At 57.1% G+C, this 226,743-nt stretch carries 209 protein-coding genes, 2 tRNA genes and 6 pseudogenes (1 of these 217 running past the window's edge); 104 read left to right on the forward strand and 113 right to left on the reverse strand.

Translation table 11 applies throughout. The features are described 5' to 3' along the window. Positions 1-79: 79 nt before the first annotated feature. Positions 80-1,014 (reverse strand): annotated as a pseudogene (locus GFS31_RS00990) (IS1634 family transposase). A 168-nt stretch (positions 1,015-1,182) separates the two neighbouring features. Here GFS31_RS00990 and GFS31_RS00995 point away from each other — a divergent pair. Together GFS31_RS00995 and GFS31_RS01000 are read left to right on the forward strand one after the other, a co-directional pair. Continuing rightward, positions 1,183-1,527: a hypothetical protein gene (locus GFS31_RS00995; protein WP_198806466.1), complete on the forward strand. Its 345-nt coding sequence runs from the start codon at positions 1,183-1,185 to the stop codon at positions 1,525-1,527. After that, the gene (locus tag GFS31_RS01000) at positions 1,524-1,943 is read left to right on the forward strand and encodes an HNH endonuclease (RefSeq protein ID WP_198806467.1); all 420 of its coding nucleotides are present in this window, start codon (positions 1,524-1,526) and stop codon (positions 1,941-1,943) included. Before GFS31_RS00995 ends, GFS31_RS01000 begins: the two co-directional genes overlap by 4 nt. On the opposite strand, the gene GFS31_RS01005 is transcribed toward GFS31_RS01000, so the two are convergent. The 4 genes from GFS31_RS01005 to GFS31_RS01020 all read right to left on the reverse strand — a co-directional run bounded on the left by GFS31_RS01005 (position 1,918) and on the right by GFS31_RS01020 (position 6,696). Next, positions 1,918-2,181: a DUF2442 domain-containing protein gene (locus GFS31_RS01005; RefSeq protein ID WP_263974875.1), complete on the reverse strand. Its 264-nt coding sequence runs from the start codon at positions 2,179-2,181 to the stop codon at positions 1,918-1,920. The genes GFS31_RS01000 and GFS31_RS01005 overlap by 26 nt on opposite strands. A 26-nt stretch (positions 2,182-2,207) precedes the next feature. Next, complete coding sequence (locus GFS31_RS01010; RefSeq protein WP_198806469.1) at positions 2,208-2,480, reverse strand: hypothetical protein; 273 nt, start codon at positions 2,478-2,480, stop codon at positions 2,208-2,210. A 239-nt stretch (positions 2,481-2,719) separates the two neighbouring features. Then, positions 2,720-4,048 carry a hypothetical protein gene (locus GFS31_RS01015; protein ID WP_198806470.1) on the reverse strand — a complete coding sequence of 443 codons (1,329 nt, stop codon included), beginning with the start codon at positions 4,046-4,048 and terminating at the stop codon, positions 2,720-2,722. A 50-nt stretch (positions 4,049-4,098) separates the two neighbouring features. Beyond that, positions 4,099-6,696, reverse strand: a complete 2,598-nt coding sequence (locus GFS31_RS01020) for a dynamin family protein (protein WP_198806471.1) — start codon at positions 6,694-6,696, stop codon at positions 4,099-4,101. 263 nt (positions 6,697-6,959) lie between these two features. Between GFS31_RS01020 and GFS31_RS01025 the strand changes: the two genes are divergently transcribed. Further along, positions 6,960-7,571 (forward strand): Uma2 family endonuclease, encoded by a 612-nt coding sequence (locus GFS31_RS01025; RefSeq protein ID WP_198806472.1) that lies wholly within the window; start codon positions 6,960-6,962, stop codon positions 7,569-7,571. Between the two features lie 44 nt (positions 7,572-7,615). Here GFS31_RS01025 and GFS31_RS01030 read toward each other — a convergent pair whose 3' ends face one another. The 6 genes from GFS31_RS01030 to GFS31_RS01055 all read right to left on the reverse strand — a co-directional run bounded on the left by GFS31_RS01030 (position 7,616) and on the right by GFS31_RS01055 (position 13,712). Then, a complete protein-coding gene (locus GFS31_RS01030) occupies positions 7,616-9,028 on the reverse strand; it encodes a ferredoxin:protochlorophyllide reductase (ATP-dependent) subunit N (RefSeq protein ID WP_198806473.1) in 1,413 nt (470 codons plus the stop codon). A 34-nt stretch (positions 9,029-9,062) separates the two neighbouring features. Continuing rightward, positions 9,063-9,524 (reverse strand): DUF5331 domain-containing protein, encoded by a 462-nt coding sequence (locus GFS31_RS01035; RefSeq protein WP_198806474.1) that lies wholly within the window; start codon positions 9,522-9,524, stop codon positions 9,063-9,065. 105 nt (positions 9,525-9,629) lie between these two features. After that, entirely contained in the window at positions 9,630-9,977 is a 348-nt protein-coding gene (locus tag GFS31_RS01040) for a DUF5331 domain-containing protein (protein WP_198806475.1), read from the reverse strand. A gap of 97 nt (positions 9,978-10,074) precedes the next feature. After that, positions 10,075-10,956: a ferredoxin:protochlorophyllide reductase (ATP-dependent) iron-sulfur ATP-binding protein gene (bchL, locus tag GFS31_RS01045; RefSeq protein WP_198806476.1), complete on the reverse strand. Its 882-nt coding sequence runs from the start codon at positions 10,954-10,956 to the stop codon at positions 10,075-10,077. A gap of 832 nt (positions 10,957-11,788) precedes the next feature. Then, the gene (locus GFS31_RS01050) at positions 11,789-12,442 is read right to left on the reverse strand and encodes an HAD-IA family hydrolase (protein ID WP_198806477.1); all 654 of its coding nucleotides are present in this window, start codon (positions 12,440-12,442) and stop codon (positions 11,789-11,791) included. A gap of 73 nt (positions 12,443-12,515) precedes the next feature. Then, positions 12,516-13,712 carry an NAD(P)/FAD-dependent oxidoreductase gene (locus GFS31_RS01055; protein ID WP_198806478.1) on the reverse strand — a complete coding sequence of 399 codons (1,197 nt, stop codon included), beginning with the start codon at positions 13,710-13,712 and terminating at the stop codon, positions 12,516-12,518. 217 nt (positions 13,713-13,929) lie between these two features. Between GFS31_RS01055 and GFS31_RS01060 the strand changes: the two genes are divergently transcribed. Next, complete coding sequence (locus GFS31_RS01060; RefSeq protein ID WP_198806479.1) at positions 13,930-15,255, forward strand: PhoH family protein; 1,326 nt, start codon at positions 13,930-13,932, stop codon at positions 15,253-15,255. A 216-nt stretch (positions 15,256-15,471) separates the two neighbouring features. Continuing rightward, on the forward strand, positions 15,472-15,957 hold the full coding sequence (locus tag GFS31_RS01065) for an allophycocyanin subunit alpha-B (protein WP_198806480.1): 486 nt from the start codon (positions 15,472-15,474) through the stop codon (positions 15,955-15,957). A gap of 131 nt (positions 15,958-16,088) precedes the next feature. Here the strand turns inward: GFS31_RS01065 and GFS31_RS01070 are convergent, their stop codons facing one another. Beyond that, complete coding sequence (locus GFS31_RS01070; protein ID WP_198806481.1) at positions 16,089-16,616, reverse strand: 2TM domain-containing protein; 528 nt, start codon at positions 16,614-16,616, stop codon at positions 16,089-16,091. Between the two features lie 223 nt (positions 16,617-16,839). Next, positions 16,840-17,202: a hypothetical protein gene (locus GFS31_RS01075; RefSeq protein WP_198806482.1), complete on the reverse strand. Its 363-nt coding sequence runs from the start codon at positions 17,200-17,202 to the stop codon at positions 16,840-16,842. Between the two features lie 402 nt (positions 17,203-17,604). Between GFS31_RS01075 and psb28 the strand changes: the two genes are divergently transcribed. The 3 genes from psb28 (at position 17,605) to pdxH (ending at position 19,922) form a co-directional block, all read left to right on the forward strand. Next, entirely contained in the window at positions 17,605-17,982 is a 378-nt protein-coding gene (psb28, locus tag GFS31_RS01080; RefSeq protein ID WP_198806483.1) for a photosystem II reaction center protein Psb28, read from the forward strand. A 332-nt stretch (positions 17,983-18,314) separates the two neighbouring features. Further along, positions 18,315-19,235 carry a TIGR01777 family oxidoreductase gene (locus tag GFS31_RS01085; protein ID WP_198806484.1) on the forward strand — a complete coding sequence of 307 codons (921 nt, stop codon included), beginning with the start codon at positions 18,315-18,317 and terminating at the stop codon, positions 19,233-19,235. Positions 19,236-19,277: 42 nt separating this feature from the next. After that, a complete protein-coding gene (pdxH, locus tag GFS31_RS01090) occupies positions 19,278-19,922 on the forward strand; it encodes a pyridoxamine 5'-phosphate oxidase (RefSeq protein WP_198806485.1) in 645 nt (214 codons plus the stop codon). Here the strand turns inward: pdxH and GFS31_RS01095 are convergent. From GFS31_RS01095 to GFS31_RS01105, 3 genes are all read right to left on the reverse strand, one after another. Continuing rightward, complete coding sequence (locus GFS31_RS01095; protein WP_198806486.1) at positions 19,919-20,530, reverse strand: hypothetical protein; 612 nt, start codon at positions 20,528-20,530, stop codon at positions 19,919-19,921. The two genes, pdxH and GFS31_RS01095, sit on opposite strands and share 4 nt — an antisense overlap. A 120-nt stretch (positions 20,531-20,650) precedes the next feature. Next, positions 20,651-21,898 carry a glucosyl-3-phosphoglycerate synthase gene (locus GFS31_RS01100; RefSeq protein WP_198806487.1) on the reverse strand — a complete coding sequence of 416 codons (1,248 nt, stop codon included), beginning with the start codon at positions 21,896-21,898 and terminating at the stop codon, positions 20,651-20,653. A gap of 95 nt (positions 21,899-21,993) precedes the next feature. Next, positions 21,994-23,049, reverse strand: coding sequence for an RNA polymerase sigma factor, RpoD/SigA family (locus GFS31_RS01105; protein WP_317135055.1), 1,056 nt, complete (start codon positions 23,047-23,049; stop codon positions 21,994-21,996). 528 nt (positions 23,050-23,577) lie between these two features. On the opposite strand from GFS31_RS01105, the gene priA reads away from it, so the two are divergent. Then, complete coding sequence (priA, locus tag GFS31_RS01110) at positions 23,578-26,178, forward strand: primosomal protein N' (protein ID WP_198806488.1); 2,601 nt, start codon at positions 23,578-23,580, stop codon at positions 26,176-26,178. A 132-nt stretch (positions 26,179-26,310) separates the two neighbouring features. On the opposite strand, the gene GFS31_RS01115 is transcribed toward priA, so the two are convergent. Then, positions 26,311-28,092: a purple acid phosphatase family protein gene (locus GFS31_RS01115; RefSeq protein WP_198806489.1), complete on the reverse strand. Its 1,782-nt coding sequence runs from the start codon at positions 28,090-28,092 to the stop codon at positions 26,311-26,313. Between the two features lie 536 nt (positions 28,093-28,628). On the opposite strand from GFS31_RS01115, the gene GFS31_RS01120 reads away from it, so the two are divergent. After that, entirely contained in the window at positions 28,629-29,474 is an 846-nt protein-coding gene (locus tag GFS31_RS01120) for a hypothetical protein (protein WP_198806490.1), read from the forward strand. A gap of 22 nt (positions 29,475-29,496) precedes the next feature. Here GFS31_RS01120 and GFS31_RS01125 read toward each other — a convergent pair whose 3' ends face one another. Continuing rightward, on the reverse strand, positions 29,497-29,700 hold the full coding sequence (locus tag GFS31_RS01125; protein WP_198806491.1) for a hypothetical protein: 204 nt from the start codon (positions 29,698-29,700) through the stop codon (positions 29,497-29,499). 371 nt (positions 29,701-30,071) lie between these two features. On the opposite strand from GFS31_RS01125, the gene GFS31_RS01130 reads away from it, so the two are divergent. After that, complete coding sequence (locus GFS31_RS01130; protein ID WP_198806492.1) at positions 30,072-30,602, forward strand: hypothetical protein; 531 nt, start codon at positions 30,072-30,074, stop codon at positions 30,600-30,602. Positions 30,603-30,839: 237 nt separating this feature from the next. On the opposite strand, the gene GFS31_RS01135 is transcribed toward GFS31_RS01130, so the two are convergent. The 10 genes and pseudogenes from GFS31_RS01135 to thiO form a co-directional block, all read right to left on the reverse strand. Next, positions 30,840-31,352, reverse strand: coding sequence for a L,D-transpeptidase (locus tag GFS31_RS01135; protein ID WP_225907524.1), 513 nt, complete (start codon positions 31,350-31,352; stop codon positions 30,840-30,842). Positions 31,353-31,624: 272 nt separating this feature from the next. After that, the gene (locus GFS31_RS01140) at positions 31,625-32,035 is read right to left on the reverse strand and encodes a hypothetical protein (protein ID WP_198806493.1); all 411 of its coding nucleotides are present in this window, start codon (positions 32,033-32,035) and stop codon (positions 31,625-31,627) included. Between the two features lie 102 nt (positions 32,036-32,137). Further along, positions 32,138-32,488 (reverse strand): DUF86 domain-containing protein, encoded by a 351-nt coding sequence (locus tag GFS31_RS01145; RefSeq protein ID WP_198806494.1) that lies wholly within the window; start codon positions 32,486-32,488, stop codon positions 32,138-32,140. Continuing rightward, complete coding sequence (locus tag GFS31_RS01150; protein WP_198806495.1) at positions 32,472-32,789, reverse strand: nucleotidyltransferase family protein; 318 nt, start codon at positions 32,787-32,789, stop codon at positions 32,472-32,474. Before GFS31_RS01150 ends, GFS31_RS01145 begins: the two co-directional genes overlap by 17 nt. Positions 32,790-33,009: 220 nt before the next feature. Then, positions 33,010-33,666, reverse strand: coding sequence for a hypothetical protein (locus GFS31_RS01155; protein ID WP_198806496.1), 657 nt, complete (start codon positions 33,664-33,666; stop codon positions 33,010-33,012). A 20-nt stretch (positions 33,667-33,686) separates the two neighbouring features. Continuing rightward, positions 33,687-34,640 carry a hypothetical protein gene (locus tag GFS31_RS01160; RefSeq protein ID WP_198806497.1) on the reverse strand — a complete coding sequence of 318 codons (954 nt, stop codon included), beginning with the start codon at positions 34,638-34,640 and terminating at the stop codon, positions 33,687-33,689. 35 nt (positions 34,641-34,675) lie between these two features. Further along, complete coding sequence (locus GFS31_RS01165) at positions 34,676-35,950, reverse strand: TRAFAC clade GTPase domain-containing protein (RefSeq protein WP_198806498.1); 1,275 nt, start codon at positions 35,948-35,950, stop codon at positions 34,676-34,678. 134 nt (positions 35,951-36,084) lie between these two features. After that, positions 36,085-38,259 (reverse strand): hypothetical protein, encoded by a 2,175-nt coding sequence (locus GFS31_RS01170; protein WP_198806499.1) that lies wholly within the window; start codon positions 38,257-38,259, stop codon positions 36,085-36,087. 269 nt (positions 38,260-38,528) lie between these two features. Next, the gene (locus GFS31_RS21620) at positions 38,529-39,371 is read right to left on the reverse strand and encodes a thiazole synthase (RefSeq protein WP_225907717.1); all 843 of its coding nucleotides are present in this window, start codon (positions 39,369-39,371) and stop codon (positions 38,529-38,531) included. A gap of 159 nt (positions 39,372-39,530) precedes the next feature. Then, positions 39,531-40,586, reverse strand: a pseudogene (gene thiO, locus GFS31_RS21625) (glycine oxidase ThiO); the annotation flags it as partial. Between the two features lie 204 nt (positions 40,587-40,790). On the opposite strand from thiO, the gene gshB reads away from it, so the two are divergent. Then, positions 40,791-41,750: a glutathione synthase gene (gshB, locus tag GFS31_RS01180; protein WP_198806501.1), complete on the forward strand. Its 960-nt coding sequence runs from the start codon at positions 40,791-40,793 to the stop codon at positions 41,748-41,750. Between the two features lie 133 nt (positions 41,751-41,883). On the opposite strand, the gene GFS31_RS01185 is transcribed toward gshB, so the two are convergent. Beyond that, positions 41,884-42,702, reverse strand: a complete 819-nt coding sequence (locus tag GFS31_RS01185) for a mechanosensitive ion channel family protein (protein WP_225907525.1) — start codon at positions 42,700-42,702, stop codon at positions 41,884-41,886. A gap of 292 nt (positions 42,703-42,994) precedes the next feature. Between GFS31_RS01185 and GFS31_RS01190 the strand changes: the two genes are divergently transcribed. The 7 genes from GFS31_RS01190 (at position 42,995) to GFS31_RS01220 (ending at position 50,438) form a co-directional block, all read left to right on the forward strand. Continuing rightward, positions 42,995-43,360, forward strand: a complete 366-nt coding sequence (locus tag GFS31_RS01190) for a hypothetical protein (protein ID WP_198806503.1) — start codon at positions 42,995-42,997, stop codon at positions 43,358-43,360. Between the two features lie 324 nt (positions 43,361-43,684). Then, a complete protein-coding gene (locus GFS31_RS01195) occupies positions 43,685-45,115 on the forward strand; it encodes an LCP family protein (protein ID WP_263974876.1) in 1,431 nt (476 codons plus the stop codon). A 122-nt stretch (positions 45,116-45,237) separates the two neighbouring features. Next, entirely contained in the window at positions 45,238-45,447 is a 210-nt protein-coding gene (locus GFS31_RS01200) for a hypothetical protein (RefSeq protein WP_198806504.1), read from the forward strand. Between the two features lie 297 nt (positions 45,448-45,744). Further along, positions 45,745-46,782 carry an amino acid ABC transporter substrate-binding protein gene (locus GFS31_RS01205; protein WP_198806505.1) on the forward strand — a complete coding sequence of 346 codons (1,038 nt, stop codon included), beginning with the start codon at positions 45,745-45,747 and terminating at the stop codon, positions 46,780-46,782. A 220-nt stretch (positions 46,783-47,002) separates the two neighbouring features. Beyond that, entirely contained in the window at positions 47,003-48,187 is a 1,185-nt protein-coding gene (locus GFS31_RS01210; protein WP_198806506.1) for an amino acid ABC transporter permease, read from the forward strand. Positions 48,188-48,200: 13 nt separating this feature from the next. Further along, on the forward strand, positions 48,201-49,421 hold the full coding sequence (locus GFS31_RS01215) for an amino acid ABC transporter permease (protein ID WP_198806507.1): 1,221 nt from the start codon (positions 48,201-48,203) through the stop codon (positions 49,419-49,421). Positions 49,422-49,658: 237 nt separating this feature from the next. Next, positions 49,659-50,438, forward strand: a complete 780-nt coding sequence (locus GFS31_RS01220; protein WP_315865626.1) for an amino acid ABC transporter ATP-binding protein — start codon at positions 49,659-49,661, stop codon at positions 50,436-50,438. 161 nt (positions 50,439-50,599) lie between these two features. On the opposite strand, the gene GFS31_RS01225 is transcribed toward GFS31_RS01220, so the two are convergent. After that, on the reverse strand, positions 50,600-51,790 hold the full coding sequence (locus tag GFS31_RS01225; RefSeq protein WP_198806508.1) for an ATP-dependent 6-phosphofructokinase: 1,191 nt from the start codon (positions 51,788-51,790) through the stop codon (positions 50,600-50,602). Between the two features lie 451 nt (positions 51,791-52,241). After that, positions 52,242-54,656: a 5'-nucleotidase C-terminal domain-containing protein gene (locus GFS31_RS01230; protein ID WP_198806509.1), complete on the reverse strand. Its 2,415-nt coding sequence runs from the start codon at positions 54,654-54,656 to the stop codon at positions 52,242-52,244. A 286-nt stretch (positions 54,657-54,942) separates the two neighbouring features. Between GFS31_RS01230 and galE the strand changes: the two genes are divergently transcribed. Both galE and GFS31_RS01240 read left to right on the forward strand, forming a co-directional pair. Then, positions 54,943-55,962 (forward strand): UDP-glucose 4-epimerase GalE, encoded by a 1,020-nt coding sequence (galE, locus tag GFS31_RS01235; protein WP_198806510.1) that lies wholly within the window; start codon positions 54,943-54,945, stop codon positions 55,960-55,962. Between the two features lie 10 nt (positions 55,963-55,972). Continuing rightward, the gene (locus tag GFS31_RS01240) at positions 55,973-56,422 is read left to right on the forward strand and encodes a hydrogenase maturation protease (protein ID WP_198806511.1); all 450 of its coding nucleotides are present in this window, start codon (positions 55,973-55,975) and stop codon (positions 56,420-56,422) included. A 21-nt stretch (positions 56,423-56,443) separates the two neighbouring features. Here GFS31_RS01240 and GFS31_RS01245 read toward each other — a convergent pair whose 3' ends face one another. After that, positions 56,444-56,737: a hypothetical protein gene (locus GFS31_RS01245; RefSeq protein ID WP_198806512.1), complete on the reverse strand. Its 294-nt coding sequence runs from the start codon at positions 56,735-56,737 to the stop codon at positions 56,444-56,446. Between the two features lie 24 nt (positions 56,738-56,761). After that, positions 56,762-58,321, reverse strand: a complete 1,560-nt coding sequence (locus GFS31_RS01250) for an AAA family ATPase (protein ID WP_198806513.1) — start codon at positions 58,319-58,321, stop codon at positions 56,762-56,764. Between the two features lie 59 nt (positions 58,322-58,380). Here GFS31_RS01250 and GFS31_RS01255 point away from each other — a divergent pair, with 59 nt between their 5' ends. From GFS31_RS01255 to GFS31_RS01290, 8 genes are all read left to right on the forward strand, one after another. Next, complete coding sequence (locus tag GFS31_RS01255) at positions 58,381-58,530, forward strand: hypothetical protein (protein ID WP_198806514.1); 150 nt, start codon at positions 58,381-58,383, stop codon at positions 58,528-58,530. A gap of 17 nt (positions 58,531-58,547) precedes the next feature. Then, positions 58,548-59,582 (forward strand): M42 family metallopeptidase, encoded by a 1,035-nt coding sequence (locus GFS31_RS01260; protein ID WP_198806515.1) that lies wholly within the window; start codon positions 58,548-58,550, stop codon positions 59,580-59,582. 263 nt (positions 59,583-59,845) lie between these two features. Next, positions 59,846-60,310, forward strand: a complete 465-nt coding sequence (locus tag GFS31_RS01265) for a CBS domain-containing protein (protein WP_198806516.1) — start codon at positions 59,846-59,848, stop codon at positions 60,308-60,310. Between the two features lie 92 nt (positions 60,311-60,402). Further along, entirely contained in the window at positions 60,403-61,341 is a 939-nt protein-coding gene (menA, locus tag GFS31_RS01270) for a 2-carboxy-1,4-naphthoquinone phytyltransferase (RefSeq protein WP_198806517.1), read from the forward strand. 93 nt (positions 61,342-61,434) lie between these two features. Further along, positions 61,435-62,679, forward strand: coding sequence for an o-succinylbenzoate synthase (menC, locus tag GFS31_RS01275; protein WP_198806518.1), 1,245 nt, complete (start codon positions 61,435-61,437; stop codon positions 62,677-62,679). After that, positions 62,676-64,163 (forward strand): AMP-binding protein, encoded by a 1,488-nt coding sequence (locus GFS31_RS01280; protein ID WP_198806519.1) that lies wholly within the window; start codon positions 62,676-62,678, stop codon positions 64,161-64,163. The genes menC and GFS31_RS01280 overlap by 4 nt, the downstream gene beginning before the upstream one ends. 247 nt (positions 64,164-64,410) lie before the next feature. Next, complete coding sequence (locus GFS31_RS01285; RefSeq protein ID WP_198806520.1) at positions 64,411-65,895, forward strand: TldD/PmbA family protein; 1,485 nt, start codon at positions 64,411-64,413, stop codon at positions 65,893-65,895. A 235-nt stretch (positions 65,896-66,130) separates the two neighbouring features. Beyond that, the gene (locus tag GFS31_RS01290; RefSeq protein ID WP_198806521.1) at positions 66,131-67,474 is read left to right on the forward strand and encodes a TldD/PmbA family protein; all 1,344 of its coding nucleotides are present in this window, start codon (positions 66,131-66,133) and stop codon (positions 67,472-67,474) included. 96 nt (positions 67,475-67,570) lie between these two features. Here GFS31_RS01290 and GFS31_RS01295 read toward each other — a convergent pair whose 3' ends face one another. Both GFS31_RS01295 and GFS31_RS01300 read right to left on the reverse strand, forming a co-directional pair. Next, a complete protein-coding gene (locus tag GFS31_RS01295; RefSeq protein ID WP_198806522.1) occupies positions 67,571-67,798 on the reverse strand; it encodes a hypothetical protein in 228 nt (75 codons plus the stop codon). A gap of 282 nt (positions 67,799-68,080) precedes the next feature. Next, a complete protein-coding gene (locus GFS31_RS01300) occupies positions 68,081-69,976 on the reverse strand; it encodes an ABC transporter ATP-binding protein (RefSeq protein ID WP_198806523.1) in 1,896 nt (631 codons plus the stop codon). A 448-nt stretch (positions 69,977-70,424) separates the two neighbouring features. On the opposite strand from GFS31_RS01300, the gene GFS31_RS01305 reads away from it, so the two are divergent. Beyond that, positions 70,425-70,658, forward strand: coding sequence for an antitoxin (locus tag GFS31_RS01305; RefSeq protein WP_198806524.1), 234 nt, complete (start codon positions 70,425-70,427; stop codon positions 70,656-70,658). Next, positions 70,655-71,059 (forward strand): annotated as a pseudogene (vapC, locus tag GFS31_RS21630) (type II toxin-antitoxin system tRNA(fMet)-specific endonuclease VapC). Before GFS31_RS01305 ends, vapC begins: the two are co-directional and overlap by 4 nt. Before the next feature lie 236 nt (positions 71,060-71,295). Here vapC and GFS31_RS01320 read toward each other — a convergent pair. From GFS31_RS01320 to fabI, 5 genes are all read right to left on the reverse strand, one after another. Next, positions 71,296-71,589, reverse strand: a complete 294-nt coding sequence (locus tag GFS31_RS01320) for a hypothetical protein (protein ID WP_198806527.1) — start codon at positions 71,587-71,589, stop codon at positions 71,296-71,298. A gap of 149 nt (positions 71,590-71,738) precedes the next feature. Further along, a complete protein-coding gene (locus GFS31_RS01325; protein ID WP_198806528.1) occupies positions 71,739-72,383 on the reverse strand; it encodes a hypothetical protein in 645 nt (214 codons plus the stop codon). Positions 72,384-72,508: 125 nt separating this feature from the next. Continuing rightward, complete coding sequence (locus tag GFS31_RS01330; RefSeq protein WP_198806529.1) at positions 72,509-72,724, reverse strand: hypothetical protein; 216 nt, start codon at positions 72,722-72,724, stop codon at positions 72,509-72,511. Positions 72,725-73,091: 367 nt separating this feature from the next. Continuing rightward, on the reverse strand, positions 73,092-74,096 hold the full coding sequence (locus tag GFS31_RS01335) for a phosphoribulokinase (RefSeq protein ID WP_198806530.1): 1,005 nt from the start codon (positions 74,094-74,096) through the stop codon (positions 73,092-73,094). Positions 74,097-74,494: 398 nt separating this feature from the next. Next, positions 74,495-75,271: an enoyl-ACP reductase FabI gene (gene fabI, locus GFS31_RS01340; protein WP_198806531.1), complete on the reverse strand. Its 777-nt coding sequence runs from the start codon at positions 75,269-75,271 to the stop codon at positions 74,495-74,497. Positions 75,272-75,589: 318 nt separating this feature from the next. On the opposite strand from fabI, the gene hisA reads away from it, so the two are divergent. The 9 genes from hisA to GFS31_RS01385 all read left to right on the forward strand — a co-directional run bounded on the left by hisA (position 75,590) and on the right by GFS31_RS01385 (position 83,912). Next, positions 75,590-76,363 carry a 1-(5-phosphoribosyl)-5-[(5-phosphoribosylamino)methylideneamino]imidazole-4-carboxamide isomerase gene (hisA, locus tag GFS31_RS01345; RefSeq protein WP_198806532.1) on the forward strand — a complete coding sequence of 258 codons (774 nt, stop codon included), beginning with the start codon at positions 75,590-75,592 and terminating at the stop codon, positions 76,361-76,363. Positions 76,364-76,600: 237 nt separating this feature from the next. Further along, entirely contained in the window at positions 76,601-77,416 is an 816-nt protein-coding gene (locus tag GFS31_RS01350) for a DUF1963 domain-containing protein (RefSeq protein ID WP_198806533.1), read from the forward strand. A gap of 7 nt (positions 77,417-77,423) precedes the next feature. Further along, positions 77,424-77,882 carry a hypothetical protein gene (locus GFS31_RS01355; RefSeq protein ID WP_198806534.1) on the forward strand — a complete coding sequence of 153 codons (459 nt, stop codon included), beginning with the start codon at positions 77,424-77,426 and terminating at the stop codon, positions 77,880-77,882. A 318-nt stretch (positions 77,883-78,200) separates the two neighbouring features. After that, positions 78,201-78,701, forward strand: coding sequence for a DUF2231 domain-containing protein (locus GFS31_RS01360; RefSeq protein ID WP_198806535.1), 501 nt, complete (start codon positions 78,201-78,203; stop codon positions 78,699-78,701). Beyond that, on the forward strand, positions 78,701-79,324 hold the full coding sequence (locus tag GFS31_RS01365; protein ID WP_198806536.1) for a DUF2231 domain-containing protein: 624 nt from the start codon (positions 78,701-78,703) through the stop codon (positions 79,322-79,324). Before GFS31_RS01360 ends, GFS31_RS01365 begins: the two co-directional genes overlap by 1 nt. 226 nt (positions 79,325-79,550) lie before the next feature. Then, positions 79,551-80,468, forward strand: a complete 918-nt coding sequence (locus GFS31_RS01370) for a cytochrome c oxidase subunit II (protein WP_198806537.1) — start codon at positions 79,551-79,553, stop codon at positions 80,466-80,468. A 97-nt stretch (positions 80,469-80,565) separates the two neighbouring features. After that, the gene (gene ctaD, locus GFS31_RS01375) at positions 80,566-82,257 is read left to right on the forward strand and encodes a cytochrome c oxidase subunit I (RefSeq protein ID WP_198806538.1); all 1,692 of its coding nucleotides are present in this window, start codon (positions 80,566-80,568) and stop codon (positions 82,255-82,257) included. Next, positions 82,258-82,866: a heme-copper oxidase subunit III gene (locus GFS31_RS01380; RefSeq protein ID WP_198806539.1), complete on the forward strand. Its 609-nt coding sequence runs from the start codon at positions 82,258-82,260 to the stop codon at positions 82,864-82,866. It begins immediately after the preceding gene. Positions 82,867-82,988: 122 nt separating this feature from the next. After that, positions 82,989-83,912, forward strand: coding sequence for a LysR family transcriptional regulator (locus tag GFS31_RS01385; RefSeq protein ID WP_198806540.1), 924 nt, complete (start codon positions 82,989-82,991; stop codon positions 83,910-83,912). A gap of 107 nt (positions 83,913-84,019) precedes the next feature. Here the strand turns inward: GFS31_RS01385 and GFS31_RS01390 are convergent. Together GFS31_RS01390 and GFS31_RS01395 are read right to left on the reverse strand one after the other, a co-directional pair. After that, positions 84,020-84,091: transfer RNA gene (locus tag GFS31_RS01390), tRNA-Lys, on the reverse strand. Positions 84,092-84,238: 147 nt separating this feature from the next. Continuing rightward, a complete protein-coding gene (locus GFS31_RS01395) occupies positions 84,239-84,988 on the reverse strand; it encodes a hypothetical protein (protein WP_198806541.1) in 750 nt (249 codons plus the stop codon). Between the two features lie 178 nt (positions 84,989-85,166). Here GFS31_RS01395 and GFS31_RS01400 point away from each other — a divergent pair, with 178 nt between their 5' ends. Then, a complete protein-coding gene (locus tag GFS31_RS01400) occupies positions 85,167-86,513 on the forward strand; it encodes an MFS transporter (RefSeq protein ID WP_198807967.1) in 1,347 nt (448 codons plus the stop codon). 68 nt (positions 86,514-86,581) lie between these two features. Here the strand turns inward: GFS31_RS01400 and GFS31_RS01405 are convergent, their stop codons facing one another. After that, entirely contained in the window at positions 86,582-89,083 is a 2,502-nt protein-coding gene (locus tag GFS31_RS01405) for a GH116 family glycosyl hydrolase (RefSeq protein WP_198806542.1), read from the reverse strand. A gap of 187 nt (positions 89,084-89,270) precedes the next feature. Between GFS31_RS01405 and GFS31_RS01410 the strand changes: the two genes are divergently transcribed. Further along, entirely contained in the window at positions 89,271-90,566 is a 1,296-nt protein-coding gene (locus GFS31_RS01410; RefSeq protein WP_317135056.1) for an aspartate aminotransferase family protein, read from the forward strand. A gap of 8 nt (positions 90,567-90,574) precedes the next feature. Here GFS31_RS01410 and GFS31_RS01415 read toward each other — a convergent pair whose 3' ends face one another. Then, positions 90,575-91,375, reverse strand: coding sequence for a Uma2 family endonuclease (locus GFS31_RS01415; protein ID WP_198806543.1), 801 nt, complete (start codon positions 91,373-91,375; stop codon positions 90,575-90,577). A gap of 187 nt (positions 91,376-91,562) precedes the next feature. Between GFS31_RS01415 and GFS31_RS01420 the strand changes: the two genes are divergently transcribed. Then, on the forward strand, positions 91,563-92,771 hold the full coding sequence (locus GFS31_RS01420) for a 4-hydroxy-3-methylbut-2-enyl diphosphate reductase (RefSeq protein ID WP_198806544.1): 1,209 nt from the start codon (positions 91,563-91,565) through the stop codon (positions 92,769-92,771). Between the two features lie 42 nt (positions 92,772-92,813). Here GFS31_RS01420 and GFS31_RS01425 read toward each other — a convergent pair whose 3' ends face one another. Next, positions 92,814-94,106, reverse strand: coding sequence for a tetratricopeptide repeat protein (locus GFS31_RS01425; protein WP_198806545.1), 1,293 nt, complete (start codon positions 94,104-94,106; stop codon positions 92,814-92,816). A 683-nt stretch (positions 94,107-94,789) separates the two neighbouring features. Between GFS31_RS01425 and GFS31_RS01430 the strand changes: the two genes are divergently transcribed. Together GFS31_RS01430 and GFS31_RS01435 are read left to right on the forward strand one after the other, a co-directional pair. After that, positions 94,790-95,596: an alpha/beta fold hydrolase gene (locus tag GFS31_RS01430; protein WP_198806546.1), complete on the forward strand. Its 807-nt coding sequence runs from the start codon at positions 94,790-94,792 to the stop codon at positions 95,594-95,596. A 67-nt stretch (positions 95,597-95,663) separates the two neighbouring features. Beyond that, positions 95,664-97,280 carry a diguanylate cyclase domain-containing protein gene (locus GFS31_RS01435; RefSeq protein ID WP_225907719.1) on the forward strand — a complete coding sequence of 539 codons (1,617 nt, stop codon included), beginning with the start codon at positions 95,664-95,666 and terminating at the stop codon, positions 97,278-97,280. Here the strand turns inward: GFS31_RS01435 and GFS31_RS01440 are convergent. Beyond that, positions 97,277-97,639 (reverse strand): response regulator transcription factor, encoded by a 363-nt coding sequence (locus tag GFS31_RS01440; protein WP_198806548.1) that lies wholly within the window; start codon positions 97,637-97,639, stop codon positions 97,277-97,279. The genes GFS31_RS01435 and GFS31_RS01440 overlap by 4 nt on opposite strands. A 311-nt stretch (positions 97,640-97,950) precedes the next feature. Here GFS31_RS01440 and GFS31_RS01445 point away from each other — a divergent pair, with 311 nt between their 5' ends. The 3 genes from GFS31_RS01445 (at position 97,951) to GFS31_RS01455 (ending at position 102,197) form a co-directional block, all read left to right on the forward strand. After that, on the forward strand, positions 97,951-98,943 hold the full coding sequence (locus tag GFS31_RS01445; protein WP_317135057.1) for an RluA family pseudouridine synthase: 993 nt from the start codon (positions 97,951-97,953) through the stop codon (positions 98,941-98,943). Between the two features lie 203 nt (positions 98,944-99,146). Further along, the gene (ilvA, locus tag GFS31_RS01450) at positions 99,147-100,658 is read left to right on the forward strand and encodes a threonine ammonia-lyase, biosynthetic (RefSeq protein ID WP_198806549.1); all 1,512 of its coding nucleotides are present in this window, start codon (positions 99,147-99,149) and stop codon (positions 100,656-100,658) included. A gap of 165 nt (positions 100,659-100,823) precedes the next feature. Then, positions 100,824-102,197, forward strand: a complete 1,374-nt coding sequence (locus GFS31_RS01455) for a hypothetical protein (RefSeq protein WP_198806550.1) — start codon at positions 100,824-100,826, stop codon at positions 102,195-102,197. 37 nt (positions 102,198-102,234) lie between these two features. Here the strand turns inward: GFS31_RS01455 and GFS31_RS01460 are convergent, their stop codons facing one another. Beyond that, entirely contained in the window at positions 102,235-102,864 is a 630-nt protein-coding gene (locus tag GFS31_RS01460) for a TMEM165/GDT1 family protein (RefSeq protein ID WP_198806551.1), read from the reverse strand. A gap of 698 nt (positions 102,865-103,562) precedes the next feature. Between GFS31_RS01460 and GFS31_RS01465 the strand changes: the two genes are divergently transcribed. Continuing rightward, complete coding sequence (locus tag GFS31_RS01465) at positions 103,563-103,730, forward strand: hypothetical protein (protein WP_198806552.1); 168 nt, start codon at positions 103,563-103,565, stop codon at positions 103,728-103,730. 12 nt (positions 103,731-103,742) lie between these two features. Then, positions 103,743-105,875, forward strand: coding sequence for a putative bifunctional diguanylate cyclase/phosphodiesterase (locus GFS31_RS01470; RefSeq protein ID WP_198806553.1), 2,133 nt, complete (start codon positions 103,743-103,745; stop codon positions 105,873-105,875). On the opposite strand, the gene GFS31_RS01475 is transcribed toward GFS31_RS01470, so the two are convergent. Further along, entirely contained in the window at positions 105,872-106,561 is a 690-nt protein-coding gene (locus GFS31_RS01475; RefSeq protein ID WP_198806554.1) for an SDR family oxidoreductase, read from the reverse strand. The two genes, GFS31_RS01470 and GFS31_RS01475, sit on opposite strands and share 4 nt — an antisense overlap. Positions 106,562-106,923: 362 nt before the next feature. On the opposite strand from GFS31_RS01475, the gene GFS31_RS01480 reads away from it, so the two are divergent. The 7 genes from GFS31_RS01480 to GFS31_RS01510 all read left to right on the forward strand — a co-directional run bounded on the left by GFS31_RS01480 (position 106,924) and on the right by GFS31_RS01510 (position 114,177). Further along, positions 106,924-108,096, forward strand: coding sequence for a transaldolase (locus GFS31_RS01480; protein WP_198806555.1), 1,173 nt, complete (start codon positions 106,924-106,926; stop codon positions 108,094-108,096). Between the two features lie 94 nt (positions 108,097-108,190). After that, a complete protein-coding gene (locus tag GFS31_RS01485; protein WP_198806556.1) occupies positions 108,191-108,337 on the forward strand; it encodes a hypothetical protein in 147 nt (48 codons plus the stop codon). Positions 108,338-108,400: 63 nt separating this feature from the next. Beyond that, on the forward strand, positions 108,401-108,835 hold the full coding sequence (locus GFS31_RS01490; protein ID WP_198806557.1) for a response regulator: 435 nt from the start codon (positions 108,401-108,403) through the stop codon (positions 108,833-108,835). Positions 108,836-109,260: 425 nt separating this feature from the next. Beyond that, positions 109,261-111,570, forward strand: a complete 2,310-nt coding sequence (locus GFS31_RS01495; protein WP_198806558.1) for a sensor histidine kinase — start codon at positions 109,261-109,263, stop codon at positions 111,568-111,570. After that, positions 111,524-111,970: a response regulator gene (locus GFS31_RS01500; protein ID WP_198806559.1), complete on the forward strand. Its 447-nt coding sequence runs from the start codon at positions 111,524-111,526 to the stop codon at positions 111,968-111,970. Before GFS31_RS01495 ends, GFS31_RS01500 begins: the two co-directional genes overlap by 47 nt. Beyond that, complete coding sequence (locus GFS31_RS01505) at positions 111,931-113,958, forward strand: response regulator (RefSeq protein WP_225907526.1); 2,028 nt, start codon at positions 111,931-111,933, stop codon at positions 113,956-113,958. The genes GFS31_RS01500 and GFS31_RS01505 overlap by 40 nt, the downstream gene beginning before the upstream one ends. A gap of 147 nt (positions 113,959-114,105) precedes the next feature. Next, positions 114,106-114,177, forward strand: a tRNA-Gln gene (locus tag GFS31_RS01510). A 3-nt stretch (positions 114,178-114,180) separates the two neighbouring features. On the opposite strand, the gene GFS31_RS01515 is transcribed toward GFS31_RS01510, so the two are convergent. After that, the gene (locus GFS31_RS01515) at positions 114,181-114,426 is read right to left on the reverse strand and encodes a gas vesicle protein GvpG (protein ID WP_198806560.1); all 246 of its coding nucleotides are present in this window, start codon (positions 114,424-114,426) and stop codon (positions 114,181-114,183) included. Positions 114,427-114,755: 329 nt separating this feature from the next. Between GFS31_RS01515 and GFS31_RS01520 the strand changes: the two genes are divergently transcribed. The 3 genes from GFS31_RS01520 (at position 114,756) to GFS31_RS01530 (ending at position 117,622) form a co-directional block, all read left to right on the forward strand. Beyond that, entirely contained in the window at positions 114,756-116,129 is a 1,374-nt protein-coding gene (locus GFS31_RS01520) for a metallophosphoesterase family protein (RefSeq protein WP_225907527.1), read from the forward strand. Between the two features lie 130 nt (positions 116,130-116,259). Then, positions 116,260-116,826 (forward strand): Uma2 family endonuclease, encoded by a 567-nt coding sequence (locus GFS31_RS01525; protein WP_198806561.1) that lies wholly within the window; start codon positions 116,260-116,262, stop codon positions 116,824-116,826. 16 nt (positions 116,827-116,842) lie between these two features. After that, the gene (locus GFS31_RS01530) at positions 116,843-117,622 is read left to right on the forward strand and encodes a carbonic anhydrase (protein WP_225907528.1); all 780 of its coding nucleotides are present in this window, start codon (positions 116,843-116,845) and stop codon (positions 117,620-117,622) included. A 40-nt stretch (positions 117,623-117,662) separates the two neighbouring features. Here GFS31_RS01530 and GFS31_RS01535 read toward each other — a convergent pair whose 3' ends face one another. After that, positions 117,663-118,451 carry a fumarylacetoacetate hydrolase family protein gene (locus GFS31_RS01535; protein WP_198806562.1) on the reverse strand — a complete coding sequence of 263 codons (789 nt, stop codon included), beginning with the start codon at positions 118,449-118,451 and terminating at the stop codon, positions 117,663-117,665. Between the two features lie 152 nt (positions 118,452-118,603). On the opposite strand from GFS31_RS01535, the gene rpsF reads away from it, so the two are divergent. Together rpsF and GFS31_RS01545 are read left to right on the forward strand one after the other, a co-directional pair. After that, positions 118,604-118,939 (forward strand): 30S ribosomal protein S6, encoded by a 336-nt coding sequence (gene rpsF / locus GFS31_RS01540; protein ID WP_198806563.1) that lies wholly within the window; start codon positions 118,604-118,606, stop codon positions 118,937-118,939. 330 nt (positions 118,940-119,269) lie between these two features. Continuing rightward, on the forward strand, positions 119,270-119,830 hold the full coding sequence (locus GFS31_RS01545) for an Npun_F5560 family protein (protein WP_317135058.1): 561 nt from the start codon (positions 119,270-119,272) through the stop codon (positions 119,828-119,830). A 74-nt stretch (positions 119,831-119,904) separates the two neighbouring features. On the opposite strand, the gene GFS31_RS01550 is transcribed toward GFS31_RS01545, so the two are convergent. The 11 genes and pseudogenes from GFS31_RS01550 to GFS31_RS01600 form a co-directional block, all read right to left on the reverse strand. Further along, the gene (locus GFS31_RS01550) at positions 119,905-121,116 is read right to left on the reverse strand and encodes an NAD(P)/FAD-dependent oxidoreductase (RefSeq protein WP_225907529.1); all 1,212 of its coding nucleotides are present in this window, start codon (positions 121,114-121,116) and stop codon (positions 119,905-119,907) included. Positions 121,117-121,124: 8 nt separating this feature from the next. Then, positions 121,125-121,778 carry an HAS-barrel domain-containing protein gene (locus GFS31_RS01555; protein WP_198806564.1) on the reverse strand — a complete coding sequence of 218 codons (654 nt, stop codon included), beginning with the start codon at positions 121,776-121,778 and terminating at the stop codon, positions 121,125-121,127. Between the two features lie 6 nt (positions 121,779-121,784). Beyond that, a pseudogene (locus GFS31_RS01560) lies at positions 121,785-121,979 on the reverse strand (NAD(P)H dehydrogenase subunit NdhS); the annotation flags it as partial. A gap of 112 nt (positions 121,980-122,091) precedes the next feature. Then, a complete protein-coding gene (gene hemC, locus GFS31_RS01565) occupies positions 122,092-123,069 on the reverse strand; it encodes a hydroxymethylbilane synthase (protein WP_198806565.1) in 978 nt (325 codons plus the stop codon). Between the two features lie 274 nt (positions 123,070-123,343). Then, positions 123,344-125,293 (reverse strand): CHASE2 domain-containing protein, encoded by a 1,950-nt coding sequence (locus tag GFS31_RS01570; RefSeq protein ID WP_198806566.1) that lies wholly within the window; start codon positions 125,291-125,293, stop codon positions 123,344-123,346. 62 nt (positions 125,294-125,355) lie between these two features. Next, positions 125,356-125,928: a Uma2 family endonuclease gene (locus GFS31_RS01575; RefSeq protein ID WP_198806567.1), complete on the reverse strand. Its 573-nt coding sequence runs from the start codon at positions 125,926-125,928 to the stop codon at positions 125,356-125,358. A 72-nt stretch (positions 125,929-126,000) separates the two neighbouring features. Next, a complete protein-coding gene (locus GFS31_RS01580; RefSeq protein ID WP_198806568.1) occupies positions 126,001-126,969 on the reverse strand; it encodes a DUF362 domain-containing protein in 969 nt (322 codons plus the stop codon). Between the two features lie 65 nt (positions 126,970-127,034). After that, on the reverse strand, positions 127,035-128,570 hold the full coding sequence (locus GFS31_RS01585) for an alternate F1F0 ATPase, F1 subunit alpha (protein WP_198806569.1): 1,536 nt from the start codon (positions 128,568-128,570) through the stop codon (positions 127,035-127,037). Between the two features lie 43 nt (positions 128,571-128,613). Next, a complete protein-coding gene (locus tag GFS31_RS01590) occupies positions 128,614-129,447 on the reverse strand; it encodes a F0F1 ATP synthase subunit B (RefSeq protein WP_198806570.1) in 834 nt (277 codons plus the stop codon). Between the two features lie 2 nt (positions 129,448-129,449). After that, the gene (locus GFS31_RS01595; protein ID WP_198806571.1) at positions 129,450-129,719 is read right to left on the reverse strand and encodes a F0F1 ATP synthase subunit C; all 270 of its coding nucleotides are present in this window, start codon (positions 129,717-129,719) and stop codon (positions 129,450-129,452) included. Further along, the gene (locus GFS31_RS01600) at positions 129,712-130,419 is read right to left on the reverse strand and encodes a F0F1 ATP synthase subunit A (protein WP_198806572.1); all 708 of its coding nucleotides are present in this window, start codon (positions 130,417-130,419) and stop codon (positions 129,712-129,714) included. Before GFS31_RS01600 ends, GFS31_RS01595 begins: the two co-directional genes overlap by 8 nt. 278 nt (positions 130,420-130,697) lie before the next feature. Between GFS31_RS01600 and GFS31_RS01605 the strand changes: the two genes are divergently transcribed. Together GFS31_RS01605 and GFS31_RS01610 are read left to right on the forward strand one after the other, a co-directional pair. Next, on the forward strand, positions 130,698-130,961 hold the full coding sequence (locus tag GFS31_RS01605) for a hypothetical protein (RefSeq protein WP_263974877.1): 264 nt from the start codon (positions 130,698-130,700) through the stop codon (positions 130,959-130,961). After that, a complete protein-coding gene (locus GFS31_RS01610; protein WP_263974878.1) occupies positions 130,958-131,434 on the forward strand; it encodes a type II toxin-antitoxin system VapC family toxin in 477 nt (158 codons plus the stop codon). Before GFS31_RS01605 ends, GFS31_RS01610 begins: the two co-directional genes overlap by 4 nt. Positions 131,435-131,536: 102 nt before the next feature. On the opposite strand, the gene GFS31_RS01615 is transcribed toward GFS31_RS01610, so the two are convergent. The 7 genes from GFS31_RS01615 to GFS31_RS01645 form a co-directional block, all read right to left on the reverse strand. Next, positions 131,537-131,848, reverse strand: a complete 312-nt coding sequence (locus GFS31_RS01615; RefSeq protein ID WP_198806573.1) for an ATP synthase subunit I — start codon at positions 131,846-131,848, stop codon at positions 131,537-131,539. A 37-nt stretch (positions 131,849-131,885) separates the two neighbouring features. Next, positions 131,886-132,509, reverse strand: coding sequence for a type I restriction endonuclease subunit R (locus GFS31_RS01620; RefSeq protein ID WP_198806574.1), 624 nt, complete (start codon positions 132,507-132,509; stop codon positions 131,886-131,888). A 36-nt stretch (positions 132,510-132,545) separates the two neighbouring features. Next, positions 132,546-132,869, reverse strand: a complete 324-nt coding sequence (locus GFS31_RS01625; protein WP_198806575.1) for an AtpZ/AtpI family protein — start codon at positions 132,867-132,869, stop codon at positions 132,546-132,548. Then, complete coding sequence (locus tag GFS31_RS01630; RefSeq protein WP_198806576.1) at positions 132,866-133,255, reverse strand: F0F1 ATP synthase subunit epsilon; 390 nt, start codon at positions 133,253-133,255, stop codon at positions 132,866-132,868. The genes GFS31_RS01625 and GFS31_RS01630 overlap by 4 nt, the downstream gene beginning before the upstream one ends. Positions 133,256-133,436: 181 nt before the next feature. Continuing rightward, positions 133,437-134,825 carry a F0F1 ATP synthase subunit beta gene (atpD, locus tag GFS31_RS01635; protein ID WP_198806577.1) on the reverse strand — a complete coding sequence of 463 codons (1,389 nt, stop codon included), beginning with the start codon at positions 134,823-134,825 and terminating at the stop codon, positions 133,437-133,439. A 146-nt stretch (positions 134,826-134,971) separates the two neighbouring features. Beyond that, positions 134,972-135,691 (reverse strand): response regulator transcription factor, encoded by a 720-nt coding sequence (locus tag GFS31_RS01640; protein ID WP_198806578.1) that lies wholly within the window; start codon positions 135,689-135,691, stop codon positions 134,972-134,974. 401 nt (positions 135,692-136,092) lie between these two features. After that, the gene (locus GFS31_RS01645) at positions 136,093-137,448 is read right to left on the reverse strand and encodes an 8-oxoguanine deaminase (RefSeq protein ID WP_198806579.1); all 1,356 of its coding nucleotides are present in this window, start codon (positions 137,446-137,448) and stop codon (positions 136,093-136,095) included. A gap of 221 nt (positions 137,449-137,669) precedes the next feature. Here GFS31_RS01645 and GFS31_RS01650 point away from each other — a divergent pair, with 221 nt between their 5' ends. The 4 genes from GFS31_RS01650 (at position 137,670) to GFS31_RS01665 (ending at position 139,502) form a co-directional block, all read left to right on the forward strand. Further along, the gene (locus tag GFS31_RS01650; protein ID WP_225907530.1) at positions 137,670-138,251 is read left to right on the forward strand and encodes a TrmH family RNA methyltransferase; all 582 of its coding nucleotides are present in this window, start codon (positions 137,670-137,672) and stop codon (positions 138,249-138,251) included. Positions 138,252-138,312: 61 nt separating this feature from the next. Next, entirely contained in the window at positions 138,313-138,594 is a 282-nt protein-coding gene (locus tag GFS31_RS01655; RefSeq protein ID WP_198806580.1) for a 2TM domain-containing protein, read from the forward strand. Positions 138,595-138,596: 2 nt separating this feature from the next. Further along, positions 138,597-138,902: a DUF3181 family protein gene (locus tag GFS31_RS01660; RefSeq protein ID WP_198806581.1), complete on the forward strand. Its 306-nt coding sequence runs from the start codon at positions 138,597-138,599 to the stop codon at positions 138,900-138,902. Between the two features lie 99 nt (positions 138,903-139,001). Next, entirely contained in the window at positions 139,002-139,502 is a 501-nt protein-coding gene (locus GFS31_RS01665) for a DUF2165 family protein (RefSeq protein ID WP_198806582.1), read from the forward strand. An 80-nt stretch (positions 139,503-139,582) separates the two neighbouring features. Here GFS31_RS01665 and GFS31_RS01670 read toward each other — a convergent pair whose 3' ends face one another. The 5 genes from GFS31_RS01670 to GFS31_RS01690 form a co-directional block, all read right to left on the reverse strand. Then, complete coding sequence (locus tag GFS31_RS01670) at positions 139,583-139,825, reverse strand: hypothetical protein (protein WP_198806583.1); 243 nt, start codon at positions 139,823-139,825, stop codon at positions 139,583-139,585. 71 nt (positions 139,826-139,896) lie between these two features. After that, a complete protein-coding gene (locus GFS31_RS01675; protein ID WP_198806584.1) occupies positions 139,897-141,171 on the reverse strand; it encodes an MFS transporter in 1,275 nt (424 codons plus the stop codon). 48 nt (positions 141,172-141,219) lie between these two features. After that, entirely contained in the window at positions 141,220-141,969 is a 750-nt protein-coding gene (locus GFS31_RS01680) for an antibiotic biosynthesis monooxygenase (RefSeq protein ID WP_198806585.1), read from the reverse strand. 180 nt (positions 141,970-142,149) lie between these two features. Then, positions 142,150-142,917 carry a hypothetical protein gene (locus tag GFS31_RS01685; RefSeq protein ID WP_225907531.1) on the reverse strand — a complete coding sequence of 256 codons (768 nt, stop codon included), beginning with the start codon at positions 142,915-142,917 and terminating at the stop codon, positions 142,150-142,152. Beyond that, the gene (locus GFS31_RS01690; protein WP_198806586.1) at positions 142,917-143,132 is read right to left on the reverse strand and encodes a hypothetical protein; all 216 of its coding nucleotides are present in this window, start codon (positions 143,130-143,132) and stop codon (positions 142,917-142,919) included. The genes GFS31_RS01685 and GFS31_RS01690 overlap by 1 nt, the downstream gene beginning before the upstream one ends. Positions 143,133-143,281: 149 nt before the next feature. On the opposite strand from GFS31_RS01690, the gene GFS31_RS01695 reads away from it, so the two are divergent. Continuing rightward, positions 143,282-143,677 (forward strand): c-type cytochrome, encoded by a 396-nt coding sequence (locus tag GFS31_RS01695; RefSeq protein ID WP_263974879.1) that lies wholly within the window; start codon positions 143,282-143,284, stop codon positions 143,675-143,677. Positions 143,678-144,031: 354 nt separating this feature from the next. Next, positions 144,032-145,093 carry a photosystem II q(b) protein gene (gene psbA / locus GFS31_RS01700; RefSeq protein ID WP_198806588.1) on the forward strand — a complete coding sequence of 354 codons (1,062 nt, stop codon included), beginning with the start codon at positions 144,032-144,034 and terminating at the stop codon, positions 145,091-145,093. Between the two features lie 511 nt (positions 145,094-145,604). Here psbA (GFS31_RS01700) and GFS31_RS01705 read toward each other — a convergent pair. From GFS31_RS01705 to rpmH, 6 genes are all read right to left on the reverse strand, one after another. Beyond that, entirely contained in the window at positions 145,605-146,147 is a 543-nt protein-coding gene (locus GFS31_RS01705; protein ID WP_198806589.1) for a YceD family protein, read from the reverse strand. Between the two features lie 9 nt (positions 146,148-146,156). After that, positions 146,157-146,663, reverse strand: coding sequence for a protein jag (locus GFS31_RS01710; RefSeq protein WP_198806590.1), 507 nt, complete (start codon positions 146,661-146,663; stop codon positions 146,157-146,159). 5 nt (positions 146,664-146,668) lie between these two features. Further along, on the reverse strand, positions 146,669-147,820 hold the full coding sequence (gene yidC, locus GFS31_RS01715; protein WP_198806591.1) for a membrane protein insertase YidC: 1,152 nt from the start codon (positions 147,818-147,820) through the stop codon (positions 146,669-146,671). A gap of 126 nt (positions 147,821-147,946) precedes the next feature. After that, entirely contained in the window at positions 147,947-148,342 is a 396-nt protein-coding gene (locus GFS31_RS01720) for a PH domain-containing protein (RefSeq protein WP_198806592.1), read from the reverse strand. Continuing rightward, entirely contained in the window at positions 148,329-148,739 is a 411-nt protein-coding gene (gene rnpA, locus GFS31_RS01725) for a ribonuclease P protein component (RefSeq protein WP_198806593.1), read from the reverse strand. Before rnpA ends, GFS31_RS01720 begins: the two co-directional genes overlap by 14 nt. Positions 148,740-148,837: 98 nt before the next feature. After that, positions 148,838-148,975, reverse strand: coding sequence for a 50S ribosomal protein L34 (gene rpmH / locus GFS31_RS01730; protein WP_072015962.1), 138 nt, complete (start codon positions 148,973-148,975; stop codon positions 148,838-148,840). A 206-nt stretch (positions 148,976-149,181) separates the two neighbouring features. Here rpmH and rseP point away from each other — a divergent pair, with 206 nt between their 5' ends. Together rseP and nth are read left to right on the forward strand one after the other, a co-directional pair. Then, positions 149,182-150,273: an RIP metalloprotease RseP gene (rseP, locus tag GFS31_RS01735; RefSeq protein ID WP_198806594.1), complete on the forward strand. Its 1,092-nt coding sequence runs from the start codon at positions 149,182-149,184 to the stop codon at positions 150,271-150,273. 35 nt (positions 150,274-150,308) lie between these two features. Continuing rightward, positions 150,309-150,971 carry an endonuclease III gene (gene nth / locus GFS31_RS01740; protein WP_198806595.1) on the forward strand — a complete coding sequence of 221 codons (663 nt, stop codon included), beginning with the start codon at positions 150,309-150,311 and terminating at the stop codon, positions 150,969-150,971. A gap of 349 nt (positions 150,972-151,320) precedes the next feature. Here the strand turns inward: nth and tsf are convergent. The 4 genes and pseudogenes from tsf to GFS31_RS01760 all read right to left on the reverse strand — a co-directional run. Further along, positions 151,321-151,971 (reverse strand): annotated as a pseudogene (gene tsf / locus GFS31_RS01745) (translation elongation factor Ts); the annotation flags it as partial. Positions 151,972-152,137: 166 nt separating this feature from the next. Next, positions 152,138-152,914 (reverse strand): 30S ribosomal protein S2, encoded by a 777-nt coding sequence (gene rpsB, locus GFS31_RS01750; RefSeq protein ID WP_198806597.1) that lies wholly within the window; start codon positions 152,912-152,914, stop codon positions 152,138-152,140. A gap of 226 nt (positions 152,915-153,140) precedes the next feature. Further along, entirely contained in the window at positions 153,141-155,756 is a 2,616-nt protein-coding gene (clpB, locus tag GFS31_RS01755; RefSeq protein ID WP_198806598.1) for an ATP-dependent chaperone ClpB, read from the reverse strand. Between the two features lie 121 nt (positions 155,757-155,877). Then, positions 155,878-157,119 (reverse strand): lipid-A-disaccharide synthase-related protein, encoded by a 1,242-nt coding sequence (locus tag GFS31_RS01760; RefSeq protein WP_198806599.1) that lies wholly within the window; start codon positions 157,117-157,119, stop codon positions 155,878-155,880. A 192-nt stretch (positions 157,120-157,311) separates the two neighbouring features. Between GFS31_RS01760 and GFS31_RS01765 the strand changes: the two genes are divergently transcribed. The 3 genes from GFS31_RS01765 to GFS31_RS01775 all read left to right on the forward strand — a co-directional run bounded on the left by GFS31_RS01765 (position 157,312) and on the right by GFS31_RS01775 (position 161,163). Beyond that, on the forward strand, positions 157,312-158,646 hold the full coding sequence (locus GFS31_RS01765) for a hypothetical protein (protein ID WP_198806600.1): 1,335 nt from the start codon (positions 157,312-157,314) through the stop codon (positions 158,644-158,646). Positions 158,647-158,779: 133 nt separating this feature from the next. Then, positions 158,780-160,555, forward strand: coding sequence for an N-acetylmuramoyl-L-alanine amidase (locus GFS31_RS01770; RefSeq protein ID WP_198806601.1), 1,776 nt, complete (start codon positions 158,780-158,782; stop codon positions 160,553-160,555). Between the two features lie 32 nt (positions 160,556-160,587). Continuing rightward, positions 160,588-161,163 carry a Uma2 family endonuclease gene (locus GFS31_RS01775; RefSeq protein ID WP_198806602.1) on the forward strand — a complete coding sequence of 192 codons (576 nt, stop codon included), beginning with the start codon at positions 160,588-160,590 and terminating at the stop codon, positions 161,161-161,163. A gap of 81 nt (positions 161,164-161,244) precedes the next feature. Here GFS31_RS01775 and GFS31_RS01780 read toward each other — a convergent pair whose 3' ends face one another. Further along, entirely contained in the window at positions 161,245-163,557 is a 2,313-nt protein-coding gene (locus tag GFS31_RS01780; protein WP_198806603.1) for an EAL domain-containing protein, read from the reverse strand. A gap of 203 nt (positions 163,558-163,760) precedes the next feature. Next, a complete protein-coding gene (gene ribE / locus GFS31_RS01785) occupies positions 163,761-164,453 on the reverse strand; it encodes a riboflavin synthase (protein WP_317135059.1) in 693 nt (230 codons plus the stop codon). Positions 164,454-164,758: 305 nt separating this feature from the next. Between ribE and GFS31_RS01790 the strand changes: the two genes are divergently transcribed. Together GFS31_RS01790 and GFS31_RS01795 are read left to right on the forward strand one after the other, a co-directional pair. Further along, entirely contained in the window at positions 164,759-165,277 is a 519-nt protein-coding gene (locus GFS31_RS01790) for a bifunctional nuclease family protein (protein ID WP_198807981.1), read from the forward strand. 46 nt (positions 165,278-165,323) lie between these two features. Beyond that, on the forward strand, positions 165,324-166,457 hold the full coding sequence (locus GFS31_RS01795) for an aldo/keto reductase (RefSeq protein WP_317135060.1): 1,134 nt from the start codon (positions 165,324-165,326) through the stop codon (positions 166,455-166,457). Positions 166,458-166,491: 34 nt separating this feature from the next. Here the strand turns inward: GFS31_RS01795 and guaD are convergent, their stop codons facing one another. The 8 genes from guaD to gltX all read right to left on the reverse strand — a co-directional run bounded on the left by guaD (position 166,492) and on the right by gltX (position 174,784). After that, entirely contained in the window at positions 166,492-167,847 is a 1,356-nt protein-coding gene (gene guaD, locus GFS31_RS01800) for a guanine deaminase (RefSeq protein ID WP_198806604.1), read from the reverse strand. 116 nt (positions 167,848-167,963) lie between these two features. After that, a complete protein-coding gene (locus GFS31_RS01805; RefSeq protein ID WP_198806605.1) occupies positions 167,964-168,623 on the reverse strand; it encodes a Uma2 family endonuclease in 660 nt (219 codons plus the stop codon). 128 nt (positions 168,624-168,751) lie between these two features. Next, positions 168,752-170,539: a GTPase HflX gene (gene hflX, locus GFS31_RS01810; protein ID WP_317135061.1), complete on the reverse strand. Its 1,788-nt coding sequence runs from the start codon at positions 170,537-170,539 to the stop codon at positions 168,752-168,754. Between the two features lie 128 nt (positions 170,540-170,667). Next, a complete protein-coding gene (locus GFS31_RS01815) occupies positions 170,668-170,949 on the reverse strand; it encodes a hypothetical protein (protein WP_198806606.1) in 282 nt (93 codons plus the stop codon). A gap of 116 nt (positions 170,950-171,065) precedes the next feature. After that, positions 171,066-171,962, reverse strand: a complete 897-nt coding sequence (locus GFS31_RS01820) for an urease accessory protein UreD (RefSeq protein WP_198806607.1) — start codon at positions 171,960-171,962, stop codon at positions 171,066-171,068. 57 nt (positions 171,963-172,019) lie between these two features. Further along, on the reverse strand, positions 172,020-172,583 hold the full coding sequence (locus GFS31_RS01825) for a Uma2 family endonuclease (protein WP_198806608.1): 564 nt from the start codon (positions 172,581-172,583) through the stop codon (positions 172,020-172,022). A 69-nt stretch (positions 172,584-172,652) separates the two neighbouring features. After that, the gene (locus tag GFS31_RS01830; RefSeq protein WP_225907532.1) at positions 172,653-173,267 is read right to left on the reverse strand and encodes a DUF3318 domain-containing protein; all 615 of its coding nucleotides are present in this window, start codon (positions 173,265-173,267) and stop codon (positions 172,653-172,655) included. Between the two features lie 74 nt (positions 173,268-173,341). Continuing rightward, positions 173,342-174,784 carry a glutamate--tRNA ligase gene (gene gltX / locus GFS31_RS01835; protein WP_198806609.1) on the reverse strand — a complete coding sequence of 481 codons (1,443 nt, stop codon included), beginning with the start codon at positions 174,782-174,784 and terminating at the stop codon, positions 173,342-173,344. Positions 174,785-175,248: 464 nt separating this feature from the next. On the opposite strand from gltX, the gene GFS31_RS01840 reads away from it, so the two are divergent. Together GFS31_RS01840 and GFS31_RS01845 are read left to right on the forward strand one after the other, a co-directional pair. Further along, entirely contained in the window at positions 175,249-175,452 is a 204-nt protein-coding gene (locus GFS31_RS01840; protein WP_198806610.1) for a hypothetical protein, read from the forward strand. Positions 175,453-175,780: 328 nt separating this feature from the next. Then, positions 175,781-176,236 carry a Fur family transcriptional regulator gene (locus GFS31_RS01845; protein WP_198806611.1) on the forward strand — a complete coding sequence of 152 codons (456 nt, stop codon included), beginning with the start codon at positions 175,781-175,783 and terminating at the stop codon, positions 176,234-176,236. A gap of 173 nt (positions 176,237-176,409) precedes the next feature. Here GFS31_RS01845 and GFS31_RS01850 read toward each other — a convergent pair whose 3' ends face one another. Further along, positions 176,410-176,586: a hypothetical protein gene (locus tag GFS31_RS01850; protein WP_198806612.1), complete on the reverse strand. Its 177-nt coding sequence runs from the start codon at positions 176,584-176,586 to the stop codon at positions 176,410-176,412. A 667-nt stretch (positions 176,587-177,253) separates the two neighbouring features. Here GFS31_RS01850 and psbA (GFS31_RS01855) point away from each other — a divergent pair. Continuing rightward, entirely contained in the window at positions 177,254-178,315 is a 1,062-nt protein-coding gene (gene psbA / locus GFS31_RS01855; protein WP_198806588.1) for a photosystem II q(b) protein, read from the forward strand. Positions 178,316-178,450: 135 nt separating this feature from the next. Here the strand turns inward: psbA (GFS31_RS01855) and GFS31_RS01860 are convergent, their stop codons facing one another. Then, complete coding sequence (locus GFS31_RS01860; protein WP_198806613.1) at positions 178,451-180,193, reverse strand: SWIM zinc finger domain-containing protein; 1,743 nt, start codon at positions 180,191-180,193, stop codon at positions 178,451-178,453. Positions 180,194-181,230: 1,037 nt separating this feature from the next. On the opposite strand from GFS31_RS01860, the gene mgtE reads away from it, so the two are divergent. From mgtE to GFS31_RS01880, 4 genes and pseudogenes are all read left to right on the forward strand, one after another. Further along, positions 181,231-182,610, forward strand: coding sequence for a magnesium transporter (gene mgtE, locus GFS31_RS01865; protein WP_198806614.1), 1,380 nt, complete (start codon positions 181,231-181,233; stop codon positions 182,608-182,610). Positions 182,611-182,815: 205 nt separating this feature from the next. Further along, positions 182,816-183,517 (forward strand): MgtC/SapB family protein, encoded by a 702-nt coding sequence (locus GFS31_RS01870; RefSeq protein ID WP_198806615.1) that lies wholly within the window; start codon positions 182,816-182,818, stop codon positions 183,515-183,517. Positions 183,518-183,621: 104 nt separating this feature from the next. Next, positions 183,622-184,413, forward strand: a pseudogene (locus GFS31_RS01875) (IS5 family transposase). Between the two features lie 118 nt (positions 184,414-184,531). Continuing rightward, entirely contained in the window at positions 184,532-185,875 is a 1,344-nt protein-coding gene (locus GFS31_RS01880) for a transposase (RefSeq protein ID WP_198806616.1), read from the forward strand. Positions 185,876-186,010: 135 nt separating this feature from the next. Here the strand turns inward: GFS31_RS01880 and GFS31_RS01885 are convergent, their stop codons facing one another. From GFS31_RS01885 to GFS31_RS01895, 3 genes are read right to left on the reverse strand one after another with little or no spacing between them, the layout of a single operon-like run. Next, a complete protein-coding gene (locus GFS31_RS01885; protein ID WP_198806617.1) occupies positions 186,011-186,241 on the reverse strand; it encodes a hypothetical protein in 231 nt (76 codons plus the stop codon). Between the two features lie 5 nt (positions 186,242-186,246). Further along, a complete protein-coding gene (locus tag GFS31_RS01890; protein ID WP_198806618.1) occupies positions 186,247-186,621 on the reverse strand; it encodes a GIY-YIG nuclease family protein in 375 nt (124 codons plus the stop codon). 28 nt (positions 186,622-186,649) lie between these two features. After that, positions 186,650-188,605, reverse strand: coding sequence for an FAD-dependent oxidoreductase (locus GFS31_RS01895; RefSeq protein WP_198806619.1), 1,956 nt, complete (start codon positions 188,603-188,605; stop codon positions 186,650-186,652). Positions 188,606-188,848: 243 nt separating this feature from the next. Here GFS31_RS01895 and GFS31_RS01900 point away from each other — a divergent pair, with 243 nt between their 5' ends. Further along, entirely contained in the window at positions 188,849-189,622 is a 774-nt protein-coding gene (locus GFS31_RS01900; protein ID WP_198806620.1) for an ABC transporter permease, read from the forward strand. A gap of 178 nt (positions 189,623-189,800) precedes the next feature. Then, a complete protein-coding gene (locus GFS31_RS01905; protein ID WP_263974880.1) occupies positions 189,801-190,877 on the forward strand; it encodes a succinylglutamate desuccinylase/aspartoacylase family protein in 1,077 nt (358 codons plus the stop codon). Between the two features lie 131 nt (positions 190,878-191,008). Here GFS31_RS01905 and GFS31_RS01910 read toward each other — a convergent pair whose 3' ends face one another. From GFS31_RS01910 to GFS31_RS01920, 3 genes are all read right to left on the reverse strand, one after another. Further along, positions 191,009-192,331, reverse strand: a complete 1,323-nt coding sequence (locus GFS31_RS01910) for a DNA double-strand break repair nuclease NurA (protein ID WP_198806621.1) — start codon at positions 192,329-192,331, stop codon at positions 191,009-191,011. Positions 192,332-192,436: 105 nt separating this feature from the next. Beyond that, the gene (locus tag GFS31_RS01915; RefSeq protein WP_198806622.1) at positions 192,437-193,261 is read right to left on the reverse strand and encodes a Uma2 family endonuclease; all 825 of its coding nucleotides are present in this window, start codon (positions 193,259-193,261) and stop codon (positions 192,437-192,439) included. Between the two features lie 124 nt (positions 193,262-193,385). After that, complete coding sequence (locus tag GFS31_RS01920; protein ID WP_198806623.1) at positions 193,386-193,793, reverse strand: response regulator; 408 nt, start codon at positions 193,791-193,793, stop codon at positions 193,386-193,388. 254 nt (positions 193,794-194,047) lie between these two features. Here GFS31_RS01920 and gyrA point away from each other — a divergent pair, with 254 nt between their 5' ends. Beyond that, a complete protein-coding gene (gene gyrA / locus GFS31_RS01925; RefSeq protein WP_198806624.1) occupies positions 194,048-196,582 on the forward strand; it encodes a DNA gyrase subunit A in 2,535 nt (844 codons plus the stop codon). 163 nt (positions 196,583-196,745) lie between these two features. Further along, positions 196,746-197,948, forward strand: coding sequence for an alanine racemase (gene alr, locus GFS31_RS01930; RefSeq protein WP_198806625.1), 1,203 nt, complete (start codon positions 196,746-196,748; stop codon positions 197,946-197,948). A 7-nt stretch (positions 197,949-197,955) separates the two neighbouring features. Here the strand turns inward: alr and GFS31_RS01935 are convergent, their stop codons facing one another. Next, complete coding sequence (locus GFS31_RS01935) at positions 197,956-198,492, reverse strand: peroxiredoxin family protein (protein ID WP_198806626.1); 537 nt, start codon at positions 198,490-198,492, stop codon at positions 197,956-197,958. Positions 198,493-198,569: 77 nt separating this feature from the next. Continuing rightward, on the reverse strand, positions 198,570-199,181 hold the full coding sequence (locus GFS31_RS01940) for a peroxiredoxin (protein WP_198806627.1): 612 nt from the start codon (positions 199,179-199,181) through the stop codon (positions 198,570-198,572). A gap of 246 nt (positions 199,182-199,427) precedes the next feature. Between GFS31_RS01940 and GFS31_RS01945 the strand changes: the two genes are divergently transcribed. Both GFS31_RS01945 and urtA read left to right on the forward strand, forming a co-directional pair. Beyond that, positions 199,428-200,171 carry a PHP domain-containing protein gene (locus GFS31_RS01945; RefSeq protein WP_198806628.1) on the forward strand — a complete coding sequence of 248 codons (744 nt, stop codon included), beginning with the start codon at positions 199,428-199,430 and terminating at the stop codon, positions 200,169-200,171. Between the two features lie 498 nt (positions 200,172-200,669). Further along, entirely contained in the window at positions 200,670-201,911 is a 1,242-nt protein-coding gene (gene urtA / locus GFS31_RS01950) for an urea ABC transporter substrate-binding protein (RefSeq protein WP_410503863.1), read from the forward strand. 130 nt (positions 201,912-202,041) lie between these two features. Here urtA and GFS31_RS01955 read toward each other — a convergent pair whose 3' ends face one another. The 3 genes from GFS31_RS01955 to GFS31_RS01965 all read right to left on the reverse strand — a co-directional run bounded on the left by GFS31_RS01955 (position 202,042) and on the right by GFS31_RS01965 (position 207,151). Beyond that, a complete protein-coding gene (locus GFS31_RS01955) occupies positions 202,042-202,602 on the reverse strand; it encodes a hypothetical protein (protein WP_263974881.1) in 561 nt (186 codons plus the stop codon). A 198-nt stretch (positions 202,603-202,800) separates the two neighbouring features. Beyond that, on the reverse strand, positions 202,801-205,719 hold the full coding sequence (polA, locus tag GFS31_RS01960; RefSeq protein WP_317135062.1) for a DNA polymerase I: 2,919 nt from the start codon (positions 205,717-205,719) through the stop codon (positions 202,801-202,803). Positions 205,720-205,843: 124 nt separating this feature from the next. Further along, positions 205,844-207,151: a M16 family metallopeptidase gene (locus GFS31_RS01965; RefSeq protein WP_198806631.1), complete on the reverse strand. Its 1,308-nt coding sequence runs from the start codon at positions 207,149-207,151 to the stop codon at positions 205,844-205,846. A gap of 260 nt (positions 207,152-207,411) precedes the next feature. Between GFS31_RS01965 and GFS31_RS01970 the strand changes: the two genes are divergently transcribed. After that, positions 207,412-208,143 carry a lysozyme gene (locus tag GFS31_RS01970; protein WP_198806632.1) on the forward strand — a complete coding sequence of 244 codons (732 nt, stop codon included), beginning with the start codon at positions 207,412-207,414 and terminating at the stop codon, positions 208,141-208,143. Positions 208,144-208,200: 57 nt separating this feature from the next. Here the strand turns inward: GFS31_RS01970 and GFS31_RS01975 are convergent, their stop codons facing one another. After that, on the reverse strand, positions 208,201-209,385 hold the full coding sequence (locus GFS31_RS01975) for a class I SAM-dependent methyltransferase (RefSeq protein ID WP_198806633.1): 1,185 nt from the start codon (positions 209,383-209,385) through the stop codon (positions 208,201-208,203). 267 nt (positions 209,386-209,652) lie between these two features. Between GFS31_RS01975 and GFS31_RS01980 the strand changes: the two genes are divergently transcribed. Continuing rightward, on the forward strand, positions 209,653-210,051 hold the full coding sequence (locus GFS31_RS01980; protein WP_198806634.1) for a DUF2721 domain-containing protein: 399 nt from the start codon (positions 209,653-209,655) through the stop codon (positions 210,049-210,051). Positions 210,052-210,191: 140 nt separating this feature from the next. On the opposite strand, the gene GFS31_RS01985 is transcribed toward GFS31_RS01980, so the two are convergent. Next, positions 210,192-211,397 (reverse strand): site-specific integrase, encoded by a 1,206-nt coding sequence (locus GFS31_RS01985; protein WP_225907533.1) that lies wholly within the window; start codon positions 211,395-211,397, stop codon positions 210,192-210,194. A 290-nt stretch (positions 211,398-211,687) separates the two neighbouring features. On the opposite strand from GFS31_RS01985, the gene hemH reads away from it, so the two are divergent. Further along, positions 211,688-212,851, forward strand: coding sequence for a ferrochelatase (gene hemH / locus GFS31_RS01990; protein WP_198806635.1), 1,164 nt, complete (start codon positions 211,688-211,690; stop codon positions 212,849-212,851). Between the two features lie 146 nt (positions 212,852-212,997). On the opposite strand, the gene GFS31_RS01995 is transcribed toward hemH, so the two are convergent. The 4 genes from GFS31_RS01995 to GFS31_RS02010 form a co-directional block, all read right to left on the reverse strand. Continuing rightward, complete coding sequence (locus tag GFS31_RS01995; protein WP_198806636.1) at positions 212,998-213,456, reverse strand: hypothetical protein; 459 nt, start codon at positions 213,454-213,456, stop codon at positions 212,998-213,000. Positions 213,457-213,675: 219 nt separating this feature from the next. Beyond that, positions 213,676-214,731 carry an agmatinase family protein gene (locus GFS31_RS02000; protein WP_198806637.1) on the reverse strand — a complete coding sequence of 352 codons (1,056 nt, stop codon included), beginning with the start codon at positions 214,729-214,731 and terminating at the stop codon, positions 213,676-213,678. Between the two features lie 39 nt (positions 214,732-214,770). Further along, positions 214,771-215,481 carry a DUF938 domain-containing protein gene (locus GFS31_RS02005; RefSeq protein ID WP_198806638.1) on the reverse strand — a complete coding sequence of 237 codons (711 nt, stop codon included), beginning with the start codon at positions 215,479-215,481 and terminating at the stop codon, positions 214,771-214,773. A gap of 5 nt (positions 215,482-215,486) precedes the next feature. After that, on the reverse strand, positions 215,487-215,756 hold the full coding sequence (locus GFS31_RS02010) for a YciI family protein (RefSeq protein ID WP_198806639.1): 270 nt from the start codon (positions 215,754-215,756) through the stop codon (positions 215,487-215,489). 181 nt (positions 215,757-215,937) lie between these two features. On the opposite strand from GFS31_RS02010, the gene GFS31_RS02015 reads away from it, so the two are divergent. Both GFS31_RS02015 and hpxO read left to right on the forward strand, forming a co-directional pair. Then, a complete protein-coding gene (locus GFS31_RS02015; protein WP_198806640.1) occupies positions 215,938-217,278 on the forward strand; it encodes a proton extrusion protein PcxA in 1,341 nt (446 codons plus the stop codon). Positions 217,279-217,428: 150 nt separating this feature from the next. After that, positions 217,429-218,592, forward strand: a complete 1,164-nt coding sequence (gene hpxO, locus GFS31_RS02020) for an FAD-dependent urate hydroxylase HpxO (RefSeq protein WP_198806641.1) — start codon at positions 217,429-217,431, stop codon at positions 218,590-218,592. A gap of 109 nt (positions 218,593-218,701) precedes the next feature. Here hpxO and GFS31_RS02025 read toward each other — a convergent pair whose 3' ends face one another. Then, a complete protein-coding gene (locus GFS31_RS02025) occupies positions 218,702-219,205 on the reverse strand; it encodes a GNAT family N-acetyltransferase (RefSeq protein ID WP_198806642.1) in 504 nt (167 codons plus the stop codon). 113 nt (positions 219,206-219,318) lie between these two features. Here GFS31_RS02025 and GFS31_RS02030 point away from each other — a divergent pair, with 113 nt between their 5' ends. The 9 genes from GFS31_RS02030 to GFS31_RS02070 all read left to right on the forward strand — a co-directional run. Beyond that, a complete protein-coding gene (locus GFS31_RS02030) occupies positions 219,319-219,903 on the forward strand; it encodes a DUF4129 domain-containing protein (RefSeq protein ID WP_198806643.1) in 585 nt (194 codons plus the stop codon). Next, positions 219,900-221,351, forward strand: coding sequence for a DUF4350 domain-containing protein (locus GFS31_RS02035; protein ID WP_198806644.1), 1,452 nt, complete (start codon positions 219,900-219,902; stop codon positions 221,349-221,351). Before GFS31_RS02030 ends, GFS31_RS02035 begins: the two co-directional genes overlap by 4 nt. Further along, positions 221,348-222,298: an AAA family ATPase gene (locus GFS31_RS02040; RefSeq protein WP_198806645.1), complete on the forward strand. Its 951-nt coding sequence runs from the start codon at positions 221,348-221,350 to the stop codon at positions 222,296-222,298. Before GFS31_RS02035 ends, GFS31_RS02040 begins: the two co-directional genes overlap by 4 nt. After that, positions 222,298-223,620 carry a DUF58 domain-containing protein gene (locus GFS31_RS02045; protein ID WP_198806646.1) on the forward strand — a complete coding sequence of 441 codons (1,323 nt, stop codon included), beginning with the start codon at positions 222,298-222,300 and terminating at the stop codon, positions 223,618-223,620. The genes GFS31_RS02040 and GFS31_RS02045 overlap by 1 nt, the downstream gene beginning before the upstream one ends. Before the next feature lie 207 nt (positions 223,621-223,827). After that, on the forward strand, positions 223,828-224,043 hold the full coding sequence (locus GFS31_RS02050) for a hypothetical protein (RefSeq protein ID WP_198806647.1): 216 nt from the start codon (positions 223,828-223,830) through the stop codon (positions 224,041-224,043). Between the two features lie 19 nt (positions 224,044-224,062). After that, entirely contained in the window at positions 224,063-224,569 is a 507-nt protein-coding gene (locus tag GFS31_RS02055; protein ID WP_198806648.1) for a hypothetical protein, read from the forward strand. Positions 224,570-224,855: 286 nt separating this feature from the next. Then, positions 224,856-225,803, forward strand: coding sequence for a DUF6602 domain-containing protein (locus tag GFS31_RS02060; protein ID WP_198806649.1), 948 nt, complete (start codon positions 224,856-224,858; stop codon positions 225,801-225,803). A 301-nt stretch (positions 225,804-226,104) separates the two neighbouring features. Beyond that, positions 226,105-226,590 carry a PIN domain-containing protein gene (locus GFS31_RS02065; RefSeq protein WP_198806650.1) on the forward strand — a complete coding sequence of 162 codons (486 nt, stop codon included), beginning with the start codon at positions 226,105-226,107 and terminating at the stop codon, positions 226,588-226,590. Further along, positions 226,577-226,743, forward strand: the 5' portion of a protein-coding gene (locus GFS31_RS02070) for a hypothetical protein (protein WP_198806651.1). Its footprint extends 40 nt past the window's final position; only the first 167 of its 207 coding nucleotides appear in the window; its start codon is at positions 226,577-226,579; its stop codon lies beyond the right edge, outside the window. Before GFS31_RS02065 ends, GFS31_RS02070 begins: the two co-directional genes overlap by 14 nt.

Consider the following 226,743-nt stretch of genomic DNA (forward strand, 5'->3'; position numbering starts at 1 on the left):
ACATGAGAACATTATTCCCAAACTGCTCATAAATCCCTGTTTCCAGGGTAAGAACCGACATTCCGCAGGTTGACAGGAGTTAATTTAGGAGGTAGTACTGGCAGGCCGAAAAGCCCATGAGGCGAATGATCTTGCGGCGTTCATCCGAGAGGTTGCTGACCTGCTGAGCGTTTCCCGTGGAGACCAGATGAATGGCCTGAAACTTCTGCAAAATCCAGCGAAAGGTGGGCGTGCGAGTGGGGCGTTGCTTTTGGTCGAGCACGGTGTCATCGGCTTGGGCGAGTTGGGCTCTGAGTTGACGCTGCCCCAAACTATAGACCAGCAGGGTCAAGGCCATGATGAGGGCGAGGGCTTCCACCCGTTGGGGCTTTTTGACAAAGACACTGCTGGTGAAGAAGAGGGGGGCTTTGAGGAAGCGAAAGCCACGCTCGACCTGCTGCTGGGCCTTGTACTCGCGCAGGAGGCGCTCGGCGGGGTAGGCGTCTTCATCCAGGACATTGGTGGCTAGAATGAAGCGACGATGGCGCTGTTGGTACTGGGCCTCGTACTCAGCGGTGCGTTCCAGCGTCGCCTGCCATTGGTAGCCCAACTCAGTCCCGCTCTCAGAGGCATACTCCCCGTCGAGAGCAAAGGAGGTCGAGTCTAGATGGCACTGAGACACCCTCACCCCAAAACGCCTCACCGCCTGCATCGCCGCTTTGAGAAAAAACAGCGTCGTCCCGTACTCAAACAACTGATCTAGCAACCGACCCAACCGGTCATCGTTCAGGTGCCCTGCCGTAATCCCCTCCCCCAGCAGGTGCTCCACCGGCTTGCCCTCAAAAAACTGACTAAATAGGTACAGCGGCGCGCTGACAAATCCCAACCCGTTCAGAATCATCGCTTTCACCACTTGCCCGGGGCTGATGTGGTTTAGCGGATGGGGGCCAGAACTTCATTGGTGAGCTCGACCAGGCCGATCTCATCCACTAACGCCGCCACTAAGCCCAAGTGATCCAGGTTTTCTATCTCCAAGGCACAATCCCCATTCTTGCCCTGAGCTTACCTTAGTTACCCCAAATATTCTTTTTGTCAACCTGCGGAATGTCGGTTTTCAAAGGATCTACTTGGATTTAAGGACATGGCCTTGACTAAAATTAGTGCAGTATGGATGCTAATTCTAGCAAGTTGACGGAGTCAGCCATGGTTCAAGATGTGCGCTACGTAACGGATGAACTAGGGGAGCGGGTGGCGGTCTTGTTGGATTTAGCCACCTACCAGCGGCTCATGGCTACTCATAATGACCCTGAGTTGCTGACGGGGCTAAACCACGAGGAACTGGTTGTATTGGCAGAAAGCGCCCTATCGATAGACGCTCAAAGCCAGCTCCATAACTTATTGAGCCAAAATGCCGAGGGAGAACTCGTCGCAGAAGACTTAGCTACCCTCAATCAACTCTTGGCGCGGGTGGATGATCTCAACCTACTCAAAGCCAGAGCTCGCTACACCCTACAACAGTTAAACTCGGCAGGGTCGATAGCCTCGTGAGTGTCTATATCCCCAGCGTTCTACAGCGTCAGCTTCGGGAACGCTTTGCTAACTGCTGTGCCTATTGTCATACCGCAGAGTCTTTGACTGTCACAACCTTTGAACTCGAGCACATCGTGCCACGTTCCGCAGGGGGCGTTACCGCCTTTGAGAATCTTTGCCTATCGTGCCCTAGCTGTAATCGTCATAAGGCCAGTCGTCAAACAGCCGTCGATCCAGAAACGCAGGCAGCTACGCCCCTGTTTCATCCGCAACAACAGCGCTGGAGTGACCATTTTGTCTGGAATGCTGATGCCACCGAGGTGGTTGGATTAACCCCTACCGGGCGTGCCACCATAGCTGCCCTCCAGATGAATCGCCCGCAAATGACTCGGGTGAGAAAATTATGGGTCAAGCTGGGGGAACATCCCCCTTAAAACAAGATGAAACCGCTGCTTCTGGGGCAGGGGCACCGCGCAGCATTCCTTCGGTGCTCAGATCTTCGTCGAGGGCTTCCCAGTGGATGCCGTAGCCGCCGCCGCAGACTTCCCATTGGGCAAGCTGTTCTGGTGTCGCATTCAGCAGGCGTGGATACCATACCAACGGCACCGTGATCGAACGCCCATCCATTAGATCGACACTGATGGTGTCTTCCGTAAAGTGGACATCTTTCACTCGCGCATCCTGCAGGATCATGGAGACTAAGCATCCAATAGGTGATCTACTTTGTTGTCGATGCTGGTGAGCTTGCGTAGAACCGTGGGGCGATCTTCATCGAGAGACGCTAAAAGCTGGACTATGCCTGCTTGCAAGGTGGTCAGGCGCTGAATCGCTTCCTCTAGCCGCTGCATACCTGCCTGAAACTCGCCACGGGCTTCTTCCCGCTCTAGCCGTGCTTCGGCCATTGTATCCAGCATGGCTTGGGCGGTGCGGGCATTGCTTTCAACGAGTTGGCGCAGTTCTGGATCTGTCATTGGTGTTGGGCTGGCTTTAGTGGCGGTTGATATTGCGCATTGTATAGCAGTCCTAAATGATTTATGAGTGATGACAGGCGTGGAGCCCTTGATGAGTCTGGCTCTTGTTCTTACGAATGACCTAGGACTGCTATAGCAAAGGAAATGGAGTCTAGTTGGATGCCTAGATTTCGTGTGAGCAATTACAATTGTCTTGCAGCCAATGACAATGGGGCCAGGACAAATTAGCGTTAATTTCTTTAATTAGAATTCGCCATTTCGACATCTTCCTCTTCAGACTCAAGAGATTCATCGCGTATGATGAAATAGTAATCTAAGTTAGAGATTGTCAGCGGAGTAGCTTTCTGCAAATTCTCTATGGTGAGCGCTGACAAATTTTCCAAAGCGGCTCTTTCAACAATGTAGTCTTGAGCCTTTGATCTTTGATCGGAATCTATGAGTATCAGAAGACTGTCTCGTATCGCGCTGAAGTGGGATTGCTCCTGAGCTTTTTCGTAGTAAACATACTCAGGGGGCTTTGTTAACTCAATTTTCGACTCATCTCTAACTGTCTCCAAGACTGTTTCATCTACGGCGGGCAAGGCTGCAAGCTGTTGCAGTTCTTTGACATCCAATGTCTGATACCAGTCTACATGTGATTGCCAAGCAGAAATAGTTGCTAAATCATGATCATGAATCCGTAGAATTTCTGGGAAAATAAAATCTAGTTCATCAGCCTCCTGTATATCTGAGATGATGTTAGTGGCATCTTGTCGAATTATCTGCTCTAGTTCAACAAGACGACTGCCAACCGCAGGAAAATCACTTTGTATCTGAAATGTCATGGCAATGGCCTGCTCAATAGCCCACACACATTCTCTACGACGTAGATAGGCTGCTGGCGAAATCCCCTCTAGCAACTGATCATTGCTGTAGTCAGCTAGGGCATCGAAGAGCATATTTCTAGAAGCTGTTATTTCATCATTACGACGACCAATATCTTTGATGGTTAAGGCTGTCTGAAGCCGACTTAATGCCTTCTTAAATTTTCCATAGGCTTGCACGAGGATCGTGCGATGATGGCTAAATTCAACATCTTTTGCTACTCGATCAACGTGTTTCAGGATTTCTTCTCCCTGATCGGCTAAAGCTTCATGGAGATTCAGAAATCCATTGTTAATCTCTAATCTCATCTGTTTGATATCCTTTCGGAGTTTTAAAGTTTGCCAAAGGTTTACTGCTGCAAGAACTCCAGTGGCAGCAACTCCAACTCCAAGAACTGCTGTTGTAGCTTGTAACGTTGCTACTGATGCTGACAGGGCTTTAACCGCATTCAAGGTAATCTGTCCTTGATAAAGTTGTCCAGCACTCATCGCCATGGGAACTACAGCCGTAAGAGGGTTTAAACCCATGGCTGCTATTCCAGCACTATTACTAGCTACTCCTATAGCATGAGCTGCAATTTGACCCGCCTGAGGGCCAGTAGCATAGCGCACCATACTCAGTGGTACACCTGACTTGGACATTACCACAGCATATTTGCCAGCCTCTATGCCAGCTTGAATGATGGGAGAAAACTGATATAACATTTCGGAGATGGCTCACAACTGAACTGATAAAGACGCTGATTATTTCCAACTCAACTGCTGGAGGATGGCAAGCTATTAAGACTAGATTCAATACTAGAAAGACTTGATAGCTTGTCAGAAGCAAAAGCTTTTTTTGCTCTTTTAGAGTCAATGGTCTCCTGATGAATAGCGCTTTGCCTACTCAAGATTCCATCGAGAAGAGAAATCGAATGCTGAATAGCCTTGATAGCATTTTCGTATTGAGAATCAATAGCTTTTACTACGCCTTCGCCAATATTATCTCCGATTTCTTCTAAGGAATTTGAAAATTTCTCAAAGCCTTTATTGTATACCTCTTGCTTCATTTGCAAGATGATTTTTTCTGAGTCAGAGCCAAAAAACCACCCTACAACTGCTGATGTTGCCATTCCAGCTAATAGAATTGGCAGAAATCCTACACCAAGGAAAGCTAATCCTCCGGCTACTCCCCCACCAAGTAATCCGCCACTACCTAGAGTTTTAAAAACGCCGAATATACCATCGCCGTTAATTGAACTTGGATTTAAGTTTGACTCAAATTGTATATTAACTCCGAAATGCGACAACGATAATCTGAACTGTTGACTTAAGCTCGAACTAGATACTAAGTCGATTGACTTAAGATTTTCGTAGATTGAGTTGAGATTCTCAAAAATCTCCTTATCAAACTCTTTAAGTTTAGGTATCAAGAGTTTATCTTTTACTGTTTTGTCTAGCCAATTATCCAAATCTTCTGACAAGTCATTGAGAAATTGATTTGCAAAATCTCTAAGGATTTTCTCCTTGCCTTCTGCTTCAGAAATCCATTCAGCGCTCTTTTCCGCAATTCGATCTTCTACACCATCAAGCCATTCCTTCCACGCCTCATTGACATCATCTAGAACCTCATTAACTAAATCATCTCGTAAGAGTCGGAGCTTGATCTCACGACCACTAGCAGCACCAATTTGCTCAATAATTTGACTGCGCTCAGATTCAGATAAGCTAATTTCACCTTCCAAAATTTGGATACTTTGCCTTAATCCAAGCTGTGCTTCCTCAATGATTCGAGTAAGAGAATTTTTCAGTTTTTCTATGACTAAAGAGCCGCGCTCTTCTGTCAAGAAGACTTGAATTGATTGAGTGAACTGCTGAAAACCTTTCAGATATTCATTGTCATTCCCTTCTAATATCGCGTCTAAAGCCGCTTGTGCAGAAATAAAATGCACCCTATCTTTGCCTGTAATGATAGGCTTTGAACCCAGCAGAAAGTTATTAGCTCTCTGTTTGACCTGCTCTCTATCCTCTTCACGGCGCAACAGATCTATAAAATTAACTGCAACGAATAGACTTTCACTTGGGCCTTGAGAATCTCCATCATTTAGCTGTTTTCGTAGAAACTCAAGTAGCTCCATTTCAGTCTGCGTAAAAGAGCGTGAAGCATTAGCCATGAAAATCACTGCGTCAGTATTTTTTAAGAGCTGATGAGTGATAGCTGTTCGTTCAGGGTGCTCATTCAATCCAGGAGAGTCAATAATTTCAACTTGATGCCGACACAACTCCAGATCTGGATGTTCAAATACTATTTCCTGGATGTCTGATTTGGATAACTCCTCAGCAATATTTAGCAAAGCCGCTTCTTGAGAGATTGAGGCCAGTTCCTTATATTTTTCCAGTGGAACCTCTTCTTCTTCTCCATTTTTGTATCGGCAGATTACACGATATTTTTCACCATGCCTTAAAACTGTCACAGTACCACTGCATGGAATAGCCCTAACAGGCTGAATTTCCGATCCTAATAAAGCATTGAGCAGCGTTGATTTACCCTGACTAAATTCACCTATGACTGCTAGTCGAAAATACTGAGACTGAGCTTTATCCAATACTTGAGCAGCTTCATTCTTCAGGGCTTCAGATATCAATTCTCGATCAGCACCTTGCTTAATTAAATCAAATAGTTCAGATGCGATTTGGGCTAATCGGCCTTTAACTTTGCTGAATTTCTCAAGCTCATCATATGAAATCTTCAAGTCTGAACTTGTATTTCTTTCTATCTCCTTTTCGCCAAGCTTAGTCCTCAGAATCTCTGCTGCATTCATAAACGCAGGATCAAGCGCCTGAAAGTGATGTGGATCTAGCAGTGTATAAATTTCAGAGACTGCTTCCCCGTCTTCAGGCTTATCATTTATTGTGCCATAAAAGAATAAACGGTATTTAGCATCTACTCCAAGAATTCTTGCAACAATTTCAATATATTTATCTTCTTTTTCAGCTAGATCTTCGTCAGCAGATGCAACTTCACAGCATAGTCCTAGAATGAGGATTTTCTCGGAATCAGTCAGCTGACCAGCAAATTTCTTAAAAACTTCTTTCTTGGAGTATAACTTGTGCTTCTGAATACCTTGAAAAATAGGCTTGACAAGTTTTCCTATATAGCTTTGAGGAGGCAGAAATTGACCCAGTGCAGACTTGATTACCTGCTTCTCAGCTTCCGTAACCTGATTATCTGCATACATCACTCCTATTAGTGGAATTGCCAACGCCATAATAAATACTAGACGGTGACTTACCTGCTCTTCTTGAACATTTTGCTCAGTAACTTGAGAAATCAACCCTGCGAATTCTTTTTTTGCGACTGACTCTTTAACCATTTATAACTTACCTTTCAACAGTGAGAGACATGTATGCTAGAGGTACAAGATACTAGACAATGAGCATAGGTCATTTGAACATTCTCTACTAAGATTCCCCAAAGACTACGCAAGATCAACATCGGCACATCAAGATCGCAACTTAGTTACATTTCTTTAGATTATTGAATGACTGTGATACATTTAGACTATCGCAACTCATGAGGTTGCTACATCATGGAAGCTATCCCCTAGCGAGTGATTTTCTGGCTTGGTCTCACCCTATGGTTCAACTTCAGCCCCAACTCCTGACCGTCCGTGACTTCATTGATCACTATGGCGACAACCCCCAGTACGAACTCATCGATGGAGAGCTAACCGACTTGGAACCCACAGGCATCCATGAGCAGGTTGCAGGCTTTGTGGGGCGAAAGCTCAATGTTGCTATCGATCAACAAAACGCGCCCTACGTGATTCCCTACCGCTGCCTGATCAAACTGCTGGGCACCGAAACCGCCTTTCGGCCCGATGTGGTGGTGCTAGACCAGACCCAGTTGGCTCAAGAACCGCTGTGGCAGCAGGAACCCGTCATTTGTCGGGGAACATCCGTCAAACTCGTGGTGGAAGTGGTGAGCACCAACTGGCAAAACGACTATGCCCGCAAAACCGAAGACTACGCCCTGCTAGGTGTGCCTGAATACTGGATTGTGGACTACCTAGGGCTAGGGGGGCGCGACTACATTGGCACCCCCAAACAGCCCACGGTAACGCTGTGTGTATTGGAGGGTGATCGCTATCAAAAACAGGTGCTTCATGGGGATGATTGGCTGCAATCTCCAACCTTTCCTGGCCTCAATTTGACGGTTAGCCAGATCTGCGCGGCTGGAGTTATTTAAGGAACCCAGGGTTCTGGAGTAAGAACCCTGGGTTTTGGGGCCGCTTACACCTTCGCTTCTTCCTTCACCAACTTCTCCCAGCCGAGGTCTTTGAGGCTGTCGTTGCGGCGGAGGGGGCGTGTCACCAGTTCTAGGATGTCGCGGGTGTTGCTGAAGCCGTGGATTTGGGCGAAGGTGAACTCCACCGACCACTTGGTGCTGATGCCGCGAGCTTCTAGGGGGTTGGCGTGGGCCATTCCAGTGATCACCAGGTCGGGGTGTAGTTCTTGGATGCGTTGAATTTGGTTGTAGTTATCGGGTTTTTCGGTGATTTTGGGTAGGGGGGTGCCCATTTCGTTGCAGGTTTTTTCTAGCAGGGCGAGTTCGGCGGCTTGGTAGCGTTTGTCCATGTAGGGGATGCCGATTTCTTGCACCGTCATGCCGCAGCGGGTGAGGAAGCGGGCCAGGGAAATTTCCAGCAGGTTATCGCCCATGAAGTAGACGGATTTGCCGCGAATGATCTCCAGGTAGTCTTCTACGGATTCCCAAATTTTGGCTTCGCGCTCTTCCATACCCTGGGGTTCGATGTTGAAGACAGAGCAGATTTTTTCGACCCAGGCGCGGGTGCCGTCGGGGCCGATGGGGAAGGGGGCACCGATGAGCTTACACTTGCGGCGGCGCATCAGGGTGGTAGCGGTGCGCGACAGGAAGGGGTTGATGCCTGCCACGTAGTAGCCTTCGTCGATGACGGGGAGGTCGGTGTAGCGTTTGGCGGGCAGCCAGCCGGAGACTTTGATGCCCTGCCGCTTCAGTTCCAGGGTCATTTGGGTGACGATGGGATCGGGCACAGAGCCGAACAGGACGAGGGGCGGGTGGTCGTGGTAGGGGGTTTCTTCGATGGCCACCTCTTCTTTTTTGCGGCCAAAGCTGAGCAGTTTTTGGATGCCGCTGCGTTCTTCTTTTTCGGCGGGGGTAACTTCCTCACTGGTGGGGCAGCGCTGGGCCATGGCGGCGAGGACGGTGTCTTCTCCTTGGGTGAAGGCGTAGTCTAATCCGTTGGCGCGGGCGACGACGATGGGAATGCCGATTTCCGCTTCCAGGCGAGGGGCCAGCCCTTCGAGATCCATTTTGATGATCTCGGTGGTGCAGGTGCCAATCCAGACAATCACCGAGGGGTTGCGGTCGCGCTTAATCCCCTCACACAGCCGCTTGAGTTCCTCGTAGTCGTTGAGTTGGGCGGAGATGTCGGCTTCTTCCAATTCGGCCATGGCGTAGCGGGGTTCGGCGAAGATCATCACCCCCATCGCATTTTGGAGAAAGTAGCCACAGGTCTTGGTGCCGATCACCAAAAAGAAGCTGTCTTCAATTTTTTGGTACAGCCACGCCACGCAGCTAATCGGGCAAAAGGTGTGGTAGTTTCCGGTGTCGCAGTCAAATTCCAGAGCAGAGGTGTTGGGTTGAGATTGGGCAAGGGTCATGGCTAGGGATCGAGTAGGGGACTGGGGGACGGGCCTACCTGGGTCTGTCGTTTTCCCGCCCACCGGATCCGGTGCAAACCTCGTCATCGTGGGTGGGGGGCGGTGGAGGGGCCACATCGAGGGTTAGCGGTACGGGGGGGATGGCCTCCGGTTCGGAAACCTCCTCCGCTGGCACCAGGGAAACCTCGGGGCGGGCGCTGCGGGGCAGAATGGGTTGTGCCTTCGCCAACGCCTCTAGCTCCTTCACCGGGTTGGTGTTTAGGCCCAGGGCGGCAATAATTCGGTCGGGGCTGCTGCTTAGGCTGACGACCAGGGGCAGCAGATTGTTAAGGTCGGGTTCGAGGGTGGACAATACCCCCAAAATGAAGCCCGATGACGGTCGCCGTTGGCCGTCGAGAGTCACCCAAATGCCCAATTTATCGATCCACTCGCGGTTGTCGCGGTAGTAGGACAGCCACTTGATTTTTAGCGATCGCCGCAGTTGTTTACTGTTCACAAATCCTCGGGGCGGAGTTCGCCGATCTCAGGGTCGAGATGGATTAAACCAGAAAACCGCGCTCGGAGTCAGTGATATACAGGTCGGGTACGCAAGGGACGTTCGCTAGAGATCAGAGCCATCGGACAAAAGGGGATGATCTTCGTTGGCATCGATGGTGGTCGTTTCTTCGCCATTGTCCAAAATCATCTCTGGGTCGAAATTGAGACCCAACACCTGCACCAGCGCATCTTCATCAGGGTTGAGCTGGTAGAAGGGCACCATCAGGTTCGAGAGCTTGGGTTCCAAGGCATTGACCACCCCCAAAATGAGGAAAGAGGACGGTCGGCGACCCCCATCGGGCGTGCGGACAGAGGTTTGCTGCATTTGCAGGGTCAACCAGCCGCGATTGGCTTGCACATAGTCCAACCACTTTTGGCGGATGACCTGGGTAAAGTTCTCAAAAAAGGCCATAATCCTGACTCTTTTGCTAATTTGAATGGCTGCGTACCGATGATAATGCAGCCCTCCAAAATCAGAACTTCATCCGGTGAGATCTTTGCAGCGGGGATTAAACCATCATCAGATCCATTTCCTCCGCCTCTTGTTTGGGGGCATCGGCGGGTGGGTTGAGATAAAAGTCCGACAGCAGGCTGAATAGGTCGCGGTCGGGGGTTTCCGTGGGCACCACGCCTTCGGGACGGGAGAGAATTTGGTCGGCGATGTTGAGGTAATACTGGCAGACGGGTTCCAGAGAAGGATCGCTCTCCGCCATTTCAAACACCGTTTTGCCCTTCACGCGGGAAATGCGGATGTCCTCAATCAGCGGCAGAATTTCCAGTACGGGCATGGGCACATGCTCGACGTACTTGTCGATCAAATCGCGCTTAGAGGTGCGGTTGCCGATCAGCCCCGCCAGCCGCAGGGGGTGGGTTCGCGCTTTCTCCCGTACCGAAGCGGCGATGCGATTGGCGGCAAACAGGGCGTCAAAACCGTTGTCGGTGACGATCATGCAGTAGTCGGAATAGTTTAACGGGGCCGCAAACCCGCCGCAGACCACGTCGCCCAACACATCAAACAAAATCACGTCGAACTCGTCGAAGGCGTTCAGTTCCTTCAGCAGCTTCACGGTTTCGCCCACCACATAGCCGCCGCAGCCCGCCCCCGCTGGAGGGCCACCCGCTTCCACGCAATGCACGCCGCCATAGCCCTTGTAGATCACGTCCTCGGCCCATACGTCTTCGTAGTGGAAGGACTTTTCTTGCAGGGTGTCGATGATGGTGGGAATCAGAAACCCGGTGAGGGTAAAGGTGCTGTCGTGCTTGGGGTCGCAGCCAATTTGCAACACCTTACGACCCCGTTTGGCCAGGGCCACCGAAATATTGCAACTGGTGGTGGACTTGCCAATGCCCCCTTTTCCATAAACAGAGAGCTTGAGTGTCTGGTTGTCCATAGGGATGACGCGATGTAGGTAGGGCAAACGAGAAGTGGGAAGCCCTCACCCCCGGCCCCTCTCCCAGGAAGGAGAGGGGAGCAAGAGGTTTTCTTCAAAGTCCCTCTCCCAACATGGGAGAGGGATTTAGGGTGAGGGCCACAAAACCTTGGGGTAACAGTTCACCCAGGGGCACCTTGCGGTGAGGGAATAGGCGACCCGCCCTTGGCAAGGCATCCCCAGAGGAGCTGTTTTCAAACTTGGTCTACGTCGATGGGGTCTGACGCAGCCCAGGGTGTTTCGGCTGTTTGGATTATGCGCACAGCCCACGGGTGATGAGAAGGGGCGTGGGGAATGGCAGAGGGCTTAAATTGGCCTATAGCAGCCGATAAAGCTGTTGGAGTACCCCTGATATCTCAGAATCTTTTTTAAGGCATTTTTATGCGCTAAAACAAATTTTGTGTTTTATATAAAATTAAATTAATGCAATAACAAAATTATAATCCTTAAATCTTCTAGCGCAGAATATTCACCGCTAGTCCCTAACCGCAGTGCCAGTTTGCCCACTCCAGCCCCTAAGAAAAGTACGCAAAGACGGGAGATTGCCTGAACAGTCAACCAGGCAACGCAAAGGCCAAGACTGGGTTAGGTGCGGCCATAGCGCCGTCTGCACCGTCTACCCTGCCGCGAAATTGGCTCAGCCAGAGCGTGTCTTGAGCAAGCAGGCCAGCTTGAACCTAGGGAATGTTCGCTCGTCCTTGCGCTGGTAGCCCTAGACGTAACCCAGGGCCGCCCATCAAAAAGGTTGGGGGTTTCTATAGATTTGCAACGATTTTGCGGCTGCTACGAACTGTTAAGGGCGCTTCAGCCACACACCCCAAACGCCAGCGGCCTTGGCTCCGTGGAAGTCGTCCGCTTCGCTATCGCCAAGGTGCCATGCTTGGGCCGGATCGCAGCGGTGCTTTTGTAGGGCAGCTTGAAAAATCAGTGGATCAGGTTTGGCGGCTCCGGTCTCAGAGGAGATGGTGACGGACTGGAAAAAGTCGGCTAGGTGCAGGGCTTCCAGAACCTTATAGAGGCGGGAATCAAAATTGGAGATAATGCCCAACTCGATGCCGCGCCGCTGCCAGCGTTGCAAGGCTACGGGCACATCGGCATAGACTTTCCAGGGGGCGGCAGTGGCAAAGTGGGCGTAGAGGTCGGCAAAGAAGCTATCGAAATCCACAAATTGGTCGATTACCCCGGCGCTGCTGAAGGTTTGTTGGGCCAGCACCCGCCACCAGTGGTATTCCCGCTGGGGAATGGTGGCGGGATCGCAGCCGGGGAAAGCCATGGTGGGGGCGGCATTGAAGGTGCGGAAGAAGGACTGGTTAAGGGCTTTGGGATCGACCGTAACGCCATGGCGCTGGGCAATGTCGGCATAGATGTCGCCCACCGTGCCCGCCACCCCAAACAGGGTGCCAACGGCATCAAGAAAGATAACTTGGGGCAGGGGCGTGTAGGTCATGGCTGGAGTGGCCGATCAGAACATCGGCAAACTTGGGAAATCAGTTTAGGAAATCGGTTTAGGAAATCGAGGATTAGGCAATTGAGGACAGCACATCCCGTAGGGGTTGGGTCATCCAGTTTAGCCCGACGCGGATTTGGTGGGAGAGGGTGGGCATCCGGTACAGATAGGCTAAACGGCGTGCCACATGGGCCAGTTCGCCCTCCAGTTCAATGCCCAGTCCGGTGAGGGTAGCACGGTGGGTGCCGAGGGTGATCATTTCGCCAAGGTGGCGGTAGCGGAAGGGCAGTGGGGGCCGATCCGTCATGGTGGCCCAGATGTTCCAACCCACAAAATCGGCCTGCTGGAGTGCCACTTGGGCGGTGGTGGGCATTTGCTGGCCGTCGGCATCGCGGCAGTCGGCCAAATCACCTAGGGCATAGATGCCGGGGTGATCCACCGCTTCTAGGGTGGGCTGCACAACGATTTGTCGCCGTTCGTTGTGCTTGAGGGACAGGTTTGCAACTATATCGTTGACGCGGGTGCCCACCGTCCACAGCACCACATCCACGGGCAGAATGTCGGTTTGGTCACGGAAGGTGAGGCTAATGGTGTCGGCGGTGACGTTCTCCACGGCGGTTTCTAAATCTACCCAAACCCCTAGGTCGGCCAGCACCTTTTGGGCTACCTGGCGGTTGTGCTCTGGGGAGGTACGCAGCAGGGTATCCGTGCGTTCTACCAGGCGCACTCGGCCCCGGTTGCCCAGGTGTTCGGCCACTTTGCAGGCCACTTCAACGCCGCTATAGCCACCGCCCACCACCGCCACGCGAATCTTTTCGGCCTCGGAGGCTTGCAAAATCCGCAGCCGTTCCTTGAGTTGATAGGCGTCTTGCAGGGTGCGAAAGGCTAGGGCGTGGTCGGCCACACCGGGGGCCATATCCATCGGCGTGGTGCCCCCCAGGGCCAGCACCAGGTAATCATAGGTCAGGGGTGAGCCTTGGCTGAGGCTGACCTGTTTTTGGTCGAGATCAACGCCTGTGACCTCCGCCTGCCGAAAGCGAATTTGGGTGCCTGCCAGCAGTTCCTCGTAGGGGGGGGCCACTTCCCAAGTTTCTAGCTCCCCCGTCACCAGTTCGTAGAGCAGCGGCAAAAAGAGGAAGCGATCCCGATGATCCACCAGGGTGATGATTGGCGGCTGATCCTCCCAGGGCAGTTGGCCTAGCCGCAGCGCCGTATACAGGCCACCAAAGCCACCGCCCAGGATGCAAATGTGTCGGGGAGCGTCTGTCATGGGAAAAACTCGGATACCTCCTCTCTCTTCTAACGCAAAATCGGCGTTGCACGCGATCTCGTGTCTGCTGATGGGGCCTGAACCTGTCAAGATTCAAGAACCTAGGGATCAGCAGGGATAGGCCGATCCGTTACAGTGGCTAAGCGGCGGCTTTTAATCTAAAACAACCATAGATTAACCCTGCATCCTTCCTACACCTCGCTGTGGCTTTTCCCCTATGAAAAAAGTCTTTGTCCTCGACACCAACGTATTGCTGCACGATCCGATGGCAATGTTTAGGTTTGAGGATAACGATGTCATCTTACCGATCACCATCATTGAAGAACTGGATCGCTTCAAGAAAGGTACCGAAGACACGGCCCGCAATGCCCGCCATGTGTCGCGCACCCTGGATGATCTGCGGCGTCAAGGATCCCTCGTTGAGGGCATTCCCCTAGAGCGGGGGGGAATTCTCAAGGTGGCCCTGTGTCATCGGGAAACCCTGATGCAACTGCCGCCCGAACTGGAGGGCGACAAGGGCGACAATGCCATCCTGGCCGTGGCCATGGAGTATCGCCATCACCGCGATCTGCCCGTGGTGTTGGTGAGCAAAGACACCAACCTGCGCATCAAGGCCGACGCCCTGGGCGTGGTTGCAGAGGACTACGAAACCGACAAGGTAGACATCGACGACCTCTATACGGGCACCGTTGAGGTCATGGTATCTGGCGAGACCATGGGCCAACTATTTAGCGAAGGGCATGTGCGCCTCGATCAAGCCCTCTGCCCCAACCAAGCCGTCACCCTGGTAGACGAGTTCAATCCCGGCCACACTGCCCTCGGCTTCGTGCAGGGCGACAGCGGCAGAGTTATCCCCCTGGGCAAGTTGCCCCACGCCGGAGTCTCGCGGGTGCAGCCTCGCAACCGAGAACAGCGCTTTGCCTTTGAACTACTGCTGCAAGATTCCATTTCCCTGGTGACGCTGGTAGGCCGCGCTGGCACGGGCAAAACCCTGCTCGCCATTGCCGCCGGGGTGCAAAAAGTGGCCGATGAACGGCTTTATTCACGGCTGCTGATTGCCCGCCCCATCATTCCCATGGGCCGCGACATCGGCTACCTACCGGGGGATATGACCGAAAAGCTCAACCCCTGGATGCAGCCCCTCTACGACAACTTTGACCTGATTTTTGGTACCCAAGACAGCCGAGGCAAACCCGAACACTGGCGGCGCGGCCACGAGGAAATGATCAGCCAGGGCCTCCTACAAATCGAGCCGCTCACCTTCATCCGGGGCCGATCTATCCCCAAGCAATTCCTGATTGTGGATGAAGCCCAAAACCTGACGCCCCACGAGGTCAAAACCATCCTCACCCGCGCCGGGGAAGGCACCAAGGTCGTGCTCACGGGCGACCCCGACCAAATCGACAACCCCTACGTCGATGCCGCCAGCAACGGCCTCACCTACGTGGTAGAGCGCTTCAAAAACGAGCCCATCGCTGGACACATCACCCTCACCAAGGGCGAACGGTCTGACCTCGCAGAACGATCCGCCATGCTGCTCTAATGTATCGAAACGTTACGGGATCAAGCCTGTTTCTCATGCATTTCAATCGACGCTGAGGCACCCTTATTCTTTGTCTGGCAAGGCTTCTAGGGCTTAGCAGTCGATTTCTCTGCTGTCAGAAATCTAGGCTAAATCATGGCCCGATAACTTTCCCTGACGCCCTCAAGTCGTTACACTATCAGAGATAAAAGAGTCATCCCCAGTCATTAATTAACTATGTCTGTCGTTAGCCAAGTCATTTTGAACGCTGATGATGAGCTGCGCTACCCGACTAGCGGTGAGCTGAAGGCCATCGAAGACTTTTTGAAAACGGGTGAGCAGCGGATGCGCATCGCCAGCACCCTGTCCGAAAATGAGAAGAAAATCGTGGAGCAGGCCAGCCGCGAACTGTGGCGTCGTCGGCCCGACTTCATCGCCCCCGGCGGCAATGCCTTTGGCCAAAAGCAGCGTGCTCTCTGCCTACGCGACTATGGCTGGTATCTGCGGCTGATCACCTACGGCGTGATCGCAGGCGATAAGGCCCCCATCGAAAGCATTGGCCTGATTGGCGTGCGCGAAATGTATAACGCCCTGAACGTGCCCGTTCCCGGCATGGCCGAAGCGGTGCGCTGCCTGAAGGAAGCTTCCCTCAACCTGCTGTCTGACGAAGACGCTGCTGAAGCCGCCCCCTACTTCGACTACATCATTCAAGCGATGTCCTAGGGCCAGATGGGGTTCTGGGCAGGGCTGAGGCCCTCAACCTGGAAAGCCTCACCCTAAACTGAAGGTTAGCCATGCAGATTGAAGAGGTACAGCCAGCCTGTACCTCTTTTTTGTCGGGTTGTACTGTGCCGCTAAAAAGACCCCATCAGCCGCCGCACCGCCCCACCCACGGCCCGCCGCATCTGCTGCTTCCGCCGCCAGCGCTGAAATTCTTTCGTGTAGCTGTACTCGTTGGGGCGGTAGATTCGCCATGCATCCCAGGCCAGTTTCAGCCCCCAAGGAGCACCAGGCAAGAACAGCAGAAAGTTCGCCAGCCCAGCCCAGCCTCCCGATCCCCCCGCCAGAATCAGGAGAACGAAGAGGAATCCGATGAAAAAGCAAAACCGGGACAAGCTGTGCTGAAAACGCTGCTTGCGTTCCCGGTCAAACTGGCGCTGGTCGGCGAGTTCGTATTTCTTCACGTCCCATTCCCGTTCGGCCTCGGCCAGGGTTTCGGCAGAAATGCCTAGTTCTTCGGCAATTTCCAGCAACTGGGCGCGGGATAAGTCGCCGGATTCTGTCTGGCAGGCCATGGCGATACTCAAGATTTGCTGAGCATCCTCGGCAGGGTAGAGAAATGTGCTGTCTTGATTCGTTGGATGCTGATTTGGATGTGTCATACCCTTACCCCAGAACGGCCCGACCGCCACAACAACGCCTATCCCCTTATAGACAAAATTTCGCCCAATGGGGGGAGGGTTCGGGTACGGAAAATACCGTACGGTGGATCGCGCCGTCATCTAGCCTCAATTTGGCCGGGGGGATTTTGATTGCCCCTAGGGCCGCAGCGGCTAGGGGGCTGGCGTCAGCGGTGGCTAGCTGCCCAGGGTGAACGAAGAACGCCTATTTCTCAACGGTCAGATCCGTAAATAGGTGAGCCTCGGTGAGGCGGTTGCTGGTGAGGATAGCGCTAGTTACTAGGCCGTGGCGCAGACGGCTAGAGGCTAGGTTTTCGAGGTCGAAGTCGGGGGCGGGGATGGGGTCAGATTGGGGCTCAACCATCATTACCATGGGCGCAGCGTAATAGGCCGGACTGGCAAGATCAGCGGCTTCGGCGGCGTTTCCAGCGGAGTCTAGGCTGACGGCGAAGACAAAGGCCAATAGCCCCATGGCCAAGGCTAGACGCAGACCAATCACCTGGCTAGCAATTTGGCCCCACGCCTGAATCCGTTGCCCGATAGAAAGGGAAGATGTGTGATCCGCCAAACCAATTACCCTCGTTAGGTCTACCCTGACTCGGTGATGGAGTCAGCCCTCACCCTAGAAATGGGACAGAATATCCCGGTGTTTTTCTATGGCTAGGATTAACGTTATACACATAACTTTACAAAGTTACAACGTGTAATGTGGGCCTTAGAGCCTGCCTAGGGCTGGAATCCCTGATGAGTTAAGGCTTTTGCTGTTGGGCTGATTTTTCCCTAGCCAAACAGCTCTTTTCATAAAAGAATCTCTATGGTGAGGTTGAAACCTTAGATTTCCCCGCTGCTGAGGCAACCCAAGCCCCCAGAGCGGTAGACCGGAGGCGCTGTCGCTGCTGTTTCGGGAGAATTACGCCGATGGAGCCAAGGACGGTCGATATAATGGAGTTACGGCTATCTGGTGCGACCTATGACGGCACAGCTTCCCACCGTACAGTTTTACGAAGGCATTCTAGAATCCATCGATAACGTCAGCCTGCGGCGCAATAGCGATACGGGCGAACGTATGGTGCTGCTGATGTTTAAGCAGCTCAAGGCCATCGAAGCCTTCCAAAGCTTTCGCAGCCAGTTTTCCAAAGCCCTTAAACTCACCGATGAGGAGGGCGTCATCACCATTGAACCCTCCGGCATTCGGTTTATCTTTGGCGGCGACGATGGCGACGACCTAGAGCGGGTAGAATGCACCCTCACCATCGACCGGGAAGACCACTGGGAGCGGTTCATGCGCTTCATGCATCGCTACGCCGAGGCGAATGGCATGGCCTACGGCGAACGACCCTCAGTCTAATGGTCATTACTAAGGAAGCTAAAGATCCCCCCTAACCCCCCTTAAAAAGGGGGGAACCGGAGTCAAAGTCCCCCTTTCCAAGGGGGATTTAGGGGGATCTCCCAGGATTTTGCGCCTAGTGGCAAGGTCTGTGTACGTAGTAGCCCCGGAGGAGAAAGGGAGCCAAATTCAGAACCCCTCTCCATCAGGGAGAGGGGCAGAGATGAGGGCGAACACTCGATAGATCCTGTGCCTGCCGCTGGGATGGTTTATCCTAGAATCCGGTTTGGTGCTGCGTCTTGGCCGATCCGCAGGGACGCCGCCATCGAGACGCCGCAGTCAATAGGTATCTAATGAAAATTGCAATCACCGGAGCCACAGGGTTTGTCGGCAGTCGTTTGGTAGAGCGGCTGCAAGAGGAAGGCCACGACATTGTGGTGCTCACCCGCAGCGCCGATCTGGGGCGTAAAACCTTCCCCGCCGAGAGTTTTCCCAAGGTGGCCATCGTGGAATATACCCCGCTGGCATCGGGGGCGTGGCAGGGGGCGCTGTCGGGCTGCGATGGGGTGGTGAATCTGGCCGGAGCACCGATTTCTGAACGCTGGAGCGATGAACACAAGCAGGCCATCGTAGACAGCCGCGTGGCAGGCACCGAGAAACTGGTGGAAGCCCTGTCCCAGACCAACCCCAAGCCGACGGTGTGGGTGAATGCCTCCGCCATCGGCTACTACGGCACCAGCGAAACCGCCACCTTCGACGAAACCAGCCCCGCCGCCGAGGATTTTCTGGCCCAGGTGTGCCAAGGCTGGGAAGCAGCGGCCCAAAAGGTGAAGGACTACGGCCCCCGGCTGGTGATTTTGCGGTTGGGCATTGTGCTGGGCATGGGCGGCGCGGTTGCCAAAATGCTGACCCCCTTTCGGATGTTTGCGGGTGGCCCCATTGGCAGCGGACGGCAGTGGTTTTCCTGGATTCACCTGGAAGATGTGGTGAATTTGATCATCAAAGCCCTGACGGATTCCACGATGGAAGGCACCTACAACGCCACCGCCCCCAACCCGGTACGCATGGCGGACTTTTGCAAGGTGCTGGGCAAGGTGTTGAAGCGGCCCTCTTGGTTGCCCGTGCCGGACTTTGTGCTGGAAGCCATCCTCGGCGATGGGGCGCAGGTCGTCTTGGAAGGTCAGCAAGTGCTACCTACCCGCGCCGTCGCCACGGGGTTTCAATACCAATACACCGAGGTGAAAGACGCCCTGATCGACATTGTTAAGCCCTAGCCCCGACTCCCGACTCCCGATTCCCGACTCCCGATTTTCCCCATGGACATTAGCGATTTCCGCCGCGACTACACCCAGCGGGGGCTGGATCTGCCCGATCTCGCCCCCGACCCCTACGACCAGTTCACCCAGTGGTTTCAGCAAGCCTGTGAGGCGGATTTGCTGGAGCCCAATGCCTTGGTGTTGTCTACGGTGTCCCCCGAAGGCCATCCCTATCAGCGCACGGTGCTATTGAAATACTTTGACCGGGACGGCTTTGTGTTTTTCACCAACTACGGCAGTCGCAAGGCCCAGCACATCGAGCAACACCCCCAGGTGTCGCTGCTGTTTCCCTGGTATGCCCTGGAGCGGCAGTTGGCGATTACGGGCACGGCCCACAAAATTTCCGCCGCCGAATCCTTCAAATACTTCACCTCTCGGCCTAGGGGCAGTCAGTTGGGGGCGTGGGTGTCTCAGCAAAGCCAGATTATTTCCTCCCGGCAACTGCTGGAAATGCAGTTCGAGAAAATGAAACAGCGCTTTCTGAACCAAGACATCCCCCTGCCAGACTTTTGGGGAGGGTATCGGGTGAAGCCTTCCAGCTTCGAGTTTTGGCAAGGTCGGCCCAGCCGCCTACACGACCGTTTTCTCTATAGCCCTTCCTCTGAGATGGAATCGGGCTGGCAGGTGGTGCGGCTGTCGCCCTAGCGGGTGGGGACGAGGCGTTCCCGCAACATGGGCAAGTCTTCCTTTAAAAACACCGCCATGCGGCCTAGGTAGGGGGTGCCGCTTTCGCCGTAGGCCAGTTCATACCAGTAGGCAAAGCGTTCTCCAGATCGCACCGCTCCCACGAGGACGAGGTTGGGGTTCTCGGGGGCTTGGCTGGTGGGGTATTCAAACAGGATTTGCCCCTGGCGGTAGTCGTTGAAAATTTGGGGGCCGTAGATCAGCCGCAGGGATTCCTCTAGGCGGTCTACCGTGATGTCGTTGGCGTGGTCTACCAGGGTGAAGCGCTCGGTGCGGATGATGCGGCGGGCATTGTCGGGCATCCCACCCGCCACCGGAAACAGGCTGGACTGGAAGGAAAACCGTTGCCCAGGGCTGGGAGTGCGGTTAATGCTGAGACGCTCGTTGGGGGCGGGGCTGAGGGTGGGGTTGTTGCGAATCCAGGATTCGGCCACGCGAACGGATTGCCCCGGAATGGCCAGACTGGGCAGGGCCACACCCCCTACGGCGGCGAGGGCCATCCCCCAACCCAGGGCCGCCTGTGCCCCCCGCTTCGGAATTGCGCGTAACCCTAGGGATAATGCGGCCATCACGTCACCTCACAACGGCGGGCACCCCAGCGCGGATGCTCAGGAACCCGTGCCCTATGATAGCGACCCGTGGGGGTTTTGGCGTGGTGTTCTGTGCCGGATGGGGCTGGGAAGCCAGGGCTATCCGAGGGCTGGGGCGGGCGATTCTGGGCTGCTAGGGCAGGCGGCCTGGGCCTGGGCCATGTCGGAGATCACCGCATCGAGCAGTTGTTCCCGCAGGTCGGGGATGACGGCCAGAGCCCTTGTCCAGTCGGGGATTTGGGTTCCGGTGGGGTCATCGAGGTATTGCTGTCCGGCGGAGACAATCACCTGTTCAAAGGTTTCGAGGGTGACTTCTTCCTGGTGGCGGTCATAGTCCAGATGGTTGAAGCGGGCATCGACGAAATACTGGCGGGCCAGGTTTTGGGCCTCGCGCCGAAATTTAATTCGCAGGCTGCGGATGTGGTCGGGGCCAATCACCACCTGCTCGGTTTCCGTGAGGGTGCGGAGGATAGATTGCAGAATGTCGCGGCACATCTTTTGCAGCCCGGAGTGGGTAGATTGCCCTAGGGTTTGGTGCTTGTGCTCAAAAATGCCGAGATCCACCTGGGCGACGCGCTTCAGGGCCACGTTGCGATACACCTCCGCCAGTAGGCCCACCTCCAGCCCCCAGTTGCTGGGGATGCGAGTGTTCAAGGCCAAGTCGCTGGTGAGAGCAAATTCCCCCGACAACGGATAGCGGTAGGCGTTCAGGTAGCGCAGGTAGTCGCGATAGCCAAAGACCTCCATCAGCGAGGTAATCAACGGCGTCACAAACAGCCGTGTCACCCGACCATGGAGGCGCTGGTGGCCAATGCGGGCATAGTAGGCTTTGCAGAAGGCAATGCCAAATTCTTGCTCTAGCAGCGGATAGAGCAGTTTGAGGGGATAGGTGCGGTCGTAGGTGGTGATGTCGGCATCGTGGAGGGCGATAGCGGCGGCTTCTAACGAGGCCAACCCCAACCCTAGCCATACGGCCCGTCCCTTACCCCGAAAGGGCAGCAGATCAAGCCCCTCCTCCGCGAGGGTTTTGAGGATATGGGTTACGGCAGGGCCATTCTCCCACAGCACCATGGTGCGCTGGGGCAAGGGCTGGAAGAACTGAACGGCCTGCACGTACTGCTCAAAACTATCGGCATACAAACAAATGACGACGGTATTGATGAAGGCGCACTGGCTGAGATGATTGCGAATGGTAGCTAGGGCAGGCCGCTCCAGTTCCTCATAGAGGGAGGGAATGAGCACAGCGGTGGGGTGGTGCTGACTGAGTTCCACCAGGCGCGTTTCTAGGCGACCAACATCGCCACCCAAATCGTGAATGGTGGTAATTAACTCTTGCTTGTAGTCCATGCCAACTCCCCAACGATTGCCTCAATCATAGGGACTCTTGCCACCTAAGACAGTCAGGGACACTACCCTCCGGGTTGAGCAAGACACCGCAAAGATTACTTCAGCCAGCCCTTCAGCCGCGAGGCCACCTGGGGACGGCGCAACTTTCGCATGGCCTTGGTTTGAATTTGGCGCACCCGTTCCCGCGATAGGTTAAAAATGCCGCCCACCTCCTCTAGGGTGTGGGTTTCTCCGGTGGCGAGGCCATAGCGCAGGGCAATGATATCTTTTTCGCGCTCGGTCAGCACCTCAGACAGGATGCTGGTGATTTCCTGGCGCATCATATTTTCGCTGATTTTAGACTCCGGCGATTGGGTACGGCTGTCTTCCAGGAGTTCTAGCAACTCGGTATCTTCACCCTTCCCAACTCGGTGGTTCAACGATAGCGAACGGCGGCGCACCTGCTGCAAACTTCTGAGCTGATCTACCGTCACATCCAGGGCGTCAGCTAATTCTTGTTCGGTGGGATTGCGCTGAAGATCACGGCGCAGATCGCGGTGAGCTTTTTTTAGTTTATTGAGTTTTTCAACGATGTGGATAGGCAACCGAATGGTACGGGCATCGTTGGCAATGGTGCGGGTAATGCCCTGGCGAATCCACCAATAGGCATAGGTAGAGAATTTATAGCCCTTATCGGGGTCAAATTTTTCGGTGGCGCGATTCAATCCTAGGGCACCTTCCTGAATTAAATCGAGGAAGGGCACCCCTCGGTTTAGGTAGCGCTTGGCAATGGAAACCACGAGGCGCAAATTTGAGCGAATCATCCGTCGTTTTGCCGCTCGACCATCGTGGAGCTTCTGGCTAAACTCGGCTTCGGTTAGGTTTAGTTTGGCCAGCATTTCTTGGCGAGTGGGCTTGCGGCCTAGCTCTTTAGAGAGCTTCTCGCTGGCGCTGTCCACCTTGGCTAAAAACCGCACCTGACGAGCCAGCTCAATCTCTTCACTGGGCTCTAGGAGCGGGTAGCGGGCCATCTCCTTGAAAAAGGCCCCTACGGCGTCGTCACTGAGGGTTTTGCTATACCCCGACAACCCCAGTTCCGATAGCTCACTGGCTTGGGTAAACTTTGCTAAGACCTCTCGATCTTCCTCCCATGCTACATGTTCAAGGGCCACGTCACCCTCTATCAAGGAGGATTTTTCTGTGACCCGATTAAAATCGTTGGAGAAGTCGTCCGATGGACGCTCGGGCCAATCGATAGAACTGTCTGTACTGGAGTTAAATGTAGTGGTCATAGGAGTCAATAAAGCTGTATGGCTACAGGAGTAAAGCATGTATATCGAGCGGCCATTTTAACGAGCCACCCCTTCAACTAGCACTCGGCCTGTGGGGATCGATTTTGTGAGTCCACAATACGCATTTTTTTGAAAATTCCCAGGCAATGTAACATTTCTTTGTGGTCTTGCGTAGTGTAGCAAGCTTTGCTCATTTTGCAAGGGCATTTTCAGAAAAAATCTGAGAGAATTTGAGCCATGTAATTGCAGGACGAAGCCCCCTGAAAAGACCAAAAATAGCTGCTGAAAACAAACCTAAGCGTTTCCGCGAACGCTAGGCTTTAGGGCCTCAAGGCCCAGGCTTCGTTGACAGGATGCCTAGGTGCCACCAGCCCTTTAAACTGGCATTACACCCAAGACACAGTTCCCATGGTTTTGTCCCAGATTGAGCCTGTTTTCCATTCACCCAGTTGGGTCAATGTTTTGGTTGACTACGGGGGACAGCCGGACATCTATACCTATCGCCTTCCCACACACCTGACGGTGGAGGCAGGCGATATTTTAACGGTGCCCTTTGGGTCACAACAGGTGGGGGCCATTGCCCTATCCCTGCAAACCACACCACCGCCTCACCTCGACCCCAAGCAAATTCGGCTGGTGGAGGGGGTGGTGGAGAAACGTTTTTTTGCACCGCCCTACTGGACGCTACTGCAACGGGTGGCGGAACGCTACCAAACACCCTTAGTACAGGTGCTTAGAACGGCGTTACCACCGGGATTGCTGGCGCGTTCCCAGCGTCGGTTGCGGCTTTGCCCTGAACGCATCCCCTCCCAGGTTGACGGGTCATTATCGCCCGTCTTGATCACTCTATTGGAGATCCTGCGTCAGTCAGCCACGGGTGATTATACATGGCAATATCTAAAACGACACAAAATTTCCTATCGATCTATCCAACAATTGATTCAACTGGGCTGGGCCGAATCCTATCTCGCGCCGCCCCAGCCGCCCCAACCCCAGCAACGACAGGCGGTTACGCTGGTGGCCGATGGCAGTGGGGCTGATGATCTCACGGCCCGTCAGGCGGAAATTCTGACGATCTTAAAACGTTACAGCGGCGATCTGTGGCTGAGCGATGCCCTGCAACGGTGCCAAACCACCAGCGCCACCCTCAAACGCTTGGCCGAGAAGGGCTATGTGGAGATTGCCCCCCGCGAACGTCTGCGGACTGAAACTGGCCCCGCCCTCGCCGCCGACCAGCCCAAGTCCTTGACGGCGGATCAGGCTGCTGTCTTAGCGGCGATTACCCAATGCCAGGGATCGGCTCAGTTTTTGCTCCATGGCGTTACAGGGTCGGGCAAAACGGAGGTTTACCTTCAGGCCATTGCGCCTCGGTTGGCGGCGGGGCAGTCGGCCCTGGTTCTGGTGCCGGAAATTGGCCTGACGCCCCAACTAACGGATCGGTTTCGGCGGCGGTTTGGTGCTCAGGTCTGCGTGTACCACAGCGGCCTCAGCGATGGCGAACGCTACGACACTTGGCGACAATGCCTGCAACCAGGCAACCCGCTGGTGATTGTGGGCACCCGTTCCGCCGTTTTTCTGCCCCTGTGCTCCCTAGGGCTGATCGTCCTCGACGAAGAACACGACGGCAGCTACAAACAGGATGTCACCCCCTGCTACCACGCCCGCACCGTGGCCCAATGGCGGGCTGAACTGGAAAACTGCCCCCTCATCCTCGGTTCCGCTACCCCGTCCCTGGAGACTTGGGTGCAGTGTCATCCTGAGTTTCAAAATTCAAAATTCAAAGTTCAAAGTTCGGAATTTGGTCTTCTCCAATCCTCAATCTCCGGATCTCAATACCTAATCCATCAGGACGAGGAGACCTCGCCCCTACCCGATTCCCGACTCCCGACTCCCGACTCCCAAATCCCCCGGCCCCTCCCCGCTACCTACCTCTCCTTGCCCCAACGGATTCAGGCTCGGCCCATGCCCCAGGTTGAAGTCATCGACATGCGGGAGGAACTGCGCCTGGGCAACCGCAGCATCCTCAGTCGGCGGCTGCAAGAATCCCTCGCCGAGATGAAGGCGCAGGGCCAGCAGGGGCTGTTGTTCATCCATCGGCGCGGACACAGCAGCTTTGTCTCCTGCCGTAGTTGCGGGCTGGTGATGATGTGCCCCCATTGTGATGTGTCGTTGTCTTACCATCAGCCCCAGGGCCACAGCCCGATGACCCTGCGCTGCCACTACTGCGGCCATCAGCAGGGCCATCCGCGCCACTGCCCCGATTGTCGGTCGCCCTACCTGAAGCACTTTGGCAGCGGCACCCAGCGGGTGGTGAATGCCCTGGCGGAACAGTTCCCCGACCTTAGCTGCATCCGGTTTGACAGCGACACTACCCGCACCAAGGGCTCCCACCGCGCCCTGCTGACCCGCTTTGCCGAGGGGGAGGCCGATGTGCTGGTGGGCACCCAAATGCTGACCAAGGGCATTGACCTGCCCCAGGTAACGCTGGTGGGCATCATTGCCGCCGATGGGCTGCTGTATATGAATGACTATTGGGCCAGCGAACGGGCCATGCAGGTGTTGATTCAGGTGGCGGGGCGGGCGGGCCGAGGCGACCAACCGGGTCAGGTGTTGCTGCAAACCTACACGCCAGAACATCCCGTCATCGAAGCCGTGACCGACCACGCCTATGAGCCGTTTATCGCCACGGAATGGGAGCAGCGCCAGATGTTGCAGTATCCTCCGGCGGGGCAGTTGGTGCTGTTGCGAATCAGCAGTTTTGAGGCCCAAACGGTGCAGCGAATCGCCCAGAATTTGGCGCAGCAGTTGGATAGCCTGTTAAAAGACCTGCCCTACGTTCGCCTTGGCCCCGCCCCAGCGCCCATTTTGCGGGTGGCCCGTCGCTTTCGGTGGCAGATTTTGCTGAAGTTTCCCCTCGGTCAACCCCTGCCCGATTTGCAGCCGCTCCGGGACGCCTGCCCCACCTCGGTTAGCCTCACCATTGATGTGGATCCGCTCAATTTGTCGTGATACCCAGTCTGGCCCATCAGCCTAGGCCGCATCAGCCCAAAACCTTTGCCCACCGTTGATTCACCGTGTAGTTTCACTGTGTGGTTGGCAAAGCGGCCTTGCGGTGATTCCAGCTCCTTGATTCCACCTCCTTTACCCGGCGGGCAGTGCCTCTAGCGCAAACCGATCAAACTCCACAGCGGCGGCACCGGGCTGGCGGGTATCGAAGGCGTAGCTGCGGACGTCTCCGCTGGCGGTGTCGAGGATGCTGAAGGCTGTTAGGTGGTTGCTGTCGAGGTAGGGGAGGGGTTGTCCCTGATCATCCACCAAGGGCGGGGCCACGGTGGGAACGATGGGCGCTAGGCCGTTAGGGTCGCCCTGGGCCACGTAGTCGTTAGGGTTAAAGCGGCTGAAGGCTGCGAGGCCCGCATCCGTGGGAATGGGGCGGCGGCGATCTTGCCAGAAGGCTCCGTAGGAGTTGCCCACGTTGGAGGTTTCTAGGTAGTGGGTGCCCCTAGGCGACGTAAACCGATTCCACAGGTGAGAGTGGCCGTAGAGCACCAGGTTCACCCCCGCCGCCTCTAGCAGGGGCACTAGGTCGCGGGCGATGTAGTCTTGGTCGCGAGGGTATTCGTAGCGGACGGCGGTGAGGCGACCGTCGGGGTCATAGTCATACACCGGGACGGGGGTGGTGAAGGCGGGCACGATGTTGTCCCCTAGGGTGTGGGGCGGATGGTGCAGCATCACCACGGTATATTTGGCCCGTTGGAAGGCGTCGCTGGCTAGTTCTTGCGCCAGCCATTGGTATTGGGGGCTGGCGCGGTCGATGGCTTCAAAAATGTGCTGACCGTGGCCCCATTGTTCGGGCTGGTCGAGGTCGGCCTGTCGTTCTTGGTAGCGGCCCCGCACCGTGGGGTCGAGGCTGGCAGGTCGCCAAATTTGGGTCACGTAGAGGGTGATCAGCCGCACATCGCCGAGGGTCACGGCATAGTAATGGCCGTCAGAGTCAGTGTTCACCTCCTGGCCCTGGGGCTGGCCAAAGATGTCTTCGTAGGTGCGGGTATTGAAGGACTGATCGACGATCCAATTTTGGCGCACCTGCGGATCGGCCCCTGGGTTAACGCGCTCGGCCACCGTCGGATAGCGGGCCTCCGCCACGGTTTTGGGAATGGCCCGGTTGAACTGCTCCTTCAGCGGTACCGTATCGCTGAATGGCCCCATCACCTCATGGTTGCCGATGGCTGGAAACAGCGGGGCGTGCTGGATCAACTCGCCCCCGTGGTAGGTGGTGGTTTGGCCGTTGCGGTCTAGGTTGTAGTGCGCTCGTCCTTGCAAGGCCGGGAAAAAGGCGTTCCCCTGGCGGTTGTCAAACCATTCGGAGGCCCGATCCGGCACGTTCACCAAATCCCCCGCACAAAAGACGGCATCCACGTGGCCCAGGGTTTCTTGCACCTTTTGCAAGTTTGCTGCCACCATGGGCAGGTTTTGGTGATCAGAGGTCAGCAGAATTTTTATCCCCTGCCCCACTGCTGGGGAGGCCGCTAGGGTAAAGGCTTGGCTTTCAGACCGCTGCCCTGGGGCCAACTCGCTCACCACACGGTAGGGATAGCGTTGCCCCGGTGCTAAACCCGTTACCGTGGCCCGGTGCCGCCAAATGGGCCGCTGCACCACCCCCGTCAACCCCTGAAACTGAGGATGCCCAGGCTGAGAATCGGCGTCCTCCCGGCTGCGGCTCAGGAGGTTTGTCACGGCAGGTTCCCGATAGCGCAGTGGATCACCCGGCGACCGATGGTTCAGATCTGAGGCTAGGGTTGTCTCCGGCTGGCCCCACTCTACCCAGTGGCCTTGGCCTTCAAACTCGGTGAACCACACCACCTGCACCGAATCAACCGTAGGCCACAGCAAAAACGGATCGCTGAGTAGGGACGAAGTCATGGCGGTTGCCCCCTCCTGAAGGGCTACTTGGGATAAAACAGCCCCTCCGCCCGGTGCCGACAGCAGCCCTAACAACCCGGCGATGAACGCCGCGATGACAGGCCACCGCTTCGGCCAACCCCGACGAAACCCAAGCCCTCGCCAAAACCTGATGTGGAGCAGCCTAGGATGCGGGGAGCTAGGAACCATAGGGATTGGGACATACGGATTTAGCCCTAGGGTAGCGATAAATGAAGCGTGTGGTGACGTTGAAAAATCGCCAGTGTAGAAACTGTCTGTTCGCCACCAACGACAGCGAGGAATTGTGACAGCTTGAAGCAGCACCCTAATGATCGGATGCTAAATCTGAGTACAAAATCCTCTATATAAACAAAATCCCCTGTATAAGTTGAGACTTCCCTCACTGAGGCAGCTATGCCAACCAAAAGCTTCGCCTGGGTGAGATCAGTTTTTGAGTCGGGGGCAAATGACCGGGATTTAGGGTGATTTTTCCTGGTTTTCCTGCTAACTACATTGGCAAAGCATCGGCGGCCATAATGATGAAGCCGTTTTTCCTCAAGTCTTGGCGATGGTCTGGCGGTAGCCTGCTGGTGCTGGTATCGGCGGGTCTCCATGGTCTATTGCTGGCCATGCCCACCCCCAAGACATCTCCCCCCCCCGAATCCGTCACGACCCTTGCGCCCTTGAGGGATCGTGCGAGTCTAGAGGCCAGCATTTCCGACCCGGTGGCTGTAGTGCGATTGCCCCACCTCGCGACCTCTTCCCCACCGCCCGAAGCAGCGTCGCCCGCTATGTCGCGCCCCCATCCTACGGCTACTTCCCCAGCCTCCTCAGCCCAGGAACTTCCTCTACCGCCGCCCGCCCCCACTCCAGAACGCCCCGCCCTGGAATCGCCAACGCCAGGGCAGCCCGTCCCGGAGCAGCCCGTCCCGGAGCAGCCCATCCCGGAGCCTACTCCCTCAGAACCAGAGCCTAGGCCCCCTGGCCTGGTTTACAACCACAAAACCGTCGAATTAACCACCGATACCCGCGACTTTTTAACCTGGTACACTGCCCAAAACTGGGATGCCTTTGACCCAGACCCACCGCTGCCTGCCCCCAAGGAACTCTCCCCGCTACAGGTTGTCTACAGCGGGGAGATTTGCCTGCCCATTCCCCCGGCTCCAGGCCGTTTGGAGGTGATTGTGGGTAGCAACGGCCAGCTTTCCCGTGCCCCCCGCCTCCTTGCCACCACGGGCTACGATGATTTGGATGCCGACGCCCTTGCCCTCGCAGCCCAGCAAAACTTCAGCGAAGCCGCTAACCCCAGTCGGCCCAACCCCACGGTCTATTGGTTGCCGATAGAGGTGCAGTATCAAGGGCCAGCCTGTCTACCGGGCTAGGATTGCCAACTACGGTCAGGGCTTAGTCGGTGAGGCGAATGCGTCCAGCGCGCACCAGATCAAACACTTGGTTAATCTGATGGCGATCTTCAGCGGAGAGTTGGCTGCTGAGCAGGGCTGACGTCAGCCTGAGGTGATCGCGGCGCTTGAGCACCCCCTGGCGCATGGCTTCGGACACGCAGGGCTCAATATTGTGCGGTGAAGATCGAGACGTAGATGACACCATAACGGTTTGACTCTCAGAACAGAGGAGGATGGTTTGCGGTAGATCACCTGTAGCCCACGGGGTATGACATGGGTGCTAGGCTTTGTCGAGTTTCGTAGCGCAGGCTACGGGTGTTGATGCTCTTAAGATTCCCCATGGGCCTTCAGAACGAACAAAACGCCTGTGAAGATTCGGTGAAGCTTGTATTAAAGCGTAATCCCCCACCCGATCACGAGGGGGAGACCACGGAAGCTAGCCAACTCGCAGACTTAGAGGACTTGCTCACGGCCCCTAGTTAGGATTACGGTCAACACAACCGCTGTTTTATGGAGATAGACACCATGCCAAACCCTGGGAACCGCAATGGGAACCGAACCTTGACAGGGTTAGCCTTGGCAAGTGGATCTGTGCTGCTTGGCACAGTTCTGGCCGCCGTCGCAGCGCTGGCCACAGATCATCCAGCGCCGTCAGCCCAAATTCGCCTGCCCGACCAACGCCTCTGCACCTACGTGGGGCCGCAGCCCCGCCAAAGTGAGTTTGACACGCTTCTTTCCTACGACTGCGGCGATGGCTTGGGCATCCAGGGTGCGGTGACGGTGGATGGAACCCAGATGATCTTGGATCGGGAGCGGCGGGCCAGCTTTCGTCAAGATCCCGGCATTCGCCTGGAAACGGTTCGCTTTTTGATTGCTGAGATCAGACTAGCCGATGGTACTCTTTGTCGCCACGCAGGAGATGGGGCGACCTTGGCGTTTGATGGCAAGCGCTTAAACTATACCTGTGGCCGCTCCATAGGTCTGATTGGAGACCTTGCCGTAGGCGCAGGCGGCGTGTTTGAAGTTGAGAAAGCAAACCTCAGCGGCACCAGTCTGGTCTCTAGCGAGGTCGTGACCATCCACCGATTGGGAGCGGTCAGCCGTTAGGGTATCGACCCAGCAACCCGGTTGTTTACCCCCGATTAAAAACCGAGCCTGCTTGGGCTGAGCTTGATTGATCCCATGCGGACTGAACTTGTCGTTAGCGTAGCCTCCGCAACGAGGAGAGCCCCCATGGAGAGAGGGAGGCGTCTACTCAGCTTTAGTATGAGATGTAGAGCCTTGTACCCTCAAAGCTGACGTTGTTTCACCTCCAGCGATGGCAGGGATCTCAACCTCAGTACCTTACTCCTGCACCACGACCGGGGTACCGATGCTAGACCAGTTGAAAAACCACTCGGCATGGTCAACAGCCACATTGACGCAGCCATGGCTGACGGGGGTACCAAAGTTGTGGTGCCAGTAGGCTCCATGGATGGCATAGCCCCGGTAAAAATACATCGTCCACGGCACATTGGGCACGTCATAATCCGCACCCCGCATCCGGGCAGTGCGGTGCATCGACTGAATCGCAAAGACACCCCTCACCGTTGGCGTTGAGGGCTTCCCGGTCGAAACAATGACCGCATACACCGGGGTATTTCCTTCCCAGGCATACAAACGCTGGCTCGACAAATCAACCTGCAACCAGCGCTGATTGGATTGCTGCAACCGCTCAACCTGGGCGGCGATTTCGGCATCGGTGAGCGCCAGGGCAGGCCCCACAACGGGCGTACTCAATCCGGCACTACTCATCAGTAGAGCTAGCAACAACCCGTTCCAACAGCCTCGCAGCCAGCGCGGTTGAGAGCGACGCATGGAATTACCTCAACGGTCTATATGATCATCACTTCAGTACGCAGAGAAGTAATCACGCAGATAGCAATGATTCTTTAGGCCATTGGAGCCATCGAGGGGATTAATACAGGGTGGCCAAACCCCTGACTTTGGGCTACTCTCTACCGCCTTGGCCGCTAGTCTGGGTTGAAGGGGATACGTTGACTCAAGGATCGAAATGCTCAAAGATGTGCATTTCGATCTGGCTGTGTGAAGGCTAGGTTGCCAGATAGGTCAATGGTGATTTGCATGGTTTAGGCTCCTGTTTCAGGGGGTTGGCTTAGGGTGTCTAAGTAGGTGATGGTTGCTTTTCCCCAGATGCTTTCTTCTAGGAAGTGTTGGGCGATTTCGATGAGAGTGGCTTTGGTGGCTTGGAGATGACGTTCGGGATTGAGAAGTTGTTGGCGCAGAGTGGCCCATTTGGAGGAACTGCTGTGCTGGATTTCGGTAAATTCTGCGTTAATAATTGCGAGGGCTTCGGATTCGCTGGTGACAGTGGGGTGCTGGCTTTGAAGGTGGGTAATCAGAGCTTTTAGATCCACCATGGCTGCTTGCATAGATGGATCGGTAGCGTAGTTATACTGTGCTTCAATGTAGGTATCGACCTGCTCGAAGATTTGTACCTTTTCGGCTTTGGGGAAGTTGTATTTTGAGGCTTCTGCCATGGCTACTTTGGCGAGGTACAAGTTAAGAACTGAGGCTACTATAGGTTAGACATACCAGAGATTTTGCTATACCGTCACCGAATGGATAAAGGCTGTATCTATTTAGTTGGGTTGCTCACCTGGAAGCATTGGTGTCAATTCACTTAGTAAACCTGGAATGTCAACCTCTGCGGTCTTCCAGACCTCATCCAGATCAATATCATCATAGCGATGAATTAATTTATCCCGCATTCCAGCGATGAGCGACCAGGGAATATTGGGGTTCTGCATCCTTAGTTCTGAGGAAAGGCGTTTGACGGCCTCCCCAATAATCAATAACTGAAAAACGATGGCGGACTGAGTTCTGTCGTCCTCAAGAAAAGCTTCTTTATCCATGCCATACTTGTATCTCAAAATCTTTTGAGAAGCGTGAAAAATATCTAAAAGAGTGGCATGGTCACGATTGCTGAGCATAAATCTTCTGGGCGGTAGAAAGAATTTCCTGGCGACGAATCCAATTTTGGCTGCGTTCAATAGCTCGTTTGCTAATTAAGTCAACTTTTCTTCCTAAAATAGATTCAAGTTCTTGCTGAATTTCAATATGTTCTAATAAACCCCAGTCAGAGGTTGGTGAAAAGGTCACAAGAAGATCAATGTCGCTGTTGGGGTGGAAGTCATCGCGTAGGACAGAGCCAAAGGCAGAAAGTTCAGTGATCTGCCAGCGCTGACAAAGCTCGTGAATGGATTTTTGTGGGAGGGAAATTTTAAGTGCCATGGGGATTGACCTAACTGGATTTTTGGCAAATTTTCGTTTATGGTTCCGGCTTGGCGATATTGCTTGGGCGATTTCTGAGAGGATAGATTCTCTATATATTTAGTGGCTAGGTTATCGAGTAAGTCGATGGTGATTTGCATATCTCCAAGCTCCGCATCTAAATACGTAGTGTCTTAGACGATTCTAGGGAATGCTACATCATATTGTCAGTTCTATATTTCTAAATTTGGATATCATATCGTTCGACAAGGCTTTCTATATCTTTCTTGATATCCTCTATAATCTGTAGCAAATAAATAGAGTCTGATTCTTTTATTTTAGAAGGCTTTGAAGCGAGAAAAAGAGTTATCGAGAGAATCTGATTTCGTCTTGGCGGAGTTAGTTCTCTTAAAGCTTTATCAGTCGCGGAATCTAACATAGGAGGAGAAGAACTTACAAATGTGTCTTCCCACCACTCTTGAATTCCGGTTTTCACTTTTTCTGGATTTATTGTGAATCTAAGGCCAGAAAAAGTAATATCAATGCTGCGATCTTTTGATGGAATCTCTCGATCTATAGGAATAGCCTTTAGATCGACACATAAATTAACCAGAAATTTTAATCCTTCATCTGCCTTAGCAATGCTTCTTCGCTGCTCTTCAGGAGAAGTAACAGTATCTATATGATTCAGCAAAATACACAAATCTCTAATTTGTTGCACATTCTCATTTGATACATCCTGCATTTTTATTTTTAATCGTGCAAGTTTCTTGTCGGTTGAAAGTGAAAGTACATCCTTTTCAAGTTCCGACATTTCATTTCTGGCTGCTCTGGTATGACTGGCTAAATCATTAGTTTTAGAGCTTATCGCACAGGAAGGATTTGATTCTTGATTCAAATCATGCTTGAGTTGATTGTTTACTCGTTTTGCATCATGGTCGGCACTGACTGGGAGTCCGACTGACTTTGTAGGATATTGAAGACCTGCGTTCTGGCTGCCCAAAGTATCATCAGGAGTATTATTAATGAAATGATCAGGAGTAGGGCTACTACGCCGCGCTTGGGTGGATGACTCGAAGTCTTTTTTTTTGGCTCAGATCTCCCTGCCGAACCATCAATGGCTTCAGAGAAAGAATCTTCTTTTACTTTTTGCTCAATTACTTCTGGTTTTGCTGTTAGGCTAGCTACATTGCCTCTGTGGTTAAGCCATCTTTCACTTTCAGTTTGCTTGATTTCTGAAATAACGACAGCAGTTTCCATGCCATCAAATGAGCCTTTCCGCAATTGAGTTGCTATTTGAACAACCTCTTTATCGGTTTTGAACTTGTTACACTCTAGATAGTTTTGGTTAGGATGACTGCTGTCTTCTAACTCAAGGTTTTCTGTATGGTTTTCGGGATCTTCATAAATTTTATTGAGGTCATCAGCTTTAACCTTGTAATCATTCAGTCCATCAAACTCGATGGATGAGCTAATCGTTGTTCTAAACTTGCTTTCTAGATCCCAAAGACCTAATAAAGCACAATAGGCTAATTTTCTCAGCCTCTCCTCGGTTTCCTTGTTGTCATCTCCAACCCAAAGCACCACCTCAGAGATACGTCGGCCCAGTTTTTCCGAGCGATCTGGTGTTGCATCTATGCCTGTTACTTCTAGAAATACCTTGCCGTTATATTTAGCCAAAATTAAACAAGGATTCTTATCAGAAATAGCTGAGTTAACACTGATTTTAGAATCGCCATCTGGCACAACTTGTTCCATCAGGATCTCAGGATCTTCTTTAAGCTGTTCTGGCTTGCTAACATTTCGCCAGTGAATACCCACTGACCCTAGGGGAGAACTTCTAACATAAATCTCAATCTGATCTGGCATCATTTTAGTGTCCTGGGTAGAGATGGTATGGGGTTTAGTTAGTAGCTTCTAGGGCCTGGTAGCCATTTAGATCGACCTTGGAGGATTGCAAAGCCATGATCCTGTTTACAGCCAATAGCAAATTTCAAAATAGCATCATTAAATGCCTGAATTTGTTCTTCTGTGGCATTCACTTGGCCAACCACAGTTGACTTCTCCTCCTCAATCATGCTGAGGACACCTTCTTGTACACTCACTTCGTCTTGGGCTTCATCATGAGGCGTTTCAACATCATCAAAGAAGTTAGCTATGAATTTAATTGGTGCCCATCTCTGCTGACGATCTTTCAGTCGTTTCTCCGCTAGGTATAGCCTCTCTTTAGCCTTTTCCAGTTCTTTTGCTCTTTCTCCTGATTCATGTTCAAGGCGATCTAACTCTAGTTTCGCTTTTTCTAGTTCTAGTTTGCGCCCCTCGTTGAAAACATTTAAAAGGAAACGAAATACATAGCGCAAGGGCTGATCTGCATCCTTAGGTTTGTAGGGAGCATCCAGAGGAGTTTTATAATAAATGAACTTAGTAAAACCAACTTCATCTTTCTCGGCATGGGAAAATGCAATATGGCCAATGGTTTGAATTGGCGTTATGACGACAGCGATTTTCTCATATCGCTCATCTTCTTTGAAGAAGTCAATCAAGTCGCGATAGCCCAGTCTTACGTGATCGAGTAAATCCTGAGCGTCCTTATCATTTTTGACATAGGCTTCGCACTTGATTGGTGCAAAGATAACTAATCTAGGTCGAGATAGTTTTATGTAAGACTCTTTGAATAGTCTTGTAATATGTTCGGGATCATTTTTCTCATTATGCCAATTTCCTATTTCAGATGGATTGACTTTGCCAGTTTTTTTCTCCATTAACGCGGTCGCATCAACGGGGATAATCACAGCATCACATTGATTAAGTTGGCCTCTAACGTAATCTTTATATTTATTATCAACTGCACGATTAAAATACTCTCCCGCAGGATCGGTAAAGCGCACACGCATAAACTTCTTGCCAAGACTGCCAATCTCAAATACTAAGCCTTTATCTTCCCATGGATTAAGCTTTGGTGGAGTTGGGTCTACATATTTTTGAAGGCGGTAGTCAATGTTCTTAAGCACTTTTTTGCAGTCTTCAATTGTATCCAGAGTTTGTGTATCTGTAGTCCATGTATTGAGGCCAGCATTCCAGAAAGTTGTCTCAAACTCCTCATGCATAGCAGCTAGAAAACTGGTTTTTCCCACACCTCGAGGGCCAATTACGATGATGTTTAGTTCTTGTAGTTCATTCATAATGTGACTCTGGAAAAACGCTAATGTTGGCGAACGAGGGCGAGGCTAGAAAGAGCTTCAAAAGAGAAATTCGATGTGGCTAAGCAAGAAGTGGTCTGTTTATAGCTTGTATCTCACTAAAAGGAATCTGATCGTCAGAACTCCTGCCAGTTTAGAAAAACAATAGTGTCTTTGCGGTTTGCTCCTTCTAGCCGACTCACACAGGTTAACCAGTTCTGTTGTCGAGTATTTTCTTGTTCTAACCGCCCCATTTCCTCTGGCCAGATTTTGGTTTGCACTCGGCGCAAAAATTTCTTCCAGTCCTTCTGAGCATCCTTGTGATAGATAATGTTGTCAATAAACTTTTCGATGCGAGCATAAGCAGCAATGTTGGGTTGATAAACTAATTCCTCTAGTGCAGCTTTGATACGTGCAGCGGTGCGATTGTAGTCAACCTGAAGAGCTGTATAAATTAGCTCAGCCGTTGTACCAGGGCCAACCTTGAGAGTGACATCAGCATCCTCATCTCCCTCCAACTGAATATTACTCAGCCGAATAAGGTGTTGATAGATTTGGGGTTCAATCAGACCATTATAGGAAAGCTCAAAATCATCAACAATGGCTAAGCCAAGCTGCAAGCGTTGTAGATTGGGATGATCTCTTTCAATCATCACCCTAAGTTCTCGAATAAAGTCGCTTCCGCCTGTTGATCTGGTCAAGGCATCTAGACCACCCACTGTGGTCAGTACATCCGCAACATCTTCCTTCAGCGCTTCCGTAGTTGCTTGAAGTCCCTCATCTAATGCACTGAAGTGATCGGACAGCAGCGTCCTCAACTGGTCACGGTAGTCCCCGTAGGCTTTCATGGGATTGCTGGCCTTAATCTGCTCCTGAATCTCTGCCTCTGGATCCGCCACAGAAAGAATCCCAGCCTCTTCCTTACAAGTAGCGTAAACGTCATCAATACCGTCTTGCAAGCCATCGGCGGGCTGCTTCGCCTGTTTGGCAAACTCAAGGCGTAGCTTTTGAAATGCAATAGTTATTTCCTTCCACCAGCCATCGCGATCTGTGCCAAATAAATCCTCAAAGGTATCAGCAATGGCACGAACCGGATCGCCATCTATACACCAAAATACTTTTTGTGCTGCCTGAACAATTTCATTAATATTTGACTGAATTGCCGTCAGTCGATCTTGGCACTGTCGGGCATATTCTTCATCAATATTCAGGATATTATCGGCTAGATAGTTCAGTACCTCATCAAACACCTGGTTAGCATCCTCAGGATTGGCGCAATCAGCGATTTGGCAGCTTACTACCTTCATCTTCAGGGTTTCTTTTAGCGCTTTACAAGCTTTTAGGTTGTTAGTTCTGCGGCTGTGGTTAATCACCATAAATGCCCGCCCAGAGAGATTGTTCAAGGCTTGAGCAGCGGTATCGTATAGGTCAGTATCGATCTTGCGCCACTGATAACGCTGGGGATCGGGCCTGGTGAGAAATATCACTACATCTACAGTTTTGCCGAGGGTTTCCAGCATGACGGTCTCATCGCCAAGCTTGGAGTCCCCCAATCCCGGAATATCCACCAGGGCCACCTTGCCCACATCGGTGTTGCCAAAGGGGCAGAAAATTTTCACCTCTCGCACCGCCAAATGCTTGAAGGACTCTAGATCCCCGTGGGCGTTGCGCTCTTGGCGAACATAGGTGGGTACCTCATCAATAGGGATAGAGCGCTCCTGCGGCTCAGCCCCAAAAGAAAGCAGGTGTCGGTAATGGGATAGGTTTTGGTGGTAGTCGTGCTTGAGGTGTTTATAGACGGCCTCATCGGTAGCTCGGGTCGGCATTTGGTCGGGCAGGGCCGCGTGTTCAAACTCATCAATGCTGTGGGGCAACGGCTCTAAATTTAGCGCCCGGTAGTAAGGATGAATTACCTCTTCCAAGAACGTTTGCTCAGAATGGAAGGCCACCTTTACCTCCACCGATCCTTCCCGATTGGTCACAAGGCTACGTACCGCTGTACAGGCTGCTCCTTCATAGGCGGGGATTTCCCGATCTGTTAGGCAGCTTAGACTTTTCAGTAGGGTGCTTTTGCCCTGGCCCATCAGCCCAACCACGCCGATGTTGAGGGTATCCCGCGCAAAACGGCTCTTTAGCTTCGACAGAACCTGCAACTCCTCCCGAATGCGACTTTGCAGATTACCAAACTCAATGGCTTCTAGGCGCTCTGTCGCTGTAGGGTCGAGGCTTGCTTTCAGCAGAGCATTCCGTAGAGACTCAAGGCTGTATAGCGCTGAGGCTCTGGCCTGAAGTTCTCGCTCGACCATCTCCATCTTGGCTGGGAGGTAGCTAGAGCGGCGTTCAATGATACTGGCAACACGGTCGGCTCTGGAAGTCATAGGAATCGAAGCGGTAAGGTGGGACGCACAAGTGACAGATTAGGGATACAGTCCTTCGGTCTGCCACATTGGCCATGCCTAGGCATATCGTAATCTCTGCCTAGAGTGCCCAGCCGGATGAGAAAACTATCGTTATGCCCTATGACAAAAAGCCCGGATCCTTCAAAGAACCGGGCGGTGGAGAAAAACGGGCTTCTAATCAGCTAGGCGTTGATGCGGCCCACCATGGGAGAGCTAGGGCTGGCGGTGGTTTGGATGGGGATGCGTCCGGCGTGGTAGGCCAGTCGTCCGGCGTGGGTGGCAAGGCCCATAGCGCGACCCATAGCCACGGGGTTTTGGGCCTTGGCGATGGCGGTGTTAATCAGCAGGGCATCGGCTCCCATTTCCATGGCCAGGGCGGCTTCGCTGGGGGTGCCAATTCCGGCATCCACCACCACGGGCACCTGGGCATTTTCGATGATGATTTGAATATTGGCGGCGTTGCGAATGCCCTGGCCCGAGCCAATCGGGGAACCGAGGGGCATCACCGTGGCGCAGCCCGCGTCCTCTAGGCGCTTGGCCAGCAGGGGGTCGGCGTTGATGTAGGGCAGCACCGCAAAGCCTTCTTTCACCAACTGTTCCGCCGCCTCTAGGGTGCCGATGGGGTCGGGCAGCAGATATTTGGCGTCGGGGATGACCTCCAGCTTGACGAAGTTGTTGTCCTCCTGGCCCAGCAGTTTGGCCATTTCTCGGCCCAGCCGCGCCACCCGAATGGCTTCCTCGGCGGTTTGGCATCCGGCAGTGTTGGGCAGCATCCAAATTTTTGACCAGTCCAGAGCTTCGGCCAACCCTTCATGGCCGGGGGCGTTGGTCTGCACCCGCCGCACCGCCACGGTGACAATCTCGCAGCCGCTGGCGGCAATGCTCTGGCGCATGGTTTCAAAGTCGTCGTACTTGCCGGATCCGGTCATCAGACGGGAGGCGAAGGAACGTCCGGCGATGACCAGGGGCGTATCGGCGGGGATAGCGGCGTTGGCGGATTCGATGGGAGTTGCGGTTAGGGTCATGGTGAGTTGGGGAAGGGAGTCGGGAGTCGGGAGTTGGGAGTCGGGAGTCGGGTAGGGGCGGGGTTCCCCCGTCCCCAAAGGATTGGGATTCGGAGATGGGGGATCGTTAAAACGCTGGTAGGAGAAGGGGGGGAGGAGGTTGGGGGTGCGTCCGGCGAGGGATTCGCAGATCAGGTGGGCGGTGATGGGGGCGAGGAGGATGCCGTTGCGGTAGTGCCCAGTGGCGAGGGTGAGGTTGGCGGCGGGGCCAGGGCCGAGCAGGGGCATTTCGTCGGGGGTGGCGGGTCGGTAGCCCCACCAGGTTTGCTCTAGGGTGCCGTCGGCTAGCCAGGGCAGCAGGGCGATGGCGTTGGCCAAGAGTTGGTTGACTCCGGCGGCGGTGTTGCCGGGGGCAAAGCCGACCTCTTGACTGGTGGCCCCAAGGACGATGCGGCCATCCTGGCGGGGCACGATGTAGATGTTTTCGCCAAACAGCACCCGTTGCAGGGGTTGCACGGTGCCCAGGGATGGGGGAACTCGCAAGCTGGCCATCTCGCCCTTTTTGGGGAAGACGGGCACGGGCAGCAGGTCGTAGCTCCAGGCTCCGGCGGCGAGGACAATGTGATCGGCCTGGAAGTCGCCTGCCTGGGCGGTGCAGACACGCTCGATGCGGCCTTGGGATTGGCGTAGAGCCGTAGCCCCAACGCCTTCGTGAATGGTGACACCCAGATCTATCACCGCAGAACGCAGCGCCTTCACCAGGGCTTGATTATTCACCTGGCCATCTTCGGGATACCAAAAGGCTCCCTTCACCCCAGCGCCTAACCCCGGTTGGTAGTGGGCGAGGGCTTCGGCGGTGAGCCATTGCCCCTGTCCTGGGGGTGTTGTCTGGGATAAGTCCTGCCCCGACGGCTGACCCGCTAAGTCAGGCACCTGGAACCGAGGAGCCAAAATGCCGCTGGGCCAATAGCCAACGGATTGCCCGGTGAGAGCTTCAATTTTGCCCACCCAGTCGGGGTAGCGTTCCAAACTGGCCAAACATAGATCCAGCAGGGGGCCAGGGGGAATGCCCTCGGCATGGGGGGCCAACATTCCGGCGGCGGCGTGGCTGGCGGCGGCGGCAAAATCGCGGCTGAGGACGGCCACCGTCGCCCCCTGCTGACGCAGTTCTAGGGCAATGGCCAACCCCATCATGCCCCCGCCCACCACGAGGATGTCCTGTCCCGCCTGTGTCATGTCTGGTTGCCTGGTTCTGTTGATAACGGTTTACGGCCTAATCATTCATCCTAAAGCCTGGGGATGACCTCCGGCGGGTCGGTTGAGGAGACCTCGCTCCTACGGTTTGATAGCGCACGTCTGACCTTGGAACATTTGTCCCTGTGACATTTTAAGGCATAGGATCTGGAGAAGCAGAAACTTGATCCCGAAGGAACCGACCCTGTGAACATCGCTTTTATTATCGACCCCATCGAACGCCTCGACCCCGGCCACGACACCAGCATTGCCCTGATGGAAGCGGCCCAGGACAAGGGGCACCAGGTTTGGATCACCGAAGCGCCCTTCCTGAGTGTGGTGGGTGGCAAGGCCTACGGGCTGTTGCGACGGGTGGAACTGACCCCTGTGAGCCTGGTGGAGGGCCATTGGGTGGCAGAGGAGCAATGGTACGAAGTGGACGAGGTGGAGCTGCGCCCCCTGGAGGAGATGGACGTGGTGTTCATGCGGACGGATCCGCCTGTGACGGTGCCCTACCTCTACGCCACCTACATTTTGGACTACATCGACCCGGCCAAAACCCGCGTCATCAACTCGCCCAAGGGTATCCGCGCCGCTAACGAAAAGATGTATGCCCTGCAATTTGCCGAGGCCATCCCCGAAACCATCGTCAGCCAAAACAAGGCGGTGATTCGCGAAACCGTGGAGCGCTGGGGATCGGCGGTGCTGAAACCCCTGGGGGGCAAGGCGGGGGAAGGCATCCTATTTCTGCAAGCGGGGGATCGCAACCTCAACTCCATGGTGGAAATCAGCACCCGCCAAGGCCAAGAACCCGTGATGATTCAAACCTACCTACCTGCCGCTAAAGATGGCGACAAGCGGATCATTCTGCTGAATGGCGAACCCATCGGGGCGGTGAATCGCATCCCCACGGGCAGCGAATTTCGCGGCAACATGGCCGTCGGCGGTCGGGTCGCCCAGGTGGATATCACCGACCGCGAGCGGGACATCTGCCGCCAACTGGCCCCCACCCTGCAACGGGATGGCCTCTACTTCGTCGGCATCGACATCATCGGCGGCTACCTGACGGAGGTCAACGTCACCAGCCCCACCGGAATCCGCGAAATCGACCGCCTCAACGATGTACGTTTGGGTCATCAGGTGATGGACTGGCTGGCCCAGGCATAACGCCGTCAGCGGGAGGACAGAGGGCTCATCGTCCTCCCTGCTGTCCCTGATCCGCCATGGCATCGGCCATGACGGGTCTAGGCTTGGCCTAGGCGGTGCCAGCCCTATCGCGACAACGCTGCCCTGGGTGGGCCTAATTGCGCTGGAACATATGAACGTCCTGCTGGGGGAAGGGAATAGTGATACCTTCCCGATCCAATCGGGTTTTGATCAGTTCGGGTAAGGCGAATCGCACGTCCCGAAAATTGCGGGTTTCAGCCCAGGCCCAAACCTGTAGATCTACGCTGCTGTCAGCCAAGTTGGCGACGTTGACCTCTGGGGCCGGGTCTTGCAAAATGCGGGGATCTTTGGAAAGCTCATCCAGGATGACCAGGCGAGCTTTTTCGATGCTGTCACCGTAGCTGATGCCGACAATGGCTTCGGCTCGGCGGTTAGGCTTGTTGGTGAAATTGGTGATATTGTCGCCACTGAGTTTGGAGTTGGGCACAATCACCGTCGCGTTGTCGGGGGTGACAATGGTGGTGGTAAAGAGCTGGATTTCCTCAACGCTGCCAAAAACCCCTGCGCCCTCAATCACATCGCCCACGCTGAAGGGGCGAAAAATAATCATCAGCACCCCAGCGGCAAAGTTGGATAGGGATCCCTGGAGGGCCAGACCAATGGCCAAGCCTGCGGCCCCCAGTACCGCCACCAAGGACGCTGTTTGTACTCCGAGGCGATTCAGGGTTGCAATGACCACAAAGGCGAGGGCGGCATAGTAGACCAAACTGGCGGTGAAATTTACCAGGGTTGGATCAACGCCCTGACGGGTCATCACTTTTTTGGTGGTGCGCCCAATGATCTTAGCAACCCACTGACCAATGGCAAAAATAGCCAGGGCGGCCAGGATATTGAGGCCAAAGGTTGTGATGATTTCTTGGGCTGTGGTCAGCCACTGAGTCCAATTCTCCACGGGGCATAGTCTCCTTATATAACCAGCAATCCATGGCCAGCGATGCACCGAGCATCCCCAGCCATGATGGGATTCAGTCATTGGTCACGGGTGCAACCCACCGCCCAGGTCAACCGGGCTCAGAGTTCGATAGACTGACACCAAGGGTGGCAGCGGGCTATCTACCCTACGACCCACCGTGACACTCCGAATCGGGGCATCATTGGGTGATTTTAGACACTTTTATGACTAAAACTGGCCACACCGTATCACAAACCCTCCATGCTATGCCCTGTCCTGGGGCCTTATCCCCATGAAACCCACCGACGATCTAAGTGACGGGACTACCCTAGAACGCTTGAAGCTGATGATTTACCTGGTGCCTATTTTTGGGGTGGTGCCAGCAACCTACAGCCTGTGGCAGCGGCAGGGCAGCCGCCAGGAACAATCGGTCAGTCGCCTGGTGATTACCCTTGCCCTCACCTGGGTGATGGTGTATGCCCTGCTGAGTACGGGCAGCCACCTAGCCCCAGGGCTGTCGCTGCGGTTTTTGATTAGCAACACCCTCGTCACGACGGGCTATACCCTGACCAATCTGGCGCTGATGCTGCGGCTCTTGCAGGGCAAATCGGTGAAGCTGCCCGGTTTTAGTCGCCTGAGTCAGCGGTTGCCCCGCTAGGTTGAGGGGGCTGGGGCCAGGGGCAAGGCCAGCCCTGGAAGGGATTGCCCCCGTGAAAAATGCATCAATTTCGTGAATTGCCTGCGCCACTTTTGATCATTTGCCCCATAATGACCTCGATAAACCCTGCCGCTGGGGTGATACCGACCCAGTTCTTGGGGGTTTGGGTGCGTTGAGGCCACTGGGGGAGTCCGATCCCGCCGCCATCACCGCTCCTTTCACCGCCCAAATAGCCCTTGACGTAGCCTGTCTCGCTATGTTGGGGATGATCCGCCGCCTCGGTGGCGTCTTCGTTGCCCTACTTTCTACCGGATGAGGTAGCCTGTGTCTTCCCGCAAAACCCGCCCCTCTGCCATGCGTCCCCAGCCCCAGCATCCCCAGCCACCCACCTCCTGGTCGCGGGCTGGAGCCAAACGTAAACCCTCCCGCTGGCGCTTACCTAGGGTGATCGGCATCAGTGTCGCCTTGGCGGGGGTGGCAAGCGTGTCGGCCATGGCGGGGGCCTTGCTGGCGGTATCGCTGTCCTCCACACCCTTGCTCCATCAACAACTCACCGCCGATGACGCCAATGTCTTCAATAACGATGATCCCATCTCGTCTGGCGGTAATTTGCGGTTGCCTCGGCTCACGCGCCCTGTCAACATCTTGGTCTTAGGTATTAAGGTGCTAACCAGCGATGTGGATGAGGTGCCCCCAGAACTGCGAAATCTGGGCTACCACGCCCTGGTCAACTCCTTTGAGGGGCTGTCAGATTCGATGCTGCTGCTGCGCTTTAACCCGCAAACCGGGCAGTTGGTGGTGCTGTCGCTGCCGCGAGACACCCGTACCTATGTGCGGGGGCGGCTGACCAAATTAAACGAAGCCAATGCCCACGGTGGCCCTGCCCTGGCGGCGGAGTCCGTCAGCGATCTGCTGGGGGGCGTGGCCATTGACCGCTACGTCCGCATCAACGTGCAGGGGGTGGAGAAGCTGATCGATGCCCTGGGCGGCGTGACGGTGACGGTGCCCCAAGATATGCGCTACCAGGACGACAGCCAGCACCTCTATATCAACCTCAAGGCGGGCGAACAGCACCTCGATGGCAACAAAGCTCTCCAGTTCCTGCGCTTTCGCTACGATGCCCACGGCGACATTGGCCGCATCCAGCGTCAGCAAATGTTCATGCGCTCCCTGGCAGAGCAGACCATCAACCCCGCCACCATTGCCCGTCTGCCCAAGATTTTGTCGGTGGTGCAGTCTAACGTAGATACCAACCTCTCGGTTGAGGAACTGCTGGCCCTGCTGGGCTATGCCTCCCAAGTCAACCGATCCAACGTGCAAATGCTGATGCTGCCCGGAAACTTCAGTAACCCCAACGAATATTCCCTCAGCTACTGGTTGCCCAGCTATGGCGACATCGACACCATGGTGGATCAGTACTTTGGCTTTGGCACCCAAACCGTGGCCACCACCCGCGACCCCAGCCGCGTCCGCATTGCCATCCAAGACAGCACCAACAGTTCTGTAGCGGTGCAGGCCCTGACCAAAACCCTGCGAGACAGCGGCTACTCCAACATCAGCGTCGCCCGTTCCCTCCAAGAACCCCTGCCCATTAGCCGCATCGTGGCCCAGCGCGGCGATATGGCCACCGCCGAAATGGTGCAGCGCTTCCTCGGCATTGGTGAAGCTCGCGTAGAAAGTACAGGCGTCCTAAATTCAGATATCACCATCCAACTGGGCCAAGACTGGAGCCAAGGTCTCGGCGAAGCCCTCTAGCCCTGAAGAGAACCGCCTTGATTATGAAGACATGGGCAGAATCGTGAACAATCACATCATTCGCTAGCCAAGACTCGGGCCGTCACTTAGGATTAAATCTAAAGAAATGCTTAAGGGTTGCCATGAATCCCTATCTTCTGCGCCACTTGTGGTCTCTCGTAGACCGCGCCCAGAGCAGTTACCTCCTCGACTTGGACGATAACGGCCTCGTTCGCTGGCTGATGGATGAATTCATCGTGCAGCAGCCCATCAACCAAGCCGAAACCGATCAACTCCACCACTACATTCGGGCCAAAATCCCCCTCATTCGTGACTTAGCCCAAAGCCGTTAGCCCCACGGTTTCACAGGATGGAGAGCAGGCGCGACCATCGCCCCATTCGATTGCGCCCGCACCCCCACGCCACCGACCGCCTCAGCCATCGATAATCCTCAATTCACTCCCTAGAGAAACTTCTAGCTATGCCATCGCCCCGGGGGCTAGAAATCGATCTAGACGGGGGAAGTGCCTCGTGTATAGTGTTCTGCAATACAAAAGCAAAACCTAAACCATTGGAATGTTAAGCAGGCTTCTTGTTTCTATGGTTTACGTTAGACTTTGTAACGTTTCTTTGTGAGTGAGGTAGTGATAATGCGTAAGTGGGGCATTTTGGCGGCCACCCTAGGTTTGGCCCTAGCGGCCTGTGGTGGAGACACCACCACGGGAGGGTCTGCCGCTGGTAGCCGTCTCGATCTCGTCAAGGATCGTGGCCAACTGATCTGCGGTGTCGATGGCGGCATTCCGGGCTTTAGCTTTGTGGATGAAACCGGAGCGTTTTCCGGGCTGGATGTGGACGTGTGTAAGGCTGTGGCAGCGGCGGTGCTGGGCGACGCCGAAGCCGTGGAGTATCGCCGTCTAGACTCCACCGAGCGCTTCACGGCCCTCGCCGGGGGGGAGGTGGATATGCTCTCTCGCAACACGACCTGGACGATTAGCCGCGATACCAGCGTGGGCCTAGAGTTTGCCCCCACCACCTTTTACGATGGCCAGGGTATGCTGGTGCGCGCCAACAGCGGCATTGAAACCCTCGAAGACTTCCAGGGCAGAGCCGTCTGTGTGGAAACGGGCACCACCACTGAGCTCAACCTGACCGACCAAATGCGTCAGCTGGGTGTTGATTTTGAGCCCGTGGTGTTCCAGGATGCCGATGCCGCCTACGCCGCCTACGATGAAGGCCGCTGCGAAGGCATGACCTCCGACAAGTCTCAGTTGATTGCCCGTCGCAGCACCCTGCCCAACCCCGACGAGCACGTCCTGCTGGATGTGACCATGTCGAAGGAACCCCTTGGCCCTGTAACCGTCAACAACGACTCCGCTTGGTTTGACGTTGTGAAGTGGGTCACGTTTGGGTTGATGCAGGCCGAAGAGTTTGGCATCACCTCGGCGAATATCGGTGACTTTGAAGCCTCCGATAACCCCGACATCGCCCGCTTCCTCGGCCAAGAAGGCACCCTGGGCACCGATATGGGCCTGCCCAACGACTTTATGGTGCAGGTGATCACCCAGGTCGGCAACTATGGCGAAGTCTTTGATCGCAACCTAGGGGCCGATTCTCAATTCAACCTAGAGCGCGGCCAAAACGCCCTCTGGACGGACGGCGGTCTGCTGTACTCGCCTCCGTTCCGCTAGGGAATAGCAACGGCAGGGGGGCATCCGCTCCCTAGCTTCAGGTGGGCAAGCCTGAAGACTGCCGCATGACTGAATGGGGGGCTGGAATCTGCTAAAGATTCCGGCCTTTTTTATAAAACCTTGTAACAAATTAAACTTTTCGTGACATCAACCTTAGATTATTTTGCATACAGCTTGGCCACTCCCGCTGGTGGGAAGTCCTGCTCTATAGGTGCCATAGATGAATAGTGATAGTAGCGGTGAGTCTTTCGCTCAAAAACTCAAGACTTTGCTGCGAGATGAACGATTTTGGCAAGTGGCTTTCCAGGTCATTACCCTGGGGATTGTGCTGCTGCTAGCGGCTTTCTTTGTGGGCAACTTGAATCGCAATCTAGCCCAACAAGGTCGATCCTTCGGCTTTAGTTTTTTGTTTAACCCGGCAGGTTTCAGCATCGGCGAAAGCCTAATTCGATATCGTCCCAACGATCCCTACTGGCGGGCGCTCATGGTGGGTCTTAGCAATACCCTTAGCCTGGTGGCAGCGGGTATTGTCCTCACCACGGTGCTAGGAACGGCGGCGGGGGTAGCCAGCTTCTCCAAAAACTGGCTGCTGTACAAACTCAGCCGACTGTACGTGGGGCTGGTGCGGAACGTTCCCCTTCTGCTCCAGCTCTTTTTTTGGTACTTCGCCATCTATGGCACCCTGCCCCGCCCCGAAAGCCAAATCAGCGCTCTGGGCCTAGTCTTTTTGAACAACCGGGGGGTGTATATTCCCTGGGCTGGGAGTGCCGTATTAGCCCTGCTGGGCATTGGCGTCACCATCTTTGCGGCGGTGATGGCGGTTTTTCTCTGGCAGTGGCGCACCAAGCTGCGGATTGAAACGGGCACCGGGGGCAAAAACCAGTTGATGGGTTTGATCGGCCTGGGTGTGCTGTGGCTGGCGTTTGTCATCCTTGCCCTGCAATGGACGTTCCCCAGTCCTGTGGACGGGGGCGGTGTGACGGGGGGGCTGCGGCTCACGCGGGAATACGTCGCGGCTCTGTCGGCTTTGGTGTTTTATACCTCCGCCTTTGTGGCCGAAATCGTCCGGGCAGGCATTCAGTCCGTGTCGCGGGGGCAGTGGGAAGCTGCTCGATCCCTAGGGTTTCAGTCGGGCTTGGTGATGCAGTTGGTGGTGTTTCCCCAGGCGCTGCGGGTGATTATTCCACCCATGAACAGCGAATTTATGAACCTGACCAAAAATACCAGCTTGGCCTTTGCCATTGCCTTCCCCGAAATTTATTCCGTCGCCAACACTACCTACAACCAAACCGGGCGTCCGGTAGAGGTGTTTGTGGTGCTGATGGCCACCTACTTGGTGATGTGTTTGATCATCACCCTGGGCATGAACCAGCTCAATCGGGCCGTGCAATTTAAGGAACGCTAAGGAACGCTCAGCCATGACCCCTGTGACCCCCAATTCCCTTGCTTCGGCACCGCCAGCGGTGATTGCCCTCGGCCCAGTGGCCTGGGCCAAGAAAAACCTCTTTAGCGACTGGTTCAACAGCGTGCTCACGGTGGTGATTGTCACCATCTTTGGCCTGGGGCTGTTTCGCTTGACAAACTGGGCCTTCACCACCGCCCAGTGGGAGGTGATTCCCCGCAACTTTCACCTGTTTATGGTGGGCACCTTCCCGGCCCGCTTCTACGCTCGAATTTGGGCGCTGTTTGCCCTCATCTGCGGGTTGGCCGGGTTGTCCTGGGGGGTGTTGGGGCGCAATGTCTCCACCCTGTTTAGCCGCAATGTGTTGATTGGCCTGGGGGGAGTCTGCGCCTTTATCGTGCTGTTTCCTCCCACCCGACCCAGTGCCCTCATTCTGCTGCCCCTGGTGGCTCTGGTGGCGGGGATGGCGGCGGTGGGTCGTCAAGTCAGCCGCAAGGTTCCTGGCATGGGCCAGTGGATTTCCCTGAGCTGGTTTTTGTCCTACTTTGTGGGTCTTTGGCTGATTGGCGGCGGCTTGGGCCTTACCCCCGTCTCCACCAACGACTGGGGCGGCCTGCTGCTAACCCTCTTTACGGCGGTCAGCGGCATTGCTCTCTGCTTTCCGCTGGGCCTGTTGCTGGCCCTAGGGCGGCGCAGTCATTTGCCCCTGGTGCGCTGGCTGTCCACCGCCTATATCGAATTGGTGCGGGGGGTGCCCCTGGTGGCCTTCCTATTCATGGGGCAGGTGATGATCCCGCTGTTTCTGCCCGTGGGGGCACGGCCAGACCGGGTTTTGCGGGCGATCATTGCCCTGGCCCTGTTCAGTGCGGCCTACCTGGCCGAAAACGTGCGTGCAGGCTTGCAGGCAGTGCCTCGCGGCCAGCAGGAGGCGGCCATGTCCCTGGGGCTCAATACCCCCCTAACCCTGAGTTTGATCATCCTGCCCCAGGCGTTGAAAATTGCCATCCCAGCCATTGTGGGGCAGTTTATCAGCCTGTTCCAAGACACAACGCTGCTGGCCGTGGTGGGTTTGGCCGAACTATTGGGTACCGGGAGATCGGTATTGGCTAACCCCGCCTTTCTCGGTCGGTTTGCCGAGGTTTACCTGTTCTTGGGAGTCATCTACTGGTTCTTCTGCTATGCCATGTCCTTGGGGAGCCGCAAAATTGAGGAAAAGCTCAATACCGATCACCGTTAGCTGATCACCGTTAGCCGATCAAAAGTACACCCCTAGGGGCATGACATCGTGTAACAGTTAACAGTTTGCCGTCCCGAAACCTTTTACGGTTAAGGCAAAATAGGCAATACCTGGGCTAAGGTTGGGGCTGCTAAGCCCGTGGAATGTCTAGGCCACATCAAATTTTGAATCTACTCAACAGGTTTGATCAACGCCGTTCGTTGGCATAAAAAGGCAACATACTAGGGAAACAAGTCCATGACACAGTATCAGACGGAGCAGCCATCCACCCACAAGGCAGACATGGAGCCGGTGATCGTTGCCCGCGACGTGGAAAAGTGGTACGACAACGGCTTCCACGTCCTCAAGGGCGTTAGCATGACCGTCTACAAAGGCGAGGTACTGGTCGTTATGGGGCCGTCTGGGTCGGGAAAATCGACCTTTATTCGCACCTTTAATGCTCTCGAACCCTACCAAAAGGGCAGCATCGAAGTGGATGGCATCACCATTTCCCACGACCTCAAAAACATCGAGGCGATCCGGCGGGAAGTGGGCATGGTGTTTCAGCAGTTCAACCTGTTCCCCCACCTCACGGTGCTGCAAAATGTCACCCTGGCCCCTATCTGGGTCCGCCGCTGGCCCAAGGCCAAAGCCCAGGAAAAGGCCATGCAGCTTTTGGAGCGGGTGGGCATTTTGGAACAAGCCCACAAGTTTCCGGGCCAGCTCTCCGGTGGACAACAGCAGCGGGTAGCCATTGCCCGATCCCTAGCCATGGAGCCCAAGGTCATGCTGTTTGACGAACCCACCTCCGCCCTCGATCCAGAAATGGTGCGGGAGGTCTTAGACGTGATGCGAACCCTGGCGGATTCGGGTATGACCATGGTGTGCGTCACCCACGAGGTGGGCTTTGCCCGCGAGGTGGCCGACCGGGTGGTGTTGATGGACGGCGGCTACCTTGTTGAAGAAAACACGCCCCAGGAATTCTTCAGCAACCCCCGCGAAGACCGCACCCAAAAGTTTCTGTCTCAAATCCTTTAGTGGCTCCAGGGAATCCATCTTGGATCTGTGATGGCATCCTGATTTTGCCACCATCGCACCGCTTAGCCCAAGCACGTCATCCCTTGGGCTAAGCGGCTAGGATTTGGGGTAATCATCGCCGTCTAGGGCGGATACGGTCGGTCTTGGGGGATGCTAGGCCCTTAGGTCATGGTGCTGGTGAGGGAGGGCAGGGTGGCGGGGTCGCCGACATAGGTGCCGAGGGATCGGGCCACTTTGACCATGGTGCTGTCCGTTTCGACTGGGCCGGGGCAAACGTTGCGGTCGTGGCAGTCGCGGACGATGGCGATGGCTTCACCCAAGTCCTTGGAGCGCACCCGTCCGGCTTCCCACACCACTAGGCGACCATAGCGTCCATCGGCGATCAGATCTGTGGCTTTGCGGCCAAAGGCAGCCGCCAGCAAGCGATCCGAGGCGGTGGGGGTGCCGCTGCGTTGGATGTGGCCCAGCACCGTGGCGCGGGTTTCTACGGCGTCCATGTCGCAGTAGTCGGCGTCACCGCTGGCGCAGAGAATATGGCTGCGGCTGGCGATTTCCTTGGCCATGTATTCCGCAATCGCTTTCATGCGGTGGCCGTCTTCGCCCCGCACCCCTTCGGCCACCACCACCAGAGCAAACTTGCGGCCCCGGTGGCGCAGTTCCGCCAGTTTGTGGCACACCTGGTCGATGATGGTGTCGTTGAGGGCGGGCACCAGTTCAGGAATAAGAATCACATCGGCCCCGCCCGCGATGCCGCCGTGGAGGGCGAGATGTCCAGCGTCGCGGCCCATCACCTCCACCACCATCACCCGGTCGTGGCTGGCGGCGGTAAAGGTGAGGTCATAGAGGGCGCTGTTCACCGTTTGTACGGCGGTGTCAAAGCCGATGGATCGCTCGGTGAAGGGCACATCATTGTCAATGGTTTTGGGGATGCCGATCAGGTTCCAGCCACCCTTGAGGGAAATTTCGTAGATGATATCTAAGCTGCCGTCACCACCGATGGCAATCAGGGCGTCTAGGCCCAGCATTTCGTAGCCCTTGAGGATCTTAGCCAGCACCTCCGGGTTACGCGAGTCGCCCTTGTTGATGGAGCCGAGAATGGAGCCACTGAGGAATTGCAGGACGTCAATGCCCTGGAGCATCCCTGGAATATCGTAACCATGTTCTGGGATCACCAGGTCTTCGGGGTTATAGTCGCCCTCCGCTACCCGCATCATGCCATCGGTGCCGTAGGGAATGCCCAACACCTGCCATCCGCGACGACTAGCACACTTTACCACGGCCCGAATTACCGCGTTCAAGCCGGGGCAATCGCCGCCGCTGGTGAGGATGCCAATGCGCTTGGGGCTAGACATAGGGAGTCTCCTTGGGGAATCGGGGAAAATTGGGAACAGCTTTAGGTCTAAAAATCGGGAACGCCGAAGGAAGGAATCAGAACACGTTAGGCCACCAGAGGGGGATAAACCACCAGGGGATGTTGGGTAATCAACCGGAAACAGGTTCGTCTATCGAACTGAGGATGCCTACCATTTCTTCTAGAGAGAATATCAGCGACAACCCAAAAACCTAGAGAAGCTTCCAAATATTTTCTAGATATTTTCTCTAAGCGCCCCCCATGCCGCCAGGAATTACCTGAGTTTAAGAGGGTGGCCCCCATGCCACACCCCAAGCAACCGGAGGCACTTGGGGTGTGGTTTGGGGGTTCACCTTGGAGTTTCACCTTGGGGTTTTGACCTTCAGCGCTGGCACCGCCTGGGGACAGGTGGGAAAATCCACCCCTGAGCGGGCTAGATCGTCGAGATGCCCTTAAATCGTGACGGCTACATTAATCACGAAGTCGTTGAAGTCGTTATCGCCGCCGCCAAAAAGATCCTCAAACTCTAGGGCACCGTTGCGGTAGCGAATGTGCTCCACACCATCGGCATTGGCCGCCGTGAAGGAGAAGTATACCCGCGACGCATCGTAGGACTCGACGGTGCCCTGGGTAATCAGGAAGGGGGCATAGAAGCGGCCGCCCGCCACCTCAGACTGAAAGACAGAGGCCCGATTATTCGGGGTTGTGAGGTTAACCGCTTCGGCGCGGGAGTTGATCGCCGCCTGGGTGTAGCCCGCTTGGCCGGGGGCAAGATCCGCCACACCATCGCCGTCGATATCGATGCCACCATCGAGATCCGCAATGCGGTAGAAGCCCGCAAAGTTGGTGTAGGCAGCTTCCCGGTTCACCGTAAAGGACGCGGCCACGGTGCCCGTGATGTCTCGCAGGTCGAGCAGGGTGGCCCTTGCCCCGGAGCCTACCCCGATTCGATTCACGGAGTCAATCACGCCATCAGCCCGGAAGGCTAGGTTTTGGATGCGGCTATCTTGGTCGCGCCCGGTTTCGGCCACGGCGTAGGGGGAGGTGGCCCCAAAGTTCGCGGCCAGGTATTCCGCTAGGGCGTCCTGCTCCGAGAAATCGGCGGCGAAGGTGGCGGCTCCGGTGGGGACGGCGGTTTCGTCCACCAAGTCCACCCGATTGGCGGCTTCCCCGGTGGGGAAGGGATAGCCATCGCCACCATCGGCCAAAAAGCGGAGGGTGACCATGCGGAAGGTGCGGCTGGGATCGCCGACAATCTCGCCATCACGCACAATCACATCCAGATCAGTGCCATCGGGGGCTTCCAGCGCCAGGGATTGCACCCGATCCCCCACAGGCCGAGTGACATCAAAGCTAAAGGCAAACCCACCAATTTGGGGGAAGGCTCCAGGGGTGCCGCTGCCGTCGGGCTGAAGGCCGGAAATGCCGTGCTCCACAATGGCCAGCAGTTCAGCGGCGGTGACGGTGATCAGGGACAGCTCGTTGTTGAACCGCAGGGTGTTGGCAATGTCAAGCTGGGAAATGCCCCCAGCAGGCTTGAGGCCAGGAGTTTCTTCGTTGGGCAAAAACTCTGGGTCGCCCGTGCCGCCAGCAGGAACGAAAACGCGACCAATGCCGTCACGGATGCCGCCACCGTTTTTGAGGGAAATCACCACCGTAGGATCGGCCTCGCGGGCCACCGCCAGGTTGGCATCGGCGGTGAGGTTGCCCAGGTTGGTTTCCTCGATACGAACCGTTCGCCGTAGTCCATTCAGGTAGACGTTGCTGGCCCCAAATACGTTTCTCTCGGTGGCCTCAATTTCCGTTCGCAGCGCATCGATAATGGCGACGATGGCAGGATCAGCCAGTCCGGCACCGCGCACGGCAGTTACGCCCAGGTCGTCGGTGGCGTAGGCTCCGCTGATGGTAGGGTCGTAGGTTTCGGGCAGCAGTACGCCGTTAGCATCAAAGCCAATCACCAAGCGGCCCACATACTTATAGTTGCTGTCGGTGTTCACCACCGCCACGGGGTTGCCATCCCGGTCGGTTTGGATGATTGGGTAAATGCCTTCGATGTCGTCGATGTAGCCTGTGTGGGGCCGATCATTGGCATCAAACAGCCGCCTATGGGAACCGCCCGCCACGATGATGTCTACGTTTGATAGGCGCTGGGCCAGTTCTTGCTCAATGTCCAAATCCTGCATGTGGGCCAACAGCACCACCTTGTTAACGTCGGGGTTAGCCGCCAGCAGCGCATCCACATCCGCCTGAATTTCTGCCGCGAGGGCATCCAGTTGCGCTGGGGTGGGATTGCTGCCGAAGATCTGGGGTAGAACTGTCACATCTCCAGAGAAAGAAAGGAGTCGGAGGATGGGGGTAGTGGCCCCAACGACTCCGATCCGCTCGCCGTTGACTTCAATCACCGTGGAGGCGGCAATGCTGTTGGGCAGGGGCGCTTGGCCATCAGGCACCACCAAAGCGGCGAGGTTGCTGTCGGTGCTGAAATCTAGGTTGCCGCTGAGATACGGGAACGCGGTGCCCGCAAAGGTATCATCCCCTGCAATCAAATCTCGAAGATGGGCCGTACCCAGATCAAATTCGTGGTTGCCAAAGGCGATGGCCTGGAAGCCTAGGGCATTTTGAATCAAAATATCGCCCCGTCCGGCCCCACCGTAAACCGCATCGCTGGCGCGAAAGAAGGGGCCTGGAATGTAGGCATCGCCGGAGGACAACAGCAGGGTATTGGCAAAGCCCGCCGTGCCATCACCATCAATGTCCTGGGCTTTGAGGGCGTTCAGAACCGCCGAAAACCGAGGGACATCCTCTAGGGCAGGTATCCCCGCCTCCTGGTCGGCGGCGTGGAAGAGTTGCAGCGTGAAATCAACCATAGTTGCGAGCTTAGGGTTACGGCAGGTAGCCATTGCTACGTACGTATATTCAGCTATCCCTCAGTCCTAAAGGTCAATGGGAACCCTAATTCTTCCTTAAGTTTTGATCAATAAAACCTTAAGGTTCTTGAGGGGCGGTGCCCAGGCCATTCCCAGCACGGCAAATCCCCCTAGGTCATCCATGGCAACCCAGCTAGCAACGGCTCAGGCAGGCGTTATCCTGAGTGTCCAGGGTGATGGAGCGACCTAGGCGGGTACGCTAACGCTAGGACGAGCGCAGCAAACAATGACGAACGCAGTAAAAAAGACAATTTTGGTGACCGGGGGGGCGGGCTACATCGGCAGCCATGCGGTCTATGCCCTTCAGCAGGCGAGCTTCCCGGTCGTCATCCTCGATGACCTCGTTTATGGCCATCGCGACTTGGTCGATCAGGTCTTGCAGGTGCCGCTGATTGAGGGCAGCACCCTTGATCAGCGGCTGTTGAGGGATATTTTTGCCCGCTACGACATTGGCGCAGTGATGCACTTTGCGGCCTATACCTATGTGGGCGAATCCGTCACCGATCCCGGCAAATACTACGAAAGCAACGTGGTGGGCACCCTCACCCTGCTGGAGGCGATGGTGGAGGTGGGGGTGAAATCCCTGGTGTTTTCCTCCACCTGTGCCACCTATGGAATGCCAGAGACCCTGCCCATTACCGAAGATCATCCCCAGCAACCCATCAGCCCCTACGGCCAAACCAAGCGGATGGTGGAGCAAATCCTCACCGACTACGACAAAGCCCATAATCTGCGGTCGGTGCGGTTTCGCTATTTCAATGCCGCCGGAGCCCACCCCAGCGGCCTCCTTGGAGAAGACCACACCCCCGAAAGCCATCTGATTCCCTTGGTCTTGCAAACCGCCCTGGGTCTGCGAGAAAAAATCGCCCTCTACGGCACCGACTACCCCACCCCCGACGGCACCTGCATTCGCGACTACATTCATGTGTGCGACCTAGCCGATGCCCATGTTCTGGGCTTGGAATACCTGCTGAAAGGGGGCTCCAGCGCCGCCTTTAACCTCGGCAATGGGCAGGGGTTCTCGGTGCGGGAGGTGATTGATGCCGCCCAGCGCGTCACCGGACGCCAAATCCCCGTCATTGAAACCGAACGCCGCCCAGGGGATGCGTCGATTTTGGTGGGCAGTAGCCAAAAAGCCCGCGAGATTCTAGGCTGGAATCCTAAATATGGCGACATTGACACCATCCTGGCCCACGCTTGGCAGTGGCACCAGCAACGCCACGGTGCCGCCGTCTCCACTCTCTAAAGATCTGCCCATGAAAACCTTGGTGATTGGCTATGGCAACACCCTGCGCGGCGACGATGGCGTAGGGTATCGCGTGGCCGAAGCCATCGAAACCTGGGACTGGGCCAATGTTGAAGCTTACCCCTGTCACCAGCTCACCCCCGACCTAGCGGCCCTGTTGGCAGAGCAGGATCGGGTCTTTTTTGTGGATGCTAGCCAGCCCCAAAATCCTCCCAGTCCCCTCGTTCTCACCCGCCTTGACCTGAAAACAGCAGCATCACCAACCTTTACCGGACACCACAGTACCCCGATGGATCTGCTGATTTTGACCCAGCAACTCTATGGTCAATCCCCCCTGGCCTACACCCTGCTGCTGCCCACCTGGGCCATGGGCTACGGCGAAGACCTCTCGCCAATCGCGGAACGGGGGATGCGCCAAGGATTGCGCTGGCTGCAAGAATGGCTGCTGACCTCAGCGTGAGGCTTCCTTGTGAGGCTGACCCTAGCGACGACGGGGGCCGGGGTAGCGGCTTTCGGTGCGTCGAAAGAAGCCCCGAAAGGGTAGACGGCTGGGGGTTTCGCGCAGTTGGCGGCTAAATTGCCGAATGGGGGTGGGCAGTTCCACCTCTTTGGGTTCGCCACCGGGAGAGACCCACCAAGTTGCTACCACGCCCCCGGCGAGCCCCGCCACCAGTCCAAACAAAATGCTGGGAATGGGGCCATAGCCCAACATCAGGAACAGCAGCAGAAACAGCAGCCAGATTTTTAGGGTGGGTGGCCCCATTTCGTTGCCCATGGCGCAGATCCTCGCGTTGGCGGATTATGCCCCAACTATAGCGGCGATCTGAGCCGACACATCACCCATTGTATCCAGGGTTTGCACCCAGGGCTGTTCGGCCTCGGTGAAGGGTTCCATCACCTGCTGTTGGAGGACGGCCACGGTGGCATCGGCAATGTCGCCAGACCGCTGCCGCACCCGGTCTTCCAGAATCTCTGCGGGAGCCGTACAGTGCAGAATTTGGGCCGAGAGTCCTGCCTGCTGGGCCTGGTCTAGGGCGGGTTGCCGCAGGGATTGACGGTCGTACTTGGCGTCTAGAATCACCGTAAATCCGGCTTTGGCCAAGGTGAGGCCCAGGTTGAGCAGACGGGCGTAGGTCTTTTGGGTCATCTCCGGGCTGTAGAGGCTTTGGTCGCCCCGTTCTTGCAGCGGCACCCCGGCCAGGTGTTTGCGGACGGCATCGGAACGGAGGTGGATGGCCCCCGTTTGCCGCGCCACCTCGCGGGCAGTGGTGGATTTGCCCGCACCCGACAGCCCTGCCATCAGGTACAGTCGGCCCGTTTGGGGCTGCACCACCTCCCAGGCCAAGCGGTAGTAGGCGGCGGCGGTATCGCTGGCCTTAGCCTTGGTGGCCGCATCCACGGCGGGGTCATTCAGCAAAAAGGACGTCACCTTGGCCCGCACGTAGGCTTGGCGACTGATGTAGAGGGGGAGGAGTTGCAGCCCTTCCCAGTCTCCGGTTTGCTCCACGTAGTGATTCAAAAAGGCCGTGGCCAAGGGACGGCATCCCTTCGCCAGCAAATCCATCACCACAAAGCCCACGTCATACATCACATCGACGTAGCGGAAGGGTTCGTTGAACTCAATGCAATCGAACAGGTAGAGCTGGTTGTTCCAGTGGCAGAGGTTGTTGAGGTGGAGGTCGCCGTGGCAGGCCCGAATCCAGCGTTGATCGATGCGCTGCTGGAACAGATCGGCCTGGGTGGCAAAGATGTGGTCGGTGGCGGCTTGGGTTTGCTCTAGCTGGGCCTGGGTTTGCGGCCCGCCCACATAGCCCTGGGTTTGGGCATAGTTTTCATCGAAGGCTTGGCGAATTTGGGCCACGGTGCCAAAGCTGAGGATGTGGTCGTTGGTTTCTGCCCCTTGGTGGAAGGCGGCCACCTGATCCGCCAGGGTGAGAATCAAGTCCTCCGTTAGTTCGCCCCGTTCATAGCAGGCGCTGAGTAGGGTGTCTTGGGGGAACTGCACCATTTTGACGGCGTACTCCACCGCCGCATCGTCCGCCGAATTACCTGCCGAATCTGCCCCCAGATGGTAGGTCTCTCCAGATTGACCAATGGGCACCACCTCCAGGTACAGGTCTGCCGCCGTGCGCTGGTTCAGCCGCAGTTCTTCCTCACAAAAATGCCGCCGCCGCTCTAGGGTGGAATAGTCTAAAAAGCCGAAATTTACGGGCTTTTTCACCTTGTAGGCATAGTCCCCGGTCAGCAGCACGTAGGACACATGGGTTTGCATCAGCCGAATCGGCTCCACCACCGGATGGGGGTAGAAACTGGGCTGGCACATCTGCTGAATTAGGGCGGGCAGGGCGGTATCGGTCATGGGTCAGGGCCGCAGTGAAGGGAGGACAAAGGACAATGGGGTGAGAACCCACCCAGAAGATGAGTCTGGTTCGGCTTTCCATCCTAACGCCCAACGGCCATCGGGGCATGGCCCCGCCGCCACCCAGCGGTTGCGGCGTTCAGCGGTCGGCGGTATCAGTAAGATACAAGGGGGCCATGTCCGGTGGCCCCATCGCCGCCTTGTCCTAGCCTTGTCCTATCGGCCCATGTCCTACGAACCCCTCTTTTCCCAAATTGCCGACCTGGTGCTGTGCCATTCCCCCAGCGGGGCCGAGGCCGAAATTAACCAGCGCCTCATCACCCTGTTTTCTGCGCTGAACGTAGAACACTGGCAGGACGAAGCCGATAACCTGATCGCCCAAATTCCGGGCCGCGACCCTAACCGGGCCATCGCCATCACCGCCCACAAGGACGAAATTGGGATGCTGGTGAAGACCATCTACGCCGATGGTCGGCTGTCTGTCCGCAAACTGGGGGGCGCGTTCCCCTGGGTCTATGGCGAGGGCGTGGTGGATGTGCTGGGGGATCAGGCCGTCCTCAGCGGCATTCTCAGCTTTGGGTCGCGCCATGTGTCCCACGAATCGCCCCAGAAGGCGCAGCAGGAAACCCAGTCCGTCACTTGGGAAACGGCATGGATTGAAACCAAACGCACCCCGGCGGAACTGGCGGAGGCCGGGATTCGGGCCGGAAGTCGCGTGGTGGTGGGCAAGCACCGCAAGGCTCCCTTCCGCATGGGCGACTACATCGCCAGCTACACCCTGGATAACAAGGCGTCTTTGGCCATTTTGCTCGACCTCGCCGCACGGTTGAAGGAACCTCCCGTTACTGTGTATCTGGTGGCCTCGGCTAAGGAAGAAGTCGGTGCCCTCGGTGCCCTCTATTTCACCCAACGGCAACGGCTGGAAGCCCTGATTGCCCTCGAAATTTGCCCTCTCTCCTCGGAATACGCTATCCAGTCGGGCGACGTTCCGGTGCTGCTGTCCCAGGATGGCTACGGCATCTACGACGAAGGACTGAACCACGAACTACGCCTTGCCGCCACCCATGCCAGGGCACCCATCCAGCAGGCGGTGATCAGCGGCTTTGGCAGCGATGCCTCCATTGCCATGAAGTTTGGCCATGTGGCGCGGGCCGCTTGCCTGGGTTTCCCCACCCACAACACCCACGGCTACGAAATCGCCCACCTGGGGGCCATCGCCCACTGCACCGACATTTTAGAGCGCTACTGTAACGACCTGTGACAGCGCCAAAGCCAGGGGTAAACCTTCCATAAAATGAAATTAGGCACAGGTTCGGCGATCCCAGCCCTAGGCGATCCCAATGCCCCACCGCCCCTCCACGAGTCACCCTGATGGATGAGGGAGACTTCGATAGCCTTTCCGGCCCCCCTCTCCTCCATGGGAGAGGGGTTGGGGGTGAGGGAAAGTCTGGGAGAGGGGCTGGGGGTGAGGGTCTACGCGGCCAACCTGTGGCTCAATAATGTTTCGTGAGGTCAAGCAATTTTATGGCGAAAACCGTTGCTGATGTAATGACGGCCAATCCGGTTTCGATCAAGCCGGAGGCCAACCTAGAGGACGCCATCAAGCTCTTGGCCGAGCATCATATCGGTGGGCTACCTGTGGTTGACGATGGCGGCGCACTGGTGGGCATTTTGTCGGAATCTGACCTGATGTGGCAGGCCACGGGGATGGAAGTGCCCGCCTACGTGGTGCTGCTGGATAGCGTCATTTATCTGAAAAGCCCCAAGAAATATAACGAGGAACTCCACAAAGCGTTGGGCCAATCGGTCAAAGAGGTAATGACCGCCAAGGTGATCACCATCGGCCCCGATAAATCCATGCGGGAAGCCGCCCACCTGATGCACGACAAACGTATTCGCCGCCTGCCTGTGGTGAATGACCAAGGGGAACTGGTGGGCATCCTCACCCGTGGCGACATTGTGCGGGAAATGGCCAGTGCTGAGGACTAGGGGGATCACGCCCCAGCGGGATCGCAACCTCTTGGGATCATGGCCTGGGGGGTGGCTTAGCGATATGCTGAAACTGTAGTGATGGCAAGGCTATGACCACCCGTTCGGCGAAATCTTCTACCCACACCACCACCCCGCCCACCAACCGCAAACTCTGGCTGGCGGCGGCAAAACCGCCCATGTATAGCGTGGCCATTATGCCCATTTTGGTGGGTAGCCTGGTAGCCTATGCCGAAACGGGGCAGTTCATCGCGCCGATTTTTGGGCTGTTTTTTTGGTCGGCCATCTTCATCCTGGCCTGGGAAAACCTCAGCAACGATGTGTTCGACTCGGAAACGGGCATTGACGTGAACAAAGCCCATTCCGTCGTCAACCTCACCCGCAACAAGGGGCTGGTGTTTGCCCTGGCCAACGGCTTCCTGGCTCTGGGCATTCTGGGCATCCTCGCCATTGCCTTGATTCAGCAAGACCCCACGGTGCTGATCATCATCGCCCTCTGCTGCTTCCTGGGCTATTGCTACCAGGGGCCACCCTTTCGGCTGGGCTACCAGGGCTTGGGGGAATTTCTCTGCTTCTTTAGCTTCGGGCCGCTGGGGGTCGGTGCTGCCTACTACAGCCAAACCCAAAGCTGGTCTTGGGGGAGCCAAATGGCCGGAATCTTCGTTGGACTGACCACCACCCTGGTGCTGTTTTGCTCCCACTTCCACCAGGTCGAAGACGACATCGCCGCCGGAAAACGCTCCCCCATTGTGCGCATGGGCACCCAGCGGGGGGCGCAATTAGTCCCCGTGCTGGCGTTCTCGGCCCTAGCCGTCGTTGCGGTGGCGATTCTGATGGGCTGGTTCCCGGTGTGGACAGCTCTGGCCTTCCCCAGTGCCCTCTCCGCCTGGAAGCTGAGCCGCCACGTTCACCGCCACCACCACCAGCCCCAAAAGGTCAGCAACGCCAAGTTCTACGCCATCGGCTTCCACTTTTGGAGCGGCGTTTTACTCAGCCTAGGGTTTCTGCTCAGCACCCGCTTCATCCCCTAGGCCGGGTTGGCAGGGCGAGGAAACCACGCCCCTGCGATTGAACAGACTAAGAATCGGAATGATGGGATTGGGACTGCGGGTGAAAAGATAATCGTGCGCTTAGAAATCCGCCCCTACCAGCGCCCCTTTCGCAAACCGCTACAAACCGCCCACGGTCTTTGGTCTTTACGGGAAGGAGTTTTGCTGCGCCTGACAGATGACACGGGCCACATCGGCTATGGCGAAATCGCCCCCATCCCCTGGTTTGGCACCGAAACCCTGGCCCAAGCCCTCACCTTCTGCCAGTCCCTAGACTCCCCAAAATCAGACTTTTGGCGAAACCGCACCACCCTCACCGAAGCCGATATTCCCCAAAATCTCCCCGCCACCCAATTCGGCCTCGCCTCCGCCTGGGCCAACCTCCAATTTTCCCGAACGTCCCCCCCTCCCCCCCTCTCCCCCTCCCCCTGCCTCCCTCTCTGCACCCTTCTCCCCACCGGAAAAGCCGCCCTCACCGCATGGCCCCACCTTTGGGAACAGGGATTTCGCACCTTCAAATGGAAAATTGGCGTCGCGGATATGGCCCAAGAATGCCGCTGGCTCGAAGACCTCATCACCCAACTGCCGCCCCAAGCTTGCTTGAGGTTGGATGCCAACGGCGGGCTTACATTGCCTGAAGCGACTCAGCTTTTGGAGTTGTGTGATCAGGTAAACCAGGTTGGCCCTCACCCTAAATCCCTCTCCCCACTGGAGAGGGACTTTGAGGAAGATTCCGGCCCCCCTCTCCTTCCTGGGAGAGGGGCTGGGGGTGAGGGCTCCGTAGATCCCCCTCACCCTAAATCCCTCTCCCGTGGGGAGAGGGACTTTGAAAAGATCGACTTCCGGCCCCCCTCTCCCCTAGGGAGAGGGGCTGGGGGTGAGGGCCAGCCTGGAGGTGAGGGCCAAATCGAATGCCTAGAGCAACCCCTTCCCCCCGATCAGTTTCTCCAAATGCAGCACCTCGCCCAGCAATTCCATACCCCCCTGGCATTGGACGAATCCGTAGCCACCCTCGCCCAGCTTGAGGAACATCATCAGCGGGGCTGGACAGGGTTGTGGGTGGTCAAACCTGTCATTGCGGGCTGGCCGGATCGGCTGCGGCACTTTTGGCGGCAGCATTCCCCATCCATCATTTTTTCCTCGGTGTTTGAGACTCCCATTGGTCGGCAAGCGGCGTTAACCTTAGCCCAGGAGTACGCCCAGGAAGTCCCCCATCCTCTAGCCCTCGGATTTGGTACGCTGGGCTGGTTTGCGGACGATTGGGACAGCCTCGCTCCCGATCAACTGTGGGATCGTCTGTCGCAATCCTCGCCGCTATGACCTCAGCCCTCCCCAATTCCCTAGGGAATCACGCTTTGCCAAGCCTACCCAGCCTAGAAGACACCTTGCAGCGCCGCTGGGGTAATCCTTGGCTACTAGGGCCGGAAGTCTTACCCATTTGGCCCATCATTGACGAAATTTCTCAAAAATTAGCTGCTCAGCCGTCTAGTCTGTGTGCTAATCCGTCGGATTACCCAATGGCGGCAATTCTAGTAGCCGAGGTTGATCCAGTGCGGTGCTTAGCGGCAACCTTGGCCGGATTGCGGAGGGGATTCACGGTAGCCCTGGCCAATCCTCGGTGGGGCCAGCGGGAATGGCAGCAGGTGGATGAGGTGCTTCAGCCCGACCGGAGCCAGCCCCTTGTGCCCGATTGGGAACTGTACGTGGCCAAGCTTCCCCCCACCGAAATCCCAGAAATCAAAACCCCAGAGCTACTCATCACTACCGGGGGCAGCGGGGGCCAGATCAAATTCGCCCGCCACACCTGGGAGACTTTGATGGCCTCGGTGCAAGGGTTCCAGGCCCATTTCCAAATCGCCACCGTCAATGCCTACTGCGTGCTGCCTCTGTACCACGTCAGCGGATTGATGCAAGCCCTGCGTACCCTCGCCACCAACGGCCAACTCATCCTCCAGCCCTACGCCGAGTTAAAACAGGGCCAACCCTTCCCCCTACCAGCGGAAAACCCCGGCTTCCTGTCGCTCGTCCCGACTCAACTACAGGAATTGCTGAACCAAGGCGACACCTACCTGCCCTGGCTGCGGCAATTTCAGGCCATCCTCCTCGGCGGTGCGACTCCCTGGCCCGCCCTGCTCACCCAAGCGCGTACCCTATCCCTACCCCTAGCCCCCACCTACGGCATGACCGAAACCGCCAGCCAAGTCGCCACCCTTCGCCCCGATGAATTCCTGGCTGGGCAAACAGGCAGCGGTCGCCCCCTACCCCACGCCACGATATCCGTCCTGGATGATCACCACCAACCCCAGCCCCCCAACCAACCCGGACGCCTCGCCATTACCGCCCCCTCCCTCTTCAAAGGCTACCTCCGTGTTCCCGACTCCCGACTCCCGACTCCCGACTCCCGACTCCCGACTCCCGACTCCCCCTTCCTCACCGACGACATCGGCTACCTCAATGATCAAGGCTACCTGCACATCCTCGGCCGCCACAGCACCACACTGATCACAGGCGGCGAAAAAGTGCAGCCCGAAGAACTGGAAAGTCTGCTGCTCACGACGGATCTCGTCCAGGCAGTCTGCATCGTCGGTTTGCCCGATGCCCATTGGGGACAGGCGGTTTGCGCCCTAGTGGTGCCGCAACCGGGGGTTGCCCTGGCCCAACTGGCAGATTGGCTGGCTCCCCAAGTGGTGCCCTACAAACGGCCTAAGTATTGGATGGCCGTGAACGCCCTACCCCAAACGGCCCAAGGCAAGGTTGACCGTCGCGCCGCCCTCGCCATGGCCCGCCGCCTGATCACCGATTGATCGCTTGTCCTTGGATAGCGTCATCTTGTGGCTGGACAAATTAGGTCAGCCGAATTGGGGTAGACGGGTTGGGGTAGACGAATTGGGGACGGGCGAATTTGGGACAAGACGAATTGGGTCAGACGAATTGGGGACGGGCGGATCGTCCACTCCAGAAGGCCATCAAGATCCTGTCTGAGAGGGTTTGTTACACTAAGTAAATCGCTGGCGATCCGGCGTTTTTCTTAGCCTGTAAGGATAAATTGGCATGACGGTTGCACCCTCACTCACCCCGCTGCTAAAGACCCACGACCTGCTTTCTAGGGAATACGGGGCCACCCGAAACCGCTTCGACCTCTCCTGGGAGCCCACCCTGGCGGCGCTGCTGGGCCTGGGTCGGTCGGCGGGGGCCGATTTTGTGGAGTTTTTCCTAGAGCGCAGCAACTACATTAGCTGTCAGGCCGAGGACGACGCGATTACCAGCATTTCGCCTCGCATCATCACCGGGGCAGGAGTGCGGGTGTTTTTGGGCAAGGCCGATTGCTACGTCAGCACCAATGACCTCAGTTTTCAGGGATTGAAGTCCGCCCTGGACAAGGCGCTGGGCATCATGGGCCTGACCCTGCCGGGGCCAGCGGCGAACATTTCTGAAATTAACCTCGAACTCCTGCGGGACTATGCCAGCGCTCGGTCTAAGGATGAATGGCTGGCCAACTGTAGCTCCATGCAGGAAATGGGCGATGTGCTCTTGGCCGCCAACGACGCCCTGGCCAAGAACGCCAGCCATGTGCAATCCCGCCGCGCCGTCTACTTCCGCGACTGGCAGGAAGTCCTGGTCGCTGCCAGCGATGGCACCTTTGCCCGCGACATCCGTCTCACCCAGTCCGTCGGCTACAACCTGCTCTGTGCCGATGGCGAGCACCGTTCCTCCATTGGCCAGCGGGCCGGAGACACCAGCAACCCCGCCTTCCTGCGCGAGTGGGACTACGAAAGCACCGCCCAATCCGTGGGCGAATCCGCCGGGAAAATGCTCTACGCCGACTATGTGGAATCTGGCAGCTATCCGGTGATCATGGCCAACCAGTTCGGGGGCGTGATCTTCCACGAAGCCTGCGGCCACCTGCTGGAGACCACCCAAATCGAGCGGGGCACCACGCCGTTTATCGACAAAAAGGGCGAAAAAATTGCCCACGAAAACCTCACGGCCTGGGATGAAGGGCTGTCTCCCGACGCCTTCGGCACCATCGACATGGACGACGAAGGCATGCCCGCCCAGCGCACCCTGCTGATCGAAAACGGCATCCTGCGGAACTTCCTCTCCGACCGAGCGGGCTCCATGCGCACGGGCCACCCTCGCACGGGTAGCGGTCGCCGCCAGGGCTACACCTACGCCGCCGCCTCTCGGATGCGCAACACCTACATCGCTCCTGGGGATTATTCGCTGGATGAACTGTTCGCCTCGGTAGACAAAGGTATCTACTGCAAAAAAATGGGCGGCGGCAGCGTCGGAGCCACGGGCCAATTCAACTTCGGTGTGGATGAAGCCTACCTGATCGAAAACGGCAAAATCACCAAACCCCTCAAGGGTGCCACCCTCATCGGCGAAGCCACCGAGATCATGAACAAAATCTCCATGTGCTCCAACGACCTCGGCCTCGCGGCAGGCTTCTGCGGCTCCATCAGCGGCAGCGTCTACGTCACCGTCGGCCAACCCCACCTCAAAGTAGACGCCATCACCGTCGGAGGCCGCTAGGGTTCTGGGGATTGATGGTTGATGGATTGTAGGGTGCATTCGCGAAGCAATGCACCACCCAGAGTCTCCGCTAGAACAACCAATCCCATCCATTAAACGTGACGCGCTACCGAGATGTGTCGCCACCAACCCACAACACCCCACCCAACCGTAGGGGCGCGGTTTCCTCGCCCTACCCAACCTTGGGTCAGCCATTAGACCCTACTCCCTACTCCCCATTCCCTACTCCCTAACCATGCCAACCATTCAAAACATTGCCGCCTACGCCGAAGCCAGCGCCAAAAAGCTGGGCATTGCCAAGTACGACGTTTACGGGTCTTCCGTAGACGAAACCAGCGTCCAGGTAGACAAGGGCGACCCCAAGCAGGTCAAAGCCTCCAACCGTTCCAGCGTGATTGTGCGCGTGTGGAACGACCAGGGCAAAGTGGGCGTTACCTCCACCAGCGATGTAGACCCCACGGGCATGGATTTGGCCCTCGAAAGCGCCCGTGACGCCAGCGCCTTTGGCGTCGCCGACCACATTCCCGACTTCAGCCCCGAAGCCACCGCCCCCACCGCCGAGGTTGACCTGCCCCCCGTGGAACCCGCCCCCGTGGGAGAGCTGATCCAACAATTGGTCGCCCTCGAAAAGCAGCTCTTAGAGGCCCATCCCGCCATTGCCAGCGTGCCCTACAACGGCCTCGCCCAACGCAGCATCGACCGCTTTTACCTCAACAGTGCCGGAGCCCTACGTCAGGAAGCCCGCTCCTACGCTTCGGTCTACCTCTACAGCAAAACCGAGCAGGAGGGTCGCAAACCTCGTTCTGCCGGGGCGGTGCGGGTGAACCGAGGGTTGCCGCTGCTGGATTTGGACGGTTGCCTGAAGGAAGCCACCGACAAAACCATCAGCCACCTGAACTACGACAAAATCGCCTCCGGCAAGTACCGCGTCGTGTTTTCTGGGGAAGCCTTCCTCAGCCTGTTGGGGGCGTTTTCCAACATGTACAATGCCCAGAGCATCTTGGATCACCGCAGCCTGTCCACCCCCGATTCCCTCGGTAGCGTGGTGGCCTCCGACCTGCTCTCGGTCTACGACGACGCCCTCCACCCCGAAAACATCAGCGCCGAAACCTTTGATGGCGAAGGCACCCCCACCCGCCGCGTTCCCATCATCGAAAAGGGCGTGCTCACCCACTTTCTGCACAGCGCCGGAACGGCCAAACGCATGGGCGCTTCCCCCACAGGCCACGCCAGCATTGGCGCGAAGGTCTCCGTTGGCCCCAGCTACTATCACGTCCTACCGGGGACAGAATCCTCCAGCGAGTTCAGCCTAGACAACGCCAGCAACGTGATTTTGATCGATGACCTGCAAGCCCTCCATGCCGGGGTCAATTCCCTGCAAGGTTCCTTCTCCCTGCCCTTCGACGGCTGGCTGATTAACCAGGGCGAACGGGTCAGCGTCGAATCCGCCACCGTGGCCGGAGACTTCCGCGACCTGCTGAAGGCGATCATCCACGTGGAACCTCACTTGGAAATGACCCCCGGTGGTCTCTGCCCCCGCATTTGGGTGGATGCTCTGTCCATCACTGGGGAACAGTAGGGCGGGAGTTTTGCGGGCGAGGGGGCAGGGCGGCAGGGCGGCGAAGCTTAGCCTCCGCACGGCGCACCCCACTAGGATGAGCCTAGTCGTAGGAGCTTAGGAACCGTGGACCTCTTCCTCGCCCCGCTCCAGCATGGCTTCTTGAACGTGCTCCTGGGCATGGAGCTTGTTGGCCATGGCCAGACGAGCTTTTTCCTCCACGGTGGAGGATGCGCTTTCATGGAGTTCCTCAGCACTGCGTTCTAGCATGGCGTCGTGGCGCAGGTCTTCCTGCTGGCGCTGTTGGGCCAAGAGTTCGCGGGCTTGCTCGGTTTGCTTATCCATGGTGTGTTCTCCTAGGATGGTCTCCATCTACTACTCTACCCACTGGCGCAGGGCGAGAGATCCCAAGGACTACGGGCGACATGGGGCGATGGCCACCTGTGGGGCAAGGCGTCATCGGCTGAAAACGTAGCCGTTGTAACAGGATTGGCGGCTAGAGCCCACCAGAAGCGGCGACCTGCCTCAATACCTCTGAGTCAAGCTTCCCTGACAAAGCTCTAGGGGCTGGGGCATGGAAGGCTGGCGGATCTCACCCCGCTATCGTCATCCTTGCCATACCCGCAGCTAAACCCCCAGCATTTGCAGGCGATAGAGGCTGGAGTAGAGACCATCGTGGGCCAGGAGTTCGTCGTGGGTGCCCTGTTCCACGAGTTCGCCGTGTTTGAGAACGAGGATGCGGTCTACGTTGCGGATGGTGGAGAGGCGGTGGGCAATGATGATGGCGGTGCGGCCCTCTAGCAAGCGTTCTAGGGCTTCTTGGATCATGGCCTCGGTGCCCACATCTAGGTTGGCAGTGGCTTCGTCGAGGACGAGGATGCCCGGATCGCGGATGGCGGCGCGGGCAAAGGCCAAAAGCTGCTTTTGACCGCCCGAAAGGTTGGCCCCCCGTTCGCGCAGTTCGGTGTGGTAGCCCTGGGGTAGCTGCTCGATCAGGTGGTGGATGTTGGTCTTTTTCGCCGCTTCAATGACAGCTTCCAGGGGGTAGTCTTCCCCCAGGGTGATGTTGCTTTTTACGTCGCCAGCAAACAAAAAGCCGTCCTGCAAAATCACAGCCATGCGCCGCCGCAGTTCCGCCTGGGGGAGGTCGCGAATGTCTACGCCATCCAGCAAAATGGAGCCGCTGTTGATGTCGTACAAACGGCAGAGGAGGCGAATGATGGAGCTCTTGCCTGCCCCGGTTGGCCCCACCAGTGCCACTTTTTCCCCAGGGCGAATGGTAAAGGTGAGGTCTTTTAGCACGGGTTCCTCGGCCTTGTAGCCAAAGGTGACGTGGTTGAAGCGAATCTCCGAGGCGTGGGTGGGAGCGGAGGGAGGGGAGAGGGGGAGAGGGGGGGACGCGGAGAGGTTGGCGCTGGCGCTGGCGACATCAGCGGTAGGGGGTTCGGCAGCGCCAGCACTCAGATGGGCGGGGTCGCGGATTTCGACGGGGATGCTGAAGAGGTCGGTGAGGCGTTCGACAGCGGTGAGTCCGGCTTGGATGGCGGTGAACTTGTCGGCAAACTGGCGCAGGGGATCAAACAACCGCTGGGCAAACAAAATGAAGGAAGCTAACACCCCAAAGGTGAGGGCGTCTTGCATCACCAGCAGCCCGCCTAACCACAGCACGCCGCCAATGGCCACGAGGCTGACCCACTCCAGCGTAGAAGACACCGCCGAATCGTAGAAGATCGTCTTATCTACAGCGGTGATGTAGCGCTGGTTGGTAGCCCGAAATAGCTCGGCATTAAACCGCTCGCGGCGAAAGAGCTGCACCACGTTGATGCCCGCAATGTTTTCTTGCAGGGCGGCGTTCAGTTCCGACAAATGTTCTCGCGCCTTGTAGTTGGCCTTGCGAAACTGCTGCTGAAAGAAAATAATCAGCCAGGTGACGGGCACCAGCAGCCCTAACAACATCAGGGCCAGTTGCCACTGCATGGTAAACATCACCACCAGCAGAACGCCGATGGAAAACAGGTCGGTGATAATGCCCACAGCCCCCGTAGAAAACACCTCCCCCAGGGCATCCACGTCGCTAGTGATGCGGGTGATGAGCTTGCCGACAGGGGTGCGGTCAAAAAATCGCACGGCCAAGGAGGTGACGTGGGAGAACAAATCATTGCGAATGTCGGCGGTGACTTGCTGCCCCACCTCCTGTACCAGGTAGCTCTGCACCCCATCCAGCAACAGCCGAATCGCCACCGTGACCACCAGGGTGCCCACAATCAAATTCAACCCGCCCTGGAGGGTGCGCCCCTGCAAAAAGGCCATCACAGGCTCCTGGCGAATCAGGGAAATCGCCTGCCCAATCAACACGGGCTGAAGGGCATTGGCCAAGGACAAGGGCACCAGCAAAATCAGGGGCAGCACCATCATGCGGCGGCGCTTGTAGAGGTAGGGCCACATCTGTAAAAACAGCCGCCAGTCGCTCTCAGGACGGCGGGGCAGTTCACGATCTGCGGACAGCGAAGACGTAGCCACCATGGCGCATTCAAACCCTTGACAATCCAATGCCCAACATCAGCAGCCTGGGCTATCACATTCTAGCCTCTTGTCCCGGTGTCTCGAAGACGGTCTAGCCAGGTCGCACAGGGGCAGGGCATGGTCAAACCCAAAAAAAGAGAGGACACAATCCTGTATCCTCTCCTTGATTATGAGCCAGACAATGATTTGTCAGACGGTGGTGACGACCTGAGAATGTTGAGTTCCGCTGGAGGGGCCATTGATGTGGGGACGGTGGTTTCAGCCCTAGGACTCATCTGCCACAATAGGCTGAGATGAAGTGGACATGGCCATGCGAAAGCAGATCGTTTGAGGTTTTGATTGCCTACTTCGAGACTATTGAGCAACAGTTGCTAACGTTGCCCAGCAAGGAGAACTCCCGGCATGGAGAAACCATTACCCTAGAGATAAGTCGTCCAGAGGTTTAGCCATGGAAACTACCCCATTACTGACAAATGAACATGGCCAGGTTGTGGTTTTGCCTGTGGCCTTCCATCTCAACGGCACAGAGGTCTACATCAAACAAGTCGGCAATGCCATCGTCCTGCTCAGCACCGATCAGCCCTGGCAACCCCTGTTTGACAGCCTCAGCCACTTCACAGATGACTTTATGGCAACCCGCGAACAGCCGCCCTTGGAGGATCGGGAGCCGTTGTTTGAATGAAATACCTGCTCGATACCAACATCTGCATCTACATCATTAAACACAAACCGCCAGAAGTACGAGATCGCTTCAACACCCATAGGCCGCTGGACATTGGCGTTTCTGCCATCACCGTGGCTGAGCTAGAGTATGGTGCCTACAGAAGCCAGCACGTTGAGGCCAACCGAGCCGCCCTTCAGCAGTTCTTACTACCGTTAGAGATTCTGGCCTTTGACCCAGCGGCAACCCAAGCCTAGGGTCAACTTAGAGCTTTGCTGTCTCGTCAAGGTTCCATCATTGGGGCGATGGACATGCTGATTGCAGCCCAGGCCATCGCTCGGAATCTCATCCTCGTGACCAACAATACCGACGAGTTTCAACGCATTCCTGCATTGCGCCTAGAAAACTGGGTGAATCGATAAGCCTTATCTCGATAGCCCTCCGAAGCATCAGCCTGAACCATAAGTCGTAAACGTCTATTTCTGGATACGGCCTTTATTCAAGAGTTTCGCCAAGTAGGTTTTCATACCTTGACAGCCTAAAGCGCACCTGTGAGCGGTCGGCTTGACGATAGGGCGTGGGGCAGCAACTCGGTTTCTTTAGATGGCCCAGCCCAGATCCCTAGTTTGGTGCATTTGCGAAGCAATGCACCCTACAACTAAAACCCGATTCGCTTCAGGAAAATCGCTTTGCCTTTTTCCCATGCAAGTTTTGCGCTGGCATCTGTAAATCTAAATAATGGCTTGGTAGCCTCAAAGGGTTGAATACCAAGAGAGGTGACAGAGTACTTTTTCTCTAGTTCTATATTTTGAGGAAGACGCTGAATACCTAATGCAGAAGCGGAGATATTCTTAATCCAAAACTCATTGCAAAAGGGAGGCGCTTTATCAAATAGCGCAACGCGAAGATTCCCACCTTGTTGAAAGAACTTAATCTCATGGACGTAAGCCATAGATACTCCAAGAGCTACTAGAAATCGTCATCGGTCATAAGTATTAGCTTTCACAGTTAGCAGTTGCTTGTTGGGTAACGTGATCGCGTCACCCAACAAAGCCAGAACTAACTATCGCTGTGTTTCACGAATTTGTGTCGAGCGAAGCTTTAGGCAGGGGCACATCCTCCCTCCATTTCCCAATCATCACCTGTTCCCCAATCATCCATAAAGCGAATAACTCCACGACCACACAGGAGCATCGTAACGCCGTTGACACCGCCGCCAATGACTCCACCAATGGCAGGAACAGCTTTAGCAACCTTCACAACGTTCTTGCCGAAGATTTTAGCACCAAACTTAATTGCAAGCGTTTGATTCATCTTCATCAAAATTCTAAAGCTTTTGGGCAGGAGAACTTTGTTTAGCGCCTTGATGGCATGAACACCTAAATACTTTGCCAGCTTATGTACAGAGATTCCAATTGCAGCAGCAACGATAAAAACCCAGTTACCTTCATTAGCTGTATCATATCCGCGAATGGTAAAGAGGGTGGCTGAGAGTTTTACTTGAGAGTAGACAGTATCAACCAGATCTGCTGGAAGAGCCAGAAGGCCAGCGATTCCGGTAGCTATTCCTTTGCCTATCGACCACAAAGTAGACATATTGATGGCATGAATAGCAATCTTCTTTCGACCATGTTTATGCTTAGACTCATTGAGAAGATCTAGCCCCCATTCACGACCATCTTGAATAGCCTTTTCCATAAGCTCAATTAGAAATGGAATCTTGCTTGGGTCAAACTTAAAGCTCATATTCAAGTCCTAGGGATTTATGTGGATAGAAATCGTAACACGTAACAAGAGCTGATTCTGAGAAGAATCAGCTTGTTGATTAGTCAAGCCATCATGCAGGCTCTAAAACCATCGTTTTGGTTGATCTAGTCTTTAAAGGCCCGCTTCAAACCGTATGTAGCCAACCCAACAACAACCCCAGCCGCCGCAACCGGGGCCGCGCCAATACCGACACCTCCACCAGCAACGGCTAGCCCCATTCTTCCAACGTGTGCAGCAATCCCTAAGCCTACAGCGCCACCACCTGCGGCAAAACCAGCGACTTCTTTGACCCCAGACTTGATTTTCTTGTACTTGGACATTAGAGATTACCTCGATCAGGACTTATGAAGGCTGGATGCAACCGTTGGCCCTTGGTTAGGAGCCTCATAATGCACCGCTGCCTTTGTAGTTCGATTTTATACTGGGCGAAAGAAGGTGTCTTCAGCTTGAATACCGAACTTTTTGTCTTATATTCCGGCAGTTGACGATCCCTGATCGATGTGAGATCACTAAATTAATCAGAGGTGAAGCTGCAATAAATTGTCAATTTAGCTACATTTAAATCAGTAATTCGCGCCACAGGGCTTCTTTTACAACTGGGGAAGTGTCCAACAAAAAAGGAGAGGACACACAGCGGTATCCTCTCCTATGGATTATGAGCCAGACAATGATTCGTCGGACTGATGCCTAGGCGTGGGTGGCGACGTTGAGGCTGGTGGAGGTCAGCCGCTCGTAGGTGGCGCGCATCTTCAGACCCACAAGCACCTGGAACAGGCCGCTGCCGTTGCTGGAACCAGGATATTCGCGGTGCTTCAGCAGCAGTTCGGTCATTTCACCGTAGTACTTGGTGGAGGTGTTGCTGAGGTGGCTTTCGATGTAGATCATTTCTTCCAAGCGGTCGAACTGACCATCCACCTCTAGCACCGAGACCTCGTGGCCGTAGTAGCTGTCGGGGCCGTAGTGCATCCGAATGCCGGGGTAGGAGCAGGTGAGCTTCCGACCGCAGGGAATCCAGTCGATGGTGGAGCCTTCGTCGAACAGGTAGACGGGGTCGAAGCCTTCCACGCCTTCCCGCTGCATCAGGCGCACCCGCAGCACTTTCTTCTCTTCGTCGTTGGGGATGAGTTTGGTGGGCAGAATTTGAATCACCACATCGGCATACTGCTTTTGGATGTCGATGTAGGCTTCAAAGTCGGGACGACGGGCGTTGATGGAGGCCAGCACATCGTCGTAGCTGTGGCCACGCTCGGCCATGTCGCGCTGGATCTTCCAGGCAATCTTCACCTCGTCGCTGATGTCGAGGTAAACGCTGAAGTCGATCAGGTCGCGAACGCGCTCGTCGTAGAGGGGGTGCAGCCCTTCAATCACGATGATGCGGTTGGGGTCAACCCGTTCGGGGGGATCCAGCTCGCCCGTTTCGTGGTTGTAGATGGGCTTGTCGATGCTCTTGCCTTCCTTCAGGGCTTTGATCTGTTCGTACATCAGATCAAAGTTGTTGGCACGAGGATCCAGCGCGGTGACGCCCGCTTCTTTGCGCTGTTTGCGGTCGAGGCTGTGGTAGTCATCCAGGCAGATGACGGTCATCAGTTCGGCCCCAAACAGGTCGCTCAGCCGTCTGAGGAAGGTGGATTTACCACACCCAGAGTCGCCCGCAACACCGATGAGAACTACTTTGTCTGGCTTGTTGATCATAGGTTCCCTCTATACAACTCCTGTTAAAGTCATGCAGTCTTGGCAAGGTGGCGATGCTGACCGCGCCGCAACACCCCACGACCCCCACGAAATACCCCAAAAAATATCTCGTAAAATGTGGCGCTTGTGAAGCGTAAATCCCTGAACTCCCACGGCAATGCCCCTCTGTAGAGGTACGGTGCCTAGAGGATTCAGAGCTATCCACGGCAGAGGCTTATCCACTTATGGTGGTCAGGAATGCCTGAACCAAGCCCTCTATTCAGGCTATAAACACGGAAAACCCCTATGGCGTAGGAGCCTTGCCCGTGGCGTCTGAATCGAGATTGATAAGTATTTCTACCGCTGTGAGCTGATCTTATCAGAAGAAAGTATCGCTCACAACTGAATTCCCATCTCCTCTACATGCCCATGATGCAGTAGCCGGAATCGACGTAGAGGATTTGTCCGGTTAGGCCGCTGGAGAGGTCGCTACAGAGGAAGGCGGCGGTGTTGCCCACTTCGGTTTGGGTAACGGTGCGGCGCAGGGGGGCGATTTCTTCGACGTGGTGGATCATGTCTAAGATCCCGCCCACCGCCGAGGAGGCCAGGGTGCGGATGGGGCCAGCGGAGATGCCGTTGACTCGGATGTTGTTGGGGCCAAGCTCGGCAGCGAGGTAGCGCACGTTCATTTCCAATGCGGCCTTGGCGATGCCCATGACGTTGTAGTTCGGCACCACGCGCACGCCACCCAAATAGCTGAGGGTGACGATGCTGCCGCCCTCGGTCATCAGGGGTTTGGCTCCACGGGCGAGGGTAATTAAGGAGTAGGAGCTGACATCCAGGGCCAGTTGGTAGCCGTCTTTGGAGGTGTTGCTGAAGTCGCCGGAGAGGTCGTCGCGGTTGGCGAAGGCGAGGCAATGGATGAGAATATCCAGCTTGCCCCATGCTTGGCCGATGGTGCTGAAGACTTCAGAAACCTGGGCCTCATCCTGCACATTGCAGGGCAAAAACAGACTGGGATTGAGGGGATCCACCAAGTCCTTCACCTTGCCCTCCATCTTGCCCTTTTCGTCGGGCAGGTAGGTGATGCCGAGGTTAGCCCCGGCGGCATGGAGCTGCTGGGCAATGCCCCAGGCGATGGATCGATTGTTGGCGATGCCCGTTACCAGGGCGTTTTTCCCAGTCAGGTCTAGCATGATTCTCTGTTGTGATTCGCATCTTGGAGTCTACGGGAAATCGGTGCCCGTGGGTAGGGGATGGGCCGATAGAATGGATGGGTTTGGTAGATTGAGAATTTGTTGTTGTCGCCTAGGCTGGCCCTCACCCCTAGCCCCTCTCCCAGGGGGGAGAGGGGAACCGGACGTAGGCTTCAAAGCTTTCCCTCATCTATAAGAGAAAGCCGTAGAGAGTCTTCAAAGTCCCTCTCCCCAAGGGAGAGGGATTTAGGGTGAGGGCCAACGGCATCAGAGATCTACCCAAGTCCCCGTTGCTAGCGATTTCTAGAATCTGAACCTATGGAAGTTATCCCCGCCATTGATTTGCTGGAAGGCCGTTGTGTGCGGCTGTATCAGGGCGACTATGCCCAGTCGGAGGTGTTTGACGACAACCCGGTGGCGGTGGCGCGGCAGTGGGAGGAACAGGGGGCAACCCGGCTGCATTTGGTGGATTTGGATGGGGCAAAGTCTGGCAAGCCAGAGAATTGGCAAGCGATTGAGGCCATCACGCGGGCGGTGAGTATGCCCGTGGAGGTGGGCGGCGGCTTGCGGGATCGGGATCGGGTGAAGGCGCTGTTTGACCTGGGGGTGCGCTACGCCATCTTAGGTACGGCGGCGATTGAAAACCCTGACTTGGTGAGCGATCTGAGTGCTGAGTATCCTGGCCAGATCATCGTAGGTATCGACGCCAAGGACGGCAAGGTGGCGACGCGGGGCTGGTTGGATATTTCCGAGGTAGAAGCCGTTGATCTGGCGCAACAGATGGAGCAGCGGGGAGCCGCCGCCGTGATCTACACCGACATCAAACGGGATGGCACCCTGAAAGGCCCAAATTTGGACGCCCTACGCACCATGGCCGAGGCGGTGACAATGCCTGTGATTGCCTCCGGTGGCGTGGGTGCCCTGCGGGATTTGCTGTCGCTGCTGGCGCTAGAACCCGTGGGCGTGTCGGGGGTGATTGTCGGTCGGGCCATTTACACCGGGGATGTGAATTTAAAGGAAGCCATCCGGGCGGTGGGGGATGGCCGCTGGCAGGATGTGCCGCCAAATTTGGGCGACACGGCCTGGGGGTAGGGGGACTATCGTGACCTGTCTAGGTTGAGGTGGCCTACTAACGTTTGGATGAAGCATAGGGACTTGGGCCTACCTTTGTCGGATGTTCACAAAACGTTGGGGACTGGCTTTGACCTTGGGAGCATCCAGCCTACAGGGGGCATGTCTGCCCCCGAAAGCCTGGGAAAGGTTGATATCAGTGGCAGGTGCAAGGTTTTTTCCGTAGATTGGGGTCAGCCCCCGCCTTGCTTTTGAACCATGGTCAATTCTGATCTCCCTCGGCCTGCCCTGTTGCAAGACCTGCCCGATGAGTTCGCCGACCTCCGGCCCATTCTGGAGGCCAACCTAGAGCCCTACATCGCTATCGCCGCCACCCAGGTTACGCCGCCGCCGCCGCCCCGTCACCCCGCCGACCCGCTGACCCGGTGGCAGAGCAAGGTGGGTGGCGATCCCTATTTCCCGACCCAGGCCACCTATCCCACTAACCCCAATACCGGGCTGCCCCTGGCCCTGCTGGTGCAACTTAACTGTGCCGACGTTCCCCCCATTGACGGATTTGACTTTCCCGCTGAGGGGATGTGGCAGCTCTATGTGGGCGGTGGCGAACTGGCCAGATCCTACCGCGATGGGATATTTCAGGTGATTTACTTCCCAACGGTGACTAACGATCCGGCGGATCTGATTGCGGACTTTAGTTTTGTGCCCCTGCGGGAGACCTATCGAGACCAGTTTGACGCCGTTTCCAGCCTTACCTTCACCGTTCGCCAAGATCTCTTTTTAGATCTCAACTCGCCGAACTTGGAAGCGTTCGACCCGGATATGGTGGCCGATTTTGAGGACTGGCTCTACGACTATGTCATCGAAACGGAAGCCAGTGGACTAGGCAGCAAGCTGGGCGGATGGCCCGATTCCCACGGCAGCGCCCCTGACTTTCTCTACCGTTCTAAGGGCCGACTGCTGCTAGAGTTGGCGGGAATTCAGGGTAGCAGCGAGTCGATCTACTGTTTCATCGATAACGACAGCCTCCAGGCCCGTGACTTTAGTGCGGTGCGGTTCTTCCACGGCTGCGACTAGGAGGGGCATGACAGAAGGTTTACTGGTGTTGGCGGCGGTGATCTACTTTGTCGCGGCGGGAGCCATGAGTTGGGCGAAAAGTCGATCCTTCATGTTTTTGGTGTGGATGGCCCTAGCCACCGTGATGACCACCGTTTTGGGGCTGGTGCTGGGTATCCTGATGCTCCAGATTTTTGCCCCAGAAACCTTTGAAAGCCAGGGCGGCGGCATTCTCTTTCTGGTGTTTCTGCTGCCTGTATTGGTTGGGTCGGGTCTGCTGATTGGGGTGTGGTCGGTGGCCTGGGGCTATTGGTTTGGCGCAGCCCAGCACAACTTTTTCCTCTGGCAGGGGGTAGGTCTGTTGGGCAGCAGTGCCGTGGGTACCGTGGTGCCGCTGATCCTAGGGCTGATCTTCGCCGCCATCGCCAGGGGGGCTTCCCCGACAGTGCAGATCGCGCTACGCCCGCCATCCTGGGCGTCTTGGTAGGCGGTTGCCTCAGCCCCGCCTTAGTGCATGGCTTGATTGCCGTGGTGGTGCGTCTGTTCTTCTCTCGATGAAGACCAAAGTGCATGGCTTAACAAAACTAAACCGCCTAGGATGGGCTTAACATTTCCTAAAGTTTCGTCGATCCTCCCAAAGGTCAGTGGGAAAATCCCTGGCTAAGGTGAGATTTTCCTGGCAGGTGACAGCTAGGATACTTACCCTATAAACAACGGCTTGCTATCCTCATGCCAAGCTAGCCGCAGCGGTGCTTGACTTCCTCGGAAGATCCCTCACCTAGGACACCCCTACCCCGGACATCCCGTGTTTGAGTATCTGCCTCCCCTCAACGACCACAATCTGCCCTACCCCGACACCATCCACCCCATCGTGGTGCATTTTGTCATCGCCATGGCCCTGTTCGCCTTTGTCTGCGATGTGGTGGGCACCATCACCAAAAATCCTCGCTACTACGAGGTGAGCTGGTGGAATATGGCCTTTGCCACGGTGTCGATTTTCATTGCCGTGATCTTTGGCCAAGTAGAGGCGGGTCTCGCTACGCCCTATGTGCCCTCGGCGGAATCGACCCTCAACCTGCACACGATTTTGGGCTGGGGGCTGTCCGGCATTATCGCCGCGATTACGGGCTGGCGCTACGTGCTGCGGAATAACGACCCCAAATCCCTCCCCATCGCTTACCTGGGCGTGGGCGGGTTGTTGACCGGGCTGGTGCTGGTGCAAACCTACCTAGGCGACAAACTGGTGTGGATCTACGGCCTGCACACCGTGGAAGTGGTGGAAGCGATTCGTGACGGAGTGCTGTAATGAGTCCTGATTTGATTGACCAAATCGCCAACCAGCTAGGGCCAAACGGCTTGCCCTACGTGGTGCCCATCCATCCCAACCTGGTACACCTAACGCTGGGGTTGTTCATCGTTGCCATTAGTTTCGATATTGTAGGGGCACTATTCCCCTTGGAAAGGCGGGTGTTCAAGTTTTTGGCGATTCCGGCTAGCTCGTCCAACTTCTACGATGTGGGCTGGTTCAACATGGTGGCGGCGGCGGTGATCACCTTCCCCACGGTGGCGGCGGGCTTTTACGAAATGCTGCTGGCCCAACCCCCCAGCGATGGCGTCAGTGCCTGGGGTCTGGAAAGCCTAGAAACCATGCTCTGGCACGGGGTGGGCGGCGTGCTGCTGCTGGCCCTGATTACCGGAATGGCCATCTGGCGAGGTTTCCAGCGCTATGTGTGGCGCAAGGATCGGGCGCGACAGGTGCAGTGGTCGTATTTGGTGGCGGGGCTGGGTATTTTTGTGTTGATGTTTGCCCACGGCACCCTAGGGGCACAACTGGCCGCTGAATTTGGTGTTCACATCAGCGCAGATCGCCTATTACGGGCTGGGGAGGATTTGACGATTTTGAATGTGATTCAGCCCCGATGGTTCTAGTTGTTTTTGAGTATGGAGTGTTCTCTTATCAGGACTCTCTCAACCCTCACCCCCAGCCCCTCTCCCAGGGAGGAGAGGGGAGCAAGAAAAGCTTCATTTATCAAATGATTGCAGGATTCTTAGGCTAACTGCAATATCTTGAGTCATTCCCAAAAGCAACCTTGGTTCTGAACCGTTCTCCTTCCACATTTTTTGCCTTTTTACTTTTGCCTTTTGCCTTTCCCCTATGAACCTTCGCCTAATTCTCAAACTCGCTGCCGTGGCCGGAATCCTCACCGCCATTAGTCTGTGGATGGGCCAGGTGGCCTATAGCTGGTTGCCGCCCCCGGCCTCGGCGGAGGCGGTGCTGGTGGATGGCCTGTTTAGCCTGATGACCGCCATTGGTACCTTCATTTTTTGCGGCGTGGTGGGCACCGTCATCTATTCGGCCCTGTTCCAGCGGGCGGGCAAATACGACGAAAGCGACGGCCCCCCGATTGAGGGCAACCTCACCCTAGAGGTGGTGTGGACGGCGATTCCCATTGTGCTGGTGATTTGGATTGCCGCCGCCAGCTATCGGGTCTACGACCAAATGTCGATTCTGGGGCCGATGGAGCACATCCACATGGGCATGGGGGAAGCCATTGCCGCACCAATGGACATGGCCCAGGGGATGCCGGAGACGGCTGGGTTGGAGCCTGAAGCCATTGAAGTCCACGCTCGGCAGTGGGTGTGGGAGTTTTACTATCCCGAAGCCAACGTCACCAGCACCGAGTTGCACCTGCCCAAGGATCGGCGCATTAAGCTGGCGTTGACCTCCGAGGACGTGCTCCACGGCTTCTATATTCCCGCCTTTCGGGTGAAGCAGGATGTCATCCCCGGTCGAGACATTGATTTTGAATTCACCCCCATCCTGGAGGGCAAGTATCGCCTGCGGGATTCCCAATATAGCGGCACCTACTTCGCCGCCATGCAGGCCGATGTGGTGGTGGAATCGCCGGACGCCTACCAGCAGTGGCTTGCGACTGCCGCGAAATCCCCCCTAAAACCGGGCCTCAACCCCTCCTACGACGAATACCAACGCACGGGCGGCGACGATCACCGTCCGGGCTGGAAGACCGTCCCCCCTGCCCCCGCCCCCATGGTGAATTATGTGGGGTCGTAGGGTGAGGGCCAATCCACGCACAAAAGCGATCTGCTCACAGCAAGCCTGACCTAAAGACATCAACCGCAGAACACCTGACCTAAGGACATCTATATAAATGACGAACATCTCCATAGACGCCCTTGCCCCAGAACGCCAGGAACCCAGCCCCGGAGAGCCGGAAAACTGGTGGCGCTTTTTCACCTTCAGCACCGACCACAAGGTGATTGGCATTCAGTACATCGTCACCGCCTTTGTGTTCTTTCTGATTGGCGGCTTCCTGGCCATGGTGATGCGCGGTGAGTTGATCACCCCGGAGGCCGATCTGGTGGATCGCACGGTGTATAACGCCCTGTTCACCATGCACGGCACCCTGATGCTGTTCATGTGGACGTTCCCGGTACTGAATGGGTTGTCCAACTACCTGGTGCCCCTGCAAATTGGGGCGCGGGACATGGCCTTCCCCCGCCTGAATGCGGTGGCCTTTTGGCTGGTGCCCATCTTTGGCGTCATTTTAATGGCCAGCTTTTTGGTGCCCGGTGGGCCGTCCCAGTCGGGCTGGTGGGCCTATCCTCCGGTGAGTTTGCAGAACCCCACGGGCAACCTAATCAACGGCCAAGCCCTGTGGCTGGTGGCGGTGGCGCTGTCGGGGGTGTCGTCGATTATGGGGGCGGTCAACATCGTCACCACCATCGTGCGGATGCGGGCACCGGGGATGACCTTCTTCAAAATGCCCGTGTTCTGCTGGACGGTGATGGCGGCGCAGATTATCCAGCTCTTCGGCCTGCCAGCGCTGACGGCGGGGGCGGTGATGCTGCTGTTTGACCTCATGGTGGGCACCAGCTTTTTTGACCCGGCCAAGGGCGGCGATCCGGTGCTGTATCAGCATTTCTTCTGGTTCTATTCCCACCCGGCGGTGTATGTGATTATGCTGCCGATTTTTGGCGTATTTTCAGAACTTTTCCCGGTCTATGCCCGTAAGCCCCTGTTTGGCTACAAGGTGGTGGCCGTATCCTCCTTTATTATCACCGGACTCAGCGGCATCGTCTGGGTACACCACATGTTCGCCAGCGGCACTCCCGGCTGGATGCGGATGCTGTTTATGTTCACCACCATGACCATCTCCGTGCCCACGGGGATCAAGGTCTTCGCCTGGGTGGCCACCATCTGGGGCGGCAAGCTGAAGCTGAACACCGCCATGCTGTTTGCCCTCGGCGGCATGACCATGTTTGTCTTCGCGGGCATCACGGGCATCATGCTGGCCTCTACCCCGGTGGATATCCATGTCAACAACACCTACTTTGTGGTGGGCCACTTCCACTACGTGCTGTATGGGTCGATGACCATGGGCATGTTCGCCGCCCTGTACCACTGGTTCCCCAAGATGACCGGGCGCATGTACTACGAAGGGCTGGGCAAACTGCACTTTGTCCTCGCCTTCGTGGGCACCAACCTCAACTTTTTGCCCATGCACCCCGCTGGCCTAATGGGGATGCCCCGCCGCGTCGCCTCCTACGACCCAGAATTTGCCTTTTGGAACGTGCTGGCCAGTTTGGGCGGCTTTTTGCTGGGGGTCTCCACCCTGCCCTTCTTGCTGAACATGATTAGCTCCTGGGTGCAGGGGGAAAAAGCCCCCGCCAACCCCTGGAGAGCCATTGGCCTAGAGTGGATGGTGGCCTCGCCGCCCCCCCACGAAAACTTCGACGAAATCCCCACCGTCATCGCCGAACCCTACGGCTACGGCAAAAACGAACCCCTCACCGCCCAGCAGGCGGCCCTACAGCAACTTGCGTCTACGGAGGTGGCCTAAATGAGTTCCATCAACCTCGATTCCACGGTGAACACCGCCGCTGAAGTCAGCCCCGCCCACCACGAAGAAGGGGAACACCGCCTGGTTGGATTCATCATCTTTCTGCTGTCGGAAAGCGTGATTTTCCTCAGCTTCTTTGTGGGCTATGCCGTCTACAAAACCACGTCCCTCGACTGGCTGCCCCCCGGTGTGGAGGGGCTGGAGGTGCGCGAACCGCTGATCAACACCATCGTCCTGGTCTCCAGCAGTTTCGTCATCTACATCGCCGAGCGCTACCTGAAAAAAGAAAACATCTGGGGTTTCCGGGCCTTTTGGTTATTGACCATGGCCATGGGCAGCTTCTTCCTCTACGGCCAAGCGGTGGAATGGGCGGGCCTCAACTTTGGCTTTACTGACGGCCTCTATGGTGGCATGTTCTACCTGCTCACCGGATTCCACGGGCTCCACGTTCTCACTGGGGTACTTCTGCAAGCGATCATGCTGGCTCGATCCTTCATCCCCGGCAACTACGATGATGGCGAAGTGGGCGTGATTGCCACCTCCCTGTTCTGGCACTTTGTCGATGTGATCTGGATTGTGCTGTTCATCCTGATCTACGTGTGGCAGTAGCGTCGAGGGGTTAGGGCCGGGGGCGCGTTGTCTCCAGGGGCGAATCGATATGGGCCTAGGGGCTACTTTAGAAACGCAAAAGTTGCTAAAGTAAGGATGTCCTTTGATAGCTCGGCTCAATCATGGCGGCATCCTTGCTCAGCACAAAGGGAATTACCCTGCACCAAATGGAAGTTTTTGAGGCGGTGGCACGGCACCGCAACTACACCAAGGCAGCGGCGGAGCTTTACCTCACCCAGCCGACGGTGTCTATTCAGATTAAGCAGCTCTCAAAAACCGTGGGGATGCCCCTGGTGGAAACCATCGGTCGGCAACTGCACCTGACGGCGGCAGGAGAAGCCCTACTGAATACCTGCCACCAGGTGCTACGGCAGCTTCAGCATTTAGATCAAACTCTGCTGGCCTTCCAGGGCGTTGAGGCGGGGAGCGTCAAGTTGGCTACGGTGGAAAGTGGTAAATGCCTGCTGGTGGAGCAGTTTAAGCCCTTCCTAGAACAGTATCCCGGCCTAGAGGTGTCCCTCTACGTAGGCAGCGACGCTGAGTTGCAAGACCGCCTGCACCAAAACGAAGATGACTTCTACCTGTTTAGCCTGCCACCCACCTCAGCCAACCTTGCCACCCTGCCCTACGCCCAGTCTCCCCTGCGGGTGGTGGCCTCCCAGCGTCATCCCCTGGCTCAGCGTCGGCCCTTAACCTTGGCCGACCTAGCAAAGGCAAACTGGATTCTCCGGGAGCCCGAATCTAGCACGCGCCAGCGTCTAGAAGCCGCCTTCCAGGCCCAGGGGCTGGCCCTCCGCAGCAACCTAGAACTGAGCTGCAATGAATCGATTAAGGCTAGTGTGGCAGCCAACCTTGGGGTTGCGCTACTGCCCGCCTTTGCCCTCACAGCCTTAGATACCGACCTGGTGGTGCTCTCCGTTGCGGATCTCATGCTCCAGGCCCAATGGCAGCTTGCCTACCGCCAAGACAAAGCCTTTTCTCCAGCAGCAAGGGCCTTCCTCGACCACTGGATTGAAGCGTCTCCTTCTCTGGCCATTGGCGCATAGATCAGCCGCTGCAGCACCCTGCCTCCCTAGATCCTGGGACTCGGGGTGAGTGAATCAACTGTTCCTGTCTGTCCCTAGCAACAGGAGAGGACGGAATGAATAAAATATGGGTCGCCTGGGATTCGAACCCAAGACCAATCGGTTAAAAGCCGAGTGCTCTACCGCTGAGCTAGCGACCCTTGGTGTATCGTGCCGTCAAAACCAAACCTCTAGCACGGTTACTAATAGTAACACAGCCTTTGCGGAGAAGGAATAGTCTTTCCTAGAAATTTTATTTTTCGGTTTTCCGAGCCCTAGAGGGGCCTAGGCGGGAGACGGGGGCTGGCCTAAAACATATCGCTGGTGGGGGCCGTCACCAGGGTGAAGGATTCGGCCAAGTCTACGGCCATTTGGGGCGATACATCCCGGCAGGCGTCGAAGCCGGGGAAGAGGGCTTTGATGTCGGCGGCTCCGCTGATGCGATAGTAGCCGGAGGAGCCAGCCAGCCAGTCGGTATAGAGGTTCGGCTCGGGAAATCTGGCTTGCCAGTCGGGGTCAGCAAATTTGCCATAGTTGAGACCATAGGCGGAGGTGTCGCCGTCCTTGGTAAAGAGGGGTGGGTTAATGGGGCGGCGGTTTTCGGTGGCGGGGGGTGGGCTGGTGCCACCATCGGCATATTCCACCGCAAAGCATTGATTTTCGGCGTTTTGGTACACAATCAGGTAGCTGATTCCCATGTCGCCCTGGCTGATGCGGAGATCAGCCACCTGGAAGGAGGGTGGCACCACTCCCGGCACCACGACCTCAACGCCCAAGCTGGTGAGCTGGGCCACTTGGTCGGGGGAGAGCTGGGCCAGGAAGGCACCGGGCGGTGGTGGCGGCGGCGCATTGGGATCGCTGGGCTCTAAGGGGGCGGCATCTAGGGCCATGGAGGAGGGCACTTCTGTTTCCGGGGCTCCGGTGGGGGCGGCAGGCATGGGCTCAAGAAGTCCAGAGTCGGTGAGCCCAGATTCGTCGGCCTCAGGGCGATCACAGGCGCTGGGAAGCCACCCCAGCAGCACGACCCCCAGCAACCCCAGCCATCGCGATCTGGTCAATCTATGGCCCATCGTGACGTTCTCCAACGGCTCTACCCTTGCTATTGTGGATCACCGTAGCCCCCTTCGAGCCCCGCTCACCTGGGAAGCCTGGGGATTGACTGCACAATGTGGCAAAATCAACCCACTATGAGTTGGGAGTCCGTCGTTGTCTAAATTACCGCCTCTGCCCTTGCCAGTGAAGTTGGCCTATGGCGTGGGAGAGCTGGCGGCAGCGGTTCCGGCCAGTTTGTCGGCGTTTTTTGTGCTGTATTTTTTTACCACCGTGGCGGGGCTAAATCCGGCCTTGGCGGGCAGTGTCATCCTCATTGGACGGCTGTGGGATGCCGTCAACGACCCCCTGATTGGCTGGCTGAGCGACCGCACCGTATCTCCCCTGGGGCGGCGGTTTCCGTGGATGTTGGGCGGTATGGTGCCCATGGCGCTGACGGCGATGCTGCTGTGGGTGGTGCCGCCGTTCCAAACCCAGGGCGGCATTTTTGCTTATTACGTTGTGCTGTCGCTGTTTGCCTTTGCGTCGTTTACGGCGGTGCAGTTGCCCTATACCGCCCTCGCCGCCGAGCTTTCCGACGACTACGATGAACGCACCACCCTCATCGGCACCAAAGCCGCCTTCAGTATTGGCGGGGGCATTTTGGCGCTGCTCATGGCCCAAGTGGTATTTGGCCGGGTCGCCGATCCCGAACGCCAGTATGCCCTTTTGGGAATCCTGTCTGCGGGTTTGGCCATTGTCATGGTGAGCATTTGCGTCGCGGGCACCTACCGCCGCTACTGGCAGGCCCAAAAGGCCCACGCCAGCCTTCACCCGCCGGAGGGTTTTGCTTCCCTGCTGTCGGATCTGCGCAGCGTGTTTGCCAATAGTGCCTTTCGGAAGGTGTTGGGGCTGTACCTGTGCAGTTGGATGAGTGTGCAAGTCACCGCTGCCATGCTGCCCTACTTTGTGGGGGCTTGGATGGGCCTGCCCGAAACCCACTTTGCCCAAATGGCTCTGGCCGTGCAGGGAACCGCCATCGCCATGCTGGTGGTGTGGAACCGGGTCGCCCACTGGACGAGTAAACGCACCGCCCTGATGCTGGGTGCCCCTCTGGCTATGATTGCCCTGCTGGGCCTCATTACCGTGCATCCCGATCAGGTGGGGTGGATGTATACCCTCGGCGTGGTAGCAGGTCTTGGCGTGGCCACCCTCTATATGATTCCCTTTGCCATGCTGCCCGACGTGGTGGATTTGGACGAGCTGCAAACCGGACGGCGACGGGAAGGACTGTATTTCAGTGCCCTAGTGTTTCTGCAAAAGTTTGGCCTTGCCGCCGCTATCTTTGTGTCGGGCCAGTTGCTGCACTGGACAGGCTACGACCCCCAGGCTGTCACCCAGCCCGCCGCCGCTCTCTGGGCCATCCGCCTGCTGATTGGCCCCCTGCCTGCCCTGCTGCTGCTAGGGAGCCTCTGGTTTGTCCATCGCTACCCCATCGACCGCGACCGCCATCGCCAAATCCTCGAAGCCCTCGAAGTGCAGCGCCACCGATAGGTAGCCACCCCCATCGGGGCTAGGCCGTGGCCCAGGGGCGTCGATGCCACCCTGAGCGGGACATGACATCAGTCCTGGGATTCCAGCAGCGCATAGAGACCCCAAATCGCCAGGGGCCGCATATAGTGGCAGGCGCGATAGGTGCCCAGGGCGGTGATGGCCTCCGGGGTGCGGAATTGCAGGCCGTAGTCGTAGATTTGGCGAACGACGGCTTCGGTCATGGCCATAGCTTTATCCGTGTGGCCCATTTGGGCATAGAACGCGGCAAGTCCAAAGTTGATGCCCGTCCACACTTCCTGTTGGTGGGTGCTGTCGGGGTCTTCGGGGGTGCCGTCGGGGAGTACACCGTTAGCGGCTCCGATGGGTTGCTTTAAGGTGGCGGCGCTGAAGTTGCCGACCTGGGCTCCCTCAAACTTTTGGGCCTGGGGCCGCTCTTGGGTTTGGGCCACCTGGTTAAAGTTGACGAAACAGGCTTCGTAGATGGCGTCTAGGGAGGACTGAATGTATTTCTCTTCCACCAAGTCCGGTAGGTTCAGCAGCCGTGCCATGAACTGACCGCAGAGTTGGTCGGCCATCACCACATCGGAGCCGCTGCCCATATCGAGGCGGTAATAGCGGCCATTCCACAGTTTGGGGTGGTAGGCCCGGAGGCCGCCCTCTAGCCAGCGCTGGTACTGGGTCAGCAAAATCGGGATGGTGCCGGGGGCGAGGTTTTGTTCGGCTAGGAGATTGCCCATGGCCAGAGCTGCTTCTAACGCCGCCAGCCACAGCCCGCCGCAGTAGGCACTGAGACCCTTGAGCCTCCAATCATCAAAGGTTTGGTCGGGGGCACCTTCGTTTTCGGGGATGCCGTCGCCGTCGCGGTCGAAGTGCTTGAGGTATTGCAGGGTTTCCACCACCGCAGGCCAGCAGGTTTGCAGAAATTCTAGGTCGCTCGACCCCGTAAAGACAAAGGCGCGATAGACCTGAATCACAAAGTCGCTGCCCAGGTCTTTCCAGAGGTTGCAGTCTTGGTAGCTGGTGTAGTTGGTTTGCACCCAGGGCTGCTCGTTGGGGGCACCGAGGTCGTGGGGGGTGGCTCCCTTGGTTTTGCGCTGGGCCAGGGGACTTTCTACGCCCATGGTCAGGTAGTAGCCAATGATCCGCCGTCGGTCGTCCTGGGTAGGGATGGCCTGGGCAAAGGCCCGCAGGATGGATTTTTCCAGTTCTGGCCACAGCAACAGGGTGGCAAAGCCGCCATAGAGCCGCACATCCAGGCTTTCGTACCAGCGGTAGTCGATGCATTCCAGCACCGCAAACTGGCCCACGGGGTCGGCCTCCGTCGCCGCACTCCACAGGGTGCCGCCGCTCGTGAGGTCGTAGAGTTCGTTGAACAGCGCCATTTTGAACCAGTCCGGCAGGTCGGGCCTGTCCAAAATCGGCTGCTGCCAGGTGGTGATTTGCCGTTGCCAGTCTTGGTAATTCGTCAACGCTTGATGGGCAATCGCCCGCGCATTGCGCCCATCCCGCCCGAAGAAATCTGTATAGCGGCGGTAGGCGCTGACGCCCTTGGCAAACTCCGTCACGGGCAAATCCCAGGCCAGGGCGATGGGGAACTGTCGCGTTTCCCCCGGTTGCAGGGTAAACCGCAGGGCCAGGGCGCAACCGACCTGCTCGTTTTCCCCTGCCGCTGTGGTATCCAGCAGGTTCATCAATCGGCCCAGCTTGGCCCAGGCCGCCCATAGGTCAGCCCCATCTCCAGCCGGGTTCCAGCGCAGATCGTAGGAAATCTCGATATCCGGGTTATCCAGCGTGGCAATGCACCATTGGCCGTCGCCCTCCTGGGGTTCCCGCAGCCGTTGCCAATCGCCGCTCATCAGGCAACCTTTGAGGCCGTCGGTGGAAATCAGTTGGGCGTAGTTACCCTGGCTTTGGCCAATGGCGGGAACGTAATCGTAGTAGGGGCTACCATCGTCCCGCTGCAACACTTCCGGGGATTTTTTCGTATTGGTAAACCAGCCCACCATGTTCTGCCAGCTCACCATGATGCAAAGGGTGAGGGGCTGATTGGTGGGGTTGTGGGCCGTCCACTCAAACACCGCGACGGGATAGCTGGCTTCTTGGTAGTTGTCGGGCCAAATGGGGGACAACTGCTCGCAGGTAATTTCCGCCCGAAACACGTTCTCGTAGCGGTACCAACTGCGAGGGTAGAGGGCATGGTACGTCCCGGTGGAGCGTTCTGGGGTCAAAGCGGGATACCAATTCCAAGTAGAAAGGGTGCCGCCTTGAGGCGGTTCTGTGCTCAGGGCGTAGGCTTGGGTTTGCCCGCCGCCGGATTCAAACACGCTGAACTGACAGCCGGGGAACGTCTGGAACACATGCTCACCACCGTCGATGTGCCAGAGGTTGAAATCCCCCCTGGGCGAGCGACCGATACACCCGGCCCCAAAGCCCCCCAGCGGTGCCCCATGCCAGGGGCCATCGTCTAAATTGCTGGCATAGCGCACAAGGTAATGCTGATCCCAGCCTTGGCCAAGGGGCCGCTGCCAGGACTGGACGGGAATTTGGGGCATAGTCGGTGTTTCAGTCATCCCCAAATTTTACCGGAGCGTGATCCTCTGGGGGCGATACGGCAAGGATGCCTCAACCCATCCCCAGCTATGTCATTAAATCCCCCTATTTCCAGGCTGGCTTTTCCGGGGCTTTCCGCTATGCTCGATTCAGGGATGCCCTCACCTCCGGCTCCTCTTCCGTCCACCCAATCCCCCTTTCCCCACCGTGAGCCTAAAAACCCTTGTCCAAAAGTCCCTCAAATCCTTGCCCTTCACCAGCAACGGCCACAGCGGTTTCTCCCCGGCCCAGTTCGATGCGGCGGTGATGACCACCTACGGGCGCTTTCCCCTCACCCTCACCCGTGGCAAGGGCTGTTTTGTCTGGGATGACCAGGGCCGTCGTTACCTGGATTTTGTGGCCGGAATTGCCACCTGCACCCTCGGCCACGCCCACCCCGCCATGGTGGAGGCGGTCAGCCAGCAGATCCAAACCCTGCACCATGTCTCGAACCTCTACTACATTCCCGAACAGGGTGCCCTGGCCCAATGGCTGGTGGAGCATTCCTGTGCGGATCGGGCGTTTTTCTGCAACTCTGGGGCGGAGGCCAACGAAGGGGCAATTAAGCTAGCCCGCAAGTATGCCCACACCAAACGGGGCATTGCTAACCCGCTGATCATCACCGCCCAGGCCAGCTTCCACGGGCGCACCCTGGCCACCATCACCGCCACCGGACAGCCCAAGTATCAGAAAAACTTTGACCCGCTGATGCCGGGATTTGCCTACGTGCCCTACAACGACATTGCGGCTCTGGAGTCTCTGATTGCCGAACTGGATGCCGACACGCCCCAGGTCGCGGCCATCATGCTAGAGGCGCTTCAGGGGGAAGGGGGCGTCTGTCCGGGGGATCGGGCCTATTTCCAGCGAATTCGGCAACTGTGCGACGAAAAGGGTATTCTGCTGATTTTGGACGAAGTGCAGGTGGGCATGGGCCGCACGGGCACCCTCTGGGGCTACGAAAATCTGGGCATCGAGCCGGATATCTTCACCTCCGCGAAGGGCTTGGGCGGCGGCATTCCCATCGGGGCGCTGCTCTGCAAGTCCTCCTGCGATGTGTTTGAACCGGGCGACCACGCCAGCACTTTTGGCGGCAATCCCTTTGCTTGCAAGGTGGGCCTCACCGTCTGCCAAACCCTAGAAACCGAAAACCTGCTGAAAAACGTGCAGCAGCGGGGCGAACAACTGCGGTTGGGTCTGCAAAAGCTGATACAGCAATATCCCACCCAACTCGAACAGGTGCGCGGTTGGGGGTTGATTAACGGCCTGGTGCTGCAACCGGAAAGCGCGATTAAATCCGTGGACATTGTGAAAGCCGCCATGGATGAAGGCTTGCTGCTCGTCCCAGCGGGGCCGCAGGTGGTGCGCTTTGTGCCCCCGCTGAACGTCAGTGCCGACGAAATTCAGCAGGCCATCCTATCCACCGAAAAAGCCCTGGCCATGACGATCAAGCGGCAGCGTGCTTAGCCTGGGGTTTAGGTTTCATCAGGGCGGATTGCTTGATCAACCTCATCCACAGACAAACTCAGAATGCTGGCGATTTCTGCGGTTGAGAGTCCCCGTTGATGCAGCGGTTGAATGGCTCCTAGACGGGCCTGACGCTCCTGCTCGACCTGGGATTGGTACGCCTGGGCTTGGGCTTCCAGTTCTAGGGCTTTTTCTTCGGCGGAAGGATAGCGGTTGCCCTCGGCATCAAACCAGGTTAATAGCTCTCGGAGTTCGCCCCCCAAAAGTCCCTGGGCGCGACCAATGGCGAGGCCCACCTCCGGCATCCAGTAGGGTTCGCCCCGCTGGAGTTGGTATTTCCCGCCGATTAACTTGTAGACCTCGAAGGGTTGGTGTTGGTCGCGGCCCCAGTACTCCGGGTTGTAGATGACGTAGTACAGAACGCCGAGGTTGGCGTAGAGGGTCATTTTTTCGGCGTACTCCCCGCCGGGACTCCAGGACACCATCTCCAAGGCCATGATCGGAACGGTGCCTTCTTCTTCCCAGAGCACATAGCTTCTGCGGAAGCGCTGACCGGGTTTGCGACGGGGCACCCCCAGGGCCAAAAAGCCGTCAGGGATCACCGGAATACGGCAGTTTTCCCCGGTGGTGTGGTAGATGCCCATGTCCACGCCAAAGTACCAATCTTGGCGGTCGGCCCAGATCAGCTTCAGCAAAAAGAGCAGGTAGTTGGGTAAAAGATTTTGGTCTTCGTTATCCACGGGGGTATCGTCGGAGTCGGGCAGCTCGTCGCTGGTGGGAAGATTTTTGTAAAGGTCGGCTTGTACCATAGCGATTACCCAGGGGCGCATGGCTCTATCATAACCACGGCCTCACCGCAGCACCGAAATCGGTAGCCCACCGCAAGCTAGCGCCTCGCCTTTGCCCTAACCATAGAATTTTCCTAGGCTGGGCACACCAAAACCCGGTGCACAACCCGTTATTCTAGGTAACGTGTCGCCACTCTGGGAAATACCGATGGATACCAAGGCTTTTAAGCGCTCCCTCAACCATTCTGAGAACTACTTTCGCCATGGCTTTGGTCACGGGAGTGAAGTGGCAGGTCAAATGCAGACCGAATACAACAGTGGTCTAATTCAGGAAATTCGGGCGCTTAACTATACCCTCACTCGCGGCAACGTCACCATCAAACTGGCGGAGGCGTTTGGCTTTTGTTGGGGCGTAGAACGGGCGGTGGCGATGGCCTACGAAACTCGGCAGCACTTCCCCACCCAGCAAATTTGGATTACTAACGAAATTATCCACAACCCCAGCGTTAACCAGCGCCTGAAGGAAATGAACGTTGCCTTTATTGAGGTGAAAAACGGCGAAAAAGATTTTTCTGTGGTGGGTCAAGGCGATGTGGTAATCCTTCCCGCCTTTGGGGCCAGCGTGCAAGAAATGCAGTTGCTCAACGACAAGGGCTGCACCATGGTGGATACCACCTGCCCCTGGGTTTCTAAGGTGTGGAACACGGTGGAAAAGCACAAAAAACAAGACCACACCTCCATCATCCACGGCAAATATAACCATGAAGAAACCGTGGCCACCAGCTCCTTTGCGGGCAAGTATTTGATCGTTCTGAATTTAGAACAGGCGGAATACGTTGCCAACTACATCCTCAACGGCGGCAACCGGGAGGAATTTATGGCCAAGTTTGGTAAGGCTTGCTCCGCTGGGTTTGACCCCGACACCGACCTAGAACGCATCGGCATTGCCAACCAAACGACTATGCTGAAGGGCGAAACCGAGCAAATCGGTAAACTCTTTGAGCACACCATGCTGAAAAAGTATGGCCCCCAAGCCCTCAACGATCATTTCCTCAGCTTTAATACCATCTGCGATGCCACCCAAGAACGGCAAGACGCCATGTTCAAACTGGTGGATGAGACGCTCGATGTGATGCTTGTTATCGGCGGCTACAACTCTTCCAACACCACCCACCTGCAAGAAATTGCCGTTGAGCGAGAGATTCCCTCCTACCACATCGACAGCGCCGACCGCATTGGCCCCGGCAACCGCATCGAGCACAAACGCCTCCACGGCGACATGACCGTGACCGACAACTGGCTCCCCGCTGGCCCCATCGTCGTCGGCGTCACTTCCGGGGCGTCAACGCCTGATCGATCCGTAGAAGACGCTATCGAGCGCATCTTTGCAATTAAGTCGGAGCCCGTGCTGGCCTAACTCACCGCCCCTAGTCTCCTGACCGCCTACACTCCTGACCGCCTACAAAGGCCGTGAGCGCTGAAGTTGGCGACTATCCCAAGACAGTTCCAACGTTTTGCGAAAGTCGCTGAGGGCGGCATTGGCCCGTTTGGCAAGGCGAATTTGAGTGTGGCCTCGGCCCAGGTAGGCTTCTGCCAGATCAGGATTGAGGGCCAGGGCTTGATTGAAGTCGGCCAAGGCTTGCTCCCACGCGCCCAGAAAATAGTGGGCATAGCCCCGATCACAGTAGACTAGCGCATCCTCAGTGCTGAGGGCCAGGGCGGCATCAAAGTCGGCGAGGGCCGCTTGATACTGGCCTTGGCGACTAAGAACGCGCCCCCGATTGGCTAGCAGGTGCCCACTGCGAGGATTAAACCGCAGCGCCAGGGTATAGTCAGCGTTGGCTTCCGCCAAATCGCCCATCTGGGCATGGAGATGACCACGACTGTCGTACAGATCCGCCAGCCGAAATCGTAGGTTTCGGGATGGATCTTCTCGAGAAGTATGGTCGAGCTTAGCTAGGGATAGCCCCACCAGAGTTTGGTTATAGGCTCGATCCTGTAGCGCCGGATAGAGGGTGAGCACCGCTGTGTAGTCGTCAATGGCTCCCTGATCATCCCCCATCTCGTGGCGCAGCGTTCCTCGGTTGACGTAGGCTTCGGCATAGTCAGGTCGATGATGTAGGGCCTGGTTGAGATCGAGGGTTGCCTGGTAGTAGTTTCGGAGTTGAAAGTGGGCCACGGCCCGATAGTTTAGAGCTTCGGCGTGGTGGGGTTGGCGGGCTAGCAGAGCCGAGAAGTCTTCGATAGCGCGCTGATAGGCCGGATGGCGCTGATCCGCTGAGGGCAGATGCGTCCCTTGCTTGAGGTAGGCTAAACCCCGCCATAGCAGCACCTTCACAAATTGCGGCTGGGCGTCTAGCACCCTAGAAAAATCGGCAATTGCCCCCCGGTAGTCCGCCATATCCAGCTTGAGGCGACCCCGACTACCATAGGCTTTGAGGGCACTGGGTTGCAGGGCAATCGCCCGGTCGAGATCGGCCAACCCCGCCGCCAATTCGCCCATGAGGTAATAGACATTGCCTCGGTTGATATAGGCGCTGGCCAACTGCGGATCTAGGCTCAGGGCGGTCGAAAAATCATCCAGGGCCTGACGATACTGGTTCAAATCGCGGTAGGCACAGCCTCGATTGTAATAGGCCTTGGCGCAAGCCCCATCCAGGCGCAGCACCTGCGTAAAAATTGCCAGGGCATCCTGAAAATACCCAAGCTTGGCCTTTTCAATTCCAGCCTTCAGAAGTTCACTGATTGTCATGGAATGGTTAAAGTGGCAAAAGAGGACACCGTCACTCGTGCCGATTAAGCCCCTAGGCTGGAACGCCTAAGGTTTAACTACGCACATTCAAAGGGCTAACCCTGGAAGACACCGGACTCCATAGCCCAAATCTTACCGTTCACCCCGTAGTAGCCACCCTGTATTGGCGTAACAATGTCTTTACATACTCCAATAGCCTCTCCTATTATGCGATCCCCAAGCAAGAACGACCAGTTTTTATGAGGGACTTCTCACGAAAGATCCGCAAAATATAAGAAAATCCAAAGAGTATCTTCCCGAATCACGCCAGATTGCGCCTTCGGGGGTAGCCAGTCCAGGGCTCCTAGCCCAGCCTCTGAACCACCCCATTTCCTGGAATCATCGATTCTTTTCCAGCAGGTGAGGTGGGTGCAGAAGTCTATACCCGAGCGCTGTTGCCCTGAACTTGCCCCATTCTAAAGCTCGTTTCCCGTGGGGCCTAGGGGCTGTGAGGAAGGTGCGGGCTCCCCTGTCCCTGCTAGAGGAGGGGCTGGAGTTCTGCCAGGGTGGGCGGCAGGAATCCCATGATCCACCGAGACTCGGTGGGATTGAGGGCACCCCTGCCCCAGACATCGGGCTACTCTATGACGGTCCGCAATGGTTCGGTGCCCCCAGACCACGATATCTCGTTTAGGCTACGCCCTATGACTCATCCCATCTTGACTCGTCACCACGTTTGTTTTGCTGGGCAGGGGCAAACGCCGATGCTGTTTGCCCACGGCTTTGGCTGTGATCAAACCATGTGGCGCTGGGTTGCTCCGGCCTTCGCCGCTGATTATCAAGTCATTACCTTTGACTATGTGGGGTCAGGCAAATCTGACCTCACAGCCTACGATCCCAATCGCTATCAAAGCTTGCAGGGCTATGCCCAAGATGTCTTAGCCATCTGTGACACCCTGGCCTTAGAAAAGCTGATTTTTGTCGGCCATTCTGTGAGTGCAATGATTGGTGTCTTAGCGGCGATTCAGGCCCCACAATACTTCCAGCAGTTGATTTTAGTTGCCCCTTCCCCCTGTTATATTAATGATGATGATTATGTTGGCGGATTTGAGCGGCGCGACATTGAACAACTGCTGGAACTAATGGAGCGAAACTACCTAGGCTGGGCTAGTTTTTTGGCCCCTGTGGCAATGAAAAATGAAGACAACCCAGACCTCACCCGTGAACTAGAAGACAGCTTCTGCTCCACCGATCCAGAGATTGCTACTCGCTTTGCTAAAGCTACGTTTTATGCCGATAATCGTTCTGATTTACCCAGGGTTAAAATCCCTTCTCTAATTTTGCAGTGCACTGAAGATAGTATTGCCCCGAAGGCTGTGGGATACTATCTTCAGCACCATTTACCCCACAGTACGCTTCAGATTATGCAAGCGACGGGCCATTGTCCCCACATGAGTCATCCTGAGGAAACCATAGCCCTGATGAAAGCTTACTTAGCCGAAACCCTTTAGGGCAATTGGGCCTTGAACGAATGATTGCCAATCACTAACCCTTCTAATGGCAGCATCCAACAGCACTATGGAGGATCGGTGGGACAGGGCTCCTGCCGGATACCTAGTCCTGAATGATTCAGGCATCATTATTCATGTCAATACTACGCTATTGAAGATTCTAGGCTGGAGTCAGAAGGATTTGCAGGGTCAAAGAGTCGATGTGATTCTTCCTATTGCCGCTCGCATTTTTTACCACACTCACCTCTTCCCCTTATTGAGAATGAAGGGTAAGGTTGAGGAAATTTATCTTTCTTTTCGACCTCGTTCGGGTCACGATATTCCTGTGCTCATCAATGGTCGTCGTCGCTATGATTTGGCTCCCATCAGCAATGACCTCGTCATTATTCCCATTCGGAATCGCATTCAGTATGAGGATGAAATTCTACGGTCTAAAAAAGCCGCTGAGATAGCAGTTCTAGCTCAGCAAGAAGCCGAACAAGCACTGATTCAGCAATATGAGCAGCGGCTACTTATCCGACAGATTTCCCAGAACATTCGCGATAGTCTAGATTTAACTCACATTTTTACCATTGCGGTTCAAGAGATTCAACAGTTTACTAAGGCCGACCGAGTAGCGATTTTTCAGTGGGATCAATCACCGGAGATTTCCGGGACATTTATCGCTGAGGCTCTGGGAAATAAGGTTGAAAGCCTGCTCTCTGCGGATCGTTTAGAGACCCGCTATTTAGCCACCTACTACCTAGCCCGAAAATCAGCAGGAGATATTCTGGTTGAATCTCAACTTCCTGATCTAGGTATGTCTGACGGCCTAACTCGATTCGAGTCTATGGAAGAGCTAACTGATTTAGAAAATTCTAAAGCGCCGAGCAATCAGGCGATTTGTAACTATGGGCCTCAGCGGTTTCAGATTCAGTCTCAACTGATTGCGCCTCTGTTGCAGGGAGAAAAAATCTGGGGTTTGCTATTTATTCACCAATGTACCGAGCCCCGGTTTTGGCAGTTGAGAGAGGTAGATCTGATTCGGGAACTGGCGGGGCAGCTTTCCTTAGCGATTCAGCAGGCAGATTTATTTCAGCAGTTGCAGGCAGAACTGCGAGAAAAAGAACGCGCTGAAGCCCAACTCATACAAATTAATGCGGATCTTTCCCGTACTCAGGCCCTGCTAGAGCAACTGGCGGATACTGATGGGCTAACCCAGATTGCTAATCGCCGCAGTTTTGATCGTCGTTTAGATCAAGAGTGGGCACGGCTAGCCAGGGAACAACAGCCCCTATCTATCCTGTTGTTTGATGTGGACTATTTCAAGCGCTACAACGACACCTACGGCCACCAGCAGGGTGATCGCTGTTTGGTGGCCATTGCCCAGGCGGCCCAGCAGGTCATTGGTCGTTCTGCCGACTTCCTAGCCCGCTACGGCGGGGAGGAATTTATTATTATTTTGCCGAATACCCCCAGGGCGGGGGCCATGGCGGTGGCTGAAGCCGTGCGGCAGGCGGTTGTGGCTCTCCAACTTCCCCATCGCACCTCCCCGGTGGCCTCCGTTGTCACCCTCAGTATTGGGGTCAGCAGTTTGGTGCCCACCTCCGAGGACACTCCCTTCACCCCGGTTCACCAGGCTGATCAAGCCCTGTATCAGGCTAAGCAGGCGGGGCGCAACCGGACGCAGGGATGGTCGCCCTAGCGCAGCAGTTGCCGCACGGTGCTGATCATGTCGTCGGGGCGGAAGGGCTTGGTGATGTAGGCATCGGCCCCCTGTTTCATCCCCCAGTAGCGGTCAAATTCCTCGCCCTTGGAGGAGCAGATAATCACCGGAATGGATTGGGTGGTGGCGTTATTTTTGATCCAGCGGCAGAGCTCATAGCCGTTCATATTGGGCATGACGATATCCAGCACCACCAAATCGGGCGGGGAGGCTTGGATCATCGCCTGGGCCTCAACTCCATCTTTGGCCTCTAGGACTGTTAAGCCAGCCTTGAGCAAAAGTCCGGCGATCATTTCCCGGAGAGTTGAACTGTCATCCACAATCAAGACTGTACTCATAATTCTCTCTGCCTCGATACCGGAGTGGCCTACTCCGTGCTCCGTTGCTATTAAACCTTGTCTCAGCCGAGAAGGGATGCCTGTGCCGATCATTTTAAATAGAGAGACCATCCCCTATCAGTGACGGCGGCCCAGCCGGACAAGCCCCATTCCTTACTTAACGTTTATCAGGATACCGGATAACCTGTGCCCCAACGGCCCTGCCACAAGCTAGGATGCCCATAGCGGGCGAATAATCCTACATTCCGGGGATAATTTGCCTGGTGATCGATTGGCCCGCTCATCCAAGACGTTTCCTAGCCCGTACTGCTTTGATCGGTTCCCCTTCCCGCAACGACGCTCCCAGCCTAGCCCTCGACGATCCGCATTTTCAGGATCGGCACCTCGATCTTACGGTGGATCGGGCGGATCCGCCGCGTCTAGATCGCTGGCTGACGGCCCAGGTGAAGGAACTCTCCCGCAACCGGGTGCAAAAGCTGATTGATTGGGAATATGTCACCCTCAATGGGCGGCTGTGTACCAACAAAAAAGAGGCGGTGCAGGTGGGCGATCAGATTCGGCTGACCATTCCCGCCGTCAAGCCGCTGGAGCTGACCCCGGAAGACATCCCCCTCGATCTTTTGTACGAAGACGATCATCTGATTATCATCAACAAACCCGCTGGATTGGTGGTGCATCCCGCCCCCGGCAATATGAGCGGCACCCTGGTCAATGCGGTGCTGGCCCACTGTGGGGAGCAGCTTTTGGGCATTGGCGGCGTCCAGCGTCCCGGCATTGTGCATCGGCTCGATAAAGACACCACCGGGGCCATTGTGATTGCTAAAACCGACCTCGCCCACAGCCACCTCCAGGCCCAAATGAAGGCCAAAACCGCCCGCCGAGAATACCTGGGCGTGGTCTACGGTGCCCCCAAAACCAACTCCGGCACCATCGACGCGCCCCTCGGTCGTCACCCCCAAGATCGCAAACGCAACGCCATTGTCCCCATCGAAAAAGGCGGACGCCACGCCGTCACCCACTGGCAGGTGGAAGAACGCCTGGGCAACCTGACCCTGATGCGCTTTCGGTTGGAAACGGGCCGCACCCACCAAATCCGCGTCCACAGTACCTCCATCGGCCATCCCCTGGTGGGCGACCCCACCTACGGTTCTGGCCGCGATCTGGGGGTGAACCTCCCCGGCCAAGCCCTCCACGCCGAACGGCTGGAACTCGTCCACCCCGCCACCGGAGAGATCATCGTTGCCCATGCCCCCCTGCCGCCCCACTTTGAAACCCTGCTGACCGTGCTGCGCCGCCGAGGGTAGCCCCCCTAGCGTCTTAGAATAGTAGTGTCAGAACATCATCAACCCGTTTTTCTACCTGAGTTTGGCCCTCACCCCCAACCCCTCTCCCAGGAGGGAGAGGGGAGCCGGAATCCTTCAAAGTCCCTCTCCCAATATGGGAAAGGGATTTAGGGTGAGGGCCAGTCTCGACTCCCGACTCCCGACTCCCCACTCCCTTCCTCCCCATGGCCACCGACTACCTCGAACGCATTCTCACCGCTCGCGTCTATGACGTTGCCCAAGAAACCTCGCTGGAGGTAGCCCCCAACCTGTCGGCGCGGCTGCACAATCGGCTGCTGCTGAAGCGGGAGGATATGCAGTCGGTGTTTTCCTTCAAGCTGCGGGGAGCCTACAACAAAATGGCGCACCTGTCGCCGGAGCAGTTGGCCCAGGGGGTGATTGCCTCTTCGGCGGGGAACCATGCCCAGGGGGTGGCCCTGGGGGCGAAGCAGTTGGGCACCCGCGCCATTATTGTGATGCCCACCACCACGCCGATGGTGAAGGTGAATGCGGTGAAGGCTCGCGGCGGCGAAGTCGTGCTCTACGGCGAAGCCTACGACGACGCCTACGCCCACGCCCGCCAGCTTGCCGAAGAAAAGGGGCTGGCCTTTGTGCATCCTTTTGATGATCCCGACGTGATTGCGGGCCAGGGCACCATCGCCATGGAAATTCTGCGCCAGCACCCCCAGCCCATCCACGCCATTTTTGTGGCCATTGGCGGCGGCGGGTTGATTTCCGGCATTGCCGCCTACGTCAAGCGCTTGCGACCGGAGATCAAAATCATCGGCGTAGAACCCATCGAGGCCGACGCGATGGATCAATCCCTCAAGGCCGGGGAGCGGGTGCGGCTGAGCCAGGTGGGCCTATTTGCCGATGGGGTGGCCGTGCGCCAGGTGGGCGAAGAAACCTTCCGCCTCTGCCAGCAGTATGTGGACGACATCATCCTGGTCAGCACCGACGACACCTGTGCGGCAATTAAGGACGTGTTTGAGGACACCCGCTCGATTTTGGAACCCGCCGGAGCCTTAGCCATCGCCGGAGCCAAAGCCTACGTGGAGCGCGAGGGCATCACCGACCAAACCCTAGTGGCCGTGGCCTGTGGGGCGAATATGAACTTCGACCGTTTGCGGTTTGTGGCGGAACGGGCGGAAATTGGCGAACAGCGGGAGGCCATCTTTGCCGTCACCATTCCCGAAACACCGGGCAGCCTCAAGGCGTTTTGCGAATGCCTCGGCACCCGCAACCTGACGGAATTTAACTATCGCATCGCCGATAATCGCGAGGCCCATATTTTTGTAGGTCTCGAAGTGCAGGGCCGCGCCGATGCTGAAAAGATGATTCAGGTGTTTGAATCCAAGGGCCTAAAAACCCTCGATCTCACCGACGATGAGCTGACAAAAATGCACCTGCGCCACATGGTCGGCGGCAAATCTCCCCTCGCCCATAACGAATTAATCTATCGGTTTGAATTCCCCGAACGGCCCGGTGCCCTAATGAAATTTGTCAGTTCCATGAGCCCCGATTGGAACATCAGCCTGTTCCATTACCGCAACAATGGGTCAGACTATGGCCGCATCGTGACTGGAATTCAGGTGCCGCCGGACGAAATGGAACAGTGGCAAACCTTCCTCGACAACTTGGGCTACCAATACTGGGACGAAAACCAAAACCCCGCCTACAAACTGTTTTTGGGATAGTTCAATCCCTAGCTGGATGCACCATTCTCCTGCACCAACCCGCCTACCATCGAGGCAATAGCGCCTCTTTTGAGGATAATCCCCTGAAGATTGCGCCCCACGCTCCCAAGAATCTGGAAACCTACCGCTAAGATCAAGTCAAGTGTGCATGGAGAGATCACGCCGATGTTCCCCGAACTGGTGGTTGGGCCGTTGTTCAGAAATCGGGTGTGGGGTCAGTTTGCGCCGTTTAGGGGGGTAATTTCCTCAGTGGTTAGCTCCCTTCCGTGGGCCATGGGGGCGGCGGGGTTGTTCTTGGTGGGCTGCGGTGGCGTGGCCGAGTCTATGGATAGGGGCGTTGAACTAGACCCGATGGCGGTAGCGGCATCTCCGGCAACGGCCAATCCTTCGGCGGCGGAGCGGTGGTACTTGGCCGTGAGCGAAGCCAATCGAGCCGCCCACCTAGCCCAATCCGCCAGCACCGCCGCTGACTGGCAGCAGGTCGCCACCAGTTGGGGGCAGTCGGCCCTGTGGCTGAAGGGAATGCCCGTGGAGGATCCGCGCTACGCCTTCAGCCAGCGACGGGCGCAGGAATACCTCAACAATCGAGCGGTGGCGCAGGATCAGGCCGCCCAGGCTCAGCCGGACGGTATGCCGCGCGTGTTTCCGCCCTTGGGCAGTGCGGTGCTAGATGAACAACTCAGCCTTTATCACTCCTACGTGGCCACGCTGGGGCCGCCGGATGTGTTGATTATCGGCAGTTCGCGGGCCTTGCAGGGCATTGATCCCCAGGTGTTGCAGCAGGCCCTCGCCGCCCAAGGACGCCCCAACCTGCGGGTGTATAACTTCAGCGTGAATGGGGCCACCGCCCAGGTGATGAGCTTTGTCACCCGGCAGCTTTTGGCGGAGGATATGCACCCTCGGCTGGTGATCTGGGCCGAGGGGGCGAGGGGGTTCAACAGTGGCCGCTTTGACCGCACCTTTGCCAGCATTTTAGAGTCTCCCGGCTTTGCCGCCGTGCGCGATGGAGCCAGATTGAGCCTGGTAGACCCCAGCCCCAATCTGGCGATTCCCGACGGCCCCGTGCCCATGACCGCCATCAATAGCCAAGGGTTTTTGGCGGTCAACGATCAGTTCAACCCAGAGGTGTACTATCGATCCTTTCCACGGGTGCGCGGCCAGTATGACGACACCTACCGCGCCTTTCGCCTAGATGGGGTGCAAACCCTCTCCCTAGAGGCGGTGATTCAATCCTTTCGCAGTCGGGGCATTCCCCTGGTTTTCGTCAATCTGCCCCTCAGCAACGACTACCTCGACCCCGTGCGCATGGGCTACGAACGCCAGTTTCAGCGCTTTTTGCAAACCTATGCCAACCGGGGCACCATGACCGTCATTGACCTGCTGGAGTTGTGGCGCTGGCAGTCCCATTTTTTTGCCGACCCTAGCCACATCAACCGCTATGGTGCCCGCGAAATTGCTCGGCTCTTGGCGGAGGATAGCCGTATTGCGTGGCCCACCGTCCCCAAGGCAGTGCCCGTTGCCGAGACCAATGCACCGTAATCGCCAGGGAAATGCCCAGGGCAAACGGAGCAGCGGGCTAGGGCCCAAACCGCTCGATGGCCGCAACAATGCCAAACGCAATAAACAGAGCACCGCCCACCAGCATCAACCAACGCTCTGAAATCCGCCCTGCTACCAGTTTGCCGCAGGCCACCGCAATGGCCGCACAGATAGCATGGCCTAGGGTGGCCCCTAGCACCACTCCAATGGGATGTTGCGCCGCCGCGAGGGCAATAGTAGCCAGTTGGGTGCGGTCTCCCCACTCTGCCACAAAGGTTAGGCTAAAGGCTTCTATGACGATAGCTTGGGGAGTCCGTGCGGCTGTGGCTTGTTCACGCTTTTCGACCGCTTCTAGGGCTTCAATTTGTTCATCTTCAAGGCTACCTGGCCCTTTCATGGCGAGGCCATCGTAGAAGAGTTTAAAGCCAAACCCCAGGAAGAGAGCCACGGTCAACCCATTGACGATCCTAGGGGGAAAAAAGGTCGCAACTTGGCCAATCGCTACGGATAATGTCGTCATAACAAATAGAGCCATCGTCACCCCTAGAAACACCCAGCGACGAGGGTGACGGGTGGCTAAGATCATACCGATGAAGAAAGTTTTATCCCCAATTTCCGACAGGGTGATTAGCAGCAAAGCAGCGGTAAAGCCAGTCAATGGGTTCATGGTTTTCTCCTAGTTTAACTAGGATACCATGCTCTATTTTGGGCACATATCTCGCCAATAAAATAATTTTTCACTGAGCATTGATGGCCGTTATAATTCATTTTCTATTCATTTTTGAAATGACGGTGAAGAAGGGTTGATACCGTCTTAGGTAGGTTGTTTTTCGGTCTCTCTTTTTAGTGCGATGGGGTGCGGTTAGCGCAATGGGGTAGGGCAGCAGGGGGAGAACTCAGCCAGGATCAATCCGCCGCGTGGTGAGCCGTCCCTAGCGATCAAGCCCCACGCTATCAAGGGGTAGAACGCCCACGAGGCGGAACCCGCAACTGGGGGCAGATGATGGCGTCGGGCTAGACTTGGGGTCAGCTCAGGATCGTCAGGGTTGCTGGCTCACGTGGGCAACCGCATTAACGGGAGCGTGGGGCGTGGGGGCGGTGACACGGACACCAAGTCTGATGGTGTGGGCTGAGGCAGCGGTGGAAGGCAACCCCGACGACGAATAGCTCACCTACGCGATCTGCGGCGGGGCAACACCACCAATCCGGTGGATCGTGGCCCACCATGGAGAGGAGGCCCTGCAACGGTGGCAAGAGATGCGCCCCCGGCCCGTTGTGGTGATGCTGGATTGCAAACTGCCTAAGGTTGACGGCCTAGAGGTCTTGCGGTAACTCCGTAGCTGGGAAGCCCTGCGCCCACAGCCCATGGTTGTACTCACATCTTCCCGCGAAGAGCGTGATATTTTCAACAATTACCATCTGGGAGCCCACAGCTACGTATGCAAGCCTGTATCCATGGACGACTTTGCCACCGCCATCGAGCGGCTGGGGGTGTATTGGACTCGGATGAATCAGGCTAGTTCTACCCTCTGAATCTCGTCAGCTATGAACACTGCCGCTACTGCCCTCCGCGTCTTAATTATCGAAGATTCCGATGATGACGCCGTACTGCTGCTGCGCGAACTGAAGTGGGCAAGATTTGATCCCCAGTGGCAGCAGGTACAAACCGCCGACGAATTGGAGAAGGCGCTTCAGAGTCAACCCTGGGATGTGGTGTTATCAGACTATAAGCTGTCCCACTTCAGTGCCCCCGCCGCCCTAGATCTCCTCAAGCAGAGCGGTCAAGATATCCCCTTTATTGTGGTGTCGGGCACCGTGGGCGAAGCCACCGCCGTGGCGCTAATGCGGGCCGGAGCCTGCGACTATGTGATGAAGGACAACCTTTCGCGTTTGGGAGAAGCGGTGCGACGGGAAATCCGCGATGCCCAGGATCGCCGAGAGCACCAGCAAGCCCAGACCGACCTAGAGCGCACCTGCGAACTGCTGCAACTGGCCATCGAGGGATCGGGTATAGGTCTGTGGAACTGGCACATCCCCAGCGGCGCAATGTGGATCAATGATCAGTGCTTGCACCTGCTGGGCTATGGGGGCCACCCCCACCCACCTACCACCATCCAAGACTGGCAACAGGCCATTCATCCCCAGGATCGCCCCCGGTACGATGAGTCGCTGGCGGCTCACGTTGCCGGACGCTGCCCTACCCACGACTGTGAAATCCGACTGCGCCATCGCCAGGGCTACTGGGTTTGGGTACTCAATCGAGGGCGGGTGGTGGAGTGGGATGCCGACGGCCAACCCCTACGGGTGAGCGGCACCCTCACCGACATTACCGAACGCAAACAGGCGGAAGAGGAACGCCACCAAGCCGCCGCCCAAATTCTCCACAACAGCCTCCATGATGCCCTGACTGGGTTGCCCAATCGCACCTTCCTCAAGCAGCGCCTCGAACTGGCCCTCCAGCGTTCCCGCCGCTACCCCCAGGCTCAGTTTGCGGTGCTGTTTTTGGATCTCGATCACTTCAAGGTGATCAACGACAGCCTCGGCCACCTGGCGGGGGATGCCATCCTCGTGACTGTGGCCCATACCCTCCAGGCCATGGTGCGTGCCAGTGATATGGCGGCGCGGCTAGGGGGCGACGAATTTGTCTTGCTGCTGGAGGATATAGCCAGTTTGCAGGAGGTGAAAGCTATGGCGGAGCGGCTGCTGGCAGAACTGCAACAGCCCTTTATGGTTCAGGGCCGCAAAGTATTCCTCAACGCCAGCCTAGGTATTGTCACCAGTTTGGCCCATTACCAAGATGCCTCCGAACCCCTGCGCGATGCAGACATTGCCATGTATCGCGCCAAGGCACGGGGGCGAGGCTGTTTCGTTATTTTTGATGCCTCAATGCGGCAGCAAGTTCTAGATCGTCTCCAGCTTGAGCAGGATTTGCGGCAGGCTATTGACCACCAGGAATTGGTGTTGTACTACCAGCCCATCCTACGACTGGCGACGGGCCAAATCTGCGGTTTTGAGGTGCTCGTCCGTTGGCATCACCCCCAACGGGGGCTATTGCTGCCCGTCGAGTTTATCCCCATTGCCGAGGAAACCGGGTTAATCGCGTCCCTAGATCGCTGGGTGTTAGACAAGGGCCTACAACAACTGGCCACCTGGCAGCGCCACTACCCCAACTTTGCCCACCTCACTCTCAGCTTCAACGTCTCTAGCCAAGACCTGTGGCGCGATGACCTGATCCCCCACCTGCAAGCGCTCTTTGCCCAGTCGGCCCTGTCGCCCTGCTGCCTCAACCTCGAAATTCCCGAAAGTATGCTGATTCAAAATATCCAGGCCATGGCCCTGCAACTCCAGCAACTGCGAGACCTGGGCCTTAGCCTTACCATTGATGACTTTGGCACGGGCTACTCCTCCCTCAGCTACCTGCACCAACTTCCGGTTAGCGCCCTCAAAATTGACCGCACCTTTGTCTCCACCATGGAAGCCCATGGCCCCAGCGCCAACATTGTAGAGACCCTGATTACCCTCAGCAATCGCCTGGGCCTAGAGGCGGTGGCCGAAGGGGTGGAAACCCAAGCCCAAAACCAACACCTGAAGCACCTCGGCTGCGAACTTGCCCAGGGCCATTGGTTTACCCATCCTCTCCCTGCTGCCGCCGCCGAACGCTGGCTGATGGCCTCCTAGGACAAACTGCCCGGAACTGAGAGGGATCGGCCATTGTCCTGGGGTTTGAGGTTGAGGATGAAAGGCAGGGCGGCCTTGACCCACTGGGCGATGGGGGTAAAGCTTGCCGCCGCTTCGCCGTAGCAGGTTTCTAGCATATCGGTGTGGATGATGCCGGGATTGAGGGCCACTGCGGCCATCCCGGGGGGAAGCTCCTGGGCAAAGGCTTGGGTGAGTCCTTCGATGGCCCACTTCGTCGCGCAGTAGGGGGCAAATTCTGGCGAGGTGGATCGGCCCCAGCCGGAGCTATAGTTCACAAAAATGCCGCTGCCCCGTTGAATCATCGCGGGGGCAAAGCTTCTCAGCACGTTCACCGTGCCCACCAGGTTCACCGCCACCACCGCCTCAAATTCTGCTGCGGGCACCTGCCACAGCGGCGCAGGGGTGTTCACCAGTCCGGCATTATTGAGCACCAAATCTGGTACGCCCATCTGATCGAGCACCGCCGTGCTCCAGGTTTGTACCGCTGCGGCATTGCTAATGTCTACCGCCGTGAAATGGTGGTCAGGGTATTGATCGGCCAAGGCATTGACAGCTTCAGCCCCCCGCGCACAGCCCGCCACTTGGTGGCCCTCGGCGATCAGAGCCTCCGCCAGCGCCCGTCCTAGCCCTCGGCTTGCCCCCGTAATCACCACCCGCTTACCCATGGTTGTCGTTGCCTCTTTGCCACCACAATGCCCCTATTTTCCCACATTCAGCCCTGGAGATAGAGCGGCTTAGGTGGGGGCCAGCGACGCTAAATCTGGCTGAGGCCTTGGCTATTGGAGGCCGCTGTAGGCCCAAGCCACCCGCCCCCACAGAGCCCCTCGGCCAAGGATGACTCTACCCTCCTCCCAGGCGGCTTGCTTCAAACGTTAAGAAAACCCGCAGAGATGGGAGCAGATCCACCGTAGAAAAAGTGGCTATGGCATCCTAGTGGCGTTCATCGGACGGTCACAACGGCTCAAACCGCTGTGATTACAATAATGAGGACATCCGCCCAACCCGCGTACCATTCCAGGAGAACACCATGGCCAGCCTTTTAGAGCAGCTTCGGCAAGTCACCATTGTGGTGGCCGACACCGGAGACATCCAAGCCATCGAAAAATTTACGCCCCGCGATGCCACCACCAACCCTTCGCTGATTACGGCGGCGGCGCAGATGCCCCAGTATCACCAAATTGTGGATGAGACCCTGCTCAAGGCCAAGGCCGATGCCGGGTCTGGGGCGTCGGATAAGGACATTGCCAACCTCGCCTTTAACCGACTGGCGGTGTCCTTTGGTCAGCGGATTCTCGATATTATCCCCGGTCGGGTGTCTACAGAAGTCGATGCGCGGCTCTCCTACGACACCGAGGCCACCCTGGCCACCGCCCGCCACATTATCGACCAGTACGACAAGCTGGGCATTGGCCCGGATCGGGTGCTGATTAAAATTGCCTCCACCTGGGAGGGCATCAAAGCCGCCGAGGTGTTGGAAAAAGAAGGGATTCACTGCAACCTGACCCTGCTGTTTGGCCTGCACCAAGCCATTGCCTGCGCCGAAGCCGGGGTAACGCTAATTTCTCCGTTTGTGGGTCGTATCTTAGACTGGTATAAAAAGGAGACCGGGCGCGAAGCCTATGCCCCCCAGGAAGATCCTGGCGTGGTGTCGGTAACGCAGATTTACAACTACTACAAAAAGTTTGGCTACGCCACCGAAGTGATGGGAGCCAGCTTCCGCAACATTGGTGAAATTACCGAACTGGCGGGCTGCGACTTGCTGACCATTTCGCCCCAGTTGTTAGCCCAGCTCGAAGGCACCGAGGCCGACCTACCCCGCAAGCTGGATCCAACCCAGGCGGCGACCCTGGACATCGAAAAAATCCCCATGGATGAGGCCACTTTCCGCACCATGCACGAGGCCGACCGCATGGCCAAGGAAAAGCTAGATGAAGGCATCAAGGGCTTTAGCAAGGCGCTGGAAACCCTGGAAGACTTCCTGGCGACCCGGCTGACGCAGCTCACCCAGGGCGAAATCATGATCACCCACGCCCGCGATGACCTGTTCAAAGCCTACGACCTCGATGGCGACGGCTTCATCACCCGCGAGGAATGGCTGGGCACCGATGCGGTGTTTGATGCCCTCGACTCCGACCACGATGGCAAGCTCTCCATCCACGAAATCGGCGTGGGCCTAGGGGCGGCGTTCCAACTGGCCTAGGGCAAAATATCCTAGAGGAAAACATCCTAGAGGATGGGGGGAATCGCACGTCCAGGGTGACAGCCACAGCGTAATCCCTGGCCAAATCCACCGTGTGCCCCCCTCTATCCTGCCCCAGGAGCTATCCCGGTTGTTTGGCGGTGTGTCCGTCATTCCCTTGGCTGGCAAACACACCACCGAAGGTTATAACTTTCCGCAGAATGCGCTAAAAGCCGGAATTATGGCCTATGGTGCAGGCTAAGGGGCTGCTGGCGTTCGCAAGGTGGCGGACAGCCCAAGGCGGTAAAGCGTGAGGCCGAATACCATGCAGGATGACTCGCTAGAGCGCTTGATTGTGTTGATTGATCACCACGCCGACCAAGTGGAAACCGTGCGGCAGGTGTTGACGGATAAGCCTGATCAATATCGCCTGCAGGTGATGGAGAGTGGTGCATCGGCCCTAGACTGGTTGCAGTCTACCGCCGCCGCACCAGGGCAGCGCCCAGACCTAATTTTGCTGGATCTCAATTTGCCCGATCAGGCCAGTCTGGACGTTCTCACAACCCTCAAGGGTGATCCCAACCTGCGCCGCATTCCGGTGATTGTGCTGTCTGACTCGGAGCAGACGGATGATGTTTTTCAGAGCTATTTCAACCAGGGCAACTGCTACGTGGTCAAAAATGCGAATCCGTCGCAGTTAGCGACCACCATTCAAAACATTGAAAGCTTTTGGTTAGAGATTGTGACCTTACCCAGCTAAAGATTGAAAGCTTTGGGCTAGGGATTGTGGCTGTGCTCAGCTAACAGAATTTTTGGGCGCAAGGAATTATTAACTTTCAACACGTTTTGTCGCAATATATCACAGGCAAATTTCAAACCGTAAGCTTCTATTTTGTTTAACAATTCCTGCTCTAGTCCTCTGGGCATCTGCGATATGCTGCTAAGTAGAGCGCATCGCTCTTTAGGACTAGGCTGGGTGAGATATTATACCCAATTGACCTTGAAAAGCCCTGATTCCTAGCTCAGCAGTCCCTAGGAATGAGGCTTCTCCCTTGCCTTGGCAATGGGGTCTACGAAGGCTAATCATTTAGCCCATTGTCAAGATTGTCTTCCCAGGATTGCATTAAAGAAACAGCCCCAACATCACCGATACATCGCCCCTTTCCTGTTTAGGAGCCTGCCACCATGGTTAATGTTAAGTTTGAACAAGACTATCGGCTGACGGCGCTTAAACAGCCGGACATCAATTCCCTGACCCAAGTGCAGCCCCATGGGGTGTTGCTGGTGCTGAATGAGGCGGACTTAACCGTGGTTCAGGTCAGCCAAAATACCCGTGAAGCCTTTGGTTTGCCCGTGGATGAAGTGCTGGGCAAAACCCTAGATGAACTGCTGGATGATTACCAGGTGGATCAGTTCCGGGCGGGGCTGTATGGCGAAACGCTGGACGTGATGAACCCCACCAAAATTTGGGTGCGGCGGCGCGGCGATGACTATGGTGTGTACGATGCCGTGTTCCATCGCAACGGGGCCGGATTTTTGATTTTGGAACTGGAACCTGCCCTCAATAACGACAACATTCCCTTCCTGAGTTTCTATCACCTCGCCCGGACATCCATTGGTCAGCTTGAGGCCGGATCGGCCAGTCTGGCAGACTTTTGCCGCATCATCGTCCACGAAGTACGCCAGGTGACGGGCTTTGATCGGGTGATGCTGTACAAGTTCGACGACGACGGCCACGGGGAAGTTTTAGCGGAAGAAAAACTGGAGGAGATGGAGTCCTATTTGGGGCTGCATTTCCCAGAATCCGATGTGCCTGCTCCGGCCCGCAAAATGTTTTTATCGAACTGGATTCGGGTGATTCCCAACGCCAGCGCCGAGCCTGTGGATTTGGTGCCAGCGGTGAATCCCGTTACCCAACAGCCGACGGATTTGGTGATGTCGATTTTGCGGCAGCCCTACCACTGCCACATTGAATATTTGCACCACATGAATGTGGAGGCTTCGCTGACCATTTCTTTGATGAAGGATCAAAAACTGTGGGGGCTAATTGCCTGTCACCACAAGACGCCGAAGTATGTGCCCTACGAACTGCGGAAGGCGTGTGAATTCCTCGGTCGAGTGATTTTCTCTGAAATTTCGACCCTGGAAGAAGAGGCGGATCAGAGCTATCAACTGCACCTGGCGGCGGTGCAAACGGCCCTGATTGACCAAATGGCCCAGGAAGATTATTTCATTGATGGTCTGGTGCGGCGCGACCCCAACCTGCTGGATTTGGTGGGGGCCAAGGGCGCAGCCATCTGTTTTGGTGGCCAGTGGACAACCCTAGGCCGCACGCCACCGGAGGAGGAACTGAACTACCTGGTGCAGTGGTTGGGCAAGGCCGTCCACGACGAAATCTACGTCACCAACGCCCTGCCGCTAGAGTATTCCGAGGCCCAGCGGTTTAAGGATGTGGCCAGCGGGCTGATTGCCATCCCCATTTCCAAGCGCAGCTATGTGCTGTGGTTCCGGCCAGAGGTGATTCAAACCGTGAACTGGGGCGGCAACCCCAACGAAGCCTATACCCTCATGGGCGAGGCGGAAAATCAGTGGCTGTGCCCCCGCAAATCCTTTGAACTGTGGAAGGAAACGGTGAGTCTGCGGTCGTTGCCGTGGCAGGGGGTGGAGGTAAAAGCCGCCCTGGAACTGCGGAAGGCCATCGTTAATATCGTGCTGCGGCAGGCGGAAGAATTGGCCCTGCTGGCGACGGATTTAGAGCGCTCCAACGCGGAACTGAAGAAATTTGCCTACGTGGCCTCCCACGATTTGCAGGAACCCCTGAACCAGGTGGCCAACTTTGTGCAGCTTTTGGAAATGCGCTACGACACCAAACTGGACGAGGACGGCAAGGAATTCATCGGCTTTGCGGTGGAAGGGGTGAGCCTGATGCAAACCCTAATCGACGATGTGCTGACCTACAGCAAGGTGGATTTGCAGGGCATTGAGTGGCAGTTGACCAATGTGCAAGACTCCCTCGACCAAGCCCTGGGCAACCTGCGGGGGCGCATCGCCGAAACCGGAGCGGTGATTACCGTCGATCCCCTACCCACTATCGTGGCGGACGGCACCCAGTTGATGCAGCTCTTCCAAAACCTGATTGGCAATGCGATTAAGTTCCGCAAGCCGGAGGGCACCCCCCACATTCACATTGGGGTGCAGCGCCAGGAAGAGCAGTGGTTGTTCTCGGTGGCCGACGACGGCATCGGTTTTGAGCCCCAGTTTGCCGAGCGCATTTTCGTGATTTTCCAACGCCTCCACACCCGCGACGAATACGCCGGATCGGGCATGGGGCTGGCCATTTGCAAGAAAATCATCGAGTGCCACCGAGGGCGCATTTGGGTAGAGGCCGCTCCCGACCAAGGGGCCACCTTCTACTTCGCTATTCCCGTTGAAGGACGTGATCGCAGCCATGGCAACGGACGCAAAGCCAAAAACTATCTTTTTAGTCGAGGATAATCGGGGCGATATTCGCCTAATCCAAGAAGCCCTAAAAAGCACCGCCGTCCCCTGCGATATTGTGATTGCGCGGGACGGCATGGAGGCCATGGCCTACCTCCAGCGCCAGGGGGAGTTTGCCGACGCGATTTCCCCGGACTTAATTCTGCTGGATTTAAACCTGCCGAAAAAAGACGGACGGGAGGTACTCGCGGAAATCAAAGCTAGCGACACCCTGCGGCATATTCCCATCATCGTGCTCACCACCTCGCGCAACGAGGAAGACATTTACAAAAGCTATGATTTACACGTCAACTGCTACATTTCCAAGTCCCGCAACTTAGCCCAACTGTTCAAAATTGTTCAGGGAATTGAGGCATTTTGGCTAGAAACCGCGACATTACCGCCGAACACCCCCTAAATCTGGCCACGGTGAAGGTGCTGTTGATTGAAGACGACCTGGCCGAAGCCCGATTTTTGCAGGAAGTGCTGAAGGGCACCCCCCGCCGCCATTTTCAGCTCTGCCACGCCAAGCGCCTAGGGGAGGCGATCTTGCGCCTTCAGGAACAGTCCTTCGACGTGGCTTTGCTTGATTTGACCCTACCCGATAGCAGCGGATTGGATTCCCTGGATCTCCTCCTCCAGGAATCCCCCAGCCTGCCCGTGGTGGTACTCACTAACACTAACGATAACGAACTCGCCGTCCGTGCTGTCCGGCGGGGTGCCCAGGATTACCTGCTGAAGCGATCTCTCCAGCAGGAAGTGTTGGTGCGGGCCTTGTTCTATGCCATCGAGCGGCAGCGGGCCGAGGATGCCCTGCGGGAAGCCAACGAAGTGCTGGAAGACCGAGTCCGGGAGCGCACCGCCGAACTGGAAACCGCCAACCAACACCTGCGCCAGGAAGTGGAAGAACGCCAGCGCATCCAAGAACGCCTCACCCTAGCCCAGGACGCCGCCGCCATGGGCACCTTTGAGTGGGCCTTGGCCGACCTGCCCTGTCTCACCCAGCCCGACTTTATTTGTCAAAGCAGTCGCTGTCCCCTGCCCTGGGTGATCCATGCCGACGACCGCAACCCCGTGGCCCAAGAGCTTCGGCAATCGGTGCGGGCCGGACGAGGGCTAGATACGGAATTTCGGATCCAAGAGGGTGACAGCATCCGCTGGATGGCCATCAAAAGCACCCTCCTCTACAACGACCAAGGCCAGCCCGACCGCCTGCTGGGCATCCACATGGACATCACCGACAAAAAACAAATGGAGGCCCAGTTTTTGCGCTCCCAGCGCCTGGAGAGCTTGGGCACCCTGGCCAGCGGCATCGCCCACGACCTCAACAACATTCTGACGCCGATCCTCCTCGTCGTTCAACTGCTGCCGCTGAAACTGGGTAATTTAGATCCCTGGGTAGACAACAAACTCAAAATCCTCGAAACCAGCGCCCAGCGGGGGGCCGACATGGTGAAGCAAATCCTCACCTTTGCCCGTGGCCTAGAGGGCAAGCGCACCGATTTGCGGGTCAATCATTTGCTCCTCGACATTCGCAAGCTGATGCAGCAAACCCTACCCAAATCCATTGATATTTATGTGGATGTGCCCGATGACCTCTGGGCCGTCAGCGGCGACGCCACCCAACTGCACCAAGTGCTGATGAACCTCTGCGTCAATGCCCGCGATGCCATGCCCGATGGCGGCGTGCTGCAAATTACCGCCCACAACCTCACGGTTGATGCCACCAGTGCCCAGCCTCATCCCCAGGCTCGTCCTGGCCCCTACATTGTGGTGATGGTCACGGATACGGGCACGGGGATTGCCCCCGCCATCCTCAACCGCATTTTCGACCCCTTCTTTACCACCAAGGAACTCGGTAAAGGCACCGGACTGGGCCTTTCGGCGGTGCTGGGCATTGTAGAAAGCCACGGCGGCTTCATCGACGTTCACAGCGAAGTTCACCAAGGGAGCCAGTTCTGCCTCTACCTGCCCGCCATTCCCGCCTCCGCCACGCCCACCCCCGTCGCCAGTGCCCCCCTGGATGGCCACCAGGCAACTATCCTCGTGATTGATGACGAACCCAGCATTTGCGAAGTAATCAAGTCCATGCTGGAAGCCCATAACTACCAGGTTATCTTGGCCTACGATGCCCCCAGCGCCTTTTTTCTCCTTGCCGAACACCAGACGCGCATCGCCGCCATCCTCACCGATATTATGATGCCCACCCTAGACGGTCTCACGGCCCTGCCCATGCTGCGACGCATCAACCCTACGGTGCCCATCATTGCCATGAGCGGCCTTACCTTGGCCGAAGTGCCTCCCGCTGAGCCCAGTGGTTTTCAAGGATTCCTCCTCAAGCCCTTCACCCACCAAGACCTACTCCAGCAACTTCAGACCCTTCATCTCACCCCATCCCAAAGCTAAGGCTAGGCCAGGAACAGCCTGGGTGGGCAGCGTCGTGGGGGTTGGTGCTAGCCCTAACATCATGCAGGCACCCTGGCCAGAATGGAACCTCAAAAAAGGCTTGACATTGAGCGGGATAAACCTGCTATATTACGAAAGGCAACGCAATGGGGTGTCGCCAAGCGGTAAGGCAGCGGGTTTTGGTCCCGCCATTCCTAGGTTCGAATCCTAGCACCCCAGTTCTTAATCTTCATCCTCTTCCTCATCTTCCAAGGCTTGCAGCGCCAGCAGGATTTCTTCCTCTTGGATCATAAACTCCTCCTCTGGAATTTCCCCCATATCAAAGGAAAGCTGAAGGGCAAGGAGCTGCTTCTGCAAGCTTTCGGCATCATTGGTGGAAATATCCGCCTGTTCCAGCACCTTGTCGGCAATCCAGGCGACGCCTTCAATGGGGCCAAGCACCGGGGCGAACAGCAATTTCAACAGCATGGCAAAGGACGCAGCATCACAGTAAGCCGATTGTAGTAGCCCATTCAGCGAAATCGTAGGGTGAGGGCTTAGGTTGGTCTATACAAGGCAGGACAGATCGCTCTTCGCTAAAGCCGAGCCTTGGCCCAGGTATCGTCTCATCAAATTCTGGCCCCTGCGCTCCCCCAAAGGAACAGCCTGTGGGGTAAGTTAATCCGTGGGATAGTTCCCTGATTCGATACGGGGCTGCAACCCAACCCCATGCAATCCGACCTGCCTCACCCTGACCCCACTGAATCGCCTCGGCTCCACCCGATACGATTTAGCCCGCCCCGATTTACCTCGACACCATGCGTCCCACGTTTTCCCGTCCGATGTCTCCCCACGTCCAACGCTTTGTCACGGGTCTTAGCCTGGGGCTGATCTTGGCGATTTGTTTGGCCTGTTCCCAGCGGGTGCTGCTGTCGGCGGATCCAGCCATGCCTGGGATGGGGCCAACGGCGGAGGTCAGATCCAATGCAGCCCGTGAGGGGGGATCGGCCATAGATGGGGTCGCAGACCAGGGGGCATCGGCGGATAGTTCTGTTTCTGATGCTGCGTTAACAGAAGCCCCGGTGCTGTCGGCGGCGGCCCAGGCCGTCATCGCCAGCGCTGGGCCAGAGGGGCTGTATAACCCGCCCCGCAAGGATGTGCGCCTGGTGGTGTTCAGCGACCTCAACAGCGCCTATGGTTCTACCGACTACGACCCCGAAGTGGATAAGGCCGTTGCCCTAGTGCCCTTTTGGCAACCCGATGCGGTGGTGTGCAGCGGCGATATGGTGGCGGGCCAACAGCGAACCCTCACGGTGGATCAAATCAACGCCATGTGGCAAGCCTTTGATGACCATGTGGCCGCTCCTCTGCGGGACATGGGCGTTCCCTACGGCTTTACCCTGGGCAACCACGATGCTTCTGCCGCCCGCAACTCCAGCGGTCAGTTTATTTTTCAGCAAGAGCGTGACCTGGCCTCGGCCTACTGGAATACTCCCGCCCACGATCCAGGGGTGAACTTCATCGACCGCACGGATTTTCCTTTCTTCTACACCTTCGAGCAAAACGGGGTGTTTTTTATGGCTTGGGATGGCTCCTCTAGCCAAATTCCTGCCGACAAATTGGCCTGGGTGGAAGCCGCCCTCTCCAGCGAAGCGGCCCAATCCGCCAAGGCCCGTATGGTGCTGAGCCACCTGCCCCTCTACGGTGTGGCCCAGCGGCGCGACCAACCGGGGGAAGTGCTGGCCAATGCGCCCCAACTTCAGGCCATCCTCGAACGCCACAACGTCCACACCCTGATCAGCGGCCACCAGCACGCCTACTACCCCGCCCACCGAGGCAATCTGCAACTGCTCCATGCGGGGTTGCTGGGCTCTGGCCCCCGTGCGTTGATTGACGGCAGCGCAGCTCCCTGGAAAGCCCTCACCGTCATCGACATCGACTTTGCCGATCCAGCCCTAACGACCTACACCACCTACGACATCACCACTCTGCGCCGAGTCGATGACACCACCCTGCCCCGCTTTTTGGTGAGCCACAACGGCCTGATTTTGCGGCGCGATGTGCAATACAGCGACCTCACCCCCGCCGATAAAGCCCGCTGTCAGCAGCGCCTCAGTGCCGACCAATGTGTGGCAGGCCGCTCCACTCCCATCCTCGCCACTTGGCCCCAGCGACCCACCTACGCCGCCTAGTTTAAGGGGTGAGAATCCCAGTGGCATGGCCTAACCCGCAAATTTCGACGATGCAAGCAGAAACCGGGGTTCTGTCCCAAAGGAGGCTAAGACACCCTCTACAATGGCTGTAACGCGCTTTCCTTGGCCCATGGTACAAACCCCTGCCAAAACCATGACCCTCGCCGAGTTTCTGCAACAGCCAGAGACCAAGCCCGCTTGCGAGTACATCGACGGTCAAATTATCCAGAAACCCATGCCCCAAGGACAACACAGCCGCCTTCAACAAAAGCTAGTCGGTACTATCAATGCCGCCACTGAGGATGCCCGTGTTGCTCTAGCGCTACCCGAATTACGCTGTACCTTCGGGGGCCGATCCATCATTCCCGATGTGGCGGTCTTTCGTTGGCAGCGGTTGCCCACCCACGACGATGGCACCATGGCCAATACGTTTAACGCCGCCCCAGATTGGACAATCGAAATTCTTAGCCCAGAACAATCCTCAACGCGGGTGATCAGCAATATTGTGCACTGCCTAAACCATGGCGGGCTGGGGGGCTGGCTCATCGACCCTAGCGAAAATTTGGTGCAGGTTTTCTTGCCAAATCAACACCCCGCCTCCCTAGAAGACCCTGACAACACGCTCACCCTGCCAGACCTAACACCAGATTTAACCCTCACCGTGGGACAGGTATTTGGCTGGCTGCGGGTGGGCTAACCCTAGGGGCTGCACTATGGAACGCCGTCGAGTTTTGCAGGTGCTCGCCCTAGGCAGTGCCGGAACCGCCCTGGGATTAGGGGCAACATCGCTATACCAGGCTACGGCCAGAGCAGACGGACACCAATGGAGCTATGGAGGCGACACTGGCCCCGACCATTGGGGAGAACTTTCCCCAGAGTTTCAGGTCTGCGGCTTGGGCCGAGAACAGTCTCCCATCGACCTCAACCACGCCATTCCTGATGACCTCAGCCCCCTCACCCTGGCCTATCAGCCCGTACCGCTGAAGCTGCTCAACAACGGCCATACCATTCAGGTCATCATCGGCGGCAGCAACACCCTAGAACTTGATGGGAAACCCTATACCCTGAAGCAGTTCCATTTCCACCATCCCAGCGAACACACCCTGGCCGGGGCCGCTTTCCCTATGGAACTTCACCTTGTCCATACCCAGGCCGATGGCAGCATTGTCGTCCTAGGCGTGTTCATCCAGGCAGGGGCGGAACATCCGGCGCTGCAAGCCATTTGGGACGCTATGCCCACCCACGCCAGCGAGGTGCTGGCCATGCCCAACACCGCCATCAACCCCAGCGACCTACTGCCCAGCGGAGGCCACACCTTCCGCTATTGGGGCTCCCTCACCACACCGCCCTGCTCGGAACGGGTGGCTTGGCTAGTGTTCCAAACGCCGATAGAAGCCTCTAGGGCGCAAATAGAACAGTTCAGCACGCTATTTCCCCCCAATGCTCGCCCTGTACAGCCCCGTCGCCGTCGTGCTCTGCTGGAGTTGCCCTAGGGGCCTGGGGATGGCCCAGGGATCTTCCTAGGGCAGAATGCTAGTTGCTCAGGGAGACGCGGGTATCGACCACGTTTTCTAGGGCACCGATGCCTTCAATTTCTACCCGCACCCGGTCGCCTGGGGTGAGGGGGCCAATGCCAGCGGGGGTGCCCGTGAGGATGACATCGCCGGGAAGCAACGTCATGATGTCGCTGATGTAGGCCACCAACTGACCGGGATTGAAAATCATGGCTTCAATGGAGGCAGACTGCACCGGGTCGGGCCTGTCGTTCAAAAAGGTCTGGATGCGGGCCGCCGAGCTAATTTCGCGCACAATCCAGGGGCCGAGGGGGCAGAAGGAATCAAAGCCTTTTGACCGAGTCCATTGGCCATCGCGCTGCTGCAAATCGCGGGCGGTGACGTCGTTGGCGATGGTGTAGCCCCAAATTTTGGTTTGGGCGTTCTCTAGGGAGACCTGGGCGCAGCGTTCGCCGATGATCAGCGCGAGTTCGCCCTCATAGTCTACCTGCTGGGCCTGGGGTGGATAGTAGATCGTGGAGCCAGAGGAGGTAACGGCGGTGGAGGGCTTGAGAAATAGCAGGGGCTCTGCGGGGGGCGCGGTGCCCATTTCGGCGGCGTGATCCGCATAGTTTTGACCGACAGCCACGATCTTGGAGGGTGCACAGGGAGCCAAAATGGTGTACTGCGCGGGGAGGAGCTCGGCCTCGGTGGGTTGTCCCTGGAGCCAGGGTGGCGCATCCAACACCTGTATACGGCGATCTGGATGAAGCAATCCGTAGTGGAGTTGCCCAAGGTGGGACTGAACTCTAACGTAGCGCTGCGCCATAATACTTGCTAAATCTTGGTATGATTGTAGATCCTTGTCTTTACGCTAGCCGCAAGACTCCTACCCCTAGGTAACTCCTCAGGTGGTGATTAGGGGGAAATAGAGGCTGTTTTCAAGGGTGTAAAGGCCATTTTTGTCCATAAGGAGCCTCCATGAAATCATACATGTACGAAACCATGTACATTCTGCGTCCCGACCTCAATGATGAGGTGGTAGACGCCACCATCGGTAAATATCAAACCATGCTCAAGGATCAGGGCGGGTCTATTCTAGAAACCCAGCACCGGGGCAAGCGTCGTCTAGCCTACGAAATTGACCGCAACCGGGAAGGGATTTACATCCAAATGAACTACACTGGCCCCGGCGAAATGGTTGCTCCCCTAGAGCGAGCCATGCGCCTTAGCGACGATGTGATCCGCTTCCTCACCGTGAAGCAGGAAACCGAAGCCGCTGTAGCCGCAGCTGACGCCGACGCCGACGCCGAGTAGGCCCCGTTCTTCGGCCGTTAAGCCTGAGATCAAAGGCGTTCACGGTCATCGAGGCCAGGACTGCCCCGGCCCCTTGCCAGCGCATATGAGTGCCCTCGTCTCCCATGGGAAACGGGGGCACGTTTGCTAAGGCTGGGGCGATCAGACTTTTTTGAGACAAGTGTGTCAGTTTTGACTAGAGGTGCTACATTATCAGCAATTTGGCCCGGTCTTGGCCCGTGCTTTGGCCCATGGCCAGGGGAGTGAGATGGCCCCATGGCGAGGGCTACTCTGGTGAGAGGCAAGACCATTGCCAGGACATGGGATCGTTAGTTGGATGGGAGTAGTCTTGTGGCGCAGTCTCCGTACACCGATATGAATGAACAACAGGCCGAAGTGGCGCGCCTGACCGCCGAGCTAGAGATTCGCGATCAGCTCGTGCAGCAGCTTTCCCAAGAGCTTTTTCGGCTGGTGAAGGGAAATGCCGGGTTTATGCCCAGCCCAGAGGTTTCTGAACAACACCAGGCCGAGGTGCGTGCCCTGCGGGATCAACTGCGGGGGGTGGAAAAGCAAATTGACTTCTACCAAGGTGAACTGGAAGAACGGGATGCTGAGGTGCTGCAACTGCGCCAAACCGTCCAGGAGTTGACCGACCGCTCGCGGATGCTGGAGCAGGTGGTGCAAGAACTGCCGACGGTGTATCGCCAAAAATTCTCGGAACGCCTCACCCCTGTGAAGCAGCGGGTGGCTGAACTCCAGCGGGAAAACCGCCAGCTCCAGGCCGAGTTGCAGAGCGTCACCTATCGCCTCGCCATGCGCACCCGCCGCAGCCAGCGCCTAGAACTGCCCAGCCTCAGTGCCGAGGGCACCCTAGAGGGCGGCATTGCCCTACCCTCCTTCGGTAGCGCCTAGGCCAATCTCGACCTCAGGTGGGTTCGCTGGAGTTCGGTGACTTTAGCCAGGATCGCGCTAACCCATCGTCAGGATCAACCTAGGGACGGTTCTTCCCGGCTGGGCTCCGTCAGAAAGCGGTCTGGGCGCAGAGCGTTCAGCAGTTGGTCGGGCTGTCCGGTGGCGGCTTGGGCAAACCGCTGGGCAATGGGCGGCAAATAGACAAACGGCCCATTGAAGCCCGCCATCACCTCCAACCCTTCCAGGCCGGGTAGAGAACCGACCAAAGGCAGGCCATCACGGCTGAAACTCACGGGGCAGCGGTGCCAGTGGCCCGGTAGGGTGCTGAGACTAGGCAAAATTCCGGCTAGGGTATGGCGCAGATTTTGGATGCTGGCGCTGGTGTCGGCGGGGCCGTCTAGATCGGTGAGGGTGCGGCTAATTTGGCCCAAACAAAAATGGTGATCCTGGAACTGAATCGCGCCCCCGTCGATGATGGAGGGCGTCACTTCATGGCCCGGTTCATCCCAGAGATTGTCCACCTCTGGGCGGCTGGCTTGGGCTTCCAGGTCCAGGCGCTGGGTGACGGCGGGCATCACGAGGGCGCGTAGGGTAATCTCTGGTGTGGGCAGGGTTTCAATCACCTCGGCCTGGGTGTAGTAGAGGGGCACCTTCAGCCCTGCCGTAGCGAGGAGCTGGCGACTAAAGGCCCCCGATGCCACCAGCACCCGATGGGCCGGATAGGCTTGTTCGGTGGTGAGCAGACCCGTCACCCGATCCTGAACCCGCACCAGGCCCGTGACCTGGGCAATGAGCCGAGTTCCCCCCAGGCGATGGAAGGCTTGATTGTAGGCCGCCACCACCGCCACCGGGGAAACATGGCCATGGCGCACGGTAAAGGCTCCGGCCACCGCAGGGCCAGTGAGCAGGGGTTCGCGCTCCTGGGCCTCGGCACGGCTGATGAACTGGGGCGGCACCGCAAATTGGGCATAGTGAGCCGCGAGAACCTGGGGGTCGTCCTCCGGGGCCACAGTCAGCAGTAGATCCAGCTCGCGAAATTGGGTGTTGGCTCCTAGTTCCTCTGACAGTTGGCGGTGCTTAGCAATGCCCTCTTGGCAGAGGGTGCGGGTAAGGGCTGAGGTGCCCGACCAGTAGGGAATGCCGCCATAGCTGTAGCGGGTGGCGCTATCGGGATCTAGGCGCTGATCAACGAGCAGCACGGATAGCCCCTGGCGAGCGAGTTCATAGCTGGCGGCTGCGCCCACCAGGCCATTGCCAACGACAATCCAATCAAAGGTTTGCATCATCCAGTCTTTTAGGCATGAATTTGGCTGAGGATCAGGCGAAGGCGGTCATAGTCATCCTTCAGCAGGGTGCTGAGGGTGCGTCCGGCCTGCACCAGCCAATCGCGATCTAGTTTACGAAGATGGTAGCCCTGGCGCACCACCGCCGCCACCAAGCTATCCACCGGAGCCTGGGTGAGGCTGAGGAGGGCACGCAGAAAATCTAACTGCTCGGTAAAGGCTAGCACGGCCTCGGCGGGGCAGCGATAAACCGCCTGGTGCACCTGGGGCGGACGGGGAGGCAAATATTGAAATATCGGCCCGGTGGGTTCTCCGGCCAAGTTGGGAGCCTGAAACCCCATAATGGCCACCCGAAACTCGGTCTTCAGCATGGCAAAAATCTGGGGCTGCTGCTGCCGCAATTCCTCTAAGGACAGCCCCAGCGCCCGCGCCCGATGCACCGAATCAATGGGGCTGGTGGTGGCATGGTAGACCACCCCATAGATGCGGTTGCCCGATTCTTCGTCTTGGGAGATGACCCAACTGCCAAACTCTGGCATCACCGGGAAACTGAGACCGTCGGGGTCAAAACACTGGGCCAAAAATTCGGTGGTCGAGGTTTCAATCACCTCCGCCAGGTGATCGGGCGGGCGGGGTGGGGCCGATGAGGACAGGGGCAACCGCATAGGAGGTTAGCCGCGCCGCTGGCCGGGGCCGACGGGGGCCAGTTCGTCGAGGTTGAAGGTCACGAGTTTGTCCCAGTTGCCGCCCTCAAACAGCACGGCCACCTTGCCGTCGGTAATCCGCTGTACTAAGCCCTGAAAGCCGTAGTAGGTATCGTTGACGTTCGTCACCGTCACGGGAGCACCGGGGAAAATCATAGTCACCTATCCTCAATCCTGTGTCCCTTCAGTCTAAGCCAAGGATTCACCCGAATTACGGGTGTCTTCCCATAAACCTTTGCCCAGGGTTGAAATAGAGCCCGACCGCTAGGGGGAACTAGGCGCGGTTGGCGGCGTTGATTTCGTCCAGAATGGCCTGGGCACCTTGGCCGCGAAGGCTTTGGGCAAGCTGGGTACCGAGGGCTTCGGCGGTGTCGGCGGGGCCTTGCACAACATCTTTAATCAACTGCTGACCGTCCAAGCTGGCCACCAGGCCCGTGAGGGTGAGGGTGTCGCCATCGAGGACAGTATTGACGCCGATGGGCACTTGGCAACCGCCCTCCAGTTCGCGCAGGAAGGCCCGCTCGGCCAGACAGCGGAAGGTGGTGGGCTGGTGGGAGAGAACGCCCAGCAGGTTCAGGATCTCCTCATCTCCTGTGCGGCATTCGATGCCGAGGGCACCCTGGCCGACAGCGTGGAGGGAAATGTCGGCGGGGAGCAACTCGTGGATGCGGTCATCCATATTCATCCGGTGCAGTCCTGCCGCCGCCAGAATGATGCCGTCGTACTCGCCCTCATCCAGCTTGCGGAGACGGGTATTGAGGTTGCCGCGAATATCTTTGAAGGCCAGGTGGGGATAGTGATGGCGCAGTTGGGCCAAGCGGCGCAGGGAGGAGGTGCCAATCACCGATCCTTCCGGCAGGGTGGCGAGGGTTTTGTCCTTGTGGCGTTCGTGGACGACGACGGCATCGGCGGGGTCTTCCCGCTCGGTGATGCAGCCCAGCATCAAGCCTTCGGGCAGGCGGGTGGGCAAATCTTTGAGGGAATGTACGGCAAAGTCGCTATCGCCCCGCAGCATCGAGTCTTCTAGCTCTTGGGTAAACAGACCCTTATCGCCAATCTTCGACAGCGAGACATCCAGCACCTTGTCCCCTTGGGTGTCCATCGTCACCACCTCGAACTGAAATTCGGGGAAGTGCCGCTGAAGCTCATCGCGCACCCAGTGGGTTTGAATCAGCGCCAACTGGCTTTTGCGCGACACAATGCGGATGGTGCGGGGGGTAGCCGAAACAGCGGAGGAGGCGGGGGATGGCATGGTCTGTAAACGAATGTGACTAGGTATGACGAACGATTACCAGAGGTAACGACGGAACGTCACCGACTTTTTAGGTTACATCACCCCGGTACCCCCATCGGCGTGGCCTAGGGAGATGTTAAGTGGTTGTCACACTTGGATGATTGACTCAGCGTTCTGCCCTGGGGGGGCGATAGTCGGAGGAGAGACGGGTGACGTTCGGCGGATTGATTTGGCTTGGACGTTGCGGCTGGACTGCTCCCATCAAACAAGGGATCGGGTTTTGCGAATGAGCTTACTTTGGTGGGCCTTTGGGGGTGGCGGCGAGGTGGGCCTGGAGATCCGTTTGTACCTGTTGGTAGAGGGTTTGATCGCGGGCTTCGGAGTCGCCGCGCAGGCTGATGATGCCATAGACCTGAACGGCTTCCTTTTCCCGTCCGGCCACAAAATGCTCCCCGTGGTCAATGGCGATCACCTCGTCTTGCACGAGGTCATACAGGGGGCGGGTGATCAGCAAATCGGTGCCCACTTTCTTAGTGAGGCTTTCGATGCGGCTGGCCACGTTAACGGTGTCGCCGATGGCGGTGTATTCCAGCCGCTGGGGCGATCCCACATTGCCGACCATCAAGCTGCCGTAGCTAATGCCAATGCCGTTAAACAGGGGCGGCAGTCCTTCGGCCCGCAACCGCTGACGCAGATCCGCCAGGGCCACGCGCATCCCTAGGGCGGCGCGGACGGCACTGAGGGCATCTTGTTTGGCCCCTTGGGAGGTGGGTGCGCCAAATTCCGCCATGATGGCGTCGCCAATGAATTTGTCGATGGTGCCCCGTTCGGCCAAAATCGCGGCCACCATGTCATTGAAATAGGTGTTCAGCATTTGGACGGTTTGCTGGGCTCCGAGCTGGTAGGACAAGCGACTGAAGCCTCGGATATCCGAAAACAGCACCGCCGCCTGGGTTTGTTGGCCCACCCCCAGGCTGGTGAAGTCCTCCGGCTGGTTGAGGATTTCCTTGGCCACCGCCGGGGAAACGTAGCGCTCTAGGGTGCGGCGTAGGCGTTGTTCCTCCAGTCGATCCCCAATGGCTCCGGTGGCGATGTAGGCCATGCCGCCCATGCCTAGGCAGGCGACGGGAATGGCGAGGGGGATGAGTTGCCCCGGTGGCCCCATCGCTAGGAGGTAGGCAGTGGCCCCCCAGAGGGTGATGGCGGCCCCGAATCCTAATAGCCGAGGTAACGGCTGACTAAACCGATAGCCCAACCCTAGGCCCAGGCCACCGATTAGCAGCCCGGAGAGCAGCCCCCGCAGGAGGGCGTCATCGAGAAGCGGGTTCAGGGTGCGACCCTCCAGCATGGCGGCCACGGTTTGGGCGTGGATCTCCGGCCCCGGCATGGCGTTATCTAGGGGGGTGCGGTGGATGTCTTGCAGGGAAACGGCGGTGGGGCCAAGGATCACCAGCTTGCCCGCAAACTGATGGCGATAGCGTCCCCAGTTGTTGGGTTCCAGCACATTGGCAAAGGGAATGGTGGGGATGGTGCCCTTCGGCCCGTAGAAAAAGAGTTGCTCGCTGGGCCAGTGGGGATCGGCATCGCCAGCGGCCTGGAGGGTGGCGGTGGCGAAGGCGGGCAACGTGTCTACAAAATCATGCTGCTGGCGCAGTTGGGCCAAGACCACCTCTGGGGCCAGTCGCACTTGGCCATCGGGGTCGGGGGCAACGTTGATGAGTCCCTGGTGATCCGCCCCCTGGAGGATGGGAGTGAGCAGGGTAGTAAAGCCGCCCCAGTCCGTCGGCGAGACATCGTAGAGGGCCGCCAGCACCACCTGATCGCCCCACTTCGCCAGGGTAGCTTCTAGGGCGGCATCATCCGCTGGGCCATAGATGCTGGGATCGAGGAACAGCACATCCACCGCCACCGCCCGCGCCCCGGCCTCCAGCAGGCGATCTATGGCGATGGCGTAGGCTTGGCGCTGCCAGGGCCAAGATTCAATGGGGGCCAAGTGGGGATAGCGCTCTGGGCTGGCGGCATAGATGCTGCCTTGACTGAGGGAATATTCGTCGATGGCCAAAATTACCACGTCCGATGGCGGCGGAATTGGCCCCCGCAGCCGCCACAGCACCGACTGTCCGTAGCCTTCGATCCGCACAATCCAAGGATGCTGGGAGGCTAGGGCAATGGCCCCAAACACCGCCGCGCTGATCATCAGCCCGTGGCCCAACTGCGAAAACAGCCGACTTGACTTCGCCATTCGCCCACCTCCCACCCTATGACTCCCCGTTGACCACCAATCCCCTAATCATCACAACCGTTTTATGGCCAAATCAGGGTGAAGTCCATCACAAAATCGGGCAATACCGGATCGCCGGAGAGGGTGCTGGGATGATGGAAGTCCTGCATGGGTTGATCGGGGCTGTAGACGTAGACCCGCTGTTGTTCTGGGTCAACCAGCCAGCCTAACTGGGCACCATTGGCCAGATATTCCTCTAATTTGGCTTGCAGGGTGGCGATTTCGTCACTGGGGGATTTGAGTTCCAGCACAAAGTCGGGGCAAAGGGGGGCAAAGCGGCGGCGTTGCTCTGGGGAAAGGCGTTCCCAGCGGGCGTTTTCCACCCAGGCGGCATCGGGCGACCGAATTGCGCCATTGGGCAGGGTGAAGCCCGTCGAAGAATCGAACACAAACCCAAGGCGCTGCCGTCGATTCCATTGCCAAAGTTGGCCTAATAAGTCGGCGTTGCGGTATCCACTTTCACTTCCGGCGGGGGCCATGGCAACCAGTTCTCCTTGGGCGGTGCGCTCTAGGCGCAGATCGGGGTTTTGCTGACAGAGGCGCTCAAACACCTCATCGGTCAGTTGGAGGGTGGGGCGCAGGGTGAGGGCAATCATCGGCTTGTCCTTGCAGGAGAATGGCGTGGGGGCAAGGTTGCCTTGCCCCCACGGAGAGACCAGACAGAGCGATTAGGCGGATCGCTTGGCGTAGGCGGCCATGGGTTCTTTGATGTAGCGAATGTAGAGGTGCTTGAAGGTAGACCGCACCACCCTGGGCATGCCAAAGTCGATGGGCAGGAGTTGATCCGGCAAGCGCCAGTCCTCGACGCGCAGGTCGGCGGGGGTGAGGGCAGGGAAGGTGAGGTCGTCCCAATCGGGGCAATAGCCCAACCGCAGGGATTGCGCCACCGTGGGCACGGTTTGGGGATCCACGCCCAACACCTCCACCATGGCCCGATCCACCGCAAACACATCGGCACTGGCGGCAAGCACGCCCAATTCCCTCGGATCGCCGCCGCTGGGGCCGTTGCCCTCGTGGCCAATGATGCCATCCACAAGGGTGAGGGCGGGGTTAATTAGCCGCGCCGTTTCCACCAGCATGGTGCCAAAGCGTTCCACATCCTTCCCAGCTTCCATGTGCCACCAGGCTTTCATCTTGCCCGGAACGCAGCCAAACAGATTCTTGGCCCCCAGGGTCACGGTGAGCTGGGCGTGGGACTTCACCTTGGGCAGGTTAATCACCACATCGGCCTCCATCGCTTCCTTGGAGAGGCGCAGGTGGTCAAAGGCGGGGTTATCGGTGGGGTAGCGGTGGCCGTGCAGTTCCACAATGGGCAGGTTTAATTCCTGGGCCAGGGGCAGCAGCCCGTTGGCCTTAGCGACTCCGTGGGCCGTGCCAAAGGCGGGGCTATCGCCCAAAAAGGGCTTTCCCCCGACCTCCTGCACCATTTGCGCCACCACATAGACCACCTCTGGTCGGGTGGTACATTCTTGGGTGGGCCGCGCCCCCGTCAGCAAGTTGGGCTTCAGCAGCACCCGATCCCCTGGCTTCACAAACTGGGCTATGCCCCCTAGGGGCTCAAGCAGCGCTTCGATGGACTGCCGCAGGGCTGGAATATCGTAGGACTGGGCACGAATCAAACTGACCGGAACCGACATCGGCATCATCCTTGATCTAAATCAGTAATCTAAACAGGAACCATCTACCGATACCATAACGCGCCCTAGCCCAGGGCTTGGGAAAGCGTCCAGGCCAAGGTCTTGAGGTCGGCCTCGGTGAGGGGCTGGCCCTGGTGAATGGCGGCGGAAATATCGGGCAGATCGCGATGCATGGCCTCGGCAAGGTGGGCTTGGGCCTGGTCGATTTGGTCGAGGGGGACGGCATCCAGCAGGCCGCTGGTGACGGCAAACAGGATGGCGATTTGGGCGGCGGCAGTGAGGGGCTCAGACTGGCGCTGCTTGAGGACAGCCCGAATGCGGCGACCCCGTTCTAGGGTGCGGCGGGTTTGTTCATCCAGTTGGGTGCCAAAGCGGGCAAAGACTTCTACCTCTTGAAACTGGGCGTAGGACAGGCGCAGGTCTCCGGCCACGGATTGGTAGGCGGGAAGCTGAGTTTTACCGCCCACGCGGGAGACGGATTTGCCCACATCCACAGCGGGAAAAATGCTTTTTTGAAAGAGGTCGGGGGAGAGGTAAACCTGACCGTCGGTGATAGAAATCAGGTTGGTGGGGATGTAGGCCGAGAGGTTTTGGGCCTGGGTTTCGATAATGGGCAGGGCGGTGAGGGAGCCGCCGCCGAGATCGGGGCTGAGGTGGGTAGCCCGTTCTAGCAGCCGCGAATGGAGGTAGAAAATATCGCCAGGGTAGGCTTCTCGACCAGGGGGGCGACGCAGCAGCAGGGATAGTTCCCGGTAGGTGCGGGCGTGGTGGGTGAGGTCGTCGTAGACGATCAGCACATCGCGGCCCTGCTCCATGAAGTATTCCCCCATGGTGGTGGCTCCGTAGGGGGTGATGTATTGCAAACCGAGGGGATCTTGCCCAGCGGCGACAACGACAACCGTGTAGTCCATCGCGCCCTGTTCCCGCAGGGTGGCAATCACCTTGGCCATGGCGGCAGATCGCTGACCGATGGCGCAGTAGATACAGATTACCCCCGTCTCCTGCTGGTTGAGAATAGTGTCAATGGCGATGGCGGTTTTCCCGGTTTGGCGGTCGCCGATGATCAGTTCCCGCTGGCCCCGCCCAATGGGAATCAGCGCATCTACCACCTTCAGCCCCGTTTGCAGCGGCACCGTCACCGGAGCCCGGTCGAGAATGGCGGGGGCCTCGTGCTCCACCGGACGCCGTTCGACAAAATTCAGCGGCCCTCGGTCATCCAGGGGTTCGCCCATCGCCGTCACTACTCGCCCCAGCAGCCCTTCGCCCACGGGCACATCCATCACCCGCTCGGTGCGATACACCCGGTCTCCGGCCTGGAGGTCGGGACTGTCGCCCAGCAAAATCACCCCCACCTCATCGGGATCGAGGTTGAAGGCGATGCCCAACAATGGCGTGCCCCCCGGCTTAGAACTGGGGAAATAAACCAACTCATCGGCCCGCACCCCCGGCAACCCCGTCACGCGGGCAATCCCCGGACGGACGGACTGTACCTCCCCCATCTCCCGCAGGGTGAGGCTGGGTCGATAGTCGGTCAAAACCTGACGGACGAGAGCCTGGGCTTCAGCGCAGGCCGCTTGGATGGGCTGGGTGGTGGGAGTCATGGTGGGAGTTCCCGCTGGGAGTGGATCGTGGGGAGGAGGGCAGCTAGGAGGGTTGGGGGAAGGGGGTTTCAGGAAGGGTGGAATCGGGAAGCGGGGGTTCGGGTGGGGCTTGACTGGATGGGATCTTCCCGGTGAGGGCGGTGGCAAGGCGTTGTTCTAGGGTGGCCAGGTAGGTGTCAAAACTCCAGACCACCTCCTGTCCGGCAAGGCGGAGTTCTAGGCCGCAGATGAGGTCGGATGTGGTGGAAAATTCCACCGCTGGAGTAGTGCCAAAGGTCGATCCGAGGGCGTTGATGATGTGCTGTTGCAGATCAGGGGAGAGGCTGAAACTGCTGCGGATGGCGATGGGGAGGTCGGGGGCCAGGGCTTGGACGAGGGTGTGGTGTTGGTCGGCGGGCAGGCGGCGCAGGTGATCACAAAAGACCGCCACCATCTGCCGTTCTAGATCGGCATTGGCCAAATCCGTCATGGCTTGACGGGCCATCGTCAGGGTTTGCTGCATCACCTGTTGTCCCAGTTGGTGGGCTAGGGCAGCCTGGGCCTGATGCAAATCGGCCTGCCAAGAGGCCCGCTGTTGGTCGGCCTCCTGGCGCAGTTGGGCCATCTGCCGCTGCCGTTCCTGCTCCACCTCAGAGCGCATGGCCGCCAGTTGGGCCTGCCGCTGGGCTTCCCAATCCTGCTGCTGGCGCTGGTAATCGGCGAGGGTCTGCTGGGCTTCCGTCTGAAGCCGTTCGGCCCCCTGCCAGCGTTCCTGAATTTGTTGCTGGCGTTGGCCCATCACCCGCAAAATTGGCTTATACAAAACCCACCGCAGCAAGGCAACGAGGATCAGAAAATTGAGAATTTGGGCGAACACCGTAAACCCGTTGATTAACACCGCTAGTTCCCCAAAAAGTAGTTCCAGAATGGATTAACAAACAATAAAATCATTGACACCACTAGGCAATAAATAGCGGTAGATTCCACCATCGCCAATCCCACAAACAGGGTGCGAGTAATGGTATTCGTTTTGTCGGGCTGTTGGGCAATGGCACCTAGGGCACGGGCCACGGCCATCCCTTCCCCAATGGCGGGGCCAATGGCTCCGATGGCGATGGTAAGCCCCGCCGTAGCAATAGATACGGCACCAATAAGCGCGAGATCAGTCATGAGATATCTCCTGCATAGAATTAGACTGGCCCTGTTGTTGCACAGCGGTAGCCGAGGCCAAATATACTAGGGCCAGTACTGCAAATACATAGGCTTGGATGAGGCCAAAGACAAGCCCCAATATCTGCATCACAACGGGCACAAACAGGGGAACTAAGGACAACAAAATAGCTACTAATAAGTTGCCGCTCATAATGTTGCCAAATAATCGCACAGCCAGGGCCAAAGTACGAGAAAATTCCCCCACAATCTGGAAGGGTAACATAATGGGGGTTGGTTCTAAATAACTCTTTAGATAGCGACCTAATCCCTGACTACGAATACCATAAATAGGAACCGCCACAAACACACAGATAGCCAGTGCCGTAGTGGTTGAGAGGGAGCCCGTCGGAGCTTGATATCCCGGTACTGCCGTCAGTAAATTAGAGGTGAGGATGAACAAAAACAACGTGCCCACAAAGGAAAAATAGGGCTCTGGATCCTGCTGGGTAATATCTCGAATTTGATTGTAAATGCCCTCCACTAGTATCTCCAAAATATTCTGCCAAGCCGATAGCGGTGGCGACACCGTTAAACGCCGAGTCACCCCTAGAGAAACCCCCACCAGCAAGGCCATCGTCAGCCAAGTAAACACTAGGGTGGCATTGATCACCAGGGGCAATCGCTCGAAATAAATGATGCTGTCAGGGCTGATATCCATAGACTATGGCTCAGGGCAGTAGTTCTAGTATGGCCTATGGCTTTCCTCCAATCCGCTAAGTGTTACGCGAGGTTACGTTAGCGGTGAAATCTCCATCCCGCGAAAGCGAGACGGGCTCACCACTGTTCCTAACGCCGCTCATCCTAGTGGACAGGGCACACCGGATGACCATTCCCAAAAACTAGCATCTAACGAACGCCATCTTCCTCAATCCCTCATGGGTGGCTTTCGGTCTTTCCCTTCAGGAGGAAATTCGGATATGATCGACTCAGGTGTTCATGATCAGCCCGGTACAATATATGTTGAGAGAAACCCTCAAACAGGAAATTGATCAATTGAGCGAGAGCCAATTGAGGGAAATCGCCGACTTTGTAACCACAATCAAGAGTCAGCCCCACCATTTTTCCGAGAGGATCTTGTTCTGGCAACATGCGACGGCTGTGGAACGAGCTGAGGATTTTCGAGTATGGGCTGCACAGCTTCCTCATACCCATCTCAGCCTCCCAGATCAGGCCTTTGATCGCAACGATATCTATGAATGATGACTAAGTACCTGCTAGACACCAATATCGTCTTGCGATTTAGTAATCCATCGGATGAACAGCATCGTTTAGTCACGGATGCCGTTGCCACCCTACTCATGGGTTCAGAGGAATGCTACCTCACAGCACAGGTCTTAATTGAGCTTTGGGTCGTTGCCACACGGCCCGTTGATGTGAATGGTTTAGGTTGGTCGGTTGATCAAACGCGCACCATGATTGAGCAACTACTTGAACGCTTTCCAGTTGCGGAGGAAATGCCACAGCTTTTCTCAACTTGGCTGTCAGTCGTCACGAAGAATCAAGTGAAAGGTAAGCGAACCCACGATGCGCGTATTGTGGCTGTGATGTTAACCTGTGATATTCATTATATTCTTACTCTGAACCCAGACGATTTTATTGGCATTACAGGAATTACGGCTGTACATCCCCAATCAGTCATAAAATCTGACACAGAAAATCCTGAGATGGAATAAATTATGCCAAAAAGACTCAGGGTGTTCTGTCGCCTTGAAGATCATCTATGAATAGTTGAAGCTGTCTACTTTTAGATTATGTACGAAGTTAATTCTCCCTTCTTAACTTTCCTCATCCCAATTGCCCAAAGCGGCCTGGGGTCGCCAGCGGGCAATCAGCAGGGTACGGGCCATCAAAAAACCTACCATAGCAATCAATAACCGCTCCCAGTGCCCACCAACGAGTAGGTAAAATCCCAATAAAGCTAGGATAATTCGTGCTAATCCACTGCCCACCATCAGTAGAACAGGATGCTTGCTAGTGGCCATGCGCTGCACGGTAAACCAAAGGCAACTGAAGTACAGAAGACCGAGGACAAAGCCAACTGGAAAGACAGCAAAATCCGTGAGTGAGGTGTTGATCGAAACGTCCATGGTGTTCTTCAGCGATAGAGTTCAGCAATGTCAGGGTCTAGGGCAGGGTTTTGAGGTAATTGAGGATTTGTAAAATACGGTAGAGTTCGTTATTTTGACGATTTAAGGAGAAATTATCAGACAATCCATAGTGGTGATTCTCTAGCTTCACAAACATTGAATAGCCGCCATTACTCACTAGACCAAAGGTAGGGTGATGGGATACAGAATTAGCCGCCATGTAAGCTAAGACTTGGGGCAGGGCTACATCAATACTGAAGGAAGTTCGTTTAGCTTCTACCAAAATAATCCACAGATTTTCCTGCACAACTAAACTATCAATTCGGCCCTGGTAAACCCGATCCTCTGCATCCGAAATTTCAATGCGAACGGATGCCTCAGACCGTAATCGAAAGGGCGCATCATAGAAGCCTGCAAGCTCTAGAAGTGGGGCAATCACGATGAAATTAACGCCACCCTCCAGTAAATAGCCAAACTTTCGGTGGTAGAGATAGCGTTGTTTAATGAGGTCAAGACGCTGCTGCTCTTCGGTGGTGAGGGGAGGCAGATCGACTCGCCATTCTGTGAAAAAGTTAGGATCTGGACAGGGCGACAAGCCAAAGCGAGTTTCAGCTTCGCTAAGGCTATCAATGTAATTGGTGATGGTAAGGGATTGAGTCATCAAACGGGATTGAAATTAGCTAAAATCTATCGAATTTTACGGTTCCTGCTCTTTCTGGATCCAGTACCAAGCACTCCAACATCCGAGGGCCACGCCGACAAACAGCAGCATCAGCGTCCAAGAATAGGGGCTGGGCCAGCGGTGGTCAATCCAGCGACCGAGGGCAATGCCCAGCAGCAGGGGCACCATCACCGACCAACCCACCATGCCCACCAGACCCAGGCTACTCCAAAGGCTGCGGTCGCCCTCTCGTCGGGCCTGCACCCGCCGCTGGGATTTGTCTCGCACCCGCTGTTCAAAGGCGTCACGGTCAGGACGGTCGGGATTAGGGGAGGAGTGGGGGGGAGGATGGGGACTCATGGGGTACCTCCTAGGTCAATGAATTCGCGCAGAAAGCTAGATTCGAGCTTGGCCAACCGATTGCGGGCCTGTTCTTCCCGTTCCTCCAGTTGGCGAAATTGTTGCTCGACGGCCTGTTGCAGGGTTTCGAGGGAGTCTCCAGGCACGCCATGACGCACCGCCACCCGTACGGTGGAGCCTTGTTTAACCAACAGCCCCTCGTCTACAGCCCAGAGGTTTTCGGTACCATCGTCCAACTCAAAGGCGAGGATGCCGGGAACCAGCGCCGCCACGATGTCTACATGGTTGGGCAGCAGACAAAATTCGCCGTTTTGGCCCTCGGCGGTGAGTTTGGCGATGGGTTGATCGACCAGGATTTCCGTAGGCTGCATCAGGATCAGGTGCATTAGCCCTCACCCCCAACCCCTCTCCCACGGGAAGAGGGGAGCCGGGAACGATCTTCAAAGTCCCTCTTCCTTGGGGAGAGGGATTTAGGGTGAGGGGCAGATCGTGGCCAAAGAGCGCGTTTGTCATCCACCGGGGTTGGATATGAATCCGTCGAATCCAAGATCGTTAGGTTAGAGCAAGTCATGCCTTAGCCTCCGTGATGTCGCCGATCATATAGACAGCGCTTTCGGGGGCATCGGCAAAGGCGTCGTTGAGGATTTGTTCGCAGCCGTTCAGGGCTGATTCTAGGCGCACCATACGGCCGGGTTTGCTGGTAAATTGCTCGGTGGAGAAAAAGGGCTGGGTAAGAAAGCGCTCTAGCCGTCGGGCGCGGTAGACAATTTGCCGATCCGCCGCCGACAGTTCCGCCATCCCCAGCATGGCGATCATGTCCTTGAGTTCTTCGTAGGTGGCCAGGGTTTGGCGCACGGCCAGGGCGATCTCGTAGTGGCGCTGTCCGGCGATGGTGGGCATCAGCATTTTGGAGCTAGACCGCAGGGGATCCACCGCTGGGTAAAAGCCCTCGCTGGCCCGTTTGCGCGACAGCACAATGGAGGCGGACAGGTGGCTAAAGGTGTGGACAGCGGCGGGATCCGTGAAGTCATCGGCGGGCACGTAGACGGCTTGGACGGAGGTGATCGCTCCGGTGGTGGTGCTAGAAATGCGCTCTTGCAGGGCGGCGAGTTCCGTGGCTAGGGTCGGCTGATAGCCCACCCGCGAGGGCAGTTCCCCCATCAAGCCCGATACCTCCTGCCCCGCCTGGATGAAACGAAAAATATTGTCAATCAGCAGCAGCACATCCTGCCGCGCCTCATCCCGGAAATATTCCGCCATGGTCAGCGCCGCATGGCCCACCCGAAACCGGGCACCGGGCGGTTCGTTCATTTGGCCAAACAGCATTACCGTGTGGTCGAGCACCCCCGCCGCCTGCATTTCGCGGTAGAGTTCCTCGGCCTCTCGATTGCGTTCACCAATGCCGCAAAACAGGCTAATGCCCTGGTGCTGGCTCACCATGTTGTGGATCATCTCGGTAATCAGCACCGTTTTGCCCACCCCGGCCCCACCAAACAGGCCCGCCTTGCCACCCCGCTCGATGGGGGCCAGCACGTCAATCACCTTGATGCCCGTCTCCAAAATTTCCGACTCGGTGGACTGCCGCACCAAGGGCACCGCACTTTGGTGAATGGATCGCCAAGTCACATCCTGCGGCGGCTCCTGCTGATCCACAGGCGCACCAAATACGTTGAACATCCGCCCCAACAGGCTTTTGCCCACGGGCACCTGCAAGGGATGGCCCTGATCCACCACCGTCGCCCCCCGGCCCAGGCCCGATGTGGGCGTTAACGCAATGCCCCGCACCACCTCCGCATTCAAGTGGGCCACCACTTCGATGATGACTTGGCCCTCCTCCCCGGCATTGAGCTGGTGCAAAAAACCGGGCAACCGCTGGGGAAACCGCACATCCACCACACTGCCCCGCACCGAAACTACCGTTCCGGTATTGAGTTGGGTCGCAATGGTGTTGGTCATGGTGAAGCACCTCCCAGGTGTTGAGCGGTGGGGCTAAAGCCCTGTTCCATCCAAGCTCCATTTCAAGGCCCAGTCGCGATGGGAAAGACGCCATTCAGCTTGGGTTCGGGCCGAGAAAATGGGTGACGAGACTGAACAACCCTACCCTAACTGACCAGGTGATGGCTGATGGCGAAGCGTAGCAATTCTGAACGATTGCTGGTGTCGGTTTTGCGAAGCAGGCTGCTGACGTATTTTTCTACGGTGCGTGGACTGAGGAAAAGCCGATCCCCAATTTGGGCATTAGACAGTCCATCGGAGAGCAGAATCAGCACATCCTGTTCGCGGGGGGTGAGGTCGGGGCCTAGGTCGGGCGGAGGAATACAGACCGTTGAGGCGCTCGATGCCGCCGATCTGGCCTCTGCCTCGGTCTTCAAGGCGTGGGCTTCGGCTTCCATGGCCCGCTGCTGGGCGGTTTGCAGGGCTACCTGCTGAATCCAGGCTGACTGAATCAACTGGGAGCGCTCCAGTAAATTCCGTACAATCGCCCCAATTTCCTGTAAATCAAAGGGCTTGGGCAGATAGGCATCGCAGCCCACCTGATAGCCTCGAATCCGATCCTGCATTTGGTTGTGGGCAGTGAGAAACACCACGGGCAGCAGCCGAAAGGCCGGATGTTGGCGCACCTTTTGAATCAGCGTATAGCCGTCTAGGTAGGGCATTCCAATATCGGTGATGATGAGCTGGGGCTGGTAATCAAACACCTGTTGCAGCGCCATTTCACCGTCACTCGCCAGCACCACCGAGTAGCCCTCTAGCTCTAGGTAGTCACAAATCGATAGGCGGGTGCCCTCATCATCTTCGGCTAGCAAAACCGTTAGCGGCATGGTGCAGTACCCAGTTCACCCATGAACCTGATTAAGGCACAGAACTCCTGGCACCCTGGGCTTGATGCCATGGCTACCCCTTGCCTCGATCCACGATCCATTTTCCTTTAGCCTAAGGGACAAGGACAGAGAACGGGAAAATTGTTGTTGAAAATAAACGTTAGCGGAGTAGCCAACCGCACTTGGCAATAAAACGATACAACGATTGGAGCGCACAGCCGCAACGGACAGGCTTACCCCGGCAGGCCGCTGATCCTAACGGTAAGGCAAACAACCTCCTAAGGGATCCGCCATCTGCATAACCCCCCATATCAATTCAGACTTCGACAAGCTCAGTCCGAGCGGGATTGGTTTTTAAATTCGGAGGTAAGCCGCCGGGATTATGAAGCTGTGCTCTAGGGCTAATCCGCCAACTGCTGGGCGAGGGCTTGGTGACGACGCAGCAGAGCCGTTCCATCTAGGGTTAGCAGACCATCGGGGCTAAGGACGGTTTTGCCGTGGATGACGCTGTAGTCTACCCGGTCGATGGGGCAGAAAATTAGGGCGGCCACAGGGTCGTAGGCGCTGCCGGAGAGGGTGAGGCGATCTAGGTTGACGGCCACAAAGTCGGCGGCCATGCCGGGGGCCAAAGCTCCAATGTCGTCGCGCCCCAGCACCCGTGCGCCGCCCAGGGTAGCCAGTTCTAGGGCTTCGCGGGCGGTGAGGGCCGAGGGGTCTTCCTCCCGCACCCGTGCCATCAGGAAAGCGAGACGGGCTTCCCCCAGCAGATGGCTACCGTCGTTGGAGGCCGACCCATCCACCCCTAACCCCACGGGCACCTTATGGTTCAGCATTTTGCGAATGGGGGCCATGCCGCTGGCCAGCCGCATGTTGCTACAGGGGCAGTGGGCCACCCCCGTCCCGGTTTGGCCAAAGCTGTGGATGGCGCGGTCGTCGAGTTTGACGCAGTGGGCGTGCCACACATCTTCCCCCAGCCAGCCCACGGAGGCGGCATAGTCCCCCGGTGTGAGGCCGAAGGTTTGCAGGCTGTACTCCACGTCGCTGTTGTTTTCGGCTAGGTGGGTATGCAGCCGCACCCCAGGGTAGGATCGGGCCAGGGCGGCGGATTCCTTCATCAACTCTGGGGACACGCTGAAGGGGGAGCAGGGGGCCAGGGTGATGCGCACCATGGCGTAGCGCTGGTTATCGTGGTATTGCTCAATCAACCGCTGGGAGTCCTTCAGGATGGCGGCCTCTTCCTCCACAATGGAATCCGGCGGCAGTCCCCCCTTGCTTTCGCCCACGCTCATACTGCCCCGGCTGGCGTGGAAGCGTAGGCCGATTTCCTGCACCGCTTCGATTTCGTCATCCAAGCGGCAACCGTTGGGGAATAGATAAAGATGGTCGCTGGCGGTGGTGCAGCCGGAATAGATCAACTCCGCCGCCGCCACCTGGGCACTGAGGCGAATTGCCTCCGGGGTCAGCCGCTGCCAGAGGGGATAGAGGGAACTGAGCCAGTTGAACAGGGCGGAATTTTGGGCACCGGGCACCACCCGCGTTAGGGTTTGGAAAAAGTGGTGGTGGGTGTTCACCAATCCGGGCAGCACCAGGTGATTTTCCAGATCCATCATCCGATCCGCCGTTTGGGGCAGGGTTTCCGTTGGCCCCACCTGCTCGATGACGTGATCGCGAATGAACAGCCCGCCGCCCCGAAGCTCCCGCCGCTGGCCGTCCATGGTAATCAGCGTGTGGCAGTTTTTGACAAGCAGGGTGGACATAGCAGGCCGATCCTTAATGGGTTGCGTAATACCCATAGAAGCAGGATGGAGCAACCACTCGGACGGCTTCGGGGCATCACAGAAATCAGCCCCATAGTAATCTGAGGACATGGGTGGAGGGGCGTCAGGTGATACAGATTCATGGGACTTTTCCTGCGGGCGGATAGCTAATTGAATGCCCGACCTCATAGCCGCGCCCTCCTAATCAAATGCCCAACGCCGTGTCCTCCCATGCTGTGCCCAACCTCGCGATGAACCCTCGACAGCAGCGCTATTCCCAGTTACCCCGGCATCCGCTGGTGTTGTGTGCCAGTTTGGTAGGAAATCCCATGAATTTGGGAGCCCTCTGCCGCACCGCAGAAGCCTGTCGTCTCGAAAGCCTGGTGCTACCGGATGTGGGAATTATCGAGGAGCGGCAATTTCGGCGGGTGGCGGTGACAACCCACCACTGGCAACCCCTGCAAGCCTGCGCCCCAGCACATCTGATCCCTTGGCTGGAGGCCCAGCGGGAGCGAGGCTACACCCGTCTGGCCCTAGCCTGCGATAATCAGGCCCAATCCCTGATGACTGCGACCTTTCCCCAGCGAGCGGTGCTGCTGTTGGGGCGAGAACTAACGGGCATTCCGGCGGAGTTGCTGGCCCAGTGCGATCAAACTCTGGTGATCCCCCAGTACGGTTTGGTGGATTCCCTCAATGTGCAAACCGCCGCCGCCATGGCCGTTTACGAATACCTGCGCCAGTGGGGACTGGATCCATTCCCCAGGGGCAATGGGGGCGACCCCGCGAACGCATCCCCGCAATAACCCATCTCCCTAAACGGACAAGCCCCCTTAAAATAGAAGCGTCCGTTTCAACTGTGTGACTATGCCGCCCCGCTGGCCCCGTAAACCCACCCGCGAAGATCCCGCCTATCGCCGCCTAGAAGACCGCATCAACTTTGCGGTGCATGTGGCCGCGTTCATTGCCGTTAACTCTGGCCTGTGGTTCTTCCACACCCTCAACCCGGCCTGGGTTGGCTGGGTGCAGTGGTTTACCCTGGCGTGGTTGCCCCTGCTGGTGGGTAACGGCGTTTATATCTTCGCCATTGCCGACTATTCCCCCGCTCCCCTGTCCCCCGTAGAATCTACCGACCCAGGAGACGCCTAACCATGAGTGCTGGCACCAGTCGAGCCATTGAAGAATTTGCCGCCGCCATTGGCGACCGGGCCTACATTGATGTGGCCAAGTGGCATTTGTACCTGGGCGATGCCAAGCTGCACACCGCCCTCGCCGAAGCCCTCTATCCCCTCATTGACGATGGCAGTTTTACCGAAGTCGCCCTCGCCAACACCTTGGCCCAAATTTCCGTACCCCTGGGCGGCGGCAAAAAGACCGTTTCCTTAGCAGATCTCATCCCTGCCGCCAGTCAGGCGGATTTACTCCGCGCCATCGAGGACTACCAGCGAGATCGGTAATCCTAGGCGACAACGACCCTGTCTCCTGATTTTGCCTATTCCCTAGGGCCAGTCAGGGTTAGTCTGATGATTTGGGTGCCCCATGCGCCGAGGTAGGCTATGGCTGTTCGGTTATCCAAAATTGCGCTGGTTGCGGCCATCGGGCTGCTGGCCTTGGTCATTGTGGTGAACAACCTCACGGACTACAACACCAATTTTCAGTATGTCTACCATGTGCTGTCTATGGATACGATCTTTGCCGACAGCACCCTCACCTGGCGGGCGATTCGTGCGCCAGCCCTCCAGCACGCCGCCTACGCCCTGATCATCGCCACTGAGGCGACCATTGCCACCCTCTGCTTGGTGGGGGCAGGGCGGTTGTTGCAAACCCTCCAGGCGTCAGGGCAACGGTTCAACCAAGCTAAGGCCATGGCCACCTATGGGCTGACCTTGGCCTTTTTGTTCTGGTTTGTGGGATTTATGGTGCTGGGGGGAGAGTGGTACGCCATGTGGCAGTCCCCCGATTGGAATGGGCAACAGCCCGCCTTTCGCTTCATCGGCTGCGTTGGGCTGGTGCTGATCTACCTGAGCCAGTCCGATCCTGACGTTCCTACCGACTAGCCGAATCCCAGCCAAGGGCACCGCCCAGTTTACGCAAACCCGCCTCGCCAGAGAATCGGATCACCCTGGGCCAGTGGTTATCAGCTCAAGCTTTGCACAAAGCGCATGGCTAACTGCGGCAGGTGGCTAATCTCAAACCAGAGCTGTTTTGGGGCGATGCCAAAGAGGTATTGCAAGCCCAAAACAATCGCCACGAGACCCAAAATCGACCCGGCCCCCACCCTAAACACTTGGAAAATCAGCCGAAAGGCCAGCACCACCACGGCCACCGCCGCCACCAGCAACACCAACTGAGAATCAACCCCGCCAAACACTGGACTCATGGTTCACCTAACGACAATCATCAACATCACTTAGGCTCAACGCCCTACCAACCGTCAAGATACCCGATTCCCTAGGCCGTGCCCTCGCCTTCAGAGGGTTGCAGGGCCGTGCGCGTATGCAAGACTTCAAAGGCCCACAGCAGCGCCAAGCACACCGATACACTCATGGCCACCACCAGCCAGAAGCGATGGGCGATGAGCGGTGATTGATCCATGGCCCACCCCCCCAGCAGCGGGCCGATGAAGTAGCCAATCGTCCAGCATTGAGAACTCACGGCCACGTAGGTAGCCCGCAGATTAGGGGGGGCGAGGTCAGACACGGTGGCCACAAAAAAGGGCTTGTAGGCCACGGATGCTAGGGACAGTAAACATAGAGCCACAATAGCCCAGATAAATTGGCCCTCCGCAAAGGTGCCCGCCGCCCACAATAGCGCAAAGCCAAAGGCCCACAGCACCATAGCTCCCATCAACACGAAAATTCGCCGCAGGGGGGTCAGCAGGCTGGTGGTGGGAATTTGCAGCACCGCCCCCACCCCGATGTAGCACCCCGTGAACAACCCCGCCGTGCTGCCCACAGACACCCCAGGGATGGGATCGCTTCCGGCCACAAAGTTCGTGAAATAGAGCGGGATCGTGCTGCTGACCAGGGCAACGTAGGTGGTAAAAAACACGTTGGCCAGCATGAACACCAGCAGCACCCTGTCCTTCAGGGCCGCAACCATACCCTGCCCAGATCGTTCGTGCGGGGAACGACTGGGGTAGTCGCTGGTCATCAAAACCTGAATCAGCAGGCCAAACAGGGCAAACATCGCCCCACAGCCCCCAAACAGCAGCGTGGGCGATTCATCCACCCAGGTCAGCAAGGCGCTTCCCCCCAGCACCCCCAAGCCAATGCCGATGTATTCTGCCACGCCCATTACCGCAAAGGCTTGGCTGCGGTCTTCAGAGGTCGTAGCGTCCATCACCGCTGCCCCGGAGGCCGTCCAATAACAACCGAGGCTAATCCCCAGCATCATGCTGGCCAAGGTTAACAGCCAGAGAGACTGGGCCACCATCAACATCAGGGCCACGACAGCCCCGCTTGCCGCCGCCAGAGACAGCACCACCTTGCGCCCAAACCGGGGCGAGTCCGCCAGGGTGGCCCCCACAAAATGCCCACCCACTTCCGTGATGGCACAGAGGCTGAGGGCAAACCCCACGGCAGTCGCCGACAGCCCCACCTGATTCACAAACAAAATCGGGATGTAAAAGTTTAGGAGTCCGTAGCTAACCTGTATCAGGAATCGCCCTAGGGCCTGAACCTGAACCTGTCGATTCGATAGCTGCAAGGCCGAGGAGACATCCATCGCACACCAAAAAAACGCGGGGCAGCGGGCGGGAAGACATAGCGATATCTAATGAATTTCGCTAAATACAAATACCATAGCCACCATAGCCGCGATGGTAAAGGTGGCCCCCACGAGGTCAATGCCCATGGAGGCCCGACGGTGAGCGGGTTGGAGCCAAAAATCTAGGATGCGCATCACCATCGGCATGACTACCAAGGTCAGAATGCAGGTGGTGATCAGGTTTTTGACCAGCATGGCGCTAGCCGGATCCCAGGATTTCATCAGGTCGAAGGCGTCAATCACCGCGTCCTGAATCATGATCACCGGGTACAGGCCCAGCACCACCGTAAGAATCTGCTTCCACGCCGGAGGGCCAAGCCCCGTCAGCTCGTTACCAGAATGGTGGGAAAACCAACCCTCCAAACCCGTCTCAAAGGATTTGAACTTGTAGGACTGGAATAACCCTCGCCCCACCTTCAGCAGTGCGTCCCGTTCTGGCGACAGCAGCCAACGGTTGAGGTGATCGGGCTGCTCAAAGTGCACCACCGAATACCACTTCAGCACGCCTCCCTGACAGGGAAGCGGACGGTGGCGGTCAGCTCGGATAAACCCTGGAAACGCCTGCGCCGCATGAACCAGGCTGCGGTGCCATGCACGAAACGCCCAGCTTTTTTCCTGGGGCACTGTGTACTCAATCACTACGCTGGAATAGGGCACCTGATCGGCCTCAGCGACCTGGGTCAGTCGCGCCATCGATCCTTGCCACATCGGCATGAATTGATCGATGGCAACCCGCCCTAGGGCTATCAGAGTCATCAGGGCTTGGACTGCTGCTGTGCCCCATCGGTGCGACCAGCGAACTAGACCGTCAATATCCAAGCCTCCAGAACAATGTGGGTCGTTGGCCAGAGGGGCTTTCAAGCTATTTCTGATGGAGTTGTATGCTGTATACATTGATTGACTCCAGCTTGGTTCCAGAAGCTAGTATGCCCATCCCTACAGGTCGAGTTTCTGTAGCCAATTAAACAAAACAACGTAGAAAATCAGGAGGCTCAATACAATTCCGGCTCCGACCCAATCCACGCGACGAGAGGGGAAGCTGTAGGCCGGACGTAGCCAAAACTTCAGGAATCGCGAGATGCGAGGCATGACCACCCAAGTTAGCAGGGAAGAGGTGATCAGGTTATTCACCAGCATGGCTGTGGGCAAGGGCCAGCCCTGCATCACACCGAGGGCCGAGAACGCCATGCCTTGCAGAATAACCGTAGGATACAGCCCCAGTACCACTGACAAAATCTGTTTCCAGCGAGGCGGGCCTAGGCTGCGGCTAGAGCCACCCTGGATAGAAAACCAGCCCTCCAACCCAGTGGTAAAGGACTTGAAGCGATAAGCTAGAAAGAGGGATTCTCCTTCCTTAAAAAAACGCTGGCGCACCTCAGAGGTCAACCACAAATCGAGCTGACTAGAACTAGCAAAATGAATGATGGAATAGTACTTCATCACGCCATCATCGCAGTCGAGGGGTGTCCCTAAATCTGCTCTAAGAAAGCCACTATGGTACTGAGCCGCCTGCCGTAATCGCCCATACCAAGCCTCAAAAGCCTCTGCCTTGGGCCTTGGGACAATGTACTCCATCACAGAGCTGGTGTAGAAATGTTTGTGGTGAGGTGCAGTCTCCTCAGCGGTTTTTAGCCGACCCAGCTCTCGGCGAGCGAATTGCTGAACGCGGAATGGCTGAGACCGAGACTGATGAAAATAATCCATTAGTAGTGAAAAAAGAGGGCGCGGGTAGCGAAGAAGCCCGCGATCACAAGCACCCACAGAAGCCGCTGCTTGATACTTTTTAGCTCCGCCAAAATTGCTTCAGCCTGTTCTTGGGTTATGGACGCCTGGGCTACCTCGGCCCGGTCTGGCCCAGGGCTTTCTGCCGCCGCATCTGAGACTCTAGGGTCTGGCGGTTGCGGATTTGAAGCGGTCATTACCAGATTATCTCCTCTACAGGGCAGGGCTAGAGCCATTGTAGCGGGTCAGAATTGTCCCCTTGAATTCTTAAAAATCTCTAGGGAATGTCAGAAGTTTTCATTAAAGTGCGTAACATTATATGTATGTAGGCGCAATATCCATCGCAGTGACCTTGGCACCCGAAACCCTGAAAGATCAAGTTGACGACCTAGGCCCGCTGTTACGACGAGCTGCCCTGATCCTAGTCGCCCTGTTTGTGGCCATTGGCCTGGGTCTGGGCCTGGTGCGCTATATCCAGGCCGCAGACCCCTATATTCATGAAGTCTTGAGTCTTGAGGGCAATATCAGTCAAGGCGAAGCTATCTTCAAGATGAACTGCGCTGTCTGCCATGGCTTTGAAGCCACTGGAGAAGTGGGGCCAACCCTAGTCCGCGTCTCTGACCACCGCACCAAGGTCAGCCTCATAAAACAGGTTATTAGTGGCCAAACCCCCCCCATGCCTCAGTTTCAGCCTGATCCCCAGGCCATGGCCGATCTTCTAGGCTACCTAGAAAGCCTGTAAGCGCTGCCTGCTTTTGGATCGGCAGCATCCCCCGTTGGCGGCATCGGTCAGTCCTATGAACCAGATCCATAACAGGGCAGATAGCCGCTGGCTATGGGTTTTCTCTGGGAATTTATGAGAGGTGGGGGGCTGGGTTATCCGCCCCAAAAGTTGAGACAACCTCAGCCCAACTCCTCTAAATAGGGGTATTTCAGCGATCCGATGACCAGGGTTGGCATCAACACTTAAACTTTACAGAAAATTTTGTTTACAAAACTCTATGTTTCCGTTAAGGTAGAGCCATGCAGTTACACATCGCAACACTGTGGTGAGTGCCTGCATACCTTGACAATAAATACCAAGGACTAATACATCATGACGACGACTCTACAGCGGCGCGAGAGCGCCTCCCTGTGGGAGCAGTTCTGTCAGTGGGTGACCAGCACCGAAAACCGCCTGTACATTGGCTGGTTCGGCGTGCTGATGATCCCCACTCTGCTGGCTGCTACCGCTTGCTTCGTAATCGCCTTCGTTGCTGCTCCCCCCGTGGACATCGACGGCATCCGTGAGCCCGTGGCTGGCTCCCTGATGTACGGCAACAACATCATCTCTGGTGCTGTTGTTCCTTCCTCCAACGCTATCGGTCTGCACTTCTACCCCATCTGGGAAGCGGCTTCCCTGGATGAGTGGCTGTACAACGGTGGCCCTTACCAGCTGGTAATTTTCCACTTCCTCATCGGCGTCTTCTGCTACATGGGTCGTGAGTGGGAACTGAGCTACCGTCTCGGTATGCGCCCCTGGATCTGCGTGGCTTACTCTGCCCCCGTGGCCGCTGCCACCGCCGTGTTCCTGATCTACCCCATCGGTCAAGGCTCCTTCTCGGATGGTATGCCCCTGGGTATTTCCGGTACCTTCAACTTCATGTTGGTGTTCCAAGCGGAGCACAACATTCTGATGCACCCCTTCCACATGATGGGCGTAGCGGCTGTGTTCGGTGGGTCTCTGTTCTCCGCCATGCACGGCTCTCTGGTGACCTCTTCTCTGGTGCGTGAGACCACTGAGACCGAGTCCCAGAACTACGGCTACAAGTTTGGCCAAGAAGAAGAGACCTACAACATCGTTGCAGCCCACGGCTACTTCGGTCGTCTCATTTTCCAATACGCCAGCTTCAACAACTCTCGTTCTCTGCACTTCTTCTTGGGTGCATGGCCCGTCATCGGCATCTGGTTCACCGCTCTGGGCATCAGCACCATGGCGTTCAACCTGAACGGGTTCAACTTCAACCAGTCCATCCTGGATTCTCAGGGTCGTGTGATTGGCACCTGGGCTGACGTGATCAACCGGGCCAACCTGGGTATGGAAGTGATGCACGAGCGCAATGCTCACAACTTCCCCCTCGACCTGGCTACCGCTGAGGCTCCTGAAATCATCGGCTAGTCTTGATTGACGAGTCCATGGGTCAGCTAGCGATAGCTGACTAGGGAAGAGAAAGCGCTCCTCGTAAGGGGGGCGCTTTTTCGTGCAATCAGATGGAAAGCACCTCGCTCAATCAGTGCCAAAATCACAAGCTTGGCTGATGTTCCTGTCGATCCCTAGGCCGCATGCAGAGTAATATGCAGTCTGTTTAACAGCCATGCTACTTGGCTAGACTTCCTATGGATAAAGAGAACAGAGGCCAGTCAACACCAAAGGCTCCCTAAGCAAACCTCATGCTTTAGCCATGCTGCTGCTACTTATCTGTCTATCTGCCCATAGCTCGGGCTATCTACCCATAGCTCGGGATCGAACTGGGTAGCACTGGCCAGCTACGAACATACTTTATGGTTTTGCTGTAGCAGATCTGCTGCTTGTCAGGGAGATTCAGAAGCCTAGGGCCATCGATCTGAGCCTATCTAGGCTAGCGATAGACCGTTAGTGGGATTGAGTAGGGACGGGGAGACCGCAAGCCCTAAACTCCTTCTTCAGAGGATGATTCTGGCTGTATCTGGCGTTGAAGTTGGGCCAGAATAGACCACCGTTGATCGAGGGGAGCGGCGCTCTGGCCAGCCGTGTTATCTTCAGGGGCGTCAATGCCGGGGCAATCTGAATCGCACAACTGGCGCTGGGGTAGAGCCAAGCAAATCTGCTCGTAGATCCAGGTGGCTGGATCAAAGTAGCCCGTTGGAGGCAGCGTCTCGGTCAAGTCCTCCATGGCCACCTCACGCTCTAGGGGCAGCGTAGCGGGATCAGGATTGGCCTGGAGCCAAATCAGTTCTTCCGGGGCAATGGCAACCCGATGGTTGTAGTGCTTTAGGCAGCGGTGGCAGGTGAGGGTGACAATGGTTTCTGCCCACCCCTTCACTGTGAGAAAGGTGGACTGGTGGGTAATCTGAATTTCGGCCCGTACGGGAGTCAGGGTCTCTAGGTCAGGCAGATGATCCTCTATTTCCAGGGTGAGGGTCTTTTCGGGCTGTTGCAGCAGTTGGGGAATGTATACCCTATCCGTATCCATGGCGCTACCTTAAGCTTCGTTCGGCACCTCGGAGACCAGACACACCACCAGTCGCCGATCAGGCTCCTTCCCTCGACTGTAGGTAGAGAGACCGTCCTGAGCTTTCAGAAAGTGGTGGAGTTGTCGGCGCTCCGCAGAGGACAGTCCTTTTAACTCGTACTCTTGACCACTGGCAAGCACCTGCTCAGCTGCTGTCATGGCCATGGCTTTGAGTTCACCGAGGCGTTTGGCCCGGTAGCCAGCTAGTTCTAGGGTAAAGGCTTGCTGCTCGTCATGGCCCTTACCTAGGTTGAGGGTGGTATTGGCCAGGTACTGAAGGGAATCGAGCACCGATCCCCCTTCCCCAATCAGAGTTTGCACCTGTTCGGGGGTGAGTCCTTCCTCAGAGATTGTGAGCCAGCAGCTATGGCCAGCTTCGTCTTCGACTAGTTCAGCCGTCACGGTGGCTGCTAAACCCTGGAGGGCCAACAGGTTGGTGAGCCACTCAATGCCAGCGTTATGTCCTGCGTCCTCCATGGTGCCTATGCCTTTTTCTTCTTGGCCCGCCCCGGTTCAAAGGGCAGGGTTTTCCGATCATCAATGTCTGCCTTGCGGGTCTCGGCGTCCACAATTTTTTGCAGATTTTCCGGCAGGGGCTCGCGGGACAGAATGAAGGTTTGCAGGGTTTGGAAGATGTTGGCAATTACCATGTACATCAACACCCCAGCGGGCAAGGGAAAGAATAGGAACATCCCTGAAAAAATGACCGGGGTAAACTTGTTGACGGCATTCTGCTGAGGATTGTCGGAGGTAGCCCCTTGGCCAGATAGGACTTGGTTGAGATAGAGGCTAGCCCCGAAGGCCAGAATCATCGCCAGAATGTCCCAATGGATAGCGCCGTTGTCGCCCGTAACACCCACGCGGCCCAGGGCTTCAATGAAGAGGAAGCCTTTGTTGGAGGCGAGACCGGGCACGTAGACCTTGATGGAGGCTTCTCCGGGGGCAACTGCCGTCACATGACCGTCCTGATCCACTTCGATGATGCCTTCTCCCTTGGTGATTTCCCACCGGGGCTGAACATCCTCAGAAGCGTCTTGGTGGTACTCGGCGATTAGGGCATCAATGGGCTGACCTTCAGCGGTTTGGAGGCGAACATCGGTTTTTTCGCCCACCACCAGCTTGTTACCACCAGGAACCACCGCCGCAATAGGGAAGTGAGACCCATCGGAGACGTAGATGGCCTTGGGGGAAGTGCTAAAGATTTGGGGCTGGATTTGCTCGACTTTCTCCTGGGGGAAAACCTGGAAGTTGACGTCGTAGGCGATATCAGAGAACGGCGATCCCCGCAGGGTGGCAAACAGGGCAAAGAGGACGGGCATCTGCACCAGCACCGGGAAGCAGCCCGCTAGGGGGTTGCCAAACTCTTTGTAGACCTTGCCCATCTCCTCTTGGAGCTTGGCCGGATCGTCTTTATAACGGTCTTGGATTTCCTTCACCCGCTTTTGCATCAGCGGTTGAGCCACCCGCATTCGGCGCATATTGCGAATTGACCCAGCATTGAGGGGATAGAGGGCAAAGCGAATGACCAAGGTGAGGGCCACAATCGCAAGGCCGTAGCTGGGCACAATCCCGTAGAAAAAGTCCAGGATCGGCAACATGATGTTGTTCGACAGAAATCCAATACCAAAATCCATGGGCACCTAACCCCGCTAGGGGAATACAACGTCAATGGGCTCAGTTACTTAATCTACCCTACTTACTTGCCCCTGCCCCGATCTAAACGGTGCGGGGTACCGTAAGACCGAGGCAAAAAATATGGCCTAGTTGCTACCAACGGCTCCGCTGACGGCTTGGGCTTGGGGAGAGATCTTCTCGTTGATGTACTCGTAGATCTCACGGAAGCGAGGCATGGCCCGCAGTTCCAGGCGGCTACCGTCCTTGAGGGTAATCACCATGTCGCCCCAGAGACCAATGCCCCGGGGAACGGTGACGATTTTGCGAATTTCGGAGTAAATAATGTCGGTGCGATCCTGCCCCTTCCAGCCCCCGGTGACGGAAATGCGGCGGTTGGTAATGCGGTAACGCAGCCATAGGGCGCGGGTGATGGCTCCCACCGTTAGAGGAATGCAGATGATGGTAAAGGCAAGCAGGCCGTTGATGATCAGATCGCCAATGTGAGGGCCACCCTCGTAGAACACGTCTTCACGAATGCCCATAGAAAACCTCTAACTGGGTAAAGAGCTGTTTTAATTCTTGCAAAAAATCGCCATATTCGCACTGTTCTGCCCCCGGTCGCAGGTTGATGACCACCCACACCTGGGGCTGTAACTGCGGCAGTAATTGGGCCATGATGGCGCGAACCTGGCGCTTTAGGCGATTGCGGATTACCGCCCGCTTACTCACCTTTTGGCTGACCACAATGCCCACACGCCTAGACGATTTCTGCACGGACGCCTCTAGGCCAGTCTCAGCAGCTAGGGGCAAGGCCGCATCCTCCAGCGTCGCACTCTTCCAGACGCGGACAACCAGATGACGCGACACCGCCTTATCACCTAGGCGATAGACCTTAGAAATATCGCGGGAACGCCGGAGCCGCTGGTGTTTGGGAAGCACGTAGGAATGTAGGGAAGAGATTGACAATAAAGACGCGTCAAAACCTGCCCCTAAGTATCGGTAGAGGCAGGTTACTCAAGGCAGACACAGGGGTTAGCCTAGACAGCTAATTTGGCCCGACCCTTACGCCGACGGGCTTTGATCACGTTTTGGCCAGTGTGGGAGCGCATCCGAGCCCGGAAGCCGGAGGTTCTCTTTTGTTTGCGGTTGGTTCCTTCTAGGGTGCGCTTGCTCATCGGGCTACCTCAGTCTCGCTAGTCTAAAATGCTTCAAAAGTCACAGGTTTTTTATCATAGCATGGCTTACCCAGCCCCAAGATGTCCAATCCTAAGAACTGAATCATAAAAATCACGCCATGGCCACGGCAATCGATCTTGCCCTCCCATTCAGGGCCGTGGTGAACGCTAGAATAGGGAAACTGTTGTCACCTGCCGGGTAGCCTATGTCCGTTTTTGCTGCAATCGCCGTCATTGCTCTGTTGGTAGCCGTCCACGAAGCAGGACACTTTTTGGCGGCAAGGCTCCAGGGTATTCACGTCAATCGTTTTGCCATCGGCTTTGGGCCAATTTTGTGGAAATTTCAGGGTGCCCAAACAGAATATTCCCTGCGGGCGATTCCCCTGGGCGGGTTTGTAGGCTTTCCCGATGATGACCCGGACAGCGAAATTCCGCCGAACGATCCTAACCTGCTCCGCAATCGGCCCATCCTCGACCGGGCCATTGTGATTAGTGCTGGGGTGATTGCCAACCTGGTGTTCGCTTATCTGGTGTTTGTGGCTCAGTTCACCACGGTGGGCATTCCCGAAACCTTTGATCCTCAACCCGGCATTGTGGTGCCCCAGGTGGTTTCAGAAACCTCGCCCGCCGCCCAAGCGGGTCTCCGTTCTGGGGATATTCTGCTGTCCGCCAACGGTGAACCCCTCGGCAGCGGCGAAAACACGATTCCAGAATTTATTCAACTGATTAAAGACAGCGCCAACCGCCCGGTCGATTTAACCGTGCAGCGGGGTAGCCGGGAACTGGATCTCACCGTCACCCCCGTCCCTGGCCCCGATGGCAACGCGGTGATTGGGGTGCAGCTCCAGCCCAATGGCGACTTTGGCTATCGTCGCCCCACCGGGCCGATTGAGGTCATTACCCTGGCGGCCAAGCAGTTCCAAGACATGCTGGTGCGGACGGTCAGCGGCTTTATGATGCTGGTGACAAACTTTGGCGAAATGGCCAACCAAGTGGCTGGCCCGGTCAAAATTGTGGAGCAAGGGGCGGGGCTGGCGGAATCCAATCTGGCCATGCTGTTTCCCTTTACGGCCATCATCAGCATTAACCTGGCCATTATCAACATCCTGCCGCTGCCCGCTTTGGATGGTGGCCAACTGGCGTTTTTGCTGGTAGAAGCTCTGCGCGGCAAGCCCCTATCCGATCGTCTGCAAGAAAATGTGATGCAGACGGGGCTAGTGCTGCTGCTGGGGCTAGGGGTGTTTCTGATTGTGCGCGACACTACCCAGCTTGAGATTTTCCAAAACCTGCGTCAGTAAAGTTGCGTTAGCCAGCTAGATCGTTCACTCCATCCGTGCCTACTACCCGCCGTCCTCCCAAAAAGCAGCGTGCCTTGGAGATTTTGAGTCGGCTCAAGGATCTCTACCCCGAAGCCCCCTGCTCCCTTGATTTTGAGACCACCCTACAACTGATGGTGGCTACAATCCTTTCGGCCCAGTGTACGGATGCGCGGGTCAACCTGGTGACGCCCGCCCTATTTGCCGCCTATCCCGATGTCTATGCCTTTGCCGAGGCCGATTTGGCCGAATTGGAAGCCCTGATTAAATCCACGGGCTTTTATCGCAATAAGGCTAAGAATATTCGAGCCGCCTGCCAGCGGATTGTTACCGAGTACAACGGTGAAGTTCCTGCCACCATGGAAGACCTGCTGACCCTGCCTGGAGTAGCCCGCAAAACCGCCAACGTTGTTTTGGCCCATGGCTTTGGCATCAACGCCGGAGTGACGGTGGACACCCACGTTAAACGCATCACCAATCGCCTAGGGCTGACCAAACACAGTGACCCCATCCACATCGAGCGCGACTTGATGAAGCTGCTGCCCCAGCCCGACTGGGAAAACTGGTCGATTCGACTGGTCTACCACGGACGAGCGGTGTGCATGGCCCGCAATCCCAACTGCAACGCCTGCACTCTGGCCGACCTATGCCTATCAGCCCCTAAGCTGCCGAGGTCGTAAAAAAGCAACAAAAAAGCTAGTTGACTGACAAAACTTGCCATAACCCAGATTCGTCAAAGGGTCAGGAGACTTGACCCCTCCATGATTCCAATACTGTAGGGGCGCGGTTTTCGCGCCTGGTTCAGAATCTTTTGTCAGTCAACCAGACAAAAAAGAGCAACGGTGAACCCGTTGCTCCTTAATTTAAGTTGCCGATAAATGCCCCACTCTTTGCTCTATCTAGCGATCAAGGCGTGGGGTGGGCTACCTTCTAGCGCTACTTCTTCTTCTTTTTCTTGGCGGTGCCAGCAGCGGCTTCTGACTTTGCTTCAGTCTTTTCTTCGACGGGGGCGGGTGCTTCCTTCTTCAGGCCAGCTTGAGCTGCCACTTCAGCCGCGAAATCGACCTCTTCCTTCTCAATGCCTTCGCCCAACACAAAGCGCTGAAAGCGGCGCACCTGGATATTTTCACCCAGTTGAGCGATGGTTTGCTTGATCAGCTCTTCAATCGAAATGTTTTGGTCTTTGATGTAGGGCTGATCCATCAGGGCCAATTCCTTCAGGCGCTTTTGAATGCGGCCTTCCACAATTTTCTCGCGCATGGCTTCGGGCTTGTTCGCGAGGTCATCGCGGCCCATTTCGATGGATTTTTCTTTGGCAATGGTATCTGCCGGAATCTCATCGACCTTCACATATTCCACGTTGGGGCAGGCCGCGATCTGCATGGCGATGTCGCGGGCCAGGCTTTTGAATTCTTCCCGGCGAGATACGAAGTCGGTTTCGCAGTTTACTTCTACCAGTACACCCACCCGGCTCCCGGTGTGGATGTAGCTCTCGACCAAGCCTTCAGCGGCTACCCGGCCCTCTTTTTTGGAGGCGGAGGCGATACCCTTTTGTCGCAGCCACTCAATGGATTTTTCGATGTCGCCATCGTTTTCCTTCAGGGCTTTTTTGCAGTCCATCATGCCTGCGCCTGTCTGGTCGCGCAGCTCTTTAACCAGCTTTGCAGAAATGTCTGCCATGGTACTTTAACGTCCTAACGCGCTCGTCAACTATACGTAAAAACCCTGGGCGTTGCCCTTATTCAGCTTAAACCCCAGGGGATGGTTCTTCGCAATTTCCCTGTATCCCACGAGCTGAGCCCTATTCCAACCGAGGAACGCCTCAGCCCGTGGAGCATGGATGGATTTAGTTATCGTCGTCGGCAGCGGGAGCATCGTAGCCGTATTCGTCGTCCTCAGCACCGTCGTAGTCTTCGTCATCGTAGTCGCTGACGGACTGACCACCGTGGGAGCCTTCGTAGATGGCATCGGCCAGTTTGCCGAGGATCAGCTTGATGGAACGAATGGCGTCGTCGTTACCGGGGATGGGCACATCCACTAGGTCGGGATCGCAGTTGGTGTCTAGCAGGGAGATGATGGGAATCCCCAGCTTGTGGCACTCGGAAACGGCGTTGTATTCCCGCTTGATGTCTACGATGATGGCCACATCAGGCACCCGGCGCATGGTTTTGATGCCGCCCAGGTACTTTTGCAGTTTTTCTAGCTCGCGCCGCAGTACGGCAGCTTCTTTTTTGGGACGCAGTTCAATGGCCCCGGTTTCTTCCATGCGCTCCAGTTCTTTCAAACGGTCGGCGCGGGATTTGATGGTGGCCCAGTTGGTGAGCATCCCACCCAGCCAGCGCTGGTTCACGTAGTGGGAACCGCAACGAGCCGCCTCTTGGGCAACGATGCCAGCGGCTTGGCGCTTGGTGCCGATGAACAGGAATTTTTGGCCTTTTTCAGCGGCAGAACGGGTGAAGGCGTAGGCTTCTTCGATGAGTTGGGCGGTTTGCACCAGGTCAATGATGTGAACGCCGTTGCGGGAGGTGAAGATGTACTGATCCATCTTCGGGTTCCATCGGCGGGTCTGGTGTCCAAAGTGGACGCCAGATTCTAGTAGCTCAGGGAGCGTAATCACGGGCATTGGGTTTTCTCCTTTCGGGTTTAGCCACCATCCGAATCTGCCCCCAAACTTGGGGAACCCGAAATTTCGGATGTGCGATTTTTACAGCTTTACTAGGGTAGCACAGTGCAAAGCCCAGAAACGAAAGACCCCAGCGTCCTTGGTTCAGGGCATGAGCCTAGCCTCACACCACCTGATAGAACCCTGGGATCTGCGATTGCCTGAGATCAGCGGATCTCGCTGCGATTTAGGCGGTGACGAGTTCGATAGGCAGGCGCTTGAAGGACAGCCGTTCGTTTTCCACATCCACGAAGATGGTGTCACCTTCGCCAAATTCGCCCCGCAGGATAGACTTGGCGATCTGGGTTTCTAGCTCCCGCTGGATGGCCCGCTTTAGGGGACGGGCACCGTAGACGGGGTCGTAGCCCACTTCGGCCAAGAAGTCGAGGGCGGCTTCCGAGAGTTTGACGGCCATCTTGCGGTCGGCCAAGCGCTGCTCTAGCCGCACCACTTGCAGCTTGACGATCTCCCGCAGTTGCGACTTCCGCAGCCCGTGGAAGATGATCATCTCATCCACCCGGTTGAGGAATTCGGGCCGGAAGTTGCCGCGCAGGGCTTCCATCACGCGGGCCTTCATTTCATCGTACTGCTCATCTTCACCCGCCAGATCCAGGATGTACTGGGAACCGATGTTGCTGGTCATGATGATGATGGTGTTTTTGAAGTCCACCGTGCGGCCCTGGGCATCGGTGACACGGCCATCATCGAGGATTTGCAGCATGACGTTGAACACGTCGGGGTGCGCTTTTTCGATTTCGTCAAACAGAATCACCGCAAAGGGACGGCGGCGGATGGCCTCGGTGAGTTGGCCCCCTTCGTCGTAGCCCACGTAGCCGGGAGGAGCCCCAATCAGCCGCGAAACGGCGTGCTTCTCCATGTACTCGGACATGTCGATACGCACCATCGCCTCTTCAGTGTCGAACAGGTAGGCAGCGAGGGCTTTGGCCAGCTCGGTTTTGCCGACCCCGGTGGGGCCAAGGAAAATGAAGCTAGCGATGGGACGGTTCGGGTCAGCCAAGCCCGCCCGCGAACGCTGGATGGCGTCGGCCACAGCGGTAACGGCCTCCTCTTGGCCCACCACCCGCTGATGGAGTTCATCCTCCAGTAGCAAAAGTTTTTGCATTTCCGACTGCACCAGCTTGCTCACGGGAATCCCCGTCCACTTGGAAATAATCTCGGCAATGTCGGCCTCAATGACTTCTTCACGGGTGAGGGAGCGGCCAGACTCCTGCATTTCCGCCATTTTTTCCTCGGCGGATTCAAGCTGGCGTTGCAGTTCCGTTAATTTGCCATACTTCAGTTCAGCGGCTTTGTTGAGGTCGTAGGCGCGTTCCGCCTGCTGAATTTCCACCTCGACCTGATCGATTTTACTCTTGACCGCCTTACGCTCTTCTAGCATGTCCTTTTCCGACTGCCAGAGGGCATTGAGGGTGGTTTGCTGTTCCTTCAGGTCGGCCAGTTCTCGATCTAGGCGTTCCAGCCGTTCCTTGGAAGCACTGTCGCTTTCCTTTTGCAGAGACAACCGCTCCATTTCTAATTGCAGAATCTTACGGTCTACCTCATCCAATTCTTCAGGCTTAGAGGTCACTTCCATCTTGAGTTTGGCAGCAGCTTCATCGACCAAATCGATGGCTTTATCCGGCAAAAAACGGTCGGAAATATAGCGAGTTGAAAGGGTTGCCGCCGCCACCAGGGCACTGTCAGAAATCTTGACGTTGTGGTGAGTTTCGTAGCGATCCTTCAACCCCCGCAGAATAGAAATCGTGTCCTCGACGCTGGGCTGATCCACATACACCTGCTGGAAGCGGCGTTCTAGGGCGGCATCCTTTTCGATGTATTTGCGGTACTCATCTAGAGTAGTGGCACCGATACAGCGTAATTCGCCCCGTGCCAGCATGGGCTTGAGCAGGTTGCCCGCATCCATTGCCCCTTGGGTTGCCCCCGCACCAACGACGGTATGGATTTCATCGATGAATAGAATAATTGTTCCAGCGGAATCGGTGACTTCTTTAAGTACTGCTTTCAGTCGTTCTTCAAATTCGCCGCGATATTTGGCCCCGGCAATCAGCGATCCCATATCGAGGGTAATCAGCTTGCGGTTTTGCAGGGATTCTGGTACATCACCCTTCACAATCCGCTGGGCTAGTCCTTCCGCAATCGCTGTTTTACCTACGCCAGGTTCCCCAATTAGCACCGGGTTATTTTTGGTGCGGCGGGAGAGAATCTGAATGGTGCGGCGAATTTCATCATCCCGGCCAATCACCGGATCGAGTTTGCCTTGGCTGGCGGCTTCGGTGAGGTCGCGCCCGTATTTTTCGAGAGATTGGTACTTGCCTTCAGGGTTTTGATCGGTCACTTTTTGGGTGCCTCGAATAGATTGAATTGCTTGTTTTAGAGTGGCTTCAGTAATGCCGAGGTCTTGGAATAGGCCCTTGCCCAGACGAGCATCTTGGGCGTAGGCCAACACCAGGTGCTCGATGGAAATAAAGTCGTCGCCGTAGTCTTTTTTGTAAGTATCGGCCCGATCCAGCAGGGTGTCTAGGGATTTCCCTAAATACACCGAGGTGCCGCTTCCAGACACTTTGGGCTGGCTGTTGATAAAGGCTTCGGTACGTTCCCGCAGCCGCGACAGATCGGCCCCTAGCTTGGTAAAGATACTGGAGGCGAGGCCATCTTGATTTAGCAGGGCTAGCAGTAAATGTTCACTCTCAATCTGCTGGTGCTGGGATTGTTTGGTCAGATCCTGGGATTGTACAATCGCCTCCCAGGCTTTTTCGGTAAATTGACCTTGGGTAGGTTGCATAGGTTTTGCTCCGGCTAGTTATTTTTCTACAAAGTTCACTATGGTTGCATTGTAGAAAGCTAGGGCTTCCTAATAGGATCGGTGTTCCCCCCGCTCCCCATGCGGGTTGCCGTCTGTTGGACTAGGTGGAATGGCTTTCGCTGAAGCCATGGATGAGGGCGGCAGCAATGGCGCGTCCGGCCCCGGCTTGGCCCATGCGGGCGCGGCCATTGTCGGCAATGTGCTGAAGGCGATCCCCGTCTTGCAGGCAGTCGGCTAGGGCAGAACCCACGTCTGTGGGGTTTTCCACCACCATAATGGACGGCCCCAGCAGGCGAGACTGGGCCTCGGCAAAGGCGGCGGTGAACTGTGGCCCAGGGCCGGGAATGGTGAAGACGGGCTTACCGAGGCCCACGGCCTGTTCGGTGGCGGTGCCTGCGGTGGCGAGGGCGGCATCGGCCAGGTGCAGGCATTCGGCAAAGGCATCGGTGGTGATGACCAGGCGGCAGTTATGGCGGCTGAAGGTGAGTAGGGTTCCGGGTTCCGGCTGCCATTGGGCATCAATCAGGGCATCTTTAAGAACGGCGACATTCAGGGATGGGGCGATGGCCCCCAGGGCACGAATCTGCCGAGTATGGAAAGCTTGGGCCACGCTATCGAGGGCGATGACGAGGCGCTGCCAGTTGTCAAAGGCTTCGGGGGCGCGGGAACCGGGAATCAGGGCCAGCGTGAGGACGGCCTTGGCGGGGGGAAAGGCGGCGGTGAGGCGGGCCAGTTTATCCGTAGCGGCACCGAGGCCGTCCATCATCGGATTACCGGGGTAGCTGGCCTTGATGCCACAGCGTTGCAGCGCATCGGCGGTGAGTTGATCGCGCACAAAGACCCCTCGGCAGCGGCGATGCCCCATCAGCCAGCGCTCCCAGGGCAGGTAGATTGATCCACTGCGGCCCTCCAGCCAAGGGCGGTTCGGCAAACGGCCCGCTTCGTCACGCACGTAGTATTCTGACTTGGCGGTGCCGATGAAGGCATAGTCTGCGCCGCTGGCCCAGGCCATGGCTAAGGGCACGATGTCGCCCACCGCCAGCACCTTGCCCCCGGTTTTGCCCCAGGCCCGTAGGGTTTTGAGTTGGGCCAGGGTCAGCCCAACCAACCCACCCTGAACATCGCGAAATACTTGGCGCGTGTCCATATAAATGAAGCCACCGGAGGGCATAGTTTGGGTTGGCCCCACAATGGGAAAGCCCGCTTTTTGGTAGGCTCCCCCTTCGCCGACAATGGGCAGGGTGGAAATTGTTGGGGCGTTTGGCAACCGCCGTAATTCCTTCAAAACTCGCACCGCAATGATGTCTTCGCCGTGGCCATTGCTGATGCAGAGAAGGGTCATACCTGAAATGTGCGACTGTCTTCCCAACGGTAGCAGATCTTGATAGCGGCGATTCTACCCCAGGGCAACGGCGTGTTTTAGGAAGATCGTTGGTCTAGGCAACATTGGTCTGCCTCGATCAACACCATGATGGCGGGCAATCTGGTTTATGGTGGGCAGAGGCGAACGAAGATTTGTTAGGCGGGTTGCCCTATGAATTCCCACGATCCCCACCATGGCCACGGTTTGCACGATTCTGATTGTCCCCAGGATCCTCCAGCTATCCCAGATGCGGCTCCTGCGTCGGAGCCTTCCCTGGGGGAGATGGCGGTGGGCGGGGTGGACGAAGCCGATGCCCTCCAGGAATTGTCGGTGATTGACGCTGGCATGGATGCCGTGGTGGAGGCAAATTCAACGCCAACTGAGGCCACGGACGCGATAGATCCCCTCAATTCTGCACCATCGACGAATGCGGCCTGGGCGGTAGACCCGCTAGCGCCAGAATCGCCAAGGCCAGAATCAGTCATGCCAGAATCGGTGACGCCAGAGTTATCAAATCCCGATTTGGCCGACCCAGGCTTGCCAGTGCCGGGATTGTCAGTTCCAGAGCCCTCGCCTAGGCCCAATGCCTCAGGGGTTCCGGCAGCGGAGGTGTGGACAGAACTAGACGAAGCCGAGCCCACCGCCCTGGCAGAAGTAACCGCCACAGACCCCAGATCGATGTCTGCGGCGGCAGGGGAGACAAGGGGGGATGAGCCAGATCCCTCGGTTTTGGATGCTGGCTCTGGGCCGCGCCGGGAAGCGGAAAAACCCGGTCGCACAGGTCTTCCCTACGACGACTGGGAGCCCAGCGAGGTTCCTTTTCAACCCAAGGAATTGGGCATCCTTGATCAACTCATGATTGTGCTGGCGGAGGGGACAGCCCTTTGGCGTCGCCTACTGCGCCAAGTGCGGTCTTGGCTGCCCCGAACCTGGCAGCGCAACCTCAGTGATGAACTGATGACGGCCATTGCCCTGGGGCTGCTGATTCTCTGGCTGGTGTTGTGGAATCCTCTCGGTGGACAGAATCCGGCCCTGGAGAAGGTCGTTGAGGAACCCGCTATTTCTAGCCCAGCGCTGTCCCAAGGCCGTGATCAGGGCGGGGATGCCGTTGATCTGGCGGGAGAGCGCGAATCCCTGGGCACCTCTGCCACCGAACCGACAACGGAGGCCCTAGAGCCGTCCCCCGACCAAAGCCTGATTGCTGACATTCAAGATCGAGTGAGCACCCTCAGCCGTTCCTATGCTGTGGGGCTGATTCAGTCGGTGGAGGTGAATTGGCCTCAGCAGGTGTTGGCGGTGAATGTTAGCCAGGATTGGTATGGCCTAGGAGCCGAGACCCAGGACAGGATTGCCCAGGATATCTATGGCCAAACCCAGGGACTAGCCCTGGCCATCCTGCAACTGCGGGATCCTGATGGTGTGGTGGTCGCCCGCAATCCCGTTGTGGGGCCATCTATGGTGATTCTCAAGCGCCATCGCCCCGCTGAAGGGGATCCCCTGGCTTAGGGAGTTGGGAGTTGGGATTCGTAGATTGCAGAAGGCTAAATCGTGGGGTTCATAGCACCCAAACGAGGCTGTGCTAATTCAGGCGGGCGTCAACTAGCGCTTACACTAGCAACGTAGCGATGGGGAAGCAGGTATGGCAGTGTCTTGGGGATGGGCAGCAGCGCTGGGCATGGTATCGGGGATCGGCCTTGCAGAGGTGGCCGTGGCGCAATCGGCCCTTCAGGTAGTGTATCCCCCGGCCAATCACCAAACCACGGCGGCACAGATTTTTTTCATTGGCACCGCCGACCCGGGCCAGCCCGTTGTGATCAACGGTGTACCCATTGCCGACCGCAGCCCTGCCGGACATTTTGCCCCCAGTCTGCCCCTGGAGCTTGGCCCCAACCGCTTCACCCTGGCCCAAGGGAGCCAAACCGTAGAATTCACCATTACTCGCTTGCCCAGCGGCCCCACCTTGCCCGATCCACCGGGGTTTGTGGCCGATGCCCTCTGGCCCCAGGTCAACGTGGCCCGTCAGCCCGACGAGTTGATCTGTCTCTCCGCCATTGGCCCCGCCTCGGCGACGGTGACGGCCCAACTGGCGAACCAGCCCATTACCCTGCTGCCCCAGGCCACCAGTCAACTGCCCAGCAATGCGGCGGTGCTGGTGGATCAAAATGATCCCGTTGCTTTGGATGGCCCCACGGTCTATCAGGGCTGCATAACAACGGATCGGACGGGTAATCTAGGCCAGCCCACCTATCGCATGGTCTACCAAGGGCGTACCGAAACCGTCAGCGCTCCCGGCCAGGTCAGCCTGATTGCGCCCAGTCAAATTGAAGTGGCCGAAGTCACTGCCGAAGCCGGAGTAGCCCGCACTGGCCCCAGCACCAGCTATTCCCGCCTGACGCCCCTGCCCCGAGGCACCCGTGCCCAAATCACCGGACGAGAGGGCGACTGGCTGCGGCTGGACTATGGCGGCTGGATTCGCGCCAGTGAAACCCAACTCGTCCCCAGTGGTGCCCCGCCCCAATCCCGCATTCGCGGTGTTACTTCCCGCCGCGTGGGCGACTGGACGGAGGTATCCTTCCCGTTGCAGGTGCCCGTCCCGGTCAGCGTTCACCAAACCGGAGATACCTTCACCCTTACCCTGCACAACACCATCCCCCAAACCGACACGATCTTCGTCGGCAACGATGGCCTGATTGAACGGCTGGATTGGCGACCGATCTTGCCCAACCAGGCGGAATACACCTTCCACTTTGCCACCAGCCAGCAGTGGGGCTACCGCTTGCGCTACGAGGGCACCACGCTGGTTCTGGCCCTCAGACATCCCCCTCGCCTGGGTCGCCTTCCACTCCAGGGCACCCGGATTCTTGTGGATCCCGGCCACGGTGGCGACGAACTGGGGGCACGCGGCCCCGACGGCACCCCCGAAAAAACGGTGAACTTAGACGTCTCCCTGCTGCTGCAAGCGGCCCTAGAACGACGGGGAGCCACCGTGATCATGACCCGCACCGACGACACCGCCAGCGGCCCCAACGACCGTGCCGCCCAAATCAACCGTGACCAGCCCACCCTGGCCCTCAGCATCCACTACAACGCTCTACCCGACAGCGGCGATGCGCTCAACACTGCTGGCATCGGTATGTTTTGGTTCCATGCCCAGGCCCACGATCTGGCCCAGTTTTTGCACGACTACCTCGTCACTGAGCTAGATCGCCCCTCCTACGGCGTGTTTTGGAACAACCTGGCCCTCACCCGCCCCCATGTCTCCCCCTCGGTGCTGCTAGAACTGGGCTTTATGATCAACCCCACCGAGTTTGAGTGGATCACCGACCCCCAATCCCAACAACAACTGGCGGAAACCCTAGCCGATGGCGTGGCCGAGTGGGTGCAGCAACGGGCGGGAGAGGGAGCACAACGCTAAAATTTAGCCAGTGCTCAGCCTGAGGGAAAGCCATGTCTGTTGTCGTAAAACCCATGACCCTAAAAGACTACCTCGCCTATGACGACGGCACCGACACCCGCTACGAACTGGTGAATGGAGAACTCGTCCCTATGCCGCCAGAAAGCCGCCTAAACCACCGAATTGTGTCTTTTTTATTCGCGTACTTCTTGAAAACGGGTGTTCCCTCGGATCGGCTCAGCATTGGTACCCAAATTGCCGTTAGCGGAGCCAGAGCCACCGCCCGCCAGCCGGATTTCGTGGTGCTTTCGGAAGCCGCCGCCGCAGCCTTGGAGGGAGCCAGCAGTGACCTCCTCACCTACGATATGCCGCCGCCGCTGCTGGTGGTGGAGGTGGTGAGCCCTGGCCAGGGAGATCGGGACTATCGCCACAAACGCAGCGAATATGCCGCCCGCTGCATTCCTGAGTATTGGATTATAGACCCCACGGCCCAGAAAGTGACCGTGCTGGCGTGGGTCGATGGCCTGTATGAGGAGCAGGTTTACGTTGGCGATCAGGCTATTCAGTCGCCGCACTGGTCTCCCCTCACCTTGGAGGCGGCAATGGTCTTGACCGCAGGGCGAGGTTGATCGCTGCGGCCCTCTTCTCCTAGGAGATGGGGTTAGCCATTGGGTGAGGTGGGGCTGTGCTTGGCGTCAAGATCAAGAACCTTAACCTTGGCCCCCGGTGTTGGAGAGGGCCGGGTTGAGCCAGGGTTCTAGGGCTTCGGCAGGGAGGGGCTTGGCAAACCAGTAGCCCTGGCCGTATTGACAGCGGAGTTGTTTGAGGTAGTCAATATGGGCCTGGGTTTCAATGCCTTCGGCCACCACATCGAGGTTGAGGCTAGCCGCCATGGCTACGATGGCTCCCACAATTTGGCCGCCTTCGGGGTGCTGGTGCAGATTAATGATGAAGGAACGGTCAATTTTGAGGGTGCGCATGGGGTATTGATGCAGGTAGCTGAGGGAGGAGTAGCCCGTACCAAAGTCGTCTAGGCTGAGGCTAAACCCCATCTGGCTGAGGGTTTGCAGGGTGTGTTGGGTGATGTCGCTCTTGTCCATCAGGGCCGATTCTGTCACCTCCAGTTTGATTTGGTGCGGCTGAAGACCGTTGGCCTCCAAGACCTGGGTGAGGTAGGCCACCAGGTCGGGCCGGGTGAAATGGCGGGTCGAGAGGTTGAGACTAAGAAAGATCGGCGGCATGGTAGGCCAGCGGCGCTGCCATTGGGCTAAATGTTGGCAGGCTAGGGCAATCACCCGATCATCAATGGCGAGGATCAGCCCCATTTCCTCGGCCACAGGAATGAAGTAATCTGGCGAGACTAGGCCCCGGGTGGGATGCTGCCAGCGTACCAGGGCCTCAAACCCAGCGAGGGCGTTGGTTTCGAGGTGAACAATGGGCTGATAGTAGACGACAAACTCATCCCGACTACAGGCATTGCGGAGGGCGGTTTCCATCTCCAGCCGTGCCATGGCCCGCTGGTGCATACTGGTGTCGTAAAGGGCAAACTGGGCGCGGCCCTGCTGTTTGGCCCGATACATGGCAATTTCCGCATCCCGCAGCATGTCCTGGGCTTGGTCGTAGATTACCATTGCGCCCTGGCCCTGGAGAGCAATGCCAATGCTGACCGATAGCGTCAAGCTCAGATCTCCCACCAGCAGGGGCGGATCCATCGCCTGCCGAATCCGCTCGGCCAGTTGGGTGATTTCCATCAGCCCCGCCGGGGCACTCACCTGCACCACAAACTCATCGCCGCCTAGCCGCGCCAAAAAGTCCTCTGGATGCAGGCAACCATATAGCCGACTAGCCACCTCAATCAACAGTTGATCCCCCACGCTGTGGCCGATGCAGTCATTCACCTGCTTGAAGTTATCAATGTCCAACATCAGCACCGCCAGCGCTGGGTAGGGGCCACCACCGGGCTGGAGAGCCCGATCTAAATGGTTGAAAAACAAGGCACGATTGGGCAATCCCGTGAGCGTATCGTGGCAGGTGCGGTAGGCCAACTGAGCCTCGGTGGTTTTGAGGTCGGTGATGTCGATCAAGATGCCGTCAAGGTATGGCTGCAGCCCATCCCAGTGAACCTGACCTTGATCTAATACCCAGCGATCCTGTCCGTCCCGTGCCAAGCAGCGGTAGGTAAGCCGAAAGGGCACCCGTTCATCTAGGGCCTTTTCCATTGCCCGCCGCACCCGGTCTTGATCCTCTGGGTGAATTAGGTGAGCAAAGTCTAGGCCGTTGGGCAGCGTAAAGGTGGAGGCCGAAAAGCCTAAAATATCGGCAATTCCATCGCTGATAAAGGCTAGCTCCCAGGGAGCGTCGGGGGCATCGTCGGGGGCATCTTGATCACCCTCCAAAGCCTTGCCTCTAGCCTGCATACGGTATACCGCCCCAGGCAAGTGATTCATCAGGGTATGGTATTGGCCCTCGGTCGCGGGCTGGGTCGCGGGCTGGGTCGCGGACTGGGGCTGGAGATCTTCCTCCAGGATGGCCAGCACTAGGGGGATCAGGCTGGCCGCGCCCGGTCCCTGCCCGGAGAAATTGGCGGTGTTGGGATAATCCACAAGGGGGACAAGAACGAGATGAACCTGAATGGGGTGCCTAGACTGAGTCCGACAGCGTTGTTCTAGAACAGCGCCCATGGGCAGCGGGGGGTGGTGATCGTCCATGAAGAGATCGAAGAGCGTCCGCTGCGCCAGTTCGGTGGCCTCGTACCCCAGCAGACGGCCTAGGGCAGGGTTGGCCGTTATCATGCGATAGGTACCTGGGTCGCAGATTGCCATCCCAACTGGCGCAGCGACAAACACCTGGCGAAAGAGGGCCGCCTCAGCATCCTCCACGAAGGAAAGCTCCTCCTCGCTTCCTGGGGTTGCCCTGCCCTGGTCTGCCCCTAGCTTCCCCAGGCCAATCTCCGCCGCTAGCCACTGTTGTATGAGGCGAGAAAACGTCTGCTCAGCAGCAATCAGAGGTAATGGCTTAACCATGGGTATTTGGCGCGGCGGGGTCGGTGGGGCGGATGTGGAGGATCGTGTTTGGAGGATCGTGTTTGGAGGATCACCCAAGGGACTGATGCTCCTCCAAACGCCCCCTATTAGGGCTATCCGTAACGTACCCACTTCTTGGCCCAATCAGGAAAACTGGTATAACTGTTTACACCTTGCAACGCTTCGTTACCCAAGGGGCGGGCCTAATAGCCATGTTCCGCCAAAAAAGCCAGGGACAAGTCTTCTCCATCGGCAGCACCATGGTTGGGGCGACCCTGGAGCAGTTTTTCCACATACTTACCGAGAATGTCGCCCTCTAGGTTCACCGCCTGACCGGGCTGGAGGTATGGCAGGGTGGTTTCTTGGTAGGTAACGGGGATAACCGCCACCGAAAACCAGTCGCCGCTGGGGCTGCATTCCGCCACTGTCAGGCTGATGCCGTTGATGGCGATGCTGCCCTTGGGCACGATGTAGCGGGCCACACGGGCATCGGGCACGGTGAAGCTAATCATCCAGGCGTTGTCGGTTTGGGTGGCGGCTTCCAGATGCCCCCGTCCATCCACGTGCCCGGTGACGAAATGCCCGCCAATTTTGCCTCCCACCCGCAGAGAGGATTCGAGGTTTACCCAGCTTCCTTCGGGCAGTTGTCCGAGGGTGGTGCGGGCCAGGGTTTCGGGGGAGACTGCCGCCACAAAGCCTTGGGGCAGCAAGGTTTCTACGGTCAAACAAATGCCATCTACGGCGATGCTGTCCCCCAGGGCCACATCCCTCAGCAGGGGATGGGTGGGGGTGGAATAGTGGAGGGTGAGTTGGCCACTCCCGCTGTGGGACAGGCGACCCATGGCCTGAATGAGTCCGGTGAACATGGTGATGTATAAAATAGAACGATAGGTCAAGGAAATGTGGAGCCCTCGTAAAATCTCAGATCCAGGATCGCCCAGGGAGGTTAGGATCAGGGCATACTGAGTTAGCAAGCGTTTGATTCCAGGCTACCCTATGTCGATGGGGGCTACCTGAGGGGCTGGTCCCAGGGATAGACACCTCCCAAGGCGGCATCACCGTGGGGCCGCCGAACCCGATGACGGATCAAAACCGAATAAAAACCGTCCTATACCCCCAGCCCATTTCCCAGACATACTACTTTAATACCCTGAGGCAGGGGGTCTATCCTGTCCATCCCTGGAGCCAAGAGGCTAAGCCAATGATTGAAATGAAAGTTGCCGGGATTGCCCTTGATGCGGTGTCGCGTAGCCCTGTGATCCTGCTGCGGGACACGACGGAGCGGCGGCAGCTTCCGATCTACATTAGCCGTGAGCAGGCTGGATCCATTATCGGAGCGCTCGAAAATCAGGTGTCGCCCCGCCCCCTCACCCACGACCTGTTTGTGAACCTAATCGAAGATTGGGACATGACCCTAGAGCGGGTGGTCATCCACGCCCTGCGAGACAATACCTTCTATGCCCTGCTCACCCTGGTGAAGGGCGAAACCCGCCGCGAACTGGATGCCCGTCCCAGCGATGCCATCGCCATTGCCCTACGGTTGGATGCGCCGATTTGGGTGATGGAAGAAGTCGTGGCCGAAGCCTCCATGCCCGTAGATCGAGATGCGGATGAGGCGGAGAAAGAAGCCTTCCAAGCCTTCTTGGCCAACCTCAGCCCGTCGGATTTCATTCAGCGGGGAGGCCGTTCCTCCACCAGCAACGACGCCTTTGATAGCTAAGCCTTCGATGGATTCGTCCGTGATAGCGAATGATGCCCCTGCCGCGATGCCCATGCAATATCGGCGGTTTGGCAAAACAGATCTGCGCCTGTCGGTGTTTTCTTTGGGCACCATGCGCGGGTTAGATAGCCCCGACACCTTTGAAGCCATCCTAGAACGGACGCTGGGTTTGGGCCTTAACCACATCGAAACCGCACGGGGCTATGGGCCAAGCGAACGCTGGCTAGGGAACTGGCTCCACCGTCGCGGCAAGCCCGAAAACCTGGTGCTGACGACCAAAATTCCGCCCCAGCCCAGCCGAGCGGCCATGGCCCAGTTATTGGCCGACTCCCTAGAGCGGCTGCGGGTGGATCGGGTAGACTGCCTCGCGATCCACGGCCTCAACACCCCAGAGCATTTGGCCTGGGTGCAGAACCCCGACGGCTGCATGGCGGCGGTGGCCGAAGCCCAGTCCCAGGGCAAGATTGGCCATGTGGGCTTTTCTACCCACGGCCCCCGCGAGGTAATTCAGGCCGCCATGGAAACGGGGCTGTTTAGCTTTGTGCTGCTGCATTACTACTACTTTTTTCAGCGCCATGCCCCGCTGATCGCCCTCGCCCAGGCCCTAGACCTGGGGGTTTTCATCATCTCCCCCGGCGACAAAGGCGGAATGCTCTACACCCCACCAGACACCCTGCGGCAGGTGTGCCATCCCTTCGAGCCGCTGTTTCTCACCTATCGCTGGCTGCTGAGCCAACCGGGCATTACCACCCTCAGCACCGGGCCTGCCTGCCCTGAAGAACTAGATTTTCTAACGGAATTAGCCCACCGCACCGATCCCCTTACCCCTGAAGAAATTGCTGCCCTAGAGCGATTAGATCAGCGCCCCGCCACTGTCCTAGGGACTGACCTCTGCCGCCAGTGCTACGAGTGCCTGCCCTGCCCAGAGGAGATTCACATCCCCGAAGTGCTGCGCTTGCGAAACCTGGCCCTGGCCTACGCCATGCAGCCCTTTGGCGAATACCGCTACCGCATGTTTGAAAACGCGGGCCACTGGTTTCCTGGTCGCAAGGCCAACCGCTGCACCGACTGCGGCGACTGTCTGCCCCGCTGCCCTGAGAACCTGAACATTCCCGCCCTGCTGCGCGACACCCACGACCGCCTCAAAGGCCCAGACCGCCGCCGCCTGTGGGATGACTAGCCCCGCTGATCTGCCGCTGTGGAGGTCGGCAACGTTAGGCCGTGTGCCCCGTCTGAACCCGCTGGCCAAGGACATAGGTCGCAGCCACGGCCCGATCATCCCCCATCATCAGGAGGGAAAAGAGGGTATCGGCGAGGGTGGCCATGTCATCCCCTAGGGTGGCTTGGTTGCGAAGGGCCAGCAAAGGAGTGGCCTGGGGGTTGAGAACCACACAGTCGGCCTCGTTGCCGGGGTTAAAGCTGCCGATTGTGTCCTCCAAACAGAGGGCTTGGGCACCGCCTAGGGTGGCCAGAAACAGCGCCTTGAAGGCCGAGAGTTTTTGCCCCCGCAGTTGGGCCACTTTGTAAGCTTCGTTGGTGGTTTGCAGCATCGAAAAACTTGTCCCTGCACCCACGTCTGTCCCCAACCCCACTTTCACTGGATGATCAGCGGACTTGGCCTGCTCAATGCGAAACAATCCGCTGCCTAAAAATAGGTTAGAAGTGGGACAAAAAGAAATCGTTGCCTTGGCCTGAGCTAGACGGCGGAACTCCTCATCCGTGAGCTGTACCCCGTGGGCAAACACCGACCGCTCCCGCACGAGGCCCGTTTGATCGTAAACATCTAAATAGCCGTCGTATTGGGGAAACAATTCCCGAATCCAGGCCACTTCGTTGATGTTTTCCGAAAGGTGGGTGTGCAAATACACGTCCGGGAATTCGTCTAGCAGTTTTGCGGCAGCTTTCAGTTGGGCCTCGGTAGACGTTCCGGCAAACCGGGGAGTGACCGCATAGCGCAGCCGCCCTTTGCCGTGCCATTTTTCGATCAGTGCCTTGGACTGGTCGTAGCCCGTCTGGGCCGTATCCCGCAAGTAGTCCGGCGCGTTGCAATCCATCAGCACCTTGCCGCTAATCATGCGGAGATTGCGGGCGAGGGCCGCTTCAAACAAGGCATCCACCGATTCGGGAAACACCGCCGCAAATACCAGGGCCGTGGTGGTGCCGTTTTTCAGCAGTTCATCCAAAAATACATCGGCCACTTGGCGGGCGTGGGTTGGGTCTTGGAACTGGCGCTCGGTGGGAAAGGTGTATTGGTTCAGCCATTCCAATAACTGCTCCCCGTAGGCGGCCATCATCCCGGTTTGGGGATAGTGGATGTGGGTATCAATGAAGCCGGGGGTAATCAGGTGGCCGGAATAATCGACCAGGGGCAGGTGGACATAGGTAGAATGCAGATCGGCAAAGTGCCCTAGGGCGGCAATGTGGCCGTTTTCGATGACGAGCAACCCATCGGCGAAGTAGCGCACGGCCTCGGCTTCGGGCACAAAAAATGGATCAGCCACACAGTCAATCAGGGTTCCCCGCAGGGCAAGGCTGGCAACGGAAACGGGGGAAGCAGCGGGTTGGCCCATGGGGATATCCTGAGGATGCTGGCAAGTAAGATTCGTGAGATGCACTCCCAGAATTTTCCCACTAGGGCCAGGGGATGACAACGGTAGGCGATTATCGTTCCCATCTATGGATTAATCTACGGAAGTTCTGTGGCGAGTTGGCGGCGCAGGTCGCGGAGCATGGCGCTGGTTCCGGTGGACAGGGCTTGCTGCACCAAGGTTGGAATCCAGGTGGTGATCGGCAGATTGGGGAACACCGAGCTGGTGGTGCTGGGCTGGTAGCCGTCCCCTTGCAGCCGATAAATCGTGAGCCGCCCATCCTCGTAAATCCAGACCTCCGGCACTTGTACCAGGGCGTAGGCATCTAGGGTGGTTTTGGAGGTGACGTCGGCTTCAATGGCTAAATCCGGCGGCGGATCCTTCGTCATATCCATCCGCATCACCCCTTGCACCCGTGCCGCATTTTGGATGTAAAAGCAGGTATCCGGCTCCAGTCCTGCCCGTTTCGGTCGCTTGAAGGTGGTGGAACCAAAGTCTTCCCAATCGCGGCCTTGGGCATCCAGCAGGGCTTTCACAATGTCGGTAATAATGCGGTTGGGACGCTCGTGGGCGGGCAAGGGCGACATAATTTCTAGGGTACCGTCGCAGTAGTTAATGCGGGGAATCAGCCGTTCTTCCCCCAAATCGGCCAACAGCGTTTCGTATTGCTCCCAGGTGACATCGCCAATCAACAGATGACTGCCGGGGGACACATCCAGGGTAGTAATGGGCAGTTTGGCCAGGTTCAACAGGGGCATGATCAGCCTCCCAAAGAGGGCAAGTAGCCAGGGTCAGATTATTCTGATGTTAGCCTAGGGCGACGATGTGGGATGGCGAAAATCCCGGTTGTGTCCTAGGACAGCGCGAACGTTGCGGATGGGACTCCTCACGGCACAGCGGCGTAGGCCACCAGTTGCAGCAACCGTTGGCGCAGGGTATCCAACCCCAGGCGTTCGGTGGCGGAGATAAACAGGGCGTGGGGGTATTCCTCCCTGGCTTTGATCAGGACATCGCTGCTGATTTCGTCGGATTTGTTGAACACCAGCAGCATTGGCCCCGGTGCGATGGGCATTTGGTTGAGAATTCGCATCACCCAATGGATTTGGTCGGCCCAGGCAGGGTGGGAAATATCCACCACATGGAGCAGGGCGTCGGCCTCGGTGACTTCCTCTAGGGTGGCCCGGAAGGCGTCCATCAGGGAGGCGGGCAGTTCTTCGATAAAGCCCACCGTATCCGTCAGCACCAGGTGGGTGGTGGTGTGGGTGTCGGGGTCGGTGATGGCGAGGCGGCGGGTGGTGGGGTCTAGGGTGGCGAAAAGTTGGTCGGCGGCGTAGACCTCGGAGTTGGTGAGGGTGTTGACCAGGGTGGATTTTCCGGCGTTGGTGTAGCCCACCACGGCAATGGAGGGCAGGCTGTCATCCTGGCGACGCTGGCGCAAACGAGCCCGGTGGGCCTGGAGTTGGTTCACCTCCTGCTGAAGTTTGTTGATCCGTCGCTGGATCGCCCGTCGCTCGGTTTCTAGCTTGGTTTCCCCAGGGCCACGGGTGCCGATGCCGCCCCCCAATCGAGACATGGCCTTGCCCCGTCCGGTTAGCCTCGGCATTTGGTATTCCAACTGGGCCAGTTCCACCTGGAGTTTTCCCGCCCCAGTTTTGGCTCGCTGGGCAAAGATATCCAGGATCAACTCCGTACGATCCACCACCCGCAGGCCGACTTGCGCTTCTAAATTCCGCACCTGCACCGGGGAGAGATCCCGGTCGAACACCACCAAATTCGCCCCCACGGTCTGGGCCGCTAGGGCCACCTCATGCACCTTCCCAGACCCCAGCACCGTTTGGGGATGGGGCCGAGGCCGTCGCTGCACCAGGGTATCCAGCACTTCGCCCCCGGCACTGTCCACTAGGCGCTTGAGTTCTTCCAGGCGTTGCTGGAAATGGTCGGCGTTTTGATCGTGGGTGTGCAGCCCCACCACCAGCACCCGATCCTGGTCAGAATCCACCTGACGGGCGGTGAAGGCACGGCGGAAGTCTTCCTCCAGTTCCTCCACCCGTTCTAGAAAATGCTGACTGGCCAGATCCTCCACATCCAGCGGTTCTGACACTAGCCAGCGCTGTTCGGGATGTGGCACCAGATGGGCCAGGTAGGCGGATTGAATATAGCCCGTGGATTGTCCGCCCCGGCGCTTAAACCCGCTGCCCGTCAACACCAGGGAGGCCAGCATATCCAGCCGTTGCAGGGCCATGGTGGTGAGGATGACATCCCCCGGTGGCTCAGCCTCGGTTTGGGTGGCAATGCAGCGAATGCCGCAGAGGCGATCATCCCCGTAGCGGGGCAGTTCTGTCAGGGGAATTTGGGTTTGCCGCAGGGTGCCCACGCCCACGCGGATCACCTGTCCGCGACGATTAACGTAGGCACACACCGGGTTGCCCACCTCTGTACTCGCTGCCGCCAACCGCTGGGCAAACTCCGGCGTAACGATGCAATCCCCCGGCAACCGCTGGTGATACAACCGCTGCAACTGTTTGAGCTGACTGGGCTTCAGACCCTTGAGATTTCCGTAAACCGTTTCGATGGTGCTTTTCCCTCTACAACGCAGCCAAAAAGCCAACGGCTTGGCCCCGGAGGTCTCTCCCGCACCAAGCTCAGCGGCTTGCTTTTCATTATAGGAACCCAAGGAGGGGAGCAACCGTTTAGCGTTGTGGTTTAGATCCGAGGGTTAGATCAACCGCCAACAAACAAGGGGCCTAAGCCCCCTTGCTTGTATTACGTTGTCTCGAAAGCAGCTAGGCCAAGGGTTTAGCCTTAGTTTACTTCAGCGCAAGCGTCGGCGTAGTCTGGGTAGGCTTCCAGCCACTCGGCGGCGTCAATATAACCATCCTCGTCTAGCTCACCATCCTCTATCAGCGCCGCGAAGAAGCAGGCACAGGCTGGCTCGTTTAGGCCATAGTCATCACAGATGTCTAGAACATCCTCTGACAGGGTGATATCTTCCACAAAGTCTTGGGCAATGGCCATAAAGGCGGTGGCACCGCTTACACCAAAGGCCGTCGCTAAAGCCAGGGAGAACTTGATGACGTGGGACATGCCTGAAGCTCCACAAAAGAATGGGATAGCTTCCACAGTAGGGTATACGTATTTAAAAAGCTAGATTGGGTTATGAAGTTTACTAAGAGTTCATAACCTTTGGGTGATCTCTGGACTTACCGAGCCCAGACTCGGGAGACAACCGCCGGACGTTCCAGATAGTGGGGCCGCAACACCTGCCAAACCGCCACAAACCAATGGCGGGCCGCTTCACTGGAGGGGCCACGATAGCGACAGAGAACGCCCCTTTGTAATCGAGACACGCCGATATCCCCTGGTTGATCGCTGGGCCAGAGTTCCCGGAGGATAGCGACCTGCTCAGGATTGGGCATCCAGCCTACTAGGGCTAGGGTTCCGACAACGGCGTGCCCCGCTAACCCGTTGGGGCTATCCAAAGCCAAGCTTCCCCCGGTTATCTGTTGCCGATCTACCCACAGCGGTACATCCCCTTGCCACACCTCCAGGTCAGATCGCCAGTGGCCTTGGGTAAATCGTTCTCCCCCGGCACTGCGGCCAAACCGGGTGACATCCCAGCCGCACCACAGCGCCCCCTCGGCGAGGTTGACCCGCACCCGCTGACGATATTGGGCACCGCTAAAAATAATGGTGTCCTGGGGAAACCACTCTAGGGAACTACCCGGAGTCAGCGTCAACGTGACGGTTTGCTGGGTCAGGTCAATGGTTTTGGTGGTATCCACCGACGCCCCCAGTCCGCCCCCGGTGCCGTAGATTTTGTTGGCCGCTGCGGTGGTGATCAGCGCGTGGCTGTGGGGATGGGTTTGGGTGTTGATGGTGAGCTCATCGCCGCCCACCATGCCCCCCGCTGTGTGGACAAGGACGCTATGGCAGACCTCTGGCCCCTCTGGATACAAGGGTCGCTGCACCTTCAGGGGCGCTTGGGTAAAGCTGCGGGTGGGGACGGTTTTATCACCCCGCTGGTCGTAGATGAAGTCGGCTTTGCCGTGCCAGCCCTGGCGTACCGCTGGTTCTGTCGTCTTAATCTGTATCACCATTTTTCCTTGCCCCCGTTGTACTGCATCACCGTCACCTAAGCTAGACACCGCCCTAGGCTAGGTGAGGAGCCAATCAAAGAGGGTTTGCAGGGTTAGCCGAAACTCCTCTGCAAAGGTGGGTCGAGGCAGCAGAGCGTCCGGCTCATCCACCGCCACCGGAAGTTGATGGGGGCGGTAGACAAACACGGTTTGCTCCTCCGGATCAATCAGCCAACCCATTTCAGCCCCCGCCTGAAGGCCGTGAAGGATATTTTTTGTGACTTTGGTTTGGCTTTGGTCGGGGGAGAGGATTTCAATCGTCCAATCTGGGGCGACTAAGAAGCTATTGGCCACGGCCCCTGTGCTTTCGCGGGGAATCCGTTCCCACTGAAAAACGGCGATGTCCGGTACGGTAGAACGTCCGCCAAAGGTGCAGCGCAGTTCAGGAAACGCACGGGCCACACGACTGGGCTTCACCACGGCATTGATGGCCGCAACCAAGTCTCCCTGAATCAGGCTGTGTCTCCCTTGGGGCATAGGTTTTTGCAAAATACGGCCATCCAGGTATTCGCTGGCGGGTTTGGTTTCTGGCAACTGCAAAAACTCTGCCAAGGTTAGGATTTTTGGCGGCGTTTGCACCATGGTCGATCAAGCCTCTCTCATCCGGCGTTGGCGTTGGCGGCGTTAGCCTTGGCAGTGCCCCAGGCTTCCCTAGCGGGGCGGCGAACCTGTTGGCACCGAGGAAAATTCCGTCAGCCGGGTTTGGGTACGGAGGTTTTGGCAGCGCATCAGTTCCGTTTGGGTGGGCACCCGGCGACCCTCCAGGGCAGGCACCGCTTCGATGGCGCGAATCAGGGCATTGGCCGCATCGGCTTGGCTATAGCCCCGGCGTTGGGCCACCTGCACCGCCCGATCATCGGCGACAATTTCCGTTTGGGGGCCATTCACGCCGCGCCACAGTTGCCAACCCGCCAAGGCCGTTACGCCCCCCGCCGCCAAGAGGCCCACGGCGTCTCCCTTCATCAGTTCCAGCACGCCGCCCGCCACCCCAGCCCCGGCCAGCAGTTGGTAGCCGTTGGGCTTCAGCAGGTTGGCCAGCATCACCCAGCTAATGGTGCGGAGAAACAGCAAATCCCGCTCGGCCACGCTGAGGTGTTGCCACAGATCCATATTGAGGGTGACGGGGTGGCTGGGCTGCCAGGGGCGCGGAAATTTGGCCTTAATCACCGGAATTTGGCGATCATTGAGGATGATCTTAATTTTCATCCGGGCTGAGGCTGGCATGAGTTCCTTCAGCCGCGCGATTTCAACATTAGGGTTGACCACAGCAAGGACTATCCCAACGAGGTATCTGAATGCCCCTAGCCTACCATAGCCGCCTCAGCCCCTAGGGCCATGACCTAAACCAGCGCCAGAGCTTCCTTCAGCCGTGCCATATCAAACCCACGCTGACGCAGAATTGCCCAGGATTCCATCAAGTCCGGGCCTTGCAGCGCTCCCATCAGCGCTGCCCGCATGGACTTCATCACCAAGCCTTTTTTCACGCCCTGGGCCTTGGTGACGTCGTTCACCAAAGCTTTCAGGTCGTCTAGGCTGGTGGGATTTTGGCTCGTCAGACCGTCCACAATGGCCTGAATGACGGCAGCTACGCCCTCAAGCTGCAACTGAGCCTTGGCGTCGTCGGCAAAGGGTAGGGTTTCGGAAAAGAAGAAGCGGCTTTGCTCCACGGCATCGGTGAGCCGGGTCAGGCTGGGAGCCATCATCGCCATCAGGGGCAGCAGCCAGTCCCGATCCGCCTCGGCGTCTACCGTATATCCGGCTTCTTGGAAGTGGGGCAGCACCAGATCCAAAAGGGCGGCGGGCTCCATTTCGTGTAGGTATTGGCTGTTCAGCCAGTCTAGTTTGTCCCAGTCGAATTTGGCCCCGGCCTTGTTGACCCGATCAAAGCTGAATAGCTTGGCGGCGTCTTCGAGGGTAAACCGCTCGTTGGCATCGGGGGCCGACCAACCCAGCAGCGTCATATAGTTGGCCAAAGCAGGGGCGACAAAGCCCATCTTTTGGAAGTCGGAAATGGACGTCACGCCATCTCGCTTGGAGAGTTTCTGCCCAGTTTGGTTCAAAATCAGCGGCGTATGGGCAAATTCAGGACTCTTTGCGCCCAGAGCTTCGTAGAGCAAAATCTGCTTCGCCGTATTGGCAATGTGGTCTTCCCCCCGGATGACGTGGGTGATGGCCATATCGACGTCATCCACCACCACAGCGAGGTTATAGAGCGGTTGGCCGATGGTCGTTGCCGAGGAAGCCCGCGCCACCACCATATCGCCGCCCAGGTCGCTGGCCTGCCAGGTCACGGGGCCGCGCACCATGTCGTTCCAGGTAATCGTGCGGCTGTCGTCAATTTTGAAGCGAATCACCGCCGGACGCCCCTCAGCTTCAAAGGCGGCCTGCTGTTCTGGAGTCAAATCCCGGTGGCGGTTGTCGTAGCGGGGAGCCTGTCCCTTGGCCTTTTGGGCTTCCCGCATGGCGTCGAGTTCTTCCGGCGTGTCGTAGGCACGATAGGCCAAGCCCTTGTCCAGCAGGGTTTGAATGGCCTGCCGATACAGATCCAACCGCTGAGACTGGAAAAATGGCCCCTCGTCCCACGCCATGCCCAGCCAGCGCAGCCCCGACAGAATATTCTCAGTAAACTCCGGCTTCGAGCGTTCCTCGTCGGTGTCTTCCACCCGCAAAATGAACTGGCCCCCTTCGTGGCGGGCAAACAGCCAGTTAAACACAGCGGTGCGGGCCGTACCAATGTGCAGATTCCCGGTGGGGCTGGGGGCAATGCGAACACGGACAGTCATGGGAATACCTGCACTCTCAACAAGGGACAAACCCTTATTTTAAGGGGCAACGCGGCCTTAAATCCCAAGAAATCCCAGGCTTTCAATGAGATTCCAGGGTTCTTCAACGCTTTGACGACACCCCTGCCTTTCAAGGCCAGAACCCTGGGATCTAAAGGCGCGACACAGCAAGAGAGCCTAGGGTTCTTCAAGACTTCGACCATCGGTCTTCATTCCCAAACCAAAATCCTGAAATTGTAGCCCCGTAATTTTCCGTAATAAAGGGCGAAAAGCCGATCCACTGGCCCTAGACATCCGTACCTTTGCCGATAGCTGATGACGTTTGCTTATCATTACAATAAGTGAAGATTATTTTCAGGGCGCTCAATCATTGCCCTAGCGCAATCGTCACCCAGCGGAGCGAACGGATACGGAATCCCTAAGCCGTCAGCCCTCGCCCTACCCCAGATGGATCGGAGGATGTCATGCAAACCCTACTCAGCCGTAGCCTGATGTGGCTCTTTGCCGAAATCGTCCTCACCGTATTGAACCTAGACGATCTGGCCGACTACGGCGAATTTATCTTCCGCGTTCAGGACGATCTGGCGTTGCAACGGGAACGCATTGAACTGATCTCCCCAAGCCGTCAGGTCTATCTGTCGATGGAATGCTGTACTTCGTGGGCCTAAGCTCATCAATCAGGCTCTCCAGAATATGACCCTCCAGGCAAAGATACGTTGCCCTAGCCCTTGGGCTGTGCCTTCATTGTGGAAGGTGATTGAGATTTAAGGTTATCCCCAGCGACAGAATCACCGCCACGCACAGCACCCGAGCGGGACACCCACAGAAATGTATTTTTTCATTAAGGAATTGCAATGCCTGATTTTCCCAGGATTGATGTTCATACATCTTCGGATTGATTCTCAATAAGGGAAAACTATTGCAAATCCCCCCCGCCGTTCGTTACTATTCTCATTAAGCAGATGTTAATGAAATTCTCTGGGGAGGGGCTAAGCGATGGCGGCATACACTCCATCGGCACTGAAGGCCGAACTGAACGAGCGAGGCTGGCGCATGACTCCCCAGCGGGAAACCATGCTCAAAACCTTCCAAAATCTGCCAGAGGGCACCCACCTCAGTGCGGAGGATCTCTGCGACCTGCTGGATAAGGCTGGGGAGCCCATTAGCTTGTCCACCATCTACCGCAATCTGAAACTGATGGCGCGGATGGGAATTTTGCGAGAGCTGGAGCTAGCGGAAGGGCAAAAACGCTACGAAATCAACCAACCCGCCCCCCACCATCACCATCACCTTATTTGTGTTCGCTGCAACAAGACCATCGAGTTCAAAAATGACTCAGTCCTGAAAGTAGGGGCCAAAACAGCGGATCGCTCTGGCTATCACCTGTTAGATTGCCAACTGCTGATCCACGGTATTTGCCCGCCCTGTCAGCGGTCTATCGTGCCGATTTAGGCTAGGCTTAGTCCGGTCGGCGCTGCTGAAGATGTGATCACTTCAGCGCCTAGCGCTCCTGCTCTAAAACTGAGCACATACGAGGTCAAAGAATGGCAGGGAATGCGCGGATGGGGGCCTTGAAATCCAACAGTCCCGGGGGCAATCCGCTACATTAACCATCAACCGATGCGCTAATCGACAACCCGCAGTCGCCCCTGGCTCAGCGCTTCGTAGACGCGATTAATTAAGGCCGAGTCCGTCGGGCTTAGGTCGCGCTTCGTCAGCATAGCCATGATCATTTGTTGATCGCGGCGGGTTAGACGTCGTGCAGCGAACATTTCTTCGATGGCTCTTTCCAGGGTAGACATAGCTTGCACTCTGATTGCTATCAACGGACAGACCAAACGCTGATCAAGAACACGTCAGCCTAGGTGGGTTGATGTTTACCGTAGTGGCCTCATCCTACGGGAGTTCCTTCCGCAGGACATCGGCAGGATAACCCAAGTCCTCCCTAAAATCCGTTCACCTCCATTGGCCTAGTCCGTAGTTTCACGGAATCAGCACAGCCTATCTAAATCAGCCGCTCAACATCCTGCCAAGCCCTAATAAACCAAGCCTGCCGCCCGGTTCAGAGATCTTGTCTGAGATAAACCGCTAGCCCAAAGCTTAAGAACTGTAAAGATGCCCTGCCTGTCCCCTTACCCATCGAACTGTCCCGGAGGCTGTCTTGTAACCCTCGATTCCCTTGGCCAGCCTTGCTGTCTAGCCAGACGTACACTCCTAAAGGGGTTACGGTAGTCCCAGGCAGAGTAGATCAGTATTTATCGGTAGGCAAATCGGTTGAATAGCATCGGTCACTCTGTAGTTTCCCGGAGGTTGCATCAAGTCTCCATGCCCATCCGCTGCGGCGGCCTGAAGTTGACTTTCTTAATTTCGCTCCATGTTGAAATTAAGTTTTGTGTGCTATTGTGGAGACACCTAACCAAAAGCTCTTTGCGTTAGGGATACATTTTCTAACCTACGGACTAATACATCATGACAACGACTCTACAGCGGCGCGAGAGCGCCTCCCTGTGGGAGCAGTTCTGTCAGTGGGTAACGAGCACCGAAAACCGCCTGTACATTGGCTGGTTCGGCGTGCTGATGATCCCCACCCTGCTAGCTGCTACCGCCTGTTTCGTAATCGCCTTCGTTGCTGCTCCCCCCGTGGACATCGACGGCATCCGTGAGCCCGTGGCTGGCTCCCTGATGTACGGCAACAACATCATCTCTGGTGCTGTTGTTCCTTCCTCCAACGCTATCGGTCTGCACTTCTACCCCATCTGGGAAGCCGCTTCCCTGGATGAGTGGCTGTACAACGGTGGCCCCTACCAGTTGGTGATTTTCCACTTCCTCATTGGCGTCTTCTGCTACATGGGTCGTGAGTGGGAACTGAGCTACCGCCTCGGTATGCGCCCCTGGATCTGCGTGGCTTACTCTGCCCCCGTGGCCGCTGCCACCGCCGTGTTCCTGATCTACCCCATCGGCCAAGGCTCCTTCTCTGACGGGATGCCCCTGGGTATCTCTGGTACCTTCAACTTCATGTTGGTGTTCCAGGCTGAGCACAACATTCTGATGCACCCCTTCCACATGATGGGTGTGGCCGCTGTGTTCGGTGGGTCTCTGTTCTCCGCCATGCACGGTTCTCTGGTGACCTCTTCTCTGGTGCGTGAGACCACCGAGACCGAGTCTCAGAACTACGGCTACAAGTTTGGCCAAGAAGAAGAGACCTACAACATCGTGGCTGCCCACGGCTACTTCGGTCGTCTCATTTTCCAATACGCTTCCTTCAACAACAGCCGCAGCCTGCACTTCTTCCTGGGTGCGTGGCCCGTCATCGGCATCTGGTTCACCGCTCTGGGCATCAGCACCATGGCGTTCAACCTGAACGGGTTCAACTTCAACCAGTCCATCCTGGATTCTCAGGGTCGTGTGATTGGCACCTGGGCTGACGTGATCAACCGGGCCAACCTGGGTATGGAAGTGATGCACGAGCGCAATGCTCACAACTTCCCCCTCGACCTGGCCACCGCCGAGGCTCCTGAAATCATCGGCTAGTCTTGATTGACGAGTCCATGGGTCAGCTAGCGATAGCTGACTAGGGAAGAGAAAGCGCTCCTCGTAAGGGGAGCGTTTTTTCGTGGGGATTATTCTACTGCCGTTTGGCTGATGGAGTTCCCGGCAGGAGCTTACCTAAAAATTGGCTCGATCTAGCTCCTCCTTGAGGGCGCGCAGAGTTTTGTTTTGGTCGCGCAGGGTCTGCACATATTGATTGAAATCCACCTTTTGCCCAGTGGCCTGGGACAGTCGCTTAACAGCCTTGAGGTATTCCACAGCCTTGCGGTAATTTTCGCGGCCTCTGTCGGCGATCGCGTCTTCAATCATTTCGCGATATAGCTTCATGGCTGTCTTGGGTTGGTCGGTCTCCAGGGCTTGGGCCACCAAGATGGCATACTTGGGGTGGTCAAAACAGTTCAGTTTTTTCAGATAACCCAGCGCCGTTTTCCAGTCCTGTTCCAGCAGGGCAATGTCCATCAGCGATGGGATACGGTTCTTTTCCTTGAGATGAGCGATAATCTGCAATCGCAGGCTGTCCCACTGGCCGAGGGTTTGGGCTTTGGCACGCAGTTCGCGATAGCTGTCTAGGGTGAACCGTAGCTTGAGGCTGCTGAACTGGGCGGCCACCATCTGTTCTGGTGAGCCGTGCTGGGCCAAAAAATCCACCAGCCATTCACCATAGCCGTAATAGTCCCGCTGCTGTTGGCAGGATTGGATGAAGTCGAGGGCCAGGTCGGGTTGGTCGGCCTCTAGCAGGGCATTGGCAAATTGAACCGCAAGCCCCGGCATTTCCATAAAATGCGACCGTGCCAGGGACAGAGCCGCATCAAAGTTCCCCTGCCGCAGGTGATAAAAGGTTTTTTGCTGGGGTGTGCCTATTTCTAGCACTACAGCATTGGCATCGGTGGCCTGACCCCGCTTTTCAGCCCGCTTCACCAGCAGATCGACCAGAGACTCTCGCCCCCACTCGCCAAGTTTGCGTCCCCCTGCCCCCCGGAGCAACTGGTGAATTTGCCTTTCCACCCAGGCCCAGTCTTCATCAGTGCTGTGCTCCAGCAGAGCCTCACTTGCAGGATAGGCGTAGTCCATGCCGCCTAGTTCGATATCCTTCAACACTGCCTGGAAAAAAGTTCCAATCCACAGGCGATGGCGACCCATATCAAGGTTTTGAGCCTGTTCCAGGCTGTCTTTTAGCCCTTCGGCAATGTTTTGAATCTCCACACCTACGGCTCCGTTGTAGTCCACCTCTAGAACGGTGTAGTCGTAATGGTCGTTGGCCGCCTCTAGGAGCAGTTGATAGATATCGCCTGCCTTAACCCAGTCCCTGCGATCCGCGAAGCTGTGGCCCTGTTCAGCCAAGGCGGCTAGGGCGGCGGCCATCGTATTCATGTCGCTGCCGCGAAACAACCGCTCTACTGCTCGACGGTAGTTATCCAAATTCGGCCCATCGCCGTCTGTGGTGGTCGGGCTATCTACCCAGTCCAGCAAATCAGGATGGCGCTGCACCATGCGCTCAACCAGCGCCACCAAATCCTCTCGGCTGTGCTGGGCCAACAGGTCTGGGACGGGGGGCACTGGGCGAATGCGATCGCATTTGTGAATATAGGTCAGCAGCAGCGCCACTCGATGCTTGCACAGCCCGCCCCAGTCGTAGGGACAGGTGCAGTCGCTGTCCTCCACCCCCTCTGGCCCCAGGGTGATACGAGGCTGGTAAACCACCGTGCCCTCACAATCGGCCCATAGGGTTTGCCCCTGGAGCACCGGGTTGAAAATAGCCCCGTTGCGATAGTAGCGCTGACCGCGCTCAAAGCTCTGATCGGTGGCCAACGCCTTGATTTGGGACTCTGTTAGGGGTGTAGGTGATGGGCACATGGCCATAGCGCGCTCTCATTAATCCGCTATACCCAGCGTAACGGATGGGTGAACGCCCGTAATCAGAACCTATAACTGAATGCCATCCCCTGTACCTAGATACCCAATACAGCCCGATGCAACGTAACAAGAATGAGTCCTGATTTTGCGACTAAATTCGTTATCGAGTTCCATGCCCAATAAAATTTAGGTTGACAGTTGTTAGATTCACTTGTTAGGATTTCTAAGGTCTGTGGGCTTAAGTTATACAAAACCGCAACCCACATACATTGTCCTTCTAAAGGCTCTTAAACCAATGGAGATTCCGAGTAGTAGTCCTTGGACTGCTTTAAACGAATCTAGCGTTACAGACGATAGCCCTGAACACAGTTGTGGCCAAGGCTTGCAGTCGATTGGTTTGATGAACATTCCTAACCTAGCCCTGCGCTAGGATTTGATGGTTCATCTCCGGTCGCTGCAAAGGTGGCGACTGCGGGGAAAGGAGGTGAACCCTGGACGGTAGTTATTTAGCTTATTACAGCTATGCGATCAGGGCTGGCTTGTCATAGCTGACCTGAATCGTGGGATGAATAGGCCATGGAAGACCATGGCGTGAGTGGTGGAAGCTGATCCATCTATGTTCTGGGCCAGTGCGGTCATTGACCTCAGCGGTCATGGCTTGTTGCTAGGCCTGCTGTGTTGGGCAGGCTTGCTACGGCCTTAGCCAGTGGGATAGATCGGCGGTGAGATCAACCGCAGAGTGGGTTAATGATATGTGACCCATGCTATTGATTGGCCTTTGGGTCACTAAGACGACTATCTATTGAGATTGTAATTGGGCAATCTGCGTTCAGAAAGGCAATCTTTCAGGACGTTATTTCGCATGTTTTGTCTGAGTTATTACGGCTCAGGCATCAATTTTGCAGCCAGTTTTTGGCTAATAGCTACTACACCTGACTGCCACTGTTCGGCATCAGTGCTGGGCTGATTTGCGCTGGAATTTTGCGTTGGAATAATTTGCGACAAATTTGCTAAGTAGGATTTTCTAAATAGGACGATAGGTCATGGGTCAAAATGTTTTGCACGATCTGCTTCAGCCCTTTGCCCTAGAGGCGGCGAAAAAAGAAGCCAACCGTATTGCTCCGGCGGAGTTGGTACAGCTATTAATGGACATTCCCCCCGGCAAGCGGGTGCTAGCTTTTCGGCTGTTGGATAAAGATAAGGCCCTGCGGGTCTTTGAGTACCTGCGTCCCGATGATCAGGCAGAGCTGATTCAGGCCATGGAAAGCCCGGAGGTGACGGCCCTGCTGGAGGAGTTGGATGTGGATGACCGGGTGCGGCTGTTTGAGGAACTGCCCGCCAAGGTTGCCAAGCGGCTGATGGCCAACCTTAGCCCGGAGGCCCGCAATGCCGCCAATGTGTTGATGGGCTATCCCGAAGGCAGCGCTGGGCGGTTGATGAACCTGCGGCTTCTCACCATTCGCAGCACAGCGACGGTGGCGGCGGCCCTGGCGACGGTGCGGGAATCGAGTCTGGAAGCCAGCGAACTGTCGGTGGTGTTTGTAATTGACGAAAACCGCTACTACCAGGGCTGGGTACGGCCTGTGCAACTGCTGAAGGCGGATCCAGCTCGGCGGGTGGCAGACTTGCTGGCGGCCATGGACGAGGCTCCGGTGGCGGTGCGGGCGGTAGATGACGAGCTGAAGGCGGCGCAACGGCTGAAGACCTATGACCTGCCTGCGATTCCGGTGGTGGATAGCGAAGGTCGGCTAATTGGCGATATCACCTTCGACGACGTGATTGACCTGGTGGAGGAGGAAGCCACGGAAACCATCCTGGAACAGGCCGGGGTTGGGGGGCTGCTGACCCGAGATCGTGGCTGGAGCGAAAAGCTGGTGCGGGGGCCATCGATCTACGCCATTCGCCTGCGGATTGTGTTCCTGGTGGTAACGCTGATTGGCGGCTTTCTGGTGGGTGGCGTGATTGAGCGGTTTGAAGAAACCCTGGAGGCAGTGGTTGCTGCTGCCGTGTTTATCCCCCTAGTGATGGACATGGGCGGCAATGTCGGCACCCAATCCAGCACCATCTTTGCGCGGGGGCTGGCCTGGAGCCAAATTACCCCCTCTCAGTTTTCGGCCTACCTGTTTCGGGAAATTCGCATTGGTTTTGTCATGGGCATCATTTTGGGCACCGTTGCCGGGGTAGTGGCCTATGTGTGGCAGGGAGTTCCCAACGGCATTCCCCAACTGGGCTTGGCGGTGGGGCTGTCGCTAACCGTCGTGATTACCCTGGGGGCGATTTTGGGTGCATCGTTGCCCATGGTGATGCTGCGGGCGGGCTTTGACCACGGGCCAGGGGCCGATCCCTTCATCACCACGATCAAGGATTTCCTGGGACTGTGGGTTTACTTTTCCCTGGTGGGCTGGCTAGTGGGGGTAGCCTAACCCCAGACGGCGGCCTGGGCGACCTGAATCTTAACCTGCGCTTTAGGGGTGGGTGATAGGCTCCATGCCATCTGATACCCAATCGTCCCTAGCAACACCTGAGTGCCTAGGGGTGCATTTCAAATCTGGGCTAACACAGACCTGGATTAACACAGATCTGGATTAACACAGATCTGAACTAACACAGCAATGGGGTGAGCAACCGATGGATTGGACAGAATTTGCCGTGCGGCTGGCGGTGGCGTTTTTGCTGGGTTCGGCCTTGGGGCTAGAACGGCAGTGGCGGCAGCGGATGGCAGGGCTGCGGACGAGTACCCTCGTGGCTACCGGGGCGGCATTGTTTGTCATGCTCTCGGTGCTCACCCCCGATGATGCCAGCCCCACCCGGATTGCGGCCCAGGTGGTCTCTGGGATTGGCTTTTTGGCCGGGGGGGTGATCCTGCGCGAAGGGCTGACGGTGCGGGGACTGAACACCGCCGCCACGATTTGGTGTGCGGCGGCCATTGGCAGTCTGGCGGGGGCTGGGTTTTTCGCCCCGGCCACCCTGGGGGCCATTGCAGTACTCATTGCCAATACCGTACTGCGCCCCATCAGCCATCGCATTAACCAGCAACCCCTCCAGGGCACTGAGCTGGAACTGTGCTACCAATGCTCCCTCATTTGCCATAGCCAGGACGAAGCCCATGTGCGGGCGCTGCTGCTGCAAGCCCTTGGCCCCAGCAAAATGCGGCTGCGCTCCCTGTGCAGCGAAGACCTGAAAGACGAAAAAAATCGGGTGGAGGTGGAAGCCGAAATGGTGACTCAAACCCGCAATGACCAACTGCTAGAGCAAATCATTAGCCGCCTCAGCCTGGAACCGGGCGTCACCGCTGCAAGCTGGCGCATCATCGAGCAAGAGTTTGGTTAGAGGATATTTGAAAAGTATCAATTAGCACACAGCGACCCGAATCGCAGAAAAGGCTTCCTCGGTATTAGGCTCAGAGTAACAAGCACTGTAGCCCCTTGGAAGCCATGTCATCACATTATGCTAGCCACCTGACCCGTGACCAGTGGGACCTGCTCTTTCCGTTGCTCCCTGGCCCGAAATCCACAGGGCGACCGCGCACAGTTGACCTGTATGCGGTGGTCAATGCCATTCTTTATGTCCTAGCAACGGGGTGTGCCTGGTCGCTGTTACCCCAGGACTTTCCACCCTATTCCACGGTCTACTACTATTTTCGGCAATGGAAACACGACGGCACCTGGAAGCGGGTGCATGACCATTTGGTGGACTGGGTGCGGGTGTCCGAAGACCGATTTCCCACCCCCAGTGCCGGAGCCCTAGACTCTCAGACGGTGCCCAGTGCGGTGATGGTGAGCCAATCGGTGGGCTATGACGGGGGCAAGAGAATCAAGGGTCGCAAGCGTTTTACCCTAGTCGATACGATGGGGCTTTTGATATCGGTGAAGGTGGTCGCCGCCAGTGTCCCGGAGCGAGAAGGAGCTAAACAACTCCTTCAAACCGTCCAAGATGAGCGGCAACGTCTGCCTCGTCTGAGCCTAATCTGGGTCGATAGCGGATTTTCGGGCAAACACTTCTTCAAAACCGTGATTGACTGGATGGCTATCGTGTTGGAGGTGGTGCTACGCCCCAAAAAGGCCAAGGGCTTTGTCCTGTTACCCCGACAGTGGGTGGTGGAGCGCACCTATGGGTGGCTCCATTGATGTCGCCGCCTCAATGTCGATTACGAGCGTTTGCCCGAATCCTCGGAGGCGTTCATTCACATCGCCATGATTCGTATCATGCTACGGAGACTCGCCTGAAGCGTTGCATACCCCGTCTCCGGGTTTCCAAATATCCTCTTAGCTCGACTTTATCCAATTGATCCAAAAAGGAAAGCAGCAAGCAGAATTCAGATAAGGGTCTGAGGAGCTTGCTGCGATGGAATTTATGTCGATGATGATAGCGTTTGCGCCGCTGTTTTCCCAGCGGGTGTGGCCCCAGGCTCTAACCCTGGTGATGGGGGCGCTGTTGGCCCCAGGGAAACGCACGGTGAGCCAGATTTTACGGGTGATGGGGTTAGCCGACGAGCCTCAATTTCAGCGTTATCACCGCGTGCTGAACCGGGCGGTCTGGTCGTCTCGGCAGGCGAGTCGAAGCTTACTAAACCTTTTGGTGGCCACCTTTGCCGCTGACGGGGTCATCGTGATGGGTCTCGATGACACGATCGAACGACGGTGGGGCAAGCGGATTGGAGCGCGGGGCATCTACCGTGACCCGGTGCGTTCGAGCCACGAGCATGTCGTCAAAACCAGTGGATTGCGCTGGCTCAGTCTCATGCTGCTGGTGCCGATTCCCTGGGCACAGGGCGTCTGGGCCTTGCCGTTTTTGACCGTACTCGCCCCGTCCGAGCGCTACCACCAAACCCACGGGCAACGGCACAAAGCGTTAACCGACTGGGCAAGACAAATGCTGCTTCAAGTCCGACGTTGGCTAGGAAATTGGCCCATGGTGGTGGTGGCGGATAGTAGCTTCGCCGCCCTAGACTTTCTGGCGTCGGTGAGCCATCGGCCCAATCCGGTTCACGTCGTCACTCGACTGCGCTTAGATGCCGCCCTGTATGAGCCCGCTCCGCCTCGCGACGCCCACACCATCGGTCGGCCTCGTAAAGTTGGGCCCCGCTTACCCACCCTAAAAACCCGATTGGAGGAGTCCTCCACCCCTTGGCAATCCCTGACCCTAGAGGGCTGGTATGGTCAGCAAACTTATACCTTGGAGTGGGTTTCGCAAACTGCCGTGTGGTACCACACCGGACTTCCCCCGGTTCCCATGCGTTGGGTCTTGGTGCGTGACCCGCTAGGCCAGTTGGAGCCTCAGGCCTTTCTCTGCACTGATCTGAAGGCTACACCTACCCAAATCTTGCTCTGGTTTCGCCAACGCTGGCAAGTCGAAGTCACCTTCCAGGAGATTCGGGCTCATTTAGGGGTCGAATCTCAGCGACAGTGGGCGGATTTAGCCATCCTACGCACCACACCTGCCTTACTCGCCCTGTTCTCTCTCGTCGTCCTCCTTACCCAGCGGCTGCATCCGCAGTTTACGTTCCCTCTCCCTCAAACCGCCTGGTACACGAAGCAACGCCCGACCTTCGCCGATGCCTTGGCCTTGGTTCGCCGCTATTTATGGGCGTCCCGGCTTTTTCAGACATCACGGGATGACCCTGAGTACGTTAAAGTCCCTCGCCCTATCTTCGACACCTGGACGGAGCTACTCTGCCATGCTGCCTGATTGGATAAAGTCGAGCTTAGATGTATATTGGCTTAGCTTTTGCCGTAAAGCACCAAAGTCTCGGTCATCATGCGGCATTCGCCTATGGTGTCCGAGATCTCAAAATGGCGAATTCATTTTATCTGTCCCATCGTCCTAGTCTAGATGGGGCAGTACGCCAATTTGGGGATGACAATCTGAAAATGTCAGAGAATCAGGGTCTAGAAAATCGGCCAAGGCCATCTCTAGGACCAATTCAATAGAGTAGTCAATTTGTTTGGCATGGTTCACGTAAGCCTCTCGAATATGAGCAGGTAGCACAGCCAGCAACATCAGTGCAGCGTCATGGCTGAGATGGTGATGTTGGGTCTGAGGAACAGTTTGCATTGTAGCTACCTCCAATCTCTGGTAGGGTACCTCGCATTATAGGGTGGTTTTGTGGCTTGGATTAAGATGTCTTCCAGCTCTTCTCCCAATTTGATCACATCAATCATGGAGAGAAGTGCGAACGAGATTCTAATCTCCCGATGATCATAATCATCGAGCCATGACCATGTGAGCGCTTTATGACCACCCTTGAAACGCTCCCGTAGCTTTTTCGTCTTTCCTAAATAGAGCAACTGGTGCTCCCGATGCCGAACGGCGTACAGACCAGGTGAGGGCGGCAGATGCTGAAATTCCCGCGTGATCAGGGCACAGGATTCAAACGGTGTTGACAGGAGCTCATTGAGCAATCGCTGTGCGTATTCTTGAGTATTGTTCAGCATCAGCACCCAGGTTATGAACCATAAACGATTAAATCTTCAGCACCCCCTCTGGGTTGACGGTGAGGATGGGGCGACGTTTGGCCCCTTCGCGCTGGAGGATGGTGTTGGCGGCGAGGAGGCCACTGCTGACGGCCCGCTCCATCAGGCCGCAGGGGAAGGGCATCCGCACCCAGTCACCCGCAAACAGGAGGTTGTCGGTGGTGGTGGCGGTTTGGGGACGGTTGGCGAAACTGCCCGGCGGGAATCCGGCGAAGTTCTTTTGGTTCACCAGTTGCCGATGGAGGATGGTGGCCCCCTTCAATTCGGGCACAATCTCGTAGAGTTCGGTCTCGAAGGTGTCGAGAATATCGGCCTGGGTGGGGAATTCCTTTTCCTTGTAGCAGTAGGCATGAAGCTCGACCACGCTGCCCCCGGTGCGTTCGGCCCAGTCAATGTAGTCTTCCTGGATGCGGTGGTAGAGGGTGATGCTATCGGTGAGGCGGTAGCCGGAGAGGGAGGTGAACCAGCTATGCTCCCAGTCAAAGTCGCGATCCAGCCAGAAGCGGCCCACCGCAAAGGGATCGGCCACCTGGAGTTCGTCTACTTGTTGAGCCAAGATGGGTTCCACGGTGCCCTCGGCTAGGGCAAAGAGGGACTTAATGCCGGGGATATCCGCCGCCATGATGTAGTAGTCGGCGGTGAGATCGTGGCTGGGGTTGCCGCCAGACTCGACGTTGGCGGCGATCAACTGCACCCGATCTCCATCCCGTTGCAGCACCTTGAAGGCGGTCAGATTGTCTTGGGCGGGGCCAGCCAGCACTTGGCCATCGCTGGCGTAGGCGGCACCGTGGCAGGGGCAGAGGTAGCCGTCGGCGGTGGTATCCACTTGGCGCTGCACGCTACAGCCCTGGTGGGTACAGGTGAGGGAGAGGGCGGTTTTGGCTCCGGGGGCGAGGGAATAGACCTGATCGCCTGCGCCGAAATATTCCAGGGTGTCGTTACTCAGCAGGGGGTTGCGCTCCACCCAGAAGGGCACGGGGTTGGTAGCCACGCTGCCCTTTTGGTAGGAAATCCCGGTGATTTTGCCCTCGTCCCAGCGCACCTGGCTGACGGTGGTTCCGGTCAGCACCTCGCCGCCGTTGGCCTTGATGGCTTCCACCATGGGATCAACCAGGGATCGTCCCATGTCTTGACAGGTGCCGTTGAAGGCCAGCCCTTCCGGGTTGCCAAAGAAATAGAAGTGGAAGAACTGCATCAGTTCCCCGGCGCTGAGCACGTCCGGCGCATTCAGGCTGGACTTGGCAAAGGGCAGGAAATACAGGTCGTACAGCCCCTTGGGGAAGTCATCGCCAACCCATTCCGCCATGGAAAGATGATCGAGGCGGTTGTAGCTCTGGGGGTTGCGGAAGCCCGTGATTTCCCGAAATACCTCCAGGTGCTTCATGTGGGTGAGGTTGATGCCCCACTTGAGGCGATTGGAGGAGGAAATGGCCAAATCCACGATATTCCATGGAAAAGCCGAGTTGCTGGGCCGGAATACCTCCGGCGCATAGCCCTCTTTATAGACCAGGGAATAGTAGTCCAGGGACTTGAAATTCTGGCGAATCTCCAGTTCGTTAATCAGGCTAAACAGGTTGTAATACTGCGGGAAAAAGCCGTGGAAGCCGTGCTCCATCATGAAGTGGTCGTCGCCCACTTGGATCGGCCAACTGGCGATTTTGCCGCCCAACTGGGGGGATCGCTCAATCAGCGTCACCGCCACGCCGCGCTGGCTGAGTTCGTAGGCGGTGGCTAACCCGGCCAAGCCACCGCCAATTACCACCGCCTTGAGGTCGCGCCCCACCTGAAGCGGCAATTCCAGCCGATCCTGCTGGAACACGATGGGCTGAGGCTTGCTCAGGCGAGAATAGCTCAACAGCGCCGCAATGCCCCCCACTCCAAAGAGTTTGAGAACGTTACGACGGGCGAGGGTTTGGGCAAACAGCCCCTCAAGGGATTCACTCATTAGACGTGTGCTTTGGCTTACATCAAATTCAGCCCCCAGGAGAGACCCCTGCGAGGTGTGCGGAGAGCGTAGTGCTGACAGGTGTGGGCAGACGGTATCACAACCCTCCCGGCCAGAGGAGGGGGAGTGGACAGTTTCGGCAAAAATGGCCTCAGACTCAGCCAATTCGGACGATGCAGCCCGACCCCGATGAAACCTCTATAGACTGTAATATTAAGTTGCCTTTACAGTCTATAAGAATCCATGAAATACCTGCGAGAGACCATCGCCGTCGCCCAGCGGATTTTGGCGGAGCTATGGTGCCGCAAGCGCAGCCTGATTTTTTGGGCGATTTTCCCGGTGCTGCTGCTGATCCTCAACAGCCTCATTTTGCAGGAACGGCTGCAAATTCCCCTGGAAGATGCCTATACCCTGGCGGCTCCCTCAACCCTGGTGGGGGCGGCGTTATTTTTTAGCGGGCTGGGGGGCAGCTTGGCCACGGTGGTTTCCGAGCGGGAGCAGCACACCCTGAAGCGGCTGTTTCTGTCGCCCCTCGGCGGCGTGTCGTACTTTTTAGGGATTTGCTTGGCCTACGTGGTGATTGGCCTGGGGCAAACGGTGCTGATGTACAGCCTTGCCTTTGCCCAGGGGGCCACCTTTGAGGGGTCTATCGCGGCTGGGTTGCTGATTGTGCTGCTGAGCATGGCCGCCTACGTGGGGGTGGGCTTTGTGCTGGGCACCCAACTGGCCCGCCGCACCGAGGATGTGAACTCCCTAGTAGCCGCCTTTGGCATTCCGCTGATGATTTTGGGTGGAGCCTTCATGCCCACGGATTTTTTCCCCGAATCCCTGATCAACCTCACCCGGTTTAACCCGATTTTTCACATGATTGAAGCCATGGTGGGCATTGCCGCCGAAGGGAACACCCTGGCCGAAGTGGGCGAACACGTTTGGTTTCTGGGCATTTTTGCCGTGGCCATGGTGGGTACGGGCTGGCTCTCCTACCAGCGCATGGTGCAGGTGGAGCGGCAGCTCTAGGGCAAGCAAACCCATCGATCAGGGCAGGTGCGGATCGAGTGCGGATCGGGTACATCAGGCAGGCTGCGATGCGGGAACACGATAACGAATGCCGCGATGGAGGCCGTCTTTCGGTATATTGGCTAGCAAGCATTTTCCGTTGCCCCGCGCCTAGCCCACTCCCCTTCAGCGAGACCCCTTGGCGACAGACCCCGCCCCAGATGTGGCCCCAGACCTGGCCCCTACGCTGCTCCCCGATTCGGAATGCCCGCCCCGTCGGCCCCGAAGAACATCGGCCCGTGCGACCGCTGCCTCAGAGCCCTGCCTACCACTGGTGGTGGGTGGCCAAACCATTCCCCCAGGCCGACGGGTGCGGCTAGATTTGCCTGTGGCGCGGCTAACCACAGGCACGATGATGTCCCTTCCGGTGACGGTGATTAACGGCAAATATCCCGGCCCCCGACTGTGGCTCAGTGCCGCCATCCACGGCGATGAACTCAACGGCGTCGATATTATTCGCCGCCTAGTTCGGGCGCTGAGGCCCACCCGGCTGCGGGGGGCGGTGATTGCGGTGCCTGTGGTGAATATTTTTGGCTTACTGGAGCAGTCGCGCTACCTGCCAGATCGCCGGGATTTGAACCGTTCCTTTCCCGGTTCCCCGCGAGGCTCCTTGGCTAGTCGGCTGGCGTTTTTGTTTATGAGCGAAGTGGTGAACCAGTGCACCCACGGCATCGACCTGCACACCGCCGCCATCCACCGCACCAACCTACCCCAGGTGCGGGCCGACCTCTCCGACCCCGACACCTACGCCTTTGCCCAAGCCTTTGGCGCACCGATTATCCTCCATGCAGCCCACCGGGATGGATCTCTGCGCCAAGCCGCTGCCAAGCGCCATATCCCCACCCTACTCTACGAAGGCGGTGAAGCCCTGCGGTTTGATGAAGCGGCGATCCAGGGCGGTGTAGACGGCATCTATCGAGCCATGGCTCACCTGGGGATGTATGCGCCCCCCAGTTCTCTACCCGCCGCAACCAGCCTCGAAGCCCGCGAAACTCGCTGGGTACGGGCCTCCCGTGGGGGCATTTGGCGCTGCACCACCCGCCTGGGCGAAACGGTGAAAGCCCGCCAATCCCTAGGATTCATCAGCGATACCTTTGGCGATAAACCCGTCCAAGTCCGCAGCCCCATGGCCGGAATCGTCATCGGCCACGGCCAAAATCCCCTGGTGAACCAAGGCGATGCCCTCGTTCATGTGGCCCGGTTAGAAGCGCCGTAGGACAGATTGGCCCTCACCCTAAATCCCTCTCCCTCCAGGAGAGGGACTTTGAAGGATTTTCCGGCTCCCCTCTCCCTCCTGGGAGAGGGGCTGGGGGTGAGGGCAACCAAGGACGTTATGGTGGCAGAAGACTAAGCAATACTTCCCCGTTTTCGGGCTTCTTTGGCGGAAATGCCGATGTTTTTCAGGCCCGCCCGCACCATTTCTCGCTCCAGGAGGGCAAAAAATCGCTGGCGATCTCCCCCTCGCACCACCGCCTGGTTGTGGGCCTCCGCCAGGGCCACCGGATAGCCATAGCCCTTTTGCACCTGGGCCAGCACCAGCCGCAGGGCCATATCGCATTGGGCTGCATCGGCCACCACCCACTCCGGCATCTCCACCCGCGCCACCTCTACCCCCACATGGAGGTAGCAGAAGTAAATCCGCTGATCGCCGTAGAGCTCCAGAATGCTGGCGGAACTCCGCCAAAAGGGACTGCGCTGCCCCGGTTCCAGTTCTGTGGCCCAAAACACCGCATCTCGCAGGGGCATGAACCCACCACAGGGCGCTTTTTCCGATTGGCCGTTGCAGTGCTGGCCGCAGTGGGGTTGAGGAAAGGGGCAGGCGGGCAGGCGCAAAAAGTTCAGGCCCTCGCTGCTGCGGGTGGCGCTGAGGTAGCTGACGATGGGAATGCCCAGCCGTCGGAGCCGATCCCAGGCCGCCAAAATGGGGGTAAGGATGTGGTCGCGGGCCTCGGCGGGCAGTCCGTCTAGGAACCAGTAAATCAAGGAGCCATCGGCCATGGCCAAAACTGGGGACGGCAGATCCGTAACCGGGGATGGCAGATCCACCGGGGCTGAGTTTTTCGAGATTTCTGGGGATGCCGTCATGCTCAAGGTTGGCATTTCTGAGGATGTATCGAGTTCTTCTGAGGGTGTGCCCGGTTGTGGAGAAATTCCCCCGTCACCCTCGGCTAGCATCGCCCCCAGTTCCGCCAGGGCCACTGCCTCCGCCACGGTGCGTCGATGGCCCATCCATTCCTCGGTGCCAATGCCCCAGGGGCGCGACTGATACAGATCCTCAGGCCGATAGATCACCTCCGGCAGGCTATCCAGGAGCGGAAACCGCCCCTGTCCATAGTGCAGCACCACCCGACCCACGTTGATCAAGTAGCAGTAGGCGATTTCGTGGTGGCTGGGGGAAATCTGCGATCCATCGGTGGCCAGCACCGTGTGGGCCGCAGGGGCCGCATCCAGGCTGACGCGAGTGGTCAACGGCTCTACGGGCAACGCCGCCGTAAAGGCTAGGTGATCGGCAAAGTCTCGCTGGTGGGCCACCCAAGTTTCTTGATTCTGGGCGGCGGTGGTCAGCCATCGCCGCGCCAACCGCACCCGCCCTTGAGCCGCTTCCGCCTCCTGGGCCAAATGCTGACTAATGCCCTGCATCTGCTGGGCCAACCGCGCCAAATCCAGCATGGAATCCTGCCTATCGCCCTTTTTCCCTAGCTTAGGCGACTTCGACCCCGACATCCCGTGGACAAAGCCATGACCTGCGCCCTCGATCTAGCGCCAGAACGTGCCTCACACCACCTGATCCGGATCAATCCCCTGGGCTCTGAGGAGTTCGGCCAACCGTTCGGCTCGGAAGCGTTCCCGTTCGGCCCTAAGACCCTCTTGATCGGCCCGTTCCCGTTCTCTTTCCACAGGCGTCAAGATCCACTGGCCATTGGCATCAAAAAAACGAATCCATTGCCGCGTACAGTCCTGAAATTCCCCATGCCATAGCCCCAGGCCAATGTTGAGTTCTGGGATCATAAAACGCCCATCCGTGATCGGGATTGGAGCGTACCCGAACTCCGTGAGGCGAAAAGCTTGCAAGGCTCCCGTGTAGCGGTTGAACACCACGTAGTAGGGGATCCGAAGGATTTGCTCGTAAACCTGCCACTTGGGCGGTGGGGTATTGGGGTTCGTGGACTGGATGAGGCCCAAATCTTCATCGGCGGTGCCGGGAGACAGGAGTTCTACCACAATGTAGGGGTTGACCTGTTCCTGCCAGGTGACGTAGCTGAGCCGGAGGTCGTCGTCGTCACGAAATCGGGGAACACCCACTACGGCAAACCAGTCGGGCCGCTTGTACCAGCGGGGATGGGTGAGGTCGTAGTACAGATTTAGGTCGGCAGCGGTGAAAATACGATCTGCCGCCACATCGGCAAGGCGAAAGGTGGCGCTGAGTAGCTGGGGCTGAAAATCATGAAATTCGTCTGGCAACCCAGGTTCCTCCGGGTCTTCGCTGGGCAAATCATACATCGTCGGCCATTGCTCCCGTGGCAGGGACACATCCGCTGGAACGATGTAGGGATTTTGGGGAATTTGGGTAGGGGATGGGGAGACAGACCGAGGAGACATGGGCCGGGGGTGCTCCTGGAAGGTGGTGGGTTGATCTTAGCGAATCCTGCCAATGGGCTGAGGGGGGCTTGATCCTGGTGTGGACTCCCCTTGCACAAAGGGAAGTTTTATAGTACAAATGTATTTATTCGTTTATGGAGTTGCCCATGGCGGCCTTGACTTGATCCACAAATTCCTGATGATCAATCACGGGCTTGGTAATGTAGCCATCGGCCCCGCTTTGGCTGAGGAAATTTTCCCGGTCGCCTTCCATGGCGTGGGCCGTGACGAGAATGATCGGCAAATTCGCAGTTTGGGGGTCAGATTTAAGCAGCTGGGTAATTTTGATGCCATCCATGGGTTTGCCCTCATACATGCTGTGGGCTAGCGAGACATCCATCAAAATGACGCTAATGTCGCCACTGCGGGCTAGGGAAACCACCTCTTCCACATCCTCGGTGTGTTTGACGGTTAATCCGCCCCGTTTCGTCAAAATTTTGGAGAATACCCGTGCATTGACCACATCATCTTCAACAATTAGGACGGTTTTCATGGTGTTTATATCCCCTTCTCACCGCCCAATATGCCACAAAACCCTGAGGAAACTGTAGGCTAACCCATGCCGCTAGGGCGGTATTGCGGTTTGTGACGCAGGGGATTGCTGTCCCTGGTCTTCCTACTCTGTCAGGACAATGACGGGTTCTCCGGCGGTGCCCAGGGAACGTCAGCCCTTGCCATGCCCCGCCCCTTGCGATTAAGTTACAGCATTGTTAACCTTCCCCATTTCCCATCCAGGAATCCTCACCCATGTCCGACCAACTGAACCTGCTTGCTTCGGGTCAAATTGTGCCTACCTCGCTCCACACCGAGGTGCAGCGGTCGTACCTGGAATACGCCATGAGCGTGATTGTGGGGCGGGCCTTGCCCGATGTGCGCGATGGCCTCAAACCCGTGCATCGCCGCATTCTCTACGCCATGCACGAGTTGGGCTTGACTCCCGACCGACCCTACCGCAAATGCGCCCGCGTGGTGGGGGATGTGCTGGGCAAATACCATCCCCACGGCGATCAGGCGGTCTACGATGCCCTGGTGCGGATGGTTCAGACCTTTTCGAGCCGCTACCCGCTGCTGGATGGCCACGGCAACTTTGGCTCGGTGGATAACGACCCCCCGGCGGCGATGCGCTACACCGAAACCCGCCTCTCGCCCGTCAGTCATGGAGCCATGCTGGGCGACATCAGCGAAGCCCTGGTGGATTTCATCGACAACTTCGATAGCTCCCAGCAGGAGCCTGTGGTGCTGCCCACCCAGTTGCCCAACCTGTTGCTGAATGGCTGTTCCGGCATTGCCGTGGGCATGGCGACGAACATTCCCCCCCACAACTTGGGGGAGGTGGTGGACGGGCTGATTGCCATGATTGATCGGCCCCAGATGACCGATGAGGATCTGTTTCGGCTGATTCCTGGCCCGGACTTTCCTACGGGTGGGGAAATCATCGGCACCGAGGGCATTTTGGATGCCTACCGCACCGGACGGGGCAGCATTCCCGTGCGCGGTATCTGCCAGTTTGAGGAGGTTCGACCGGGCAAGGGGCGTCAGCGGCGCAATGCGATTGTGGTGACGGAACTGCCCTACCAGGTGAACAAGGCGGGCTGGATTGAGAAAATTGCCCAACTCGTTAACGCGGGCAAGCTGGAGGGCATCGCCGACATCCGCGACGAAAGCGACCGCGACGGCATGCGGGTGGTGATCGAACTGAAGCGCGACACCCCCGCCCAAAAGGTGCTGCAAGACCTCTACCGCATGACCCCCCTGCAAAGCAATTTCGGCGTGATCATGCTGGCCTTGGACAATGGCCAACCCCGCCAAATGCCCCTGCGCGAGGTGATGCAGGCATTTCTGGACTTCCGAGAAACCACCCTCACCCGCCACTACCAGCACCAGCTCGAAAAAACCGAAGCCAAGCTCCACATCACCGAGGGGCTACTCACCGCCCTAAGCAACATTGATGCCATCATCGACATCCTTCGCAACGCTCCCGACGGCACCACCGCCAAACAGGAATTTCAGCGGCGGTTTGACCTCAGCGAACGCCAATCCGACGCCATTTTGGCTATGCCCCTGCGCAAATTGACGGGGATGGAACGCCAGGGTCTCGAATCCGAATTTGAAGAACTCACCCAGCGGCGGGACGAATTACAGCGTCTATTATCCGACCGCAAGGAACTCCTCAAAGCCCTAAAAAAAGAACTCAAAGCCCTGCGTAAAAAGTTTAACGATCCCCGCCGCACCCGCATCCAAAGCGACGCAGAACGGGCCGAAGAAACCCAGCAAGTAGAAGAAATTATTGCTGAAGTGGAAGACGAAGAAGCGGTGGTAGAATTCACCCAAAAAGGCTACGTGCGCCGCTATTCCCAGCGTTCTTACCAACGGCGGCAGGCGCGGTTAGAAACCGACACCGACCCCAAACTGCACCCCACCGAAGACGACCCCATCGTCCAAGTGGAACCCGCCCTCACGGCCCAAGAGGTGCTTACCCTCACCCGCGATGGCCGTGCCTTCACCGTTGCCGTGGGGGATATTCCGCCGCCGCCCCGCCAGGGCAAGGGCGTGCCCTTGGTGAACCTGCTACCCGATTCCGTCCCCGCCGAGGCCGATGCCATTGTGGCCCAGTTCGTTTTGCGCGAAGACCTGATGGAACACGACCTCATCCTCGTCACCCAGAAGGGCAAAATCAAACGCGCCCCCCTCAAAGAATTCACCAACCTCACTGGACGCGGCCTCACCGCCATGAAGGTGAAAGACGACGACGAGCTCGCCTACGTCTCCCTCGCCCAACTGGGGGATGATCTGGTGCTGGCCTGCTCCGGTGGTCGGGTGTTGCGCTTCCCCATCGACGACGACAACCTGCCCCTGATGGGCCGCACCGCCCAAGGCCCCCAAGGGATGCGCCTCGGCAAATACGAACGCCTGGTGGGCTGCGTCACCGTGAAATCCGGCTACGACGAGGTGATTCTGATTTCAGCGGCAGGCTTTGGCAAGCGCCTCCCGGTGGAAGATCTCCGCACCACCAGGCGCGGCGACCTGGGCAGCCAAGCGTTCCAGTTCAGCCTCAAAACCGACAAACTGCTGGCCCTGCTGCCCGCCCCTGTCCACAGCACCCTCACCCTCTTCAGCAACACCGACCGAGTGGCTGTCCTCCCCACCGCCACCGTGCCCCGCCTAGGCCGCACCGGAGAATGCCCCCGGTTGGTGAAACCCAATAAGGAGGAAACCCTCATCCGCGTGACTCAGGTGGTGCCTATCAGCAATTCAGAAACTGCGGCTATCGAGGGAGACTAGCAGAGAGATTTACTCAAACCAAGGGAAGAACCCTCTCCTGATGCTGTGGTGGTTGGATAACTCAACAGCGGTAGTCTCAGATAGCCATTGCTGTTAGCGCTATGATGGGTCGCTAATTCGTGAAATACCTGCGATGATGCCCGTGGTTATGGAGGAATGAGCCATGCTGAGTTGGGAGCAAACCCCCAGTTTGGGGCCAATGCGCTGCTGTCGGGCTTGGGTAGAGATTGATTTAGAAGCCCTGCGCCACAATGTGCAGCAGTTCAAACAACATCTAGGCCATCGCGCCCAGTTGATGGCCGTGGTAAAGGCCGATGCCTATGGTCATGGGGCTGTGATGATAGCCCAGGCCGCGCTGAAGGCCGGGGCCAACTGGCTAGGGGTAGCGACGGTGCCGGAGGGGATCGAGCTACGCACCGCCGGGGTGCAGGCTCCCATTTTAGTCATGGGGGCGGTGAATAGCCCTGAAGAAATGCAGGCTATCGCCCGGTGGCAGTTGCAGCCCACCCTGGTAACGCCCAAGCAAGCTCTCATGTTTTCAGACATCCTGTCGCGGTTGGCCCCCGCCCGCCCGGTGGAGGTGCATCTGAAGCTAGACACAGGCATGTCTCGGCTGGGCTTCCCTGCTGCTGAGGCTGTGGAGTTTGTGCGATTTGTGCGTCCGTTGCCCCATCTCACCATTGGCGGGCTCTACTCCCACTTTGCCACCGCCGACAGCCCCGACCCCACTACGATGATCCAGCAGCATCAGCGGTTTCAGGCGGCGGTAGCCCAGTTAACGGCTGAAAACCTGCTGCCTCCTCGGCTGCACCTGGCTAACACTGCGGCCACCCTAGCCGATCCCGCTCTGCACTACGATATGGTGCGCGTGGGCCTAGGTCTCTATGGGCTGTATCCTGCGCCCCACCTGCAATCGGTGCTAGATCTCAAACCTGTGATGCAGGTTAAGGCCCGAATTACGCTGCTGAAAGACCTGCCCGCCGGAACTGGAGTCAGCTACGGCCATTCCTACATAGCCGAGCACCCCCTGCGGATGGCGGTGGTGGGCATTGGCTATGCCGATGGGGTGCCGCGCATTTTGTCTAACCGCATTCAGGGGATGATTAAGGGCCAACTCGCCCCTCAAATCGGCACCATTACGATGGATCAACTCATGGTCGATGTGACTCACATTCCCGACCTGCAAGAGGGCGATGTCGTCACGCTGCTGGGGCAAGATGGCCCCCACTGCACCACCGCCGACGATTGGGCCGACCTAACCCAATCCATCTCCTGGGAAATTCTCTGCGGGTTCAAGCACCGCCTCCCCCGCGTTGCTATCGAAAAACCAATTTCTTCGATTCAAGGGGCTCGGCAAGGAGGTTAGCGGCCCGTCACAGTGCCTCCACGGCGGCTAACAGCGCCTCAGGGTCGGCATTGTGGTGCAAAAAGGAAAACCAGTGGCCGTAGCGCAGTTGACCCTGGGCATCTAGCACAAACTGGGCGGGGAGGGGTGCCCCCAGGGCTTGGCCTGTATGGTAGTTTTGGAAGCTTTGGCCCACCGGGTCACACAGCAGCGGCAGGGGCAGGTGCAGGTCTTCCACCACGGCCCTGCCCTGGCGAGGGTTGAGACTTGTTATCATCAAAACCTCCGTGCCCGTATCCCGAAACCGTTGGTAGGCGGCATTCATGGCCATAATGTGGGGATAGCAAAAGGGGCAGTACACCCCCTCGGCAAAGATGCGGGTAAAGGCCAGCACCACGGGCTGTTTGCCGCGCCAGTTGGCCAGCCGCACCGTGCGCCCATGGGTGACATCGACTAGGGCAAAATCGGGAACACCCACGCCTAGGGCCAACCCCAGTCGGGCGGGGCGGGGCAGCAGGTACTTGCGCCAAATCTGCCAGGGGGCAAGGGACGGTGCAGCGGTCATGGCTAGAATCAAGGGGACATCAACGGGGCAGCTAGGATCAAGGCCATCGGGGGAAGCGACCGCCTAGGGCATCGTGCTTACCCTGGGGTGTCGGCAAAGAAATCTTTGGATTTCACGGGGTCGGGCACCATGGTTTTATCCCCCGGTTGCCAATCAACCGGACACACTTCGTTGGGGTTGCTCTGCACATGCTGAATCGCCTGGAGCACCCGCAGGGTTTCGTCTACATTGCGGCCAAAGGCAAGATTGTTGATGGTGGCGTGTTGAACAATGCCCTCGCGGTCGATGATAAACAGCCCCCGCAAGGCCACGCCTGCTTCAGGATCTAGCACATTGTAGGCAGCGCTAACCTCCTTTTTGAGGTCGGAAATGAGGGGATAGTTCAAGTCCCCCACGCCGCCCGCCTTGCGCTCGGTTTGAACCCAGGCAAGGTGGGCGAATTCACTGTCCACCGACACTGCCAAGATTTGGGCATGGAGCGCCTTAAATTCCTCACAGCGGTCGCTAAAGGCGGCAATTTCTGTAGGGCAAACGAAGGTGAAATCGAGGGGATAGAAAAACAGCACCACGTACTGCCCTCGATAGTCCGACAGCTTAATGACCTTAAAGGCTTGATCGACCACTGCCGTCGCCGAAAAATCTGGGGCCAGTTGCCCAACCCGCAAACATCCCTCCGCGTGCTCTGTCATGGTTGCGATTCCTAACCAACGGTTGCTCCTATAAGGGTAAACCCTATTCTTGGGATTTCAACCGCAGCGAGGCTCTAGCCAGCGGGCTGGGGTAGCGCGACCGTCGCGGCATGGCGGCTATCTACCAGGACGTTATCGCGCCCTCTGCACGATTTCGTCTATCCCGAACACTTTAGTCACACATTTTTTAATAGTCTGACCGAAAGGTTATATTAAGTTAAGCAAGCGCATTGAGCGAAATAATTCATGGTTGTCGCGTCAGACCTCACCTCTTTGAATCAGCGTGGGTTGACAGGCGATGCTCAAATCCTGAGGCAAGTTTTTGACTCTGTTGATGCGGCCAGTTGCCCACACACCTACAACTTCCACATGCATACGGTGTGCTCAGATGGTAAGCTCACCCCCACCGCCCTCATGGAGCAAGTCATTGACATTGGCCTACAAGCCTTTGCCATTACCGACCACCACAGCCTGCGCGGCTACTACCAAGCCCAAGCCTGGCTAGAAGACTGGCGCTGGCGGCACCCCACCCCCCTAGGGCAGCGGCGAGCCCACCGTCACTTAGGCGGAACTGCACCTCGTTTATTTACTGGGGTAGAAATTAACGCCCTCCTCGCTGAGACCGAAGTTCACCTGCTGGGCTATGGCTTTGCCCCCCGGCATCCGGCCATCGTGCCCTATCTGCAAGGGTCGGCTCCCCGTGGCCCCATGAAGGCGGCTGAAGCCGTGATTACGGCTATCCAGACGGCGGGGGGGCTGGCGGTGTTGGCCCACCCCGCTCGCTATCGCACCGCCGCCGAAGTCCTGATTGCCCACGCCGTCGCTCTGGGGATTGACGGTGTGGAAGCCTACTACGCCTACAACAACCCCGATCAGTGGCATCCCTGCCCCCGCCACACGCCGCTGATGGAAACCCTAGCCCGCCGCCACCGCCTGCTGACCACCTGTGGCACCGATACCCACGGGTCTAATTTGCTGCGCCGCCTGTAGCTGAAGACCCACCGGAGCGGTAACGATGACCCTCGGTCTCGGCTGAAGACAGCTTTAGGCCAAGCTTTGCCCCATTCATCCCGCATCATCCAGGATTCATTGCGGGTCATTCGTGACGGGGATCACAGCGCTAAGCCCCGGCTAGCCCTCCAGATCAAGCGACGATCCCAGCCTAGGGCAATGGGGCAATAAAACTGAGAACGGCCATGGTAGGTTGATCCCAGCCTTTGGATAGAGGCTTTAGAAGACCATCATCTAGTGAAATGAAGACAGATTCTGCCCCAGCCACAACAAGGATGGCTGGGAGAGTTTGTGGTGAGATTCAGGTTTTTTGTGTTCTCCGCTACATTTACTACCCATCACTACGCCTAATATCCACTCTGGAGGTTGGGTGAGTGATTGGATGGCCTAACTGTCCTTCTTTGTGTGAGTCAGGAGCGAGGTTGAATGGTCGCACGATTTAATCGACGGAAATTTTTGGTGTATGGGTCTGCCACCCTGGGCACCTCGATGCTGTTAAAAGCCTGTGGCAATACGACAACGACTACCGGGGATACAACAGGCGGCACCGCTGCCGGGGGCGAAACGGTAAAAGTAGGGATTCTCCATTCCCTTAGCGGCACCATGGCTATCAGTGAAACCACCGTGGTTGATGCTGAGAAACTGGCGATTAAGGAAATCAACGCCGCTGGTGGCGTCCTGGGTCGGCAGATTGAAGCCGTAGTGGAAGACGGCGCTTCCGATTGGCCCACCTTTGCCGAAAAAGCAGAGAAGCTGATTGACCAAGACCAGGTATCGGTGGTGTTCGGCTGCTGGACATCCGCTAGCCGCAAGGCCGTGCTGCCCGTGTTTGAGTCGAAGGATCACATGCTGTGGTACCCGGTGCAGTATGAAGGCCAGGAATGTTCTAAGAACATTTTCTACACCGGAGCCGCGCCCAACCAGCAAATTGAGCCCGCCGTAGATTGGCTGCTAGAAAACAAAGGCCGGGACTTCTTCCTGGTGGGGTCAGACTATGTCTTCCCCCGCACCGCCAACACCATCATCAAAGAGCAGCTAGCCGCTAAGGGTGGCAACACCGTCGGCGAAGACTACCTGCCCCTGGGCAACACCGAGGTAACGCCGATCATCACCAAGATTCGGGCGGCGCTGCCCAACGGCGGGGTGATCTTCAACAGCCTCAACGGCGACAGCAACGTGGCCTTCTTCAAGCAGTTGCAGGGCGCAGGCATGGGGCCAGATCTCTACCCCGTGATGTCAGTGAGTGTAGCCGAGGAAGAAGTGCGTCAGATTGGGCCTGAGTTCTTGGTGGGCCACCTGGCTTCCTGGAACTACTTCATGACCGTGGAAACCCCCGAAAACGCCAAGTGGGTAGCCGACTTCAAGGCCGAATTTGGCGATGACCGGGTGACGAACGACCCCATGGAAGCCGCCTATATCATGGTGTATCTGTGGAAGCAGGCAGTGGAAGCTGCGGGCACCTTCGATATTCCTGAGGTTCGCGCCGCTGCTTACGGCCAGAGTATGGCTGCGCCCGAAGGCCCCGTAACCATGAATGTTAACCACCACCTCTCCAAAACGGTGCGGATTGGGGAAGTGATGGATGATGGTATGTTTGACATCCTGTGGGCCACCGATGGCCCAGTGGATCCTCTGCCCTGGAACCAGTTTGTGCCCGATACCCAGGGCTTTGCCTGCGACTGGTCTGACCCCGCTAAGGGCGAGAAGTTCCAAATCTGATCGAAGGATCGGGTCTAAAACTGAGCCACCCTGCCCCTTGAAGGGTGGGGTGGCTTCATTGATGTCAGGCCAGCCGCTAGATGCTTGCAGCCCTGGGTAGCTGTGTCGCTAACCGAGGATGGGCGATACCCTACAGGCGGGCGCACTGGTCTTCTTTGTTGCCGCGTACCACGTTGCCCCGTCCGGTGGGGGCAGGGCGATTTTCCTTGCACTGCAAGTTGCCGCCGATGCGATTGCTGTTAACCCGCAGACCGCCCCGGTTTTTGAAGCCTTGCAGGTTTCCACCGATGGTATTGCGTGCCGCTTGCAGCAGGCTGGTGTTCTCTTCAAATTGCAGATCGCCGTTGATCCGGGTGTCGGTAATGGTAGCCGCCTGAGACTCTTCAATTTGAATGTTGCCACCCACCACAGACTGGCTGCGAACCGTCACCCGTGTCGCATTTTCAGCCTGGATGTTGCCATTGACCCGTACCCCGGTAGCCGTCAGGGTGGCCCGCGACTGAACCCGAATGTTCCCCCGAACCCGAGTGCCGTTGAGGGTACAAGCAGCACCACTGGGAACTCGCAAATTAGTGACCTGTGCCGTCCTCAGGGTGCCTCTACAAACGACTTCATCGGCATAGCTAGGGGTAGCTATAGCCAGGGATCCAGTCAAACCCAGCAAACCAACCGCCAAAATCATCTTCTTCATGATCGTTCTCTCCTAAGTAAATGGCATTTGCCTTACTCCAAAACGCAGCCCTGGCGGCAAAGTTCCTAACCTAAGAGGGTTCTCATAATTCCATCAGTGGATTCCCTGAACCCTCTGGCCCAAAGCAAGGGATTCCCTTCCTGGCTAGTCTCGCCCAGGTATTGGGGATCGCAGGGCAGCCTCAGTGCCCAGGGGCTTCTATTTAGCTGCCATCCAGTTGGGGCCTGCGTGGGCCTCTACTTTGAGGGGCACCTTCAGGGAAACAGCGGATTCCATCGCAGCGATGATTTTGGGTTGCAGATCGTCCCATTCATCGGAGGGAATTTCAAACACCAATTCGTCATGGACTTGCAGGATCAGGTTGGCCTGGTAGTCCTTTAGCAGTTCGTGCAGGCGAATCATGGCCACTTTGATGATGTCGGCACTGCTGCCCTGAATGGGGGCGTTAGCGGCGGCCCGGAGCAGTCCGGCTTCGTAGCCGTTGGTGCGGAGCTGGTCGAGGTCGATGGTAGTGGGATCGGTGCCGTAGAGGGAACGCAGTTTACCATCGGTGAAATTAAAGTAGCGCCGCCGCCCAAAAATGGTTTGCACATAGCCCTTGGCGATGGCCTCCTGCTGCATTTGTTGCAGGTATTCAAACACCTGAGGATAGCGTTCGTAGTAGCGGTCGATGAAGGTTTTGGCCTCGGTGCGGCTGACTCCGGCCTCGCGGGCAAAGCGGGAAGCACCCATGCCGTAGATCACGCCAAAATTGATGATTTTGCCAAGGCGGCGTTCCTCAGGGGAAATGTCATCTTTTTCTAGCAACAATTTGGCGGTAAGGGCATGGACATCATCGTTGTTGTTGTAGGCTTCCACCAGCACGGGCTCGCCACTGAGGTGGGCGAGGATGCGTAGCTCAATTTGGGAATAATCTGCTGCTGCCAGTTGCCAGCCCTCAGTAGGGATAAACGCCGCCCGAATTTGCCGACTAAAGGCGGTGCGAATGGGAATATTTTGCAGATTTGGATTCGACGACGACAGCCGCCCTGTGGCCGTTACCGCCTGGTTAAAGTCGGTATGTACCCGCTGGGTATCGGGACGAATTAGGGCAGGCAAAGCGTCCACATAGGTTGATTTAAGCTTTGACAGGGTGCGGTGCTCCACGACTAAATCGACCACGGCATGGTCGCCCTGGAGTTTTTCCAGCGTTGCGGCATCGGTGGAGTAGCCGCCGGACTTGTTGCGGCGAGACTTTTTCTTGTCTAGCCCCAGCTTTTCAAAGAATAGCTCGCTGAGTTGTTTAGGAGAGGCGAGGTTAAAGGTTTCTCCTGCGGCTTCATAGGCATCTTTCTCGATCTGTGCTAGATCGGTTTCCAGGGTTTTAGAAAATTTTGACAAATAGTTGGCATCGACCCGCACGCCGATGGTTTCCATTTCGGCCAGGACGGGCTCTAGGGGGAGTTCAATGCCTGAAAATAGGCCGTAAAGCTGGGGATTTTCTGCGAGTTCTGCCCGCAGTTTAGGCACGAGCAAATAGGTCGTGTGGACATCGGCTCCGCAATACTCTGCCACGGCAGAAATTGCAATATCCGCAATTGTTTTACCCTTCGGCACTAGGTCGGTAAAGCTTTGGGCCACAAGGTTGAGATAGCGCAGGCTAAGGTCGGTTAAATTATGGCTCGATTCTGGATTGAGCACATAGCTGGCCAGCATCGTATCAAACTCAACTCCTGCCAGTTGGATGCCCTGATTTCTTAGCACTAAACGGTCATACTTCGCATTTTGCAGTGCTTTAGGAAACTCCGCACTTTCCAATATTGGACGCAGCGCCTCTAAGACCGTTTCTAGCGGTAGCTGATCGCCTTCAGAATGCCCCACGGGAATGTAGGCCATGGCATCCCGTTCGCGGCCCCAACAGCAGCCGATGCCGACCAACTGGGCATCTCTGGGTTCTAATGAGGTTGTTTCAGTGTCCCAGGCAACTGGGTGCTCAGGATTTTTTTGGGCCGAAAGAATATCTAGCAGGTCGTAAAGCTGGGCTTCGGTGGTGATAATTTGAGGCCGAATGGCTACCGCCTGCACGGTCTGGGCCTCGTCCGTTTCTTCGGCAGAAAAGAACGCCACATCTGCCCCCAGCGCATCCCCTGACGTCCGACGTCCGACGTCCGACTCCCGACTTTCAACTCCCGCTTCTCCTCCAAAAGCCACCTGTAACTTACCCAGGCGGTTAATGAAGTTCTGAAACTCCAGCTTTTTTAACGCCGGAACCACGACATCAGGGTCGAAGCCGTCGAGTTTGCAGGTGGCTAAATCGGCCCCCAAATCCACGGTGGTGACAATGGTGGCCATAAACCGCGAGTGGTAGGCAGAATCCTTGCCCTCCATGAGCTTTTTCTGGGTTGCGCCCTTGATGGTGTCGATATTGGCGTAAATCGTATCTAAATCGCCAAATTCTGCCAGCAGCTTCGCCGCTGTTTTAGCCCCAATGCCTTTCACGCCAGGGATGTTGTCCGATGAGTCGCCGCACAGCGCTTTGTAATCCACCACCTGGGAGGGCAAAATATCCAGCTTTGCCTTCACCTCGTTGGTTTTGAACTCCTGGGCCAGTCCGTTTTTTGCCCCCTTGGCAAAGGCGTTGCCCAGGTGCAGCACGGTAATTTGCTCCTCTGGGTCGATGAGCTGAAATAGATCCTGGTCGCCACTGAGAATCTTCACTCGCAGGCCCGCCGCCTTACCCTGATGGGCCAGGGTGCCAATCACATCGTCGGCCTCAAAGCCCGGTGCGGTGTAGATATTCAGGCCAAAATCCCGCAGCAGTTCTTGCAGGTTGTTGACATCCTCAATGAAGCCCTCCGGCGTTTCGGGACGGCCATCCTTGTAGCCCTCGTCGGCCTGGTGGCGAAAGGTGGGCTGGGCCAAATCGAAGGCGACGGCGGCATACTGGGGCTTTTCCACCTCCATCATGTCCAATAGCGATTTGAGGAAGCCGTAGCAGACGCTGGTGGGCACGCCCGTGGAGGTTCGCAGGCCACCCTCGGCACTTTTGGCAAAGGCATAGAAGGCGCGAAAGGCCAGGGAATGGCCATCGATCAGCAGCAGGGTGGGCGTTTCAGCAGGGGAATCGGGGGCAGCCACGGCAATCCTCAGTCTCAGAATGGGAGACTCTATTGTAAGGGGTGGTTGCAGGCCGGATGGGTCAGCTTTAGCCCCCATTCACCGACCTCGCTGGGGTTCATCCGGGGGAGGGGAAGGGCTACCCCTAGGGACGAATAATGGAAACGCCGTAGGCTTGGGCGGAAAGAAGTTGCTGGGCGGCCCGCTGCACATCGGCCACGGTGAGGCGCTGGATGTGGTGGGGATAGTGAAGCCCGTCGGCAATGTCTCCGGTGAGGGTGTGATAGAAGCCGTAGAGTCCGGCCCGGTCGCTGGGGGTTTCGTTGGCAAAGATAAAGCGGTTGGCCACCTGGGTTTGCACCCGCCGCAGCTCTGCCAGACTGACGGGAGTTTCGATGACGGCTTGGATGTGATCGGCAATGGCCTGCTCTACGGTATCCAGGTGTTCGGGATCGAGCTTGGCGGAGACCATAAATGCGCCCTGGTAGGCCAGGGTCATATTGCTACAGCCGATGCTGCTCACCAGTTTGCGGTCTTCTCGCAGGTCGCTGACGAGGCGGGAGGTACGCCCCCGGCCCAGCACCGAGGCCAGCACATCCAGGGCGTAGGTGTCATCCACATCCATCAGGCCAGGAACCCGCCAGGTTAGCGTGAGACGGGCTTGGGTGAGGGTGGGATCGTCGTGAACGACGCGCTGCACCGTGGTGAAGGGATCTTCCAGGTCGTAGTCAAGGAGGGGCTTGAATTGGTCGGTGGCGGGATAGCGCTGCCGCCCGCGCAGGGCCATGGCTTGATCAAACCCTTCGGCTACGGTGGCGATGAGATCCTCCACGGGCAGATTGCCCACGGCCACAGCGGTCATACTCTGGGGCTGGTACCAGGTGCTGTGAAAGTCGCGCATTTGATCCACCATCAGGGTTTCGATCACCTCGGTGGGGCCAAGGACGGGGCGGCGGTAGGGCAGGCGCTCGAAGGTCAGCTCCATGGATCGGGCGTAGGTGCGGCGGCGAGGGTTGTCGTCGGCACGGCGAATTTCCTCTAGGATGACGGGCCGCTCCCGTTCAAAGTCGGCTTCGCTGAGGCGGGGGGCCATCACCATTTGAATTTGCAGCGGAGCCAAGGCTCGAAAGTCTTGGGGGGCGGTGGTGATGTAGTACTTGGTGTAGTCCTGGCTGGTGGCGGCGTTGGTGACGGCTCCCCGCGCCTCAATGCGCCGTTCAAATTCGCCGCAGGGCAAGGTGGCGGTGCCCTTAAAAATCATGTGCTCTAAAAAGTGGGCCATGCCGTTGATGGCGTTATTTTCTACCGCCGATCCCACCCGCAACCACAGGCTCAGGTTGACCACTTCTAAGGGCATTTGCTCGGCGATGATCGTCAGGCCGTTGGACAGACGACGGATGGTGGGAGACACCAGCAAAGTAGAGGGGGCAGCGGTCGCTGTGAGCAAAGCCATAGGTCAGAGGGGGTAGCGCCCTGGGGCATACTCCGACCATCTTAACGACTGGCCGCTATCCTGTCTGGGCTTTGCGTTACATTCCCTCGTATTTACGGGCTTTGGGGGAGGTTTTCGGCGGCTGGGGGAGTGATTTGTTTACATATCGCTGCATTTCTCGGCAAAGCGTTACATGGGGCCTTGCAACCTTCTCCAAAGTCCTTGGCCCATGTGGGAGAAAGTATTGTAAATTTCGGGTATGTGGAGTGGGGAGTGCACCCGTGAGCACCTGGATTAAGGAAACGGACATTGCTATCTATTTAATGCAGGGCGGCTACTGGATTTCTCGCATTACCAAATATCCTTCCCAAACCAACCCAAAGGAAAAGGTGGTCAACATCGCCAGCCTCAAAGCCTGGTTCACCCGTGAAGACTACCCCCGCGCCATGACCGTGGCCATCGGCACCGGAGCCCCAGAGCCCCAGCCCATGCCCCCGCCCACCCCCCAGCCCATGGCCAGCACCGTGGCTACCCCCGTCAGCAGCCGCATCAATGCCGCTGGGTTAGCTATCATCAAAGCCTTTGAGGGCCTTGCGACCACCGCCTACCCCGATCCGGGCACCGGGGGCGAACCCTGGACTATCGGCTACGGCCATACCTCCGCAGCGGGCGACCCCAAGGTCTATCCCGGCCTCAAAATTACCGCCGCCCAAGCCGAAGAAATCCTCAAGCGTGATCTCCTCGTTTTCGAGCGCGCCGTAACTCAGTCCGTGACCCGCACCCCTACCAGCAACCAGTTTGCCGCTCTGGTGTCCTTCACCTTCAACGTCGGGCCAAACAACCTGCGAACCTCCACCCTGCTCAAAAAACACAACGCCGGAGACACCGCTGGAGCCGCCGAGGAATTTCTCAAATGGGTCTACGCGGGGGGCCGAGTCATGGCAGGGCTAGAACGTCGCCGCAAGGCCGAGCGGGCGCTGTATCTGGGGCAAAACTATCAGGCGTTTTTGTAGGACTTATTTTATTAGGAGACGCAGACCAGACAACGTCCCCCAGGCGCAGTCCTGCCGTCATCCCAGCGGTGGAATGGTGAAGCCGCGAAGGGGTTGGGCTGCACCGTCTGGGGCCAGGTTTTTGCCCTGGAGCAACACCCAAAAGTTGCCCAGCCCCATGGGGTTCATCAGTTGGTGAATTTGGTCGCGCCGCTGGATAGCCTGGTTGACGACGGCGGGATCGGTGGATTGAATTTGGGCCAGATCCATCAGCCGATCTCCCAAGCCCAGCGCCATGAGAAACATCGCCTGCTGGGTCAGGCCCAAGGTGGTTAGGCCGCTCTGTTTTCCCTGGCGTTCCAGCGCCGTGAAGTTGACGTGGGCGGTGATGTCTTGATGGCCGAGGTGGCGGTAGGGATCGTTGTGGTGGGTGTGCTGGTAGTAGCTTTGCAGCGTACCCTGGGAACGGTGAGGGCTATAGTAACGGTCGGCAGAGTAGCCGTAGTCAATGGTGAGCAGGTAGCCCCGATGCAAGCGATTGGCCACGGTGGCTACCCAATCTAGGGCCGCCAGGTGGGCCTCGGTGCGGTAGCCCACAGGATAGCCCTTGGCCCAGTCCACCCCGACAAGGTCAAAGTAATCGGCAAGGCGAGGGGTGGATAGGGGGCCGATTACCTCCTTGAGGGTGGCGCTGGCTTCATCCCAGGTGACGTAGATTTCCTGAAGCCCCGCTTCCGTCCACACCACCTGATGGACGGGCAGGGCATCGACGAGTTCGTTAGAAAACACACAGCCCGTCACCGAATCCGCCGCCAAGTCGGCCCAGTTACACCAGGTTACGCGACCAGCCCAGGGTTCTAGCCGTTTGCTCTGAATGTGCTGCAATACCGGGGATTTTTCAATAATTCGGTAATCTAGAACCGCAAAACAATCCTGATACTGGCGCTGCAAATAGGCCAACACATCAGCGGCCATAATGCCCTGCCCGGCCCCCATTTCTACCAGGGTAAACGGCTCTGGTTGGCTGAGGTGATGCCACAGTTCCGCGAGCTGCACCGCCAACAGTTCGCCAAAATCGCGGCTGAGGTGGGGCGAGGTGACAAAATCCCCCTGGGGGCCAATGGCGGCAACCTGGGTAGCGTAGTACCCCCCAGAGGGATCGTAGAGGGCCAAATCCATAAATTCCGCAAAGGTCATTTGACCCTGGGGTGCTTGCCGCAGGCGATCTTTCAGCACATCAAACAGCACAGGATGGTGGGGCATGCGTAGGACGAAACGGGAATGGGGGTGGGGCAATCGGTGACAACGCTCCTGTGGCCCACCCTAACGGGAACAAGCTACACCCCCAGCCCCTCTCCCAGAGAGAAGAGACAGGGTGAGAACGAGGAAAGCCTCAATGTATATGGGGGGCTTCTCGTCGGATTTAGTATGACAGATTATCGCCTAGCCCATAATCAAGGAGAAGACGCTAACCGATCCGCTCCTTTCTTTTGGATTTGAAGGGACTTTTCTTGCAAGGGATTCCCCACCATGGAACTCACCCTCACCACCCCGGCCCTGCTGTTTCCGGCCATTTCCCTGCTGCTGTTGGCCTATACCAACCGCTTTTTGGTGCTGGCCCAACTGATTCGGCAACTCCACAGTTCCGAGCGGGACTATTTTGAGGCGATGGTGCAAAAACAGATCGCTAACCTACGCCGCCGCATTGCCCTGATTCGACTGATGCAGGCGTTGGGGGTCTCCAGCTTTATCTTCTGCACCCTGTCCATGTTTTCGCTGTTTGTAGATCACCTGCGGCTGGCGGAGGTGTTATTTGGGTCGGCCCTGGTGTTGCTGGTGGCCTCGCTATTGGTGTCCCTCTACGAAATTGCCATCAGCACCAAGGCCATTGAGGCAGAACTGGCGGATATTGTGGCCAAGGGGCGCTAGACCATCCGCTGACCCTCACCCTAAATCCCTCTCCCAAAATAGGAGAGGGACTTTGAAAGATGATCCGGTTCCCCTCTCCTTCCTGGGAGAGGGGCTAGGGGTGAGGGCCAGTAAGGAATTCAAAATCAACTCATTCTCACTTACTCAGGAGCCGACCAGGTGCGGCCCCCTAGGGCGGTTTGGACGGCTTGGCGCTGGTCGCGGAGGGTAATCCAGCGGTGGTAGGTGCGGGTGTGGATGGCGACGGAGTGGCCCATCATGCGGGCGGCGACGGTGTCGGGCAGGCCAAAGTGGATGGTGCGGACGGCCCAGGCATGGCGCAGGTCGTAGGGGGAAAAGGGCACCCCGTAGCGTTTGAACTGGAGGGCCACCTGTTGCCCCACCCGTTGCAGGGTCGTGGTGGTGAGGTCGGTGTTGATGGGCGGCAGTTCGCCCTGGCGCAGTTCAAAGCGTTCCACCCATTCCGGGTAGAAGGGCCAGACATCGTGCAGTCCGGTTTTGGTGGTTTCGAGGACGGTGATCCGGGCTTCGGGGTCGTTCGTGGACAGGAGGCTGCGGTCGCAAAAGAACACTTCATGGTTCCGCAGTCCGTAGGCCGCCATCAGTCCGTAGACTGTGCGCCAAGCAGGGTTGGGGATCAGGTCGTGCCAGGTCAAAATGTCCTCATCGGTGGGTAGGTGGCGGCGTTGGGTCTTGCTGCTGCTGTAGGTGCCCCACAGGGTTTCCAGGTCAACGGGCAGGGAAATTTTGTGAAAATCCGCAAAGGCTTTGAGGGCCGTGCAGCCCACCTGGCGGCTGCGGGCCTGTCGGGGCAGGGCTTCTAGGGTCGCCACAATCGCCTGTCCGAGGGATTGGCGGGGATGGTCGTTCATCTGGGCCAGCAGCTTATTTAGGTAGGGAGCGTAGGCTTTTGTCCAGGTGCTTTTGAGCGCGGCCTGGGCGGCGATATCCTCCCCCGGACGCTGGAACCAGTGTTCCTGAAACTGGGCGATTAGGGCTTCGATGGGTTGATAGTCGGGATCGGCGGGGGCTTCGGTGGGCAGGTAATCCGCCCAATCAAAGGTGCGCTCAATGAGTCGAGCGGCGATCACCTTGGCGTCCTGCTCAATTTGCTTGAGTCCGGCCTTGGTGGCGGGGATGCCCAGGGGAATGCGCTGCTGGTAGGGCTTGGTGCGGCTACGGTCAGGACGGGGCGGCAACGTGCCTCGCAGGGCTAGGCGATCCCCCCGACGCTCCACCACTAATCCCAGCCGAGCGGCCTTGAGGCGTTCGTTCAGCTTGGCAATGGCGGCATCTAGACTGTCTGTGGATCCCATATCCGGTGCGCTTTCAGGTAAGGATTGCATTGACCGTACCCACCTCCCGACTCATTCATGTCGGACTGATCCCAGGGTGGATCACGCGGCTACGGGGCAATTCATGGCGGGTTCAGGCTGGAATCGTTGGATTCGTAAATGGATGATCGACCAAGCCTGTAAATTGGGTAGTATTAGGAACAGTTAGCATTAAGGCTGGGCCAAGGCTAACGCTTTCACCAAAAACCTCCCCGCCAGCCTGGGGAATTCGCCGCAGCGATTGGCGACAAATTGTTACGATAATAAAAGATTATTCGCCGTTTAGAAAACAGCACAGTGCCATGGGTCGCGTAGGGGTCTTACTGCTAAATTTGGGCGGGCCAGAACAGCTAGAGGATGTTCGTCCCTTTTTGTTCAACCTCTTCGCCGATCCAGAGATTATCCGCCTGCCCTTCCCCTGGTTGCAGCGGCCCCTAGCCTGGCTGATTTCCAGCTCCCGCGCCCAAAAATCCCAGGAAAACTACCAGCAGATTGGCGGTGGTTCCCCCCTGCGCCGCATCACTGAGCAGCAGGCCGACGCCCTCAAAGCCGCGCTGGAAGCCAAGGGCGAAGAGGCCAACATCTACATCGGGATGCGCTACTGGTATCCCTTCACCGAAGAAGCGGTGGCCCAAATCAAGCGCGACGGCATCGAACGCCTGGTGGTGCTGCCCCTGTACCCGCAGTTTTCCATCAGCACTAGCGGTTCCAGCTTCCGCCTGCTAGAAAAAATTTGGCTGGAAGATCCCTCCTTAAATCGAATTAACTACACCGTGATTCCCTCCTGGTACGCCCGACCGGGCTACACCGGAGCCATGGCCGATCTGATCGCCCAGGAACTCGACAAGCTGGAGAACCCCGATCAGGCCCACATTTTCTTTAGCGCCCACGGCGTCCCCGTCAGTTATGTGGAAGAAGCGGGCGACCCCTACCAGCGGGAAATTGAGCACTGCACCGAACTGATCATGCGCTCCCTCAATCGCCCCAACCCCCACACCCTGGCTTACCAAAGCCGGGTTGGCCCGGTGGAATGGCTGCAACCCTATACCGAAGACGCCATCGAAAACCTGGCTCAGCAGGGCGTCAAAGACCTGGTGGTAGTGCCCATTAGCTTTGTCTCCGAGCACATCGAAACCCTGCAAGAAATCGACATCGAATACCGCGAAATTGCCGAAGAAGCGGGCATCCACGGCTTCCATCGGGTGCCCGCCCTCAACACCCATCCCCAGTTCGTCAACGACATGGCGGAAATGGTGGTGGAGGCGCTGGATTCTCCCCGCAAGCTGTTCTCCGATGTGGTGCAGCCGGAAAAACGGGTGAAGATCTACCCCCCCGAACGCTCCGCCTGGGGGCTGACTCCCTTCGCCGAAGTGTGGAACGGTCGTCTAGCCATGGTGGGCTTTTTGGCCCTGCTGCTGGAGCTGGTGAGTGGCCATGGGCCGCTGCATTTCGTCGGCATTCTCTAGAGACGCCGTAGATCACAAGGCTGACCTCACCTCCAGCTTCTCTCCCCGTGTCGAAAATCATCCACAATAAAGCCGCATTCCCGACGGTGTAAGGAATGCGGCTTTGCTTGGGAGGGAGTTCTCAGTGATGTCGGAATCGACGTGGCTTAGCGAGACAGGCTGAGGGCAGTATCTTCAGCCTGGGCAGCGGTTTCCTGGTTAGCTAGGGCGGCTTCCAGCAGACTGGCGTCCACTAGGGCTTCTTCCGCCACGAGCACAGATTCAGCCTGCACCTCAAAGTCAAGGGCGGTTTCGGGCAGAGGGCCTTCGGCTAGGACTTCAGCGGCTAAACCTGCGTCATCCTGGCGACGACGGTAGAGAAGGGTGCCGCCAGCGATCAGGGTGGCGGCAGCCCCAAAGCCGCCGATGGCCTTAGCCAGGGCTTGGGCGTCGGGGGTGCTGATCAGGCCATCGGTGGGAGCGCCTTCAGTGGGAGCGTTCAGGGTGGTGAGCCCGGTAAAGGCTTTGCTGGCCGCGCATCCCCCGGCAACGGCATGAGCCGCAGTGGCGCTGAGGGCGAGGGCGGCGGTAGCCACAGCAAGGCTAGATAGAGTTGTGATTTTCATCGGTAAAGTCTGAATGGAGGAACGTCACAAGTTGGGCTGTAACCTAACGTTACGAGCCTTCATCTTTTTTAAACGACCCTTTCCCAAAAAAACGGCGTCGCGGACTACAAAATGAGCGACTACCCAGAATCTCTATCCTAGGGTAGGGATCCGTTGGGGTGGGAGACCGCTTCCTCACGGCCCGGTGCGGCGGGGCAGACCGGACTGGGGAGGTGGCCGCTAGCTTTCCACCCCGGAAGATAGCCCCATCAGGGCGCAGAGTTTGTAGACAATTCTGGCCCCCACGTTGCCGTCCCACTCGCCATCGCCTATTTCTGAGACATCGAAGCCGATAATCTGCCGACCGCTGCGTACCACCTGGCGCAACAGGCAAAAGACTTCTTCCAGTTCCAGCCCGCCGGGGACGGGGGTGCCTGTGTGTGGGCAAAGTTTGGGGTCGAGGCCGTCCACATCGAAGCTGACGTAGACCTGAGGGGGCAGGTGAGCCACGATGGCCTCGCACTGGGCCAGCCAGGTCATGCCCTGGTAGCGATTTTCCTTGAGGACGGCGTCGTAGTAGGTGACGATGCGGCCAGCGGATTGCTCAATCAGGGCCACTTCGTCGTGGCAGAGATCGCGGATGCCCACCTGCACTAGGGTACCCACCTGCGGCAGGGTGAGGGCGTTGTTCATGATCGAGGCGTGGGAGTAGCGAAAGCCCTGGTAGGCCAAGCGCAGGTCGGCGTGGGCGTCGATGTGGAGGATGCCAAAGGTGGGATAGCGCTCCGCCAAGGCTTGCAGATAGCCGAAGGGAACGCTGTGGTCGCCGCCAATCACCCCCACCCGCTTGCCCTGATCCAAAGCGTGGGAGGCTTGGCCGTAGAGCCAGCCGTTCATTTGCTCGCAGGCGTGGTTGACCTGATCGAGGGTGTCCTGGAGCAGGGGGTGTTTTTCAATCGCGATGCCCTCTTCCATGGCCTGGATGACCCGGTGGGCGGCTTCCCGCATTTGGAGGTTGATCTGCTGAAGCGGTTGGGGAATGGGCGGCATGAAGATGCCCTGCCGCCACGCCTCCGGGTTGTCCCGGTCGTAGAGGTCAAGCTGGGGCGAGGCTTCGAGGATACGCTGTGGCCCTTGGGCGGTGCCTTCGTGGTAGGAGACGGTGACTTCCCAGGGCACGCCAAACACAATAATGTGGGCATCGTCGTAGGTGCAGGGCAGGCCGTAGAGGTTGCCGTTATCCAGGCCAACGCCGCTGGGGTCGAAGGTTTCTAGGGAGGTGGATGAGGTAGTCATGGCGATGATTCGACGTCCTGGTTCTACGGGATGGGGCGGCTAAGCCTGAAACACCACTGAGAGGTTGTTGGCGGGCATGGCCACGGTTTCGAGGCAGCGCAGGCCCACGGCTTCGGCCTCGGCGATGACCGTTTCTAGATCGCGTACGCCCCAGGCCGGGTTTTGGGCCTGGAGGCTGTCGTCAAAGGCGGCGTTGCTGGGGGCGGTGTGTTGTCCCCCCTGTTTGAAGGGGCCATAGAGATAGAGAACGCCGCCCTTGGGCAACAGCCGTCCGGCCCCAGCCATCAGCCCCAAGCAGGCTTCCCAGGGGGCGATGTGGATCATGTTGATGTTGACGATGGCGGTGATGGGGTGCTGGGCCAAATCCACCCCTAGGGCCACGGTAGGATTTTCGGTGGGATGCTCGGTGAGATCCTCGGTGGGATGCTCGGTCATAGCCTCAATGGGCCAGGGGGCGGTGCTGGCGTCTAGGGCCAGGGGTGGGTGCAGGTTTGCGGTGGGGTGAGCGGATCGCCACGCCAGAATGCTTTGGCGAGAGAGAGGATCTGGATCGGAGGGAAGCCACTGCCGAGGGGCCAACCGAGGGGCTAGAAAAATGGCGTGCTCTCCGGTGCCGCTGGAAATTTCCAGCACCGTGCCCGTGGGGGGCAACACCCGTTCTAGGACGGCCAAAATGGGCTCGCGGTTGCGCTGGGTGGCGGGGGCATGGCGGCGGGCATCGGCCTCATCCAGGGGAGTGGCGTAGGGCATGGCGGCTAAAATACCTGGTTCCAGGGGTGAATTTCGTAGTCTGTCCAGATGCCATTTTGCCAGTATGGATCGGCTTCGATCAGTTGGCGCACGGTGGCTTCGTCGTCGGCTTCGTAGATGCCAAACACCTTGCGGTTATCGGTGGTTGGCCCCAGAGCCACCAGAATACCCCGATCCTTTTGGGCCTGAAGCCCCTGTAGATGGGCCTCGCGGTAGGGGGTGCGCTTTTCTAGGGCGTTTTCGCAATAGCTGCCCCAGAGGACGTACTTGGCCATGGGTTGATGTCTCCACAGAACAGGCCGATCCTACCAGGCTAAGGGGTTCCCCGGAACCCAGGGGGCCACATGGAAATAGACACTGCCGGGGTAGAGAGAGAGTTGTATTATCCTGTCATTTAGAGATCGACCCCAAGCCTCGATTCCAAGTTTCCTCCTGTTCCTATCGCCGTGCCCGCTGATGCAGACCCCAGGCTTTTTTCGCAATGCCCAGCAGTGGTTTTTTCGTACCCCAGAACGAGCCCTGAATCAAGCCTACGAAGCGGCGCAGATGATCGAGGCGATTGAGCGGGAATACTTTGGCGGCAACCCCATCTCTGCCCGCTACGGCAACTATGGCGACAGCGCCATGGACTATTTTCAGGCCGAGTTAAAAAAGTATCTCAACTTAATTAAGGTGCGAATGGCGGAGTTTCGCACCAGCCGCACGGTGATCCGGGCATCCGACCCGCGTGTGATGGAGGTGGATATATCGCCCTCCGAGGCCGACGAAATGGCCGTGAATGTGGTGGATCGGCAGGCCGTATTGTTTCGCAAGCTGCGACTGATTGATGCAGTGCTGGCCCGCTATGCCAGCCTAGACGATTCCCCCGCACGGGTGATTACCCTCACGGAGGGAGCCAACGGGAGCCTTGCTGCTGCCCAGTCTACCCAAGTGCTGCGGGCCAAGGCAGAACAGTCTCAGGATCAAGCCAACGCCTCTAAGGACAACCGAGAAGGGCTTTCCGAGCGAGTGAACGTGCTGCCCCGATCCATTCTGCGGACGGTGGATCGAATTCGGCAGGATCTAGACCCCAACGCCGAAGAGGAGGTGATGAGGGAGTTTCGCACCTCCAAGGGGCGCACCACCGCCGCCATTCGCTTTTTGCTGCTGCTAATTATTGTGCCCCTGCTGACCCACCAATTCACCAAAACTTTCCTGGTGGGGTCAGTGGTCGATCACTTTCGCCAAGGCCGCCAAGCAGACGTTTTTCTCAATATTGAAATGGAGGAAGAAGCCCTCCACGAGCTGCAACGCTTTGAAGAACGGCTGCGGTTTGAGGTACTCATTGGCAAGGCTCCTCCCCTTTCGGAGTTGAATATTGAGCGCCAGGTACGAGAAAAAGCCACAGAAATTGAAGAAGAATACCGCCAAACCAGTGCCAATGCCATCAAAAATATCTTTGCCGACCTAGCAGCGGTTGCGGCTTTTATGCTGCTATTGATCACCCGCAAACAGGATGTCGCTAATCTGAAAGCCTTCATGGATGAAATGATCTACGGCCTCAGCGATAGCGCCAAAGCCTTCATCATCATCCTGTTTACGGATATCTTCGTCGGATTTCACTCCCCCCACGGCTGGGAAGTGTTGCTAGAAGGGTTTTCTCGACACTTTGGCTTTCCGGCCAATCGAGAGTTTATCTTCCTGTTTATCGCCACTTTCCCGGTGGTGCTCAATACGGTCTTCAAATACTGGATTTTCCGCTACCTCAACCGCATTTCTCCCTCAGCGGTAGCCACCTACAAGAACATGAACGAATAGACTGAACCTGACCCCAATCACGGGCGTTCTGGGGCGGCAGAAATCCTGGCAATCAGGTCTTATCCTTGAATGTATACAATGAGTTGGGCGGGCCAAAGCAGCACCAGGGTATCCCTCGACTAGGACGTATCGCGGTTAGGAGAATCTCAGATGTACAAGTTGAAAGTGGTGATTGTGGGAGCCGGAATCGGCGGATTAACCACGGGGATCGCCATGAAGCAGGCGGGCTACCAGGTTGAGGTCTACGACCGGGTGACGGAACTGCGTCCGGCGGGGGCAGGCATTTCCCTCTGGTCAAACGGGGTGAAGGTGCTGAATCGCCTGGGGCTAGGGGAAAGGCTGGCGGCCATCGGCGGCGAGATGAACGCCATGGAATATCGCAGCCACACCGACGAACAACTGAGCTACGTCGATCTCCATCCCCTATTTGAGCAGGTGGGACAGCGGCCCTACCCCGTAGCCAGGGCCGATCTGCAAGCCATGCTGCTGGAGAAATTTGGCCCCGAAAATGTCCATCTGGGGATGCCCTGCGTGGCGGTGGAGCAGGATGACCAGTCCGCCACCGCCATTTTTGAAAACGGCCACCGCGCCACCGGAGATCTGGTGATTGGGGCCGATGGCGTCCATTCTGCTGTGCGGGCCTACGTGCTGGGGCGGTCGGTGTCCCGTCGCTATGCCCGCTACGTCAACTGGAACGGTCTCGTCCCTGCCGAAGCCGCCCTCTGCGCCCAGGATCGTTGGGTGATCTACGTGGGCGAAAGCAAGCGGGCTTCCATGATGCCCGTGGGCGGCGACCGCTTCTATTTCTTCTTTGGCGCACCCATGGTGGAGGGCACCCAGGTAGACCCGGCTCACCGCCGCGATGAACTGGCGGACATCTTCAAAGGGTGGCCCACCGCCGTGCAGCATCTGATTGAGGCCATTGACCCCCACAGCACCAATCGCCTCGAAATTGGCGACATTGACCCCCTAGAACGTCTAGTGCGCGGGCGCATTGCCCTGCTGGGAGATTCGGCCCACGCCACCACGCCCACCCTCGGCCAGGGCGGTTGCCAAGCTATCGAAGGAGCCGAGGTGCTCACCCGCTACCTACTCACCACCAACATCAGCGTGTCCGATGCCCTCAACCGCTACGAAAAAGCCCGCAAAGACCGCACCGCCGAACTGGTGCTGAAGGCCCGCAAACGCAGCAGCGTCATCTATGGTCACGAGCCTTCTGCTACCCAGCAGTGGTACCGCGACCTCAAGCAAGAGCCCCCCGAATCGGTGATCAACGCTTTGGCTAAGGTCATCCTCACCGGGCCGTTGGGCTAGGGGCATCCGGTTGGGTTGGGGGCTAGAGTTCTTGCTCAAACCGCTGGGGTGAGTCTCGTTCGCCAAGACCCAGACTCACCCGTCTGGCCAGATAGTGGGCAGGCAATCCCTAGGGAAAGATGACCAAATGACGATCAAACGTCACCCCACCCCGCTCAACTCGGTCGGTGGCCGTGTGGCGGAAGCCAAACTTTTGAAACAGCCCCAGACTAAAGGCGCTGGCTTCGGCATAGAGGCGGGGGATCCTGTCTTGGCGGGCTTTTTCGAGCAGGGCGGTCAGCAGGTGTGATCCAACTCCCTGACCGAGGCAATCGTGGCGCACGTAGAGGGCGGTGATGTGGCCATCGATAGCCAGTCCGCCAAAGCCAAGCATCAGCGGTTGGTCTGCATTGACGACGGGTTGATCAGCAACAAACCCATCGGATTCGGCAACGTAGGTGGTGGCCTCCAGGATGAAACGGCAGAACGACGGTGTATCGGCCCCAAAAGCAGCCCAGGCTTGGGTTTGGGCAGGGCTGTAGTGCTGGGGGGCGTGGGTCAGCACCGTTTCGCGATAGAGGCTGGCGAGGGCGGGAATGTCGGCGGCAGTGGCAAGGCGAAGGGCTGGGGGCATGGGTTGGGGCTGGTATGGGGCAGGTTTGAGGGGCTTCTGTGGCAGGCTAACCGAGGACGGCTCTTCTGGCAGGTGGCATAATGGGGCCAGTTTGCGCTAGGTGTTTCGCCGCCATGCCCCCGGATTTGTCCCACTGTACCCACTCTTTCTCTTGGCAAATTCGCCAAACCGTTCAGCGCACGGGGGAATGGTTTGACTATCAATTTTCGCGCATTAATATCGATGGCCCAGGAATCCAAAGTTGGGATTGGCTGGAACCCTTGGCGCGAGGGCTGTTTTGGCTGATGGTGGCGGGGCTGGCGCTGTGGCTGGCGTGGTTGCTGTATCAAGGGGGGATGGCCTACCTGAATCGTCCCAAAATTCCGGGCGCGATGACAACCCAGGCGATTCGCGAAGAAGCCCTGAAGCAGGCGGCCTACTGGTGGAAAGAGGCGCAGAGATTGGCCCAGGCGGGGGATTATGCGGCGGCTTGTAAGGCGCTTTATATGGCGGGTTTGGCCAGACTCAACGATACCGAAACCGTGCCCTATCGCTCCAGCCGCACCGATGGGGAATACCTGGCCTGCCTGGAACCCCCGAACCGCCCCTATGAACTGCTGATTCGCACCCACGAACGCCTTACCTTTGGCGATGGCCAAGCCACGGAGGAAACCTATCAGCGCTGCCGTCGCGCCTACCAGGAGATTGCCCAATCGTGAATACGGCCCTGACCTGGAATCGGCGCACGGTAATCCTGGGGGCGGTGGCCCTAGTTTTGCTGCTGGGGCTGCTGCTGCTAGGGGCTCCAGCCAGCAGTCGGCTAGATAGCGGCTCCACCTGGCACCGAGGGCCTTCGGGCTATAGCGCTTGGTATGAATCCCTGGAGCAGCAGGACGTAACGGTACAACGGTGGCAGCGTCCGGTGGAAGATTTGTTGGAGCAAGTGGGCAGAGCGGAAAAGAAACCCCAGCCCAAGCCGATTCCACCCGGATCAGAGGGCACAACCACCACGCTAAATCTGGATCACCCCTCCTTTCCCAATTCCTTTGCAAATTTATACCCATTCCGGCCCCCCTTGCCCTTAGGGAGAGGGGCTGGGGATGAGGGCCAATCCGGGGCCAATAGTGAGCCAAACGTCCTCAATACTGGGACTTTCCCTCACCCTAAATCCCTCTCCCAAAATTGGGAGAGGGACTTTGAAGAAAGCCAGTTCCGGCCCCCCTCTCCCCGTGGGAGAGGGGCTGGGGGTGAGGGCCAAGACCCCAACGGCCCAGAAACCCTCGTCGCCATCCTCCCCGGCTTTATCGATCAACAAAATTTGTACAGCCTCATCCCCTGGATGCCAGACTGGCTGGAGGCGGGCCATCGGCTGGTGGTGCTAGGCTGGAAAACTCCGACGACGGCAGCGCCCTTTTCCCAAGTGCTAAGCAGCGATCAGGGAACTGTGCAGATTGACACCCGTCGCCGTTACCAGGGGAGTGATAGCCCAACGGCGTTTCTCAAAGATGAGTATGGATCCGTAGCTTGGGAGCAGGAGTATGGGAGTTTGGGGCGGTTTATTGCGGTGACAACGCCGCACCTGGGGGCCAATGCCTACCTGAATCAGCCGGGAAACCTGGCGTTTCTGACGGAGTTGGTGACTCGCGAGGGCGGGCGGGTGTGGATTGACGAGTACCTGCACGGCTATCGCGATGCCGATGCGGTGGCCGCTGAGGTGGGGGGTGACAGTTGGCTAGCCTACCTGGGGCAAACTCCGTTGTTGATTTTGGGATTGCAAGCCCTAGGGGTGACGCTGCTGGCCTTGCTGGCCTTTAACCGTCGATTGGGGCCGCGCCAACCTTTAAAGACGCCCCAAATCGACAACAGCCAAGCCTACATCCAAGCCCTGGCCGGGGTGCTCTACAAGGCCAACAGCCACGATTTTGTGGTGCAAACCCTCAGTCAGGCGGAGCGCATCACTCTGCAAAAGGCGCTGGGGCTAGGGACAACTCCAGTGCCCATCGAGCAACTGCAAGCGGCCTGGGTGCAGCAGTATCGCCGCAGTTCTGGGGAATTAGCCGACATCCTGACCCCGCCCACACCCCGCACCGAAACCCAACTGCGGGACTGGCTCCAGCGGGTACAATCCCTACAGCCCCTTTCCTCCGGAGATTCTGGCAACCCATGAGCGACCTTCAGGCGGCGATCAATCGCATTGGCAAAACCCTTGGCAGCGTGGTGGTGGGGCAGGAGACCCTGGTGCAGCAGCTTTTGGTGGCGTTGCTGGCGGGGGGACATGTGATTTTGGAGGGGGTGCCGGGGACGGGGAAAACCCTGCTGGTGCGGGTGTTGTCGCGGCTGATTCAGTCGGATTTTGCCCGGATTCAGCTCACGCCGGACATTCTGCCCTCGGACATTTCCGGCACCAACGTGTTTGACCTCACCAACCGCACCTTCACCCTCAAGCGTGGCCCGGTGTTTACCCAGGTGCTGCTGGCGGACGAAATCAACCGCACTCCGCCCAAAACCCAGTCTGCCCTGCTGGAGGCGATGGAGGAGCAGCAAGTGACCCTGGACGGCACCAGTCACCCCCTGCCCGACCTGTTTTGGGTGGTGGCCACCCAGAACCCCCTGGAGTTTGAGGGCACCTATCCCCTACCGGAGGCCCAACTCGACCGCTTTCTCTTTAAGCTGGTGGTGGATTATCCCGCCCCCGCCGCCGAAAAGCAGATGCTCCTCAATGCCCAGGCCGGATTTGAGGCGAAACGGCTGGACATTAGCCAGCTCAAGCCCATCGTCAGCGCTAATCACATTCTGGCGGCGCGAAAGGAAGCCAAGGCCGTCCCCGTCCAGGAGTCGATTTTGGATTACCTGCTGGCCCTGGCCCACAAAACCCGCCAGCACCCCGACCTAGAACTGGGCACCTCCCCCCGATCCACGGTGCAGTGGTTGGCGGCCAGCAAGGCCCACGCCTGGATCAACGGCCAAGAGTACGTTACCCCCGACAACGTCAAAGCCGTCGCCCCCGCCCTGTTGCGCCATCGCCTGGTGCTGGGGGCCGAAGCCCAACTGGATGGCCTGACCACGGATCGCGTCATCCAAAGCGTGCTGGATGCCGTGGCGGTGCCCCGCTGATGGCCATCGTTCCCACGGGCAAAACCTACGGTCTGCTGCTGGGGGGCGGGCTGGGGGCAACGCTGTTGGCCAACTTTTTTGATACGCCCAACCGTCTGATGCTGGCACTGCTGGCATTGGGACTATTTGACGGTCTGGTGCTGCTGGCGATGCTGTGGGACGGCTGGCGGGTCAACTCCCGACGGGCCACCATCACGCGGGATCGGCTTCATCGCCTCTCCATTGGCCGAGACAACCCCATCACCCTCCAGGCCGAAGCACCCCACCGCACCCGCCTGCGCCTGTTCGACAACTACCCCACCGACTTCGACGGCACCGCCATGCCGCTGACCGTCGATCTCCAGGCCCGTGAGCCGGAAACCCTCACCTTCACCGTCCACCCCAAACGGCGCGGCGAATACCCCTGGGGCGATGTGCAGATTCAACAACTCAGTCCCCTGGGCCTCGCTTGGGCCGATTGGACGATCCCCGCCGCCGCCCCAGTGGCCGTCTACCCCGACCTGATCGGCCTGCACCAGCTTTCCGTCAAGCTCGCCCTCCAGTCCACGGGAACCCTGAAGCAGCGGCGACGACTGGGCGTAGGCACCGAATTTGCCGAACTGCGGGAATACGGCATCGGCGACGACCTGCGCTTCATCGACTGGAAGGCCACCGCCCGCCTCAGTCAGCCCCTCGTCCGTGTGCTGGAGCCAGAGCGGGAACAAACCCTGCTGATTTTGCTGGATCGCGGTCGGCTGATGACGGCCCAGGTGCAAGGGCTCACCCGATTTGATTGGGGCATGAATGCGGCCCTCTCCTTGGCGCTGGCGGGGGTCAGTCGCGGCGACCGCGTCGGCCTGGGCGTGTTTGACCGCACCCTGCACACCTGGCTCCCCCCCAAGGGCGGACGGGCCAATTTTCAACGGATGATCGAACGGCTCACCCCCATCGACCCCGTCCTAGAAGAATCCGACTACCTAGCCGCCGCCACCCACGCCGCCCAACAACAGCACCGCCGCTCTCTGGTGGTCATCATCACCGACATCGTGGACGAAACCGCCAGCGCCGAATTGCTCTCGGCCCTGGCCCGCCTGCGCCCCCGCCACCTGCCCTTCTGCATCACCCTACGCGACCCCGCCATCGACCGCCAAGCCCACCAGCCCACCACCGAAGTCGATGCCGCCTACCAACGGGCGGTGGCGCTGGATTTGCTGAGCCAGCGAGAAACGGCCTTTGCCCGCCTAAAAAAACGAGGGGTTTTGGTGCTGGATGCCCCCGCCCACCAAATCGTAGAACCCCTGGTGGAAAGTTATTTACGAATTAAGAGTCAGAGTAGGTTGTGAGAGTATTGTTTAGGGGCGTTCACGACAGTGGCAATATGGCTGTGAATAAGCCAGCGCGAAGCATAAAGGACTGTTAACTTTCGAGGAATATCATTACACCTAGAAGTCAGCTTGATTTTTCGGTCTATGATTGGAGCTAAAAGTGCAATGAAAACAGATGCTTAACTACTAAGCCAAAGCCCTTTAAATCAAACATGAGGTTACATAGTGGATGTAGTCAATTCAGCATTAGGTAGTTCTGTCGCGGCATCTTCAAAGATCGCAGTTGAAGGTGCAACTCAAGAGCTTGAAGACTTTTTAACCGGAGAAGGTTCACAAGAAATTTCAGAGAAGTCAATAAGCAACTCAGTTATCAGAGCTTCTACTTCAGCATCTGAGGAGTCTACTATCTCGGAAAAACTTAATGATTTTTTAGATGATTGAGTAGTGAAGCTAGAAATATATGGATACCCTTAATTACTCTACAGGCTCAATTATTCAGTTAGATGGCGTTAAGCATTGCGATATCGTACTGGACACGCATAGAGTGGTTGGATTAATAGCATCTCAAGATGAGTCACGCAACAAAAAAACATGTAAGTTGTTCTTAGCAGATCTAAGAGCTATGCCACTTCACCCTGTAACAGAAAAGCCTGCAAGTTATACACTGATTCACCAGCCTATCTATCCAATAGATATCTCGCAAATGAAAGAAAGGCTACAGAAGCTTAGGCCAAAATACGAAGGAACCGAATACAACATTATCCAAAATAATTGTCAGCATTTTGCATGGGAACTTATTACTGGCGAACGTAAATCACCAGATGCCGATAAGTGGAAAATGCTAGGCCCATTTTCTAATGCTGTTGGAGCAATAAGAGATTTTGGTAGCACCAATTCTTCTGAGAGCTTAGTTAACATCAATCCTTTTCGAGAGAATTTAGCTCTATTTCTGATGACTCCATCCTAATTAATTAATCATGATCTAGTGACGTGCTTCAGCCTTTCAGAATGATCGCTACATAATCATTTGAGATATGGCCGACTGGCACCCCTTTATCTCCTTAGTTAATAGGATGTGTTATTAGACTTAGCTATAACGCATCAAAGCCTTAAACACTATAAATTACCTATGAAATAGGTAAAGCAAAGGAAAGCGAAGTAATGCCTAGGAGGGACAATTTACACTTTTCCCTACTCCGCACCCTAGCTAATGAGCACATCAGGCTAAGCTGTGACATTGGGAGACAAGCAAAATGCACACAGAGGAAACCAATAACCTTTTCACAAACTTCTTTTCATCCTATGACAATGAACTTAAAAGCCGAATGAAGCGCTTAGATCAGCTCATAAGCCGTGATCATTGGCTTAGCGTCGGCAATTACAAGGAATCCATTCTTAGACAGCTTATTGCAAATGTAATTCCCAGGAAGCACGAAGTCAGCACTGGATTTATACTTGCAGCAGATAATTTAGGAAATCCAATTAAATCAAAACAAATAGATATTCTAATATGGAATTCTTATGATTATGCTCCAGTTTTTAGAGATGGGGATTTTGTTATAGTTCCACCTGAAGCCTGCAAAGCAACTATTGAGGTAAAAGGCAGATTGACGAGGGATGAACTGAAAAAGTCTCTTCGGAGTTCAGATGCAATTTTTGAATTTGCTAGAACACCTCTCTCTCAAAACATGAAAATTAAAAAATATATTTTCTCCTTTGATTCTTATCGCCTTCACTTCCCTGGAGGTGTATTTGACGGTCTTTCTCGCTACTATTACAAACAGGCAACAATGCCTATGTCAGAGAGAATGAAATGTATTCAGTCGAGATGGCCTAGCGACATATCATGGTCTTTATTTTCTGTTGATGCAATATTTATTTTAGGAAAAGGTGCAATTTTGCAAGAACCCAAAAATTTTGGTGGTACGCCGCACCTTACCTTTGAAGCTTATAAAACTTGTAATGAAGACGGTGATGATCATACTTATGCTTTTTTTGAGCATGAGATTCATAGATCTATTAGCACTATTCACGATTCGGGACTTTACTACATGAAACAACCCGGCTTACAATCTGTCGCACAAAATATTAATATCTCTAAGTACCCAGGCAAAAGTACCATGATGCTTCCAGAATTGAATCCAAACATCTATTGGGGCGATTTTCTAGAGGATACAATCTATAGACCCAAACTAGCATAAGGCTAGGAGTCGTTGTAGGCAGTGCCCACCACTGGGAAAACTATTTTCCAGAAGTCGCCTTAACTCTCGTATCCGTAGACATCGATCTACAGCACATCCATCAAGTTCAACCGTTTTCTCTAGAATCCTGGAAAGAATCATGAGTTGTTGTCTATTGTGTAGGTGCCGCAAATAAAAGCGATGTAATATCTAGACGAAACGATTTACATTTTGCCCTACGCCGCACCCTAGAAAAAGGTGGGTGGATGGTCACAGATAACCTATTGATTTTAACGAATAGAATACGTTAGGCTGAGTGGGAATGGTAAAAAGCTACAACCTTTATCTAGATGTATGCTGCCTCAATCGCCCCTTTGACGACTGGTCACAAGAACGGGTGCGTTTAGAGGGTGAAGTAATTTTGTCGATCTTAGCCAGAGTTGAGGCAAAACAGTGGCAGATCACTTCCAGTGAAGCCGTAGAGGTAGAACTGATGCGAATGACTAACCTTGAAAAGTTGAAGAATGTCCGACGACTTCTCAGCCTTGCCCATCAAGTCATTTTCCTTGACAGTAGCATCGACCAACGCTCTCAAGACTTAGAAAGTCTAGGCTTTGGACTCTATGACTCCTTTCACATTGCTTGTGCTGAAATAGCTAAAGTCGATGTATTACTCACAACAGATGATCGCTTACTTAGAAAAGCCAAGTCTTACTCCAGCGGACTAAACGTTACCGTTGAAAATCCTGTTAATTGGCTAATGTCAATTTTTCAAAATGAAGGAGAATCCAATCATGACACCCCTTGAAATTCGAGAAAAAGGCTACCAAGTACTATTCGAGCATCTAGGCGAAGTAACAACCGTCCGATTTCTCAAAGATATGGGTTGGGGAATCGGTGACTACACCCAAGAACGCCCATCCAGATTGGGAAACGCTACTCGCCAAGATTTTTGGCGTGA

Origin of the sequence: Leptolyngbya sp. BL0902, assembly GCF_016403105.1 — a bacterium.
Lineage (GTDB): Bacteria > Cyanobacteriota > Cyanobacteriia > Phormidesmidales > Phormidesmidaceae > Nodosilinea.

What these genes read in the sequence shown, in the direction of transcription:
- GFS31_RS01880 (WP_198806616.1), top strand. Translation starts at nt 184,532, where the DNA reads ATGGAATTTATGTCGATGATGATAGCGTTTGCGCCGCTGTTTTCCCAG.
- GFS31_RS01230 (WP_198806509.1), bottom strand. Translation starts at nt 54,656, where the DNA reads ATGGTTGATTTCACGCTGCAACTCTTCCACGCCGCCGACCAGGAGGCG.
- GFS31_RS01595 (WP_198806571.1), bottom strand. Translation starts at nt 129,719, where the DNA reads ATGACTGATCTCGCGCTTATTGGTGCCGTATCTATTGCTACGGCGGGG.
- GFS31_RS01795 (WP_317135060.1), top strand. Translation starts at nt 165,324, where the DNA reads ATGCCCATGCAATATCGGCGGTTTGGCAAAACAGATCTGCGCCTGTCG.
- GFS31_RS01260 (WP_198806515.1), top strand. Translation starts at nt 58,548, where the DNA reads ATGTCCTACGAACCCCTCTTTTCCCAAATTGCCGACCTGGTGCTGTGC.
- gyrA (WP_198806624.1), top strand. Translation starts at nt 194,048, where the DNA reads ATGTCCGACCAACTGAACCTGCTTGCTTCGGGTCAAATTGTGCCTACC.
- GFS31_RS01015 (WP_198806470.1), bottom strand. Translation starts at nt 4,048, where the DNA reads ATGTTATATCAGTTTTCTCCCATCATTCAAGCTGGCATAGAGGCTGGC.
- GFS31_RS01610 (WP_263974878.1), top strand. Translation starts at nt 130,958, where the DNA reads ATGATGACTAAGTACCTGCTAGACACCAATATCGTCTTGCGATTTAGT.
- ilvA (WP_198806549.1), top strand. Translation starts at nt 99,147, where the DNA reads ATGGCCACCGACTACCTCGAACGCATTCTCACCGCTCGCGTCTATGAC.
- GFS31_RS01980 (WP_198806634.1), top strand. Translation starts at nt 209,653, where the DNA reads ATGGAACTCACCCTCACCACCCCGGCCCTGCTGTTTCCGGCCATTTCC.
- guaD (WP_198806604.1), bottom strand. Translation starts at nt 167,847, where the DNA reads ATGGGCCAACCCGCTGCTTCCCCCGTTTCCGTTGCCAGCCTTGCCCTG.
- GFS31_RS01405 (WP_198806542.1), bottom strand. Translation starts at nt 89,083, where the DNA reads ATGACTGAAACACCGACTATGCCCCAAATTCCCGTCCAGTCCTGGCAG.
- GFS31_RS01285 (WP_198806520.1), top strand. Translation starts at nt 64,411, where the DNA reads ATGACGGTTGCACCCTCACTCACCCCGCTGCTAAAGACCCACGACCTG.
- GFS31_RS01225 (WP_198806508.1), bottom strand. Translation starts at nt 51,790, where the DNA reads ATGTCTAGCCCCAAGCGCATTGGCATCCTCACCAGCGGCGGCGATTGC.
- GFS31_RS01125 (WP_198806491.1), bottom strand. Translation starts at nt 29,700, where the DNA reads ATGGTGTCATCTACGTCTCGATCTTCACCGCACAATATTGAGCCCTGC.
- GFS31_RS01575 (WP_198806567.1), bottom strand. Translation starts at nt 125,928, where the DNA reads ATGATTGCCCTCACCCTGCGCCCCACCCTCCAACTGACCGATGAGGTG.
- pdxH (WP_198806485.1), top strand. Translation starts at nt 19,278, where the DNA reads ATGGACATTAGCGATTTCCGCCGCGACTACACCCAGCGGGGGCTGGAT.
- GFS31_RS01385 (WP_198806540.1), top strand. Translation starts at nt 82,989, where the DNA reads ATGGCGGCATCCTTGCTCAGCACAAAGGGAATTACCCTGCACCAAATG.
- GFS31_RS01620 (WP_198806574.1), bottom strand. Translation starts at nt 132,509, where the DNA reads ATGACTCAATCCCTTACCATCACCAATTACATTGATAGCCTTAGCGAA.
- GFS31_RS01915 (WP_198806622.1), bottom strand. Translation starts at nt 193,261, where the DNA reads ATGTCTCCTCGGTCTGTCTCCCCATCCCCTACCCAAATTCCCCAAAAT.
- GFS31_RS01765 (WP_198806600.1), top strand. Translation starts at nt 157,312, where the DNA reads ATGAATTCCCACGATCCCCACCATGGCCACGGTTTGCACGATTCTGAT.
- ctaD (WP_198806538.1), top strand. Translation starts at nt 80,566, where the DNA reads ATGACGAACATCTCCATAGACGCCCTTGCCCCAGAACGCCAGGAACCC.
- GFS31_RS01940 (WP_198806627.1), bottom strand. Translation starts at nt 199,181, where the DNA reads ATGACAGAGCACGCGGAGGGATGTTTGCGGGTTGGGCAACTGGCCCCA.
- GFS31_RS01455 (WP_198806550.1), top strand. Translation starts at nt 100,824, where the DNA reads ATGTTCCCCGAACTGGTGGTTGGGCCGTTGTTCAGAAATCGGGTGTGG.
- GFS31_RS01430 (WP_198806546.1), top strand. Translation starts at nt 94,790, where the DNA reads ATGACTCATCCCATCTTGACTCGTCACCACGTTTGTTTTGCTGGGCAG.
- GFS31_RS01870 (WP_198806615.1), top strand. Translation starts at nt 182,816, where the DNA reads ATGGATTGGACAGAATTTGCCGTGCGGCTGGCGGTGGCGTTTTTGCTG.
- GFS31_RS01555 (WP_198806564.1), bottom strand. Translation starts at nt 121,778, where the DNA reads ATGCGGTTGCCCCTGTCCTCATCGGCCCCACCCCGCCCGCCCGATCAC.
- GFS31_RS01585 (WP_198806569.1), bottom strand. Translation starts at nt 128,570, where the DNA reads ATGACTCCCACCACCCAGCCCATCCAAGCGGCCTGCGCTGAAGCCCAG.
- GFS31_RS01065 (WP_198806480.1), top strand. Translation starts at nt 15,472, where the DNA reads ATGTCTGTCGTTAGCCAAGTCATTTTGAACGCTGATGATGAGCTGCGC.
- GFS31_RS01525 (WP_198806561.1), top strand. Translation starts at nt 116,260, where the DNA reads ATGGTACAAACCCCTGCCAAAACCATGACCCTCGCCGAGTTTCTGCAA.
- GFS31_RS02030 (WP_198806643.1), top strand. Translation starts at nt 219,319, where the DNA reads ATGCCCCCGGATTTGTCCCACTGTACCCACTCTTTCTCTTGGCAAATT.
- rseP (WP_198806594.1), top strand. Translation starts at nt 149,182, where the DNA reads ATGTCCGTTTTTGCTGCAATCGCCGTCATTGCTCTGTTGGTAGCCGTC.
- alr (WP_198806625.1), top strand. Translation starts at nt 196,746, where the DNA reads ATGCTGAGTTGGGAGCAAACCCCCAGTTTGGGGCCAATGCGCTGCTGT.
- GFS31_RS01030 (WP_198806473.1), bottom strand. Translation starts at nt 9,028, where the DNA reads ATGACCCTTGCCCAATCTCAACCCAACACCTCTGCTCTGGAATTTGAC.
- GFS31_RS01710 (WP_198806590.1), bottom strand. Translation starts at nt 146,663, where the DNA reads ATGGAGGACGCAGGACATAACGCTGGCATTGAGTGGCTCACCAACCTG.
- GFS31_RS01625 (WP_198806575.1), bottom strand. Translation starts at nt 132,869, where the DNA reads ATGAGTCCCCATCCTCCCCCCCACTCCTCCCCTAATCCCGACCGTCCT.
- psbA (WP_198806588.1), top strand. Translation starts at nt 177,254, where the DNA reads ATGACAACGACTCTACAGCGGCGCGAGAGCGCCTCCCTGTGGGAGCAG.
- GFS31_RS01920 (WP_198806623.1), bottom strand. Translation starts at nt 193,793, where the DNA reads ATGAAAACCGTCCTAATTGTTGAAGATGATGTGGTCAATGCACGGGTA.
- GFS31_RS01425 (WP_198806545.1), bottom strand. Translation starts at nt 94,106, where the DNA reads ATGACAATCAGTGAACTTCTGAAGGCTGGAATTGAAAAGGCCAAGCTT.
- priA (WP_198806488.1), top strand. Translation starts at nt 23,578, where the DNA reads ATGGTTTTGTCCCAGATTGAGCCTGTTTTCCATTCACCCAGTTGGGTC.
- GFS31_RS01775 (WP_198806602.1), top strand. Translation starts at nt 160,588, where the DNA reads ATGTCTGTTGTCGTAAAACCCATGACCCTAAAAGACTACCTCGCCTAT.
- GFS31_RS02000 (WP_198806637.1), bottom strand. Translation starts at nt 214,731, where the DNA reads ATGACTACCTCATCCACCTCCCTAGAAACCTTCGACCCCAGCGGCGTT.
- GFS31_RS01435 (WP_225907719.1), top strand. Translation starts at nt 95,664, where the DNA reads ATGGAGGATCGGTGGGACAGGGCTCCTGCCGGATACCTAGTCCTGAAT.
- GFS31_RS01985 (WP_225907533.1), bottom strand. Translation starts at nt 211,397, where the DNA reads ATGCAATCCTTACCTGAAAGCGCACCGGATATGGGATCCACAGACAGT.
- GFS31_RS01885 (WP_198806617.1), bottom strand. Translation starts at nt 186,241, where the DNA reads ATGCAAACTGTTCCTCAGACCCAACATCACCATCTCAGCCATGACGCT.
- GFS31_RS01190 (WP_198806503.1), top strand. Translation starts at nt 42,995, where the DNA reads ATGAAACCCACCGACGATCTAAGTGACGGGACTACCCTAGAACGCTTG.
- GFS31_RS01860 (WP_198806613.1), bottom strand. Translation starts at nt 180,193, where the DNA reads ATGGCCATGTGCCCATCACCTACACCCCTAACAGAGTCCCAAATCAAG.
- GFS31_RS01300 (WP_198806523.1), bottom strand. Translation starts at nt 69,976, where the DNA reads ATGGTGGCTACGTCTTCGCTGTCCGCAGATCGTGAACTGCCCCGCCGT.
- rpmH (WP_072015962.1), bottom strand. Translation starts at nt 148,975, where the DNA reads ATGAGCAAGCGCACCCTAGAAGGAACCAACCGCAAACAAAAGAGAACC.
- GFS31_RS01570 (WP_198806566.1), bottom strand. Translation starts at nt 125,293, where the DNA reads ATGGCGAAGTCAAGTCGGCTGTTTTCGCAGTTGGGCCACGGGCTGATG.
- GFS31_RS01465 (WP_198806552.1), top strand. Translation starts at nt 103,563, where the DNA reads ATGGTTGTACTCACATCTTCCCGCGAAGAGCGTGATATTTTCAACAAT.
- GFS31_RS02015 (WP_198806640.1), top strand. Translation starts at nt 215,938, where the DNA reads ATGCAGACCCCAGGCTTTTTTCGCAATGCCCAGCAGTGGTTTTTTCGT.
- GFS31_RS01120 (WP_198806490.1), top strand. Translation starts at nt 28,629, where the DNA reads ATGATGAAGCCGTTTTTCCTCAAGTCTTGGCGATGGTCTGGCGGTAGC.
- GFS31_RS01770 (WP_198806601.1), top strand. Translation starts at nt 158,780, where the DNA reads ATGGCAGTGTCTTGGGGATGGGCAGCAGCGCTGGGCATGGTATCGGGG.
- GFS31_RS01790 (WP_198807981.1), top strand. Translation starts at nt 164,759, where the DNA reads ATGATTGAAATGAAAGTTGCCGGGATTGCCCTTGATGCGGTGTCGCGT.
- GFS31_RS01290 (WP_198806521.1), top strand. Translation starts at nt 66,131, where the DNA reads ATGCCAACCATTCAAAACATTGCCGCCTACGCCGAAGCCAGCGCCAAA.
- GFS31_RS01365 (WP_198806536.1), top strand. Translation starts at nt 78,701, where the DNA reads ATGAGTCCTGATTTGATTGACCAAATCGCCAACCAGCTAGGGCCAAAC.
- atpD (WP_198806577.1), bottom strand. Translation starts at nt 134,825, where the DNA reads ATGACCAACACCATTGCGACCCAACTCAATACCGGAACGGTAGTTTCG.
- GFS31_RS01135 (WP_225907524.1), bottom strand. Translation starts at nt 31,352, where the DNA reads ATGCGTCGCTCTCAACCGCGCTGGCTGCGAGGCTGTTGGAACGGGTTG.
- GFS31_RS01240 (WP_198806511.1), top strand. Translation starts at nt 55,973, where the DNA reads ATGAAAACCTTGGTGATTGGCTATGGCAACACCCTGCGCGGCGACGAT.
- GFS31_RS01320 (WP_198806527.1), bottom strand. Translation starts at nt 71,589, where the DNA reads ATGGCTTACGTCCATGAGATTAAGTTCTTTCAACAAGGTGGGAATCTT.
- GFS31_RS01760 (WP_198806599.1), bottom strand. Translation starts at nt 157,119, where the DNA reads ATGACCCTTCTCTGCATCAGCAATGGCCACGGCGAAGACATCATTGCG.
- GFS31_RS01680 (WP_198806585.1), bottom strand. Translation starts at nt 141,969, where the DNA reads ATGACTCTGATAGCCCTAGGGCGGGTTGCCATCGATCAATTCATGCCG.
- GFS31_RS01370 (WP_198806537.1), top strand. Translation starts at nt 79,551, where the DNA reads ATGAACCTTCGCCTAATTCTCAAACTCGCTGCCGTGGCCGGAATCCTC.
- bchL (WP_198806476.1), bottom strand. Translation starts at nt 10,956, where the DNA reads ATGGACAACCAGACACTCAAGCTCTCTGTTTATGGAAAAGGGGGCATT.
- GFS31_RS01530 (WP_225907528.1), top strand. Translation starts at nt 116,843, where the DNA reads ATGGAACGCCGTCGAGTTTTGCAGGTGCTCGCCCTAGGCAGTGCCGGA.
- GFS31_RS01955 (WP_263974881.1), bottom strand. Translation starts at nt 202,602, where the DNA reads ATGAAGAAGATGATTTTGGCGGTTGGTTTGCTGGGTTTGACTGGATCC.
- hemC (WP_198806565.1), bottom strand. Translation starts at nt 123,069, where the DNA reads ATGCCATCCCCCGCCTCCTCCGCTGTTTCGGCTACCCCCCGCACCATC.
- GFS31_RS01685 (WP_225907531.1), bottom strand. Translation starts at nt 142,917, where the DNA reads ATGGATTATTTTCATCAGTCTCGGTCTCAGCCATTCCGCGTTCAGCAA.
- GFS31_RS01140 (WP_198806493.1), bottom strand. Translation starts at nt 32,035, where the DNA reads ATGGCAGAAGCCTCAAAATACAACTTCCCCAAAGCCGAAAAGGTACAA.
- GFS31_RS01060 (WP_198806479.1), top strand. Translation starts at nt 13,930, where the DNA reads ATGAAAAAAGTCTTTGTCCTCGACACCAACGTATTGCTGCACGATCCG.
- GFS31_RS02040 (WP_198806645.1), top strand. Translation starts at nt 221,348, where the DNA reads ATGAGCGACCTTCAGGCGGCGATCAATCGCATTGGCAAAACCCTTGGC.
- GFS31_RS01095 (WP_198806486.1), bottom strand. Translation starts at nt 20,530, where the DNA reads ATGGCCGCATTATCCCTAGGGTTACGCGCAATTCCGAAGCGGGGGGCA.
- GFS31_RS02005 (WP_198806638.1), bottom strand. Translation starts at nt 215,481, where the DNA reads ATGCCCTACGCCACTCCCCTGGATGAGGCCGATGCCCGCCGCCATGCC.
- GFS31_RS01705 (WP_198806589.1), bottom strand. Translation starts at nt 146,147, where the DNA reads ATGGATACGGATAGGGTATACATTCCCCAACTGCTGCAACAGCCCGAA.
- GFS31_RS00995 (WP_198806466.1), top strand. Translation starts at nt 1,183, where the DNA reads ATGGTTCAAGATGTGCGCTACGTAACGGATGAACTAGGGGAGCGGGTG.
- hisA (WP_198806532.1), top strand. Translation starts at nt 75,590, where the DNA reads ATGGAAGTTATCCCCGCCATTGATTTGCTGGAAGGCCGTTGTGTGCGG.
- GFS31_RS01020 (WP_198806471.1), bottom strand. Translation starts at nt 6,696, where the DNA reads ATGGTTAAAGAGTCAGTCGCAAAAAAAGAATTCGCAGGGTTGATTTCT.
- GFS31_RS02065 (WP_198806650.1), top strand. Translation starts at nt 226,105, where the DNA reads ATGGTAAAAAGCTACAACCTTTATCTAGATGTATGCTGCCTCAATCGC.
- GFS31_RS01205 (WP_198806505.1), top strand. Translation starts at nt 45,745, where the DNA reads ATGCGTAAGTGGGGCATTTTGGCGGCCACCCTAGGTTTGGCCCTAGCG.
- GFS31_RS01420 (WP_198806544.1), top strand. Translation starts at nt 91,563, where the DNA reads ATGGATACCAAGGCTTTTAAGCGCTCCCTCAACCATTCTGAGAACTAC.
- GFS31_RS01215 (WP_198806507.1), top strand. Translation starts at nt 48,201, where the DNA reads ATGACCCCTGTGACCCCCAATTCCCTTGCTTCGGCACCGCCAGCGGTG.
- GFS31_RS01890 (WP_198806618.1), bottom strand. Translation starts at nt 186,621, where the DNA reads ATGCTGAACAATACTCAAGAATACGCACAGCGATTGCTCAATGAGCTC.
- GFS31_RS01675 (WP_198806584.1), bottom strand. Translation starts at nt 141,171, where the DNA reads ATGGATGTCTCCTCGGCCTTGCAGCTATCGAATCGACAGGTTCAGGTT.
- GFS31_RS01115 (WP_198806489.1), bottom strand. Translation starts at nt 28,092, where the DNA reads ATGACTTCGTCCCTACTCAGCGATCCGTTTTTGCTGTGGCCTACGGTT.
- GFS31_RS01895 (WP_198806619.1), bottom strand. Translation starts at nt 188,605, where the DNA reads ATGAGTGAATCCCTTGAGGGGCTGTTTGCCCAAACCCTCGCCCGTCGT.
- GFS31_RS01145 (WP_198806494.1), bottom strand. Translation starts at nt 32,488, where the DNA reads ATGCTCAGCAATCGTGACCATGCCACTCTTTTAGATATTTTTCACGCT.
- GFS31_RS01200 (WP_198806504.1), top strand. Translation starts at nt 45,238, where the DNA reads ATGAATCCCTATCTTCTGCGCCACTTGTGGTCTCTCGTAGACCGCGCC.
- GFS31_RS01630 (WP_198806576.1), bottom strand. Translation starts at nt 133,255, where the DNA reads ATGCACCTGATCCTGATGCAGCCTACGGAAATCCTGGTCGATCAACCC.
- rpsF (WP_198806563.1), top strand. Translation starts at nt 118,604, where the DNA reads ATGAAATCATACATGTACGAAACCATGTACATTCTGCGTCCCGACCTC.
- yidC (WP_198806591.1), bottom strand. Translation starts at nt 147,820, where the DNA reads ATGGATTTTGGTATTGGATTTCTGTCGAACAACATCATGTTGCCGATC.
- GFS31_RS01615 (WP_198806573.1), bottom strand. Translation starts at nt 131,848, where the DNA reads ATGGACGTTTCGATCAACACCTCACTCACGGATTTTGCTGTCTTTCCA.
- GFS31_RS01600 (WP_198806572.1), bottom strand. Translation starts at nt 130,419, where the DNA reads ATGGATATCAGCCCTGACAGCATCATTTATTTCGAGCGATTGCCCCTG.
- GFS31_RS01605 (WP_263974877.1), top strand. Translation starts at nt 130,698, where the DNA reads ATGATCAGCCCGGTACAATATATGTTGAGAGAAACCCTCAAACAGGAA.
- GFS31_RS01975 (WP_198806633.1), bottom strand. Translation starts at nt 209,385, where the DNA reads ATGCCCCACCATCCTGTGCTGTTTGATGTGCTGAAAGATCGCCTGCGG.
- GFS31_RS01580 (WP_198806568.1), bottom strand. Translation starts at nt 126,969, where the DNA reads ATGTCGGTTCCGGTCAGTTTGATTCGTGCCCAGTCCTACGATATTCCA.
- GFS31_RS01490 (WP_198806557.1), top strand. Translation starts at nt 108,401, where the DNA reads ATGCAGGATGACTCGCTAGAGCGCTTGATTGTGTTGATTGATCACCAC.
- GFS31_RS01010 (WP_198806469.1), bottom strand. Translation starts at nt 2,480, where the DNA reads ATGACAGATCCAGAACTGCGCCAACTCGTTGAAAGCAATGCCCGCACC.
- GFS31_RS01840 (WP_198806610.1), top strand. Translation starts at nt 175,249, where the DNA reads ATGCAAACCCTACTCAGCCGTAGCCTGATGTGGCTCTTTGCCGAAATC.
- GFS31_RS01040 (WP_198806475.1), bottom strand. Translation starts at nt 9,977, where the DNA reads ATGGCCTTTTTTGAGAACTTTACCCAGGTCATCCGCCAAAAGTGGTTG.
- GFS31_RS01720 (WP_198806592.1), bottom strand. Translation starts at nt 148,342, where the DNA reads ATGGGCATTCGTGAAGACGTGTTCTACGAGGGTGGCCCTCACATTGGC.
- clpB (WP_198806598.1), bottom strand. Translation starts at nt 155,756, where the DNA reads ATGCAACCTACCCAAGGTCAATTTACCGAAAAAGCCTGGGAGGCGATT.
- GFS31_RS01645 (WP_198806579.1), bottom strand. Translation starts at nt 137,448, where the DNA reads ATGTCCACCCTGCTTGTCAAAAACTGCCACACGCTGATTACCATGGAC.
- GFS31_RS01850 (WP_198806612.1), bottom strand. Translation starts at nt 176,586, where the DNA reads ATGTCTACCCTGGAAAGAGCCATCGAAGAAATGTTCGCTGCACGACGT.
- GFS31_RS01085 (WP_198806484.1), top strand. Translation starts at nt 18,315, where the DNA reads ATGAAAATTGCAATCACCGGAGCCACAGGGTTTGTCGGCAGTCGTTTG.
- GFS31_RS02010 (WP_198806639.1), bottom strand. Translation starts at nt 215,756, where the DNA reads ATGGCCAAGTACGTCCTCTGGGGCAGCTATTGCGAAAACGCCCTAGAA.
- GFS31_RS01475 (WP_198806554.1), bottom strand. Translation starts at nt 106,561, where the DNA reads ATGGGTAAGCGGGTGGTGATTACGGGGGCAAGCCGAGGGCTAGGACGG.
- GFS31_RS01335 (WP_198806530.1), bottom strand. Translation starts at nt 74,096, where the DNA reads ATGATCAACAAGCCAGACAAAGTAGTTCTCATCGGTGTTGCGGGCGAC.
- GFS31_RS01820 (WP_198806607.1), bottom strand. Translation starts at nt 171,962, where the DNA reads ATGGTGATACAGATTAAGACGACAGAACCAGCGGTACGCCAGGGCTGG.
- GFS31_RS01805 (WP_198806605.1), bottom strand. Translation starts at nt 168,623, where the DNA reads ATGCCCCTGTTGAACCTGGCCAAACTGCCCATTACTACCCTGGATGTG.
- menA (WP_198806517.1), top strand. Translation starts at nt 60,403, where the DNA reads ATGACCACCCGTTCGGCGAAATCTTCTACCCACACCACCACCCCGCCC.
- GFS31_RS01055 (WP_198806478.1), bottom strand. Translation starts at nt 13,712, where the DNA reads ATGACAGACGCTCCCCGACACATTTGCATCCTGGGCGGTGGCTTTGGT.
- psb28 (WP_198806483.1), top strand. Translation starts at nt 17,605, where the DNA reads ATGACGGCACAGCTTCCCACCGTACAGTTTTACGAAGGCATTCTAGAA.
- psbA (WP_198806588.1), top strand. Translation starts at nt 144,032, where the DNA reads ATGACGACGACTCTACAGCGGCGCGAGAGCGCCTCCCTGTGGGAGCAG.
- GFS31_RS01305 (WP_198806524.1), top strand. Translation starts at nt 70,425, where the DNA reads ATGGAAACTACCCCATTACTGACAAATGAACATGGCCAGGTTGTGGTT.
- GFS31_RS01440 (WP_198806548.1), bottom strand. Translation starts at nt 97,639, where the DNA reads ATGAGTACAGTCTTGATTGTGGATGACAGTTCAACTCTCCGGGAAATG.
- GFS31_RS01170 (WP_198806499.1), bottom strand. Translation starts at nt 38,259, where the DNA reads ATGGAGATGGTCGAGCGAGAACTTCAGGCCAGAGCCTCAGCGCTATAC.
- gltX (WP_198806609.1), bottom strand. Translation starts at nt 174,784, where the DNA reads ATGACTGTCCGTGTTCGCATTGCCCCCAGCCCCACCGGGAATCTGCAC.
- GFS31_RS01500 (WP_198806559.1), top strand. Translation starts at nt 111,524, where the DNA reads ATGGCAACGGACGCAAAGCCAAAAACTATCTTTTTAGTCGAGGATAAT.
- GFS31_RS01550 (WP_225907529.1), bottom strand. Translation starts at nt 121,116, where the DNA reads ATGATGCAAACCTTTGATTGGATTGTCGTTGGCAATGGCCTGGTGGGC.
- GFS31_RS02060 (WP_198806649.1), top strand. Translation starts at nt 224,856, where the DNA reads ATGCACACAGAGGAAACCAATAACCTTTTCACAAACTTCTTTTCATCC.
- GFS31_RS01995 (WP_198806636.1), bottom strand. Translation starts at nt 213,456, where the DNA reads ATGAAAATCACAACTCTATCTAGCCTTGCTGTGGCTACCGCCGCCCTC.
- GFS31_RS01460 (WP_198806551.1), bottom strand. Translation starts at nt 102,864, where the DNA reads ATGAACCCATTGACTGGCTTTACCGCTGCTTTGCTGCTAATCACCCTG.
- GFS31_RS01160 (WP_198806497.1), bottom strand. Translation starts at nt 34,640, where the DNA reads ATGATGCCAGATCAGATTGAGATTTATGTTAGAAGTTCTCCCCTAGGG.
- GFS31_RS01640 (WP_198806578.1), bottom strand. Translation starts at nt 135,691, where the DNA reads ATGCCGCTAACGGTTTTGCTAGCCGAAGATGATGAGGGCACCCGCCTA.
- GFS31_RS01660 (WP_198806581.1), top strand. Translation starts at nt 138,597, where the DNA reads ATGAGTGCTGGCACCAGTCGAGCCATTGAAGAATTTGCCGCCGCCATT.
- hemH (WP_198806635.1), top strand. Translation starts at nt 211,688, where the DNA reads ATGGGTCGCGTAGGGGTCTTACTGCTAAATTTGGGCGGGCCAGAACAG.
- GFS31_RS01100 (WP_198806487.1), bottom strand. Translation starts at nt 21,898, where the DNA reads ATGGACTACAAGCAAGAGTTAATTACCACCATTCACGATTTGGGTGGC.
- GFS31_RS21620 (WP_225907717.1), bottom strand. Translation starts at nt 39,371, where the DNA reads ATGACCCTAACCGCAACTCCCATCGAATCCGCCAACGCCGCTATCCCC.
- GFS31_RS02055 (WP_198806648.1), top strand. Translation starts at nt 224,063, where the DNA reads ATGGATACCCTTAATTACTCTACAGGCTCAATTATTCAGTTAGATGGC.
- GFS31_RS01655 (WP_198806580.1), top strand. Translation starts at nt 138,313, where the DNA reads ATGCCGCCCCGCTGGCCCCGTAAACCCACCCGCGAAGATCCCGCCTAT.
- GFS31_RS01470 (WP_198806553.1), top strand. Translation starts at nt 103,743, where the DNA reads ATGAACACTGCCGCTACTGCCCTCCGCGTCTTAATTATCGAAGATTCC.
- GFS31_RS01415 (WP_198806543.1), bottom strand. Translation starts at nt 91,375, where the DNA reads ATGGTACAAGCCGACCTTTACAAAAATCTTCCCACCAGCGACGAGCTG.
- GFS31_RS01295 (WP_198806522.1), bottom strand. Translation starts at nt 67,798, where the DNA reads ATGGATAAGCAAACCGAGCAAGCCCGCGAACTCTTGGCCCAACAGCGC.
- GFS31_RS01255 (WP_198806514.1), top strand. Translation starts at nt 58,381, where the DNA reads ATGAGTCTGGTTCGGCTTTCCATCCTAACGCCCAACGGCCATCGGGGC.
- GFS31_RS01150 (WP_198806495.1), bottom strand. Translation starts at nt 32,789, where the DNA reads ATGGCACTTAAAATTTCCCTCCCACAAAAATCCATTCACGAGCTTTGT.
- GFS31_RS01515 (WP_198806560.1), bottom strand. Translation starts at nt 114,426, where the DNA reads ATGCTGTTGAAATTGCTGTTCGCCCCGGTGCTTGGCCCCATTGAAGGC.
- mgtE (WP_198806614.1), top strand. Translation starts at nt 181,231, where the DNA reads ATGGGTCAAAATGTTTTGCACGATCTGCTTCAGCCCTTTGCCCTAGAG.
- GFS31_RS01070 (WP_198806481.1), bottom strand. Translation starts at nt 16,616, where the DNA reads ATGACACATCCAAATCAGCATCCAACGAATCAAGACAGCACATTTCTC.
- galE (WP_198806510.1), top strand. Translation starts at nt 54,943, where the DNA reads ATGACGAACGCAGTAAAAAAGACAATTTTGGTGACCGGGGGGGCGGGC.
- GFS31_RS01380 (WP_198806539.1), top strand. Translation starts at nt 82,258, where the DNA reads ATGAGTTCCATCAACCTCGATTCCACGGTGAACACCGCCGCTGAAGTC.
- GFS31_RS01910 (WP_198806621.1), bottom strand. Translation starts at nt 192,331, where the DNA reads ATGCTGGATTTGGCGCGGTTGGCCCAGCAGATGCAGGGCATTAGTCAG.
- GFS31_RS01210 (WP_198806506.1), top strand. Translation starts at nt 47,003, where the DNA reads ATGAATAGTGATAGTAGCGGTGAGTCTTTCGCTCAAAAACTCAAGACT.
- GFS31_RS01495 (WP_198806558.1), top strand. Translation starts at nt 109,261, where the DNA reads ATGGTTAATGTTAAGTTTGAACAAGACTATCGGCTGACGGCGCTTAAA.
- GFS31_RS01965 (WP_198806631.1), bottom strand. Translation starts at nt 207,151, where the DNA reads ATGGCTTTGCTCACAGCGACCGCTGCCCCCTCTACTTTGCTGGTGTCT.
- GFS31_RS01815 (WP_198806606.1), bottom strand. Translation starts at nt 170,949, where the DNA reads ATGTCCCACGTCATCAAGTTCTCCCTGGCTTTAGCGACGGCCTTTGGT.
- GFS31_RS02025 (WP_198806642.1), bottom strand. Translation starts at nt 219,205, where the DNA reads ATGCCCCCAGCCCTTCGCCTTGCCACTGCCGCCGACATTCCCGCCCTC.
- rpsB (WP_198806597.1), bottom strand. Translation starts at nt 152,914, where the DNA reads ATGCCCGTGATTACGCTCCCTGAGCTACTAGAATCTGGCGTCCACTTT.
- GFS31_RS01330 (WP_198806529.1), bottom strand. Translation starts at nt 72,724, where the DNA reads ATGTCCAAGTACAAGAAAATCAAGTCTGGGGTCAAAGAAGTCGCTGGT.
- hpxO (WP_198806641.1), top strand. Translation starts at nt 217,429, where the DNA reads ATGTACAAGTTGAAAGTGGTGATTGTGGGAGCCGGAATCGGCGGATTA.
- GFS31_RS01665 (WP_198806582.1), top strand. Translation starts at nt 139,002, where the DNA reads ATGGCTGTTCGGTTATCCAAAATTGCGCTGGTTGCGGCCATCGGGCTG.
- GFS31_RS01845 (WP_198806611.1), top strand. Translation starts at nt 175,781, where the DNA reads ATGGCGGCATACACTCCATCGGCACTGAAGGCCGAACTGAACGAGCGA.
- GFS31_RS01165 (WP_198806498.1), bottom strand. Translation starts at nt 35,950, where the DNA reads ATGAATGAACTACAAGAACTAAACATCATCGTAATTGGCCCTCGAGGT.
- GFS31_RS01935 (WP_198806626.1), bottom strand. Translation starts at nt 198,492, where the DNA reads ATGACCGCTGCACCGTCCCTTGCCCCCTGGCAGATTTGGCGCAAGTAC.
- GFS31_RS01355 (WP_198806534.1), top strand. Translation starts at nt 77,424, where the DNA reads ATGACAGAAGGTTTACTGGTGTTGGCGGCGGTGATCTACTTTGTCGCG.
- GFS31_RS01280 (WP_198806519.1), top strand. Translation starts at nt 62,676, where the DNA reads ATGACCTCAGCCCTCCCCAATTCCCTAGGGAATCACGCTTTGCCAAGC.
- GFS31_RS01220 (WP_315865626.1), top strand. Translation starts at nt 49,659, where the DNA reads ATGACACAGTATCAGACGGAGCAGCCATCCACCCACAAGGCAGACATG.
- GFS31_RS01945 (WP_198806628.1), top strand. Translation starts at nt 199,428, where the DNA reads ATGGTTGTCGCGTCAGACCTCACCTCTTTGAATCAGCGTGGGTTGACA.
- GFS31_RS01690 (WP_198806586.1), bottom strand. Translation starts at nt 143,132, where the DNA reads ATGACCGCTTCAAATCCGCAACCGCCAGACCCTAGAGTCTCAGATGCG.
- GFS31_RS01265 (WP_198806516.1), top strand. Translation starts at nt 59,846, where the DNA reads ATGGCGAAAACCGTTGCTGATGTAATGACGGCCAATCCGGTTTCGATC.
- GFS31_RS01780 (WP_198806603.1), bottom strand. Translation starts at nt 163,557, where the DNA reads ATGGTTAAGCCATTACCTCTGATTGCTGCTGAGCAGACGTTTTCTCGC.
- GFS31_RS02045 (WP_198806646.1), top strand. Translation starts at nt 222,298, where the DNA reads ATGGCCATCGTTCCCACGGGCAAAACCTACGGTCTGCTGCTGGGGGGC.
- fabI (WP_198806531.1), bottom strand. Translation starts at nt 75,271, where the DNA reads ATGCTAGACCTGACTGGGAAAAACGCCCTGGTAACGGGCATCGCCAAC.
- GFS31_RS01520 (WP_225907527.1), top strand. Translation starts at nt 114,756, where the DNA reads ATGCGTCCCACGTTTTCCCGTCCGATGTCTCCCCACGTCCAACGCTTT.
- GFS31_RS01325 (WP_198806528.1), bottom strand. Translation starts at nt 72,383, where the DNA reads ATGAGCTTTAAGTTTGACCCAAGCAAGATTCCATTTCTAATTGAGCTT.
- GFS31_RS01245 (WP_198806512.1), bottom strand. Translation starts at nt 56,737, where the DNA reads ATGGGCAACGAAATGGGGCCACCCACCCTAAAAATCTGGCTGCTGTTT.
- GFS31_RS01670 (WP_198806583.1), bottom strand. Translation starts at nt 139,825, where the DNA reads ATGAGTCCAGTGTTTGGCGGGGTTGATTCTCAGTTGGTGTTGCTGGTG.
- GFS31_RS01250 (WP_198806513.1), bottom strand. Translation starts at nt 58,321, where the DNA reads ATGACCGATACCGCCCTGCCCGCCCTAATTCAGCAGATGTGCCAGCCC.
- GFS31_RS01825 (WP_198806608.1), bottom strand. Translation starts at nt 172,583, where the DNA reads ATGGTGCAAACGCCGCCAAAAATCCTAACCTTGGCAGAGTTTTTGCAG.
- GFS31_RS01900 (WP_198806620.1), top strand. Translation starts at nt 188,849, where the DNA reads ATGAAATACCTGCGAGAGACCATCGCCGTCGCCCAGCGGATTTTGGCG.
- GFS31_RS01480 (WP_198806555.1), top strand. Translation starts at nt 106,924, where the DNA reads ATGGCCAGCCTTTTAGAGCAGCTTCGGCAAGTCACCATTGTGGTGGCC.
- GFS31_RS01050 (WP_198806477.1), bottom strand. Translation starts at nt 12,442, where the DNA reads ATGACCTACACGCCCCTGCCCCAAGTTATCTTTCTTGATGCCGTTGGC.
- GFS31_RS01025 (WP_198806472.1), top strand. Translation starts at nt 6,960, where the DNA reads ATGGTTCAACTTCAGCCCCAACTCCTGACCGTCCGTGACTTCATTGAT.
- GFS31_RS01350 (WP_198806533.1), top strand. Translation starts at nt 76,601, where the DNA reads ATGGTCAATTCTGATCTCCCTCGGCCTGCCCTGTTGCAAGACCTGCCC.
- GFS31_RS01535 (WP_198806562.1), bottom strand. Translation starts at nt 118,451, where the DNA reads ATGGCGCAGCGCTACGTTAGAGTTCAGTCCCACCTTGGGCAACTCCAC.